Here is a 230,686-nt window from a genome sequence, read left to right on the forward strand (position 1 = left end):
CCGCCGGTATTGGCGCCATCCCCGGCGATATTCACTGGGGAGCGCAGCAGATTAGCGCCGGCGATGTGCTGCTGGTCAGCGGCACGCTCGGCGATCACGGCGCCACCATTCTTAACCTGCGCGAACAGCTGGGGCTGGACGGCGCATTATCCAGCGACTGCGCGGTGCTGACGCCGCTTATCCAGACCCTGCGCGAGATTCCGGGCATCAAAGCGCTGCGCGACGCCACCCGCGGCGGCGTCAACGCGGTGGCGCACGAGTTTGCCGCCGCCAGCGGCTGCGGTATCGAGCTGCATGAAGCGAAGCTGCCGGTCAACGATACGGTGCGCGGCGTTTGCGAACTGCTGGGGCTCGACGCCCTGAATTTCGCCAACGAAGGTAAACTGGTGATTGCCGTCGCCAGAGAAGCCGCGCCGCGCGTACTTGAGCATTTACGGTCTCACCCGCTCGGGCAGAATGCCGCGATAATTGGCGACGTTGTCGAGCGCGTCGGCGTGCGCTCCGTAGGGTTATATGGCGTTAAACGCACGCTCGATCTTCCCCACGCCGAGCCGCTGCCGAGAATTTGCTAACCACTGACCGGCCGGAGGGCGGCAGCCGCCTTATCCTGGCGACGTCAAAGCGGCAACAATTGTTTTATTAACAGACTATTATTTGATTCATCTCTTTATTCTGCGCCGCGCTGCGGCGCTTTTTGGACTTAAGCAATGTCGTATACACCAATGGGCGATCTCGGGCAGCAGGGTCTGTTTGATATCACCCGTATTTTATTACAGCAGCCCGATCTGGCCGCGCTGAGCGAAACGCTAACCCGTCTGGTGCAGCAATCCGCGCTTGCCGACCGGGCGGCGATTATCTTGTGGAACCACGGCAACCATCGCGCCGCCAGGTACGCCTGCGACGACGCCGGGCAGCCGGCAAGCTACGAAGATGAAACCGTACTGGCTCACGGCCCGGTACGCCGCCTGCTGTCGCGCCCCGACGCGCTACATTGCGACAACGCGACCTTCGCCGAAACCTGGCCGCAGCTGGCCGCCAGCGGCATTTACCCGGAATTCGGCTACTACTGCCTGCTGCCGCTGGCGGCAGAAGGCCGCATCTTCGGCGGTTGTGAGTTCATCCGCGACGACAACCGGCCATGGAGCGAAAAAGAGTACCAGCGCCTGCATACTTTCGCGCAGATTGTCGCCGTCGTCACCGAGCAGATCCAAAACCGGGTCAGCAACAACGTCGATTACGACCTGCTGTGCCACGAGCGCGATAACTTCCGCATCCTGGTGGCCATCACCAACGCCGTCCTGTCGCGCCTCGATATTGACGAGCTGGTCAGCGAGGTGGCGAAAGAGATCCACCGCTATTTCCGCATCGACGCGATCAGCGTGGTGCTGCGCAGCAACCGCAAAGGCAAGCTCAATATCTACTCCACCCACTATCTCGACGCCAGCCATCCGGTCCACGACCAAAGCGAAGTCGATGAAGCCGGCACGCTAACCGAGCGGGTGTTTAAGAGCAAAGAAATGCTGTTGCTCAATCTGCATGAGCACGACTCGCTGGCGCCGTATGAGAAAATGCTCTTCGAGATGTGGGATAACCAGATCCAGACCCTGTGCCTGTTGCCGCTCATGTCCGGCAATACGCTGCTCGGGGTGCTGAAGCTGGCGCAGTGCGATGAGCAGGTGTTTACCACTACCAACCTTAAACTGCTGCGGCAAATCGCCGAGCGCGTGTCGATAGCTATCGATAACGCCCTCGCCTATCGCGAGATCCAGCGGCTGAAAGAACGGCTGGTGGATGAAAACCTGGCGCTCACCGAACAGCTCAACAACGTCGAAAGCGAGTTTGGCGAAATCATCGGTCGCAGCGAAGCGATGCACAGCGTGCTCAAGCAGGTGGAAATGGTGGCGCAGAGTGACAGTACGGTGTTGATCCTCGGTGAAACCGGCACCGGTAAGGAACTGATTGCCCGCGCTATTCATAACCTGAGCGGGCGCAACGGCCGACGGATGGTGAAAATGAACTGCGCGGCGATGCCCGCGGGCCTGCTGGAAAGCGATCTGTTCGGCCACGAGCGCGGCGCTTTTACCGGCGCCAGCGCCCAGCGCATCGGCCGTTTCGAACTGGCGGACAAAAGCTCGCTGTTCCTCGATGAGGTCGGCGATATGCCGCTGGAGCTGCAGCCGAAGCTGCTGCGCGTTCTTCAGGAGCAGGAATTCGAACGCCTGGGCAGTAATAAACTGATTCAGACCGATGTACGGCTGATCGCCGCCACCAACCGCGATCTCAAACAGATGGTTATCGATCGTGAATTCCGCAGCGATCTTTACTATCGGCTCAATGTGTTCCCGATCCACCTGCCGCCGCTGCGCGAACGGCCGGACGATATTCCGCTGCTGGTGAAAGCGTTCACCTTCAAAATCGCCCGCCGTCTGGGGCGCAACATCGACAGTATTCCGGCGGAGACCCTGCGCACGCTTTCACGCATGGAGTGGCCGGGCAACGTGCGCGAGCTGGAAAACGTCGTCGAGCGCGCGGTTTTGTTAACCCGCGGCAACGTACTGCAACTGTCGCTGCCGGAAATGCATATTGAACAAGAGACGCTGGCGCCGGAAGTGCTGCCGGAGGAAGGCGAAGATGAATATCAGCTGATCGTCCGGGTATTGAAAGAGAGCAACGGCGTGGTGGCCGGGCCAAAAGGCGCCGCCCAGCGCCTGGGGCTCAAGCGCACGACGCTGCTGTCGCGCATGAAGCGTTTAGGCATTAATAAGGATCGGTTAGTCTAGCCCGGCGATATGTCTCTCATGGCGGAGGGATTTTCCCGGAGGCGGCGCATTGCGCCTTCTCCGGGCTACCAAATCGCACAGGACCGTAGGTCGGATAAGCGTAGCGCCATCCGACAAAATAACGGCACAACCGCTTGCGCTCTCCCCGGTGGCGCTTACGCTTACCGGGGCTACCAAATCGCGCATGGACCGTAGGTCGGATAAGCGTAGCGCCATCCGACAAAATAACGCAGCGACCCATCGAATACCGGACCGAACCCGGATTACCCCTCCCTGCCAAATCCTTCTCAACCTAATCATTACCCCAACATCTAAATAAGAATTATTTTCATTTATAAATAGCTTGTGCTATATAACATAGCAAAGGCTATAAACGATGATTAATTAATCGCAATACCGTGAGGGATCCTATGCCGCATCTGCCGCCATTCAAGCACCTGTTGTTCTCCGCCGCATTAGCGCTGCTTGCTATCGCCCCCGCTCAGGCGCAAGAAAAATTCAAAGTCATTACCACCTTCACCGTGATCGCCGATATGGCGCAGAACGTCGCCGGCGACGCCGCTGACGTCAGCTCAATCACCAAACCAGGCGCGGAAATTCACGAATATCAGCCGACGCCGGGCGATATCAAACGCGCGCAGGGGGCGAAGCTTATTCTCGCCAACGGTCTCAACCTCGAACTGTGGTTCGCCCGTTTTTATCAGCACCTGAACGGCGTACCGGAAGTCGTGGTCAGCAACGGTATTCAGCCGATGGGCATCAGCGATGGCCCCTACAACGGCAAGCCCAACCCGCACGCCTGGATGTCGGCGGATAATGCGCTGATCTACGTCGATAATATTCGCGATGCGCTGGTGAAATACGATCCCGTCAATGCCGACACCTATCGCCGTAACGCCGAGGCCTACAAAGATAAAATCCGCCAGACCATGGCGCCGCTGAAGGCCGAACTGGCGAAACTGCCGGCAGACAAACGCTGGCTGGTCACCAGCGAAGGCGCATTTTCCTATCTGGCGCGCGATAACGGCCTGCAGGAGCGTTATCTGTGGCCGATTAACGCCGACCAGCAGGGCACGCCGCAGCAGGTGCGTAAAACCATCGACACCATGAAGAAGGAGCATATCCCGACCATCTTCAGTGAAAGCACCATCTCCGACAAACCGGCGCGACAGGTCGCCCGTGAAGCCGGCGCCCACTATGGCGGCGTACTGTATGTTGACTCACTGAGTACCGCCGACGGCCCGGTGCCGACCTATCTTGACCTGCTGCGCGTCACCACCGAAACCATCGTCAAAGGGATCAACGATGGCCTGAGGAAACAGTCATGATTGCGCCGCAAGCGGGACTTATCGTCGACCAGGTCACGGTGACCTATCGCAACGGCCACACCGCCCTGCGCGATGCAACGTTCAGCGTACCGCGCGGATCGATTGCCGCGCTGGTGGGGGTCAACGGCTCCGGTAAATCGACGTTGTTCAAAGCGCTGATGGGCTTCGTGCGCGTCGGCCACGGCGATATCGCCATTCTCGGCCAGCCGGTCAACCGCGCGCTACGGCAAAACCTTGTCGCCTACGTACCACAATCGGAAGAGGTGGACTGGTCCTTTCCTGTGCTGGTGGAAGATGTAGTAATGATGGGCCGCTATGGTCATATGGGCTGGCTGCGGCGGGCGAAGCCCCGCGACCGGCAGATTGTCGATGCCGCGCTGGCCCGCGTAGGGATGAGCGAATACCGCGAAAGGCAAATTGGCGAGCTCTCCGGCGGGCAGAAAAAGCGCGTGTTCCTCGCCCGCGCCATTGCTCAGGAAGGCAAAGTGATCCTGCTCGATGAGCCGTTTACCGGCGTCGATGTGCAGACCGAGGCGCGGATCATCACCCTGCTGCGAGAACTGCGCGACGAAGGCTGTACCATGCTGGTCTCTACCCATAACCTCGGTTCAGTCAGCGAATTTTGCGATTACACGGTGATGGTGAAAGGCACCGTGCTGGCCAGCGGCCCGACGGAGACCACCTTCACCGCCGAGAACCTGGAGCTGGCCTTCAGCGGCGTGTTGCGTCACGTCACACTCACCGGTGCGGAAGAACGCATTATTACCGACGATGAGCGGCCGTTTATCAGCCATCGCGCGGCGGGGGGCCAACGATGAGCTGGCTGCTGGAGCCGTTTGGCTATCAATACATGCTCAACGCGATGTGGGTCTCGGCATTAGTCGGCGGCGTCTGCGCCTTTCTCTCCTGCTACCTGATGCTCAAAGGCTGGTCGCTGATTGGCGACGCCCTCTCCCACTCGATCGTTCCCGGCGTCGCCGGCGCTTATATGCTCGGCCTGCCCTTTGCGCTCGGCGCGTTTCTCTCCGGCGGCCTGGCGGCAGGCAGCATGCTGTTTCTTAACCAGCGTTCGCGGCTTAAAGAGGACGCCATCATCGGGCTGATTTTCTCATCGTTTTTCGGCATCGGCCTGTTTATGGTGTCGCTGAATCCGACCTCGATGAACATTCAAACCATTATTCTCGGCAACATTCTCGCCATCGCTCCGGAGGATATTATCCAGTTGGCGGCGATTGGCTTTATTTCGATGGCGATCCTGTTGCTGAAGTGGAAAGACCTGATGGTCACCTTCTTCGATGAGAACCATGCCCGCTCAATTGGCCTTAACACCAGCGGCCTGAAGCTGCTGTTTTTCACTCTGTTGGCTGCCTGCACCGTGGCGGCGCTGCAAACCGTCGGCGCGTTTCTGGTCATCTGTCTGGTCGTGACGCCCGGCGCCACCGCCTGGCTGTTAACCGACCGCTTCCCGCGTCTGCTGGCCATTGCCGTCGCTATCGGCAGCCTGACCAGCTTCTTCGGCGCGTGGCTGAGCTACTATCTTGATGGTGCCACCGGCGGCATCATCGTGGTGGCGCAGACGCTGCTGTTCTTAGCCACCGTTGTCTTCGCGCCGAAGCACGGCCTGCTGGCCAACCGCCGCCGCGCCAGGGAGGCCTCATGCTAACGATGCTCCTTGAACCATTACAGTTTCCGTTTATGGTCAACGCGATGCTGGTGGCGACGATCGTCGCCGTCCCCTGCGCACTGCTGTCGGTATTTCTGGTGTTAAAAGGCTGGGCGCTGATGGGTGATGCCATGAGCCACGCGGTGTTCCCCGGCGTGGTGGTGGCCTACATTATCGGCATCCCCTTCGCCATCGGCGCGTTTATTGCCGGCTTATTTTGCGCCGTCGCCACCGGTTTTCTCGACGATAACAGCCGTATCAAGCGCGATACCATTATGGGGATCGTCTTCTCGGGGATGTTCGGCGCCGGGCTGGTGCTGTACGTGGCGATTCAATCCGAGGTCCATCTCGACCATATTCTGTTTGGCGATATGCTGGGAATATCCGCCAGCGATATCGGGCAAACGGCGGTGATTGCGCTGGCGATTGCGCTGATTATCGGGCTAAAGTGGCGCGATTTTTTACTGCACGCTTTTGATCCGAATCAGGCCAAAGCCAGCGGCCTGCGCTGCGGGCTGCTGCATTATGGCCTGCTGTGCATGATCGCCCTGACTATCGTCGCGACGTTAAAGTCGGTGGGGATTATTCTGTCGATTTCGCTGCTGATAGCGCCCGGCGCTATCGCTCTGCTGCTGACGCGGCGCTTTGTCAGCGCATTATTGCTGGCAACGGTAATCGCCGTGGGCTGTTCGCTGGCGGGCGTCTGGCTGTCGTTTTATCTCGATAGCGCGCCGGCGCCAACCATCGTGGTGCTGTTTACCGCGCTGTTCGTGCTGGCCTTTGTCGCCAGCACGATCCGTGACGGTCAGAAACAGAAGGCGTCAGCAACGCTCTCCGGTAGCGGCTAACGCCAGCATGAATGCCAGGAGCTGTAGCCCTGCTAAACGCAGCGCGAGCAGGGAGAATTGTCGGATGGCGCTACGCTTATCCGGCCTACAGTCCGTGCGGCCTGCCTTTAATTTATTCACCATGCTGGCTGAAACTGCCGGTGCTGGCGATCTCAAAACCCCCGGTGGCGCTGCCGCTTACCGGGGCTACAGCGCTGTGCGATTTGGTAGCCCGGAGAAGGCGCAACGCGCCGCGTCCGGGAAAACCCCTTAAAAAAGTTGCCAACCGATAACAGTATCCACGCTCCTTCAACCGCGATCCCCGGTAGCGGCGAAGCGCAGCGCAAGCCGGGGAAAGGCCGCTATTTTTTCGGCCGGTATTTTTCCGGCAGCTCCGGCACCGGCCGCCTGTCGTCAATCAGGTGACGAATGGTCAGAATCGGATGCCGCCAGAGCATCCGCGGCCCGGCCCAGCGCATGATCTGCTTCATCTCTTCCCGCTTCGCCGGTTGATAGCAGTGTACCGGACACTGTTTACAGGCCGGCTTCTCTTCGCCAAATACGCACTTATCCAGGCGCTTATCGGCGTAGGTATTGAGCGCCTGGTAATGTTCATCCTCGTCACGGGCGTCCGGGCAGCGGCGTTGATACAGCCGAATCATACAGCTGATAGTCTTTTTTTCACGTTCGATGCGCTTACCCATGCCACAGCCTCAAGTTAATAAGATGCATTCATTATACACCTTTGTATCTATCAGGGCATCTCACTGCTTCAGATGCTGAATTAGCTGCAGCGCGGCTCCGGATAACACGCCAAAATGGCTCCAGGCATAGAAATCTCTGACAAACACGCTGCCTTCCGCTTCCAGCGGGCGCAACAATCCAAGCTTCTCTTCCAGTCGATAGACGGGGGCGGGCATTGACGTTAAAAGATCGCTCTCAGCGATAAAGGATTTTATCGCCGCGGATGAAGCGCACTCGATAATCGGAACCGGACAGGGCAGCTGATGCGAGCGAAAAATATCTTCGAGGATAAGCATCGGCGTGCTTAACGGCGGCGGCATGATCCACGGATAGTCGAGCATCGCCGCAAGCGACAGGCGCTTGTCTTTTTGCAGCGGATGGTCTGGCCTTGAAATGATACAAATACGGTCCTGCCAGTTAATTTTACCGCGAACCACGATTTTATCGTCGTGGGGCAAGGGCCCGCAAAGGGCGATATCTATTTCATGCATCAGCAGCAGTTTAAATAACTCTGAGTCAATGCGGTCGAAGATTTTGATATGTATCCGGGGATGGCTTTTATGAAAGGCGGCTAATTTATCAATAAAGTGGCTGGTTAACAGGCTGGATACGCAGCCGATTCTCAAAATCCCCTTGCCCGCTCCGCGGATCAGCGCCATCTCCTCTCTGGCCTTGTTCTCCGTGTTCAACATTGTCATGGCATAGGGTAAAAACGCGCTGCCATACTCGCTTAACGCCATTCCATGCTTGTGCCGTTCAAATAAGGTGGCATTCAGATCCTCTTCCAGGGACAGCAACAATCGGCTGAGTCCGGATTGCGTAATCCCCATTTTCTCCGCTGCCAGGGTCATATTCCCTTCGCTGGCGACGGTCAGAAAGGCTTGTATCTGTTTAATTTTCATAGCCATGACAATTACTCATTGAACGGATTGTTTTTACATTTCCCCCTCGCTTCTTTTTGCGTCAAAAATGCAGTAATCAAGGAAAATCAATATTGCAACAGCGGCGAATTTCCAGGGGGGAATCATTCTCAATATTTATAGTTCAACACTCTGTCTCTAACAATAATTTATAATGAGAATACATCACTATGACACAGAACAACATTCTATTAATTCTTGGCGCTATATTACCCGTTATCATTACCGTTCTCATTGGCTATATCAGCGGTAAACGTAAAGACTTCAATTGGCAACAGGCTGGTGATATTAATAAAATTGTAATGCTGTATGCTTTACCACTGAGTATTTTCAGTAATATGGTCATGACGCCGCGGCATATCGTGATGAGCATGGGCCCTGTCGCCATCGCCATTATCCTTGCGCTAATTCTGAGTTTTGTTATTCCTTTAGTTATTGCCCGTTATATCTGCAAACGCTCCCTGGCGCTCAGTACTTTACAGGCTCTGGCCATCGGCTCGCCGGCCGTTCCCTTCATTGGCACCTCGGTACTGGCTTTTTTATTCGGCACCGTCAGCGCCTCATTAATTACTGTTTCCAGTATTACGCAAAATGTCTTCCAGCTTCCGCTGGTGATGATTCTGATGTCCGTTGCAACGGGGGATAAAAGCCAGAATATCTCTTTTACCACGCGGGTGATCAACGCCATCAAGCAGCCGGTGGTATGGTCGCCGGTTGTCGCGCTGATATTAGTATTAATGGATATTCATATTCCTGAAACCGTATCAATGTCGCTAGGGCTGCTGGGTAAGGCCTCCGGCGGACTGGCGCTGTTTGCCGCAGGCATCGTGCTTTATACTCGCAGCATTGTCATCACCTCAGCCACCATTATTACCGTCATCGCTCGTAATATTCTGGTGCCCGGCGCCTGCTACCTCATTTTGTTAAAAATGGGTTTCAGCATGGAGCAAATAAAACAAGTGGTATTAACGATGGCGATTCCTGTGGGTTCGATCGCCATTATTATCGCCATGCAATATAAGTCCGGCGAGCAAGAAATGGCCTCGACCATGGCGCTAAGTATTATTACTTCCATCATTACGATGGGCGCATTTATTTTCCTGACCTTTTAATCACGGCGATAACATCGCGTTAATCCGGAGAGAATATGACTTCTATCACTGTATCGGCCGCTGAATTATTACTGCACCGGCTTCAGGCCCTCGACGTGGCCTATATTTTTATTAATTCGGGTACCGATTATCCCCCGGTTATTGAAGCGTGGGCCAAAATGCGCGCCACGGGACAACAGGTACCGGAGCTGGTGATATGTCCCCACGAGAACGCCGCCATCGGCATGGCCCACGGCTATTATCTCGGGAGCGGGAAAGTGCAGGCCGTCATGGTTCACACCAACGTAGGCCTGGCCAATGCCGCCTGCGGCGTCATCAATCTGGCCAACAGCAATATTCCGGTGCTGATTTTTGGCGGACGCACGCCGATTAGCGAGCATTCACACTTTGGTTGTCGCAACACGCCGATTGGCTACGGCCAGGAGATGCGCGATCAGGCGGCGCTCATTCGTGAGTCGGTGAAATGGGACTTCGAATTACGCATTGCCGATCAGGTCGGCGAGCATGTTGACAGAGCATGGGCGATAGCCCGTTCATTGCCAAAGGGGCCGGTGTATTTGAGCCTGCCCCGCGAGCCGCTATGCGAAACGTTCACCATCGATGAACAAGCGCTTTATGCCTCCCCCACCCAGCAGCCGGTCCGCTATGCGCCAACGCGGGCGGATATTGCCAGCGCCGCCGATGCGATAGCCAATGCCAGACAGCCGGTCATCTTCGCCCAGCGCGGCGCAAGAACGTCTGGTGGCTTTGCGCGGCTCAATACCCTGGTTAAGGAGTGGGCTATTCCGGTGGTGGAATATTGGGGTACTGAAGTCACCCTTAGCAGCGACAATCCTATGCTGGCCGGCAGCGATCCCAAAGGCTGGCTTTCCGCCGCCGACGTCATCATCATTATCGACTCACAGGCCCCGTGGATCATCGAAGAAAGCCGCTGCAACGAAAGCTGTAAGGTGATCCAGATCGGCCCCGATCCGCTTTTTTCCCGCTACCCCGTCCGCGGCTATCGCGCCGATATCAATCTGGCCGGAGAAACCGACGAGGTATTCGAACTTTTACAAGAGGCGCTCCAGCCGCTTGTGGCGGCGAAGCAACAGCAGGTGGCTGAACGTGAAAAGCATGTGCTTAGCCTGATACAACACGCGAAGGACCAACGTGAAGCCCTCCTCCACGCCGGCCAAAAAGGAGCGATTGGCAAACCCTGGCTGAGCTATTGCCTGGGTCAGCTTGCCAACCAACATCAGGGGAAGATCGTCTCCGAACTGACAACAATGCCGCAGTTTGCCGGCCTGATTCAGGCGGACAGTTATTACCAGGAAGCGCTGGCGGGCGGTCTGGGTGAAGCGTTGCCCATCGCCTTAGGGCTGCAGCTCGCCCGGCGGGGTGAGCTTATCATCGCCGCCGTGGGCGACGGCTCCTATCTCTTTGCCAATCCGGCGGTGTGCCACCACATCGCGGAAGTGATGAAGCTTCCCGTACTGGTGGTGGTTGGCAACAATGGCGGCTGGGGAGCGGTAGCGGGCGGCACCAAAGCGCTCTATCCCGACGGCTATGCCGCCAAAATGGAAGCTATTCCGGCCACCGCGTTCTCGTCGTCGCCAGATTTCGCCGCCCTCGCCGCCTCCAGCCGCGCGGCTGCGCTGACAGTTTCGTTGGCGGAAGATCTCCCCGGCGTACTGGAAGAGGCGGTATCCATTATCCGCACCCGCCGACAAAGCGTGCTGGTCAACGTTGAGCTAGGACGTTAATCACAGCCAGCCGTTTTAGACCTGCTTCCTGGCATTATCCACGTGCCCCAGCGCTTTTTCCGGGAAGCAGACGTCCCTCACCCGCCGTTTCAGCTCGGCAGCGTCCGGGAAACCGCCGTCCCGTTTGCGCTCCCAGATAAGCGCCTCATCGACGCTCACCGTAAAAATGCCGCCGGTACCGGGCACCAGCGTGACCGAAGCGATATCGGTACTAAAGGTATGCAGCAGCTCCTGGGCCATCCAGCTGGCGCGCAGCATCCAGTTGCATTGGGAACAGTAGTGAATGGTAATCATCGCTTTATGGCTCATGTTGGCTTGCTCCCCTCCGCACGAATGTAAACAAAATTCAGAATAGATGATTATTTTGTTGCAAACGATAATACCTATTATTACCATTCGCAATTACTAAATCAGGAATACCACTGTCCGCCAGGGAAAACACGGACCAACCTGCACTCTGGAAGTAACGCGTGAGCCGATACTAATAATTATCAAGGCGTGGCTACTAATGTACAAATCGACTCAATCAGCAGCATGGCGTAAGAAAAGCCTGCTGGCGACTTCTCTGCTCGCAGCAATCGCGCAGAATGCCGCTATCGCGGCCGTGACCCAGGATAACACGACGGATAGCGCGGAACAGATGGTGGTGACCGCCCCGGCCCCACAGCTGAAAGCCGGCAGCGAGCACTCGGTGAGCGCGCAGGAGCTGCAGGACAAAGGCGCCAACGACTTCGGTTCAATCATGCGTTATGAACCCCTCATCAGCGCCACCGGCGCCAGCGGCGGTTCCGGCAACGGTAAAAGCGGTTTCGATCGCGGCGGCTATACCGGCTACAACATCCGCGGTCTTGAAAGCAACCGCGTCGGCATCGATGTTGACGGCATTGCCCAGCCGAACGCCACCGGCCGCGGCTACGTTGGCCGTTCCGGCCTCAACACCTTTGGCATTGGCCGCGATTATATCGACCCCTATATGTACGGCAGCGTGGATATTCAGTCGGGCGCCACCTCAACCGAGACCGCTAACAGCTCAATCGGCGGCAACGTCTCCTTCCGCCCGAAATCGGCGGATGACTATCTGCGCCCGGACAAAACCAGCGCCTTTGGCTACCAGAGCGGCTACGACTCTTCCGACCGCAGTTGGCATAACGGCGTCACCGTCGCCGGCGGCGATGAAACGCTGCGCGGCATTTTCGTCTACAGCCGCCGCGATGGCCAGGAAACCGAGAACAACAGCGGCAGCGTCGACGCTTACCCGGCAAACTGGCACTCTGACGCGTTTATGGCCTCCGGTATCTGGCAGCCGAACGATGAACATAAGTTCACCAGCACCTTCGACTACTATCACAAGACCAACCACAGCCACTTCGACTCATGGGACTCCAGCGGTAACAGCGTGATCGGTACCGCCAACCAAACCAACCAGACGCGGCGCTGGGGGTTGAGCCTGAAAGACGACTGGACGCCGATGAACGATTACATCGACAGCGTCTCGACCAAGGTTTACTACCAGCATACCGAGGCTCACGACTGGACCTGGATGCCGGATAGCGTCACCCGCAAAATGCAGACGGTCAATTCAGACTACGATACCGATACCTGGGGTCTGCAGACCGCGCTCGCGAAAAGCATCGGCCGTCACGACCTGAGCGCCGGTTTTAATGCCAGCACGACCAAAACCCAGCGGCCGTTTAGCCAGTCGCCGATCCCCAGCGTCTACAGCGAAATTATGCAGCCGGAAGCGGACAGCCGCAGCTACACCCTCGGCGGCTACGTGCAGGATAAGATCAACTTCGATCTCGATAGCCACAATTTCGCGATTATTCCCGGCGTACGCGTGACGCATCAGTCGACTAAACCGGAAGATCTGTCCGATCTTAGCGCCAACAGCAGCGTGCTCACCGAATCGTCGGTGGCGAATCTGTATGGTAAAAACAGCGATACCCAGGTGCTGCCGTCACTGGCGTTCCAGTACGACATCACGCCACGACTGATGACCTATCTGCAGTACCAGCGCGGCGCGCAGTTCCCGAATGCCAGCCAGCTGTATGGTTCGTGGAACCTGGGCTCCAGCTATGCCGGCAGCCAGCAGTACGCGTTAATTGGCAACAACGATCTGAAAACCGAGACCAGCGACAATATCGAATGGGGTATCAAGGGCGAAGTCACCGAAGGCATCACCGTACGTACCGCGCTGTTCTACAACAGCTATAAGAACTTTATCGCCTATACGCGTTATTCGCGCGCCAACAATCCGGGCAAATTCACTAACGTCCCGTCGAATATTTACACCATTTATCAAGCGGAAAACCGCGATAAAGCCTATATCTACGGCGGCGAGATCAGCACTAAGTTTAACTTCGGCACCTGGTTTGAGCAGGTCGATGGCCTGAGCGCCACCCTCGCCTGGGGCTATAGCGAAGGGAAATCGAAATCCAGCTACTACGGCGATAAATACGTCGACCTCGACAGCGTCGCGCCGATGAAAGCGATCGTCGGCGTGGCGTGGGACGATCCGGCTAAGCGCTACGGTACGGCGCTGACCGCCACCTTTGTTAAGGGCAAACAGGCCACCGCCACCAGCCGCGAGAGCTACAACAACACCGGCTCCGCCATCGCCGACTCCAGCACCGAATATATGCGCGTGCCGGGCTACGGCATGCTGGACTGGACCGCTTACTGGCAGGTGGCGAAGAACGTTCGTCTCAACGGCGGGGTTTACAACATTACCGACCGTAAATACTGGGATTACCTGAGCAGCCGCAACATCGAGACCAGTACTAATCAGGATGCCAACGATAAAGCGCTGGCTGTGATGCCCGGAAGGACCTGGCAACTGGGCGTGAATATCGATTTCTGATCGCCCGAATAATAACAAACCTGCACCCCGGCCCGCGGGCCGGGGATATTCATCGTAGAGAAGGATGTGGATTATGCAAAACGCACACGACGATCTGTGGCAGCGCTACCAGGCCACCAAAGCCCGCTCCACCGCCAAATATGCCCGCGACATCGCCGCAGAGATGGGAATTAGCGAAGCCGAATTAACCGCCGCGCGCGTTGGTCACGATGCCGTGCGTCTACACGACGACGTACGGGCGATTATCGCCGCCCTGGAGAGCGTCGGCGAAACCAAATGCATCTGCCGCAACGAATACGCGGTGCACGAGCAGGTCGGCGAATTTACCCATCAACACCTGAGCGGCCACGCCGGGCTGGTGCTCAACCCGCGGGCGCTCGACCTGCGCCTGTTCCTCAGCCAGTGGTCGAGCGTGTTCCACCTCAACGATAACGGCCGCCAGAGCATCCAGTTCTTTGACCCGCACGGCGATGCGCTGCTAAAGGTTTACGCCACCGGGCAAACCGATATGGCGGCATGGCAAACGCTGGTAGCCAAATTCAGCGAGACGGCGCCCGGCGCGCTGACGATTCGCCCGGCCGACCGCGTAAAGTACGCCGACTCCGCCGACGCCGCGGCGCTGGAAAACGAGTGGCGCGCGATGACCGATGTGCACCAGTTCTTCGGTTTGCTGCGTAAACACAATCTTTCCCGTCAGCAGGCCTTCCGCCTGGTGAGCGACGATCTGGCCTGCCGCATCGACAATAACGCCCTGCCGGGACTGCTGGAAACGGTGCGCCAGGACGGCAATGAAATCATGATCTTCGTCGGCAACCGCGGCTGCGTGCAGATCTTCACCGGCGCGCTGGAAAAGCTGGCGCCGATGCGCGGCTGGATCAACATCTTCAACAGCGCCTTTACCCTGCATCTGCGCGAAGACAGCGTGGATGAAATCTGGGTCACCCGTAAACCGACCTCCGATGGCCACGTGACCAGCGTCGAACTGTTTGCCAAAGACGGTACGCAAATCGCCCAGCTGTACGGCCAGCGCAGCGAAGGCCACCCGGAGCAAGAACAGTGGCGCGCGCAGGTGGCGCGTCTGTGCGCGGAAGGGCAGCCGGCATGAAACGTTGGGGAATACTGCTTGCCGCACTGCCGCTGTTCGCCAGCGCGGCCGCCGAACGGGTGATTTCCCTCGGCGGCGACGTTACCGAAATCGTCTACGCGCTGAACGCCGGGCAGCAGCTGGTAGCGAAGGACAGCACCAGCACCTGGCCTGCCGCCGCGCAAAAGCTGCCGGACGTCGGCTATCTACGGCAATTAAGCGCCGAGGGGATCCTCTCCTTACGCCCGCAACTGGTACTGGCCAGCGCGCAGGCGCAGCCGTCGCTGGTGCTGCAGAAAGTGCAGGAAAACCAGGTTAAGGTCGTCAACGTGCCGGGCGGCGATAACCTTGCCGCTATCGATAACAAAATCGCCGTTATCGCCGAAGCGTTAGGTAAAACTCCGGCAGGCGACGTGCTGCGCCAGCAGGTCCGGCAGCAGATAGCCGCCCTTCCCACGCGCCCTATCGCCAAACGGGTACTGTTTATCCTCAGCCACGGCGGGATGAACACCATGGTGGCCGGGCAGCACACCGCCGCCGATGGCGCGATTCGCGCCGCCGGGCTGCAAAATGCGATGCAGGGTTTCGACCATTATCGCGCGATGTCGCAGGAAGGGGTGGCCGCAAGCCAGGCGGATCTGGTGGTGATTTCCGCCGATGGTCTCAAGGGGATGGGCGGCGAAAGCGGGTTATGGAAATTGCCCGGTCTGGCGCAAACGCCCGCTGGCCGCCATAAACAGCTACTGGCGATCGACGATATGGCCCTGCTTGGCTTCGGCCCGCGTACGCCGCAGGCGATCCTCGAACTGCGGCAAAAAGCGGAGCAGTTGCCCTGATGCGCCCTGCCCTCGTTCGCCATTTGCTGTTGATGACGCTGCTGCTGGTCGCCTTGACGCTTTACGCCACCACCCTCGGCGCAATGCGATTGCCATTGATCAACCTGCTGCCCTCCGGCGATGAAATCCTGCGCCATATCTGGCTGACGATCCGTCTGCCGCGGGTGCTGCTGGCGCTGCTGGTCGGCGCCGCACTGGCGCTGTCCGGCTGCGTGATGCAGGGGCTGTTTCGCAACCCACTCGCCGACCCGGGGCTGCTGGGCATCAGCAGCGGTGCGGCGCTGGCGGTGGCCTGCTGGCTGGTGTTGCCGCTCAGCGTGCCGGCGTTGTTAGCTCTGTATATGCCGATGCTGGCGGCGTTTATCGGCAGCCTGGCGGTGATGGTGGTGATTTTTATCCTCAGCCGCGCAGGCGACGGTTCGCTGTCGCGGCTGCTGCTGGTGGGGATCGCCATCAACGCCTTATGCGGGGCGCTGGTCGGCGTGCTGGCGTGGCTAAGCAACGATGCTCAGCTACGCCAGCTGTCGCTGTGGGGGATGGGTAGCCTGGGCCAGGCCGAATGGCCGACGCTGTTGGTGGCGGCCAGCTTGATTATTCCGGCGTCAATAGCGGTGTGGCGGATGGCAACACGACTTAATCTGCTGCAACTCGGCGATGAAGAGGCGCACTATCTCGGCGTTAACGTGCGGGCGCTGCAGCGGCTGCTGTTGCTATGCAGCGCGGTACTGGTCGCCGCGGCGGTAGCGATAAGCGGCGTCATCGGCTTTATCGGCCTGGTGGTGCCGCATCTGATGCGAATGTGGCTGGGGGCGGACCATCGGGGTCTCATCCCCGGCTCGCTGCTGGCGGGCGCGATTCTGCTGCTGATTGCCGATACCCTGGCACGCACCGTCGCCGCGCCGGCGGAGATGCCAGTGGGGCTGCTAACCAGCCTGTTGGGCGCGCCGTGGTTCCTGTGGCTGATATTTCGTCGGGAGAAACCAATCCATGGATAAAGACTATCGGGCGCAAGGTCTGTCGCTGCGGCTCGGCCAACGACAGGTGATTGACCAGGTTTCGCTGACGCTTCGCGGCGGCGAGATGACCGCGCTGATCGGCCCGAACGGCGCGGGCAAATCCACCCTGCTGCGGCTGCTAACCGGCTTCCTTACCCCGGACAGCGGCGAGCGCATAATGGACGGCAAAACGCTGGAGCGCTGGTCGTCGCAGGCGCTCTCGCGCCGCCGGGCGGTGATGTTGCAGCGCACCCCACTCCAGGCCGACTGGACGGTGGAAACGGTTATCGCCATGGGGCGCTCGCCGTGGGAAGCGACCGCCAGTCCGCAGACTCTGCGCGATATTATGGCGGAAACCGGCTGCGATCATTTGCGCGGCAGGGGCTATCCGTCGCTTTCCGGCGGCGAGCAGCAGCGGGTACAGCTGGCCCGCTGCCTCGCCCAACTGTGGCAAAACGGCGCGCCGCAGGGCTGGCTGTTTCTGGATGAACCCACCTCGGCGCTGGATCTCTATTACCAGCAACATCTGTTACGCCTGCTCAAGCGTCTGACAGCTTCCGGCCAGCTGCATGTCTGCGTGGTGCTGCACGATCTCAACCTCGCAGCCCTGTGGGCCGACCAGATTCTGCTGCTACACCAGGGACAGGTGGTCGCGCAGGGCACGCCGCATCAGGTTATCCAGCAGGAAATCATTAGCCGCTGGTACGGCGCGGACGTGCGCCTCGGCCAGCACCCGGAAAAGGCGATTCCGCAGGTTTATCTGGCGCCCTGAACGTCACGCGCGGTCAGCTTAGCGATGGCCGCGCGTCTGAGAAGTGGAATCAGGATCGCTGCGTCCACTTCGTCACTTTCCCTCAAATGCCTATCTCCGTTATCATGTCTTCCTCATGCGATAACGACGACAATAATAAAATCGCACTCCATTAAAAATCAGGGACCTGGATAACACCCTATGAGCACAATCGACAATTTAGACGCCCATACCCCCATGATGCAGCAGTACCTGAAGCTGAAGGCTCAGCATCCGGAGATCCTGCTGTTTTACCGGATGGGCGACTTTTACGAGCTGTTTTATGACGACGCCAAACGCGCCTCGCAGCTGCTCGATATCTCGCTGACCAAACGCGGCGCTTCCGCGGGCGAACCGATTCCCATGGCCGGCATCCCCCATCACGCGGTGGAAAACTATCTTGCTAAACTGGTGAATCAGGGCGAGTCGGTTGCGATTTGCGAACAGATTGGCGATCCGGCCACCACCAAAGGGCCGGTAGAACGCAAAGTGGTACGCATCGTTACGCCGGGCACCATCAGCGATGAAGCGCTGCTGCAGGAGCGCCAGGATAACCTGCTGGCCGCCATCTGGCAGGACAGTAAAGGCTTCGGCTACGCGACGCTGGATATCAGCTCCGGTCGCTTTCGTCTGAGCGAACCGGCCGACCGTGAGACCATGGCGGCGGAATTACAACGTACCAATCCGGCGGAACTGTTGTATGCGGAAGATTTTGCCGAATCTTCCCTGATTGAAGGCCGCCGCGGCCTGCGCCGTCGCCCGCTATGGGAGTTCGAAATCGACACCGCGCGCCAGCAGCTCAACCTGCAGTTCGGCACCCGCGATCTGGTGGGCTTCGGCGTCGAAAACGCCCCGCGCGGGCTGTGCGCCGCCGGCTGCCTGTTACAGTACGTCAAAGATACCCAGCGCACCTCGCTGCCGCACATCCGCTCCATCACCATGGAACGCCAGCAGGACAGCATCATTATGGATGCCGCCACCCGTCGCAATCTGGAGATCACCCAGAATCTCGCCGGCGGCGTTGATAATACCCTTGCTTCGGTGCTCGACTGCACGGTCACGCCGATGGGCAGCCGCATGCTCAAACGCTGGCTGCATATGCCGGTACGCGATACCGCGGTGCTGGTTGAACGCCAACAAACCATCGGCGCCTTACAGGAACGCTATACCGAGCTGCAGCCGGTGCTGCGTCAGGTCGGCGACCTTGAGCGTATTCTGGCGCGTCTGGCGCTGCGTACCGCCCGCCCGCGCGATTTAGCCCGTATGCGCCATGCCTTCCAGCAGCTGCCGCTGCTGCGCGAGCTGCTGGCCGACGTTGACTGTCAGCCAGTGCAACAGCTGCGCGAGAAAATGGGCGAGTTCGCCGAGCTACGCGAATTGCTGGAACGCGCGATCATCGATGCGCCGCCGGTGCTGGTGCGTGACGGCGGCGTTATCGCTCCGGGTTATAATGAAGAGCTGGATGAGTGGCGGGCGCTGGCCGATGGCGCGACCGATTATCTCGACAAACTGGAAATCCGCGAACGCGAGCGGCTGGGCCTTGATACCCTGAAGGTCGGCTACAATGCCGTTCACGGTTACTACATCCAGATCAGCCGCGGCCAGAGCCAGCATGCGCCGATCCACTACGTGCGCCGCCAGACGCTGAAAAACGCCGAGCGCTACATTATTCCGGAACTGAAGGAATACGAAGATAAGGTACTGACGTCTAAAGGCAAGGCGCTGGCGCTGGAAAAACAGCTCTATGACGACCTGTTCGAAAAACTGCTGCCGCATCTGGCCGACTTACAAACCAGCGCCAGCGCGCTGGCCGAGCTGGACGTACTGGTGAACCTCGCGGAACGCGCGGAAACCCTGAACTACTGCTGCCCGACCTTTATCGATAAACCTGGTATTCGCATTACCGAAGGCCGTCACCCGGTGGTGGAGCAGGTACTGAAAGAGCCATTTATCGCCAACCCGCTGCAGCTGGCGCCGCAGCGCCGCATGCTGATCATCACCGGGCCCAACATGGGCGGTAAAAGTACCTATATGCGCCAGACCGCGCTGATTGCGCTGCTGGCCTATATCGGCAGCTACGTGCCGGCGCAGAAGGTAGAAATTGGCCCTATCGACCGCATCTTTACCCGCGTCGGCGCGGCGGATGACCTGGCGAGCGGCCGTTCCACCTTCATGGTGGAGATGACCGAAACCGCCAATATTCTGCACAACGCCACCGAACACAGCCTGGTGCTGATGGACGAGATTGGTCGCGGCACATCCACCTACGATGGTCTGTCGCTGGCGTGGGCCTGCGCGGAGAATCTGGCGAATAAGATCAAAGCGTTGACCCTGTTCGCCACCCACTACTTCGAGCTCACCCAGTTGCCGGAGAAAATGGAAGGCGTGGCTAACGTGCACCTCGATGCCCTGGAGCACGGCGATACCATCGCCTTTATGCACAGCGTGCAGGACGGCGCGGCCAGCAAGAGCTATGGCCTGGCGGTCGCCGCGCTGGCGGGAGTGCCGAAAGAGGTGATCAAACGCGCACGGCAGAAACTGCGCGAGCTGGAGAGCATTTCGCCAAATGCCGCCGCCACGCAGGTTGATGGTACGCAGATGTCGCTGCTCTCCGCGCCGGAAGAGACCTCACCGGCGCTGGAAGCGCTGGAGAATCTTGACCCGGATTCACTGAGCCCGCGTCAGGCGCTGGAGTGGATTTACCGCCTGAAAAGCCTGGTGTAGCTCCATTAATGTGAATTCTTTATTTAAGCTTCCATAATTGTGCTAAATATAAAAAAGGCCCGTCTTAGCGGGCCCGTTTTATTAACGCTTATCTTCCGGTAATAGCGGCGGTACGTGCGGTACCTGCGGCGCCTCATCAATATCTTTCTGCGTCATGCGGAACGCTTCCGGATAATGTTCGCGGCTGGTACGACGCAGCGGTTCGGTATTACGCCAGGTATAGAGGCAGTGCTGGCACTGATAAACAATCCATACCCCTTTTACCGGCGACGTCGCCATCACTTCAATCTGTTCATCAGCGCAACGTGGACAAATCATCTTTTACTCCTTATTTACGGTTGGCCAACATGGCGGTCAGTTTTTCAGCCCAGGCTTTGGTTTCCGGTAAATCCTGCACCGGCTGGCTGTAGTGACCGCGAAGGTCCGGCGCAACCGGAGTGGTGGCGTCGATAATCAATTTGTCGGTGATCCCCGCCGGGCTTGAACCAGGATCGAGCTCCAGTACCGACATGTTCGGCAACTGCACCAGGTCGCCCGCCGGGTTGACCTTCGAGGAGAGCGCCCACATCACCTGCGGCAGGTTGAACGGATCGACATCTTCATCGACCATAATGACCATTTTCACGTAGCCGAGTCCGTGCGGGGTAGTCATCGCGCGTAATCCCACCGCGCGGGCAAAACCGCCGTAGCGTTTTTTGGTGGAGATAATCGCCAGCAGGCCATGGGTGTACATGGCGTTGACCGCCTGCACCTCCGGGAACTCCGCCTTCAGCTGCTGGTACAGCGGCACGCAGGTCGCCGGGCCCATCAGATAGTCGATTTCGGTCCATGGCATACCGAGATACAACGATTCAAAAATCGGTTTTGTGCGATAAGAGACTTTATCGATACGCACCACCGTCATATTGCGGCCGCCTGAGTAGTGGCCGGTGAACTCGCCGAACGGCCCTTCGATTTCACGCTTGCGCCCTTCAATCACCCCTTCAAGGATCACTTCCGAGCCCCACGGTACGTCAAAGCCGGTCAACGGCGCAGTGGCGATCGGATACGGGCTTTCGCGCAGCGCGCCCGCCATCTCATATTCTGACTGGTCATACTTCAGCGGCGTCGCGCCCATCAGGGTGATAATCGGGTCGTTACCCAGGGTGATGGCAATAGGCAGATCCTCACCGCGCTCTTCCGCTTTATGCAGATGCAGCGCAATATCGTGCATCGGTACCGGCTGCAGGCCCAGCTTGCGCTTGCCTTTCACTTCCATCCGGTAAATACCGACGTTCTGTTTACCGAAGTTGTCCGGGTCAAGCGGATCGCGAGAAACCACACAGGCTTTGTCGAGATAGAAACCACCGTCGCCATCGTTCAGGCGGAACAGCGGCAGAATATCGAACAGGTTGATATCGTCGCCATCAACGGTGTTTTCCGCCCACGCTGGATTAGCGCGACGCTCCGGCGTTACCGGGAATTTATCCCAGCGGCGAATAAATTCATCAATCTGTTTTTTCACCGGCGTGTTTGGCGGCAGCCCCAGCGAAATCGCGTGGTTTTGCCAGGAACCGATGGTGTTCATGGCGACACGGGCATCGGTAAAGCCGCGAATGTTATCGAACCATAGCGCTGGCGCGCCGTCACCGATGCGCCCTGTGGCGTTAGCGGCAGCGGCGAGATCCGGCTCGGCATTCACCTCTTCGCTAATTTTTAGCAGTTGCCCCTGCTCATCCAGCGCCTGCAAAAAGCTGCGTAAATCATCAAAAGCCATGATTAATTCTCCTGTGATAAATTCTCGACCGCGCGCAGGCCGTTCCAGCGGCGCGCTTTGTGATATTCGAGACCAAACTGATCCAGCACCCGGGTCACGATATGGTTGGTGATATCCTCGACCGTTTCCGGATGGTTGTAGTAGGCAGGCATCGGCGGCACCATCGCCACGCCCATGCGCGACAGCGCCAGCATGTTCTCCAGATGAATGGTGCTCAGCGGCATTTCTCGCGGCACCAGAACCAGCTTGCGCCCCTCTTTCAGCACGACGTCCGCCGCGCGGCCGACTAACCCTTCCGCATAGCCAGCGCGGATACCCGCCAGCGTTTTCATGCTGCAGGGGATAACAATCATGCCGTCGGTACGAAACGATCCTGATGAGATGGTCGCGGCCTGATCCGCCGGGCTATGGCAGAAATCCGCCAGCGCGGCGACTTCACGAGCGCTATAGGGCGTTTCCAGCTCAATGGTGGTTTTTGCCCATTTCGACATCACCAGGTGCGTTTCCACATCCGGCATTTCGTTCAGCGCTTGCAACAGCGCGACGCCCAACGGCGCGCCGGTCGCCCCGGTCATCCCAATAATCAGTTTCATTCACTACCTCACACATTGTTCGTATACGAACCTTTGTATTAAAACTACGCTCATTTTTACGGGATCTCAATATCGTTCGCATACGATCCGCATCAATAATCAAAAAAATGAGATGTGAAAAGAAGCCGTAAATGCGGCTATCATAAAGGTGATATTTTTGTGACGGAGTGTTCATGGAGTTACGTAACGAAGCGTTCCACCTTCTGCGCCAGCTTTTTCAACAGCATACCGCGCGCTGGCAACATGAATTACCGGAACTGACCAAGCCGCAATATGCAGTGATGCGCTCGGTAGCCGAACATCCTGGAATCGAGCAGGTGACGCTTATCGAAGCGGCCGTCAGCACGAAAGCGACGCTGGCGGAGATGCTAAGCCGGATGGAAAAACGCGGGCTGGTGCGCCGCGAACACGATCCGACCGATAAACGTCGCCGTTTTGTCTATCTGACGGATGAGGGGCAGGCGCTGCTCGCAAATTCCATGCCGCAGGGCAACCGTGTCGATGAAGAGTTTTTGAGCCGCCTTAACGAAGAGGAGCGCGCGCAGTTTTCCAGGCTGGTCCTGAAAATGATGGAAAACAAAAACGCGGATTAAGCGGTTCGTTCACGCAGAAAATCGATAAATGCCCGGACCTTGGTTGGCACATGCTGCGCGTCCGGGTAGACGGCGAATACCCCCTGGGAGGGAAAAATATACTCCGGCAATACCCGCACCAGCTCCTGCCGCGCGATGTCTTCGGCCACCAGCCACTCCGGGAGTAGCGCCACCCCGCTTCCCGCCAGCGCAAAGCCCATTAACGCTTGTGCGCTATCGGCTGAGATCCGCGGCGGTTGCGTAATTTCAAAAGCGATCGATTGCCCTTCGGCGGTCAGGAGCTGCCAGCGTAGCGGCGTCGCCAGGCGCTCGTTAACAATCCACGCCGCCTGCGCCAGGTCGGCAAGCGTGCGCAGCGGATGTTTATCCAGCCATCCCGGTGAGGCCACGGGCACGATGGCGAAACGCGAAATACGAGCCGCGTGATAGCGCGAATCGGCCAGGGTGCCGAGACGTATCGCGACATCAAACCGTTCCGAGATCAAATCCGCATGATACGACGATGAGACGTGGCGCACCCGCAGCGCCGGATGTCGACGAGCGAATTCCGCCAGCGCCGGGATGATCACCTGCGCGCCATATTCCGGGGTGGTGGTGATCCGCAGTTCGCCGCTTAACCCGGCATGGCTGGCGCGCACCTCGTCCTGTAAATTCTCCGCGGCTTTCAGCAGTCCGACGCCGCGCTGGTAAAACACCGCCCCGGCTTCGGTGAGCGTTAACCGGCGCGTCGAACGTAGAAGCAACGTCACTCCCAGTTCACTCTCTAGCTGACGAACGTTAAAACTGACCACCGCTTTGGTTTGCCCAAGCGCCGCCGCCGCCGCGGTAAAGCTCCCGGCATCAACAACGGCGACAAACATGGTAACGCGCTGCAGGTTTAGCATTTGAATGACGCTTATTGTCAAAAAATTTTAGACAGTATATCCCTGAAAAGCGCATTTATCCGCCCCTGACGCGCGGTTTACAGTACTCATTTGCAATCGCCTGCAGCTTAACCCGGAGAAAACATGAACCCATGGATCCAAGAAGTTATCGACGCCCACGTAATCATTGAACAATGGCTGGGCCGGAAAGAAGGTAGCGCGCAAGCGCTGATGAGCCGCTTTGCGCAAGAATTTACAATGGTTCCTATCAGCGGCGCTAAGATGGATTACCCGACGGTAAGCGGTTTTTTCCATAGCGCGGGCGGCAGCCGCCCGGGATTAAGCATCGTGGTTGATAATGCGCAGGTATTGAGCGAATGGCAAGACGGCGGCGCGGTGCTGTACCGCGAAAGCCAGACCCTGCCGGAACAAGGCGAGATCGTGCGCTGGTCGACGGCGATATTTCAGCGCATTGAGGGGAAAATCTTCTGGCGTCACCTGCAGGAAACCCGCATCGGTTAATACAAAGGAAAAGGCCCAATCGCAGGATTGGGCCTTTTTGAGAGAAAACGATTTATTCGCGGAATAGCGCTTCGATGTTTAGCCCCTGTCCCTGCAGGATCTCCCGCAGGCGGCGCAGGCCTTCAACCTGAATCTGACGCACGCGTTCGCGGGTCAGGCCGATTTCACGACCCACATCTTCAAGCGTTGCGGATTCATAACCCAGCAGCCCAAAACGACGAGCCAGTACTTCGCGCTGTTTGGCGTTCAGTTCGAACAACCATTTGACGATGCTTTGTTTCATATCATCGTCCTGCGTGGTGTCTTCCGGGCCGTTGTCTTTTTCATCGGCCAGAATATCCAGCAGCGCTTTTTCTGAGTCACCGCCCAGCGGGGTATCCACTGAGGTAATGCGCTCGTTCAGACGCAGCATACGACTAACGTCATCAACCGGTTTATCCAGCTGTTCGGCTATCTCTTCAGCGCTTGGCTCGTGGTCCAGCTTATGCGACAACTCGCGCGCGGTACGCAGATAAACGTTCAGCTCTTTCACAATATGGATAGGCAAACGAATGGTACGGGTTTGGTTCATAATCGCCCGTTCAATCGTTTGACGGATCCACCAGGTAGCGTAGGTTGAAAAACGGAACCCACGTTCCGGGTCAAACTTCTCAACTGCGCGGATCAGGCCGAGGTTACCTTCTTCAATCAGATCCAGCAGCGCCAGACCACGATTGCTGTAACGACGAGCGATCTTCACCACCAGACGCAGGTTACTTTCAATCATGCGACGGCGTGAAGCAACATCTCCACGTAGTGCGCGACGGGCGAAATAGACTTCTTCTTCGGCCGTCAGCAGCGGGGAATAACCAATCTCACCAAGATACAACTGTGTCGCATCGAGAACGCGCTGGGTGGCGCCTTGCGACAGCAGCTCTTCCTCAGCCAGATCGCTATCACTGGGTTCCTCTTCTACTAAGGCTTTCTCGTCGAAAACCTCCATTCCGTTCTCATCAAATTCCGCGTCTTCATTTAAATCATGAACTTTCAGCGTATTCTGACTCATAAAGGTGGCTCCTACCCGTGATCCCTGAGCAAAGCACCTTCCGCGACCCATCACTAAACGACGCCGGAGTTATCCTCTTTATGCCTCCACTGAAGGGGGCATATCGCGACCGCCCTGGCGCCTTTCATGGTGTTACGCTTATCCGTACTTTGCCAAATTATCGCTGCGGTAAGTACTGCAGCGGGTTGACGGATTTCCCCTTGTAACGAATTTCAAAATGTAATCTTGTTGAGCTGGTTCCGGTGCTACCCATGGTAGCGATTTTCTGCCCCGCTTTGACTTCCTGTTGCTCCCGAACCAGCATGGTATCGTTATGAGCGTAGGCACTCAGGTAATCATCGTTGTGTTTGATGATAATAAGATTACCGTAACCGCGCAGTGCGTTACCGGCATAGACGACGCGCCCATCGGCGGTCGCGACAATAGCCTGTCCTTTACTGCCTGCAATGTCGATACCTTTATTGCCGCCTTCCGCGCCGCTAAAGTTCTCGATAACCTTGCCATCAGTCGGCCAGCGCCATGATGAGATCGGCGAACTGGTAGACGTACTGCTTGCAGTCGGTTGGGTTGTGCTAACGGTTGATGGCGCCGTAACCGGAGCGACCGTCGTCGTGGTCGTTGCTGGTTTATTATTCGGCAACATCTTAGTAGCACTCTGTTCACCTGAAGATTCAGAATACGTAATAGTCGGTTGTGACGCAACCATTGCGGTGGATTTTTGTGCAGAAGTTGTGGTGGCCGTCGCACCGCCGCTTGCCTGCGCGCTAGCCTGAGATACCGGATTTTCGCCGGTGATCGGCTGGCCTGCGGAGTTGCCGACCTGCAGCACCTGACCCACGTTCAGCGCGTACGGCGCCGGGACGTTGTTGCGTTCCGCAAGGTCGCGGAAATCGTTGCCGGTGACCCACGCGATATAGAACAGGGTATCGCCGCGCTTAACGGTATAGGTACTGCCGCCGGTATAGCTGCCTTTCGGAATATCGCCATATTTACGGTTGTAAACAATCTTACCGTTCACCGTCTGCACCGGCTGCTGTGCCATCGGCTGAACCTGGGTCGGCTGAGTCTGAATTGGCTGAGTCTGCATCGGTTGAATCGGCTGAGCCGGAGGAACTTGCTGCCCGCCGGAAGATGGCGGTGTAATCAGCATCCCGGAATTGGTGCTGGAGGACGCAGCGCCGCTTGCCGAATTCACCGGCGCAGGCGGATTATTGGTATTTGTACACCCGGCCAGCCAGAGTGAAACCAGTGACAACGCCGCAATACGGCTTACGGTAAATTTTGGGCTTCCCGCGCTCATTTATCCCCCAGGAATATGTTAACTGCCAATATCTTGCTTACCGGGCAGCGCCCGGCCAGGACACTGAAAAATGTGTCCACCCTACGCCTAAACTTAGGCAAAAAAAACCTGGAATAATCCGGGTTCAGGCCAGCTCCCCTCTGACGAGCGGAACAAAGCGAACGGCTTCGACGGTATCGATGAAAAACTCGCCGCCGCGGCGACGGATCCGCTTCAGATACTGATGTTCTTCACCGACCGGCAAAACCAGCACGCCGCCTTCATCAAGCTGCGCCATCAGCGCGGCCGGAATTTCCGGCGGCGCGGCGGTGACGATAATCGCGTCAAAAGGCGCGCGAGCCTGCCAACCCTGCCATCCATCGCCATGACGGGTTGAAACATTATGTAAATCAAGTTGTTTAAGACGCCGACGCGCCTGCCACTGCAGGCTCTTAATCCGCTCGACCGAGCAGACGTGGTGCACGAGGTGCGCCAGGATCGCCGTCTGATAGCCGGAGCCGGTGCCGATTTCCAGCACCCTTGAGTCCGGCGTCAATTCCAGAAGCTCCGTCATCCGCGCCACCATATAGGGCTGCGAGATAGTTTGCCCCTGGCCAATCGGCAGCGCGGTGTTTTCCCACGCCTTATGTTCAAAAGCTTCATCAACGAATTTTTCGCGCGGAACCTGCGCGATTGCCTCGAGGACTCGCTCATCGACGATGCCCTGAGTGCGTAGCTGATTCAACAAACTTTCAACACGTTTACTTACCATTGCGTATCAACCCCGACGCGTTCTAACCAATCGGTCACCACCTCATGTGCCTGATGAGCGGTTAAATCGACATGCAATGGCGTTACGGAAACATAGCCTTCATCCACCGCCGCAAAATCGGTCCCCGGCCCGGCATCGCGCTTATCACCCGGCGGGCCGATCCAGTACAGCGTATTACCGCGCGGATCTTTTTGCGGAATGACCTGGTCGGCCGGATGGCGGTTGCCGCAACGGGTAACGCGAATACCTTTGATTTGCTCGAGGGGAAGATCCGGCACGTTGATGTTGAGGATCCGCCCGGTACGCAGCGGCTCGCGGCTTAACGCGCGCAGAATGGTGCATGTCACTGCCGCCGCGGTGTCGTAATGTTGATAGCCGTTCAGCGAAACGGCAAGGGCGGGAAAACCAAGATGGCGGCCTTCCATCGCGGCCGCGACGGTACCGGAATAGATAACATCATCGCCAAGATTGGGGCCCGCGTTGATTCCTGAGACCACGATATCCGGGCGCGGGCGCATCAGCGCGTTAACGCCGAGATACACGCAGTCGGTCGGCGTGCCCATCTGGACGGCGATATCGCCATTTTCAAAGGTGAACGTGCGTAGAGAAGATTCCAGCGTGAGCGAGTTTGAGGCGCCGCTGCGATTACGATCGGGTGCAACAACCTGGACCTCGGCAAATTCGCGTAAGGCCTTCGCCAGGGTTTGGATCCCCGGCGCGTGGATACCGTCATCGTTACTCAGCAATATTCGCATAGTCACCCGTTGTATTGATAAGTTCCCTTACCACGCTGGTGGCAAAACTTCCCGCTGGCAGCCAGAAGCGCAGTTCAACAGTGACATCATCCCACCAGTTCCAGCACAATTGCTGCGGATACAGCAGCATCGCCCGGCGCGCGGCTTCAACTTTTTCGCGCGCCAGCAGCGCCTGTAGCGACGTTTCTTCGGCTATCGCGGCTTGCTCGGCGGCCAGCGCGTCGCGTTGGCTGCCCCAGTCGCCGCTGCCCGGCAGCGCAGCGGTAATCATCAGCTCGCGGTTATCGACCCGCGCCTGTAATTCCGCCAACTCTTCGGTGGTTGCCACAAACCAGCTTCCGCGCCCCGCTAATTGTAGCGCATCGCCATCAACAACCTGATTAAATTCCGTTTTTTTTAATCTAATTGCAACTTGCTGATTAAACAACGCGCTGCGTGCCGCCGACAACCAAAAACTGCGTTTATTGCGATCGCGCACCGGCTCGCCGCTCTCGGCCCAGCGCAATGCGCCCTGCAGGTTGCTACCGCCGATACCAAAGCGCTGCGCGCCGAAGTAGTTCGGCACGCCGCCGGCGGCAATCGCCTGCAAACGCTTTTCGACATCGTCGCGATCGCTGATTTCCCGCAGGATCAGCGTGAACTGGTTGCCCTTCAGCGCGCCTAAACGCAGCTTACGCTTATGGCGGGCATACTCCAGCACCTGGCAGCCTTCGAGCTGAAATTTGCTCAGATCCGGCATCTCTTTGCCCGGCACGCGGGCGCACAGCCACTGTTCGGTGACAGCGTGCTTATCCTTTTGCCCGGCAAAGCTCACTTCGCGCGCATGGATTTTAAGGAATTTCGCCAGCGCGTCGGCAACGAAACGGGTGTTGCAGCCATTTTTCAGAATCCGCACCAGCACATGTTCGCCTTCGCCATCGGGGGCGAAACCGAGGTCTTCGACCACCAGAAAGTCTTCCGGATTGGCCTTCAGCCGCCCCTGGCTGAGCGGCTTGCCGTGCAGGTATGTTAAGTCATCAAAGGCGATCATTGCGTAACCTTACGCAGCAGCGCCACCGCTTCACAGGCGATGCCTTCGCCACGGCCGGTGAAGCCAAGCTTCTCGGTGGTGGTCGCTTTCACATTGACGTCGTCCATATGGCAACCGAGATCTTCGGCGATAAATACGCGCATCTGCGGGATATGCGGCAGCATTTTTGGCGCCTGGGCAATGATGGTGACGTCAACGTTGCCAAGGGTATATCCCTTCGCCTGAATCCGCCGCCACGCTTCACGCAGCAGCTCGCGGCTATCCGCGCCTTTAAAGGCCGGATCGGTATCCGGGAACAGTTTGCCGATATCGCCCAGCGCCGCGGCGCCCAGCAGCGCGTCGGTCAGCGCATGCAGCGCGACGTCGCCATCGGAATGGGCAAGCAGCCCTTTCTCATAAGGAATACGTACCCCGCCAATAATAATTGGCCCTTCACCGCCAAAAGCGTGTACGTCAAAACCGTGTCCAATTCGCATTAAGCCTTCTCCTGGTGTCGGGAACGGGTAAGGTAAAATTCGGCCAGCGCCAGATCTTCCGGGCGCGTTACTTTAATATTATCAGCTCGTCCGGCGACCAATTCGGGATGGAAGCCACAGTACTCCAGCGCCGACGCTTCATCGGTGATGGTCGCGCCTTCATCCAGCGCGCGCGTCAGGCAGTCAAATAGCAGTTCTCGAGGGAAAAATTGCGGCGTCAGCGCATGCCATAAATCATTGCGTTCGACGGTATGGGCGATCGCGGTTTTGCCCGGTTCGGCACGCTTCATGGTATCGCGCACCGGCGCCGCCAGTATGCCGCCGACGCGGCTGGTCGCGCTTAGCGCCAGCAGCCGCGAGAGATCATCCTGATGCAGACACGGACGCGCGGCATCATGAACCAGCACCCATTGCGCATCCGCTAAGGCTTTCAGCCCCGCCAGAACCGAATCGGCGCGCTCAGCGCCACCGTCAACGACGGTGACCTGCGGATGGTGGGCTAAGGGAAGTTGACTAAAGCGGATGTCGCCAGGGCTGACGGCGATCACCACCCGCTGAACGCGTTCGTTCGCCAGCAGCGCGGCGACCGAATGTTCGAGAATCGTTTTGTTACCGATTGAGAGATATTGTTTCGGGCACTCCGTTTGCATACGGCGGCCAAAACCGGCTGCCGGCACCACGGCGCAAACGCCCGGAAAAGTGGCTGCCATATTGTCATCCTGGGCTTGTTTATCGATTATTCTGCGCAGAACCCTGATTGCGTTTTGAGGCATCCGGCACCAGACGATAGAACGTTTCGCCCGGGCGGGTCATGCTGAGTTCATTGCGCGCGCGTTCTTCGATCGCTTCCTGACCGCCGTTGAGATCGTCAATTTCGGCGAAAAGCTGATCGTTGCGCGCTTTTAATTTGGCGTTAGTGGCCTGCTGAGCGGAGACATCGTCATTAACCCGGCTATAGTCGTGCAAACCATTTTTGCCAAACCACAGCGAGTACTGTAGCCAGACCAGCAAAGCTAATAATAGCAGCGTTAATTTACCCATCCTGCCCCCTGAAAAACGGCATCATCATCCCATAACTCGCCGGAGTACTCTACCCTGGCGCGCGGACGATGCCGCGTAACGCGGGGACTGTACCACATTTTTGCGATGGATACCCAGGCTTGATTCATCCCAAAAAGGCTATCCCAACAGCCAGAGGAACAGCAGACCAAACATTAGCCCGACGGTTAAAATCGTCGCGCAAACGCTGTAGATCAGTTTGCCGTCCAGTAATGAATGTAGCGCAATACCGACCACCACGGCGACCGGCATAATGGCAAGGAAGAAAGGCCAGGTATAGAGGAAGAAAAAGAGCGTATTACCGCCATACATGAGGAAGGGAATACCCAGCGCCAGCAGCCATGAAATAAAGCCCACGGCGGCGCCTGACAAAGACCAGGTGGTCTCGTCGCCGGCCGCCGGAGGCGGTTCTGAACGAATAATACTGAGGTTCTGGGTATTGCGCATATTGAATCCTGTTGACCGGGCGACCGGCACCCCTCGATGCCGTTGCCTTTTCAGGATCTGATAATATCGCTCTGTCGAAGCAGGTCTAATAGTTGGTGCACCAAATTTGTTACCAATTGTTCACCATCCAGATGAATTTCAGCATTCTCCGGGGATTCATAGACCGAATCGATACCGGTAAAATTACGCAACTCCCCTGCCCGCGCCTTCTTGTATAATCCTTTCGGATCCCGCGTCTCACAAGTGGCCAGCGGGGTATCGACAAACACTTCGATAAAGCGTCCTTCCCCCAAACGCTCGCGCACCATCTGCCGTTCCGCACGATGCGGAGATATAAACGCGGTCAATACAACCAGCCCGGCATCGACCATCAGCTTAGCTACTTCACCAACGCGGCGAATGTTCTCTTTGCGATCGTCGTCACTGAATCCCAGATCGCTACACAGCCCGTGACGCACATTATCGCCGTCAAGCAAGTAGGTGCTAACGCCAAGCTCGTGCAGCGCCTCCTCCAACGCCCCGGCGACGGTGGATTTACCCGACCCCGAGAGGCCGGTAAACCACAGCACCACGCCGCGATGGCCGTGATGCTGCTCGCGCTGCTCGCGGGTCACCGGATGCGCATGCCAGACGACGTTTTCGTCATGCCGGGCCATTACTTGCCTCCCAGCAGATCGCGTGCGTCCCAGTGCGGGAAGTGTTTACGAATCAGCTGATTCAGCTCCAGCTCAAACGCGCTGTACTGCGACGTCGGAGCCTGCGCCTGCAGGTGCGGTTCGTTGACCATTCCCGCGCCAACCGTCACATTGCTCAGGCGGTCGATAAAGATAAGCCCGCCGGTCACCGGGTTGTCCTGATACGGATCGAGCACCAGCGGCTCGTCAAAGGTCAGCTCCACCAGCCCGATGCCGTTCAGCGGCAGCGCTTCGACTTCACGCTGGGTCAGATTATTGATGTCGACCTGATAGCGGATAGCGTCAACGCGGGCGCGGGTTTTCTTGCCAGCCACTTTAATGTCATAGCTCTGACCCGGCGACAGCGCCTGTTCCGCCATCCACACGACGTCGATGCTGGCGCTTTGTACCGCGGGCAGCGAGGCTTCAGCGTCAACCAGCAAATCGCCGCGGCTGATGTCGATTTCATCTTTCAGGACGATAGTGATCGCTTCCCCCGCCCCGGCCTGCGGCAGGTCGCCGTCAAAGGTGACAATACGCGCCACGTTCGACTCCACGCCCGACGGCAGCACCTTCAGACGCTGGCCAACGGTGACCGTACCGGAAGCGACGGTACCGGAGAAGCCGCGGAAATCCAGGTTCGGACGGTTCACGTATTGCACCGGGAAGCGCAGCGGCTGGCTTTCGACATCGCGCTGGATGTCAACGGTTTCCAGCACTTCCAGCAGCGTCGGGCCGCTGTACCACGGCATTTTGTCGCTCTGTGTGGCGACGTTATCCCCTTCCAGCGCCGACAGCGGCACGAAACGGATATCAAGCTTGCCCGGCAGTTGTTCGGCGAAGGTCAGATAATCTTCACGAATTTCATTGAAGCGCGCTTCGCTGAACTCGACGAGATCCATTTTGTTCACCGCGACCACCAGGTGCTTAATCCCTAATAACGTGGAGATAAAGCTGTGGCGGCGAGTCTGGTCGAGCACGCCTTTGCGGGCGTCGATCAGCAGGATCGCCAGATCGCAGGTGGACGCGCCGGTCGCCATATTACGGGTGTACTGCTCGTGGCCCGGGGTGTCGGCAATAATAAATTTGCGTTTTTCGGTCGAGAAGTAGCGATAGGCGACATCAATGGTGATGCCCTGCTCGCGCTCGGCCTGCAGACCATCCACCAGCAGCGCCAGATCCAGTTTCTCGCCCTGAGTACCGTGACGCTTGCTGTCATTGTGCAGAGAAGAGAGCTGATCTTCATAAATCTGGCGCGTATCGTGCAGCAGACGGCCGATCAAGGTGCTTTTGCCGTCATCGACGCTGCCGCAGGTCAGAAAACGCAGCAGGCTTTTGTGCTGTTGCGCGTGCAGGTAAGCTTCTACGCCGCCTTCATTAGCAATTTGTTGTGCAATCGTAGTGTTCATGGCGGCTCCTTAGAAATAACCCTGACGTTTTTTCAGCTCCATGGAGCCTGCCTGGTCGCGGTCAATGACGCGCCCCTGACGTTCGCTGGTGGTGGATACCAGCATCTCTTCAATAATTTCCGGCAGCGTTTGCGCGTTGGACTCTACCGCGCCGGTCAGCGGCCAGCAGCCGAGGGTACGGAAGCGTACCATCTGCTTTTTGATCATCTCGCCCGGCTGCAGATCGATACGGTCGTCATCGATCATCATCAGCATGCCGTCGCGCTCCAGTACCGGGCGTTCTGCCGCCAGGTACAGCGGGACGATTTCAATATTTTCCAGGTAGATGTACTGCCAGATATCCAACTCGGTCCAGTTAGAGAGCGGGAAGACGCGAATGCTTTCGCCTTTGTTAATCTGACCGTTGTAGTTGTGCCACAGCTCCGGACGCTGATTTTTCGGGTCCCAGCGGTGGAAACGATCGCGGAAGGAGTAAATTCGCTCTTTGGCGCGGGATTTCTCTTCATCGCGACGCGCGCCGCCGAATGCGGCATCAAAGCCATATTTGTTCAGCGCCTGCTTCAGGCCTTCGGTTTTCATGATATCGGTGTGCTTGGCGCTGCCGTGAACGAACGGGTTGATGCCCATCGCCACCCCTTCCGGGTTTTTATGCACGAGCAGTTCACAGCCGTAGGCTTTGGCGGTACGGTCACGGAACTCGTACATCTCACGGAATTTCCAGCCGGTATCGACGTGCAGCAGCGGGAACGGCAGGGTTCCCGGATAAAACGCTTTGCGCGCCAGATGCAGCATTACGCTGGAATCTTTACCGATGGAGTACATCATCACCGGGTTAGAGAATTCGGCGGCCACCTCACGAATGATATGGATGCTTTCCGCCTCCAGTTGCCGCAGGTGAGTGAGTCGTTTTTGGTCCATAACCGTTCCTTAAGCCAGATTTACCACCGAAGAGTTAAACCCCTCGCTAGATGTTGTGTGTTGAAACCAGGCGAGCTGCTGATGCAGCTGTACCACTTCGCCCACCACCAGTAGAGCGGGCATTGGGGCATCTTTCGCCAGATGTTCGAGCTGTTGTAACGTGCCGGTCAGCGTCTGCTGATCCTCGCGGGTGCCGCGGGAAATCACCGCCACCGGGGTATTCGCGTCGCGGCCATGGGCGATCAGCTGAGCGCTGATGTCCGCCGCTTTCATGGTGCCCATGTAAATCGCCAGCGTTTGTTGGCTCTTCGCCAGCAGCGCCCAGTCAAACGGCGTGCTGTCAGATTTATAGTGACCGGTGACAAAGACAGCGCTTTGCGCATAATCGCGATGGGTCAGCGGAATGCCGGCATAGGCCGTCGCGCCCGCCGCGGCGGTGACGCCTGGCACCACCTGGAAGGGGATCCCGGCGGCGGCGGCGGCCTGCAGTTCTTCCGCGCCGCGCCCGAAGATAAACGGGTCGCCGCCCTTCAGGCGCACCACCGTTTTCCCGGCTTTGGCGGCATCCACCAGCATTTGATTCGTTTCGTGCTGCGGTACGGAGTGCTCGCCCGCGCGCTTACCTACGCAGATCATTTCGGCATCACGGCGCACCAGCTCGCGCACGCTCTCGGTCACCAGGTGGTCATAAAACACCACGTCCGCCTGTTGAATCGCCTGCAGTCCGCGTAGCGTCAGCAGCCCGGCATCTCCCGGCCCGGCGCCAACCAGAATAATTTCGCCCACGCTGCGTTCCGGTCTGTCGAGTTCATCCTGCAGCGCCCGCTCCGCCGCCGCGTGGTTACCGGCCACCATCAGGCTGGCAAAACGCCCGGTGAAAACGCGCTCCCAGAAGCGACGCCGCGCTTCGGTGGTGGTCAGACGGGTTTTGAGATGATGGCGCCAGTAGCTCGCCGTTTCGGCCAGCCGCCCCAGATTGGTGGGCAGTAGCGCTTCGATTTTTTCTCGCAGAATGCGCGACAGCACCGGCGCCTTGCCGCTGGAGGAGATCGCCACCAGCAATGGCGACCTGTCAACAATAGAAGGAAAGACGAATGAGCACAGCGGCTGGTCATCCACCACGTTCACCAGACGGTAGCGGGCGTTAGCCGCGGCAAACACCCGCTGGTTGAGCTCACGATCGTCGGTTGCGGCAATCACCAGAAATACGTCGTCTACCTGCTGTTCATCAAAGGCGGTCGCTCGCCAGCTAATTTGCTGACGTTCCACCTGTTCAGCGAGCTCCGGCGACAGAACGGCGGCGACCACCTGTACCTTCGCCTGCGCCCGCAGCAAGAATTTAATCTTGCGGACGGCAATTTCACCGCCGCCGATAACCAGCACGGGTCTTTCTTTCAACTCGGCAAACAGGGGCAAGTAATCCACGGCGCAACAACTCTCTTACATTCAGCAATAGAGGGACTATAGGGGGCTGCTTTGAGCAAATGAAATTACGAAATGGAATGAGTTGTGACGCAAAAGAATAACGAGCTGGAAATCTAAATATCAAAAAGTGCTTAACGCGTGCATTTTCCGCTATTTAAGAGCAAATGAAATTGTTTAAGCGGCGTCACAGTTTCATACTAACGCCGTCGAAATGTTTTGCTCGTGTAAGGACCCACTATGTTTTCCGCGATGTGCCGCCGTCTGCTTCCGCTGGCGCTTGGCACAGGTTTTGTCTTCTCCGCCGCTCCGGCATTCAGCGCCCTGGGCGACACCGCAAATACGCAGGCCCGCCATATTGCTACCGTCTTTCCTGGAAGAATGACCGGTACGCCGGCCGAGATGCTGTCAGCCGATTATCTTCGTCAACAATTTGCCCAGATGGGTTATCAGAGCAACGTGCGCAGTTTCAATACCCGCTACATCTATACCGACAGCAACCAACGTAAGAACTGGCACAACGCCACCGGCAGTACGGTAATCGCCGCGCATGAGGGCCAGTCTCGCCAGCAAATTATCATTATGGCGCACCTCGATACCTATGCCCCGCAGAGCGATAAAGACGTAGAGAACAACCTCGGCGGCCTGACCCTGCAGGGGATCGACGACAATGCGATGGGGCTCGGCGTATTGCTGGAGCTCGCGGAACATTTAAAGAACGTCCCCACCCGTTACGGCATTCGCTTTATCGCCACCAGCGGCGAGGAAGAAGGCCGCCTGGGCGCGCAAAATTTGCTGAAACGCATGAGCGAGGCGGAAAAGAAAAACACGCTGCTGGTGATAAATCTCGATAACCTGGTGGTCGGCGATAAGCTCTATTTCAACAGCGGGCGCAGCACGCCGGCATCGGTACGTAAGCTGACCCGCGATCGCGCGTTGGCGATTGCCCGGAGCCACGGCATTGCCGCGTTCACCAATCCAGGGCTGAATCCGGAGTTCCCGAAAGGTACTGGCTGCTGTAACGACGCCAGCGTTTTTGACAGCGCCGGGATCCCGGTACTCTCCGTGGAAGCGACTAACTGGTCATTGGGTAAAAAGGATGGATATCAGCAGCGCAGTAAAACCCGCAGCTTCCCGCAGGGTACCAGCTGGCATGACGTGCAACTGGATAACCAACAGTATATCGACAAAGCGCTGCCGGGAAGGATCGAGCATCGCGGGCGCGATGTAGTCAAAGTGATGCTGCCGCTGGTGAAAGAGCTGGCGAAAGTTGAGAAGAAAAACTGATTTGCGCAAAGCGAACCCGCGGTATAGCCCGCGTGTCCGCTTTGGAATAACACTCTCCGGCATAGCGCATCGCTTAGCCTTCGTGCAATCCGCACTCGCGCTTGAGGCCAAAGAAGCGGGTCTCTTCTTCCGCCATACCGGGTTCCCATTTACGGGTGGTGTGAGTGTCGCCGACGGACAAATACCCCTGCTCCCATAGCGGGTGGTATTTCAGGCCGTGCTTTTGCAGATACTGATAAACCGTCCGGTTATCCCAGTCGATAATCGGCAGCAGCTTAAAGACGCCGCGCTGGATAGCCAGCACCGGCAAATGCGCCCGGCTGCCGGACTGCTCGCGGCGCAGGCCAGCGAACCAGGTGCGGGTATTAAGCTCCTTCAGCGCCCGGTTCATCGGCTCAACTTTGTTGATTTCATTGTACTTCTCAATGCCTTCAACGCCCTGCTCCCACAGTTTGCCGTAGCGCGCTTCCTGCCAGGCGGCGCTTTCCGTCGCCCGGTAGACTTTAAGGTTCAGGTTGAGCTTCTCGGTTAATTCATCAATGAACTGATAGGTTTCCGGGAACAGATAGCCGGTATCGGTCAGGATCACCGGAATGCCCGGGCGCAGCTGATTCACCAGATGCAGGCTGACCGCTGCCTGAATACCAAAGCTTGAAGAGAGCGCATAGTCGCCGGGCAGGTTTTCCAGCGCCCATGCCACGCGTTCTTCGGCACTGAGTTTTTCCAGCTGAGTGTTAACTTCCGCCAGCGCCATTACGCGTTCTACTTTAGGCAGATCGTTCAGCGCGTTTAGATCGAGTTTGGACATAGATTCCTCACTGTGTGCCTTGCCTGATGGCGCTTCGCTTATCAGGCCTACGCGAATGGTAGGCCGGATAAGGCATTCATGCCGCTATCCGGCAATTCAGGTTATTCCCAGAAATCACGCGCTGGATCGAGCACCGGGCGAATGATGCCCGCACGCACCGTAAAGTCGCCGAAGCCTTCACCCGCTTCGCGCTCTTTCGCCCAGCGCCCTACCAGCTCGTCGAGCGAAGCAAGGATCTCCGGCTCGGTGATATTTTCACGATACATCCGTGGGATGCGCGTCCCGCTACGGTTGCCGCCGATATGCAGGTTATAGCGACCAGGCGCTTTCCCTACCAGGCCAACTTCCGCCAGCATCGCGCGGCCGCAGCCGTTCGGGCAACCCGTGACGCGGGTTACGATATGCTCATCGCCGACGCCGTGCTTGCTCATCACCTCTTCCACTTTGTCGATAAACGATGGCAGGAAACGCTCGGCTTCAGCCATCGCTAACGGACAGGTCGGGAACGACACGCAGGCCATCGAGTTCTCACGCTGCGCCGTGACGGCATTCATCAGGCCATGATCGCGCGCCAGTTTCTCGATCCGCGCTTTCTGATCTTCCGGTACGCTGGCGATGATCAGGTTCTGGTTAGCGGTGATGCGGAATTCACCTTTGTGAATCTTCGCGATCTCCAGCAGGCCAGTTTTCAGCGGGCGGCCCGGATAATCCAGAATACGGCCGTTCTCAATAAACAGCGTCAGGTGCCAGTTATTATCGATGCCTTTAACCCAGCCGATGCGATCGCCGCGGCCGGTAAACTCGTAAGGGCGAATCGGCTCGAATTTGATCCCGGCACGGCGCTCAACTTCCGCCTTGAAGGTCTCCACGCCGACCCGCTCGAGGGTATATTTGGTTTTCGCGTTTTTACGATCGGTACGATTACCCCAGTCACGCTGGGTGGTCACGACCGCTTCCGCCACCGCCAGAGTGTGCTCCAGCGGCAGATAGCCAAATTCGCTAGCGGTTCGCGCATAGGTTTTCTTATTCCCATGCTCGATAGACAAACCGCCGCCCACCAGCAGGTTAAAACCAACCAGCTTGCCGTTTTCCGCAATCGCCACGAAGTTCATATCATTGGCGTGCAGATCGATATCGTTCTGCGGCGGGATCACCACCGTCGTTTTGAATTTACGCGGCAGATAGGTCTGGCCGAGGATCGGTTCCTCATCGGTGGTGGCGACCTTTTCCTGATCCAGCCAGATCTCAGCATAGGCGCGAGTACGCGGTAACAGATGCTCGGAGATCTTCTTCGCCCACTCGTAGGCTTCGGCATGCAGCTGCGACTCAAACGGGTTCGAGGTGCACAGCACGTTGCGGTTCATGTCGTTGGCGGTCGCCAGCGCGTCCAGCCCAACGGAGTGCAGCATCTGATGCACCGGCTTCACGTTCTTCTTCAGAATACCGTGGAACTGGAAAGTCTGACGGTTGGTCAGACGAATACTGCCGTAGATGGTGTTATCCGCGGCGAACTTATCGATCGCCTGCCACTGTTTGGTGGTGATAACGCCGCCCGGCAGACGGCAGCGCAGCAGCATCGCGTGGCGCGGCTCCAGTTTCTGCGCCGCGCGTTCCGCGCGAATATCGCGGTCGTCCTGCTGGTACATGCCGTGGAAGCGGATGAGCAGGAAGTTGTCGCCTTTAAAACCGCCGGTCAGGCCGTCATTTAAATCTTCCGCAATGGTGCCGCGCAGGTAGTTGCTCTCGATCTTCATACGCTCGGCGTCGGAGAGTTTACCTTCGACCACCAGCGGGCCAGGATGTTTTTCGCTCATTAGTAGACATCTCGCTGATAACGGCGCTCAACGCGCAGCTCACTTAAAAATTCGTCCGCCGCTTCGGCGTCCATCGCGCCGTATTCGGCAATCACTTCCAGTAACGCCTGCTCGACGTCTTTCGCCATACGATTGGCATCGCCGCAGACATAAATATGGGCGCCGTCGTTAATCCAACGCCACACTTCAGCCCCCTGCTCGCGCAGTTTGTCCTGTACATAGACTTTTTGTTGTTGATCGCGGGACCAGGCCAGGTCGATACGGCTCAGCACGCCCTCTTTGACGTAGCTCAGCCATTCCACCTGATAGAGGAAATCTTCCGTGAAGTGCGGATTGCCGAAGAACAACCAGTTCTTCCCTTCCGCCCCTTCCGCCGCGCGCTGCTGCATAAAGGCGCGGAACGGCGCGATCCCGGTTCCAGGGCCAATCATGATAACCGGGGTTTGCGGGTTAGCAGGCAGACGGAAATTGTCATTGTGTTCGATAAAGATGCGCACTTCACCATCTTCTTCCACGCGGTCGGCGAGGAAGCTGGACGCGCCGCCGGCGCGGGCGCGGCCTTCGATGTCATAACGCACGACGCCAACGGTAACGTGAACTTCGTTTTCCGCTTCTGCCTGCGAGGAAGCAATAGAGTAGAGGCGCGGCGTCAACGGGCGAAGCAGGCCGATTAAGGCTTCTGCGTCCAGCTGTGCTGGCGAGAAGCGCACCATGTCGACGATAGGCGTCGTGGCAGCGTAGTGCTGCAACTGCGCTTTATCGCCGACCAGCGGCAGCAGCGTTTCACTGCGGGTCAGGGTGGCATAGTTCTCAACAATATTGGCGGTATTGACCGTCAGCTCAAAATGCCACTCAAGCGCTTGCGCCAGCGGCAGCGTTTTGCCTTCTACCGTGACCGGTTCATCACCCTTCAGCCACAGCAGCTCCACCAGCTCTTTGACCAGCGCCGGATCGTTCTGGTACCAGACGCCAAGAGCATCTCCCGGCTGATAACGCAGGCCGGAATCACCCAGATCGATCTCGATATGACGGACGTCTTTTTCCGAGTCGCGACCGGTTATTTTCTGATTCACTGCAAGCGTCGCCGTCAACGGCGCTTCTTTAGTATATGGGCTGGTGTGAATTTCATTGACCGCGCCGCTGGTAGCAAGCTGGGCCGGCGCAGCCGTCGGCGCGCGCGCCTTCAGCACATCCACTACGCGAGCGCGCCATTCCGCCGCCGCGGCTTGATATTCAACGTCGGCATCAACGCGATCGAGCAGGCGTTCGCCGCCCAGCTCGGCCAGTTTGCTGTCGAAATCTTTGCCGGACTGGCAGAAAAACTCATAGGAGGTATCGCCGAGACCAAACACCGCGAAGGCGGTGCCATCAAGCTTCGGCGCTTTCTTTGAAAACAGGAATTTATGCAATGCGACGGCTTCTTCCGGCGGCTCACCTTCGCCCTGGGTCGACGTCACCACGACCAGCAGTTTTTCACCGGCGATTTGTTTGAATTTATAGTCGCCAGCGTTCACCAGTTTCACATTCAGCTGCGCGGCCTGCAGATCGTCGCGCAGCGCTTCAGCAACCCGACGCGCGTTGCCGGTTTGCGAAGCGGAAATCAGGGTGATGGCCGGCGCTTCTACCGCCTGAGCGGGCGCGCTTACCGCGGCGCCGGGCTGCTGGTTCAGCATGCCCCAGAAGTAGCCGGATACCCAAGCCAGTTGGGTTGGCGTAAAGTCGGTCGTGGCCGCCTGTAGGCGCGCCAGTTGCTCCGGGTTAAGCGGCAGCAGATTGGAAGGTGGGGCCTGTGTCGTCATGCGTCGTTATGTTCCAGTAAGCAAAGCTGTTATTCACGCCCTGTCAGCGCGACAAAAACAGAAGAGATTGTAAGGTTAACGGCGGGCATACTAACAATTAAAGAAGGGATGGAAATAACAAATAACCAAATGGACTAACCTGTTTTAGTTATAGTTATTAACAACAAAACCGATTAGTTAATCCATTGAAAAGAAAGAAATTGAATCAACAAAAAAGCGCAAAAACGGTGATTTTGCGTTCAGGGCCGTTTTAGTTAATGCTAAAAAATGTACTTTCCGGTACCCTACGGCGGTTTTTTTCGTCCTGTTGAGAGTTAATGATGTCCACCACGCTGTTTAAAGATTTCACCTTCGAAGCCGCCCACCACCTGCCGCACGTACCGAAAGGCCACAAATGCGGTCGCCTGCATGGTCACTCTTTTATGGTGCGTCTGGAGATTACCGGTGAAGTCGATCCCCATACCGGGTGGATCATGGATTTCGCCGAGCTGAAAGCCGCGTTTAAACCGACTTACGATCGTTTAGACCACTATTACCTGAACGATATTCCAGGACTGGAGAATCCCACCAGCGAAGTGCTGGCCAAATGGATTTGGGATCAAATGAAACCGCTGGTTCCTCTGCTGAGCGCAGTAATGGTGAAAGAGACCTGCACCGCAGGCTGCGTCTATCGCGGCGAGTAATTCCCTGCCTATCCGCCATCGGGCTGCTGCCCTGGCGGTTTTCTATTTCATCCAACGCCATGTGAATCAGCGCACCAGATAGCCGCCATCCACCGCCAGAATATGACCGTTGACGTAGTCCGAGGCCCGGCTGGAGAGGAAAACAACGGCACCCATTAAATCCTCTGCTTCTCCCCAACGGCCCGCGGGTATATGCGCCAGCACGCGTCGGTTCTCTTTTGGGATGCTGCGGGTAATAGCGGTCATTTCGGTTTCGTAATAGCCGGGCGCGATGCCGTTGACCTGGATATTATATGGGCCCAGCTCATCGCAGTAGGCTTTGGTTAATCCAGCCAGCGCATGTTTGGTGGCGGCATAGGCCGGCGACCAGCTGCCGCCGAGATAAGAAAACACCGAGCAGATGTTAATAATCTTACCGCTTCGCCGCGGGACCATAATTTTAGCGGCTTCGTGGCTGAGCTCAAATGCCGCCGTCAGGTTAGTTTCGATCATCGGATCCCAGTCTGTGCGACCAAAGCGCAGCACCTTATTCAACTGACAAACACCAGCATTGTTCACCAGAATATCAACGGTACCAAAACGCTCGCAGCAGGTGGCGATAATCCGCTGCGGCATGCCGACATCGGTGATATCCGCCAGCATGAATTCCATCTCAACGCCCTGCTGTTCGATAAGTTCGCGGGTTTGAGTATGTTCTTCGCGCAGGGCGGGAATAAACAGATTCGCGCCGGCTGTCGCCAGGGCGACGGCAAAAGCCTGACCAAGGCCGCTATTGCCGCCGGTAACGATAGCGGTTTTCCCCTTGAGCGAGAAGAAGTCCATAGAGAAGGCAGTAGGTCGATCAATTGGCTGCATGGTTAACTCATTCCTTAAGTCAACGTATCAATAGCCCGCCTGAGCGGCTGAATTAACGCGCCAATGATAGCATTGCTGTCATGATGGCGTATCTCAACCCCAGCGCTGGAGCCAAATGCGAAGATGAATTCATATATGAAGAAGAGAGCTGCCGGGCGGTGAGCCACCTACCCGGCAAATAGAGTGGGGATCAGGCGATGTTAAGGTATTTATGCGTCTGCATGGATAACCGCCAGTTCCGGGCGATACAGGTCTCGATGCACAGACGCGTCGCGTCTTCTTTTTGGCTAATCGGCTGTAATGCAATAATCCGCGGCTTTTCATCTGCCAGCGTTTCCAGCAGTTCATCCAGCGCTTCGATATCACGCACGCGGCCAACCGGATGCTTGATTTCATCTGCACGTTGCAACGCCTGAGAGAGCACATCGTAGCCGCCGCGCATGTTCACCTTCGGCGAGACCGTAACCCAGGTATTGTGGCTGCAGCGCACTTCATGGGTGCCGCTGGTTTCAATCTGGCAGCTGAAACCGTTTTGCTCAAGCAGGTCGGTCAACGGCGTAAGATCGTGAATACAAGGTTCGCCGCCGGTAATCACTACGTGACGGGCGCTCCACCCCTGACGGCCAATGATTGCCAGCAGATCGTCGCTGGTCGCCGGGCCCCACTTATCGCTCTCTTTGGTTTTAGCGAGGATACTAAATAGAGACACTTCCCGATCGGCCAGCTTATCCCAGGTATGTTTGGTATCGCACCAGGCGCAACCAACCGGGCATCCCTGCAAACGAATAAAAATGGCAGGCACGCCGGTAAAGTAACCCTCGCCTTGCAAGGTCTGGAACATCTCGTTAATCGGGTACTGCATAGTCATCTCTGTTCAGGTGGTAAAAAGGTATTATCGCAGATTCAGGCGCTCAGGTCTTGTCCTCAGCTGCGCTTACCTGAGCCCATGGTCAGCGGGGCGTAAACCCTCTTTTTATATTAGTTAGCGAACTATGAAATAAGCACAAAATGTATTTACGATATATTAAGTATTATTTTAGCATGTGCCACATTCACTCATTAACCCGTTCATTGATTACTCTCTCAGAAGTATCTGCGTGCGGATAAAGATGTAACAAAGAATGTTTTTCATGATCGTAATAGCATTATTTATGATTGTCTAAATCGATAAAAAATCACAATTAATCAAAGATGTACAAACCGATACATGAAACAATGAATCTTTTATCTATGCATACTGTCCAATTCAATTCACTTAATTTCCATAGCTTAAAATAAGCTTAAGAAACTGACGGTTACAGCATTTTTTATTTAATCTCCGTTTAATTTTCCGCGCCTAGAATCCAGTCGACCAACCATGAGAGACTGCATTCATGAATACATTATTAATTACAGGCGTTACCGGATTTCTGGGCGGAGCGGTATTAGAGAATATCCTTAATAACGAAAATGGGATTAATCTATTGCTCCTGGTGCGAGCCAATAACGATGAAGCGGCTCTGGCCCGGGTGAAGGAAAACCTGCGTAAATTCAATATTGCAGAGGAGAAGCTGGCCGCATTAACTACCCGGCAGATCCTGCTCGGCGATTTGTCATCCCCGGAGGCGTTCCTGAGCGACCCGCGTCTGGAGCAGGTCACTCACGTTATCAACAGCGCCGCCGTCGCCTCATTTGGCAATAACCCGCTCATCTGGAAAGTGAACGTCGAAGGGACGTTCAAATTTGCCCAACGGATGTCCCGCGTAGCTGGACTACAACGTTTTCTCCACGTCGGGACCGCGATGTCCTGTACCCCGGAGCCCGATTCGCTGGTCGCTGAAAGCGCTGAATTCCGCGAGCACGCCGAGCATCTGGTGGAGTATACCCATTCCAAATCGACGATTGAGCGCCTGATGCAGGAGCAGTGCCCGACGTTACCGTTAGCCATCGCCCGCCCTTCTATCGTCGTTGGTCATACTCATCACGGTTGCCAACCCTCCAGCAGCATTTTTTGGGTGTTCAGTATGGGGCTGATGTTGCAAAAATTCCTCTGCTCCCTGGAAGACCGCGTTGATGTTATCCCGGTCGACTACTGCGCCGACGCGCTGCTGATGTTATTACAGCGCCCGCTGGCGCGCGGCGAAGTGGTGCATATCTCCGCCGGAGAAGAAAACAGCGTGAAATTTGCGGAAATCGATCGCGCGATGGCCTCAGCGCTGGAGCAGGCTCCGGTAGGCGATCGATACGCGCAGGTCAGCTATGAGACGCTGGTTAAAATGCGCCGTGAGTTGAAGGATATTTTTGGCCCGTGCAACGAGCGCCTGATGCTCAAAGCGATGCGCCTGTATGGCGCCTTCGCGACGCTGAACGTCCGCTTCAGCAATGATAAGCTGCTGAGCATGGGCATGCCCAAACCGCCGCGTTTCACCGATTATATCGACCGCTGCGTACAAACCACCCGCGGGCTTTCTATTCCGCAGCAAATGGCCGTCGATTTCAAGTAAGTGCAAATAGCGGATAAAAAAAATGCCAGTCCGCAGACTGGCATTTTATTTCACAAAAAGTCAGGATTACGCCTGGCCTTTGATCTCTTTACGACCGTTGTACGGCGCTTTTTCACCCAGCGCTTCTTCGATACGAATCAGCTGGTTGTATTTAGCAACGCGGTCAGAACGGCTCATAGAACCAGTTTTGATCTGGCCTGCAGCGGTACCAACAGCCAGGTCAGCGATGGTAGCGTCTTCAGTTTCGCCAGAACGGTGAGAGATGACAGCGGTGTAGCCAGCGTCTTTCGCCATCTTGATTGCAGCCAGAGTTTCGGTCAGAGAACCGATCTGGTTGAATTTGATCAGGATGGAGTTAGCGATGCCTTTCTCGATGCCTTCTTTCAGGATCTTGGTGTTGGTTACGAACAGATCGTCACCAACCAGCTGGATTTTGTCGCCCAGTACTTTGGTCTGGTATGCGAAACCGTCCCAGTCAGACTCGTCCAGGCCATCTTCGATGGACACGATCGGGTACTGTTTGGTCAGTTCTTCCAGGAAGTGGGTGAATTCTTCAGAGGTGAACGCTTTGTTGCCTTCGCCAGCCAGAACGTATTTACCGTCTTTGTAGAATTCAGAAGCTGCGCAGTCCATCGCCAGAGTGATGTCTTTGCCCAGTTCGTAGCCTGCTGCTTTAACCGCTTCAGCGATAACAGCCAGCGCTTCAGCGTTGGAACCCAGGTTCGGCGCGTAGCCGCCTTCGTCACCAACTGCAGTGTTCATGCCTTTGGATTTCAGAACTTTCGCCAGGTGATGGAACACTTCAGAACCCATACGTACGGCTTCTTTCAGAGTCGGCGCGCCAACCGGCTGAATCATGAATTCCTGGATGTCGACGTTGTTGTCAGCGTGCTCACCGCCGTTGATGATGTTCATCATCGGAACCGGCATAGAGTATTTGCCCGGAGTGCCGTTCAGTTCAGCAATGTGTTCGAACAGCGGCTGGCCTTTAGAAGCAGCTGCTGCTTTGGCGTTCGCCAGGGATACCGCCAGGATTGCGTTCGCACCGAAGTTGGATTTGTTTTCAGTACCGTCCAGGTCGATCATGATCTTATCGATGCCAGCTTGATCTTTAGCATCTTTACCCAGGACTGCCTGAGCGATCGGGCCGTTTACCGCAGCAACAGCTTTGGTTACGCCTTTACCCAGGAAACGGGATTTGTCGCCATCGCGCAGTTCCAGCGCTTCGCGGGAACCAGTAGAAGCACCTGACGGAGCAGCTGCCATACCGACGAAACCACCTTCCAGGTGTACTTCGGCTTCAACAGTCGGGTTACCACGGGAGTCGATGATTTCACGACCGATGACTTTAACGATTTTGGACATTAGGTTTTCCTCAGTACAAGTTAAACTAAAACTCCAGACAAACAATGCACCCAATTGGGTGCATTGCCGTTCTAACTCTTTTACTTCGCCTGACGTTTCTGGTACTCGCTCGCGGCTTTCACAAAGCCGGCAAACAGCGGGTGGCCGTCACGCGGCGTCGAAGTAAACTCCGGGTGGAACTGGCAGGCCACAAACCACGGATGGTTCGGCACTTCGATGATCTCGACCAACTGATCATCCCCGGAACGGCCCGCAACGCGCAGGCCGGCAGCTTCAATCGGTTTCAACAACATGTTGTTGACTTCGTAGCGGTGACGATGGCGCTCGGTGATTGTCGGCTCGCCGTATAGCTGACGAACCAGAGAATCATCACCCAGCTGGCACTGCTGCGCGCCAAGGCGCATGGTGCCGCCGAGGTCGCTCTTCTCGGAACGAACCTCAACGTTGCCTTCTTCGTCACGCCATTCGGTAATCAGCGCCACCACCGGGTACTTACAGTCTGGCACAAATTCCGTAGAGTTGGCGTTTTCCATGCCCGCTACGTTGCGCGCGAACTCAATCAGCGCAACCTGCATACCCAGGCAGATGCCCAGATATGGAATATTGTTCTCACGCGCATAGCGCGCGGTGGCGATCTTGCCTTCAACGCCGCGGTAGCCGAAGCCGCCCGGGATGAGGATCGCGTCCAAATCTTTGAGGATTTCGACGCCGCGCGTTTCAACATCCTGCGAATCGATAAGCTTGATGTTGACGGTCACGCGGTTTTTCAGACCACCGTGTTTCAGCGCTTCAATCACCGATTTGTAGGCATCCGGCAGTTCAATGTACTTACCGACCATACCAATGGTGACTTCGCCTGCCGGATTAGCTTCTTCATAGATTACCTGTTCCCATTCGGCCAGGTTTGCTTCCGGACAAGTTAAGCTGAATCGTTTACAAATATAATCGTCCAGCCCCTGAGATTTCAACAGGCCTGGAATTTTATAAATGGAATCGACGTCTTTCAGAGAAATCACAGCCTTTTCCGGGACGTTACAGAACAATGCAATTTTTGCACGCTCGTTGGCCGGAACCGCGCGATCGGAGCGGCAAATCAGAATATCAGGCTGGATACCGATGGAGAGCAGCTCTTTCACAGAGTGCTGAGTCGGTTTAGTTTTGACTTCACCCGCCGCCGCCATGTATGGCACCAGGGTCAAGTGCATGAACAGGGTATGCTCACGGCCGATTTCTACCGCCATCTGGCGAATAGCTTCGAGGAACGGCAGGGATTCGATATCGCCTACGGTACCGCCGATTTCAACCAGCACCACGTCATGGCCTTCGCCGCCAGCCAATACACGCTCTTTGATGGCGTTGGTGATGTGCGGGATAACCTGTACGGTTGCGCCCAGATAGTCGCCACGGCGCTCTTTACGCAGAACGTCGGAGTAGATACGACCAGTGGTGAAGTTGTTGCGGCGAGTCATCTTGGTGCGGATGAAACGCTCGTAGTGGCCCAGGTCCAGATCGGTTTCAGCGCCGTCTTCAGTAACGAACACTTCCCCGTGCTGGATTGGGCTCATGGTGCCCGGATCGACGTTGATGTACGGATCCAGTTTCATGATAGTTACATTGAGCCCACGGGCTTCAAGAATGGCTGCCAGGGAAGCTGCGGCAATGCCTTTACCCAGAGAGGATACGACCCCGCCGGTCACAAAAATATAGTTCGTTGTCATGCTGAACCTGAGAAGTTAGGGTAAAACGATGGAATAACCAGGACGGGAAAGTAGTATACCCGAACATGCGTGACGCCACAAACTTTCATTCTCCCCTCCTCTTCTTTCTACCAGCCGCACCTGCGTTGCGACTCGAACAACTCGAAGAGGCAGGCTACATGGTGTTTCAACAACATAACGGAATGAGAAAATAGCCGCTTTTGGCGAAATGTTTTTGACGTAAATCAAGCGCTTGTTATTTATAAAATCACACAAATAGCGCTTGATCACGAAAACTCGTTAGAGATCAGTTTCCTGGCGTTTTACTTCCTGCCACACTTCTTCCATGGTTTCGAGGTCAACGCCGGTCATTTCCAGACCTCTGGCGGCAACAATACGCTCAACTTCGCGGAAGCGGCGCTCAAATTTGAGGTTCGCTTTCTGCAACGCGACCTCGGCTTTGACTCCTAAATGGCGGGATAAATTCACCGTGGCGAACAGCAGATCGCCCACTTCCTCTTCCAGTTTAGCTTCATCAACCACCGCCTGCTGCGCTTCATGCATGACTTCATCTATCTCTTCATGCACCTTATCGAGCACCGGCCCAAGCGAGGTCCAGTCGAAGCCCACCGCCGAGCAGCGACGCTGAATTTTATGCGCGCGCATCAGCGCCGGCAGGCTATGCGGAATATCATCCAGCGCCGAGTGTTGCGCCTTTTCCGCTCGCTCCGCGCTCTTGATCTGCTCCCAGCGCGCCAGCACTTCCGCACTGTTCCCGGCTGAAGCATCGCCGAAAATATGCGGATGGCGACGTTCCAGTTTGTCGCTGATGGCGGCGCAGATATCGTTGAAATCAAAACGCCCCTCTTCTTGCGCCATCTGCGCATAGAACACCACCTGGAATAGCAGGTCGCCAAGCTCGCCGCGCAGATCGTCAAAATCTTCGCGCGCAATGGCGTCCAGCACTTCATAGGTCTCTTCAAGGGTGTAAGGGGCGATAGTGGCAAAGGTCTGTTCTTTATCCCACGGGCAGCCGTTTTCCGGGTCGCGCAGGCGGCGCATGATGCCGAGCAGGCGGTCAATTTGAGTCATGTGACAATCCTGGAAATTTAAAAAATAGTCGGCCGGATAAGGCATTTATGCCGCCATCCGGCGCGACGAAATTAACCGCCGTGCAGACGACGCGCGTCGATCACATCCGGCACCTGGTTCAGCTTGCCGAGCACCCGGCCCAACACCTGCAGGTTGTAGATTTCAATGGTCATATCGATGGTCGCCAACTGCTGTTTGGTATCGCTGCGGCTGGCTACGCCCAACACGTTCACCTTCTCGTTGGCAAGAATAGTGGTAATGTCGCGCAGCAGGCCGCTGCGGTCGTTGGCAACCACGCGCACCACCAGCGAATATCCCGCCGAATAGCTCTCGCCCCATACCGCATCAACGATGCGTTCCGGCGCGTGAGACTGCAGCTCAGCCAGCTGATCGCAGTCGGCGCGGTGCACCGAGATCCCGCGCCCCTGGGTGATGAAGCCGACGATTTCGTCACCGGGAATCGGCTGGCAGCAGCGGGCGATGTGATGCATCAGGTTGCCGACGCCCTCAACCACCACCCGGCCATTGTCTTTACTGCGGTTCTGCGGAGTATAGGTTTTCTGCTGCAGCTGCTTCAGCGCGGCGGCATCCTGTTCCGCAGCGCTCGGTTTGTTGAACTGAGCCTGTAGGAAGTTGACCATCTGGTTAAGGCGAATATCGCCGCCGCCGATAGCCGCCAGCAGTTCATCCAGTTCATTAAAGTTGTAGCGCGGCAGCAGATGTTTCTCGGCATCCTTCAGGCTGATCCCCAGATGCTCAAGCTCATCGTCAAGGATCTGCCGCCCGGCGAGAATGTTCTTGTCGCGATCCTGTTTACGGAACCAGGCGTGAATTTTGGAGCGCCCGCGGCTGGTGGTCACGTAGCCGAGGTTCGGGTTCAGCCAGTCGCGGCTTGGGTTGGGCTGCTTCTGAGTAATTATCTCAATCTGATCGCCCATCTGCAGCTGATAGGTGAACGGCACAATGCGCCCGCCAATTTTCGCGCCGATGCAGCGGTGCCCGACATCGCTATGGATATGGTAGGCAAAGTCGAGCGGAGTGGAGCCCGCCGGCAGGTCAACCACGTCGCCCTTCGGCGTAAACACGTAGACCCGGTCGTCAAAGACCTGGCTGCGCACTTCATCGAGCATTTCGCCGGAGTCGGCCATCTCTTCCTGCCAGGCGATCAGCTTACGCAGCCAGGCGATACGGTCTTCATGACCGCGGCCGCCGCTCGCCCCGGCGCTGGCGCCCTCTTTATACTTCCAGTGCGCCGCCACGCCGAGCTCGGCGTCTTCATGCATCTGTTTGGTGCGAATTTGGATTTCGACCGTTTTCCCGCCCGGCCCAAGCACTACGGTATGAATAGACTGGTAGCCGTTCGGTTTCGGGTTAGCGACGTAATCATCAAATTCGTCAGGCAGATGACGATAGTGGGTATGCACGATCCCCAGCGCCGCGTAGCAATCCTGTAAACGTTCGGCGACGATACGAACCGCGCGCACGTCAAACAGCTCATCAAAAGCGAGATGCTTCTTCTGCATTTTGCGCCAGATGCTATAGATATGCTTTGGACGCCCGTACACCTCAGCCTTCACGCCTTCGGTTTTCATTTCTGAGCGCAGATGGCCGACAAACTCATCGATGTAATGTTCGCGGTCGATACGGCGTTCATGCAGCAACTTTGCAATGCGCTTATATTCGGCTGGATGCAGGTAACGGAAGCAGTAGTCTTCCAGCTCCCACTTCAGTTGACCGATCCCTAAGCGGTTCGCCAGCGGCGCATAGATATTGGTACACTCTTTTGCGGCCAGTACGCGCTCATCTTCGGGTTCATCTTTTACCTCGCGCAGGTGAGCGATACGTTCCGCAAGCTTGATAACCACGCAGCGGAAATCATCGACCATCGCCAGCAGCATGCGGCGAATATTGTCGACCTGTTCTGAGGAGACGGTATCGGTGTGCGTGGCTTTGAGCTGGCGAATCGCCGCCATATCACGCACGCCGTGAATCAGGGTAACGACGGATTTGCCGACGCTCTCTTGCAGGACTTCTTCGCTGACGACGTTGCCGTCCGCCAGCGGAAACAGCAAAGCGGCCCGCAAGGTATCGATATCCATATTCAGCATGGAGAGAATTTCAACCATCTCCACGCCGCGCCATAACAGGAGATCTGCCTGCGGGTGCCCCTGCGTTGTTGCGCGACAATAATCCCAGGTCTCGGCTAAGCGCTCACACGACTGCTGGCTGGAAATCCCCAGACTCGCGATCCATTTCTTCGGGTCAAACTCACCAGCTTTATTTAGATGTGCACTTCTTACCGCAACCATTGTCCTCTCCTTAAGGGACTCAGCCTACCGAAGTCAGCAAGCCATATTTATACCCGTCATTCTTCAAGTTGCATGTGCGTTAGCTTTCCTGCAACTCGAGTTATTGAGGGTATCTACTTCATCCTTCAGTCCACACCGCCACCAGGCATCTTCACTGTCGCCTCGATGCGGGCTGAACAATTTTATGTAAGCTCGCGCTCAAACAATACTATCGATTCCAGGTGCCCGGTGTGCGGGAACATGTCCAGCATCGCCAGACGTTGAATGCGATATCCCGCCTGAAGCAACGCCTCGCTATCGCGCGCCAGCGTCGCCGGGTTACATGAAACATAGACCACTCGCCGCGGAGCCAGCTTGATAATATGCGCCATCACGCCCGGCGCCCCGGCCCTAGCCGGATCGAGTAGAATTTTATCAAATCCGTGCTTCGCCCAGGCTTGCCGGGTGACATCTTCCTCCAGGTTTTCATGAAAGAAAGTCACGTTTTGCAACCCATTGAGAGCGGCATTTTCCCGCCCCTTTGCCACCAGCGAGGGCACGCCTTCGACGCCCACCACGCTCGCCGCCGCTTTGGCCAGCGGCAGGGTGAAATTACCCATACCGCAAAACAGATCCAGAACGCGGTCCTGCGGCTGAATATCTAACCAGGCCAGCGCCGTACTTACCATCTTCTGGTTTACGCCATCGTTGACCTGGATAAAATCGCGCGGACTGAACACTAAGCGTAGTCCGTCTGACGTGTACCATGGCTCATCGCCGCGAATATGTTCAAGTATCTCGCTTTGCGGCGCGAGGTACAGGGATAGACCGTGAGTTTGCGAAAAACGTTCCAGTTTTTCTTTATCCACCGCCGTCAGCGCGGCGGTATGGCGTAAAACCATCAGCGGGCCGTCGTCCGCCTGCACCAATTCAACGTGGCCAAGATGACGCTGTGACTGCAGGCTGGTTAAACACTCGCGCACCGCAGGCAACAACGCCTCAAGTTGGGGCACCAAAACAGGGCACTGCACCACATCGATGATTTCGCTGGAGTTGGCCTTACGGAAACCCATCTGCAGTTGTTGGGTCTTCGGCTGATAATTCAAGCTCAAACGCGCCCGACGACGATAGCCCCAGGGTTCAGCGGCTATAATGTCGTCAACGTCACGTTTCATCAGGCGGGAGAGCGCGGCGCGCTTGCTTTGCTGCTGTAGTTCAATGCTAGCATGCTGCTGCTGGCATCCGCCGCAGACGCCGAAATGCGCACAGCGCGGCGCGACGCGCTGTGGGCTGTCGTTGAGGCGGCGTTTAACCTGAGCGCGGGCATACTGTTTTTTATCCTCTACCAGCACGACTTCCGCCTGCTCTTGCGGCAACAGGCCGGGGACAAACAGCGCCTTACCCTGATGACGGGCTACGCCCTGGCCAAAGGGATCAAGGTCATTTACCGTCACGGTTATGATCTGGCGCGTCGTCACACGCCGTTTTGCAGAGTAGAATTGCGCCATTGTAGAGGATTATCTCAAAAATATACTGACTCTATACATGAAATCATTCGGGCTATCGATTCAGAAGCCGTCTGAAGGTTGATATGTATATTCTCCCATAATGGAACCGCATGACCAACTACAGCCTACGTGCTCGCATGATGATTCTTATTCTGGCGCCGACCGTTTTGATTGGTTTGCTGCTCAGTATTTTCTTCGTCGCCCACCGCTATAACGACCTGCAGAGGCAGTTGGAGGATGCCGGCGCCAGTATTATCGAACCGCTGGCGGTATCCAGTGAATACGGCATGAATTTGCAAAATCGCGAGGCGATCGGCCAACTTATCAGCGTGCTTCACCGCCGCCATTCCGATATCGTGCGGGCCATTTCAATCTATGATGCAAAAAACCGGCTTTTCGTTACCTCTAACTTTCAGCTCGATCCGCGAGAAATACAGCTCCCGCGCGGCGCCCCCTTCCCTCGCCGTCTAAGCGTCACCCGCCACGGCGATATCATGGTGCTGCGCACGCCTATTGTGTCAGAAAGCTATCTGCCCGATGAGTCGCCGGAAAGCGATGCTAAAATGCCGGGCAACATGCTTGGCTATGTGGCGCTGGAGCTCGACCTCAAATCCGTTCGCTTACAGCAGTACAAAGAGATATTTATCTCAAGCGTCATGATGCTGTTTTGTATCGGCATTGCGCTGATTTTCGGCTGGCGATTGATGCGCGACGTGACCGGGCCGATTCGCAATATGGTCAACACCGTTGACCGCATCCGTCGCGGCCAGTTGGATAGCCGCGTTGAAGGTTTTATGCTCGGCGAGCTGGATATGCTGAAAAACGGCATTAACTCGATGGCGATGTCGCTTGCGGCATACCACGAGGAGATGCAGCACAATGTCGATCAGGCCACCTCGGATCTGCGCGAAACGCTGGAGCAGATGGAGATTCAGAACGTCGAGCTGGATCTGGCGAAAAAGCGCGCCCAGGAGGCCGCGCGCATCAAATCCGAGTTCCTGGCCAATATGTCGCATGAGCTACGAACCCCGCTTAACGGCGTGATTGGCTTTACCCGCCTGACGCTAAAAACCGATCTGAACGCCACTCAGCGCGACCACCTCACCACCATTGAGCGTTCTGCCAACAATCTGTTGGCCATCATTAATGACGTGCTGGATTTCTCCAAGCTGGAAGCGGGCAAGCTGATACTGGAAAGCATTCCTTTCCTGCTGCGCAATACCCTGGATGAAGTGGTGACCCTGCTGGCCCATTCGGCGCACGATAAAGGGCTCGAACTCACCCTCAACATTAAAAGCGATGTCCCGGATAATGTGATTGGCGATCCGCTACGTCTGCAGCAGGTCATCACCAACCTGGTGGGTAACGCCATAAAATTCACCGAGCACGGCAACATTGATGTGCTGGTGGAACAGCGGGCGATGAGCAATTCCCGCGTGCAAATTGAAGTACAGATCCACGATACCGGCATCGGTATTCCGGAGCGCGATCAGTCACGGCTGTTCCAGGCATTCCGCCAGGCCGACGCCAGTATCTCGCGCCGCCACGGCGGCACCGGCCTGGGTCTGGTCATCACCCAGCGCCTGGTCAAAGAGATGGGCGGTGATATCTCATTCCATAGTCAACCGAACCGTGGCTCCACCTTCTGGTTCCATATCAGCCTTGACCTGAACCCGAACGCCGTTACGGACGGTTTCGATACCCATTGCCTGGCGGGCAAGAAGCTGGCCTACATTGAAGCCAATGCCACCGCTGCGCAAAGCACGATGGAACTGCTGGCAACCACGCCATTGGAGGTGGTCTACAGCCCGACGCTGTCAGCGCTGCCGGATGCCCACTACGATATTTTACTGGCCGGTATTCCGGTGTCGATGCGCGATCTCAGCAATCAGCGGGAGAAGCTGGTCCGCGCCTGCTCGCTATCCGATACCCTGGTACTGGGGTTGCCTTGTCACGCGCAGGTCAGCGCCGAAGAGCTGAAAAGAAATGGCGTCGCCGCCTGCCTGCTCAAACCGTTGACCTCCACGCGGCTTTTCCCGGTGCTGATGGCCTCTTGCCGCGCGCAGCCGCCGGTGCCGCAGCCCTATATCGATAGCGATAAACTGGCGATGACGGTCATGGCGGTAGACGACAACCCGGCCAACCTCAAGCTTATCGGCGCATTGCTGGACGATCTGGTGCAGCATGTCATTCTGTGCGATAGCGGCCAGGATGCCGTAGAGCAGGCAAAACAATCGCAGTTGGATCTCATTCTGATGGATATTCAAATGCCGGATATGGACGGTATTCGCGCCTGTGAATTGATCCGCCAACTCCCTCATCAGCAGCAGACACCGGTGATCGCCGTGACCGCTCACGCCCTTGAGGGTCAGCGCGAGAAACTGCTGGCTGCCGGGATGAACGATTATCTGGCGAAGCCAATTGAAGAAGATAAACTCAGCACCCTGCTGTTGCGTTATCAGCCCGGCATGCACGTCGTCACGCCGCAAATCGCCGAACCGGTTGAGCCGGTTATCGACCATAACGTCACGCTCAACTGGCAGCTGGCGCTGCGTCAGGCAGCCATGAAGCCAGACCTCGCGCGGGAAATGCTGCAAATGTTGCTCGCCTTTATGCCGGAGGTGCGCAATAAAGTTGAAGAGCAGCTGGTCGGCGAAACACCGGAAGGATTGCTGGATTTAATCCACAAGCTGCACGGTAGCTGCAGCTATAGCGGCGTACCGCGGCTGAAAAAACTGTGCCATACCCTTGAAAGCCAGTTGCGCGCCGGTATCGCGCCGGAAGAGCTGGAGCCGGAACTGCTGGAACTGCTAGACGAGATGGATAACGTCGCCCGCGAAGCGTGCAAGATGGGAGTGTAAACCCCGGATAGCGGCGCTACGCGCCTTATCCGGGCTACGCCCTACGGTCCGGTACTCGGTTGGTAGCCCCGGTAAGCGTAAGCGCCACCGGGGACGGTTCCCGGATCGCGGTGTTACGCGCCTTGTCCGGGCTACAAATCCCACTGCGCTGCCCGGGTTACCGCTTACCGCCCATCTGCAATACCGCGGCCACGTTACGCGCCGTCATTCTCACGTTGGCGGCGGCGTTCGCCAGCGCTTCGTCCAGGGTACAGACGGTATACAGCACGCTAAAGACCGCATCCAAACCATGCTGATGCACGACGCCCACATCGGCGGTCAGGCTACCGGCAATCCCAATCACCGGCACGTTGAAGCGTTTCGCGACCTTCGCCACCCCCACCGGTACCTTACCGTGAATGGTCTGGCTGTCGATGCGCCCTTCACCGGTAATCACCAAATCAGCATCAGCCACTAAATCCGCCAGCCGCAGCGCATCGGTCACTATCTCGATCCCCGGTCGCAATTTGGCGCCGCAAAACGCATACAACGCAGCCCCCATACCGCCCGCCGCGCCGCCCCCTTCCAGGCTCAGCACGTCGATATCCAAATCGCGGTCGATAATCTGCGCAAAGTGTTGCAGGCCGCGATCAAGACGTTCAATCATCGCCGTCGTCGCCCCTTTTTGCGGGCCGAACACCGCGCTTGCCCCCTGCGGGCCGGTTAACGGGTTGGTGACGTCGCAGGCGACATCAATCCGGCAATCCGCCAATCTTGGATCCAGCTCGCTGAGATCGATTCGCCCCAGCGTCTCCAGCGCGCCGCCGCCCGGCGCAATTTGCTGTTGCTCCGCGGTCAACAATTTCGCCCCCAACGCCTGCGCCATGCCGGCGCCGCCGTCATTGGTCGCGCTGCCGCCGATCCCAATAATAATCTGCGAGACTCCCGCATCTAACGCGTAACGAATCAGCTCGCCGGTTCCCCAGGAGGTGGTCAGTAGCGGATTACGTCGCGTCGGCGGCACGCTTTCCAGTCCGCTGGCTGCCGCCATTTCAATATAGGCGCAGCGCATATCGCCGGACAGACCGTAAAAGGCTTCGACCGGTTCGCCTAACGGCCCGGTAACGCTGACCTGTACGATATGTCCCTGCGTCGCGGCCACCATCGCCTCAACGGTACCCTCTCCGCCGTCGGCAACCGGGACTTTAACGTACTCCGCATGGGGATAAATCTCGCGGAACCCCGTTTCTATCGCGGTAGCGACATCCAGCGCACTCAGGCTCTCTTTGTAAGAATCCGGCGCGATCACTATCTTCATAAGTGTCCTTAATATGAATAACCCCGGCGACCGGCAGTTGCCGACCCCAACAGGGTCGGCGTTATCTTAGCGAACCATGCAAGGACGTTTGTTATCAAAGGTCCAGTTCGGGATTAAATATTGCATCGCCATGGCGTCATCACGAGCGCCCAGGCCATGTTTCTTATATAGCTCATTAGCCTGCATCACGCGGTCCATATCCAGCTCAACCCCCAAACCTGGCGTCGTCGGTACCTGCACCATACCGCCTTTGATTTCAAACGGCTGTTTGGTCAAACGCTGGTTGCCCTCCTGCCAGATCCAGTGGGTATCGATAGCGGTAATTTTACCCGGCGCCGCCGCGGCCACATGGGTAAACATCGCCAACGACACATCGAAGTGGTTATTAGAGTGCGACCCCCAGGTCAGGCCAAATTCATGACACATTTGCGCCACGCGCACCGATCCCTGCATGGTCCAGAAGTGCGGGTCAGCCAGCGGAATATCCACCGATTGTAACGACAGCGTATGGCCCATCTGCCGCCAGTCGGTGGCAATCATGTTGGTTGCGGTCGGCAGCCCGGTCGCCCGACGGAATTCGGCCATCACTTCGCGGCCGGAGAAACCTTGCTCAGCGCCGCATGGGTCTTCCGCATAGGCCAGTACGCCTTTCAGCTGCTTGCCTATCTGGATGGCTTCATCCAGCAGCCAGGCGCCGTTCGGGTCGAGGGTCACGCGCGCGCCAGGGAAACGCTTCGCCAGCGCGCTAATAGCTTCGGCTTCTTCAAAACCGGCCAGTACCCCGCCCTTCAGTTTAAAGTCATTGAAGCCATATTTTTCGTAAGCGGCCTCCGCCAGGCGAACTACCGCCTCCGGCGTCATCGCCTCTTCATGACGAATACGGTACCAGTCGCACTGCTCATCCGGTTGGCTTTGATAAGCCAGCGGCGTCGCGTGGCGGTTGCCGACGAAGAACAGATAGCCCAGCATTTCGACTTCACTCCGCTGTTGGCCGTCGCCAAGCAGAGAAGCAACGTTCACGCCCAGATGCTGGCCCAGCAGATCCAGCAGCGCCGCTTCAATCCCGGTCACCACGTGAATAGTGGTGCGCAGATCGAAGGTTTGCAGGCCGCGGCCGCCGGCATCGCGGTCGGCAAACTGGTTACGCACGGCATTCAGCACATTTTTGTACTCGCCCAGCGTTTTCCCCACTACCAGCGGCGCGGCGTCTTCCAGCGTCTGGCGGATCTTTTCGCCGCCGGGAATTTCGCCGACGCCGGTATGCCCGGAGTTATCTTTGATGATAACGATATTACGGGTGAAGTACGGCGCGTGCGCGCCGCTCAGGTTCATCAGCATGCTGTCATGCCCGGCGACCGGGATAACCTGCATAGCGGTCACAATTGGCGTTGAAGATGATGTAGTCATGACGTAATCCTTTTTAATTAATGACGGCCGAAAACGGGGCGTTTACGGTCGAATGTCCAACCGGGAATCAGGTACTGCATCGGGCCCGCATCATTACGCGCGCCGCCAGGCAGCGCCTTATAGGCCTCATGAGCTTTATGCACCTGTTCCCAGTCCAGCTCCACGCCGAGTCCCGGCGCGTCTGGCACGGCGATTTTGCCGTTGATAATTTGCAGCGGATTTTGCGTCAGGCGCGAATCGCCCTCCTGCCAAATCCAATGGGTATCGATAGCGGTCGGCTTGCCCGGCGCCGCGGCGCCGACGTGGGTAAACATCGCCAGCGAGATATCAAAATGGTTGTTCGAGTGGCAGCCCCAGGTCAGCCCCCAGTCATCGCACAGCTGCGCCACCCGCACCGCGCCAGAGAGCGTCCAGAAGTGCGGGTCAGCCAGCGGAATATCGACGGCGTTGAGCATCACCGCATGCCCCATCTCGCGCCAGTTGGTGGCTATCATGTTGGTCGCCACCGGTAACCCGGTTGCGCGACGGAACTCGGCCATCACTTCCCGGCCGGAAAAGCCCTGTTCCGCGCCGCACGGATCTTCGGCATAGGTCAGGACATCCTGCAGCCCTTTGCACAGCATAATAGCTTCATCCAACAGCCAGGCGCCGTTCGGATCGACGGTAATGCGCGCGTCAGGGAAGCGTTTTTTCAGCGCGCGAGCGGTGTCGATCTCCTGCTCGCCAGGTAATACGCCGCCTTTTAGCTTAAAGTCTTTAAAACCGTAGCGATCCTGAGCCGCCTCCGCCAGTCGCACCACCGCGTCGCTATTCAACGCCTGCTGATGACGCAGGCGATACCATTCGTGGTTGCCTGGCGTCCGCTCAAGGTATCCGAGATCGGTTTTTTCGCGGTCGCCGATATAGAACAGGTAGCCCAGCACGGTCACCGCATCACGCTGTTTGCCCGGCCCCAATAGTTCGCAGACCGGGACATTCAACACCTTGCCAAGCAGGTCGAGCAGCGCGGCTTCCAGCGCCGCCACCGCATTGACTTTCAATTCGAAGGTCCATGCGCCTTTGCCGAAAGTGTCGAAATCCGCCGCCTGGTTGCCTTTATGTACCTGCTGCACCACGCGGTTGAGGCGAGCGACTTCCTGCCCAACTACCTGCGGAATCGCCTCCACCAGCGTCTGATAGATGACTTCGCCGCCGGGCGCTTCGCCGACGCCGGTATGGCCAGCGTTATCGGTTAACACCACGATGTTGCGGGTAAACCAGGCGTTATGCGCGCCGCCGATATTCATCAGCATGCTGTCGTGCCCGGCGACCGGAATCACCTTCATTTCGGTAACGATTGGGCTGGATTGGGTATTCATGATTAACGCCCCGCAACCGGTTTAAGTTCGATACGTTTGATATCGCCCACCAGCACCAGGTAGCTGAGAACCGCCACCAGCGCATGGATACCGACGTAAATCAGCGCGCCGTTGAAAGAGCCGGTGGTGCCGACGATATAGCCGATAGCGATAGGGGTTACGATGCCGGAAATATTGCCGAACATGTTGAACAGACCGCCGGACAGGCCGCTAATCTCTTTCGGCGCGGTGTCCGCCATTACCGCCCAGCCCAGCGCGCCGATGCCTTTACCAAAGAAGGCCATCGCCATAAAGCCGATGATCATCCATTCCACATTCACGTAATTACACATCAGCATGGTCATGGACAACAGCATGCCCAGCACGATCGGCGTTTTGCGCGCAATATTCAGCGAGCCGGTACGGCGCATCAACCAGTCGGAAATAATCCCGCCCAACACCCCGCCGACAAAGCCGCACACCGCCGGAATCGAGGCGACAAAGCCCGCTTTAAGGATCGACATGCCGCGCGCCTGCACCAGATAAACCGGGAACCAGGTGATAAAGAAGTAGGTTAAGGCGTTGATGCAGTACTGACCGATATAGATCCCGACCATCATTCGCGAGCCAATCAGCTGCTTGATTTGGCCCATTTTTACGCTAAAAGGCACCTTCTGCGCACTGCTCTTTTGATCCATGTTGATCAACGCGCCGCCTTCGGCGATGTAGTCCAGTTCTTTCTGGTTCACGCCTGGATGGTTATTCGGATCGTGGATCACTTTCAGCCACACGAAGCTGATGACAATACCCAGTCCGCCCATAAAGAAGAATACGTGCGACCAGCCCACTTCATGGGTCAACCACCCCATAATCGGCGCGAAAATAACGGTAGCAAAATACTGCGCGGAGTTAAAAATCGATACCGCCGTCCCTCTCTCCTGCGCCGGGAACCAGGCGGCCACAATACGGCTATTGCCCGGGAACGAGGGCGATTCGGCAAGGCCGACGAGGAAGCGCAGGGTAAACAGCGCGATGATAATGCCAAAACCGCTAAAGATATCCACGAAGCCCTGCAGCAGGGTAAACACGGACCAGATAAAGATGGACCAGAAATAGACGCGTTTAGAACCAAAGCGGTCAAGCAGCCAGCCACCGGGGATCTGTCCGATCACATAGGCCCATGAAAACGCGGAGAAAACGTAACCCATGCCAACAGGATCGAGGCCGATATCCCTGGCCATTTCAGAACCGGCGATCGACAGCGTCGCACGGTCGCCATAGTTAAAGGATGTGACGATAAACAGCATCACCACTATCCAATAGCGAGCATTGGTGCGCTTTTCAGCGGCGCTCGCAGCCTGACTTAATGAACTCATTGTTGTACTCCTGAATCATAGCGTTTAGCTACGTTCATTCTGAACAGCACAACCTGTAGGGTAATCAGAATGACGTGTTAGTGTTTTTTTTCGTTATATCTGGCGTACTGCTTTTGTCACTGGCAGGAAAAGTATAAAAAGAGGCCTCGACGGGCTCACCGTGCATATACACAGCTTTAGCGGGCGGAACTGCGTTAGTTTGTGGCGCATGCCTAAGGTTGTGGGGAGTAGTTCACGGAAATGGAAAACCGTCGCCTGCTTAGAGGAAGATGGGCAATATAACCTTCAGAGTGTGAATCGCCTCTCTTGACGCCGGGGAAACGCAAAGAAAAAAGCCATAGCGATGGCATGGTTATCAGGCACATGCCCGAAGCCGGGAGGAATGGAGAACGTTAAGATAAGCCTGACCGTTTATCCGGCCACTGGCAGCTTAAGCGCGCCCTCTACGTAGGGAGAGGGCGTTCTTAATAGGATTAGTCGAGCAGTTTCGCCCACGCTTCTACCCAAGGATTGGAAACGCTTTCCGGTTCCGGGTCTTCGCTGGCGTCGATGGTGAGCATCTCGCCGATACGTCGCGCGCCCTGTTCCTGCAGCAGCGCATCAAAGGTTTTACCGCCGCCGCAGAAATTAGCGTAGGTGCTATCGCCAAGCGCGATAATGCCGTAGCGCAGATGCGGCTGATACATATCTTTAATGCCTTCATACAGCGGAACGATACTGTCCGGCAGATCGCCCTGCCCGGTGGTCGACGTCACGACCAGCACGTACTTGCCGGTATAGGATTCCCAGTCTTTCACTTCCGGGTCCTCAAATACCGTCGCTTTATGCCCCAGCCCGCTCAGAATGGCTTCCGCCTCCTCGGCGACCAACAGCGAGTTTCCGTACATTGTGCCGACAAAAATTCCGACTTCTGCCATAGTGATTATCTCCCTGGATTATCCGCGATACTCTCATCCTGACCGCTGTCGTCGGCAAACTCAACCCTTTCATTTAACGGGAGAAGCCCGCGCCAGCCAAACTGCGACAGCGCGCGCATCCAGACGTCATCCAGACCCGCGCGAATCGTTAGCGGCTCGCCGGTAAAGGGATGCGTTAATGACAGCTGGCTGGCGTGCAGCATCAGACGATTGCAGCCGAAATGTTCAGCGGCGCTGCGGTTTTGCCGTAGATCGCCATGTTTGCTGTCGCCGAGGATCGGATGGCGCAGATGGGCCAAATGACGACGCAGCTGATGTTTACGTCCGGTTTTCGGCTCCAGCTCCACCAACCCGTAGCGGGTGGTCGGGTAACGGCCGGTGGCGACCGGCATTTCTACCGTTGCCAGGCCGCGATAGTGGGTCACCGCCGGCTGCGGGCCTTTATCCTCACGAGCGAACTTATCGGCGATTTTGTCCAGCTCTTCCACCAGCGGGTAATCCAGCACATCCTCTTCAGTCAGCCAACCGCGAACGATGGCGTGATAACGTTTTTGCATCTGGTGTTGCTCAAACTGCTGCGCCAGCAGCCTGCCCGCCTCGCTCGATAATCCCATCAGCAGCACGCCGGAAGTCGGCCGGTCCAGACGATGAGCGGTGAAGACGTGCTGGCCGATTTGATCGCGCACGGTCTGCATCACCACCACTTTCTCATCGCGGTCCAGCCAGCTGCGGTGCACCAGCCAGCCGGAAGGCTTATTCACCGCCACCAGCCACTCGTCCTGATAAATGATCTCCAGCATCAGGCGTCGTCGTCCGCGAATAACGCATCCAGCAGCAGTAGCTCGGCTACGATAGGTTCGCGCGCCGGATGAGCTTTATCCAGCGCCATCTCGTAATAAGGCGCGACGGCAAAGTTCTGCGGCAGCGGCATACCGCTGGCGATCAGTTGATGCAGACGCGGGATCAGCACCCACTGCAGCCATTCCAGCGGTTCGAGCGTGTCCAGGCAAAACGGCTGTTCGCTGGCGAAAGCGCTGCTATCCGGCGCCTGTTCCTGCCAGTGGTTTGTTTCGCGCAGCAGCGCTTCAATGGCGTGCAGGCGATCGCGCACGCTAGCGTGAAGGGTCATGGGGAAACCTCGATGAATTGTAAACCGGGCGCAGGATAGCAAATCCGCGAGAGAAATAAAAAAAGGGAGCACTGTATAAACAGTGCTCCCGGTTCGTTTTGCAGCATTCCAGCTACATTGGTGCTCCCTGCTCGTCCTTGAAAACTTTTCCTGAGGTCTCCTGACCAAGTTCATCCTTAAACTAGCGCATCCTGCTTTCACACCACCCCGATGTGAAATAACTTATCCCTAAGTGTGTCCAGATCTTCCTGATCCACCGTTCATCCTGAGCGGCTCTCGTTCTCCATCCTGGAGGTGTCCATTACGCAATCCTGCGTTATCCTTGCTTCATCCTGAAGCCTGTCCTTGCAACGCCATCCCGGCGGGTCCTGCAGAAGAGCCATCATCCTGATGTTCTCTTCATTTCGCGACTCCCTGTCGACGTACATAGGATCACTGATTCCGCCTCTTCTTACAAGACTTACTACGACAATCTCTTAAGATTAGTGGCCAGACTAAAAGACCATATAATTATCAAATCATTTTATAACAATAAGTTAGATGTAATCCTTACGTTTAAAATTGCTGAAAATGATGACGATCTCTTACAGGTCTTGTAAGAGATCTCTCACAAACAACCAGGGTAAATGGATTACAGAAGGGGCTCAAGCTGATTCAGGAAACTCGCAAGTGAGTGAGAAAGGGTCTCTCTTTTTCGGGTTCCGAGCGTCTCTTTAATGACTTCGCCGCTCAGATTGCAGACCGAAATAACCTCCAGTTCGCTATCCTGCGTGGCGATAAACAGCGTCGGCGATAGCTTGAGGCGTTTTTGCACCACCAGGTGACCAATAAGGTTTTCCTGCACTCGCTGGAAGTCATCCGGGCTCCAGGCCTGCAATAAAGTAAGGTCCTGCGCCGCAAAGCGGGCGTGCATATCGCCAGCGAACTGAGTGGTATAATAACTATGAATTGGCTGTTGTACCACAATCTCCAGCGCTCGTTCAACTCCATCGAGATGGCGTGCTAACGTAAACGGCTGCGGCTGCCAGAAAACGGCATCGTCTTCACTGGCGCTGATACAGGGAGATGGGATGCCATAAAGGTCTTCGCTACGCGGCAGGCTGGCATAACGCTGCTGCCACGCATCGCAGTAACGTTGGGTAAATGATTGCAGCGCTTCTATGGTCTGATGATCCACCGGTTTCTCTCTTCACGTTAGACAGGATACACTTGGCATATAGTGTACCCGCTTTACTATGGTGAAACATGTCTTCTTACGATAATCATCAGGCGCTGGCCGGCCTGACGCTCGGTAAATCAACGGATTACCGTGATACCTATGACGCTTCGTTGCTGCAGGGCGTGCCGCGTAGCCTGAACCGCGACCCGCTTGGCCTGCACGCCGATAATCTGCCATTCCACGGCGCCGATATCTGGACGCTGTATGAGCTGTCGTGGCTGAATGGCAAAGGCCTGCCGCAGGTCGCCGTCGGCTACGTGGAGCTGAGCGACACCACCGTCAATCTGGTGGAATCGAAAAGCTTCAAACTGTACCTGAACAGCTTCAACCAGACCCGCTTCGCCGACTGGCAGGAAGTCCAGGCGACGCTGACCCGCGATCTCAGCGCCTGCGCCCAGGGCGAGGTCAAGGTTTCGCTGTACCGCCTGGATGAGCTGGAAGGGCAACCGATCGCTCATCTGCACGGCGCCTGCATCGACGATCAGGATATCGAGATTGATAACTATCAGTTCAACGCCGACTACCTGCAGGACGCTGCCAGCGGCAAAGTCGTCGAAGAGACGCTGGTCAGCCATCTGCTGAAATCAAATTGTCTGATCACCCACCAGCCGGACTGGGGCTCGGTACAGATTCAGTATCGCGGGCCGAAAATCGATCGCGAAAAACTGCTGCGCTATCTGGTGTCGTTCCGCCATCACAATGAATTCCACGAACAGTGTGTCGAACGCATCTTTAATGATGTGCTGCGTTTCTGCCGGCCGGAATCGCTTTCTGTGTACGCTCGCTACACCCGCCGCGGCGGCCTGGATATCAATCCGTGGCGCAGCAACGGTGAATTCGTGCCGGCAACCGGCCGTCTGGCGCGGCAATAAGCGAAATTTTTCACACTTTGCGTGCGTTAACGCGTACGCAAGGTTGTGGAAAGACTACGGCCAGGGCTATTGTAATCACAGGAAGACGATAATCGTCCTGTAAGGAGTTCACTTGATTACACACGTTAGCCCGCTTGGTTCAATGGATATGCTGTCACAGCTGGAAGTGGATATGCTTAAACGCACCGCCAGTAGTGACCTGTATCAACTCTTTCGCAACTGCTCGCTTGCTGTGCTCAACTCGGGGAGCCTGACCGATAACAGCAAGGAGTTACTGTCTCGTTTTGAAAACTTCGATATTAACGTGCTGCGCCGCGAACGCGGCGTGAAGCTGGAACTGATCAACCCGCCGGAAGACGCTTTCGTCGATGGCCGTATTATCCGTTCCCTGCAGGCCAACCTGTTTGCCGTGCTGCGCGATATCCTGTTCGTCTACGGGCAGATCCACAACACCGTCCGCTTCCCGAACCTCGATCTCGAAAGCTCAATTCACATCACCAACCTGGTGTTCTCGATTCTGCGTAACGCCCGCGCGCTTCACGTCGGCGAAGCGCCGAATATGATTGTCTGCTGGGGCGGCCACTCTATTAATGAAAATGAGTACCTGTACGCGCGCCGCGTCGGAACCCAGCTTGGCCTGCGCGAACTGAATATCTGCACCGGCTGCGGGCCAGGCGCCATGGAAGCGCCAATGAAAGGCGCCGCCGTCGGCCACGCCCAGCAGCGCTATAAAGACAGCCGCTTTATCGGCATGACCGAACCTTCCATTATCGCCGCTGAGCCGCCAAACCCGCTGGTCAACGAACTGATCATCATGCCGGATATCGAAAAGCGTCTCGAAGCGTTCGTACGCATCGCCCACGGTATTATCATCTTCCCGGGCGGCGTGGGTACTGCGGAAGAGCTGCTTTATCTGCTGGGCATCCTGATGCATCCGGATAACAAGTCGCAGGTGCTGCCGCTTATCCTCACCGGGCCGAAAGAGAGCGCCGACTACTTCCGCGTGCTGGACGAGTTCATCGTTCATACCCTCGGCGAATCGGCTCGCCGCCACTACCGCATTATTATCGACGATGCCGCTGAAGTGGCGCGCCAGATGAAAAAAGCGATGCCATTGGTCAAAGAGAGCCGCCGCGAAACCGACGACGCCTATAGCTTCAACTGGTCGATTCGTATCTCGCCGGACCTGCAGATGCCGTTTGAGCCAACGCACGACAATATGGCCAATCTCAAACTTTATCCGGACCAACCGGTGGAAGTACTGGCCGCCGACCTGCGCCGCGCCTTCTCCGGTATTGTCGCCGGCAACGTGAAAGAAGTCGGTATTCAGGCTATCGAGAAATATGGCCCTTACAAGCTGCATGGCGATCCGGAAATGATGCGCCGCATGGACGATCTGCTGCAGGGCTTCGTTGCCCAGCACCGCATGAAGCTTCCGGGCGGCAGCGCCTACATTCCGTGCTACGAAATCTGCTCCTGATAATGTAATACCTCTCCCGGGCGGCGGTCGATCCCCTGCCCGGGCACTCCCGCCCGTAATTTCCAGTTAATTAATTTTTCTAATTAATGATTCGTAGAGTTTCCACATAGCCAATCGTTTGCGTTTCCAAAAAGAGCAATAAAATTCACCATAAAAATAACATTATGGCGAAAAAACGTCGTTTACATCACTTTTTTGCAGCAAAAACCTCGTTATTTGGTAACAGAGCTTTTATCTCATGTGCTGCAAATGATAGCCTTCGCGCCACATTTATCTGGCTGATCACCATAAACAGACTGTTGGGCTAAAAACGTTCAGGTTTAAAGTGGATTATTGCATTTGGGATCCCGATCACTGATGTATTTTCCATATAAATGTATCTTGCCGCCCAATTGTTACGGAGAAAATTTCTAAAAAACCGTAAAGCAGCGAATTTCATATTATTTAATCGTTTTTATTTACTAGATTTTGTTGATTCCTCCAGGAGATACAGATGGAAACCACACAAACCAGCACTATCGTTTCGGGTGAAACCCGCAGCGGATGGCGCAAAACGGATACCATGTGGATGCTGGGCCTGTACGGCACGGCGATCGGCGCGGGCGTTTTGTTCCTGCCAATCAACGCCGGCGTCGGCGGTATGATCCCACTGATTATCATGGCGATTCTGGCCTTCCCGATGACCTTCTTCGCACACCGCGGTATGACCCGCTTCGTGCTTTCCGGTAAAAACCCGGGCGAAGACATCACTGAAGTCGTTGAAGAACACTTTGGCGTGGGCGCAGGTAAACTGATTACTCTGCTCTACTTCTTCGCAATCTACCCGATCCTGCTGGTTTATAGCGTGGCGATCACCAACACCGTCGAAAGCTTCATGGCGCACCAGCTGCACATAACGCCGCCGCCGCGCGCCATTCTGTCGCTGATCCTGATTGTCGGCATGATGACCATCGTTCGTTTCGGCGAGCAGATGATCGTTAAGGCAATGAGCATCCTGGTGTTCCCGTTCGTTATCGCGCTGATGATCCTGGCTCTGTACCTGATCCCGCAGTGGAACGGCGCGGCGCTGGAAACCCTGTCGCTGAGCAGCGCGTCAACAACCGGTAACGGTCTGCTGATGACCCTGTGGCTGGCGATCCCGGTGATGGTCTTCTCCTTTAACCACTCGCCGATCATCTCCTCCTTCGCGGTAGCGAAGCGTGAAGAATACGGCGAAGGCGCAGAGAAGAAATGCTCCAGCATCCTGGCGCGCGCTCACATCATGATGGTGCTGACCGTTATGTTCTTCGTCTTCAGCTGCGTACTGAGCCTGTCTCCGGCAGACCTGGCGGCGGCGAAAGAGCAGAACATCTCGATTCTGTCTTACCTGGCGAACCACTTTAACGCACCGGTTATCGCCTGGATGGCGCCGATCATCGCGATGATCGCTATCACCAAATCCTTCCTCGGCCACTACCTGGGCGCTCGTGAAGGTTTCAACGGCATGGTGATTAAGTCTCTGCGCGGCAAAGGCAAAACCATCGAAATCAACAAACTGAACAAGCTGACCGCGCTGTTTATGCTGGTCACCACCTGGATTGTGGCAACGCTGAACCCGAGCATCCTCGGCATGATTGAGACCCTGGGCGGTCCGATTATCGCGATGATCCTGTTCCTGATGCCGATGTACGCAATCCAGAAAGTTCCGGCCATGCGCAAATACAGCGGCCACATCAGCAACGTCTTCGTTGTGATTATGGGCCTGATTGCCATCTCCGCGATTTTCTACTCTCTGTTCAGCTAATTCTTTTAAGACCTCCCCTCGCGCCGCTTAACGGCGGCGCGCTTTCCGACAGTACTGGAATACATCATGATCAGCGTATTCGATATTTTCAAAATCGGCATTGGCCCATCCAGCTCCCATACCGTTGGACCGATGAAAGCGGGCAAACAATTCACTGACGACCTGATTGCGCGCGGCCTGCTGGCTGACGTCAGCAAAGTCGTCGTTGACGTTTACGGCTCTCTCTCCCTGACCGGTAAAGGCCACCATACCGATATCGCCATTATCATGGGGCTGGCCGGCAATCTGCCGGATACCGTCGACATCGACGCGATCCCGGGCTTTATCCAGGACGTTAATACCCACGGCCGCCTGCTGCTGGCGAACGGCCAGCACGAAGTCGAGTTCCCTGTCGACCAGTGCATGAATTTCCATGCCGACAACCTGTCTCTGCATGAGAACGGCATGCGCATTACCGCGCTGGGCGGCGACAAGGTGCTCTACAGCCAGACCTACTACTCCATCGGCGGCGGCTTTATCGTCGATGAAGAGCACTTCGGCCTGACCACCGAAGCGCCGGTTGCTGTACCTTATCCGTACAAAAACGCCGCCGATCTGCAGAAACACTGCAATGAAACCGGCCTGTCGCTCTCCGGGCTGATGATGCAGAACGAGCTGGCGCTGCACAGCAAAGAAGAGCTGGAACAGCACTTCGCCGCGGTATGGGAAGTGATGAGCGCCGGTATTGAGCGCGGTATCACCACTGAAGGCGTGCTCCCGGGCAAACTGCGCGTTCCGCGCCGCGCCGCCGCCCTGCGCCGTATGCTGGTGAGCCAGGACAATACCAACAGCGACCCAATGGCGGTAGTGGACTGGATCAACATGTTCGCGCTGGCGGTAAACGAAGAGAACGCCGCCGGCGGGCGTGTCGTCACCGCGCCAACTAACGGCGCCTGCGGTATCGTTCCGGCGGTACTGGCCTACTACGACAAGTTTATCCGCAAGGTGAACGCTAACTCTCTGGCCCGCTATATGCTGGTCGCCAGCGCCATTGGTTCGCTGTATAAGATGAACGCCTCTATCTCCGGCGCCGAAGTTGGCTGCCAGGGCGAAGTCGGCGTGGCCTGCTCGATGGCGGCGGCCGGTCTGGCGGAGCTGCTGGGCGCTAGCCCGGCCCAGGTGTGCATCGCCGCGGAAATCGGTATGGAACATAACCTCGGCCTGACCTGCGACCCGGTTGCCGGCCAGGTGCAGGTACCGTGCATCGAGCGTAACGCTATCGCGGCGGTCAAAGCGGTTAACGCCGCGCGTATGGCCCTGCGCCGTACCAGCGAACCGCGCGTGTGCCTCGATAAGGTTATCGAGACCATGTATGAAACGGGCAAAGATATGAACGCCAAGTACCGCGAAACCTCTCGCGGCGGCCTGGCGATGAAAATCGTCGCCTGCGATTAACGCCTCTGGCCCGGCACGCTTCGGCATGTCGGGCCAACTCTCCTCCAGCCCTGGCTCATTCTGCGAGCCTGCTTCCCGAACTTCGCTCTACCAATAGCCTCGTATTGCCACCGATGTTACCCTTATAGCCTGAGAACAAAGGGAGATATCTTGTGGCTGTTCATCTGTTAATTGTCGACGCGCTCAACCTGATCCGCCGTATTCATGCGGTGCAGGGTTCCCCCTGCGCGGATACCTGCCTGCACGCCCTTGAACAGCTTATCGTCCACAGCCTGCCGACGCATGCCGTGGCGGTGTTCGACGATGAAGACCGCGCTCACGGCTGGCGCCACCAGCGGCTGCCGGAATATAAAGCCGGGCGCGCGCCGATGCCGGAAACGCTGGAAGCGGAAATGCCGGCGCTGCGGGCGGCTTTTGAACAGCGCGGAATACGCTGCTGGGCGCTGCCCGGCAGCGAAGCGGACGATCTGGCGGCCACGCTCGCCGTTAAAGTTGCCCAGGCCGGGCATCAGGCTACCATTGTCTCGACCGATAAAGGCTACTGTCAGCTGCTGTCGCCGACCATTCGCATCCGCGATTATTTCCAGAAACGCTGGCTGGATGCGCCGTTTATCGCCAATGAATTCGGCGTGACGCCGGAGCAACTGCCGGACTACTGGGGTCTGGCGGGGATTAGCAGTTCGAAAGTACCGGGCGTTGCCGGAATTGGGCCGAAAAGCGCGGCGCAGCTGTTAACGGATTATCAGGATTTAGAAGGCATCTACGCGCGGCTTGCGGATGTGCCGGAGAAGTGGCGTAAGAAGCTTGAAGAGCATAAAGAGATGGCGTTTACCTGCCGGGAAATCGCCCGCCTGCAAACGGACTTACAGCTCGATGGCAACCTGCAACAGCTTAGGTTGCCATCCGCGTGATCCCGGCCGTGCTGATGCGTGACCGGGGCTGCTGAGCGCTGATTAGCGCTCGTCGCGGCGGCCGCCGACCGCCGCCCACAGGCGACGCACGTGCACGGTCACTTCTTCACGATCGTGATACAGCTGACGGGCCTGAATCTGCGCGTTAATACCGTGCTCATCAAGCTGCGCCTGGATATAGGCCAGGTTTTGCGACACCTCTTCATAGCGCTTTTTCATCGGCAGCTTGAGGTTAAAAATGGTCTCACGGCACCAGCCGTTCACCAGCCACTGGGCCATTAACGCCGCCACTTTCGCCGGTTTCTCAACCATGTCGCACACCATCCACGAGATGTTGTTGCGGTTCGGACGATAGCGGAAGCCATCTTCACGTAGCCAGGTCACCTGTCCGGTATCCATCAGGCTCTGCGCCATCGGGCCGTTATCGACCGAAGAGACCCACATGTTGCGCTTCACCAGCTGATAGGTCCAGCCGCCCGGGCAGGCGCCGAGATCCACCGCGTACATGCCATTCGCCAGACGCTCGTCCCACTCATCCGCCGGAATGAAGACGTGAAATGCCTCTTCCAGCTTCAGCGTCGAACGGCTCGGCGCATCGGAAGGGAACTTCAGGCGCGGGATCCCCATATAAAACGGCGAGTTGTTATTGCTAAAGGAGTAGCCGGTATAGCAACAGCCGGGTGCGATAAAGAACACGTGCACCACCGGACGCTTAGGCGTTTCATAGTTAGTCAGCACGCCAGCTTCACGCAGCGCCGCGCGCAGCGGCACCGTGAACTTGCGGCAGAACTTCATCAGCTCTTTGCTTTCGTTGGTATCCGCGACCTCAACGCGCAGATCGCCGCCCTTTTCCACCACGCCCTGCAGCATGCCGACGATCGGCGTGATGCGGTCTTCCGGCGGCAGGTCGCGCAGCAGTTCGCCAACGACGAACATCTGGCGCGCGAAAATCAGCGAGCTAAACGGCAGATCGCGCACCAGCTTCTCGCCGTCGCCCTGTTGATAGCACTCAAAAATCACATAGCCGGAGTCGTCTTTGACCCGGGCAAAACCGAATACCTCAAGGCGGGCTGCCTTATCGGTAATTTCTGCTGCGCACTCTTTCTCAAACCCGGGGCGACAATAGAGGACAACCTTATTCATGAACAACGCCCTTACGTTTCAGACGAATTGCACCAATTAACATTAATACCCAACCGGCAAGGAAGCAGACGCCGCCTACCGGGGTAACGAACGCCCACAGGCGTAAATGCGACAGCGCCAGGCAATATAAGCTGCCGCTGAACAACACGGTTCCCAGCGCCAAAAACACGCTGCTCCAGTAAAACCAGATGCTTATCCGCCGCTGCATGGCGACAGACAGGCCTAAAATCGCCAGCGTATGAAACGCCTGATACTCAAGGCCGGTGTGGATCCAGGCCATTTCGGCCGCACCCAGCGATTTACTTAATACGTGTGCGCCAAAGGCGCCCAGAGCCACAAAGATAAAGCCGCTGATGGCGGCAAAAATCAGCATAAAACGGCTGGTCATGTTGATACCCTACAAAGTCAGTTAACGCCTGGTCATCAGGCCGTTATTGTTCGTAACGAAAGCGGAATTTTTCTTGTTCGCTCGCCGCCTTCGCTAAAATCCACTGGCGGAAAGCGGCTATTTTACCCAGTTCAGCCTGACTGTCATGACAAACAAGGTAAAACGCGTTCTTACTGACCAGAACATCATTAAACGGGCAGACCAAACGGCCTGCTTCAATTTCGGACTGGGCCATAACGTTATTGGCCAGTGCGACGCCTTGTCCATGGATTGCCGCCTGCAGCACCATCGCGCTGTGGCTGAATATCGGTCCCTGTTGCACATTGATATGATTTAGACCCAGTTGCCGGGTATAAGTTTGCCAGTCGCGGCGAGAGGCATCATGTAACAGCGTATGTTGCGCCAGATCTGCAGGCGTTTTCAACGCTTTGTCGCCGGTTAACAGCAATGGCGAACAAACCGGCAGTAAATATTCGGCGTACAGTTTTTCAACACGCAACCCCGGCCAATTGCCGCGGCCATAGAAAATCGCCACGTCGACGTCGTCGGCCAGTTTATCTTCCTGACGGTCCACCGCCTGGATCCGCACGTCGATCCCCGGATAAGCTGAGTTAAAGCTTGAGAGTCGCGGCACCAGCCACTGAATGGCGAAACTGGGCAATAAACTAACAGTTAGCGCCCCTTTCGCGCTGCGCGCCTGCAGTTTACGCGTCGCTTCGGTGAGCTGCGAAAAAATCTCTTTAATATCCTGAAAATAGCTTTGCCCCTCTTCCGTTAACAGCAGCGAGCGATTGCGTCGACGAAACAGCTTCAGGCCCAGAAAGTCCTCTAGTGACTTGATTTGGTGACTTACTGCGGCCTGCGTCACAAAAAGCTCATCGGCTGCGCGAGTGAAGCTCAGATGACGTGCGGCTGCATCAAAAACACGTAATGCATTCAGAGGTGGTAATCGCTTCGACATGGTTATTCTGACTGAGATGTTAACGAGTTTTAACAAATAGGAAACAACAGTTAACCTATTAGTTTTTTTTATCTGAGCCATTATAAATTGTCCGTTGAGGTTCTACCAGCAAATACCTATAGTGGCGGCACTTCCTGAGCCGGAACGAAAAGCTTTTTTTGGAATGCGTGTTCCAACAAGCTTTTGGCTTACGGTTGTGATGTTGTGTTGTTGTGTTTGCAATTGGTCTGGGTTTGCAGACCATGGTAGCAAGGCTACCTTTTCACTTCCTGTACATTTACCCTGTCTGTCCATAGTGATTTAATGTAGCACCGCAATGCGCGGTGCTTTTTTTTGCCGAAAAATCACCGTTCTCCCCGCCTCCTCGCTATCACCAGCCTTGCCCTAATGGGGAATTTGCGCGACGATCGTGATATCGATATGAGGAATTCCATGAACGCATTCAATCCCGCCCACTTCCGCGCCCAGTTTCCAGCCCTGGCGGATGCCGGCGTCTATCTGGATAGCGCGGCGACGGCGCTAAAACCGCTGGCCGTAATCGATGCCAGCGACCAGTTTTATCGCCTGAGCGCCGGCAACGTCCACCGCAGCCAGTTTGCCGCCGCCCAGCGTCTTACCGAGCGCTACGAGGCGGCGCGCGAACGCGTCGCAGGCTGGCTTAACGCCCCTTCCGGCAAAGATATCGTCTGGACCCGCGGCACCACCGAAGCTATCAATATGGTCGCGCAGAGCTACGTGCGCCCGCGCCTGCATCCTGGTGATGAAATAATCGTCAGCGAAGCCGAACACCACGCCAACCTGGTACCGTGGCTGATGGTTGCCGAACAAACCGGCGCGCGGGTGGTCAAGCTGCCGCTGGGCGCCGATCGTCTGCCGGATATCGCGCAACTCCCTTCGCTTATCTCTTCACGCAGCCGGGTGCTGGCGATTGGCCAGATGTCTAACGTCACCGGCGGCTGCCCCGACCTGCAGCGTGCCATTGCTCTCGCCCATCAGGCGGGAATGATAGTGATGGTTGACGGCGCGCAGGGCGCGGTGCACTTCCCGGCCGACGTGCAGGCGCTGGATATCGATTTTTATGCCTTCTCCGCCCACAAGCTGTATGGACCAACGGGTATTGGCGCGCTATACGGCAAAAGCGACCTGCTGGCGGAGATGTCGCCATGGCTCGGCGGCGGCAAAATGATTACTGAAGTCTCATTCGATGGTTTTAAAACCCAGCCCGCCCCCTGGAGGCTTGAAGCCGGGACGCCCAACGTCGCCGGCGTTATCGGCCTCAGCGCCGCGCTGGAATGGCTGCAGGAAATCGATCTTGCACAGGCGGAAAACTGGAGCCGTAGCCTGGCGACGCTTGCGGAAGACGAGCTGGCAAAGCGGCCCGGTTTTCGTTCGTTCCGCTGTCAAGATTCGAGCCTGCTGGCCTTTGATTTCAAGGGCGTACACCATAGCGATATGGTTACGCTGCTGGCGGAGTCCGGCATTGCGCTGCGCGCCGGGCAGCATTGCGCGCAACCGCTACTGGCGGCATTAGGCGTCAGCGGTACGCTGCGCGCCTCATTCGCGCCGTACAATACGCAAGATGATGTTTATGCGCTGGTGCACGCTATCGACCGCGCGCTGGAAATACTGGTGGATTAATGATGACCTCGCAACCTTTAAGCGCCGCGCTCAGCGAAGCGACGCTGCGCCAGACCTTCGCCCCGCTGACTCAGTGGGAAGATAAGTACCGCCAGTTGATTTTAGTGGGTAAGAAACTGCCGCCATTAACGGACGCCCAGCGGACGCAGGCGAAAGAGATCGCCGGCTGCGAAAACCGCGTCTGGCTCGGGTATCAGGTTGATGCCGAGGGCAAGATGCACTTCTTTGGCGATAGCGAAGGGCGTATCGTGCGCGGCCTGCTGGCGGTGCTGTTAGCCGCCTGCGAAGGAAAAAGCGCCGCTGAGATTTTAGCGAAAGATCCGTTGGCGCTATTCGATGAGCTGGGTTTGCGCGGGCAGCTTAGCGCCTCGCGCACCCAGGGGCTGCAGGCGCTAAGCGACGCGGTGCTCTCCGCCGCCCGCGAGGGCTAATTCAAACGCCGTCTTCCCGGCTTGCGCTACGCTGAGCCGGGCTACGTTTCTGCGCCGTCCGGAAAAAGTCCCTCAGGCTATCCCCCTTGACGCTGCGCTTTCGCCAACATCTTCTTCAACGCATGGGATACGGCGACAAAACCAAAAGTCGCCGTCACCATGGTCGCCGCGCCAAAACCGGAGGCGCAATCCATCCGCTTCGGCCCTTCCGCCGTGCTTTTCATTGCGCAGACGCTGCCATCCGCCTGCGGGTAGACCAACGCTTCGGTCGAGAAGACGCAATCGATGCCCAGCTTTCCTTTACTATTCTTCACTACGCCGAACTGGCTTTTCAGCCGTTCACGCAGTTTCGCCGCCAGCGGATCCTGAATAGTTTTCGCCAAATCAGCCACCTGGATCTGCGTCGGATCGATTTGACCGCCGGCTCCGCCGGTCGTCACCAACGGCACTTTATAACGACGGCACCAGGCGATCAGCGCCGCTTTTGGCCTGACGCTATCGATAGCGTCGATAACATAGCTAAAGCCCGCTCCCAGGTATTCCGCCACGTTCTCCGGCGTGATGAAATCATCGATCACCGTAACCCGGCACTCCGGGTTAATCAGACGTATACGCTCGGCCATCACTTCCGCTTTCGCCAGCCCAACGTTACCGCCAAGGGCGTGGATTTGGCGATTGGTATTGGTGACGCAAACATCATCCATATCAATCAGCGTAATCGCGCCAATCCCGGTTCGCGCCAGCGCTTCCGCCGCCCATGAACCGACGCCGCCGATGCCGACCACGCAGACATGCGCATCGGCAAAACACTGCAGCGCCTTTTCGCCATATAAACGCGCCGTGCCGCCAAACCGCTGGCGCCAGGCATCGCTGATTACTACAGACATAAAACCTCAGAATAAAGTAGAGACCCCGGATCCGGCGCGTTACGCGGATCCGGGTTAGAAACATACGGACGTTTAAACGTTAACCGCTAAAGACGCTACCGGCGCCTGGCGCGTTTTTCAGCACCCACACGCGGCCATAGTGGTTATACCAACCGGCGCGATGACCGGCATCCGGGCCAATGCCCTGGTAGATATCGAAGTGCTGGCCTTTAATCGCCCCGCCGACATCCAGCGCCACCATCAGGCGTAGCTCGTACTGACCGTTAAACTTACCGTTATTATCCAGCAGAGGCACCTCGGCCAGCAAGGTGGTTCCCGGCGGAATAATCGAACGGTCAGAGGCGACCGACGCGCGGCCAATCAACGGTACCGCGCTGGCCCCTTTCACCGGCGCGTAGGACTGCGGTTTAAAGAAGACGAAAGATGGGTTCTGTTCCAGCAGCTCGCGGACTTCCGCTTCGCTATGCTTTTCGCCCCATTCCCGGATCGCCTGCATCGACATATCTTCCCGCTTCACTTCGCCGCGGTCGATAAGCACTTTACCGATACTACGGTAGGGCCAGCCGTTTTTCCCGGCGTAGCTGAAGAAGTTAAGCGGCGAACCGTCGCCGAAATCGATATAGCCGCTGCCCTGAACGTCCATGATGAAGTTATCCATCAGCGAGTTGCTGTAGGCCAGCACGTAGTTATCGCTGAGCGCTCCGGCATAGATGCTGGCGCGGGAAGGCAGCTTGCCGTTTTTCGGCGGCATACGGTAAATAGGATACTGGAACTCGCCCTGGCGAGTGTGGCGGGCCTGTACGACCGGGGTGTAGTAGCCGGTAAACTGCACGTTGCCGTAGTTATCAGCCCCCTGCATCTGCCAGGCATCAATACCAAACTGGCGTAACGTGCGGGTATCGCCGCCGGAACGCAGCCACTCCTGAATCGCGTTATAAACGCTGCTCTGGCTGTTATAGAGACGCGGAGAGGCGCTACGAATCTGACCAACCTGCTGGGAGAAGTCGCCGGCGTTAATCGGCGCGCCTACCGCATCAGGTTGGTTTACCAATGAAAACGGCTGGGTAAACTTGCCATCACTATATTGCTGACCGCGATCGGTCGGTTTCGAGGAACAGGCGGCGAGCATCGCCAACATCGCCCCCGTCGCTACATATTTTGCCCAACGTCCTTTCATGGTATCTCTTCTTTATTGCTGCTAAGCCTTAGTGCGTGATGAAGATAACAAACCCATGCGGCTAATGAAATGCGCGAAAGCGAGCTGCAGCCCAAATTGTGTAAAAATCCGCCCATCACTGTCTACTTAGTCGCCATTTTTTACAAAATTGACGATTTCTACGAAAAAAGGTTGCATCAGAACGCTAGCGGAGTATAGTGCGCTTCCACGGACGCGGGGTGGAGCAGCCTGGTAGCTCGTCGGGCTCATAACCCGAAGGTCGTCGGTTCAAATCCGGCCCCCGCAACCAATTAAAATCTGAAGTAAATCTACTTGATGGAAGAGTAGACGCGGACGCGGGGTGGAGCAGCCTGGTAGCTCGTCGGGCTCATAACCCGAAGGTCGTCGGTTCAAATCCGGCCCCCGCAACCAATTACAATCAGAAGCAAATTTACTCGATGGAAGAGTAAACACGGACGCGGGGTGGAGCAGCCTGGTAGCTCGTCGGGCTCATAACCCGAAGGTCGTCGGTTCAAATCCGGCCCCCGCAACCAATACAATGAACACCCTCAAGGGTGTTTTTTTGTTTCTGTCGTCCGTAGATACCGCTACAAAAAAAGCGCCCGAAGGCGCTATTTTTTTATCCGCGTCTGGCCAACGTCGCCCCATCGGCAAAGTAGGCTTTGATCCCCGCCAGAATCGACTCCGCCACTTCCTGCTGGAATTTCGCGGTCTTCAGTTTACGCTCTTCTTCAACGTTACTGATAAAGGCCGTTTCGACCAGAATCGAAGGAATATCCGGCGCTTTCAGTACCGCAAAGCCCGCCTGCTCCACCTGATTTTTATGCAGCTTATTAATATTGCCCATTTTTTGCAGCACCGCTTTACCAAATTTCAGGCTGTCGGCGATGGTCAGGGACTGCACCATATCGAACATGGTGTGGTCAACGTAACGATCGCCGCTCTTGCTGACCCCGCCGATTAAGTCCGAGGCGTTCTGCGTTTGCGCGAGGTATTTTGCGGCGGTACTGGTAGCGCCCTTGGTCGAGAGCGCGAACACCGAAGAGCCGCTCGGCTGACGGCTGGTAAAGGCGTCGGCGTGAATCGAAACGAACAGGTCGGCACGCTGCTTCTGCGCCTTGGCGACGCGCACCTTCAAGGGAATAAACACGTCTTCGTTACGGGTCATAAAGACCTTCATATTGCCTTCACGCTCAATGAGCGCGCGCAATCGACGGGCAATCTGCAGCACCACGTCTTTCTCACGAGTACGGTATTTACCAATCGCGCCGGAGTCTTCACCGCCATGGCCGGGATCGAGCATGATAACGATAGGACGATCGCGCCCGGCTTTCCCCGGCTGCGGCCCGCTCTCTGCCGGCGGTACCTGACGTTCCAGATCGCCTTTGTTGTAATCTTCCAGCAGCGCCAGCAGCGGATCCTGCACATCGGTGGCCGTAGAGGGATAAAGATCCATCACCAGACGCTCTTTAAAACCGGCGACCGGCGCCAGCGCAAACAGCTGCGGCTTGACGTTTTGTTTCAGTTCAAACACCATCCGCACGGTTTGCGGGTCGAACTGGCCCACGCGCGCGGATTTAATATACGGGTCGTCGTCGCGAATCTGCCCGCCCATCCCTTTCAGGACCGAGTTCAGGTTAACGCCTTCAATATCAACCACCACTCGCTCAGGATTGCTTAACGCAAACTGCCGATATTTCAGTACATGATTGGATTCCACCGTGACGCGGGTGTAGGTCGACGACGGCCAGATACGCACCGCGACAACCTGCGCGGCGGCGGCCAAACCGACCGGACTCACACTCATTAACCACATGGCGCCCGCCCCTTGTAAAAAACGACGGCGGCTTAATCCCGACTTGTATCCCGACATGCCACTCCCAAGCAAAAAAACGCGTTTGAAGCCAAAATGAACAGATTGACCGGAAACTTTAACCAAAGCCGCATAACCTGTCATCTATAAAAGGGTAAACAAACTTTGACACCCAAGGTTTTGTCACAATGTTTTCGCAAATTAGTGACAAATTAGGGGTTGCGCCACGAAGCAAAACAGAATAAAAATACACTTATTACGAATAATCATGCATTGAGGGTTTGTCATGGTGAAGGAGCGTCGCACTGAACTGGTCGAGGGATTCCGCCATTCTGTTCCCTATATAAACGCGCACCGGGGAAAAACGTTTGTCATCATGCTGGGCGGAGAAGCCATCGAGCACGATAACTTTTCCAGCATAGTCAATGACATTGGCTTATTGCATAGCCTCGGTATTCGCCTGGTGGTGGTCTATGGCGCGCGTCCGCAAATTGACGCTAATCTCGCGGAACACCACCACGAGCCGGTTTACCACAAGCAAACCCGCGTCACCGACGCCAAAACCCTTGAGCTGGTTAAGCAGGCCGCCGGTATGCTGCAGTTAGAAATTACCGCCCGCCTGTCGATGAGCCTCGGCAATACGCCCCTGCAGGGGGCGCATATCAACGTGGTGAGCGGCAATTTTATTATCGCTCAACCTCTTGGGGTCGATGATGGCGTGGATTACTGCCACAGCGGCCGTATTCGCCGCATCGACGAAGAAGCCATTCATCGCCAACTGGACAGCGGCGCAATCGTGCTCATGGGCCCGGTCGCGGTATCCGTCACCGGCGAGAGCTTCAACCTCACTTCTGAAGAGATAGCCACCCAGCTGGCGGTAAAGCTGAAAGCTGAAAAGATGATCGGCTTCTGCTCGTCGCAGGGGGTCTACGACCAGCATGGCGAGATCGTTTCCGAACTGTTCCCTAACGAGGCGCAGGCGCGGGTAGAGGAGCTGGAAGCGGAAGAAGATTATAATTCCGGCACCGTACGCTTCCTGCGCGGGGCGGTGAAAGCCTGCCGCAGCGGGGTGCGTCGCTGCCATTTAATTAGCTATCAGGAAGATGGCGCGCTGCTGCAGGAGCTGTTCTCACGTGACGGTATCGGTACGCAGATCGTCATGGAAAGCGCCGAGCAGATCCGCCGGGCAACCATTAACGATATCGGCGGCATCCTCGATCTTATCAGCCCGCTGGAGCAGCAAGGCATTCTGGTGCGCCGCTCGCGCGAACAGCTGGAAATGGAGATAGATAAATTCACCATCATCCAGCGCGATAACACCACCATCGCCTGCGCCGCGCTCTATCCATTCCCGGAAGAGAAAATCGGCGAAATGGCCTGCGTAGCGGTGCATCCGGATTACCGTAGTTCGTCACGCGGCGAGGTACTGCTGAGCCGGATCGCCGCCCAGGCGAAGCAGATGGGGCTCAGCAAGCTATTTGTATTGACCACCCGTAGTATTCACTGGTTCCAGGAACGCGGCTTCACCCCGGTGGATATTGATTTGCTGCCGGAGAGTAAAAAACAGTTGTACAACTATCAGCGCCGTTCGAAGGTATTGATGGCAGACCTGGGCTGACGGATCCCCCCGGATAGCGGCTTGCGCCTTATCCGGGCTACGGTTCGGTAGTCGGTTGGTAGCCCCGGTAAGCGTAAGCGCCACCGGGGGAGGATTCCCGGATTGCGGCTTGCACCTTATCCGGGCTACGGTTCGGTAGTCGGTTGGTAGCCCCGGTAAGCGTAAGCGCCACCGGGGGAGGATTCCCGGATTGCGGCTTGCGCCTTATCCGGGCTACCCGATTGCAAATAGGCATATCCCACGCCTTCAGGATAGTCATTTTGTTCTATCACCGCCGCAGCAGTGACAAATCTTCAGCATCCGGGCTTTATTCCTGGTTTAATGCCGAGGTATATCTTTATCACTGCATCAACGCTATGCTCCTTCCTAAAGAATAAAAAAACAACACATTATTGATAAACATGATGAATGATGCATAACTCTGATAGTTGGATTATTAATAGATCTCAGACGGTTGTTTCCATCATTGCTATATACCCATGGTTAATAATATTGATTACACATATTAAATACAGCCTCGCGCCCTACAATTTTACGGAAGATGGATTACATCTACTGGTTCCCATCACTGTATTATCTATTATTAACCTGGCGCTTTCGCTTATCACTATTGGATGCATGAGCGTTTTTACATTGCTAAAACCAAGAAAGCTAAAAATCTATTTCTGCGCAATGAATACCATGTCGCCACTCTGGCTATACCTTTATATTTAACAGCAAATTACGACATATATTTATTTTGCATAAATTCAATAGCACATTAAATAAACCCGGGTAGAACGCCATAGTCAATTCTATTAGAGAGCCGTCCCCAAAATAAAGGTTAACAATGAAAAAGAAAACCAACGCAATTACTAAAAACATCAAGAAAATTACTACCGTGATTTCGATTTACCCTTGGGTCTTACTGCTTTTAACCATGATGAGCAGTGGACCAGCCTATGCTGCCTTTGCCGCAGGCCTTATGACGGTCTTTTTATTTGTTATTTTATCTATCGTCAACCTTATTATTTCAGTAGTAATTATTGTTATTGCTGATATATCAACCTCACAGACTCCAAAAAGCTATGTAACCTATTTTTTGGCCATGAACTCTATTTCTCTGCTCTGGCTGCTACTTTTATTTGCTTATTAATCAGAGGTAAAGAGCGTATTCAGCCCAGCCCGAGTCCGGCGAAGATTTCCGCCAGACAGCTCTCAGGCGTAGCATATGGGACTCAATAAGCCGTTTGTGCTGACCACCCGCTGCATTCACTGGAGCCAGGAGCACGATTTTACGCCTGTAGGTATTGATTGGCGACCGAAGCGCACACTTTCCAGGATGGATACGATGCTCCCATTCGATATACTTAGATTCTTTCCCGCACGGTCAATTTAATGGGCAATTCAGCCTGACCACAAAAGGAAATAGACTATTTATGGATAATTCTGTCAACTGGTTTACCCGTAATACCAGCATCATTGTTATTACGCTCTCTATATATCCCTGGCTGCTGCTATTCATTCTGCACCTGAATGGTACGTACAAAGGAACCGTGTTTGTACCAGCTTTCGAGGTGGCTATTTTTGCTTTCATACTCTCTGTGTTTAACCTTATCATTTCAATTATTTTCAAAACCTTCACATATATATTTTCACCCTCAGTTGCACAAAACGCCGTGGGACGTTTCTTTGCCATCAATTCCGTTTCTGTCGTTTGGATAGGTTTACTTTTATATTTCATTTAATGAGGATAACCATCCCCCTTTCTTTGCGCGAATCAAAACATCTTTGCCACCTGTTCCATACTACCGCGGTGGATTATGCCTTTAATTACCGCCTATCAGCTGCCGGGTACTGAACCCGGCAGATTCAGGTTTCACTGAGCAGCGAAAATCTCCGCCAGGCCGCTGCGCCGCTCGGTCCGCGTCACGATGGCCTGCGCCAGTACCTGCTCGTCGGCATAAAGCGACAGGCGCCGTTTGGCGCGGGTTATCGCAGTATAAACCAGCTCGCGGGTTACTAGCGGTACGCTACGAGAAGGTAAGATCAGCGCCGCATGATCGAACTCCGACCCTTGCGACTTATGCACCGTCATTGCCCATGCGGTATCGTGTTCCGGCAGGCGGCTTGGCTGCACCGATTTAATGCTGCCATCGGGCATCGGGAACCATACGCGTAGGTCGCCGTCCCGTTCCAGCGCAATGCCGATATCGCCGTTAAACAGCCCCAGCGCGCTATCGTTCCGGGAAATCATCACCGGACGGCCATCGTACCAGCGTGAATGGCGCGGTAGCGTTATCGCTCGCTTACGGTGGAGCATCTGCTCCAGCTGTTCATTCACGCCGCTTACCCCGTAAGGCCCTTCACGCAGCGCGCACAGCAGCTGAAACTCGCCGAAGGCGGCAATCATCTGTTCCGGCGCGGCCTGCTCGCGGCGCAGTTGCAGATAACGGCCGTAGCCCTCCTGTGCCGCCATCAGCATCGCTTCATACTCCTCGGTAGTGCTGAGCGGCCGCAGAACGATATCGTCAAACGGCTGGCGTAACGTCGCTTTCACGTCCGCACGCGCACCGGCGTTGACCGCCCGCGCCAGGCTGCCAATGCCGGAGTGACTGCCAAAGCGGTAGCTTTTTTGCAGCAGACATAGACTATCGCGCAGCGCTCCGGCCATCTGCCCCTCGCCCGCCGGCACCGTTGCGCCAGTCAGCCGCGACAGCTCTTGCGCTCGCGCCGCGGTATAGCCGGATGTCGCCCAGGCACAGATATCGCCAAGCACCGCCCCGGCTTCCACGGAGGCAAGCTGATCGCGATCGCCAAGAAAGATCACTCGCCCGTGCTCCGGCAAAGCATCAATCAGGCGCGACATCATCGGTAGGTCGATCATGGACGCTTCATCGACCACCAGCACATCCAGATGCAGCGGATTACCAGCGTGGTAGCGCATGCGCTGACTACCGGGCTGCGCCCCCAGCAGGCGATGCAGGGTACTGGCATCGGCGGGAATCAGCGCTTTTTGCTCCTCGCTAAGCGGAAGTTTTCTTAACGCCGATCCCAGAGATTCTGTCAGGCGCGCTGCCGCTTTACCGGTCGGTGCCGCCAACCGAATTCGACAGCGCGGCGTGTCGTTAATCTGAATCAGCGCCGCCAGCAGCTTCGCGACGGTGGTGGTCTTGCCGGTGCCGGGGCCGCCGGAAATCACCGAAATGCGCCGGGTCAGCGCCACCGCCGCGGCAACTTTTTGCCAGTCGATATCGTCGGTTGCCGGAAAGAGTTCATTCAGGGTTGCCGTTAGCCGCCCTTCATCGACCTCCAGCACCCGGTTCGTCTCATTAAAGAAGCGGGCGACGGTGAGTTCATTACGCCACATGCGGTTCAGGTACAACCTGTCGCCGCATAAAATCATCGGCGTCGGTTCGTCGCCGCGGCTCACCGCTGACGAAGAAAGCAACAATTGAGGCCAGTCCTGGGGCGCGCCGGCCATCGCCAGCAACTGGTCGCGGATCTCGCCGGCCTTGCCGCTTAGCGCTTCTTCAGCGTTGAGGCGCGACAGCGGCAGACAGACATGCCCCTCGCCGGCATCCCGGCTCAGCAGCGCGGCGGCCAGCTTCACTGCCGGAGGGGCATCCTGCGCCACCATCAGCGCAAACTGTACGTCCAGCGGCCGCAGCAGACGCTGCTCGGCGGCGGCCAGCAGCAGTTCATCCATGGTCATGAGCCCACCTCCTGAGTAACACCGGCAAATAACGCATCGAGGCCGTCAATCAGCGGCTGCGCCGGGCGGGTGGTGAAGATCCCCTGCCCGCCTTCCTGCCCGTCCATACCGCGTAAAAAGAGATAAATGACGCCGCCAAAGTGCCGTTCGTAGTGATAATCGGCAATACGGTGACGCAGATAGCGATGCAGCGCCAGGCTATACAGCTGGTACTGCAGGTCATAACGATGCAGGCGCATCGCCTGGGTCATCGCCTGTTGGGTGTAAGCTTCGCGGTCTTCTCCCAGCCAGTTAGATTTGTAATCCAGCAGGTAATAGCGGCCATCGTGACGAAATACCAGATCGATAAACCCTTTCAACATGCCGCGGACCTGGCGGAAATCGAGCGCCGGGGTATCAGCCGAGAGCGGATCATAGCGGCGGATCAGCGCGTCCAACTGCAGCGGATCCAGCGGTTGTTCAATCGGTAGATAGAAGGCCATTTCCACCTGTTTATCCCGGGCGCCCAGCTGATTCAGGGCGATTTCTGCCCCCGGCAGGCGTGTTCGCAGCACGCCGTCCAGCCATTCGCTCAACACCGGCGCCCACTCTTCGCCAAAACCGTGCAACTGTAGTTTTTGCGCCATCCAGTCAACCGGTACCGGCTGACTGAAATCGAGATCCTCAAATAGGCTATGCAGAAATGTCCCCGGCGACGCGCCGCGCGGGAACTGATGAGGCGTGAGCTGCGGCTCTTCCGCCACCTCGCCCACGCCCGCGGCATCGATATCAAGACGCGGCAGCAGGTCCTGACCTGCGCTGGAACCATGCTGCTGCAAACCGGAATAACTGGTCACCCGCCAGTCGTCCATAACCTGGCGTTCAAGGGTCCGCGCCGAAAGCGGCGGCAGCGCGTTTTCCGGCGCCTGCCACGGCGTCTGGTCCATGCTATCGGGAAGACATAGCGCAATATCATCGCTGCACAATGCCTGTAGCCGCGCGGTTAATCCCGCCGCGTCCATCGGCTCGCCGTCCTGCAGCAGACGGCCGAGGGCGCTGTGATGAAAATCGCTGTTGCCAGGTTTATCGCTACGGCGGGTACTTAACGGCGCAACCCCGAGGCTGCAGTGCCACACCGCGCGGGTCAGGGCGACGTACAACAGGCGTAAATCCTCCGCCAGGCGCTCGGCTTCCGCCAGCTCAAGGCTATTCTCCCCTTCTCCAAGGTCGAGGACCGCGGCAAAGGAATCGCGGTCGTGATAAAACGCCTGATCCTGTTTACGAAAGCGCGCGATAAATGGCAGCCAGACCAGCGAATATTCCAGTCCTTTTGATTTGTGGATAGTGACGATTTGCACCAGATGCTTATCGCTCTCCAGACGCATCTGCTGGCTGGAAGCATTGCTGTCCGGTTCGGCGATATGTTGCGTCAGCCAGCGCACCAGCGCGTGCTCGCTTTCGAGCTGATTCGCTGCTTCTTGCAATAATTCGCTGATATGCAAAATATCGGTCAAACGGCGTTCGCCGCCGTGGGTCGCCAGCAGGTTTTCGGCTATATGACGCGCCCCCATCAGCGCGCGCAGCATCGGCATTACGCCGCGCTGGCGCCAGATCTGCCGGTATTCACTGAACTCCTCTACCAGCGCATCCCAGGCTCGTTCATCCTGATTGAGGTTTTCGATATCCTGCGCGTTAAGGCCAAACATCGACGTTGCCAGCGCGCTGCGTAGCGTGTTTTCACGCTCTGGCGCCAGTACCGCCTGTAGAACCCACAGTAATTCCTGCGCTTCCGGGGTTTCAAAAACGCTGTCGCGGTTTGAGAGATAGACCGACGGGATTGACAAGAGCTGCAGCGCATCGCGAATAAGCGCCGCTTCGAGACGGTTACGCACCAGCACGGTGATATCGGAGGCGCGCACCGGCTCAGCGTTTTCGCCACGCCACAGCAGCGCGCGTCCCTGCTGGCCGGCGCTGAGCCAGTCGCGGATCTGCGTCGCGCATAATTGCGCCATAAAGGACTGATAATCGCCAGAACCGACGGCTTCGCCAAGCATTAACCACATGTTCATCGCCGGGATCGGCTTCTCATCAATGGTAAAGCGCAACGTCTGATTTTTAGCGGCTGGCTTCACCGGCAAGAATGGGATCTCGCGGAACATGAATGGATTATCACTCAGGCCGAACAGACGATTAACACTCTGTACCATGCCCGGCGCCGAACGCCAGTTGGTATCCAGCGTATAGTGGGCGGCAACGTCACCGCGCGCTTTCATATAGGTAAAAATATCGGCGCCGCGGAAGGCGTAAATCGCCTGTTTCGGGTCGCCAATTAACAGCAAAGCCGTATCCGGCTGGCGACGCCAGATGCGGCGGAAGATACGATACTGCTGCGGATCGGTATCCTGGAACTCATCGATCATCGCCACCGGGAAACGCTGGCGGATGGCGCTGGCCAACGCTTCGCCGCTGTCGCCGCGTAGCGCGTCGTCAAGACGGCTTAGCATGTCGTCAAAGCCCAGTTCGCCTCGACGCCGCTTTTCGCGGGCGACCGCTTCGCGGATCTCGACCATCGCCCTGGCGATAACCAGATCGTTTAAGGTCAGCGGTGAGGCAAGCAGCGCCTCTACCGCGCTGAATAGCGGATGCAGAGGCGGTTCGCCGCCGTCTTTGGTGCGCTCAATGAGGAACGGTTGCGAGAATTTTTCCAGCGCATCAGGCAGCTGATAACTTAGCGTTTCTTCCTGCGCCCAGGCGCTTACCTTTTCGATCCACTTGCCCTGGTTACCGCGGTTGAACTTGCGGCGATCGAGCCCTGAGCTTTCCAGCACGTTTTCAATTTCACCCACCTGCTCCCGCCACTGCTGCTTCAGCGCATTGATACGTTCCAGGATTTGCTGATGGCGGCTTGCCAGCGTCTCTTCCGCGGGCGGCGGCGATTTTAGCTGCGGCGCTTCGCCCTGCAGCCAGCGGTCTATAGCCTTGAGCAGATCGCGCGGCCCTTTCCATTGTTCATGGATCACGGCGGCGATATCGCGCGGCAGCGGATAGCAGTGGCGACGCCAGAAGTCGGCGCAGGCCTGATAACGCAGGCGGGATTCGTCTTCGATCAGTTGCTGTTCAAACAGCATGCCGGACTCGAAGGCGTTGAGGCTCAGCATTCGCTGACAGAAACCATGGATGGTAAAGACCGCGGCCTCGTCCATTTGCCGTTCCGCCAGCAACAACGTTTGCGCCGCCTGGTTTTTATCGGCAATTTCCGCAAGCAGAGAAACGTAGAGCGGATCGCTGGCGCTTTCGCGCAGGCAGGCAATCCGCAGCTCGTGGATATTACTACGGATACGCCCGCGCAGCTCTTCCGTCGCTGCTTCGGTAAAGGTCACCACCAGCAGCTCTTCCACGCTGACCGGCCGGGGGAAAGCGGATTCGCCCCCCAGCCCCAGCAGCAGCCGGAGATATAGCGCGGCGATGGTAAAAGTTTTTCCGGTGCCCGCGGAGGCTTCTATCAGCCGCTCGCCCGTCAGGGGCAAGCGGAGTGGGTCAAGAGACTCAGCGGTTTCGGTCATTCATTCTCTCGCATCAGGGGTAAGGATTTCTGCAATGCGCTGACGCTTTCCCATACCTTGCCGCCTTCAGGGGCGGCGTATTCCGCCTTGCCGTTCTGGCTGCCGGAAACCTGGGATAACAGTGCCATGCCTTGCGGATCCACCACCGTCTGATGGAAGAAGTCGGCAAGTTTTTGCGGCGTCAGCAGTTTAATCTGAGCCACTACTTTATCACGTGAATCGAAGCGCATATTACCGCGATCGAAATCTTTGCTCAGCTTTGACGCTTCTTCGCTCAACGTTTGCGGCGCCTGCAGCATCTGGCTAATCGCCGCCTGCTGGATCTGGGCAAACTCTTCCGGCTTCATCGCCCGCAGTTTGGCTTCCGCCGTCGGGAAGAAAGCCTGGAAGCGCTGCCAGAGGAAAGCAGGCTGTTTATCGCTACTCTGTAGCAGGAAGCCCATCCCCCACTGGCGGCCAACATTCATTGAGAAGGCAAATACCGCATAGCCGAGTTGTTCTTCAGTACGTAACTGGTTGTAGAACCAGGGCTGAATGATCTGCCCCAACAGTGAACTGGCGGCCATGCTGCTGTATTCATCGACGTTTGGCGGCGCGAAAACCGCCGCCAGCGCGGAGTCGGTGCTGCTGCCTGCTTTTTCAAACATCGCCAGCTGTTTGCTGTCGATCAGCACGTCTTTGTTGCGACACCACTCGTTACCATCGGCGCCAAGCTGTTTTTGGATCTGGCGGGCCAGATCGGTGGACTGCCGGGCGCTCATGTTACCGACGACCAGCAGCTCCGGGCGCCCCCTGGCTTTCAGGTTATCGCGATAGTTAATCACCTCTTTCAGAGTGATTGACGGCAGCAGCGCGCGGCGCGTTTTGCGCTCAAAATAGGGTACCTGCGACAGCATCTGAATCGGCATAATCGCCTGATCATAGGCTTTGCCTTTGTCCGCCGAATCCATCATCTGGGCATACCAGGACTTCGCCTGCTCAAGCTGCTCTTCGGTCGGCGTATAGCTAAAGTAGCCGTCCAGCAGCGCGGTAAAGAGCTGCGGCAGGCGCTGGGTATAGCCGTTGGCGTTAACCATCAGACCGTTGTTGGCGCCGGTCGAGAAGCTGATTCCACCTACCGCGGCCTGGTTGCTGAGCTGGTCAAGCGCAATGCCGGCCAGATAATCATTCAGCGCGAACATCACCTGCCGGCGCGCGCTGTCCATCGCCTGCGGGTTACGCAGCACCAGAGAGACGTCGGCCTTCGGTTCGCTGGCAAAGTACTGGCTTGGGGCATACACCACGCGCAGCGTCGGCTCATCGACGATAAGCTCCGGATGCGGGTACGCCTTATCGCTCTTAATCAGCGTGAAATCATCCGGAATATACGGGTTCAGCGCCGGCAGCTGCAGCTTGATGGCCGCAGATTTTTGCTGCCAGTCGGCGAAGGTCTGGGGGCTAATTTTATCAACCTGGTAAGGCGCATTGACGAAATAAGCGGTTTTGTTGTGCGGCTCATTCGGGCTGATGTACCAGATACGCGCATTTTGCGGGGTCATCATCGCCAGACGGTCTTTAATCGCCTGGGCATCATAGCGGTCGGCGATATTAACCACGTCCAGTACGTGCTCTACCGGCACGCGAATCATGGTATCGGCCAGCCACTCCACATAATCCATATCGCGGTTAATCGACGGATAGCGGAAATCGAGCTCCAGCACGTGGGCTAACTCATCAAAGTAGCGCTTATCAATACCCTGAGTACGCAACAAATTCAGGTAGCTGAAGATTGCTGCGGTAACTTCATCGCGGTGCGCCAGACCTTTATCGGTGAGGGTAGCGGAGATGGCCAGCACGCCGCTATTGCCGTTGACGGCCGGATCGGAATCCGCGCGAATCCCTTCCGCTAGCCCCTGCTTCTGCAGCCAGTCGGATAAAGTGCCGGGGCTGCGGTTGCCGATCATATAGGTCACCAGCTCATCGGTCTTGCTGCGGAACTGAGCGCTGTTGTTATCAATGCGGAACTCAACGCGCAGAACTTTGCGCGGCATCGCCGGCACGTAGTGAATCACAATGCCCTTCTGCGCATCGGTCACAACCGGTACGGTAATTTCCGGCTTGCTGATGTCGTGGTTTGGCACCCGCCCGTAGGTCGCGGCGGCAATGCTTGCCAACTCAGGCAGTGGCTTATTACTGTAGATGACCGCCTTCATCAGGTTTGCCGAGTACCAGCGGTCGCGGAAAGCGTGCAGCGCATCAAGCACCGGGCTACCAGGCTTATCGCTTAGCGTATCGAGGTTACCGCCGGAAAATTGTGAAGCCGGGTGCGCAGGGTTGATGGTTTCAGCGCTCACCTGCGCCATGCGCATCCCGTCCCGGGTGCGCGCCATGGTCAATTCGGCGTTGACCGCGTTACGTTCGCGTTCGGCATATTTTTTATCCAGCAGCGGCGCGGCAATGGCATCAGCCAGCCGATCGACGGCGCCGTTGAGCGCGTCATTTTCCACTTCAAGATAGAACGCGGTGCGATACGGCGCGGTGCTGGCATTATGGCTGCCGCCGTGCATTTTGAGAAATTCAGCAAGGCTGTCAGGCTGCGGGTACTTCTGCGAGCCCATTAAGGTCATATGCTCGAGATAGTGCGCCAGCCCTTGATGATCGGCCGGATCCTGTAATGAACCCACCGGCACCACCAGCGCCGACAGCGATTTCACCGCCTGCGGATCGGATACCAGCAGCACGACCATGCCGTTTTGCAGGCGAATGGCCTGATATTGACGGGGATCTTTTTCGCTTTTACGAATGGTTTCCTGAATCGGTTGCCATCCGGTGTCTGCCTGACTTAACGGCGCCCAAAGGGCGACCACTACAACAAGAACTTTGAACCATAAACTGCGGGGCATTCACGGACCTCATCATTAACAAACTTCGCGCTGCATAGCATCAGCGTGGATACCCATCATCAGGCAAAACGCCATCTTCAAGGTATTTACAACATCAGTCCGTGATTCGATGCGCATAATAAATGAACAACCTTCTTCTGCGCAATTTTTATACTATTACAATTTTATTCGGACTGATGGAAACGAAATATCGGCAACAGATAACGCTGCGCCTGCGCGATAATCTCTTCATAGTACGCAGGCTCCAGAGTGCGCCACAGGCGCTGGTACCAGATATCGGCACCTTCGCCGCTCACCACCATATTACCTTCGTAGGCCTGAAGGAACTTACTGCGGGCTTTTTGTTGCGTTTCGTCATCCATTAACATGACATCCTTTTCCGCGTCGTAACAGGCTTTTAGCCACGCGCCGCCGCTTTCCGGCAACAGCAGTAGCGGTTTTGACATCCCCTGCAGGTAGCCTTCTACTAGCTCATTCAGGTACGCCTGCGCCTGCTCCGCCGCCAGCGGCGGGAAACGCCACTCGCCTTCTTTGCGCACGAACAACCGACTTTCGCCGAGACCGCCGCTAGCACAATAGACAAGATGTTCCAGCCAAAGTTGCACGCCCTGAGAGACGCTCAGCAGCGACGGACGCCAGCGCAATAGCCCATCCGGCTGTACCTGCTGTAGCCAGCCGGTGAGATTGATACCGTTGCACTGTAGGTCGATCTCCATACTTTGCGCGGGCTGACGACTGGCGATAACCCGCTCAGCCAGGTTCTGCATTTCCTGACGCTGCGCCTCCCATGCCAGTTCGCCAAACGCGCCAAAAGGCAGCTCACCCGCCGCACGAAAACGACGATACATCGCTGACGCATCCTGTTGTTCAATCAGCGTATTCAGCAACTGTTGGTTCAACTGGTAACGGCTTAGCCCTTCAAGCACGAAAGGCTCATCTTCGGGGATCTCGCTCTCTTCAGAGCGGAAATTCACCCGCAGACGCTGCTGGAAGAAAGCACGCACCGGATGCTGCCAAAAGCGTAACAGCTGTTCGAACGGCAGCGTGTCGATAGCAAGCGGCGCAAGCGGCTGGATAAATTCGCTGTGTGCCTCCCCCTGCTGGCTGGCGGCGGCCAGCCACTCTTTTGCATAGCTCTGATCTTCATCCGGCAGATAATTGGCGGCATCGAATGGCATACGCGTATGCAGATGGGTAATGTGCTCCTTAACGCGGCGTTCGCTGGCATCGCAGTCCAGCGCTTCATCGCCTTCAAGGCAGTGGCTCTGACCGATATAGTCCGCCAGTTCCTGTACCAGCACCGAAGGATAGCGCTCGCTGTTATCCTGGATTGAGCGCCCGATGTAGCTGATGTATAGCTTCTGTTCGGCCGACATCAGCGCTTCCAGGAACAGATAACGGTCATCATCGCGACGGCTGCGGTCGCCGCGCTGCGGTTTTTGGCTCATTAAATCGAAGCCCAGCGGCGCGAGTGTACGCGGGTAGACGCCATCGTTCATCCCCAACAGGCAGACGACCTTGAAAGGGATAGAGCGCATCGGCATCAGGGTGCAGATATTCACCGGCCCGGCCAGGAAACGCTGGCTGATCCGCTGCTGATCGAGGCGCTGCGCCAGCTCATCGCGCAGCAGCGATAGCGGCACGGCAGCCCCGTACTGCGCATCCAGACCGCCATCGATGATGGCTTGCCATTGCTGTTCAATCAGCGCCAGCGCCGCTTCAGTGTCGCTATCCGGCAGGAAGAAATCCGTGAGCAGATCGCGGCACACCGGCAGCCACTCTGCCAGCGGGCGATCCTGCGCCAGACCGCGGCGCCACAGATTAAGCTGCATCAGTAACGACGCGAGATTCCCTACCAATTCGGCAATCAGCCCGCTGGATTCATCATAGGGCAGCACCGACTGCCACTCGCCCTGACTGCTGTCCATCGCATATCCCAACAGCATACGCGTTAACCCAAAACGCCAGGTGTGCTGCCCGGTCGCCGGGAGATCCATTTCGCGCACGTTGTCGTCATCCATACCCCAACGTACGCCGGATTCATTGACCCACTGGCGCAGGTAGCGCAGCCCCTCTTCATTGATATTGAAGCGCGCCGCCAGCACCGGCACATCCAACAGCGCCAGCACATCTTCGCTGGCGAAGCGGCTGTCCGGCAGAGAAAGCAACGTGATAAACGCCTGTAGCGCCGGGTGCGATTCTCGCGCCCGACGGTCGGAAATCGCCCACGGCAGCCAGCGTTCGCCGCGCGCTGCGCCGAAGACCGCCTGAACATAGGGACTGTAGCTGTCGATATCGGCGACCATCACGATAATATCGCGCGGCGTCAGCGCCGGGTCTTCTTCCAGCATCGCCAGCAGTCGGTCGTGCAGCACTTCCACTTCACGTTGCGGGCTATGGCAGACGTGGATAGCCAGGCTGCGGTCTTCAATCGCCAGCGGGCGCTTGCTCTTACTGCTGGCGAACTCTTGCGCGGAACGCCCCGCCACCGCGGCGTTGCGCAGCTCAAGAATATCGGCCTGGAGGTTATGCAGCAGGTTATCGGGGGCGATATCGACAAAGGCGTCCAGCTCTTCGTAACGCTCCAGCCCGGCTAGCAGATAGATATAATCGCGCCCGAGCTTGCCCCACGAGGCCAGCAGCGGATTGCCGACATCCTGCTCGCCATCATCATTAAACAATCCCGGCGCCTGTTCGGTGTCACGGAACAGCGGCAGCTCGCGCGCCCCGCGGTGGTGGCGGCGCTGGCGCGACATCAGTTTGGCAAGAAACGCCGGATCTTTAATATCACCCCAGTAGTAGCGACAGGGGTTAGTGAAGAGTACATAGACATCGACATGCTTGCCCAGCGCCTGCAGGGCCTGCAAATACACCGGCGGCAGCGCCGAAATGCCGCAGATAAAGACCCGCGACGGCAGCCCGGCTGGCGGTTGGTCAGCGTTTTCCAGCGCGCTGATAAAGCGCTGGTACAGATTGGCGCGGTGCCACAGCGGTTGCCCCAGCTCCGCGGTGTATTCGACTAACGCTTTCCACAGCGGCGCCTGCCACTGCTGGGCGTCGCCCAGCCCCTCAACCCGTTCATCGGCCTCCCAGCGCATCAGCCACTCCGGGCGATAGACCAGATACTGGTCATACAGATCGGCTACCCGCGCGGCCAGCTGGAACAGCTTACGTTTGTCGCTATCATCGCTCAGATAGTGGCGCAACAGCGCGAAGGCTTCATCGTCGAGATACTGCGGCAGCAGGGTCATCAGCTTCCAGCTCATGCTCTGTTTACTGAAGGCGCTCTCGCCGGGAATATCGTCAAGCACGCGAACGAACATGTCCCAGATAAAGCTGGCAGGCAGCGGAAACTCGATATTCGCCGCAATGCCGAAGCGCTTCGCCAGCGTCATCTGCAACCATTGCGCCATACCGGTACTTTGCACCAGCACCATTTCCGGCATGAAAGGGTCATCCAGCCGCTGGCGCTCGACGATAAACTCCATCAGCGCTTCAAGCACATCCAGACGGTTTGAGTGGTACACCCTTAACATATTCGCTCCTGACTACTGATTTACCGGGCAATGTAGCCGGGTCATCTGCACCCGCTTAGCGGCGGGCATGGTGATCGTTACCGTGATGCTGACACAACTTTGCCTCGATGTCTGCACGCGGCTTATTTGTCCTTTATAGGGCTGCGCCGAAGGAACAAGCAGGCTCAAGCGCCACGCGTCGCGCCACTGCTGGCGATAGGCGTTCAATTGAGCGGCGCCGCTGGCCAGCCCGCGATGATAGCCGCCAAGCGCCGTGATGGTCATGATTAACAGCGCCATCGCTAATAATGTCTCCGCCAGACTAAAACCGCGCTGGCGCGCTACGGCATCAGGCATAACGCACTCTCCTTCAACGGGCAAAAGTCGCTCCAGCCATGCGCTAAATACCGCAGCTTGCCCTGCTCAATCGACGCTGACTGCCACAGCTGTATCGTGCCGCTGCCGGCGATAAGCAGCGCGCGGCCATCATTAAAAAGCCGCAGACACGCGCGCCAGCGTTGGCTGTTTTCCTGTTGACACGCAACTGCGCTCTGCAGCGGCCAGTTCACCACTTTGCCCCATTGCAGCGCCGACTGCGCGGCGGCCGTATCGCGAATTGCCTGGGTTTCGGCGCTCACCTGCGCCAGCAGCGATCGCTGCTGCTGATTCATCCCCTGCAATAACAGGCTGCCCAGCGCCAGTAGCAGCAGCACTATCAGCAGTGATGAAACTCCGCGCTGGCGTTTCACAGGTTGAACCCCGTTACCTGATATTGCGCCTCGGCGGAAATACGCGAGTCCGATTGCGCCTGCGCCCCCAGGGTAACGATAAGTTCAGGAGAAAACCCGCTTATCGCCTGCCGCTCAACGTGAAAGCGCGTGACCGTGATAGCGGCGGGATTAGTCATTTTCTCCCAATTTTTTCCGCCGCAGTCAGTAACGCCGCGCCGCGTTTCCAGCGCTCCGTCGCGCAGGCGAAAACCGGTAGAATCGGCATCGGCCTCCGGCGCCAAATCCCAAGTGCCGTTACTGTTGCCATCCCAGCGAACGATAACGCACTGTCCGCCGTCGGCTATAGCCAGCGCCTGACCATTACAGTGACCCGCGCAATATCCGGCGCGCTGCAGGTGTTTGGCTAACGCATAGACCCGCTGCCATAGTTCGTTTTCCAGCGCCTGCTGCTGCGTTTGGCGAAGAATCTGGCGCTGTAGCGCCGGAAGGAAACGAGCGGCCCCCAGCAGTAACACAGAGCCTATCGCCATAGCGATTAGCGTTTCAATGAGCGAAAAGCCGCGCGCTGCTACTGGCATAATTCCTCTCCTTCCCGGCACAGGCGTATGCGCCCCCAGTTAGAGACAACGATCCGCCACGACCCGACCTCGCTTTGCAGCAGGATATGCCCGGCCCAGGCGCTGTTGCGCAGGCCGTAAAAACCGATGCCCGCCGTCAAATGTTGCAGCGTAATCCCCGGCCACAGCGGCTGCAGGGTTAAAGGCGTTTTCGCGTGACAGTCAGCTTCCACGCCGCTTACGCCCAGACACCAGCCTGCGGGCGAATGTCCGACGTTAATGACGCGATCGCGGTTGTGCCAGTTAGCGTCATCGCGCAGCAGCACGAGATAATCGCGCACCTGGCAGGCGACCTGCCACAGGCGCTGTTGCTGTTGCCAGCGCTGCCAGCCGTACATACCGCTGGCGCTGAGGATGACCACCAGCATCATGGTGACCAGCATTTCAATTAGGGTGTAGCCATGCTGTCTGTTCATGGCGCCGAGTATGCGTTGCTCTGATTATCAATTCGAATGGTAAATCTACGGTTCGCGTCGCGGCTCGGGAAAATATTGGGCGGTTGCAGGATGTTGAACGACGACAGGAATCAGGCTCGCAAAATTTTGCGGAGGGCAAAAAAAACCGGCGCTGGTGGCGCCGGTTTGTCATCACTACAGAGAGGTTAAATCGCCACAGGCGCTTTAATTCCCGGATGCGGGTCATAGCCTTCGATTTCGAAGTCTTCAAAACGGTAGTCGAAAATCGACGCCGGTTTGCGTTTTATGACCAGCTTCGGCAGCGGACGCGGTTCGCGGCTCAGCTGCAGATTAGTCTGCTCCAGGTGATTGCTGTACAGGTGAGTGTCGCCGCCGGTCCAGACAAAGTCGCCCACTTGCAGATCGCACTGCTGCGCCACCATATGCACCAGCAGCGCATAGCTGGCGATGTTGAACGGCAGGCCGAGGAACACGTCGCAGGAGCGCTGATACAGCTGGCAAGAGAGCTTGCCGTCGGCGACGTAGAACTGGAAGAACGCATGGCACGGCGCCAGCGCCATTTTATCCAGCTCGCCGACGTTCCATGCCGACACGATGATGCGGCGAGAGTCCGGGTCATTTTTCAGCTGTTCCATGACCGTGCCGATCTGGTCGATATGGCGGCCGTCCGGCGCAGGCCAGGAACGCCACTGTTTGCCGTAGACCGGCCCCAGATCGCCATTCTCATCCGCCCACTCGTCCCAGATGGTGACGTTATTTTCGTGCAGATAGGCAATGTTGGTGTCGCCCTGCAGGAACCACAGCAGTTCATGGATGATGGAGCGTAAATGACAGCGCTTGGTGGTCACCAGCGGGAAGCCTTCCTGCAGGTTAAAACGCATCTGATGGCCGAAGATAGAGATCGTGCCAGTACCGGTGCGGTCATTTTTTGGCGTGCCCTCGGCGAGCACTTTCTGCATCAAATCAAGATACTGTTTCATGGTTCCTCAAGAGTTTTGTTGCTGCGGACGGTGACGATAAGCCCAAACCATCATAATGATACCCGCAAGCACCATCGGGATCGAAAGAATCTGCCCCATGCTGATGTACTGCACCCAGCCGCCGGTAAACTGCGCGTCCGGCTGGCGGAAGAATTCCACAATAATGCGGAACAGGCCGTAGCCAATCAGGAACAGGCCGGAAACGGAACCGGTCGGGCGCGGTTTACGGATAAACAGATTCAGGATCAGGAATAGCACCACGCCTTCCAGCGCCAGCTCATAAAGCTGCGAGGCATGACGCGGCAGCGCGCCGTAGGTATCGAATAATGATTGCCATTCCGGATGCGACGGCAGCAGCGCCAGGTCCTCAGCGCGCGAGCCCGGGAAAATCATCGCGTAGTGGAAGTTCGGGTCAACGCGGCCCCACAGCTCGCCGTTGATAAAGTTGCCCAGACGCCCGGCGCCGAGGCCAAACGGGATCAGCGGCGCGATGAAGTCGGAAACCTGGAAGAAGGTGCGCTTGGTGCGTTTGGCGAAGATAATCATCACCAGAATCACGCCGATCAGGCCGCCGTGGAACGACATGCCGCCATCCCAGACGCGGAACAGATATAGCGGGTCGCTAAGGAAGACCGGCAGGTTGTAGAACATCACATAGCCGATACGGCCGCCGAGGAATACGCCGAGGAAGCCCGCGTAGAGCAGGTTTTCCACTTCATTTTTCGTCCAGCCGCTGCCCGGACGATTAGCCCGACGGGTGGCCAGCCACATCGCAAAGACGAAACCAACCAGGTACATTAAGCCGTACCAGTGGAGAGAGACCGGTCCAATGGAAAATATTACCGGATCGAACTCCGGAAAATGCAGGTAGCCACTATTCATCTGTCACCATAAAGACTTGTTATTCCGCCGAAAGTGGACAGCGGTGATGATCCGTGCCCGCATAAAACGGGCACTCCGAAGGAGGCGAATGATAGCATAAGCATGTAGTGCGATCCGCGCCGAACGTGTAAAAGATATGTATACGGATGCTAACAGAGTGCGGTTTTTCCCGGGCTCGCTACTCGCGGTGCCGTTTTTTTTGTCGGGTGGCGGCTAACGCCTTACCCGACCTACGGTCCGTGCCATTGCGAGCTTAAGATCTCTACCTTGTCCCCATGGCTACTGAAACTGCAGGTGTTGGTGGCCTCAAAATCCCCCGGTGGCGATGCCGCTTACCGGGGCTACAACACGATGCGATTTGGTAGCCCGGAGAAGGCGCAACGTGCGGCGTCCGGGAAAAACCCTTAAAAAGTTGCAAACCGATAACAGTATGTAAGTTACCGTCCGCCGCGGATCAGGCCGCCGAGACCGCGGCGCTCCATAAACGCCGCCACCTGGTGGCGCACTTCGGTGGTCATCTGCGCTTCCAGACTGCGCCGTGACAGCTCCTGCGCTTCTTCGATATCGATACGGCGCAGCAGATATTTCACGCGCGCGACCGAACGGCCGTTCATCGACAAATGGCGATAGCCGAGGCCCACCAGGATGGTGACGCACATCGGGTCGCCGGCCATTTCGCCGCACAGGCGCAGATCGATACCAAAACGCTCGGCATCATGGGCGATCATCGCCAGCGCCCGCAATACAGCAGGATGCAGGCAGTCGTACATATTGGCGACGCGGGTATTGTTGCGGTCGACCGCGAGGATGTATTGCGTCAGGTCGTTGGTGCCGACCGAGATGAAGTCGATGCGGTTCGCCAACTGCGGCAGCATAAAGACCATAGACGGCACTTCCAGCATCACCCCAAGGCGCGGGCGGGGAATCGCATAGCCAATCATCTCTTCGACTTCACGGCTGGCGCGCTCAATCAGGCGGCGGGCTTCATCAACTTCTTCGAGGCTGGTGACCATCGGCAGCAGTATACTGAGGTTGCCGGTGGCGGCATTGGCACGCAGCATGGCGCGCACCTGGATCAAGAAGATCTCCGGCTGATCGAGCGTAATACGGATCCCGCGCCAGCCAAGGCACGGGTTCTCTTCGCTAATCGGCATATACGGCAGTTGCTTATCGGCGCCGATATCCAGCGTACGCAGGGTCACGGGCTTGCTGTTAAACATCTGCAGCATGCCCTGATACTGGGCGACCTGCTCCTCTTCGGAGGGGAAGCCGCTCTGTAACATAAACGGAATTTCGGTGCGGTAAAGCCCGATACCATCGATAAAGCTGCCAAGCTTCTCTTCATGCTCCGGGCTCAGACCGGCGTTGAGCATCACTTTTACCCGCTCGCCGCTTTTCAGCTCGGAAGCGCGTTCGAGATCGTCTTCCGCCAGCCGGCTCAGCTCGTTCTCTTCGCTGATTAACCGCTGATACTCCTGTAGCAGCACCGGTTCGGGATCGACCAATAGATCGCCGCGGTAACCATCAACGATCAGCATATGGCCATGCAGCAGTGACGGCTGAATGTCGGCGCCCATTACCGTCGGGATGCCCAACGCACGCACCATGATCGCCGCGTGGGAGTTGGCCGCGCCGTCGCGCACCACCACCCCGACTAAGCGGTCCTGCGGCACTTCCGCAAGCGTGGTAGCCGACAGTTCGTCAGCCACCAGGATAATGCGCTCAGGCCAGGTATTCGGCCCCTGGGTGGTGTCGTCGAGATGGAACAACAGCCGCTGCCCGAGAGTACGTAAATCCCCCGCCCGCTCTTTCAGATAGCCATCGCTGAGCGCGGCAAACTGCTCGGCAAATTTTTCAATGACCTTTTTCACCGCCCATTCGGCGACGGAGCCTTTGTCGACTTCATCGAATAGCTCACGGCGCAGGCGCGCATCGGATAGCAGGTGCGAATAGAGGTCAAAAATAGCCGCCGTCTCTTTTTGCGCCCCGGCGGCGTAGCGTTTGCTGTAGCGACGAAACTCATTCGCCGCTTCTTCCAGCGCGCCGGTGAGACGTTCGCGCTCGGAAGCGGTATCCAGCGTCGAGGCCTCGTAGACCTGCTCCATCAATGGCAGGCTGGCATCCATCCAGCCTTCGGCAATCGCTACCCCGGATGATGCCGGCAGCGCGCGGATGCGTGTCTGTCGATACTGCCCAAATAGCGCATTCAGCTGCGATTGGGAGAGAATCGCCGCCATCTGGGTGGCGAGGGTGACAAGGAAGGACTCTTCGCTTTCATCGAACTGGCGCAGCTCACGCTGCTGGACTACCAGCACACCCAGCAGCTGACGCCGCTGGATGATCGGCACGCCAAGGAAGGCGCGGAAACGCTCCTCCTTAACAGCCGGGATGTATTTAAAGCTGGGATGCTTTTGCGCATCGGCCAGGTTGATCGGCTCGGCCAGTCGCCCCACCAGGCCCACGAGACCTTCATCAAATGCGAGTGCGACCGTACGTCCGCGAGGTTTTTTCAGCCCGCGCGTGGCCATCAGGTAATAGCAGCGTCGATCGTTGTCAGCCAGATAAACCGAACAAACTTCCGTTTCCATCGCTTTACAGACATCCGTCACCAGGATATCCAGCGCCTCGTTTAAACGCGGCGCGCTGGCGACCTTCTCGACTATTTCTCGCAACCGAGTGAGCATAATGTGCGTGGCTTAACCTCTTTTACGTCGATAAGCAGGCGCGCTTTGCGGCTTTGGTGTGGTTTCAGCAAGCGACATGGTGACGCCCGCGAACTCTTTCATCACCCGGCGGTAAACGTCGCGCTTAAACGACACCACCTGACGAACCGGGTACCAGTAACTTACCCATCGCCAGCCATCAAACTCAGGTGTACTGCTGGTTTGCATATTAATAGCCGTATCGCTGCCGACCAGTTGTAGAAGAAACCACTTCTGCTTCTGACCGATACAAACCGGCTTTGTGTCCCAACGCACCAAACGTTTAGGCAGCTTGTAACGCAGCCAGTTACGGGTTGAGGCCAGGATCCGCACATCTTTGCGGCTTAACCCAACCTCTTCGAACAATTCCCGATACATTGCCTGCTCGGCGGACTCGCCTGGATTAATGCCCCCTTGCGGGAACTGCCACGAGTGCTGACCATAGCGCCGGGCCCACATCACCTGGCCCTGGCGGTTACAGATTACAATGCCGACATTTGGGCGGTAGCCATCGTCATCAATCACCGGACTACCTCAAAATAAGCTTCAATGTGAATGATTGTTTCACACTCGTTGGAAACGGTAAACCACTCTCTGTGTGGCGTGATAACGAATAACATTTGAATAACTCACAGTAATCACCCGAGTTATAAACAGTGAACACCATCCCCGGGCCATTTTATTCACTTTTTCTGTGGATAGAGTTGTGAAGAAGTACGGAATTAACCAGGGAAAACCCAGAGTAGTCCGAACGACGTAGAGATAGGGCTTTTTAATAATGACATATTATTCATTAAGTTATCATAGTTCACGCCAACAAATTACAGCATAACGTGATGATCATCACATATGCGATCCGGCAACTGATGAAAGATCGAACAATGCCGCTTTTATCCACAGATAAAGCACACTCGTCGGGCACATTTTGTCTAAAAATTCGATTTTCGTCGCACGTCAAGGCTGTAAATCGAACCAGTAGTGAGGCTTTTCCCCAGTTATCCCATTTTTCTGTGGATAACATGGTGTAAGATCCTGTTCATTGTCAGTGACCAGTTCTGGAAAACCCGTTTTCACTGTTTTCACAAGCGGAAAAATGGGACAAAAAACATATATAAATCATCACATTGGTATAGTTACCCATAAAAAGGTAAACTCTATCCACAACGCACAAAAATAGCGCTCACTTTTTAACCAGAGGTTTTCCATCATGTCAGCCATCGCTCCGCTTACCGCTCCGCCGCAAAGTCAGGAGCAACTTCTTGCTCAGGCCCAGCGGCTGGCGGGTTATTCACTGGGTGAACTGGCGGCGCTGGCGGGGATCCCCATTCCCCGCGATTTGAAACGCGACAAAGGCTGGATTGGCATCCTGCTGGAGATTTGGCTGGGCGCCAGCGCCGGAAGCAAACCCGAGCAGGATTTCGCCGCCTTAGGCGTGGAGCTGAAAACTATCCCCATCGACCGCCAGGGGCGTCCGCTGGAGACCACGTTTGTTTGCGTGGCGCCGCTAACCGGCAATAGCGGCGTGACCTGGGAAAGCAGCCACGTGCGGCATAAGCTACAGCGCGTGCTGTGGATCCCGGTAGAAGGCGAACGCGAGATCCCGCTAGCGGAACGCCGCGTCGGCGCGCCTCTATTATGGACGCCAGACGAGGAAGAAGATCGCCAGTTGCGCATGGACTGGGAAGAGTTGATGGATCTTATCGTGCTTGGCCAGGTTGAACGAATCACCGCCCGCCACGGCGAGGTGCTGCAACTACGCCCAAAGGCAGCCAACAGCAAGGCGCTAACGGAAGCGATCGGCGCCCACGGCGAGCCGATCCTCACCCTGCCGCGCGGCTTTTATCTGAAAAAGAACTTCACCGCCGCCCTGCTGGCGCGTCATTTTCTATTAGGTCATGAATAATTTTTTGTTCTGCCATAACGCCTGCATATAATTACCACTTTATTTTTTGCAGGACTTTGAACAATGTTATTTGCATGGATAACCGATCCTAACGCCTGGCTGGCGCTCGGCACGCTGACGCTGCTGGAGATCGTTCTCGGGATCGATAATATTATTTTTCTCTCTCTGGTTGTTGCTAAGCTTCCCACCGCCCAACGCGCCCATGCGCGGCGCATCGGGTTAATGGGAGCCATGCTGATGCGTCTCGGCCTGCTGGCGTCTATCGCCTGGGTCGTTAAGCTCACCAACCCGCTCTTCACCGTATTTGGTCAGGAGATCTCGTTTCGCGACCTGATTCTGTTACTCGGCGGCCTGTTCCTGATCTGGAAAGCGAGTAAAGAGATCCACGAATCGATTGAAGGCGAGGAAGAAGGTCTTAAAACCAACGTCCACTCCTTCTTTGGCGCCATTGTGCAGATCATGCTGCTGGATATCATCTTCAGCCTTGATTCAGTCATTACCGCCGTCGGCCTCTCCGATCATCTGTTTATTATGATGGCCGCGGTGGTGATTGCGGTTGGAGTGATGATGTTTGCCGCGCGTCCGATCGGCGACTTCGTTGACCGTCATCCGTCGGTCAAAATGTTGGCGTTGTCGTTTCTGATCCTCGTCGGCTTCACGCTGATGCTGGAGAGCTTCGATGTGCATGTACCGAAAGGCTACATCTACTTCGCGATGTTCTTCTCTATTGCGGTCGAAACCCTCAACCTGATGCGCAATAAGAAAAACCCGCTGTAAGCCACAAAATTGCAGTCCGGAAGCGGGCTGCAATTCTTTTTAAGACTTTACTGCTTTTTATGTCTCACAAATCAGGCTATTAATATACTGGTACGAGGTGCGGCCATAAGAGAGGTAATGACGATGAAAAAATGGGCAGTATTGATTTCCGCCGTAGGACTGGCGTTCTCGGTTTCCGGTTGCAGCAGCGATTATGTCATGGCGACAAAAGACGGACGTATGATTCTTACCGACGGTAAACCGGCGGTTGACGATGACACCGGTTTGATAAGCTACGAAGATCAGCAAGGCAATAAAATGCAGATCAACCGCGACGACGTGTCACAAATTATTAAGCGTTAAGCTTTTTCGTCGGTTAACAGCATAATTACCGACAACCACAGCCACAGAAAAGAGTCGGGATCCCCCTGCTATATCCCCAGGGCAGCCCCCTTCAGGATCTCCAGACCCGGCTTTTTTGATATTTTCCCTTTCTCTTTTTCTCTCCCTCTGCCATGTTGTTATTCCCATCAGCCTGCAAGCGCTTTGAAGTTTGTGGGGAGATAGTTTTGTCGGGAAACTCCTGACCTTGTTGATAAAAATAAGGAAGCCGGCTATGCAGTATCACCGTATCCCACACAGTTCTCTTGAAATCAGCACGCTGGGGCTGGGCACAATGACCTTTGGTGAGCAAAATAGCGAGGCCGACGCTCATGAACAGCTCGACTACGCCGTAAGTCAGGGAATCAACCTGATTGATGTCGCCGAAATGTATCCTGTCCCGCCGCGCCCGGAAACCCAGGGGCTGACCGAAACCTACGTCGGCAACTGGCTGGCGAAACGCGGCAACCGCGAAAAGCTGGTTATCGCCTCTAAAGTCAGCGGCCCGGCGCGCAATAACGACAGCAGCATTCGCCCGAACCACGCGCTGGATCGCAAAAATATTCGCGACGCGCTGCACGACAGCCTCAAGCGTCTGCAAACCGATTATCTCGACCTCTATCAGGTCCACTGGCCGCAGCGCCAGACCAACTGTTTCGGCAAGCTGGGCTATACCTGGAGCGACTCCGCGCCGGTGGTCACCCTTCTCGATACGCTGGAAGCGCTCACCGAATTCCAGCGCGCCGGTAAAATTCGCTATATCGGCGTCTCTAACGAAACCGCCTTTGGCGTCATGCGCTATCTGCATCTGGCCGATAAGCACGACCTGCCACGCATCGTCACGATTCAAAACCCGTACAGCCTGCTTAACCGCAGCTACGAAGTGGGGCTGGCGGAAGTGAGCCAGTATGAGGGCGTTGAGCTGCTGGCGTATTCATGCCTGGCGTTCGGTACGCTCACCGGTAAGTACCTCAACGGCGCGCAGCCGGCCGGCGCACGCAATACGCTATTTAGCCGCTTTACCCGCTACAGCGGCGAGCAGGCGCAGAAAGCGGTGGCCGCTTATGTGGACATTGCCAAACGCCACAATCTCGATCCGGCGCAAATGGCGCTGGCCTTTGTGCGTCGTCAGCCGTTTGTCGCCAGCACCCTGCTCGGAGCCACGACCATGGAGCAGCTCAAGACCAACGTCGAGAGTTTGCATCTTGAGCTGAGCGAAGAGGTGTTAGCGGAGATTGAAGCGGCGCATAAGGTGTATACCTACCCGGCGCCGTAAGGGAGTAAAGCCCCGGATAGCGGCTGGCGCCTTATCCGGGCTACACAACCCGCGACATTCGGTAGTGCAGTAGCCCGGCTAAGCGTAGCGCAAGCCGGGGGGTGTCCCGGGTAGCGGCTGGCGCCTTATCCGGGCTACACAACCCGCGACCTTCGGTAGTTCGGTAGCCCGGCTAAGCGTAGCGCAAGCCGGGGGGTGTCCCGGATAGCGGCTGGCGCCTTATCCGGGCTACACAACCCGCGACATTCGGTAGTTCGGTAGCCCGGCTAAGCGTAGCGCAAGCCGGGGGGGTGTCCCGGATAGCGGCTGGCGCCTTATCCGGGCTACACAACCCGCGACCTTCGGTAGTTCGGCAGCCCGGCTAAGCGTAGCGCAAGCCGGGGATTATTTACGCCGTCCCCACCACCACAACGCGGCGATGGCTAGCGCAAAGACCGCGCCAAACCCTATCCCCACGCCAACCGGCGGGATCCCAACGCTGACCGCCAGCGAGTACAGCCCCAGCATTAGCAGCATCGCCACGTTTTCACCGAGGTTCTGCACCGCAATGGCGTTGCCTGCGCCAACGGTATGTTTCCCGCGCTCCTGCAGCAGCGCATTCAGCGGCACGATAAAGAAGCCGCCGCATACACCGAGCAGCAGCAGTAGGCCAAATGCTGGCAGTAGCGACTGCTGCACCGCGAAGACTATCACCGCGACGCCAATCAATATCCCGGCAGGCATACAGCGCGAGACGGTTTCCAGCGTTACCAGCTTCGCCGCTGCGCCTGCGCCAACTACAATCCCGACGGCGACCATCGCATTGAGGTAGGTCGGCATTGCGTTGCTGGTGATCCCAAGCGCCACCGGCACCCAAATCACCAGCAGGAAGCGCAGCGTCACCCCCGCCCCCCAGAACAAGCTGGTGCCCATCAACGAGAAACGCGTTTCGCTATTACGCCACAGCGTTTTACAGGCGCTGAAAAAGCTTTGGGTCATCGGCCGGAAACGCCACGACTGTCCAGGACGGGCGGCCGGTAGCTTCGGGATCCACAGGTTAGCGACCACTGCGCCGCCATAAACCAGCGCACAAACGATAAGCGCCGCCAGCACGTGCCAGTCCGCAAGAATGCCGCCCGCCATCGACCCCAGCAGGATCGCCGCAATGGTCGACGACTCCATCAGCCCGTTAGCCTTCACTAACTTATCGCCGGTGGTCAGTTCGCCGAGAATACCGTATTTCGCCGGCGAATAGGCCGCCGCGCCGATCCCCACCAGCGTATAGCCGATAAACGGATTGACGCCAAAGCAAATGCACCCGGCGCCGAGCAGCTTCAGTCCGTTAGCGACCATCATTACCCGGCCTTTGGCGAAGCTGTCGGCAAACTGCCCGACAAACGGCGCAAAGAGAATGTAAGCGCCCACAAACAGCATCTGCAATACCGGCTGGCTCCACTCCGGATAGTAGAGCTGCTTCATCAGCGCCAGGGTGGCGAACAGCAGCGCGTTATCGCCGAAGGCCGACAGGAACTGGGCGCAGATCACCGCCATCATCCCTTTCGAGTACAGTGAAGCGTTAGTGTGCACTGACTCACTCATTTGAATGTTCCGCCTCTTCTACCATACCTTTCAGGGTGACAAAGTCTGGCTTGCCGCTGCCCAGCACCGGCAGCTGTTTCAGCCAACGAATATCGCGCGGCACCGCCAGTTCCGGTACGCCATGTTCACGTGCGTAGCGCAGCAGCTTTTCGCGATTGAGTTCATTATCGGTGGTAAACAGCACCAGCGCCTCGCCTTTGCTGGCGTCCTGCTTAATGGCCGTGGCGTGCATTTTGTCCGGCGAGACCGCCAAAGCGACCTGCTCGACCATCTCCAGCGAGACCATTTCGCCGGCGATTTTGGCGAAGCGTTTGGCGCGGCCCTGGATACGCACGTATCCCTGCTCGTCAAAGACGACGATATCGCCGGTGTCGTACCAGCCGCTCTCCACTTCACCGTACTGGTTTTCCGCCGTCGGCGCTTCCAGCACGCCGGGGTTTTCTACCCGCAAATAGCCTTTCATGATGTTAGGCCCTTTTAACTGCAGTCGGCCTCCCTGTTCGATGCCGGGCATCGCCAGCAATCGGGCATCCATCCCCGGAAGAATGCGTCCGACGGTGCCGACTTTCGCCGCCATCGGAACGTTGATGGAGACCACCGGCGCGCATTCGGTCACGCCGTAGCCTTCAAGGATGCGCAGGCCGAATTTGTCCTGCCACAGCTGTTTGGTACTGTCCTGCAGTTTTTCCGCCCCTGCCACCACATAGCGCAGACGATAAAAATCATACGGGTTGGCAAAGCGGGCATAGTTGGCGAGGAATGTTGAGGTGCCGAACAACACGGTACAGTTACGATCGTAGACCAGCTCCGGCACCACCCGATAGTGCAGCGGGCTTGGATAGAGAAACACTTCCGCGCCGGTAAACAGCGGCGTCAGCAGGCCGACCGTCAGGCCGAAGGAGTGGAACAGCGGCAGTGCCGACATAAAGCGATCGTTGGCGGTAAAGTCGGCGATGGTTTTAATCTGTTCCACGTTAGCCAGCAGGCTTTTATGGCTATGCACCACCCCTTTTGGATTCCCCTCCGAGCCGGAGGTAAAGAGGATCATCGCCGCATCTTCCGGCTGCTGCTTGACCTGCGCCAGACGCGGCGCCAGCAGATGGCTAAATATCCACAGCTTGTCGGCGGTAGTGACATCGCCTTTCAGATCTTCCAGAAACACCCAGCGCACCTGGGTCAGCTGCTCCGGCAGGTGCCAGAGCTTGCCCTTATCGAGGAAGGTACGGGAAGTAAAAATGGTTTTGATTTCCGCGGCGGTAATCGCGCTGCTGAGCCCTTTGACGCCGGCGGTATAGTTCATCATTGCCGGGATACGCCCGCGGGCAATCGCGCCGAAAATCACCGCCGCGCTAATACCGGCGTTAGGCAGCATCAGGCCGATTTTCTCGCCCTGCGCGCTGTATTTTTCCAGAATACGCGCGACGAACAGCGTTTTGGTCAACAGTTTACGGTAGGTATCCGGCTGGAAATTAATATCTTCCACGCAGTTTTTGCGCGCGCCAAAGCGGTCCTGCGCCGCCAGTAGCGACTCATACAACGTTTCACGCGGACGCACGGCCATACGCGCTTCCATCATAATCTGGTGCAGCATTTCGCCGGCGATTTTTCGCCGATCGCGGGCGCGCGGCGCTTCCGGCATCGGCAGATGCGTCGGCGGCAGTAAATGGAGCTGAATACGCGGGAACAGGCGGCGTTTTACCAGCCCCTTCAGGCGGCTGAACGGCGTAAGTTCGGCGCCTTCAATTCGCAGCGGCACAATAGTCGCTTTCGACTTCGCCGCCACAAACGCCGCGCCGTCATAGATTTTCATCAGCGAACCGCTCACCGAAATACGCCCTTCCGGGAAGATAACGACCGGACGCCCCTGCTCAATCAGGCGCACCAGATGCTTAATTGACATCGGTTTGGTGGGGTCCAGCGGCACAAAGTCGATAAGCGGCGTCAGCGCCCGCATAAACCAGCGCTGGCTAATCGAGGTATAGACCGCAAACACCGGCCGAACGGGCAGAAAGAGCGCCAGTAAAATACCGTCGAGAAATGAGACATGATTTGGCGTAATTAATACTTTTTCCTGATAAAGCGCCTGAGTGTCTCCGGTCAATCGTACCCGGTACAATCCTTTGAACAGTAATCGAAAAAATCCCAACAGCATAACGACTCCGCGTGGCTGATTTAGTATTCCGAGCAGGTTACATGAGAAGGCGGGGAAAAGCAGTGTGGGGGAAGAAAATTCAGAATAAAAAAAACCTGCGCATCCGCGCAGGTCGGTGCAAGATAATCAGTACGAAGTGCGTACTTAAGAAACTCACCAATCAATACCTCTGGGACCCTGATTGTCGCGTTTTTACCCACGACCGCGCCAGCGCGAAAACGCAAGGGAATGAGCCTAAGTGCAACCAGGTATTGCGATTTTCGCTGTCTGTAACAGGCTGAATGACAGGCAAAAAAAAACCTGCGCATCTGCGCAGGTTGGTGTAATTAAGTGGTCAACGTGACGTTGACTCCACCTATCAATACCTCTGGGATAGCCAGAGTATCAATGCATCACTCAACGAAACCAGCGAACATTCGCAACAGCTAATCGCAAAGTGTAAGCAAAGATGAGAATTCTCTTTTCACCGTTGCATCCCACGCATTGTGCTGTGTAACTTTGTCACCGCTAATCTCTGTCTGCGTCACATTTGTATCAACCAGAATAGCTGTAGCCTTGAATCTGCTGCGCTTTCCCGTAACATAACTATTATGTAAACGCTTACCCTAAAAAAGGTCCGGTATGGCGACAATTAAGGATGTAGCCCGACTCGCTGGAGTGTCCGTCGCTACCGTCTCACGCGTTATCAACAACTCGCCAAAAGCGAGTGAAGCCTCTCGTCAGTCGGTAACGGCGGCGATGGAAACGCTGAACTACCACCCCAACGCCAACGCCCGCGCGCTGGCGCAGCAGTCGACGGAAACCATCGGCCTGGTGGTGGGCGACGTTTCCGATCCCTTCTTCGGCGCGATGGTCAAAGCCGTCGAACAGGTGGCCTACGGCACCGGTAATTTTCTGCTTATCGGCAACGGCTACCACAACGTGCAAAAGGAACGTCAGGCGATTGAACAACTCATTCGCCACCGCTGCGCGGCGCTGGTGGTACACGCTAAAATGATCCCCGACGACGAGCTGGCAGGGCTGATGAAACAGATCCCCGGCATGGTGTTGATCAACCGCATCGTTCCCGGTTTCGAGCAGCGCAGCGTGGCGCTTGACGACCGCTACGGCGCCTGGCTGGCGACCCGCCATCTGATTCAGCAGGGCCACAGCCGCATTGGCTATATTTGCTCCAACCACGCGATTTCCGATGCCGAAGACCGGCTGCAAGGTTATTACGATGCCCTGAAAGAGAGCGGCCTGCCCGTCAATGACCGGCTGGTCACCTTCGCCGAGCCTGACGAAAGCGGCGGCGAGCTGGCGATGACCGAGCTATTAGGCCGCGGCAGAAACTTTACCGCCGTCGCCTGTTACAACGATTCAATGGCCGCCGGCGCAATGGGGGTGCTCAACGACAATGGTATCGAGGTGCCGCAGGAAATTTCGCTGATTGGCTTCGATGACGTACTGATCTCGCGCTACGTGCGCCCCCGCCTGACCACCGTGCGTTATCCGATCGTCACCATGGCGACCCAGGCGGCGGAGCTGGCCCTGGCATTGGCGGAACAGCGCCCGGCGCCGGAAATCACCCACCTCTTCAGCCCGACGCTGGTGCGCCGTCACTCGGTGATAACGCCCGCGGAAGGCGATAAATCGTAGCGGTAGAGGTTCACGGCGGTGGCCGGGTAATCCAGCCCCTCGCCGATATAGCGCCAGCCAAAGCGTTCGTAAAAGTCGCGGCAGGCGGAATAGAGATAAAGCTGCGGATAACCGCACTGGCGGGCATAGTCGATAACGTGCTGCTGCAGCTTACCGGCCACCCCCTGCCCGCGCGCCGTTTTGGCGACAAACAGCGCCGCCATCCAGGGGAACAGATCCTGACGGCTTATCAAATCGCAACGCCACAGCCCTACGGTCCCCAATAGCGCCTCGCCATCGGTGGCAATAAAGGTCAGCGGCAGCGCCCCTGGCGTTTGGCTATGTTCAACAATACTGCTAAAAAACGCCTGCGGTAAGGCATCGTCGGCAAAAGCCTGCCATAGCCACTCCGCCACCAGCGGCGCATGCTGCGGCGCGGCGTACAACGGTTGAATCTGCATTTTTACCCCCTGTGAATCGATGAATTCTAGCGCGCCGCGCCCGCCCGCGCATCATGGGTCGGAAAATGCCTTCACCAGGATTTCCGCAAAAAGCGTGATCGCGATAGTCTTTGCCGTCGTCAGGCTCATATCCCTCTGAATGACTGTGGTAAACTGCGCCCTATCACGGGTTATCAGGAATCGACGAATGGCAACAATGCTGGATGTCTCAATACGCGCAGGCGTCTCGAAAGCGACGGTTTCCCGCGTGTTGAACGGCACAGGTCAGGTAAAAGAGAGTACCCGCCAACAGGTCTTCAAAGCGATGGAAGAGTTGGGCTACCGGCCCAATTTTCTTGCCCGCTCGCTGGCGAATCGCACCAGCAATAGCATTGGCCTGGTGGTATCGACATTCGACGGTTTCTATTTTGGCCGCTTGCTGCAACAGGCGTCGCGTCAAACGGAAGCCTGGGGTAAGCAGCTTATCGTCACCGATGGCCACGATGCGCCCGAGCGGGAAGAAGAAGCGGTGCAAATGTTGGCCGACCGCCAGTGCGACGCCATCGTGCTCTACACCCGCCATATGAGCGAACAAAAAATCATGTCGCTTATCGAGTCCATCGAAACGCCGCTGGTGGTGATTAACCGCGATGTCAGCCAGGCGCGGGAACGCTGCGTGTTCTTCGAACAGCAGGAAGCGGCGTTTCAGGCCGTCGACTATCTGATCTCCCAGGGGCACCGCGATATTGCCTGCCTGACCGTGCCGATGCACACCCCAACGGGTAAAGCGCGCCTGGCGGGCTACCGCAGCGCGCTGGAAAAGCACGGAATTGCGTGGGAACCGGCGCGGGTCAAGTACGGCGATTCGACGATGACCCGCGGTTATGAGCTATGTCGGGAATTATTAGAAGAGAAAACGCCGTTTAGCGCGCTGTTCTCCTGTAACGATGATATGGCGTTGGGGGCCTCGAAAGCGCTGCATCAGGCGGGGTTACGCATTCCGCAGGACGTGTCGCTCTTCGGCTTTGACGACGCACCCAGCGCAAAATGGCTGGAGCCGGGATTATCGACGGTCTACCTGCCGATCGACAATATGATCACCACCGCCATCGACCAGGCGATTAAGCTTGCCAACGAACAGCCGATCGAAACCATCCCGCCGTTCACCGGCACGCTGGTGCTGCGTGAATCGGTGACGACGGGGCCGTTCTTTAAATAAGCTCCAGCGCCAGCAGTTCTTCAATGGTCTGGCGGCGGCGAATCAGGCGCGCGTAGCCGTTATCAAACAGCACTTCCGGCAGCAACGGGCGGCTGTTGTAGTTTGAAGACATCGATGCGCCGTAGGCGCCGGTATCGTGCAGTACCAGGTAATCCCCTGGCGCGACCGCCGGCAGCAGGCGAGTTTCCACTTTACCGCCCTCCTGCTGGGTAAAGACGTCGCCGGATTCGCACAGCGGCCCAGCGACGACGGTTTCCAGCTGTGGTTCGCCGCTCAGGTCGCGCCCGTCCGCCGCCAGCGCGGTAATATGATGATAGCTGCCGTACATGGCCGGGCGCATCAGATCGTTAAAGCCGGCATCGATCAGCACGAAGTGGCGGCTACCCATCTCTTTCACGCTACGCACCTGCGATACCAGCACGCCGGACTCCGCCACCAGGAAACGCCCCGGTTCGATCTCCAGCTTTATCGGATGCCCCAGATGTTTGGCGATCTGCTCGCGCGCGGCATTCCACAGGCCAAAGTAGTGATCGGTATCGATCGCCTCTTCGCCTTCGTGATAGGGGATCGATAAACCGCCGCCGGCGGAGATCGCCTGTAGATCCTGGCCAAACTCCACCACCTGGCGCACCATCGCGCCGCATACTTGCTCAAGATGGCCGTAATCAACGCCGGAGCCAATATGCATATGGATGCCGACCAGCTGCAGCGAATGGCGGCGAATCACCTCCAGCGCCTGCGGCAGTTGGCTGTACCAGATACCGTGTTTGCTGTTTTCGCCGCCGGTGTTGGTTTTTTGGCTGTGGCCATGACCAAATCCTGGGTTGACGCGCAGCCAGACGCGGTGGCCCGGCGAGACTTCGCCCAGCTGGCTAAGCATATCCACGGATCCGGCATTTACCGGGATCTGTAACGCTTTCACTCGCTCAAGGGTCGCGCGATCGATCAGATCGGCGGTAAAGACGATATCGTCCGGATGCCGCACGGGATCGTAACCTGCCGCCAGCGCGCGTTCGATCTCGCCAAGCGACACCGAATCCACCTTCACGCCCTGCTCGCGCATCAGACGCAAAATATGAATATTGGAGCAGGCCTTCTGCGCAAAACGCACCACGTCAAACTGGCTAAGTTGGGCAATCTGGCGGCGGATAATCTGCGCGTCATAGACCCATACCGGGCAGTCAAACTCAGCGGGCAGGCGCAGTAGATTGTCGGCGGTTAGATCGGTATCGGTGGCGTTCAGCGAGCGTGGCATAAGGACTCCGGTGCATGCGTGTGTTTGTCGATGTTTTTTTCGATTACGCCACAGCGTGAAGAGAATAAAAAATATCGTTTTGTCGCGAGTCTATGCAAAAATGATATGGCTATCTGATGCTAACCGGGAGCCGCCCATGCCAGCCGTCAACTTACGCCATATCGAGATTTTCCACGCGGTGATGACCACCGGCAACCTGACCGAAGCGGCGCGGATGCTGCACACCTCGCAGCCGACGGTCAGCCGTGAACTGGCGCGTTTTGAGAAAGTACTCGGCTTAAAGCTGTTTGAGCGTGCCCGCGGCCGTCTGCAGCCGACGGTGCAAGGGCTGCGACTGTTTGAAGAAGTACAGCGTTCATGGTACGGGCTGGATCGCATCGTTAGCGCCGCGGAAAGCCTGCGCGAATTCCGCCAGGGGGAGCTGTCGGTAGCCTGTCTGCCGGTCTTTTCGCAGTCATTTCTGCCGCTGTTGCTGCAGCCGTTCCTCGCGCGCTATCCGGACGTCAGCCTGCAGATCGTGCCGCAGGAGTCGCCGCTGCTGGAGGAGTGGCTGTCCGCCCAGCGCCACGATTTAGGGTTAACGGAAACGCTGCATACGCCGGCCGGCACCGAGCGCACGCCGCTGCTGACCTTAAATGAGGTCTGCGTCCTGCCGCTGGATCACCCGCTGGCCGCGAAAACCGAACTCACCCCCGCCGATTTCCACGGCGAAAACTATATCAGCCTGTCGCGCACCGACAGCTATCGTCAGCTGCTTGATGCGCTGTTTATGGAGCACCAGGTGAAACGACGGATGGTGGTTGAAACCCACAGCGCGGCGTCGATCTGCGCGCTGGTGCGCGCCGGAGCGGGCATTTCGGTGGTCAACCCGCTCACCGCCCTCGACTACGCTGAGAGCGGCGTGGTGGTGCGGCGCTTCAGCGTCGACGTGCCCTTTACCGTCAGCCTAATCCGCCCGCTACATCGCCCCGGTTCCGCGCTGGTCGACGCCTTTGTCCAGCATCTGCAAACCAGCCTGCTGCGTATCGAACAGCCGCTGGCGGCGGTACTTAAGAGAGCATAAATTCCACCGCGTCGGCGGCATGGATCGCCGCGGTATCAAATACCGGCAGCGGGCTGCTTTCTTGCGGAACCAGCAGGCCGATTTCGGTGCAGCCGAAGATAACGCCTTCCGCCCCCTGCGCCGCCAGCGCCTCGATGACCTGCAGATAATAGTCGCGCGAGGCGTCGCTAAAGGTGCCGAGGCACAGCTCATCAAAGATAATCTGATTGATGCGCGCCCGATCGTCGGCCTGCGGGATCAGCGTCTCAATGGCAAACCGCTGCTGCAGACGGCCGCGATAAAAATCCTGCTCCATGGTGTAGCGGGTGCCCAATAACGCGACCCGACGCTGGCCTTTAGCGCTGATCGCCCGCCCGGTGGCGTCGGCGATATGCAGGAACGGCACTTCGCAGCGGGCTTCAATCGCCTCAGCCACTTTATGCATGGTGTTGGTGCACAGCACGATGCCCTCGGCGCCGGCCTGCTGTAGCCCCAGCGCCGCCGCGGCGAGGATCTCGCCGGCGCGCTCCCACTCCCCTGCCGACTGGCAGGCTTCAATCTCATGAAAATCAACGCTATGAAGCAACAGGCTGGCGGAATGCAGGCCGCCGAGCCGCGCTTTAATGCCTTCATTAATTAACCGGTAATAAGGAATGGTGGATTCCCAGCTCATGCCGCCCAGCAGGCCGATGGTTTTCATTATCTGCTCCTTTATGGTTTGCTCCAGTGAAGCAAACCTGCCGATAACTTTCCACTGTTGCTGTTGGGCGGCGCCCACATCAGAAGAAATATTTAAAGCGCACGCGCGCGCCGTAGCGTTCGTCGTCGTTCCCGCTCTGCTGGGCCGACGAATCCAGCCATGAGGCATAGGCGCCGAGATAAATATTAAAGTTCGGCATATCCATGATATTCGGCAGTTGCCAGGAGGCATGGATCGTGTGGATGTCATAGCGGCCCGGCGTCAGAATCGCGCAGTCGCCATCGCACTCGCCGCTGACGCCCGCCATATTAAACTGGTCGATTTTGTTGTGCGCGTAGATATATCCCAACTCGACGCGATGCCACAGCGCGTTGATACCGGCGCTGAAATCCTCTTCATCCGCCGCATCCAGATAAGCGGTGCTGAGGTTCACCACCATGCCATCCTCGGCATCGGTTTTCAGCGTATTCCAGCTCATGGTCAGTCCGTAGCCGGTACGGTTGGACTGATCGACCCAGCGTCCATGCTGGTTTTGATAGCCATAGGCATTGTTCACCAGGTTGCTCTCAACCGCCGCCGCCACTGACCACGGGCCGGATTGCCAGGCCGCCACCGGCCGCACATAGACCACGTTTTTATGATTTTCGAGCGCGTTGCCGTGATAGTTTTGATCGACGAATAACGAGCTGCCGTCTTCCACCAGCGTGTTGAGCTCAAAGTACCAGTTATCGAGATATTTGCTCAGCAGGAAATTACCGCCGCTGCTGCTACGCCCGCGCCCCTCTTTCATCATGTAGATATAACCGTAACCGTCGCTATAGAGATCGTTGGCGGTATTACCAGAATATTCAATAAACGTATCCTGATTCAGCGGGAACATATCGTAGGCTTCAAAGCGCCCCACTTTTATTTTCCAGTCATTTTCCTGACCAAAGAAAAATACGGCATCATCAAGATTCATTTTCCCGGTCATATCCGCCAGCGGCTGTACGCTAAAGCCGGAATATTTACCATTCGCGCCTTTACGTAAGCCATCGAACCCTAACAAAATACGCCCATTGATATCCCAGCGTTCTTTATCCCCCGGCGCCCAGTTCTTATTCGCGCTGGTTTTTACCGAGGTCAGGCTGCCGGTTCGGCTGGCGCCATCCATATTAAATTCAACATCACCGTAAAATTTTAAATCGACATCTTTATTCACCGCCAGCGCGGGCGCGGCAACCGTCGCGGGCGCTGGCGCGCTGCTTTTAGCCGTCGTGCGCTCCTGCTGCTTCAGTTCGCGGATTTCCGCCTCGGCGTTTTGCGCCCGCTGCTCGGTGGCTTTTAAGCGCTGCTCCATCTGCGCCAGGCGCTCCTCAAGCGAAAGCGTTGGTTGCGCGCCGGCGGCGGGAATAAATAAAGACGAGATAAGACATCCAACCCAGATTTTATTCATCGTTAGACCCTGCTTATTATATATTAAAGGTATTGTTTTATTTTTTCGGTAAATATTGAAAACCCGCCGGCGATTGCTAACGGGTTATTCTGGTTAATTACTATTTAATTAGAGCTCCCATGCTCCGCCATCAATTAATGCCGCGCTACCGCTCCAGGAAAATAAAACTAATTCTCTGTGCTGCGCGTCAGGATAAATACGGCTGCTGAGGCAGGCTTCGCCGTCATTGACGAAAACCTCAACGGATGAGCTATCGAAAAATAACCGCAGCTTCAGCGCCGAACCGGTGGGTAACGGAACGCTGCGGGTGCCGCATAAACCATATTGCGGATAGCGACGCTCCAGTACCAGCCGCTGCATCTGATTGTCGACATATACCTTCAACCCTTCGCCAAAGCTCAAACCGTACTGCTCGGCGCAGCTATTGGCCGTATCCCAATGCAGGTTGACCTCCATGGTTTCGCAGCGCTCTACCATCGTCAGCTGCTGATTCTTCAACGAACTGACCGGCCACGGGAACCAGTCGCGGCGCAGGCCTTCCACCTCTTTTGCCGGACGCATCAGTAACCGATTATTCGCGCCGAGGCTTAACTCGCGCGGCAGCGAGAGCATACCGGCCCAACCGTCCTGCTGCTCCGGCAGCGGCGACTCCCACATGTCCAGCCAGCCGATAACAATCCGTCGGCCATCAGGGGTGAGGAAGCTTTGCGGCGCATAGAAATCGTGGCCGCTGTCGAGTTCGACAAACGCCTCTTCGCGGACGAAAGGTTGCCCCGGCTGCCAGTCCCCCAGCAGATAGCCGCTCTGGAATAAATTGCGCCGGGCAAAGCCGTCCGCGGCCATCCCCTGCGGCGAGAACATCAGAACCCGCTTGCCATCGAGTTCAAAGAAATCCGGGCACTCCCACATGTAGCCCATCCCCGTTTCGGCCTGGGCAAGAATACCGGCATCCTGCCAGTGGCGCAGGTCGTCAGAACGGTACAACCGCACCTGACCGACGTCGTCTACCCGCGCGCCGACCACCATGTACCAGCTTTCACCTTCACGCCATACTTTCGGGTCGCGAAAATGGTGCATCCCCGGCGGGGTATCAATGACCATCCCCTGGCGCTCAAAATGGATGCCGTCGCGGCTGGTCGCCAGACACTGGACCTGGTACAGATTATTTTCATCAGCGGGATCGCCATGAAATTTATGGCCGGTGTAGATAAGCGCCAGCGTATCGCCATCAACCACCGCCGAGCCGGAGAAACAGCCGTCTTTATCTTCCGGCCCTTCCGGCGCCAGCGCCACCGGCAGGTGTTCCCAATGCACAAGGTCCTTGCTGCGCGCGTGGCCCCAGTGCATCGGCCCCCACTGGTTTGAATACGGGTGGTGCTGATAAAACGCGTGGTACCAGCCGTCGAACCATACCAGCCCGTTGGGGTCGTTGATCCAGCCGGCACGGGCAGCCAGGTGATAACGCGGATACCAGCGCGGGTTGAGATCCACGCTTTTCGCCTGCAGTTCCCGCTCCGCGTTACTAATGGAATACATCATATTCATTTCTCTTTTCAGTCAGATAGTGGATGGCTGCGACATGAGCGAATCCGAAGAGGCCTTATTGGATCGCAGCAGGAAGATGGAGATGAAGGTGGTGCAGAACACCAGCAGTCCCATGATCAGATAGGAGTCGGCGAAGCCGTATTTTTCATAGCTATAGCCCGCCAGCGGCGACAGGACGGTGGCGATAACCGAACTGGTGCAGGCGAAACCCACCAGATACAGGGTGGATGAAAGGCGTTTATCAAAGTTCAGGCTGTTGTATTTGAAGATAGAAACCAGCAGCACCGGCAATTCCACGGCGTGCAGCAGTTTCGTAATCGAGATCAGAACCGGACCTTCCACCAGTCCGGAGGCCACCATGCGCATCGCCATCACCATGCCGGCGAAGATCAGGCCGTTTTTCGCGCCGATGCGGTTGACCAGCCACGGGGCGCAGAACATCCCCGCCGCTTCGAGGAACACCTGGAAGGAGTTGAGATAGCCATACATGGCGTTCCCTTCATGCAGCGTGGCGAACTGCGAAGAGAAGTAGACCGGGAACTGCTGGTCGTAAACGCCGTAAATACAGGTGCCGACGACGAAAAATACCAGCGCCCAGAAACGCGGCAGCGTCAGCAGGCGCAGCGCGTCTTCCAGCGTGACTTTACCGCCACTGACCGCCTCCTGCATGGCATGCGGCGCTGAAGAGACCTTAAGCCGCGCCAGCAGCATGAAGAAAACCAGACCGGAACAGCTGGCGACGGCGAAGTTCAGCTGTGGGTTTATGTTAAACAGCAGCCCGGCGAAAAAGGTCGCCACCGCCCAGCCCAGCGATCCCCACATCCGCGCTTTGCCGAATTCAAACTGGCTTTGCCGCGCCACGCGCTCGGTATAGGACTCCAGCACGCCAATGCCGCCGTTAAAGGTCAGGCCGATGTAGATGCCGCCAAAAATACTGCCGAGTAGCACGTTGATTTTGAGCAGATAGCCAAACAGCAGATAGGCCGGCCCGGAAAGGATCAGTAAGACCGTGATATACCAGAGTAAATTTTTGCGCAGCCCCAGTTTATCCTGGATAAAACCGTAGCAAATCTGGGCGAATAGCGCCGAGACCGACAGCACCGCGTAGATAATGCCGGTATCCCCGGCTTTCAGCCCCACTTCCTGATGTAGCCAGATGGAAAGCAGCGAGCCGGAAGAAGACCAGGTAACAAAAAAGAAAAACAGTAAGGCACTGAGTAAGGGGTAGCTGTGAGAGTGATGCGTCTTCATCATGACATTCTCGTGTTGGAGTAATGCGCGAATGGTAACGTTAACAAAAAACAACTCTCATCTGGTTTTGTGACGATTCATGATGTTAATCACAAAAGTTAACGTTAACATAATGGAGATGCGATCGCGATCAACTATTCATCGCCATGCTTCACCATCGGGCTGGGATAGACTATCGTATGATCCTTTTACATCAGCGACTTAGTTGTATACCGGAGTAATCACCATGGCATCTCTGAAAGATGTAGCGAAGCTAGCCAATGTCTCACTGATGACGGTATCCCGCGCGCTGAACAGCCCGGAGCGCCTGAAGGCGGATACGCTCGCCCGCGTACAGGCGGCGATTGAACAGACCAATTACGTGCCCGATCTGTCGGCAAAGAAAATTCGCGGCGCCCGGGCAACCCCAAGCACCATCGGCGTGCTGGCGCTGGACACGGTGACCACCCCATTCTCGGTAGAGATAACGCTCTCTATCGAAGAGACGGCGCGGGCCCACGGCTGGAACAGCTTTGTGGTCAACATGTTCTCGGACGACAACCCTGATGCCATACTCGACCTGCTGCTTTCCCATCGCCCGGACGGCATTATCTACACCACCATGGGGCTGCGCCAGGTCCCGCTGCCGAGCAAATTGTTGACGCTGCCCTGCGTGCTGGCCAACTGCGAAAGCCTGAACGAGAACGTCGCCAGCTATATTCCGGATGATGAGCAGGGCCAGTACGACGCGGTGAAAGCGCTACTGGCCGCCGGCTATCGCCGCCCGCTCTGTTTGCATCTTCCGGCAAGGCATCTGGCGACGATACGCCGCCGACAGGGGCTGGAACGCGCCTGCCGTGAGGCGCAGGTTGATCCGGATACGCTCGATCACGGCTATATGACCTACGGTGACGAACACTATCGCGATATTCCCGGCCAGCTGCTGGCCCATATTGAGCAAGGTAAACCGCGGTTTGATTCCGTGGTGTGCGGCAACGATCGCATCGCTTTTATGGTCTACCAGACGCTGCTGGCGCAGGGCCTGCGAATTCCTGAAGATGTGGCGGTGGTGGGTTATGACAACATGGTGGGGATTGGCGATCTGTTCCTGCCGCCGCTGTCGACGGTGCAGTTACCGCATTATGAAATTGGCCGCCTGAGCGCCCTGCATATCATTAACGGCGACAGCCATCGGGATACCGTTAAGGTTCCCAGCCCGTGGCTGCCGCGCGAATCAATGTGATCAGTTGCCGATGTTACGCAGCTTTTCGCCGGACATCAGCTTGCGTTCGATGTGCTCCAGCGTCACGTTTTTAGTTTCCGGGATCAGCCAGAAGGTCACGCCGATAAAGGCCACGTTCAGCGCGGTATAGAGCCAGAACGTGCCTGCCGCGCCAATCGCGTCCAGCAGCGTCAGGAAGGTCGCGCCAATAATCATGTTCGATACCCAGTTGGTGGTGGTCGAACAGGTGATCCCGAAGTCGCGGCATTTCAGCGGCTGGATCTCGGAGCAGAGGATCCACACCACCGGCGCGGCGCTCATTGCGTACCCGGCTATGCACATCATGGTCATCCCCACCGACAGCCAGGAGAGGCCGCTACCGGCGGTACCATTATCAAACTGCATCAGACAATAGCCCAGCACCAGGGTGCCCAACGCCATCACGCTAAAGCCGATTTTCAACGCCGGTTTACGTCCGGCCTTGTCGACGGTAAACACCGCGATAAAGGTCGCGAACATAAAGGTCAGGCCGACCACCAGCGTGGCGATCATCTGCTGCTCGGTGGTGGTAAAACCGGCCATTTTGAAGATCCGCGGCGCGTAATACATGATGATATTCATGCCGGTAAACTGCTGCATCGCCTGCAATAACATGCCGAGGAACACCGCCCGACGCACGTTGCGGTTCACTTTGAACAGCGCCCAACCGCCCTGCTTCAACTTCAGGCTTTCGCGGATTTCATTCAGCTCATCGCGCGCCTTTTCCGAGGTATCGCGCAGCATGCGCAGCACTTCTTCGGCCTCAATATGGCGGCCTTTTTCCGCCAGCCAGCGCGGGCTGTTAGGCAGGAACACCACCAAGATAATCAGCAATACCGCCGGCAGCGCCAGCACGCCAAGCATCGCTCGCCAGTTGCCGCTGTAGCTGAAAGCGGTATCGGATAAGAACGCCAGCACGATGCCAAGCGTGACCATCAACTGATACATGCTGATCATCTTGCCGCGAACGTTTTCACTCGCCATTTCAGAAAGATAGAGCGGCGCGGTATAGGAGGCGATACCGACGGCGACGCCAAGGACAATGCGCGCCGCCAGCAGCATCTCGACGCTGGTGGCGAATGCCGAGCCGATAGAGCCCGCAACAAATAGCACTGCGCCGACCATCAGGCTGTATTTACGGCCAAGACGGAATGAGAGCCAGCCGTTGAACAGCGCGCCAATCGCCGCGCCCAGCATCATACTGCTGACTACCCACTCCTGCAGACGGCTGGATAACACGAAATGATCGGTAATGAAGGGGAGCGCCCCGGCAATCACGCCAATATCAAGGCCGAATAACAAACCCGCCACCGCGGCGGCAATGGAGACAAACTGGTTCATGCGCCGGGTGTTGCGCTGCGCATTGGGGAGTAAACCCGGATCGGTGGTCAATGAAGTCATTTTTTTCCTGCCTCAACAGAGTATGCGTGCAGTGAAAGTACGGGATCGCAGGGCTAAGGTGTCAGGCGGGAGATGGCGAAGATATGGATAAAACGGCTGGTAGCATTGTTTTTGTGATGGACATTAAACTTTATCTTATGCAAAAAATGCTGTCCGATCGTCAAAACAACCCTGATGTATGGCGAGTATTTTATTTTCCATTACTAACGAGTATGGATTATTTAAACCTCATGATATGGACGATTATTGTTCAGAAAACAACCCGCCGGTTGGCGGGTTGTTCGACTATGTCTGTTAGCGCGCCAGCCAACCGCCATCTACCGCCACGGTGTAGCCGTTGATGTAATCGGATGCGCGGGAGGCGAGAAACACCACCGGCCCCATTAAATCGCTCGGCAGGCCCCAGCGGCCGGCCGGGATACGGTCGAGAATTTCCGCGCTGCGCTGTTCATCGGCGCGCAGCTGCTGGGTATTGTTGGTTGCCATGTAGCCGGGGGCAATGGCGTTAACATTGATATTATGCTTCGCCCATTCGTTGGCCAGCAGGCGAGTTACGCCCATGACGCCGCTTTTCGAGGCGGTGTAGGACGGTACGCGGATCCCGCCCTGGAACGACAGCATGGAGGCAATATTGATGATCTTGCCGCCGTTACCCTGGGCGATGAAGTGCTTCGCCGCGGCCTGGGACATGAAAAAGACGCTTTTGATGTTCAGATTCATGACGTCATCCCAGTCTTTCTCGCTGAATTCGATAGCATCCTGACGGCGGATAAGCCCCGCGTTATTGACCAGAATATCGATGTGGCCAAATTCCGCCACCGCACGCTCAAGCAACTGCGGAATACCATCTATCAGCCGCAGGTCGGCGGTGAGGCTCAAAAAACGACGCCCCAGCGCGCTAACGCGCTCAATGGTTTCCGTCGGTTCAACGATGTTAATACCGACGATATCGCAGCCCGCTTCCGCCAGCCCAACCGCCATGCCCTGGCCTAAACCGGTGTCGCAGCCGGTCACTACCGCGACTTTCCCCTGAAGAGAGAATGCATCAAGAATCATATCTGGTTCCTTTCTTTCACGGCCTGCTCACCACAGGCAAGGTTCTGAGGCTAAGAAGAACTCCTGGGGCGTCCCCATCATAAAAATAAAACAGAGTTCCGTTTTGCTAATGGTCACATAGTAGACCGCTGAAAAATCATTTTCAACGACAATTAAAACAACGTTTCATTTTTTGTGATTAAAAATGATAAAAACGCAAAACGGATCACATAGCCAGAAGCTGGTGACCTATACAAAAGCTATAAATACAGTGAGTTAGGTTATCTTTAAAAAATAACCGCGAAGAAAGAAAATCAGGTAAAAAAATGAAGAATGGAAGATCGACGGGGATGATGGGCCTCGCACCGGAGACGGCGCGAAACCCTATTATGCGCGCTCCACCGCCAGCGCAACGCCCTGACCGCCGCCGATACACAACGTCGCGAGCCCTTTACGCGCATCGCGCTTAATCATTTCATGTACCAGCGACACCAGAATCCGGCAGCCGGACGCGCCAATCGGATGGCCCAGGGCGATAGCCCCACCGTTGACGTTAACCCGGCGTTCATCCCATTCCAGCACTCTGCCAACGGAAATCGCCTGGGCGGCAAAAGCTTCATTGGCTTCGATTAAGTCAACCTCATCCAGCCGCCAGCCCGCGCGCTCAAGGCAGCGCCGGGTGGCATGTACCGGCGCGATACCCATTAGCGCCGGATCGACGCCGACGCTGGCGAAGGCGCGAATGCGCGCCAGAATCGGCAGCCCCAGCTCCTGGGCCTTTGACTCGCTCATCATCATCACCGCCGCCGCGCCATCGTTAATACTCGATGCATTACCCGCGGTCACCGACCCTAACTGGTCGAAGGTGGGCATCAGGCTGGCTAATCCCTCAGCGCTGGCGTCCATCCGCGGCTGCTCGTCGGTATCCACCAGCCGTTTACTGCCGTTATGCTCGGTGGCGACCGGCACGATCTCATCGCGGAACCGCCCGGAGTCTATTGCCCGCCGCGCTTTTTGCTGCGAGCTAAGCGCCCAGGCGTCCTGTAGTTCGCGGCTGATCCCATACTCCCGCGCCAGATTTTCCGCCGTTACGCCCATATGGTAATCATTGAAAGCGTCCCACAGACCATCATGCACCAGGCTGTCGATAAGCTGGCTATTGCCCAGCTGCGCGCCGGTTCGGCTGTCGGTAAGCACATGCGGCGCACGGCTCATGTTTTCCTGGCCGCCGGCGATCACTACATCCGCTTCGCCGCACTGGATGGCCTGGGTCGCCAGGTGCAGCGCTTTCAGCCCGGAACCGCAAACGTCGTTGATGGTGATCGCCGAGACGGTATTCGGCAGCCCGCCGCGGATCGCCGACTGGCGCGCCGGATTCTGCCCGGTACCCGCGGTCAGCACCTGACCGAGGATCACTTCATCAATGCACTGCGGATCGATTCCGCTCCGCTCGACTAACGCCTTCACCACCACGCTGCCCAATTCCACCGCCGAGTGACGCGCCAGCGTTCCCTGAAAACAGCCGATGGGCGTACGCAACGCGCCGACGATCACGACATCTTTCATCCTTTACCTTCTGCGCAAAGAACCATCAATAGATGCCGTTATAGTAGAGAATTGTTATCAAAAAATTTCGCAATTGTTTAAAAAAAGTGAGGCGGTTCACAAAGTTCGCCGTCACGACTCGCGGCCTTGCCCTTCAAGATGTTGGCGCAGCCAGCTGCCCGCTTCCCCCAGCGGCGTACGCTTGTTCCATAACAGATCCACCGAGATCGACCGCGGCCAGCCGGCGATATTCAACGCTTTAAGCTTGCCGCTACCGGCGAACTCTTCCACCAGCGCGCAGGGCAAAATACACCAGCCAAAGCCCTGCACCGCCATACTCAGCAGCAGCAAATAGTTGGGCGCCGACCATACCTGGCCGCGCGAGGGATCCGGCGCGCTCTCAAGATAAGTGCTAAGCCGCAGTTCACGCCAGCCGTGCAGATCATCCCAGAAAACCCGCCCCTGACCGGCCAGCGGATGCCCCGGCGCAACATAAATCCCCATCGCCGTTTGCAACGGTAAGCGCATGCTGCCGATCTCCATCGGATAACTGTCCCTGGCTTCGATAAGCCCCACCTGCGCACGCTCCTTTTGCAGTAGATCCACCACATCTTCGTCTTCGCCAATCAGGCATTCAAACTCGGTATGCGGAAAACGCCGATCGAACTGTTCCAGCAAATCCTCCAGTACATCCGGGTGCAGGGTATCCGACAAGACGAAGGTCAACCGCGGTTCGGTATTACCCGATAACGAACTGGCGAGCTCATCCAGCCGCGAACTGGCGGCCAGTATTGCTTTCACATAGCCCAGCACCTGCTCGCCCTGCGCGGTTAGCGTCGGCTGGCGAGTGGAACGATCGAACAGAGTTAACCCCAGGTCGGTTTCAAGATTCGAAATCGCGGTACTGACGGTGGATTGGCTTTTACGCATCCTCCGGGCGGCGGCGGAGAACGAACCGCTGGCGGCGGCTTCTACAAAGGCGGTGAGAGCTTCGGGAGAATAGTGCATAACCTATCTACTTTATCGATGGAATCTATCTTTTGTTTATCACATTTTTCCATAAAATGCCGGGTAAATCTGGATGACAGAACTAACAAGAGGTATCCCAAAATGAAAACCAATAACCTGCAACATAAGACGCTACTGGAACGCGTACTCCACGCGGTGAGCTTTGAAGGCCTCGCCACGTTAATTCTGGCCCCGACCGCGGCCTGGTTAATGCAGCGATCGGTGGTCGAAATGGGAGGCTTGGCCATTTTGCTCGCCACCATGGCGATGGTCTGGAACCTGATCTATAACGCCGCCTTCGACCGTCTGTGGCCGGTTTCAAGCCTGGCGCGTACGTTGCGGGTGCGCGCGCTGCACGCCATCGGCTTTGAGTGCGGCTTTATCATCATCGGCGTCACCGTTGTCGCGCTGGTACTCGGCGTGTCGCTGGTGCAGGCATTTATGCTGGAAATCGGCTTTATGCTGTTCTTCCTGCCCTACACCATGTTCTTTAACTGGGCGTGGGATACGCTGCGCGTGCGCGTCCTGAAGTATCGCCAGCCGCAGAGTCTGCCGAATAATTAACGTTCTCGATCGCGCGGATCGTCTAACCCTTTGGCGATCCGCGGGTTTATTTATCACCGAAAACTATCACCGCAAACGATTCATAAATGTGGTAAATTGCACTCCTTTTTTTGGGTTATACGGTTGATAAATTCGCATAATGTCTAAAATTTGGTCTAAAGAAGAAACTCTATGGAGTTTTGCTCTATATGGCACTGCCGTAGGCGCCGGCACCCTATTCCTGCCGATTCAACTCGGTTCGGCCGGCGCCATCGTGCTGTTCCTCACCGCTCTGGTTGCCTGGCCGTTAACCTACTGGCCGCACAAAGCACTGTGTCAATTCATTCTGTCGGCCAAAGTAGCTGCCGGTGAAGGGATCACCGGCGCGGTCAATCATTACTACGGCAAAAAAGTCGGCAATCTGATCACCAGCCTGTACTTTCTCGCCTTCTTCGTGGTGATCCTGATCTACGCCGTGGCGATCACTAATTCGCTGGCGGAACAACTGGCGAGACACGTGGCGATGACCCCTGGGGTACGCGCCCTGCTGAGCCTTGCCGTGGTGCTGGTACTGAATCTGATCTTCCTGATGGGGCGCCATATGACCATCAAAGTGATGGGATTCCTCGTCTTCCCGCTGATTGGCTGTTTCCTGTTCCTCTCCATCTACCTGATTGGCAGTTGGCAACCGGAACATCTCACCAGCCAGATGCAGCTGAACGCAAAGACCTGGCACCAAATCTGGATCTCAATTCCCGTGATGGTTTTCGCTTTTAGCCATACGCCGATTATTTCGACCTTCGCTATCGATCAGCAGGAGAAATATGGTGAGCTGGCCATGGGTAAATGCAAAAAAATCATGAAGGTGGCCTACACCATCATCTGCGCCAGCGTGCTGTTTTTTGTTTTCAGTTGCCTGCTGTCCATTCCGCTGCCGTACATCGAAGCCGCGCGTAATGAAGGGGTGACGATTCTCTCTGCGCTCTCCATGGCGCCGGGCGCGCCGGGCTGGCTGGCGGTGACCGGCATTATCGTCGCGGTGGTCGCGATGTCGAAATCGTTCCTCGGCACCTATTTTGGGGTGATCGAAGGCGCCAGCGAGATCGTTAAAACGTCTCTCGGCCAGCTCGGTATTCGCAAGAGCCGCGCCTTTAACCGCGCCATGTCGATTATGCTGGTCTCGGCGCTGACTTTCATCGTCTGCTTTATCAATCCGAACGCCATCTCGATGATTTACGCCATCAGCGGCCCGCTTATCGCCATGATTCTGTTCATCATGCCGACGCTGTCGACCTACATTATCCCGGCGCTCAAGCCCTATCGTTCACTGGGTAATCTCATTACCTTGATCGTCGGCCTGCTCTGCGTCTCGGTGATGTTCTTCAGTTAAATCTCTCCTGCGGCGACGCCCTCAGCGTCGCCGCACGTTCTGCCAACATTCTCGCCCATTACCTCTCCCTGACGGGATTACACTTACTCCTTGCCTATCATCGGAGGGAGTCATTATGTCCAACGTAACATTATCCGGGGTCGCGACCTTAGGCGACCGTCAGGTTTACCGGCTTGGATACGGCGCCATGCAGCTCGCCGGCCCCGGCGTATTTGGCCCGCCAAAAGATCCTGACGCCGCCATTCGCGTTCTGCAAGAAGCCGTCGCCGCCGGGGTGAATCATATCGATACCTCCGATTTCTACGGCCCGCACATCACCAATCAGCTGATTCGTCAGGCGCTGCATCCCTATGGCGATGATTTGTGTATCGTTACCAAAGTCAGCGCCCGCCGCGATGAGAAAGGCAACTGGCTACCTGCGATGTCGCCGGCGGAACTCACCCAGGCCGTCGAAGATAACCTGCGTAACCTCGGCCTGGAGAGGCTGGAGGTAGTGAATTTGCGCAGTATGCTCGGCACCCACGGCCCGGTGGAAGGCTCGCTGGAAGAACCGCTAACGACCTTACTGGAACTAAAAGCCCGCGGTCTGATTCGCCACATCGGTCTGAGTAACGTCACCGCCAGACAGGTCGCCGATGCGCAGAAGCTGACCCCCATCGTCTGCGTGCAAAACCAATACAACATCGCTAACCGCGGTGACGACGCGTTAATCGACGCGCTGGCGCAGCAAAACATCGCCTACGTGCCGTTCTTCCCGCTGGGTGGTTTTACGCCGCTACAGGCGCGGGAACTTAACGAGGTTGCCGCCGGGCTCAACGCCACGCCGATGCAGGTGGCGCTGGCGTGGCTACTACAGCGCTCGCCGAATATTTTGCTGATTCCGGGCACCTCATCGGTGGCGCATTTACGGGAAAATCTCGCCGCCGCGACGCTTTCTCTGCCCGCCGAGGCGCTGGCGACGCTGGATAACATCACCGGCTGATGGCGTCAACTCCCCCCTTTACGGCGTTTGTCGTAAAGGGTTATCCCCTTAATATTAAGCTGGAATTAGGCCATCTCTGCTGGCACTATATATCCTACAAATCGGGTTTTGCTGATTCCTTATCCGGGCAATAACCTTATAAATTGCATTGAGTTACGTTATTTCTTAGGCCTCCTAATTGGGAGGCTGTTGTCGTTTGTATTGTTCTATGGTTTTTGTTAACACTCTTGATTACAGGAAAAAACAATATCGGCTTCGACGTTTATACAAATCAATTTGGCCACAAAGATAGTCAATATCATCGAACGTTCACAAAAACATCTGGTTAACATAATCAGTATGTCGCTATTGCTGTAAAAAAAATTAACTATGCACAGTAACGATTCAACAAGGATTACCCATGATAGAGGGAACGATAAAAACCAGTAAGTATGAAATCATTGCTATTTTCAGAGAGGAACAGAGAAAGCAAACAGAGATAGAAATTTTCTTTAATAACAAAAGCATCAGTACTCAGATTGCGCGTGTCGATTTTGCTGAATTCCATATCCGCAGCGAGAGCAAAATCCCGGCGGGGAATAAATTCAAATTTATTCTGCATAGCGATTCAGGAAAGATCGAGTTCACCTCCCAGCGGCAGAAGAATTCCGCTGGCGGCGCGGAGAATAGCAATAAGGTGGCATTTGCGTTACCAGAATGCATCCAGGTTGTACAAAGACGACGAGATCCCAGATTTCGTTTGCGCGATGAGAATGATTTCTTTTGTCATGGCCGCCATAAAAATGGCGAAAACTATGCTTTTGATATCAAAGATATTTCTGATGGCGGCTGCGCGCTGATTGCGCAAAGTCCAAACCTGAAATTCCTGGCCAACAACTCAACGTTGAAAAACGCCATTCTGTCTCTGGCGGAATATGGCGAAATCACCGTTGATCTGGTTATCAAGAACGTGGCGATGGTCACGCTGGATAGCGAAGAGAAGAATCAGGAAAACTACTATCAGATTTCCTGTCAGTTTAAGTTCCGCCGCAGCGACGACAGGAAGAAAATAGAAAAAACGCTGATCGATTTGATTCTGGAAGCCAAGCGGAAGAAGAGAGTTTAATGCCCTTGAACAATATCTTGCTGTACACCGACGACAATATCATTGGCCAATCTATTCACGATTATCTGAGCGATATTCACCAGGATATCACCCAGGCCAGTTATCAGGACATCGTACAAGGGGGCGTCGCGCCCCTGGCTGAGACGGTGATCCTCAATATGATCCACAAGGATATATCCGCTGCCGATACGGTCGTATTACTCAACAAACTGCGCTTTCATTTCTCGCGCTGTACATTGTTGGTATTGATGGTAAAAAGCGATATCGCCAATCTGTGCCGGGAATTAATAGATCTGGAAAACCTGTTAATCCTGACGGAAAAATCTTCCTTAGACGCATTTTCGGCAATTACCAGAACGCAGGATGAAAACCCGCAGTCCCGGTATTTGCGCACGCAGCGAAAGCTGACGGCCAGAGAGCTGCAGGTACTGGAACTTATTATCGCCTGCAATAACAATAAGCGAATTGCCTCGCTGCTCAATATCGACCATAAGACGGTGCACAGCCATCGCATTCACATCATGAAAAAGTTGGGAATGAATAGCTCGCAGGTGATGCATAAGCAAATCGTCAATATGAATCACTGCTGAACGGGCATACCGTCGCCGGGCCTACAACGCCAGAGCAAAATGTTGACGCAGCGCTCGCTTACCGGGTTCGCTAATTGTCACTTCGCGGTAGCCGGGCACCAGCGTGAACCAACCTTTTTGCACGCCCCACTGCAACAAGGCAGCGCCCGCGGCACCACCCAGATGAAAACGGCGCTCGCTCCAGTCGAGGCAGGCGCAGCAGGCTTTGCGGCGGGATCCGTTATCACACGCTATGCCTAAGCGGGCGAAATTCGCCTTCCCCGCCGCAGTAAGCGCTGCGCCATTTGCCGTAAGCCAGGCTTGCTGTTGCAGAAAATCATAGATGGCGACGGCTACCTCGCCCGCCAGATGATCGTAGCAGGTACGCGCCATACGCAGCGTTCCCGGCGTACGCGTAGTCAACGGCACAGCGCTTTTTCCGGCCATGGTCATCATATTTTCCAGCAATCCGGCGACATCGCCGCCCGCCAGGCGATAGTAGCGATGCCGCCCTTGCGCCAGGCAGATCAGTAAGCGACTGCTGACTAACCGGCTAAGATGCGCGCTGGCAGTCGACGGCGAAATATCCGCCGCGACGGAGAGCTCAGTCGCCGTCCATGCCCGGCCATCCATTAGCGCGCAGAGTATTTTCACTCGTGAAGGATCAGCCATCGCCGAGGCAACCGCCGCCATCGCGACGGCCAGCGCTTCGTCATCATCAATGACAACCGCAGGGTGCAACATAGTGCCTCCGCTTAATATTGGTTACGCAGAACGTGAACTCTGCATCTGGTATTCACGCAGTACCTGCGCCACGCGAATCTGATAATCAGCAAAGATAGACTCCCGCCCTTCCCGCTGCACCGCCTGATGACAAATATTGCGCTTCCAGGCCGTCACCGCCTGTTCGTCCCGCCACCACGACAGCGACAATATCTTTCCCGGCGCACTGAGGCTTTGAAAACGCTCGATGGCGATAAAGCCGTCGATGGTCTCCAGCAGCGGTTTCAATTGCGCCGCCAGCGCGAGATATCGTTCCTGCTGCGCTGGCGTGACCTGTGCTTCAAAGAGTACCGCAATCATGGTTTTTTCCTCCAGTAACGAATAAAGCCGCACTGTAGCGCGTCGTTCGCAATCAATGCTTCGCCAGCGGGCGAAGTATCGCCGGCGTGACAGGCCAGAAAACGACCAAACCATTCACGCAATCAATATCAAACCCAAATTTGGCGAGGATAAAACGCGAAGCGAAGGAAACCATTAGTATCAGCAATGAATTATAACTAATTGTTTTTAATTATATTTTTAATAAAACGTCAATCATTGGTCATCCAGCCGTCATAAAAATGTGATCTAAATCGCACTTTTTGCAACGTACGTTATAGTTAGCAGACTTATTATAAACCCATCGAAAGCACAACGCTTTCCACCATAAAAGTTAAAAGGATAAACACCATGAAAAACGTAAAATTACTTGCTGCTGCTGGTATGCTGTCTCTGGTTTCTTTCGCAAGCTTCGCGGCTCACCCGGTGAGCGTGACCTCTGATACCCTGGACAACGCAGAAGCAAAAATCGCTGCTATCGCTAAAGATCAGGGCGCCTCTTACCACATTACCGAAGCCTATACCGGTAATCAGGTACACATGACGGCGGAACTGTCTAAATAACCGAATGGTCGCAGAGGGAGCTGCCGGACAGGTCGTCTCAGGACGGCTGGTCTGGCTCCCGCCACGTAACAAAACACGGCAATGTCGAGCCCCTTTATGGGGCTTTTTTACGTCAACGTTTCGCCAGCGCGCGCTGAATAGAGAGCACACTCGCCAGCACCACAATCAGCCCCGCCAGCGCCATCCCCTCAATTTTCTGCCCGAGAAATATCCACCCCAACAGCACCGCCGTCACCGGGCTAAGCAGGCTCATTGCCGATACCGCCACCGGCGACAATCGGCTGATACCGCGAAACCATAAACCATACGCCAGCATCGCCCCGGCCACACACAGCCAGACATAACCTGCCGCCTGTAATAGAGTGATGTTGTACAACGGCGGATCCACCAGCAGCGCGATGGGCAGTAACACGATCCCGCCAATCAACAATTGCCAGCCGGTCATCGCCACGACCGGCAGCGATAACGCCCAGCGCCGCGACAGCCAGGTGCCCAGCGCCATACTGACGGCGCCAAGAAAAGCGGCGCCAATACCTAACGAATCCAGCACCGTGCGCGGAGAAAGCAGCAACATCGCCATACCGATGATCCCGGCGCAGGCGGATACCACCGCCAGCCACGGCGAACGCTGACGATCCACGCACCAGGCAAGCAGCATCACCAGCAGCGGCTGAATCGCGCCGATCACCGCCGCCAGCCCGCCGGGCAGCCGGTAAGCGGCGATAAACAGCAGCGCCTGAAAGGCGCCGATATTTAATATTCCGGTAATGACCAGCTTCCACCACTCACCGCGCTGCGGAAACTGACGGCTCCACAGTAACAACGCAATCCCGGCGGGCAACACCCGCAGCAGCGCGGCGATAAAAGGACGGTCCGGCGGTAGGAACTGCGAAGTAACGATATAGGTGGTCCCCCAGATAGCGGGAGCCAGTGCGGTCAGCAGCAGATCGACCGCCAGATGACGAGTAAAAAAGGCCATGATTTTATCTTCATATCAAGTTAAATTGTGTAGCAAGTATGTATCGATAAATATCTTGATATCAAGATAAGTGAGCACACATGGACAAATTACCGCCAACGGATGCCGTTGACCGCATTCTCGCCCAATGGCAGCGCGAGCGCCCGGATCTGGATTGCAGCCCAATGGGGCCAATTGGCCGCCTCAAGCGCTGCGCCATGCTGCTGGAGCCGCAGGTGGAGGCGGCGTTTGTTAAACATGGGCTGGTACGTTGGGAGTTCGACATGCTGGCGACGCTGCGCCGCGCCGGCGAGCCATTCGTGCTGTCGCCGACCCAGCTCTTTTCGACGCTGATGATTACTTCCGGCACGATGACCCATCGCCTTAAGGCGCTGGAAAAACGGGGGTTGATCGCTCGTTTAGCGAATCCTCAGGATGCCCGCAGCATGCTGGTGGCGTTGACGCCAGCGGGACGAGCGCTGATCGATGAGGCGGTTGCCACCCACGTGGCGAATGAGCGACAACTGCTGGCAGGGCTTTCAGAGACCCAACTTCAGCAGTTAGACGAAGCGCTGCGGGTGTTTATGCGCCTGCTTGAGGATGAGCACTAGCCGACGATTAGGTCTTATTACGATGACTTACCTGCGACTCGCTGAGAGTCGTCGCCACTGAATCGCAAGGCTATGTTGCTGGCGTATTGCGTTTTGCAATAACCGGCAAATACGCATACCATCTGCACATTCTATCGTCGTCAGGCAAGGAGATGCTTGTGGATAAGACTCACTCTTCGACCCCGCCAGAGAGCCACGAAAGCCGCTTTCATAAAGAAGAGTTCCCCTTTTTTTGGGTGGTTAACGTTTACGCCCGTTATACCCAATTAATGGAAATCGAGCTCAAAAAAATCGACATCGACCTTTCCCGTTTCCGCGTACTGATGCTGGTGCACCAATACCACCGCGCCAGTATTTCGCGGATCACCGAATATGCCGTTAGCAAGATGCCGACGGTGACCAAAATTGTTGGCCGCCTGCGCGATGACGGCCTGCTGACGACCCACGTTAGCGTCAGCGATGGCCGGGTCACCGAAGCGGAACTCACCGCCGCCGGTGAAGCCAAGGTAGCCGAAGCCCGGGCGTTAGCGGAAACCGTGTTTACTAAAGCCTTCAAGGGCATCACCCCGGCGCAAGAAAAAAAGATGAACCAGGTGCTGGCGCTCATTCTGCACAACCTCGATGACTAATCCCCTGCACCAATAACCATTTTCCATAAATGGTTATTGCTTTTGTTTTGCCCTCCCTGCGTTTTTCGCACACTTTTTTATCATTTTTTTAACTTATATTTTTCATTTATTTTTGTGACGCCCTTCAAGAGATTAAAATTTATACATCACATTTTAATGATTTAAATCAATCAGTTAAAAAACACCCCCTCCTTCATAGCATCATCTTATCCTCAATTACGATGTAAAAAACGGGCAACAACTTACTTGAAATTTCAAGTTTTACTGACAAGATTACCTCAAACGCCAGCGGGTCGTTTTTTAGTCATTTCGCGCGGTAATTATCACCCTCACGGAGATGTGAAACATGGTTACTGAACATCGTACAGAGACAGAAAACGCACAATCCGGGTTTATCTCGCGCTTTACCCTTGGCGACGGCGAGCTGACGTTCGCAGTTAAAGACAGTCTCGATATTGCCGGTTTTCCGACCCGCGTCGGCAGCCCGGTATTGCAGGATGCGCCGCCCGCCGTCCGCCATGCCGCCGTAGTCGAGGCGCTGCTGGATAACGGCTGTCAGCTGCGCGGAAAAACCACCCTGCACGAGCTGGCCTTTGGCGTCACCGGCATCAACCCGCATAGCGGTACGCCACGCAATCCGCATTATCCGCAGTTAATCCCCGGCGGTTCGTCCAGCGGCTCTGCCGCCGTGGTCGCGGCCGGTGAAGTCGACTTCGCCGTCGGCACCGATACCGGCGGCTCGGTGCGGATGCCCGCGGCCTGCTGCGGCGTGGCTGGCCTGAAGCCGAGCTTTGGCCGTCTGAGCCGCGCAGGCGTCATGCCGACGGAAAGTTCACTAGACTGCGTCGGCCTGTTCGCCCGCGATATCGCCACATTGCGTCAGGCGCTGGCAAAAGCGCTGAGGGAACCGGCTCCTCCTGCGCGCCGGGAAGCGCCCGCGATAAGCTATCTGGCGGGCACGGCAACGCCGGAAATTGAGCAACTGATCGTCTCACGTCTGCAGCAAGCGGGCCTGGCATGGACTCGCGCTGAACTGCCGGGATTCAACGAAGCGCATCAGGCCGGGCTTACGGTGATAAGCCAGGAAAACTGGCTGGCGTTTCACAGCATCATCAACGCGCCGAATCTGGCGCCGGACGTCGCCCAGCGGATCCGCGCCGGCGCGGAAATCGGCCCTCAGCAGCGGCAGGCTGCGGAAAGCGTGCGTCAACAATTTAGCGCCGCGGTGGACGCCCAACTGGCGAAAACACCGCTGATTCTGCTGCCGACCCTGCCGGAATGTCCGCCAACGCTGGAAGAAGCGACGGATCCGCTCAAGGTAGTCAACCTGACTCGCCTGGTGCGCCCATTTAATTTAAGCGGCCATCCGGCCCTGAGCCTGCCGCTTGGCGAAATTAATCATCGCCCGGTGGCGCTGCAATTAATCGCCAATAAAAATAAAGAGTTCGATTTACTTAATTACGCTGAGTATTTGCTGGAAAAATTAAAATAATAAAACCGTACTTTCATTAACTGGAAGAGGCTAAATCGCATGTTAAACCCCTCTGCAACTTCGCGTGCGGAAAAGACCCTGCACGCCACGACAATAGAGTTTGCCGAATTACTCGCGGATATTAAAAAGCGCAGCGAGGAATTCGAGCAGCAGAAATATATCCCGGCGGATATTATTTCCCGCTTTAAAAAGATTGGTGTTTATCGCGCGCTGGTGCCAAAACGCTACGGCGGCGATGAAATCTCGCCGGCGGAATTTTGCCAGTTAATTGAAACGCTCTCAACGGCGGACGGATCCGCCGGCTGGGTGGCGAGTTTCGGCATGAATCCATTTTATCTTGGCGGCCTGCCGCCGAGCAGTCTCGATGAGCTTTACCGCCACGGACCGGATATCGTCTTTGCCGGTGGGATCTTCCCACCGCAAAAGGCGACGACTCAGGATGGCGGCTACCGCGTCAGCGGACGCTGGAGCTTCGCCAGCGGCTGCAGCGGCGCCGAACTTATCGGCGTGGGCATTCTGACCGATGACGGCAGCGATCGTCCGCTGCCGCGCATCGCGGTGCTACCCGCCGGGGAGTTCACCATCGATCCGGTCTGGAATACGGTCGGCCTCTCCGGTACCGGCAGCCATGACGTAGTGCTGAATAATGCCTTCGTGCCGCAGGAGTGGACCTTTATTCGCGGCGGCGAACTTAACCTCGAAGGCCCTTTGTATCGCTACCCGGTACTGTCGCTGGCCACTCAGGTACTGTCGGTGGTGGCGCTGGGTATCGCCCGCGCGGCGTTATCGGAAATTTACGCCATTGCCGAACGCCAGAGCTCGGTCACCGGCGCGCCGTGCCTGGCGGATCGTCAATTCGCGCAGATGGAAATCGCCCACTGCGAAGCGGAACTGCGTTCGGCGCGCTGCTGGTTCTATGACGCCATCGACGACGTCTGGCAGGCGATTCTGCGCGGCGATGAACCGGGAGAAGAGCGGATTAACGCCATGCGCCTCTCTTCCACCCACATTACCCGAGTTTCTGCGTCGGTTACCACCCGCGCGCTGAAACTGGCCGGGATGCCGGGCATTTCAATGCGTAGCCCGCTGCAGCGCTATGCCCGCGACTCCATGGTCATCACCCAGCACGCCTTTATGGGCGAGCTGACCTACATCAACGCCGGCAATATGTTCTTCGGCCACTCGCCGCAGCCCGGCTATTTATAAGTCAACACGGAGCCGGCAATGAATGAAGAAATGCTGCAACGCCTGGAGAAGCTGGAAGCCGTAGTGCAGATCCGAAACGCCATCAGCCAGTATATGCATCTCTGTGATGACCTGACGCATCCGGATACCGCCCGGCAAATTGGCGCGCTATTTAGCGAAACGGCTATTTGGGAAGGTATCGGCGAATTATATCAACAAAAGCTCGGGCGCCATTGCGGCAGAGCGGCGATCGTCGGGATGATGAACGCTTATATTAGCGAACCGTCACACTTCGCCATTAACGTACATTATTTAACGGCCGAGCATATTTGCGTTGGCGAAAATAACCGCGCGGTTGGCCGCTGGAAAATGCTGCAGGCTTCGACGTTTCGCCGCGGCGGCTCGCATTTAAATAGCGCGGAGCTCGTCATTGAATTTATTAAACAAGATCAACAGTGGTTAATTCATCATTTTACCACCCGTAATTTATTTAGCCGCCCGGTAGCTGACTGGCATTCGCTCGCCGATTTACCGGTGCCTGATGGTCATTAAAAGAGATATGTGGAGAGTGACAATGTCTGAATGTATTCCGGTAAAAAATATCGATACCCGCCATACCGCCGAAACGCTGGCGGCACTGGTGCAAAGCGACCGGGTCCATACCTGTCTCTATACTTCCGAGGAAATTTTCGACCTCGAGATCGACAACATTTTTAACCGTACCTGGGTGTGGGTCGCCCACGAGAGCGAAATCCCTGACGCCGGCAGCTATAAATCCTCGATGGTGGGTACCCAGCCGGTAATCGTCGTACGCGATCGCAAAGGCAATATCAACGTGCTGCTCAACCGCTGCCGCCACCGCGCCGCCACCGTTTGCGAACATCGCAGCGGGAAAACGAACGGGTTTACCTGCCCGTATCACGGCTGGGGCTATGGCCTCGACGGCGCGCTGCGCGGGGTACCGCATCCAGAGAGCTACGGCGATACGCTGAACAAATCTGAGCTCGGCATGGTGCGCCTGCGCGTTGAAAGCTACGCCGGAATGATTTTCGCCAGCTTCAACCACGACATTGAACCGCTGACCGACTTCCTCGGCCCGGCGATGAAATGGATGGATTTGTTCATGAAACAGGGGGCTGGCTACGCGCTGCAGGCTACCACCGCGCACCGTTTTCGCTTTCCCGGCAACTGGAAAATCCAGCTGGAAAATACCACCGACGGCTATCACTTCCCTATCGTCCATAAGTCGTTTTTAAGCTCGGTCGATAAACAGACCGAAGAGATGCTCAACTTCGTCGACGGCAAAGGCTTCGTGGAAGATCTCGGCAACGGCCACAGCGTGATGGTGATGATCCCCGAGCTTATCGATCTGGAAGCCAATCTCGATGCGCCAATCCCGGAGCGCTTTAGCGAGCTGGCCCAGGCCCTGCGCGAGGAAGGCCACGACGAGCAGCAGGTGCGGCGCATCGTACGCGCGGTCGGCGGCAGCGGTTTTAACCTTAACCTGTTTCCCAATGTCGCCTGTTCAATGGCCTTCTTCCGCGTGCTGCAGCCGATATCGGTAAAAGAGACGGAAATTCATCACATGGTGCTGACCATGAAAGATGGCCCAGCGATCGCCAACCAGGCGCGCCTGCGGCTGCACGAACACTTCCAGGGGCCGATGGGCTTCGGCACCCCCGATGATTCAGAGGCCTGGGAGCGGGTGCAGCGCGGCGGCGGCGCGGGCGACGATCTGTGGATCATGCTCAATCGCGGCCTGCCCGGCGAAGTCCGCACCGCCGACGGCCTGCGCAGCGACGTCAGCGCCGAAACCGGCATGCGCGCCGCTTACCAACAATGGAAAAAGTACATGACCGCTGACAATCGGGGGCAATAATGAACACATCACCTATCCTCAACGCCGCCATTCAGTTTATTAACCTGGAAGCGGACCTGCTCGATCAAGGCGAATTTCGTGAATGGCTGGCGCTGTGGCGCACCGAGGGAATGTACATCATTCCCATCGACCAGCAGACCACCGATTTCGCCAACGTGCTCAACTACGCCTACGACAACCACGAGATGCGGGAAAAACGCGTGCAGCGTTTATACAGCGGCGAATCAATCTCCACCACCCCGCGCGCGCGCACTATCCGCATGAGCGGCCGTTATCGCCTGCTCAGCGCCAGCGATGAGGTCGTCGAAGTACGCTGCGCCCAATTCCTTTACGAGTACCGCAAGGGCAATGAACAGCACTACGCCGCTGACGTCACCTGGACGCTGGCGCCGGAGGGCGACAGTTTCCGTATTCTGCAAAAGGTCGTGCGCCTGATTAACGGCGACGATTACCTGCATAGCATTGGCTACATCCTGTGAGGACTTTATGACACGTAGCGTACTTATTACCGGCGCGGCCAACGGCCTCGGGCTGGTTATTAGCCGCCATCTCTGGCAACAGGGCTATCAGGTGGCGATGGCGGATCTCAACCTCGATGCGGTCACCCGTAGCGCTCAGGAGATCGATCCCAGCCAGCAGCGGCTGCTGCCGCTGGCGCTGGATATTCGCCAGCCGCAACAGTTCAGCGACGCGCTGGCGCAGATCCGCGCGCGCTTCGGCGAACTCGACGTGCTGGTCAACAACGCCGCCTTAACCCTGACCACACCGATCATGGAGATCGACGTGGAGGAGTTCGATCGCGTCACCAGCACCAATCTGCGCGGTACCTTTGTCGGCTGCCAGACCATCGGCCGCTATTTCAGCCAGCGCCAGCGGGGCAGCATTATTAACCTCGCGTCGCTGGCCGGGCAAAACGGCGGCACCGCCTCCGGCGCCCACTATGCAGCCTCCAAGGGCGGCATTATTACGCTGACCAAAGTCTTCGCCCGCGCCCTGAGCAACGACGGGGTGAGCGTCAACGCGATTGCGCCGGGGCCGCTGGATCTTCCTTCCGTTCGCGCCGCGGTGCCGGAAGAGAAAATGCCGGCGCTGCTGGAGATGATCCCGATGAAGCGGCTTGGCGATCCGCTGCTGGTCGCCCGCGCGGTAGAACTGCTGGCGGCGCCCTCCGCCACCTTTATCACCGGCGCGACCTGGGACATCAACGGCGGCATTTATATGCGTTAAGCCCTTCGCGGGTGGAGAAAAACTATGGCTGAAACATTGACTGTACGCGTCACAGAACGCGAAATTCAGGGAGCCGAGGTGGTAGTCCTGACGCTGGCCTCGCCGGACGGCGCTCCCCTGCCCTCGTTTAGCGCCGGGGCGCATATCGATCTGCATCTTGGCGATGGCATCGTGCGCCAGTATTCGCTGTGCGGCAGCGCCCATCACCCGCAGCGCTATCGGTTGGGGATCCTCAAAGATCGCGCCTCGCGCGGCGGTTCGCTGGCGGCGCACGCTTTACAGCCCGGCGACGAGGTGCAAATTAGCCCCCCGCGCAACCTGTTCGCGCTGGAGATGTCGGCGCCTCATACCATTCTGATCGGCGGCGGCATTGGCATCACGCCGATGCTGGCGATGGCCGATACGCTATTTCGCGCCGGGAAATCCTTCGAAGTGCATTACTGCGGCCACAGCCGTGAGGGAATGGCGTTTCTGGCCGAGCTGGCGGATTGCCACTTTAGCGCCCAGGTTCAGCTACATATCAGCGATGAAAACGGCAGGATCCGCCCTCAGGAACTCCTGACGCCTCACGCCGCCGCCGGCCACCTGTACGTTTGCGGTCCGGAGGGTTTTATGGCGTGGATTAATGAAACGGCTCAGGGGTGCGGTTTCAGCGCGGAGCGGCTGCATCAGGAGTATTTCAACCGCGAGGTAGAAACCAGCGGCGGCAGTTTTGAGGTTGAGGTTCCGGAACTCAACCTTAGCGTTACCGTCGGCGAAAACGAGACCATCGTCGCCGCGCTGCAAAAAGCCGGCATCAAAGTGAAAGTCTCCTGCCAACAGGGCGTCTGCGGCACCTGCCTCGCCAACGTTTGTAGCGGCGTACCTGACCACCGCGACGAGTATTTAACCGAAGAAGAACGCGAAGATAACGACCAGATCCTGCTGTGCTGTTCACGGGCTAAAACCCCGCGGCTGGTTATTGAAGGCTTCGAATACGTCAAACTGAAATAACGGGTATTACTATGAACCTGACATCTGATTTTCGTAATGCCATGGCGCAGCTGGGCAGCGCGATCACCATCATTACCACCGATGGCCCGGCGGGCCGCTTCGGCTTTACCGCTTCGGCGGTGTGTAGCGTGACGGATTCGCCGCCGACGCTGCTGGTATGTATGAACCGCTCGTCCTTCGCGCACGGCAAATTCCAGCACAACGGCGTGCTGTGCGTTAACGTGCTCTCCGGTCAGCATCAACAATTGTCCGGGATTTTCGCCAATGGCCAAATCCGCTCTGAAGAACGCTTCCTGCACGACGAATGGCTGGCGCTGGAGACCGGTTCACCGGCGCTGGCTTCCGCCGTGGCGAACTGCGACTGCGTCATTGCCGACAGCCACGAAGTGGGCAGCCACAGCGTATTTTACTGCGAGGTCAAACAGATCCGCTTCGGCAACCCCAGCGACGGGCTGGTCTGGTTTAATCGCCAGTTCCACACCCTTAGCATGGCGTCGTGCCGTTAAGTTTCATCATAACCATAAAAACCCTGCCGACCCATCGCCCGGCGCCAGCAGGCGCCGCCTGATTCACCTGCACTGGAGTTAACCTTATGTCTGGAGCTGTGAGCGGAACAACGGTCCCCCCGGCGCAACCTATGCGCAAATTAATCATCGGTTCTTTTCTCGGCAACTCGCTGGAATGGTACGATTTTTTCCTGTATGGCACCGCGGCGGCGCTGGTCTTCGGGCCGCTGTTTTTCCCCGCCAGTAATGACCCGCTGCTCGGATCATTTTTAGCCTTTTCCGGTTTCGCCATCGGCTTTATCGCCCGTCCGCTCGGCGGCGTGATATTCGGCCATCTCGGCGATAGCTACAGCCGTAAAATGACGCTGATCATCACCCTGACGCTGATGGGCGCCAGTACGTTCTTAATTGGCCTGCTGCCAACCTACGCTCACATCGGCGTGCTGGCGCCAATCGCCTTGATTACGCTGCGCTTTGTACAGGGCGTGGCTTCCGGCGGTGAATGGGGCGGCGGCGTATTAATGCTGAGCGAAAACGCGCCGGAAAGCCAAAAAGGGTACTACACCGCCTGGAGCCAGGTGGGCGTCTGCGGCGGGTTTGTTCTTTCTTCGCTGGCATTCTATCTGGTGCAGCTGCTACCGCAGGAAGAGGTGATGTCCTGGGCGTGGCGTATTCCGTTTTTGCTCAGCCTGTTTATCTTTCTGGTGGGCGTCTATATCCGCCGTAATATCCAGGAGAACGCGGAATTCGTGGCGCGCAAAGCAGAAAACGACAGCAAAAATGAGGCCCATCATTTACCGGTGCTCAGCGCCTTTAAAAATCATCCACGAGCGATATTACAGGCTATCGGCCTGCGGCTGGCGGAAAACGGCGCGGTGTATATCTTCTTCACGTTTTCAGTGGTCTATTGCAAACATATTGGCATCGACACCCGCGACCTGATCGCGGCGGTCACCATCGCCATGACGGTGGAGATCGCCACGATTCTCGGCTGGGGATGGCTTTCCGATCGCATTGGCCGTAAGCGGCTTTACTATATCGGTGTGATAGGTATGGCGCTGGTCGCCTTCCCCTTCTTCTGGCTGCTGAATATGCACACCTTCCCGGCGATGCTGCTCGCCATGCTGTTGGCGTTGCCATTGTGCCATGGCGCGATGATTGCCGCGCAGCCGTGTCTGATGGTGGATCTGTTTCCGGTGGAGGTACGCTACACCGGGCTAGCGCTGGGACATGAGATTGGGGCGGTGATTTCCGGCGGTATTAGTCCGATGCTGGCGGTGGCTTTTCTGATGATGTGGGATAGCTATATCCCCATTGCGCTGATGCTGCTGGCCTTCGCGCTACTGGCGCTGGTGGCGCTAATGAGTATTCGCCAGCAGCAGTTGCGACCTGAACCGGTCGCGACCACGTAAACCGCGTACACCGCGCGCAAAGGAAGGCGCGCGGTACAGAGGGCTAGTTATTGTTCACCACGATAATGACCCGGCTTTTAATCGTACCGCCGCGGATATTCTCGCCATATTTCATCGGCTTGATTTGCAGATAGATCGGGTTGTTGCTGCCATGCCGGGCCTCCTCGTCGGAGTGATAAAGGAAACCGCTGCCGTACTGGAGTTCCCCGCCCTGGCTATCGCGCAGATGAAAACCGACTTCGCCGGCGCCGGTGGCGGCATCCTGATCGTCATTCTTCAATATTTTGCTGGTGCCGGCAAAGCCGGAGGCGGCGACAAAGTAATAATCAATTTTGCCCGGCGTCAGTTCGAATACCGCCGACTCGTCCTGGCTACAGTCGATATCGACGCTTTCCATGCGATATTGCGCTTTGTCTTCTTTAATGTCGAAGTAGCTGTAATCGCCCATATTGATGAGACGGTTCGGGACATTAAAACCGCAGGTCATAATATTAATCTGCAGGGTGACGTTAAAGGTGTAATTGATGGTTATCACATGGCATTCTTTATCGCCTTTACAGTATTCAAAACGCATCGAGTAAAGCAGCGGAAATGATTCTCCTGGCCTGACCTGCGTCCCGGTAGGGGTACCTTCTTTAATCGCATAGCGAATGCCGATCACGCTGTTGAAGATATCCGCTAAGTTATAACTCTGATTTTTGCGGATGTTGCCACTCGCAAGCGCGTTGAGTTTTGCAGGATCGAGAGAAAACTCCATCACATAGGTTTTACTGCCAACCACCACGTAGAAGTCTTTATTTTCAGGGGGCGTCGAGGTTACCGAGACGCTGACGTTTTGCGGACTTTGGCAGATAAAGTGAAATCCGTCGGCCTGAATATCACTGTTTTGGACATTCAATTCGCCGCTGGCCGCCAGCGGTTTAAATGTGTAATTACCGCTAGCATCCACCGTCAGCGATTTAACATCCGGGGTGACATCGCAGTTCCCCGCCCGCGCTAAAAAAGAGCATAAGCTTAATACCAGCAAAATTATCCATTTCATGAAAATCGTCCTTTTAGCGGCAGACATAGGTCTTACCTTCATCAATGGTATGTTTAAATGTAATGGTGCAGTAATGGCCCTGCTGCTTATCGACCGCGATGGTAATCGACGGCGGAACGTTATCAGTGCGGATATACAGCATGCTGCCCTGGCCGACGACGCCGACATTCTGTCCATCGTTATCTTCAATTTCATATCCAAATTTCAGCGGCGTACCGTCCGGGCGTTCGGCGTGAATAAGCCAGGGTTGACGCTGATCGGTATCAAACCGCGCCAGCACCACCGCCCCGCGGTACGGAGCGACCGCTTTACGGTTGCCAATCAACTCGGTTTTGCTCTGCGTATTGGCGGTATTCAGCAGCAGCGAACTTTCACGGAAAGGCAATACGTGATCGAAAATGACCGTTCCCTGACCGTTGGTAGTGCGATATTTCTGACCATTGACGTAAGCATTTTCCAGGCCCGGCGCCTGAATGATGGCGAAGGTTTCCGAAAGCTGGTTAGCGAAATTGACGCCGCCGGACCAGGCCACCACCCCGCCTGACAGGCTGCCGCTGGCCTGGGTATATTTCGACGACTGACTGTAGCTGCCGCTCAGCGTCGCCAGCGGCGCGTTCCAGGTAAGGTTGCCGCCGGCGGTGGTTTCATGGTTTTGCTGCTGCCGGCTAAAGTTCACGCCATAGTCAAACTGGTCGCGCTGGCCGCCTGTGCCGCTGATGCCGGTGTTATTGGAGGCAAAACCGTCATTATCGAAGGTCGTCGAATTCGACAGCGTCAAACGACGCGCCAGTACGCTGTCGCTCTCTCCCCAGATAAGCGGAATCGAAATGAAGAGGTTAAAGCGCTTATCTTCATGATGATCTTCATCATAGGTCTGGCTGGCCGAAATGGTCCAGGAAACCCGCTGCCAGTTATTAGAGTAGCTCAGCTGATAATCTTTATTGCTGCCGCTTTTTCCCCAGTAGTCACGCCATAAGGCACTCAGTGAAAAAGACCCCAACCCTTCCGGCAACGACTGGCTGATGTTGGCGGAGAAACTATTTTTACGTCCAAAATCATAGCGATAATAGTCATCAATGTTGTAAACATCATTATCATCATGGTGATAACTATTACGGTTCTTCGCCCAAACATGATCGTTAAAAGTACGATAGTCGCTGGTTGAATAGCGATAAGCCGCCATTCCGAAACGCGTTTTAGTCTGGGTGAGGTATTTGTTGTAGGCAATCTGATAGCTTTGTCCTTCAAAAGTACCGTTATCCTGATCGCTACGCGCCCAGGTGCCGTCAACGGATATCGCGCCGAGATGGGTATTCCATCCGGTTCCCATAGTGAAAGCCTGATAATCGGTGCCTAGCATGGTACCGCCATACAGGGTCAGCAGGTTGTTCAGGCCATATTGATAGCTGGCCTGCATAAAGTCTTCCTGATTGCTGGCGCCTTCGATATGGCTGCGCCCGGCGGCAATGTCATATTTAGATACCCCCTGCTGCAACATATTGGGTACCGAGGAATAAGGCACCAGGTAGGTGGTTACCGAGCCGTCGGCTTCACGGATAGTGACATCAAGATCCGCCCCGCCGCCGGCGAGTTGTAAATCAGCAATCGCGAAAGGCCCTGGCGGGACCTCTTTCTGATAGACGGTGAAGCCGTTCTGCTCAATGGTTACCAGCGCGTTGCTCTGGGCAATCCCCTGCACGATCGGCGTGAAGTTCTGTTTTGAGTTTGGCAACATTTGCATGTCGCGGAACAGACGAACCCCACGAAAGCGTACCGCATCGAACATATCCGCAGAGGTATACATGTCGCCTGCGCGTAAGGTCCCTAAAATCGACGCAAAGCCGCGTTCCAGATACAGGGTATTGCTTTTCCAGTCGCCGCTGCCGCTATCGGCTTTGCTGTAAGTGGCATCAGAGTGCAACTGCCAGCTCAACAGGTTCAGCCCGCTATTGAAGCGGGCGTAGGTGCTTTTGTTATTGCCGTTATTTTTATAGTCACTGTAATACTGGCTCAAATAATAAGAGGTATACAGCGCGTTAACGCCGCGGTCCCAACTTTCCGGCGCGACGTAGCCGCGCTCAAGATCCTCCACGTAGGCCTGCGGAATTTCTAAATCAAGCTGAAAAATATTGATATTAAAGGTATAACTACCGCTGCGCACCGCGGATTTTAGCGTCATGCACTGGTTATCCTTTGCCATCTGCGCGCTATCCGCTTTGATTCCCAACTGATTTAATAATGCTGATGACAGGCAGGTATCATCCGGATTACTGGCGACTACGATTGGATATTTACCACGCCATTGCTTATTGACGTAAATATCCAATTCATATTCACCGGGAAGTGGTTGATTATCCGCAAAGCGAAAGCTTGATGATTTTTCACCTTTCATTCCGCCGATCATGAAATTGGTATCAAAAGTCTCTTCAGCGGCCTGCAACTGACCGGATAATAAAACCAACAATATCATTGAGGAAAGCGGCGTCATCCTTAACATGGCCAACTCCATTATTTATTATTTTACATTGAGCCTGTCGCTAATAAAGTTTCCATTATCATCAATCATCGTTAGCGAATACTGGCGGGCGAGATTATTTTTTAAAATGACATCCTGACTGGATAACGGCGCAATCATCACGCTGCGCTCATTAACTTTAACATTACTGACTTTAACTTCAGTAATCGTCAGCCAATTTGCGGTACCATTGGCGATATGCAGAGCGTTTTTTCGGGAAGACAGCGAAATATTTTTAAACGTATCTTTATTTACCGCCGCAATGCCTTTAGGACGATAAAAAAGCTTAATACGGTTTTGCATGGCAAACCGTAGCGTATTCGCCCCCTCACTTCCTGGCGTATTCGGAGGAATATCGAGTACGTTGAGATAAAACAGCGACTCCTTGTTTGGCGGAAGTTTGTTGGCTAATTTTTTTATTCGCAGCTGCTGTCCGGAGTTACCCGCTATGCGCGCCACCGGCGGCGACAGCAGGAACGGCACGTTGATTTTTTCCGGCGGCAACGAGGTATTGCCATCGTCAATCCACGACTGCACCAGTGAAGAGCGGGCGCCATGATTCATCAACTGTACGACCACTTCTTGTTTCTCAGCCGGATAAACCACCCGGGTACCGAAAATCACCACTCCGGCATGCGCGGGCTGCATAGCGATAAATAAACCTGCTAATAAAATCCGTTTCATAGCACCACACCCTTAGCACAATAATTGCCGGCGAAGCGCCGGCACAGGTCCTTACTCCGCAGAGACGGCAATCGTTAACACCGAGCGGACTTCACCGGCGGTCACCGGAGTGGCGGCATTAATTCGGGCGTATTGCGCAGAGAAGTTCATTTGATAGACGCCATTGCCTATAGAAGTCACCGCCCCCGGCAAATTATTGACGTCATACATGGTATTTTCATTAATCTCCGATTCACCCAGTTTTAATTTAAAACCGACCCCGTTAGCAGAAGTTGTAGTCGCGATAGGATTAAGTACGCCGCCGGCAGTATAGGTCCCGCCGCTAATATCAATCGATTTCAATACTGTGCCTTCCGGGCAAACAATAGTTAATGGATCGCTACTGGTGGCGAAATTACCGGATAAGACTTCACCGGCCGACATGCCGGCAAAACGGGTGGCATCAACATCAGCCAATTGAATTGTACTGCTATAATCGGTTTCAAAACGACAAGAAGAATTAATAACATTACCAATAATAACTAACTCACCCTGCTCTTCATTTGGCGCCGCGGCAAAAGCATTAACACTCATCAGCACGGTTGAAAATACTGCAGCAGCAATAACTGAACGTTTCATATAATATTCCTTTTATTAACAATTCCATTTAACTTTGCGGGGACTGAGAAAAATCTCATGCCGCGAGCATCGCATGGCTAAATATCCGCCACAATAGGATGAATAAGGATCGTTGATAAAAATCAATGCAAATACTTAAAGCGAATGAGCCCTGATGCCATATTCGTAATCTCTTTAGCGTAATAAGCCAAAATACGTAGCAACGAGAATAATAAAATGAGAATTTACCAAGCTTGTTTAATAATAAACTAAAAAAAGGAGAGTTCAGCACATTTTGTGTCGATTTACATAAGATTACGAACCACAATTATAACCTTCCGTGATTTATTTTTATATTTAAGGTTCCGACAATGAAAAAAATGATCCTGCCTCTGCTTACCGCCGCCCTGCTGCTGCCGACGCTCACCGCGCACGCCACCTACCGCGCGGAAAAACGCCAGGATGCCCGTGATATCCGTCAGGATGCGCGCCAGAGTGGACGCGAAGAAAAACACGACTGTGTGAGAAACGATCAACAGAGCAACATGAGCTGTCGCGTAGATAAACGCGACAACCGCCGTGAGGGTCGCCAGAACGCGCGTGATGAGAAATGGTGATTCGCCATACGAGCGCTAATGCCCTGCCACAGGGCATTAGCGGGAAGCGTTTAACGTCTCCAGTGGGAAAGGACGATCCTGCACCACCGTCTTCATCACCAACGTTGAGCGTAAATGCTGCACGCCCGGCATCGCCGATAGTTTGTCATCATAGAGTTTCTGAAAGGCAGGAAGATCCCGTGTGACGACGTGCATCAGGTAGTCCGGATCGCCAAACAAGCGTTGCGCCAGCACAACCTGCGGGATCTCCGCCACCGCCTCCTCAAAAGCGCTGACCGCTTTCTTATCGCCCTCTTTTAACGTGGCGAACACGATAGCCAGAAAATTGAACCCCATTTTTCCCGGATCGAGATTGGCGCGATAGCCGGTGATTACCCCCTCTTGCTCCAGCGCGCGTAGACGTCGGTGGCAAGGAGAAAGACTCAAATTCACCCGCTCCGCCAGTTCGGTTATCGACAGACGCCCATCCGCCTGCAGCTCAGCAAGAATTTTTCGATCTATGCTATCCATTTGGAAGATTTTCTCTTTAATCGTCGGTTTTCAACATAACATTGAAAGCTCATTTCGCTTCTATGTCGATATTCTTTCTCACACGATAACCTAATTTTGCGAGTGTGTGATGTCTAATATCGTTGCGGAGCGTTGCTGATGGAAATGAGCCTGATCGCCAGCTTCTGGATAGTTTCGTTTCTATTGATTATTACCCCTGGCGCCGACTGGGCCTATGCCATTAGCGCTGGTATCAACGGTCGTCGCGTCGTTCCGGCGGTGATGGGACTGATGTCAGGCCATTTACTGGCGACCATTATCGTCGTCGCTGGCGTCGGGGTGTTAATCGCCGGTCATCCGCTAGCGCTATCGGCGATCACGCTGGCGGGCGCGGCCTATTTACTGTGGCTCGGGGTTACGATATTACGCCATCCGGCGGCGCCAGGCGCGGCGCAACAATCGGCTGGCAGCTGGAATGCGTGGGCGATGAAAGGATTATGTATTAGCGGCCTTAATCCAAAAGTCTTTCTGTTGTTCCTCGCCCTGCTACCGCAGTTTACCGATCCGCACGGCAGTTGGCCGCTGGCGCTGCAGATGTCGGCGCTGGGCGCGATGCACCTGATGACCTGTACGCTAATTTATCTGTTGGTCGGCTACGGTTCGCGCGCGGTACTGGCAGCCCGCCCGCAGGCGGCTAAGGGAGTAAGCATGGTTTCTGGGGTGATTATGATTGCCATCGCTATTATCCTGTTCTACCAGCAGTTAAGATAATTCGTAAGCAGCGGCGCTCATAGGGTAACTTCTTTAGCGCCGCATGGCCTTACCAACAAATATAATCGTGGGTCACAGGTAGCTATTAAGTTGCTAAACCACGGAAGCTGGCTCATCTATTTCCCTGAGCTCCTGAAGATGAATTATCTATGTATCATAAGTGGTTACGGCTGAATGGCCAACATCGATAACTTCCTAAAACTGCTGAAAAACTCCGATTTAGTCATCCATTAACTGATTACTCGAGCGGAAAATTCCGACTGCTCGATAATAAGTAAAATCTCTCTTTGAAACGTCTGCACATTTATTAACGCTATTCTCTCTACGATTTTTGCAGTATGGTTTAATCGCTGTTGTCGTGTTGCAGTGAATGCTAGCAAGCGCCTGACGCTGTTTGCCTACGGTAAAACATTTACGCAATACCAACCTGTTTATTGAGGCAATTATCCTCATGGATAACGGTCACAACGTTATCCAGCCAGGACTCAGTTTATCAGCTGGTAGTCAATGACCTTGCTGTAAGCGCGCATACTCAAGAGGAGAAAGGATGAACAGGACGTATAAACCCCCAGGAAAAGCGATATACATCAAATGCCTGAGCGCATCGCATCAAAAATTCGCCAGCGCACTTCCCCCCGGCGGCGGGGAGACTTCATTATACCCACTGGATTTCGCGCAGCGTTGCCGCGATACAGTCCTTGTAACTTGAGGGATATTAAAAACGATCCGCATCATGCTTACTCATAAAATGCGAAACCTATCTTCGGATCCTGTAATAGGCCAACCAGAGCCTATGGGATAGTAATGTACGCCTGCAATAGAAAGGGAACATAATGAAGAATAATAGCGAAATAAAAAAAAGGAACTTCCTGACTCAGAATGAAATCGAGTCACTACTTAACGCTGCCAATAGTGGACCACATGCTGCTCGTAATTATTGCCTGACATTGCTTTGTTTTATTCATGGATTTCGTGCCAGTGAAATTTGCCGACTGCGAATTTCAGATATTGATTTACGCTCAAAATGTATTTATATCCACCGTTTAAAAAAAGGGTTCTCAACCACTCATCCGTTGCTTAATAAAGAGATCCAGGCGCTAAAGCGCTGGCTGGATATTCGTGATGAATATCCGCAATCCACCAGCGAGTGGTTATTTTTATCACGCAAAGGTAATCCACTTTCACGCCAACAGTTTTACCAGATTATTTCCGCCTCCGGCGATCAGGCAGGATTACCGCTGGAAATTCATCCGCACATGTTGCGTCACTCCTGCGGCTTTGCGCTGGCCAATATGGGTATCGATACGCGCCTTATCCAGGATTACCTCGGTCACCGTAACATTCGCCATACCGTCTGGTACACGGCCAGCAACGCCGGACGCTTTTACGGGATTTGGGATAAATCCCGTGAGAAGCAGAGAACGTCGCTTTTCCAGTAAGGTAACCTTACGCCACGGATGGCGTTTCGTTATCGGTTCCCCCTACTACTGCCAGCCCCTGCCCGCTATCCCCGGCAAGACTGTTGCAAATTTGCTCTGTTTAGGCTGCGATAAAAAGCAGCTTACCTCATATATAGATTTTTTCTTGCAAAACATTAATAAAAATTAACCATACGTTAAATATGTTTATTGTTCTTAAAAGTTCTTATTTAGAACATGAAAAAAAACGTTTCTATGCACCTGTAATTTATCAGGATATAAGTTCGTTATTTATTGTTAAATTAATCCTTTCAGCACATGTTTTCCGTTCAATAAATAGCTGGCATTAACTTTTTTCCTTGCTATTTTATGCACCTGCCAGCGACCTGGCGCGGCTCTATTGTGGTAAAGAATAAAATAGATAAAAATAAGAATTATCGCGTGGCGATAATTTATGCATGTGTAAATGTAATGTGATACCTGTTTTGTCATTAGCCCCTTCAAATAATACGGCCTTTGCATTCAGATTATTTTTTATCCATCCTGGGATCTTTTTCTCAGGATATCCCTTATAAGTTAACGTAAATTCAGGAGCTCAAAATTGTGAACCGACGTCGTTTTCTCACCGCCAAAGAAGTACAGGCAATGATGCAGGCGGCCCAGCACGGTCCAACCGGTGAACGGGATTACTGTCTGATCCTGTTGGCGTTTCGCCACGGGATGCGTATCAGTGAACTACTCGATCTGCACTATCGCGATCTCGATCTCAACGAAGGGCGCATCAATGTACGGCGTTTAAAGAACGGTTTCTCTACCGTGCACCCGCTGCGTTTTGATGAGCGCGAAGCGATAGAGCGCTGGACGCAACAACGGGCCAGTTGGAAGGCCGCAGGCAAAAGCGACGCGCTATTTATCTCGCGCCGCGGTACGCCGCTTTCTCGGCAACAGGCCTATCGCATTATCCGCGCTGCCGGAGAAGAAGCCGGTACCGTCACTCATACGCATCCGCATATGCTGCGTCACGCCTGCGGCTATGAGCTAGCTGAAAGAGGGGCTGATACCCGTTTGATACAAGATTATCTCGGACATCGTAATATTCGCCACACTGTCCGTTACACCGCAAGTAATGCAGCACGTTTTGCCGGGATTTGGGAAAGAAACAACCTTTTGGAGGAAAATTTACAAGCGCGGAAGAAATAAGATAACCAATTGATAAAAAGGAAAATTTTTAATATTGAACAAGTCAATTGGGGCCAAACTGTCTATATCATAAAAATGTTTTGTAATCTTTTGCAACTGACAAGTGCATATTTCATCAAAAAAAATTTTATCTAATTGATTTTCATTAAATTCTCCAACGACCTTTCTTTACTTATCCTCGTCAGACTCTCTCCCATACGCCCGCTTCTCAACATTGAACTCAAACAAGCCGTTTTTCCATGCCCGGCAGGTAAGCAGTTATTAAATCCACAAAACAAATAATTATCAGTATATAAATCCAAAAATATATCAGCATTAACAAAATAAAAGCCATAAATTCCGACGAGTCAAAATGGCCCCAATTGACTCATCAGTGGGGCGAAAACTGTGCAGAACCGGCAGTCGCACCATTCGGCTGATTTATGGAATGCCTGGAAGGCAAAACGGCTGCCAATTTTGGTTCGTAATATCGATTTTGTTTAAAGGAAAACAGCATGAAAATCAAAACACTGGCAATCGTTTTTCTGTCAGCTCTGTCCCTGAGCTCCGCGGCGGCCTTGGCCGATACCACCACGGTAAATGGCGGTACAGTGCATTTTAAAGGAGAAATCGTCAACGCAGCCTGTGCAGTCGATGCCGGTTCTATCGATCAGACCGTTCAGTTAGGTCAGGTTCGTTCAGCAAAACTGGCTACCGCGGGCAGCACCAGCTCCGCTGTAGGCTTCAACATTCAGTTAGACGACTGTGATACCACTGTTGCCACTAAAGCCTCTGTGGCTTTCTCTGGTACCGCGGTTGATAGCACCAACACCAGCGTTCTGGCTCTGCAGAGCTCCGCTGCTGGCGGCGCGACCAACGTCGGCGTACAGATCCTCGACAAAACCGGCACTCCGCTGGGTCTGGATGGCGCAACCTTCAGCGCGGCCACCACGCTGAACGACGGCACCAACATCATTCCTTTCCAGGCGCGTTACTACGCCACTGGCGCGGCTACTGCCGGTACTGCTAACGCAGACGCCACCTTCAAAGTGCAATACGAGTAATTCAAACATCAGACAGGGAAGCATTCCGGGCCAGGATGGCCCGTTATCCACTACGGGATTGGGGTGATAACGATGCAAGGAGTGAAGACAGGTCTGCTGATGTTTCTGCTTTCGCCGCTGGCGCTGGCCGGTAACCACTGGAACGTCACGGTCGCCGGGGGAAACATGCGTTTTCAGGGCGTCATCATCGCCGAGTCCTGCCGCGTTGAAGCCGGCGACCAGCAGATGACCGTCAATATGGGGCAGATCAGCAGTAATCGCTTTCATTCAGCCGGGGAAGATGCCAACCCCGTGCCATTCGATATTCACCTTCAGGATTGCAGCACCGCGGTCAGCCAGCATGTCGGCGTGTCGTTTCGCGGCGTGGCTGATGGCAAAAATCCAGATGTGCTCTCGGTTGGCGAAGGACCGGGTATCGCCACCGGCGTAGGCATCGCGTTATTTGATAAAGAAGATCAATTGATTCCGCTGAATAGCCCGCCGGGCGCCTGGCGGCGGCTGTATACCGGCCCCACCACGCTACATTTCGTAGCCAAATATCGGGCGACCGGCAATCAGGTCACCGGGGGAGCGGCAAACGCGCAAGTTTGGTTCTCTCTGACCTATCAGTAATTAACCAGCAGACATCCGGAAACAGGAAACAACGGTGAGTACAAAAGGGGTAAACGTGAAAAAGAGACTGGGGATGACGCGCGGACTACTGGCGGGATTATTGATGATAGCCGTAAGCGGTTACTCCGCCTGGGCTCAGGCCGGCGTTGCGCTCGGCGCCACGCGGGTTATCTATCCGGCCGGGCAAAAACAGGTTCAGTTAGGGGTGACCAATAATGACGACAGCAGCACCTATCTGATTCAGTCGTGGGTGGAAAACGCCGACGGCGGCAAAGACGGCCGTTTCGTGATTACGCCGCCGCTGTTCGCCATGCAGGGTAAAAAAGAGAATACCCTACGCATCATTGACGCCACTAATAAACAACTGCCGCAGGATCGCGAAAGTCTGTTCTGGATTAACGTGAAAGCCATCCCGTCGATGGATAAATCCAAACTGAGCGAAAATACCCTGCAACTGGCGATTATCAGCCGCATCAAGCTCTACTATCGCCCGGCGAAACTGGCGCTGCCGCCGGATCAAGCGGCGGAAAAGCTGAGCTTTAGCCGCAGCGGTTCGTCGTTAACACTGACTAACCCCACTCCTTATTACCTGACCGTCACCGAACTTAACGCCGGCACCCGGGTGCTGGAAAACGCGCTGGTGCCGCCAATGGGCAAAACCTCCGTCAAGCTGCCGCCGGATGCCGGTAGCAACATTACTTATCGCACGATTAATGATTACGGCGCGCTGACCCCAAAAATGAACGGCGTGCTGCGCTAATACAGGTTTGGCCCGCCGGGCGGGCCATGCCGCGCATAACAATAAGAACTGACAGCCGGGCGAATTCAGACCGGAGGGACTATGTCACATCTCAAATATGGACAGGACCGTTTTGGTTCCCGCAGCGCCTGGCTCCGCCCGCGCGCTATTTTGACCATGGCGAAATTTCCCGTGGCGCTCTGTTTTGTCCTGCAGGCGGGTCACGCGCAGGCTGAACTCTATTTTAACCCGCGTTTTTTGGCTGACGATCCTGCGGCGGTGGCCGATCTTTCCGGTTTTGAAAACGGGCAAGAGGTGCCGCCCGGCACCTACCGCGTCGATATTTACCTTAATGACGGCTTTATGACCACTCGCGATGTCACATTTAACCGCGGCGAAAAAGGCCATGGGTTAAGCCCGTGCCTGACCCGCGGCCAGCTGGCGGGCATGGGGGTCAACACCGCGGCGGTGACCGGGATGAACGCCCTCGCCGCCGACGCCTGCGTGCCGCTGACCGAACTTATCACCGATGCCACGACGCGCTTCGATGTCGGCCAGCAGCGCCTGTACCTCACCGTGCCGCAGGCCTTTATGGGCAACCGCGCGCGCGGCTACATTCCGCCTGAAATGTGGGATGACGGCATCAACGCCGGGCTGCTGAACTATAACTTCACCGGCAACAACGTCCATAACGATACCGGCGGCAGCAGCAATTACGCCTATTTAAACCTACAAAGCGGCCTTAATCTCGGCGCCTGGCGACTACGTGATAACACCACGTGGAGCTACAGCAGCGGCGGCAGCAGTTCCAGCAATGAGAATAAATGGCAGCATGTTAATACCTGGCTTGAGCGCGACATCACGCCGCTGCGCTCGCGCCTGACCCTCGGCGACAGCTACACCAACGGCGATGTTTTCGACGGCATTAACTTCCGCGGCGCCCAGTTGGCGAGCGATGACAACATGCTGCCGGATAGCCAGAAGGGCTTTGCGCCGGTGATCCACGGTATCGCCCGCGGCACCGCGCAGGTGTCGATCAAACAAAACGGTTATGAGATTTACCAGAGCACGGTACCGCCGGGCCCGTTCACCATTAACGATCTGTATGCCGCAGGCAACGGCGGCGATCTGCAGGTGACGATTAAAGAAAACGACGGCACCAGCCAGGTCTTTAGCGTGCCGTGGTCAACGGTGCCGGTACTGCAGCGCGAAGGGCATACCCGGTACGCGCTGACCGCCGGCGAATACCGCAGCGGCAACGATCAGCAGGAAGAGCCGAAGTTCTTTCAGAGCACCGTGTTACACGGCCTGCCTGCGGGCTGGACCCTATATGGCGGCACTCAGCTCGCCGACCGCTACCGCGCCTTTAATCTCGGCGTGGGGAAAAACATGGGCGATTTCGGCGCCGTCTCGCTGGATGTCACCCAGGCTAACGCCACCCTACCCGACGACAGCGATCACCAGGGGCAGTCGATTCGCTTCCTCTATAACAAGTCGCTGAGCGATGTCGGCACCAATATCCAGCTGGTGGGCTATCGCTACTCCACTAAAGGTTATTACAGCTTTGCCGATACTACCTACCGCCGGATGAGCGGTTACGACGTACAGACCCAGGATGGCGTGATCCAGGTGAAGCCGAAATTCACCGATTACTACAACCTCGCCTATAACAAGCGCGGCAAAGTGCAACTGAGCGTGACCCAACAGTTGGGGCGTACCGCCACGCTCTATCTGAGCGGCAGTCATCAGACCTACTGGTCGACCGGCAAGGCGGACCAGCAGCTGCAGGCCGGGCTCAACGCGGCGGTGGACGACATCAACTGGACGCTGAGCTACAGCCTGACCAAAAACGCCTGGCAGCAGGGCCGCGACCAGATGCTGGCGGTCAACGTCAATATTCCGTTCAGCCACTGGCTGCGTTCCGACAGCAAATCGGTATGGCGGCACGCCAGCGCCAGCTACAGCATGTCGCACGATCTTAATGGCCGGATGACCAATCTGGCGGGACTTTACGGCACCCTGCTGGAAGACAATAACCTGAGCTATAGCGTGCAGACCGGCTATGCCAGCGGCGGCGAAGGCGATAGCAGCGGCACCGGCTACGCGGCGCTGAACTACCGCGGCGGCTACGGCAACGCCAACGTCGGCTACAGCCGCAGCGACGGCTTTAAACAGCTGTACTACGGCGTCAGCGGCGGCGTATTGGCCCATGCCAACGGCGTGACCCTGAGCCAGCCGCTGAATGACACGGTGGTGCTGGTGAAAGCGCCGGGCGCCGACAACGTAAAAGTGGAAAACCAGACCGGGGTGCGTACCGACTGGCGCGGCTATGCGGTACTGCCTTACGCCACCGAATATCGCGAAAATCGTGTCGCGCTGGATACCAATACGCTTGCCGATAACGTCGATCTCGATGACGCGGTGGTCAGCGTCGTCCCTACTCACGGCGCTATCGTGCGGGCGGACTTCAAAGCCCACGTCGGGGTCAAGTTACTGATGACGCTGACCCATAACGGCAAACCGGTGCCGTTTGGCGCGATGGTCACCTCGGGCAGCAATCAGAGCGGCAGTATCGTGGCCGATAACGGCCAGGTCTACCTGAGCGGGATGCCGCTCGCCGGCAGCGTGCAGGTGAAATGGGGCGAAGGCGCGAACGCCAGCTGCGTGGCCAACTATCGCCTGCCGGAAGAGAGTCAGCGGCAGGCGCTGAGCCAGCTATCGGCAGAGTGCCGTTAAGGAACGCATGATGATGAAAAAACCACTTAACCTGTTCGGCGCCGTCCTGACGCTGGTCTGCGCCAACGCCTTTGCGGCCGATAGCACCATCACCATCAGCGGCTACGTGCGCGACAACGCCTGCGCGGTCGCCACCGAATCGAAAGAGTTTACCGTCGATCTGATGGATAACGCCGCGAAGCAGTTTAACGCCGTCGGCGCAACCACGCCGCTGGTGCCGTTTCGCATCGTGCTGTCGCCCTGCGGCAGTTCGGTGACGGCGGTAAAAGTCGGCTTTAACGGCACCCCGGATAGCGACAATAACGACCTGTTAAAAATCGACGGCGGCGCCTCCGCGGCGGCGGGCATGGCGGTGCAGATCCTCAACGGCCAGCAGACGATGCTGCCGGTCAACGCGCCCTCTTCGTCGCTCGCCTGGACCACCTTAACGCCGGGGCAGACCAACACCCTCGGTTTTTACGCCCGGCTGATGGCAACCCGCGTACCGGTGACCGCCGGCCACGTCTATGCCACCGCCACCTTTACCCTTGAATTCCAGTAACCGGAGGCTGAGATGAAAGCACACTACGCAGGATGGCTTCTGGCAGGCGCGCTGGCGTTAAACATTACCCCGCTACAGGCCGCCGACATCACCATCACGGTGAACGGCAAAGTGGTGGCCAAGCCGTGTACGGTCTCCACCACCAACGCCAATGTTGACCTCGGCGATCTATATACCTTCAGCCTGGTGTCGGCAGGTTCCGCTTCAGCGTGGCACAGCACCGCGCTGGATTTAAGCAATTGTCCGGTCGGTACATCGCGCGTCGTCGCCACCTTTAGCGGCACCGCGGACAGCACCGGTTATTACAAGAATCAGGGTACCGCGGGCAACATCCAGCTCGAACTACAGGACGACAGCGGCACCACGCTCAATAACGGGGCGCAAAAGTCGGTTCAGGTCGACGATAGCTCGCAGTCGGCGCGTTTTCCGCTGCAGGTCCGGGCCCTGTCGGTTAACGGCGGCGCCACCCAGGGAACCATTCAGGCGGTGATTAGCGTCACCTATACCTACGCCTGAGTCAGGAGAGTTTGTTCATGAAAAAAGTCATCGCTCTGTTTACCACCCTGCTGCTGATGGGCTGGTCGATTAACGCCTGGTCCTTCGCCTGTAAAACCGCCACCGGCGCAACTATCCCCATCGGCGGCGGCTCGGCCAACGTATACGTCAATCTGACCCCGGCCGTTAACGTAGGGCAAAACCTGGTGGTCGACCTGTCGACGCAGATTTTCTGCCATAACGACTATCCGCAAACCATTACCGACTATGTGACGCTACAGCGCGGATCCGCCTACGGCGGCGTGCTGTCGAGCTTTTCCGGTACCGTAAAATATAACGGTACCTCTTATCCGTTCCCGACCACCACGGAAACTTCGCGGGTGATCTACGATTCGACTACCGATAAACCCTGGCCGACCGTACTCTATCTGACTCCGGTCAGCACTGCGGGCGGGGTGGCGATTACCGCCGGATCGCTGATTGCCGTGTTGATCCTGCATCAAACCAACAACTACAACAGCGACTCCTTCCAGTTCGTGTGGAATATTTACGCCAATAACGACGTCGTTGTGCCGACCGGCGGTTGCGATGTCTCCGCCCGCGATGTGACCGTGACGTTACCCGATTATCCGGGCTCGATGGCGGTGCCGGTCACCGTCCACTGCGCGCAGAACCAGAATCTTGGCTATTACCTTTCCGGCACCACCGCCGATAGCGCCAACTCCATTTTCACCAATACCGCTTCCGCTTCGCCGGCGCAGGGTATTGGCGTCCAGATGACGCGCAACGGTAGCGTCGTTCCGGCCAACAGCAATGTTTCATTGGGAACGGTCGGCACTTCACCGGTTAATCTCGGTCTGACCGCTACCTATGCGCGCACCAGCGGTCAGGTGACGGCGGGTAACGTCCAGTCGATTATTGGGGTGACGTTTGTCTACCAGTAAAGCCGATACCCCGCAGGCGACAACGGATTACATCCTGTCGCCCTGCGCCATGGCGGCGGCGGGATTAGCCCGAATGGTCGACGACGGTTGCCGCCATCCGGTGTGGCTACAGCCGCGGGTGCAGAGCATGCTGTCGATATCTGCGCCAGCCGACGTCCGGCAAATTGTGGTTTTTCTGCCCGACGATCCCTGGTGGCTACTGTTCGTCCTGCGCGAAGCCGCCTGGTTACTCACCCAGGCCAAACGACCTTTGCCCATGGTGATCTTAAGCCGCAGTCCGGCGCCGTGGCTGTGGCAAACCTTACTGCACCAGGTTGGCGACCGCCGCCTGCTGGCCGCCGTGCAGGCAATCTCCTCCGATCTACCGTGCCGCCGTCTGGCGGCATTGTTGAAAGGCGGCCTGGTCGGCTACCCCGGCCTGCAACAGCTTTCGGCCATCGAGGCGCTGGCGCGCGGCAAACCGCCGTCGGGCTTAAGCAAAATCGAACTTAACGCCACCCTCGCCCTGCTGTATGGCCACAGCATCACCAGTCAGGCGCAGATCCGCGGCGTCAGTCAGAAAACGCTCTACAACCAAAGAACCTCAGGACTAAACAAGATGGTGGAGTATCATCCGCATCTGGCGAGCCGGTTTCCGGGCAGCCGAAGCAAACGCGTAGCTGGTCAGGGCATGACCGCGCTGACCCCCTTCGAACGTGAGTTTATCCACGCCATTCACAGCCGGCAGATCTTTCCGGTCTTTCAGCCGATTGTTGATGACCGCTTACGCCTGCAGGGCATCGAGATATTATCGCGCTGGCGCAAAGATGGCGTGGTATTGCCGCCGGGCGAGTTTCTCCCGCATATCCGCTCCGAATACGCCTGGCTATTACTGACCGCCTTTGTCCTGCAGGAAGCGGTGCAGAATATCAATCGCTATCAGGGCGAGTTCTATTTTTCGGTCAATATCCCTCCCTGCATTGCCCATCACGATAATCTTGCCCGCATGATGGAAACCGCCTGGCAACAGCTACAGAACCCACTGTGGGCCGACCGACTGGTGCTGGAATTTGCTGAAACCGTTGATTTACAGCAGCAAGGAAAAGCGGTGGCGAATATGAGCAATATTCAGCAGCAGGGCTTTCGCATCTTTCTCGACGACTGCTTCTCGCACAGCAGCGTCATGTTCCCTGTGCGCACGGCGCGTTTTAGCGGCTATAAGCTGGATATGAGTATCGTCAATGATTTTCAGCGCGACCCGCACGCGCTGGTGCTGATTAAAAGCCTGGTCTACTACTGCCAGCTGACGCAGAGCCGCTGTATCGCCGAGGGAGTGGATAGTCTGGAGAAATTTAATCAGCTAAAAGCGCTGGGGGTCGATCGTTTCCAGGGGTATCTGTTCTCACCGCCGGTCACTCGCGAACATCTGGGAGAGATCATTCAGCGATTTTTACCGGATCATGCCACCTGCCGGTTAGCCGGGTAAATCGCGGAGCAGCGCCAGCCACAGCTGGCGCCGTATTTCAGGCGCGAATATCGTCGTACTCGCGGGTGTTATCGAATTCGTGTTTGGCAAACGGGCACAGCGGAATGATTTTGCGCTGTTCCTGGCGCATTTTCTCGACCACTTTCGCGACCAGCTGTTTACCGACGCCCTGGCCTTTCAGGCTGGGATCGACATCAGTATGCTCAATAATGCTCAGATGTTCACCGGTTGGAACAAAGACAATTTCCGCCACCTGGTTTCCCTCGGCGTCATTAACGTAGAACTTGTTGTGACCTTCCAGAATTTCCATCATTTCCTCGCTTATTTGTGGCGATACTTCAATGCGCCGCTGGGACAGGTATCGATCACTTTTACCACCGTCGCCACATCCACCTGATCGGGGATGATCCACGGTTTACGTTTCAGATTGAACAGCTTCGCGCTGCCGCGCACGCAGTTACCCGAGTGCTGACAGATATCGGTATTGAAATAGACATCTATCTTCTCGCCGGTATAGGCCCGGTAGCCCGCTTCCAGTAGTTCCTTATCCATGACATTGCCTCAGTATTTTTATTGTACTTACCTAAGAATAGCTCGCGGCATAGCCGCTGACTATGGAGAAATGAGAAACGCCCTATTTCAATTATTTCGCTAATGATAAAGCGACTTTTTAATACCTACGCGAAATTAAACTATTATCAGAGGATAACCATAACTCGGCTAAGCAAACTATCAGCGCTATAATTTAGGCGGTGTATTGAGGGTTTATTTGATTTGCAACGAATAAACTCAATTGTTCAATGGCATGAACATTCAGGTATCTTCCTTTGAAGCAAATTGTAAAACGGGCGCGCCCGGCATTGTTATTACTTCTTTTGGCGGTCTCCGGTTGCTCTTTATCCCCCGCCATACCGGTATTAGGCGCAGCATTTCCCGGCTGGTTCTTCTGCTTTTTAGGCGGCGCATTACTGCTGATCCCTTGCCATATCCTGATTGCCCGTAAAGGCTGGCAGGCGCGCTTTTCCCCGCTGGTATTAAGTTACCTGGCGTTAATGTTTCTATTTGCCACTATTCTGTGGTTTCTTCTTTTCGCACATTAAATACCTATGACTCAATCCAGCCCAAGCGTTTTACGGAAAAAATGGCCCTTGTTGGCTCTCGTCCTCGCCGCCATTGTGGCGCTGATCGTAGTTATCTGGCAGTTACAGACTTCGCCGGAAACCAACGACGCCTACGTCTACGCCGACACCATCGACGTGGTGCCGGAAGTCAGCGGGCGAATCGTTGAGATGCCGATCCGTGATAATCAGCGGGTGCAGAAAGGCGATCTGCTGTTCCGCATCGATCCGCGCCCCTATCAGGCGATGCTGGAGGATGCCAAATCACGGCTGGCGGCGCTTGATGCGCAGATTATGCTGACCCAGCGCACCATTAAAGCCCAGCAGTATAACGCTCAGTCGGTGAGCGCCGCGGTAGAGCGGGCGAAGGCGCTGGTGAAACAGACCACCTCGACCCGTATCCGCCTGGAACCGCTGGTGCCGCAGGGATTCGCCGCGCAGGAGGATCTCGATCAGGCGCGCACAGCGGAAAAAGCCGCCCGCGCCGAACTGGAAGCCACGCTGCTGCAGGCCAAACAGGCTGATGCCGCGGTCACCGGCGTCGATGCGATGGTCGCGCAGCGCGCCGGGATCGTCGCGCAAATCGCCCTGGCGGAACTGCACCTGGAGTTCACCGAAGTCCGTGCGCCGTTTAACGGCGTAGTCATCGCCCTGAAAACCACCGTCGGACAATATGCTTCCGCTCTGAAACCGGTCTTCACGCTGCTGGATAACGACCACTGGTATGTGATTGCGAACTTCCGCGAAACCGATCTGCAAAACGTTCGGCCGGGCGTGCCGGCAACCGTGACGGTGATGACTAACCACAGCCGCCCCTTTGACGGCGTCGTCGATTCCGTTGGTTCAGGCGTACTGCCGGAGGGCGGTAGCGTCATTGGCGGGCTGCCGGTAATTCAGAAGAGCATCAACTGGGTACATGTGTCGCAGCGCTTCCCGGTCAAAATCGCGGTGAAAAATCCCGACCCGGAACTGTTCCGGATGGGCGCCTCCGCCAGCGCCGTGCTGCAGGCGAAATAAGGGTCCGGCATGCATAATTTCTGGTTGTTTCTGCAACGGGAGCTCGCCGACGCGCCGGGGCGGGCCAACTATACCCTGCGCCTGACGCTGAGCTGCGCGGTGCTGATCACCCTGTTTATGACCCTGCAGATCCCGTTTCTCGCCGTGGCGCTGATCGTGGTGTTTTACGTCAGTCAGCCGAACATCCTGATGATTAAGCTGGGCAGCGTCCTGTTTTTTGTCACCATCAGCGTGGCGCTGGGTCTGGTGCTGCTGATCATCAAGTGGACCTATGATTTCCCGCTGATTCGCCTGGTCGCTTCGGTATGCCTGTTCTTTGGCGCGATGTATCTGATGCGCGTGCTGGGCAAACTCGGGCTGGCGTTTTTCGTGGTGGCGCTGGCGGTGATTTATGCCCAGACCTTCCCGTCGATGACCAGCCAAAGTGAAGTTCTGGTGCGCCTGCTGCTGTGGCTTTGGGTGGCGATCAATACCGCAACGCTGGTCACGCTCCTGGTCAACGCCTGCTTTCGCCAGGCCTTTCCCGGCTATCAATTCCGCGCTCAGCTGGTGGTGATGCAGCGGCAGGTCGCCGACGTACTGACGCAGAACGCCGCGCCGCCGACCTTCAAAGAGATCGCCGGGCGTTTTAATCAGTTGCAAGGATTGTTTAAGCAGGCGCGCTTTGCGGCGCCGGAAATTGCCGCCGATCCGCCGCGCTGGCAGGCGCTGATGGCGGCCACCCTGCGCTGCTATCACCTCGCGGCGCTGCTGCAACCGGGCGATGACCACGCCGCGGCGCGCCAGCAGATCGCCGCCGCGCTACAGGCGCTGGCGCCGTCGATGAACGAGGGTACGCCGTTTTCATTCTCCGCGCCGGTCATTGATGATCGCGGCGCCAATACGCTGATTTTACAAGAGATGGCCGATGTGCTGGCGAAGCTGGCGCGCGGTGAAAGCATCGACCTGCCGCAGGGCGAAGCCGAGAAGTCGCCGCTGCTGCTGCCGGATGCCTGGCGCAATCCCGCTTATTTGCATTTCGCCCTGAAAACCCTGCTGGCGACGCTGCTGTGCTACGTCTTCTATACCGCCGCCGACTGGCAGGGCATCCACACCATTATGCTGAGCTGCGTGATTGTCGCCCAGCCGGGGCTGGGAGCGACGATGCAAAAAACCTGGCTGCGTATCGGCGGCGCGCTGCTCGCTACGCTGCTGGCGCTATTGTTGATCGTCTTTGTACAACCGTGGACCGAGTCTATCGTCGGCCTGCTGGCGATGGTTCTGCCGGTAATGGCGCTCTCGGCGTGGATTGCCGCCGGGTCAGAGCGTATTGCCTACGCCGGGATCCAAATCGGCTTTACCTTCTCGCTGGCATTCCTCAGCTGGTTTGGTCCACTGACCAACCTGACCGAACTGCGCGACCGGGTCATCGGTATTTTGCTCGGCGTACTGGTCTCATCGATCGTCCATCTTTACCTGTGGCCGGATAGCGAAGCGCCGCAGCTGAAATCGCGGCTGGCGCAACTTTATCGCCAGATAGCCGATTTCCTGCGCGCGAAAGATGATAAGCCGCAGATGGTGCCGCTGTTCCAGGCGCTGACCACCAGCGAAACGCTGATGCATCGGGTCGCCGCCGAGCCGCTGGGCACTTTTGCGCATCCGTGGCCGCAGGCGAAATCCTGGCCGAGCAAAGCCACCTGGCAGCAGGCGCAGGAGATAGTACGCCTGAGCGAGGGCTACCGGCTGTATGCCGCGCCGGGAGACCCCTTCTTAAGCCGCTGCGCCGAACAGTTACAGACGTATGCCGATGATATTGAACGTCAACAGCCGACGACACCCGTTGCGCCGCTGGTTGTCGATCCGGCTAATCCGTTCGGCGAACCGCTGGCGGCTTTACTGACCACCCTGCCGGACTGGTCAGACAAACCTTCTGAATTTACGCGACAGGCAGAACCGTCATGATAAAAATGGACGCCGCAGCACGTTTTCTGCGCTACTCACCGCTGGCCTTCGCCATCAGCCTGTTAACGGGATGCGCGCTGATTCAGGACGATCCTGGCGAAGTGCCGATCGTTAATCCGCAACAGGCGCAGCTGGCACAGGTGATCCACCTGGCGAATAGCGGCTGGCCGGCGGCCCGCTGGTGGGAGGGGTATCACGATCCCCAGCTCAACATGCTGGTAAACCGCGCGCTGCAAAATTCGCCGACCATGCAGGCGGCGCGGCTGCGCATCTCACAGTCACAATCCACCGTCGAGCTGGCGCAGTCGGCAATGGGCGTGCAGGCGACCGCCGTGGCGGCGCAGAACCGGATGCGTATAACCGATAAATCCTTTAGCTGGCCCTACTCCTATTCTCTGCCGGTGGATAAAAACGGCCCGTGGTACACGCTCAATACCGTGGGCGTCGGCGCGACGCTGAATATCGATTTATGGGGCGCCGACCGGGCCCGCGTCGCGGCAGCTATTGGCGAAAAGAACGCTCGCCAGGCGGAAACCGCCGGTATCGAACTGGATCTCGCCAGCAGCGTGGCGCAGCTGTACTTCGCCATGCAGGCCACCTTCCAGAAGATAGTTCTGCTGCAGCAGCTAGAAGAAATTGCCCGGTTGTCGGTGCAGGCGCATGAACACCGCACCCAGCGCGGCGTGGAGGATAGCGTCGATATCGCCAATGCGCAGGCGGAACTGCTGGGCGCGCAGCAGCAGGTGATTACCGCCCGCGGCACGCTAACCCAGTACCGCGAAACGTTGCGGGCGCTGATTGGCGCCGACGCGCAGAGTATGCCGGAGATCCACCCGGTCGCCCTGCCGGCGTTGCAGGAAACGCTGCCGGATTCACTCTCCTTCGAATTGCTGGCGCGTCGCCCGGATCTGCAGGCCCTGCGCGGTTATGTAACCGCCTCAATGAGCCAGGTAGATGCGGCGAAAGCGGCCTTTTATCCGCATTTTGATATTAAAGCCTTCTGGGGATATAACGCGCTGAGCGTCGGCGATCTGTTTAAGTCGTCCTTCCAGCAGATTAACCTGCTGCCGGGGCTGTATCTGCCGATATTCGATGGCGGACGCCTGAACGCCAATCTGAAGTCGGTACGTACGGCGAGCAATATCCTGATTAAGCAGTACAACCAGGCGGTGCTGGATGCGGTGCGGGATGTGGCGATAAGCTCCAGTCAGCTTAACGATCTCAACCAGCAGGTGGCGCTGCAGGAGCTGAAGGTGACGGCGGCGATGGCCACCACCCGCAGCGCCAGCGCCCATCACCAGCGCGGCCTGTTAAGCCGCTATGCCGCGCAAGAAGCGCGGCGACCGGCCATCGCCCAGCAGCTGTTATTGCTGGATATCCAGGCCCAGCGTCTTAGCACCGATATCACGTTGATTAAAGCCCTCGGCGGCGATTACCGCGGCCCGGCGGTGGATTCCGCAGAACCGTAGCCCTGCTAAGCGCAGCGCGAGCAGGGAAATCCCCGGTGGCGCTACCGCTTACCGGGGCTACATGCGACAATAAATTTGCCAACGGACCCGGTCCATAGGCCCACGCAAGCGCAGCGCCGCCGGGCAATATCCACGGATTAGGTGCCGCTTTTGCGCCGGATGGCGGCTGCGCCTTATCCGGCCTACGGTCTGTGCGGTCTGCCTTTAATTTATTCACCACGCTGGCTGAAACTGCCGGTGTTGGTGGCCTCAAAATCGCTGAGACGTTCCCGGAAGGCCGGGGCAGCCCGCATGGATGCGGGCTGAGGGCCGTGATTTGCAGGGACGCTGCCTCGGCCCGACCCGAAGCCTGCCGGGATAAGTCGAAGGAACCACGAAGTGGCGATTTTGGCGGCCAAAGCCCGGGAGTACAGAGGGCGGCGGCGACTGGCCGCCCTTTGTGCGCTCCCTGCGCCACGGAAAACATATTACATAAAGAATCAACCGGGAGCGCAATGTCCTCTGAAGCGACACGCGATAAACATTTTTCTCAAGCGAAAAAGTTGTAAACCGATAACATTATCTACCGTTTTCATCCTCGGCTTACCTGGGGATTGGCCAATAAAAAAGCCGGCGCTCAGCGCCGGCTTTTCATTGACCGCTTGCGCAATCAGGCATTGGTCGCCGGTTTTTGCTCTGCGGATTTGCTGTTCTCCAGCATACGGCGCACCGGCACAATCAGCACGCACAATACCGCGGCGCAGATCAGCAGCGCCGTCGAGCAGCGGGCAAACAGATCCGGCAGCATATCCAGCTGGTCGGCCTTCACGTGGCCACCAATCAGGCCCGCCGCCAGGTTACCCAGCGCGCTGGCGCAGAACCACAGCCCCATCATCTGGCCGCGCATTCTTTCCGGCGCCAGCAGAGTCATGGTCGCCAGGCCGATTGGGCTCAGACACAGTTCGCCCAGCGTCAGCATCAGAATGCTGCCCACCAGCCACAGCGGCGATACGCCGGCGCCGCCGTTGCTCAGCACGTTCTGCGCCGCCAGCATCATCAGGCCGAAGCCCGCCGCCGCGCACAGAATCCCGATAACAAACTTGGTGATGCTGCTCGGACGCACGTTTTTACGCGCCATTGCCGGCCACGCCCAGCTAAATACCGGCGCCAGCAGGATGATAAACAGGGCGTTAATCGACTGGAACCACACCGCCGGGATTTCGAAATCACCGATCATGCGGTTAGTGTAGTCGTTAGCAAACAGGTTAAACGAAGTCGGTTTCTGCTCGAAGGCTGACCAGAAGAAGGCGGCGGAAACCAGCAGAATAAAGCAGACCAGCAGACGCGCGCGCTCTTTACGGTTGAGACCCGCAAAAACAAACAGGTAGATGAAATAGAGCACCACCGACGCGGCAATCACGTACACCAGCATGCTAGCCACCGCCACCGGGTTAATGACTATCACCCCTTGAGCAATCAGCGTAATCACCACCGCCACGCCGACCGCCAGCGCCAGCAGCCAGGCGCCAACGCCGTTTTTCTTCGCGACAGGACTATTCCAGGTAGAGTCGAGACCCACTTCGCTGTCGTAGCGTTTCATCGCCGGGACCGCGAAAAGGCGGAAAATCACCAGCGCCACCAGCATACCGATACCACCGATGCCGAAGCCCCAGTGCCAGCCGTGGGATTTAATCAGCCAGCCGGAAATCAGCGGCGCAATAAACGATCCCATATTGATACCCATATAGAACAGCGAGAAACCGCCATCGCGACGGCTATCGCCTTTCTTATACAGCGTACCGACCATCACCGAGATGCAGGTTTTAAACAGGCCGGAACCGAGCACGATAAACATCAGCCCGATAAAGAACAGGTTGTTGCCCATAAACGCTGACAGCGCAATCGACAGATGGCCCAGCGCGATCAGAATCGAGCCGTACCACACCGCTTTCTGCTGGCCGAGCCAGTTGTCCGCCAACCAGCCGCCCGGCAGCGCCGCCAGGTACATGGCGCCCGCGAAGATGCCGACGATGGCCGACGCGTTCTCACGGGCTAAGCCCATACCGCCGTCATAGACGGTGGCCGCCATGAACAGGATCAGTAACGGACGAATGCCATAAAACGAGAATCGCTCCCACATTTCGGTGAAGAACAATGAACCCAGAGGGTAAGGGTGACCAAAGAAGGTCCGGCTTTCATTTTTGTTAACAGAGGAATGCATAACTTCTCCCAATAAGGCGATCTTAGCGCTTAGTCATGCCGAAAAGCGTATTGACCATTTTTTCTACCTGCCTATAGTTCACACAGGCGTTAATTTTATTTAACCATTTGATAACCAGATGGTGGTTTTGTCTAGCCCCTGGGCGATATCTTTTAGATGAAAACTCGACCAGGCTCTCTTTTCCCAGATTTTATGTTGGCAACAAAGGGATAATGATTGACAGCATTTTTTCGTACTACAGGAACCTCTTAATCCTTAATAAACATAATGTTAAGAGGATAGAAGTCAGAAAGTCCCGAGTATACGACATAATTCCGTCATATGGCTGAAATAACGCAATGATTAACCGGTCATTATTCTTTTTAACCACATTGCAACACAATATATTTACACAAAAGCAACAAACCAGTGAATAATGTTGGATAAGATCAAAATACCAGCCATTGATATCATAATGAGAGGCTATTAGTGATCGGCGTCACAGATTAAGTCTAAGCCGGATATAGAATATGCCATACCTTCAGTCAATCATTTGAAAGGTGTATATCATGGAAAACAATAACAGGATGATGCCACACATAAGGCGGACAACGCATATTATGATGTTTGCTCACCGTAACAGCTTCGATTTTCATTTCTTTAATGCCCGGTAGTCTTCCGACTACGGGCGCTTCAGCATACAGGTCTTCCTGCATCTTTTGTTGTTAATACAGGCACTCGCCTGTAGCTAACCGCGCTCGCCCTAATAAATCCTGCTATTTACCAGCCACCGGACTGGTAGGGTTTATTGCATCTCAAAAGGTACTCTACTGATATTTATTATATCAGCGGCAGACTATTACCTTTTGTCCGGCGTAATCAATTTCTCATTTGAGAAATTGAGGGCCTGCTATTATCTGAAAATAAAGAGATAACAATGACTGATTTAAAAATTGCCGTTAGCCGTACATGTCCAAACTGTTTTTCTACCCAGCGTAATATTGTCAATACTAGCGAAACCAACTTTATTGATGTGGCCGCGGTAGTATTAACCCTGGAAGATATCGAATGCGGTAAACTCGATGAGTTAAAGGCCACTGGCTATAACATCCCGGTATTTATCGCTATTAATAAAGAAGAGGTTGTCCCGGCCGAATATATGGCTTCGGTGCAGGGGGTATTTGAACACGACGAAACCCGCAACGACTTCTACGGCCGCCAGCTGGAAGCCGCTGCGCATAAATATGAAACCGAGCTGCGTCCGCCATTTTTTAGCGCGCTGGTCGATTACGTCAAACAGGGCAACAGCGCTTTTGACTGCCCGGGGCATCAGGGCGGCGAATTCTTCCGTCGTCACCCGGCCGGTAATCAGTTCGTCGAGTATTTTGGCGAGACGCTGTTCCGCTCCGACCTGTGCAACGCCGACGTCGCCATGGGCGACCTGCTGATCCACGAAGGGGCGCCATGCATTGCCCAGCAGCATGCGGCAAAAGTCTTTAATGCCGATAAGACCTACTTCGTGCTCAACGGCACCTCCTCTTCTAACAAAGTGGTGCTCAACGCGCTGCTGACCCCGGGCGACCTGGTACTGTTCGACCGTAACAACCATAAATCCAACCACCACGGCGCGCTGCTGCAGGCCGGGGCGACACCGGTCTATCTGGAAACCGCGCGTAACCCGTACGGTTTTATCGGCGGTATCGACGCCCACTGTTTCGAAGAACGCTATCTGCGCGAGCTGGTTGGGGAAGTGGCGCCGAATCGGAAACAGGATGCCCGTCCGTTCCGCCTGGCGGTGATCCAGTTAGGTACCTACGACGGCACCATTTATAACGCTCGTCAGGTAGTCGATAAAATTGGTCATCTGTGCGATTACATCCTGTTTGACTCCGCGTGGGTCGGCTATGAACAGTTCATTCCGATGATGGCTGATTGTTCGCCGCTGCTGCTGGAGCTGAATGAAAATGATCCGGGCATTCTGGTGACCCAGTCGGTGCACAAACAGCAGGCCGGTTTCTCCCAGACCTCGCAAATCCATAAAAAAGACAGCCATATCAAAGGTCAACAGCGCTATGTTCCGCACAAGCGTCTGAATAACGCCTTTATGATGCACGCCTCCACCAGCCCGTTCTATCCGCTGTTTGCCGCGCTGGATATCAACGCCAAAATGCATGAAGGCGAGAGCGGCCGCAACATGTGGATGGACTGCGTCATGAACGGTATCAAGGCGCGTAAGCTGATCCTTGAAAGCTGCAAACACATCCGTCCGTTCGTACCCAAAATGGTCGATGGCAAACCGTGGCAGTCATATGAAACCGCGCAAATCGCCGTTGACCTGCGCTTCTTCGAGTTTGGTCCAGGCGAACGCTGGCATGCCTTTGACGGTTATGCCGAGCATCAGTACTTCGTCGATCCGTGCAAACTCCTGCTGACCACGCCGGGTATCAATACCGCCAGCGGCGAATATGACGCCTTCGGCGTACCGGCCACCATTCTCGCCAACTTCCTGCGTGAAAACGGCGTGGTCCCGGAAAAATGCGACCTTAACTCCATTCTGTTCCTGCTGACCCCGGCGGAAGATATGGCCAAACTGCAGCAGCTGGTCGCCCTGCTGGCGCGCTTCGATAAGCTGCTCGACGCCGATGCGCCGCTACAGGAGGTTCTGCCGTCTATCTACAGCCAACACAAAGAGCGTTATGCCGGTTATACCCTGCGCCAGCTGTGCCAGGAAATGCATGACCTGTATGCCCGCCACAACGTCAAACAGCTGCAAAAAGAGATGTTCCGTAAAGATCACTTCCCGCGCGTGGTGATGAACCCGCAAGAGGCTAACTACGCCTATCTGCGCGGCCAGGTCGATCTGGTGCCGTTGCCGCAAGCCGAAGGCCGCGTGGCCGCGGAAGGCGCCCTGCCTTACCCGCCGGGAGTGCTGTGCGTAGTCCCGGGAGAAGTCTGGGGCGGCGCGGTGCTTCAGTACTTCACCGCTCTGGAAGAAGGGATCAACCTGCTGCCGGGCTTCGCGCCGGAACTGCAGGGGGTTTATATCCAGGAGCACGATGGCCGTAAACAGGTCTGGTGCTATGTCATCGCGGAAAGCGAGAAACAAAGCGCGCTGCTGAAAGGGGAAACTGTATGAGCAAATCCAGTAACAAGATGGGAGTGGTACAGCTCACCATCTTAACCATGGTCAACATGATGGGCTCCGGTATCATCATGCTGCCCACCAAGCTGGCGGAGGTGGGGACTATCTCCATCATCTCCTGGCTGGTGACGGCGGTAGGATCGATGGCGCTGGCGTGGGCCTTCGCCAAATGCGGGATGTTTAGCCGTAAATCAGGCGGGATGGGCGGTTACGCCGAGTACGCGTTCGGCAAGTCTGGCAACTTTATGGCCAACTATACCTACGGCGTCTCGCTGCTGATCGCCAACGTCGCTATCGCTATCTCCGCGGTGGGTTACGGCACCGAGCTGTTCGGCGCCACCCTGTCGCCGGTGCAGATTGGCCTGGCGACTATCGGGGTGCTGTGGATCTGTACCGTAGCCAACTTCGGCGGCGCACGCATTACCGGCCAGATCAGTAGCATCACCGTATGGGGGGTCATCATTCCGGTTGTCGGCCTGTGCGTTATCGGCTGGTTCTGGTTTAGCCCGACGATGTACGTCGAGTCCTGGAACCCACACCACGTGCCGTTCTTCGGCGCCGTTGGTTCGTCAATCGCCATGACGCTGTGGGCCTTCCTCGGTCTGGAATCCGCTTGCGCCAACACCGATGTGGTCGAAAACCCGGAACGTAACGTGCCGATCGCCGTACTCGGCGGTACCCTCGGCGCGGCGGTTATCTATATCGTTTCGACCAACGTCATCGCCGGGATCGTGCCGAACATGGATCTGGCTAACTCCACGGCGCCGTTTGGCCTGGCGTTTGCCCAGATGTTCACGCCTGGCGTAGGGAAAGTGATTATGGGGCTGATGGTGATGTCCTGCTGCGGTTCGCTGCTCGGCTGGCAGTTCACCATCGCGCAGGTCTTTAAATCATCGTCTGACGAAGGCTACTTCCCGAAAATCTTCTCCCGCGTCTCGGCTTCCGGCGCGCCGATTCAGGGGATGTTAACCATCGTTATCCTGCAAACCGGCTTGTCGCTGATGACCATTAGCCCGTCGTTGAGCAATCAGTTCAACGTGCTGGTTAACCTGGCGGTGGTGACTAACATCATCCCGTACATTCTGTCGATGGCCGCGCTGGCGATTATCCAAAAAATGGCCAAGGTCGATCCCGGCAAAGCGCGTTCCACCAACGTGATAGCCTTTATCGGCGCGGTGTACAGCTTCTATGCCCTGTACTCCTCCGGCGAAGAGGCGATGCTCTACGGCGCGATCGTGACCTTTATGGGCTGGACGCTGTACGGCCTGGTATCACCGCGTTTTGAGATGAAAAACAAACACAGCTAATGCTGAAGCCGGCGGCGCGTCTGTCGCCGCCGGTACTCTTCGTGGCCGCTATTTGATATAGGAATCCAGCACCTTCAGCACCACGTCCAAATCTTCTTCACGTTTCACTTCATCGCCTTCATGAACGATATGTTCCGTCAGATGGCCCTTGATCACTTCACGCATTAGTCCGTTTACCGCTCCGCGAATAGCGGCAATTTGCTGCAGCACGGCGGCGCATTCGTGCGGCTCATCCAGCATCTTTTTCAGCGCGCTCACCTGCCCTTCAATCTTGCTGGCTCTGGCCTGCAGCTTCTTTTTATCCCGAATCGTATGCGACACGTTAACCTCACTAGCGAACTCAATGCCTCAATTATAGGTTTGTAATCTACTGGGGGGTAGTATCTTATACTGGGGGGGAGTAGAATCCCGTTCACCAACGACAACCTACTCTCTTCTTATGAACGAATTCTTACCGTTACTTCAGCAGGGCAATGCCTGGTTTTTCATTCCCAGCGCCATTCTGTTAGGCGCGCTACACGGCCTGGAGCCAGGCCATTCAAAGACCATGATGGCGGCATTCATCATCGCCATTAAAGGCACGGTACGTCAGGCGGTAATGCTGGGCCTCGCCGCGACCCTTTCGCATACCGCCATCGTCTGGCTGATCGCCTTTGGCGGCATGTATTTTAGCCAGAAATTCACCGCCGAAGCGGCTGAACCCTGGCTGCAGCTGGTTTCAGCGTTCATCATTCTCGGTACCGCAATATGGATGTTCTGGCGCACCTGGCGCGGTGAACGTAACTGGCTGCAGGCCATGCAGGATCGGGATACGCATCATCATGATGATGAAACGCAGATCGTCGACACCGGCCACGGTAAAATCGCGCTTTCTATCTTCGAAGAAGAACAACCGCCGCGCTGGCGCATACGCACGCTAAGTGGCAACCGATGGGCGGCTGGCGATGTCTCACTGGCGACACGGCGCAGCGGGAGCAGCTTCGCGCAGATGTTCTCCTTTGTTGATAGAGGGGATTATTTAGAATCCGCGCAGACCATCCCGGAACCGCATGACTTTAACGTCCGCCTGACGCTCGGCCACCAGCGCCATACCCACGATTATGATCTGGCGTTTCATGAACATCATCATCATGAACTGGACGGCCTTGAGGAAGGAAGTCAGGCCTATCAGGACGCCCACGAGCGGGCCCATGCGAACGATATTCAACGTCGTTTCGACGGCCGGGAGGTCACTAACTGGCAGATCTTACTGTTCGGCCTGACCGGCGGATTGATCCCCTGCCCGGCGGCGATCACCGTACTGCTTATCTGCATCCAGCTCAAAGCCCTGACCTTAGGTGCGACGCTGGTCCTCTCTTTCAGCATCGGCCTGGCGCTGACGCTGGTCACCGTCGGCGTTGGCGCGGCGGTAAGCGTTCGCCAGGTGGCCAAACGCTGGAGTGGTTTTAACACGCTCGCCCGCCGGGCCCCCTACTTTTCCAGCGTGCTAATCGGCGCGATGGGGATCTATATGGCGATCCACGGCTATCTCGGCGTGAGAGGTTAATTTGAGATGAATTCAGCGCCGCGTGAGGTTGCGCGGCCTGACATTTCTGGGGAAGGATAGCAGCTATTCAACGTGCTACAGTTGTCGCTGGATGTATTTACTTCAGGAATGACTTGATGTCCGAGTTCCAGCGCCCACAGCTGACGTTGCCCAACGGAGCCGATAAACTGCTGCTCCACTCCTGCTGCGCCCCCTGCTCCGGGGAAGTGATGGAGGCGATTCAGGCCTCCGGTATCGACTACACTATCTTCTTCTATAACCCCAACATTCACCCACAGAAAGAGTATGAAATCCGCAAGGAAGAGAATATTCGTTTTGCACACAAACACGGTGTGCCGTTTATCGATGCCGATTATGACACCGATAACTGGTTCGCGCGGGCCAGGGGGATGGAATGGGAACCCGAGCGCGGCGTGCGCTGCACGATGTGCTTTGATATGCGCTTCGAACGCACCGCGCTTTATGCCTACGAGCACGGCTTTAGCGTTATCAGCAGTTCGCTGGGAATTTCACGCTGGAAGAACATGCAGCAAATCAACGACTGCGGCGAGCGCGCCGCCGGACATTATCCAGACATGGTCTACTGGGATTACAACTGGCGCAAACAGGGCGGATCCTCGCGGATGATCGATATCAGCAAGCGCGAGCGCTTTTACCAGCAGGAGTACTGCGGCTGCGTCTACTCGCTGCGCGACAGTAATCTGCACCGAAAATCCCAGGGCCGTCCGCTAATTAAGATCGGCAAGCTCTATTATGGCGATGAAGGTAAGTAGCTGAAGGAAAGAGAATGATGTAGAGAAATAACGGGCCAGCAAAGGTCCGTTGTTTAATAACTTCACATAAATTTCATACTCTATTTCCTGGCACAATCTTACGGATGAGATAGTTCAACGCCACGGTCACAATCATCATCAACGTCAGCAAAACCCACAAGAAAGAGGGGTCGGCATCCCCATCGGCAAACCCCAAACCGGTGCTGTTCAAGAAATCGTTGCTAGTCCAGGATAAATAATCTAACAGCCCACCCAACGGGAAGAGAACGATGAAAAAAGAAGTTAATAAACAGAAAAATATTATGCGCATTTCATTCCCTGGCGATCAATTAAGGTTAGTCATATAATCACTTTCCGCCCCGAGTTAATCTAATAGCTGTACATAATGACAGCGCGATCTTAAAGTCAATATCCAGACTACGATATCGTCACGCATTGAATACTCAAATAGTAACTAACGCAGAAGTATGAACAATCATTGACACCCAAAATCTTAACCAGACGAGTGTTTCAATTTTATTTGCTGGCGGGAGACCCGATTTAGTAAGTAAAATGCGATTGTTTTAGTGAACATAACCGTATTGAGGCATTTGATGCCGATCGCGATAAAAAACACTCCTAAAATAGCACCGAGGAGATCGCCCGCATCATTACCCCCCCCCATAATGAAAGTAATAACAGCGAATAATAAAAATGCTATTGCAATGATTCCTGTCCCAGCAATGACACATATAAGAGATTTCAGACCTATCAATCGACCTCGTGCAGTAAGAAACGCCGGAATACAAATCAATATGCTATACAAAACTCCCGAGGGAAAAGCCGCAGCCAGTATAGCATAATCAGGCCATCCATTAAGTCTGAAAATAATTTCCCACACGGTAATTTGCGGCATAACAAAGCAAAAAATAGCAAATAGTATTCCGCCCACCATTGGAATACTGAGCGTATGTCCCCCGACTCTTGCTCCTACATATTCGGTCAATCGCTGCTTAACCATCTCAAGTTGTCGGGGACTCATTGACGCAAGATTTTTTTCCACATCAATATTTAACACAAGGCTGTTTTTTATATGCTCAATCATTATGCCAACCAGATTTTATGTTAATGAAAAGGATTGTATTATCCCTATCACATATTGTCCTGTTTTTTTTAGATTGTGTGGATTTCTAACAGTTCCGGAAATGCCGCTCCCTGCAAATGCCGATGAATTAACAATCACTTGCATCAACTCCCTTTGTAGAGTTCGTTGTAATACTTCAGATGGAAATCGTTTAGGATAATGCCCCATTTCTATAGCAGCTTTTATACCAGAGTTAGATATTCCCGGATTTTCATTACGAATGATTTCATAAGTAAGCCGCTTACGCTCAACCCTACTTAGGCCTCTTAGCCATGATAAAGCTTCTGCTGAAGATATTTTTTTCATCGTTTTCCACACTTCGATAGATTTCGCTAAGCCAGCCCCGGCACCTGCAAGAGAAATGATATCAAGGATAGTAGTCGTAGTAAGATACCAATCCTGCGAATCAAGCCATGCTAAACGCTCTTCCCTACCTCTACTTATTGTCCATAATCTTCCCGCACCGATAAAACATTGCCCAACGGTAGCTACGCCGCTGGCAGCAATAACTCCGGCTACCAGCACCGATGCTCCTGCCGTAATGGGAAGTATCGCCGTTCCAGTAAGCACAAGGGCTAATGTGATTGCAGCCGCTCCGCATGAAAGTGCCGTTGATGTAATTTCGGTGGCCAGTGATGGTGCCTGAAGTGTCTTAAGAATAGCTTTTGTGGAACCTTCTTGTGAGATATCACAAACCTTTGTGACAATAACATGACTTGCTATGCTTTGGACCGAATTGGCAATCCGCCGGGAAGGTCTTACCAACCATTGGCTCACACCATTAGAATAAATAATACCAACTCGATTGAAATTCCGCGAACAGTCCAATTGTTTTGCTAGATCATGAAAATTAAAATCAACTGGACCTGGCCCTCCCCATGTTGCTGGTCTATCAAAAGGAGAGATATTGTTGAGGCCATTACGGCCAAAATAATATTCAACCATTGCATAAATCCTTGTTAGCTTAACTCACTCCCAAGAAAATGGTGGCATAAAATCCAACAAAACTAATATCACACCAACCAAATTTAGCCCGCCAATAAATATGACTATTATCAACCTCTTCAATATGTTATTAATTGAAGTGTTAAACCCCCCCACTCTTTAAAGTAAATATCTATACTATTACAGAGCACTACCTTGAGAAGTTAAATGGTAACCAACTCCTGAGTTGTGAACAATCTTAGCGCACCTAAATGTTTTCCTAAAAATTCCAAAAAACAAAGGCATATTACATAAAGACGTAACAAAACTCAGAGAAGGCTTGCTTATTTTTTCTCTCAGTAAATTAGTGCCATGCGTCCATTAAACCAATATCTCTGGAATTATTACTCGAATCACTAACGCTTTTAAGCAATACGCCATACTCCTTCTATTTCCGCTAAGGATTATGGCGTTTGCGCTGATTAAAGAACCATATTCACCGGCGGTACCGCGCTTTTATCGATCTGTTTACCTAAGGCCTCCAGCGCGGATTGATATGGGCATAACGTGCCCACGCTGGTTTGCTGGCAATCAGGCTGACGCCACTCCTGTTGCAGCATCGGGTGCTGACGATCCGGCATCTGCAGGCGTCGCAGGTCGTCCAGGCTTTGCGCCTGGAAATAGACGCGCAGATAACGTTCGCCGTTTTTGCTGTTGCGCCAGCGCTCTATCACCAGACTGCTACCCGGCGGAATATTGCCCCGGCTGTAACCGGGCAGCTGCCAGCTAAAATTCATCAGCGTGCGCACCATCGCGATATTGGTGTCATGAGCCACCAGCAGCAGCCAGCGTACGTTCGGCGTGGCGTCCGCTTTTATGCCGTCCAGCATCGCGTTGAGCAGCACCGAGCCGCGCTTTTGCGCGGTGTACAGCACATCATTACTGAGATCGTAGTTTTCCGTTAACAGCGGCAGAATGGCTGTGATCTGGCTGGCGCGGGTAATCTTCCCCCATGCCAACTGGCTTAAGGGCAGGTTTTCACTCCAGCCCAGACGCAGCGTTTCAACCATATTGGCCATCACGCTCAGCCCGCTAATGGTGGTTTTACCGCTTTGGTTTTGCTCCACCTGCCAGGGCTTATCAAAAATGGGGCACGGTTTATCCTGTTGGCAAACCGCGGCTTTTAATAACTGGATCGTCGGCGCCAGCGCCTGCCGACGCTTCGCCAGATCGCCGGCTTTCGCCTTCACTTCCGCCAGCTGGCGGGCGGGATCGGTTTGCGTAGCCGTAAATTTATCGGTCTGGAACAGTGGGTCGGCATCACCGCTGACATAATGAATCGCCACGCCGCAGCCGGGGAATGCCCCATCTACCAGCGCCTGTGCGGTTGCCCGGGTACGCTGTAGCGGGCTGGCGCGAACATAAATATCCTCCGCGCTCGGACACTGCCCCTGCAGCAGGCCAAGCTGGCGATAATGCTGCCCTTCCGCGCGCCCTTTATTGGCGACCGCCGCATAGCCATGTCCGGTCAGTTCCCCATCGTGGGTGGTCCATTCGGTCCATGGACGCTGGGTCGCGGCTTCAATAGCTTCACGATTGCCGGGCGTTGGCGGACGAATGCCGTGGCGGCTTAACTCCACCACTTTTTCCAGTTGCCAGTTCGCCGCGACGGCGGATTGCATCGCCAACAGCGGCAGCGCACAGGCGATAAACAGGCGTAAAAAGCCCTGATGTCTTGCAGGCATCATAAAATCTTCCTTATCGATTAATAGGTTATGAGGAGAATGAAGTCTGCCGTTCGACGGCATGGCGTCGGGCGACGATGGCGGCGGTGGTAAAACAGAGTAACGCGGAACCCAATCCGGTGCCTATCCAGAACAACGCCAGCGTGCTGAAATCATAAATCGTTTTCCCGTTTTCGAGGATCGCGGTTTTATCGATAATCATCCCGGTCAGAAATTCACCCAACCCCGCCCCGGCATAGCTGGCGATGCCAATGGTTCCCAGCGCCGCCCCCGCCGCTTTGCGTGAAGAGATATCGACGGCGATCAACCCTCCGAGGAAACAGGTTAACGCGCCGATGGTCGCGCCGAAGACGATCATCGCCAGGATGTCGGTGTAGTAATTATGCGGCGACCAGAGCATTAAGGCGAAACCCGCGGTGTTGAGCAGGCTGATAAATCCGGCCATGACGCTGCGATTGCGCGGGAAAAAGCGGTCAGAGAGCATGCCGGCGATGATGGTCCCGGCGATACCGGCGATCGCGTTAACGCCGATGATGCCTGAGGCCTCAAGGGTGGAATAGGCTTTATCCTGCTCCAGAAAGAAGATCCCCCACGAGTTCACCGCATAACGGTCGATATACATAAATGCCGATGCCAGCGCCAGCGTCCACAGCGCCGGGTTACGCAACGCCAGCAGTTGATTTTTGAACACCGATCCCCGCGCTTCAGTCTCTTCCTGCGGTTCATCACGAATCACGTTAATGGAGGGAAAGCCGCAGCTCTGTGGCGAATCGCGCATAAACAGTAGCAACAGCACCACGCCAGCGGCGCCGAGCGCAGCCGTGGAGAGGTAGCCCATTTGCCAGCCAAAACCCGCGATCACCGCGGCGATCACCATGTAGGTCATGGCCTCGCCGATATTATGCGCCGTCGACCAGATGGCGTAAAACGTTCCCCGCTCTTTAAAGCCATACCAGCGCGCCAGCGAAACCGCACAAGGGCCGACGCCCATCGACTGCGCCCAGCCGTTGATCCCCCAAAAGATAGCCAGCAGCATGGCGTTGGTGGTCATGCCCATCAGCAGGTTCATCCCGGCGCTGAGCAATAGCCCAAGGCTCATGTAGCGCACCACGTTGGCATGATCGGCGATAAAACCGTTGACCAGTTTGCCGATGGCGTAGCTAAAGAATAGCGTCGAGCCAATCATCCCCAACTCCGTTGGGGTAATGCCTAATTCCACCAGCGCGCTTTTCGCCACGGTGAACGATAAGCGGCAGACGTAGAACGTCACGTAGGCCAGGGTCATGGCAATAAACGTTTGCCAACGTACCCGGCGAAAACGTTTTTCATCAAACGCGGCGCCCGCTTGCGGCGGCGACGCCCGGAAAAAATGAATAATTCCAGACATATAGTTTCTCCGACGGTCGGAGGCTTGACTGATTGATGTGCTTCGTCCGTGAGGGTCGTTATCGTTACTGTGTAGGGTACATAATCAGAAACAGCCCGAACCTGTAAGGGTTAATGTAATGGTTGAAGGATCATCTTTTGTAGTTGGGGATACAGCGTTTGGCTGGCCAACAGCAGAGGGTTGCCGTGACGAATCCCCTCTTGCGCCAGAAAGTCGTTGGCAACGCCTCCGGCTTCGCGCATCAAAACCAGACCGGGTAAGGCATCCCACGGATTCATGTGCGGTTCATAGTAGCCAATCAGTCGCCCGGCGGCCGCCCATGCGCTCATCAACGCGCCGGAGCCATTGCGGATGAACATGCCGCCATCGCTGAGCAGCGCGTCAAGAAAAGGCAGGAATTCCGCCGGCGTCACCCGATGCGACGTTCCGACGCCCATCACCCCTTCTTTGACCGTTGCTGCGGGATGTGGGCGGATTGGCGTCTCATTGAGCCAGGCGCCATGGCCCCGTAGCGCGTGGAACAGTTCACGATGGTTGGGATCGTAGACGACGCCAACCACCGGCTCGCCGTCAACGACGATCGCCAGCGACAAGCACCAGGTATGCAGCCCATTCAAAAAACAGCTGGTGCCATCAATGGGATCAACCACCCATAGCACCCTGGCGTCCGGCATCTGCGTACCGCTCTCTTCGCCGAGAAAACCATCCTCCGCAAACGCGTCAGTAATGCGCTGTTTAACAAAGGCTTCTACGCGTTTATCGGCCACGCTCACCACGTCCTGTAGATCATTGCCCTTATGCTCTACTGTCAGCGCCTCGCGCTGCTGATAGTATTCGAAAGCCAGCTCGGCACCCGCTTTCGCCAGCTCACAGGCCAGGCGATAGCGGGCCTGTAGCGCAGAGGAATCCAGTGATGTCATCATTTACTCCTTTTGCACACGTGTGCAATTTTATTTAAAAAAGCCCCGAAGAGCGCAGTGAGTGTGGATGGATTTTAGCGATAATTCTGTGATCGATTCATCATAAAATGAATTTTTCATTTAGCGCTATTACGAATTATTAATTTCACAGCAACTTCACGGTGACGTGAAGGTTGATTGAATTTGGCGATCCGGCTGACCAGCATCTCCACCGCGTGATAAGCCAACTGCGTGGTATCCTGCTGGATAGTGGTAAGTTGATAAGGCTGCCACTCCGCCTGGGGAATATCGTCGAAGCCAATAATTGCCGGCAGGACGGCTGCTGGATTATCCGCTCGTAGCCCATCCATCGCCCCAATCGCCAGCATATCCGTGGCGCAAAACAGCGCCTGCAATCCTGGCCTTTCCGCGGCGAGCCGGCGAGCGGCCGCAAAACCGGACTGATAACCGCCCGTTTCGCAGAAATGCGGCGTAACAGCCAGCCCGCTGGCATGGCGGATAAATCCCTCGTAGCGCTGCCGGGTGCTGAAATTGTCGCGATTTTCGCCAATAAAACCGACGTCCCGGCACTGGCCTGCGTGCAACAGCTCAGCGGCCAGTTTCCCGCCGAGCGCGTTATCGCTGCTGACGCGGTCGCAGCCGGGAAGTTCAGCGTGACGGTTGATAAGCGTAACGGGGATTTTTCGCGCAAGATACTCCTCAGCCAGCTCCAGCGGCGGCGCGCCGGAGGTGATAATGACGCCAGCGACGTGATAGCTGAGAAGATGTTTTAGCGAAGGAGCTAACTGCTGCGGATCATCGGCGTTCATCAACAATGGCATAAATCCATGCAGCGCCAGCTGGTGGATCAGCGGCGCCAGCAGCTTACTGCGAAAAGGGTTATCGAACCCTGAAGTGATGATGCCGATAAAGTTGCTGCTGCCGGTGTTCATCGTACGGGCGATGATATTGACCTGGTAGCCCAGAGCTTCCGCGGCGGCCTGCACTTTGGCGCGGGTTTTCGGCGACACCGAGGCCCCGGGCGTGAAAGCGCGGGAGACGGCTGAACGGGAAACGCCGGCAAGCTTCGCCACGTCTTCTGCTTTAATCCATTTTTTATCGTTCATCACTTTGATTTTTCAGTGAAATCCATCAGGCATAGATGTATCGCTCAACACATTACCCTCGTCACGCTGAAGGCTATGTGTCCCGAGAACACTTTGGCTTTCACTATACCCTGAATCGGGTCGGTGATGCCGGTCAACCGGCGCAGATAATGACATTTTTTATTATCACGTTAACTGAACAGAAGTATAAACTTTTCGTGATATTGTTTCTTTCGTTCGCGCACCAATTATAATAATTATCATGATTCTTCATAAAGAAATAAAAGCGCGGTTAAAGAAAAAACGTAACCAACTAAATTATAATAATTTTATTATGAAATTTATTTCATAAACATTATGTTATAAGAACTTAAATATAATAACGTTAACGGTTAGATATTAATAACAACCCTATATCTTCACGATATTAAACGTGTTCCGCGCGATATCTTGCGCGTGACGTGAAATAAAACTTAACGATGGAAACGTCTATGTCAAAACTGGATTTCCGATCCAAAAATACCTGGCGCGCGCTGGCGTCCATCGCGGTCATCGTCGGGGCAACGGCGGCGGCATTCGCCTGGACCTCAGGCTGGCTGGGCTCGCGAACCACCAGCCAGTCATTAGTCCCCGATCCAGACAAGCCGTTTCCTGCCGGGTTCCGCCGGGCGCACGGTAAAGGGATCTGTTTTACCGGGACGTTCGAGCCAGCCGGTCCAGCCGTTGCTTATTCCACCACGCGGCTCTTTTCACAGTCGGAGACCCCCGTTGTCGGGCGATTCTCCATTGGCGCAGGTAATCCGCACGCGGCTGATAATTCAACGAAAACCCTGAGCATGGCGCTGCTACTGAAAACGGACGATCAACAGCAATGGCGTATGGCAATGAACAACGAGCCCTACTTCGCCACGCGAAACCCGGAGGGCTTTCTTGCCATGAAAAAGGCCACCGCCGTCGACCCGACCACCGGTAAGCCCGATCCGCAGCGCCTCGCCGCATTTTTACAGGACTACCCGGAAGCCGGTAAATATTTGCAGTGGGCGGCGCAAAAGCCAGCGCCAGGCGGCTTTGCCGGGGCGACATTTTATAGTATTAACGCTTTCTATCTCGTGAACGCCGACCGTCAGCGCCAGCCCGTACGCTGGATGATGCGGCCGCACGATCCATTTGTCTCTATCCCTGATGAACAACGACAGAGAGCCGACCATAACTTCCTGTTCGAACAATTACAGCAGCGGCTTTCTCAGCATCCCATTTACTGGGATTTGGTATTGCAACTCGCCCAACCTGGCGACGCGGTGGATGACCCTTCTCAGCCATGGTCAAACGATCGTCAGCAGGTCGTCGCCGGTACGCTCAAAGTCACCCAACTCGTCGCCCAAGCCGAAGGGGCCTGCCGTGACGTTAACTTTGATCCCTCCATCGTGCCTGCTGGAGTAGAGGTCTCTAACGACCCCGTCTTAAATGCGCGCTCTGGCGCCTATTCGCATTCCTGGAGCCGTCGCGAACGGGAAATTGGCTACGGCAAAGCAACCGAAGCCGTGCAAAAACAGGAGGTTAAATGATTTCGAATAAACCTGACCAAGAGCGCGCGCCGCAGCATTTCAACCCTCTGGCGAGATATCTACATTGGCTGATGGCAATCATGATCCTGGCCATGCTGTTCATCGGCGCCGCCATGATGACTTCATTACACCACCGCATTTGGTTGGTGGATGTACATCGGCCATTGGGGATCGCTATTTTGCTGCTGGCGCTCATCCGCCTGGCCAACCGGTTTTATAGCCGGCAGCCACCTCTTCCTGCGGAGCTCTCACGCTGGCAGGTACTGGCGGCAAAAGCGTCACACTGGGCGCTGTACGCGCTGATGCTGGCAATGCCTTTACTTGGCTGGGCGCAACTGTCGGCTGCGGGCGTTCCGATTGTTATGTTTGAAGGACTTAACCTTCCGGCCATTACCCCGACCAGCCCGGCGCTTTTTGCCTGGTTTCACGACGCCCATCGCCTGTTAGCTAAACTGCTCTTTGCGGTGGTGTTGCTACATCTCTCGGCGGCATTAGTGCACGCATGGATATTCCGCGACGGCGTGTTTGCCAGCATGGCAAAAAGCGCTAGCCGGTCCAGTGAACCACCTGTAAAGCGGTGAAATTTAATAACAAGGTTCGTTGAAGTAAAAATAAGGGGCTTCGGCCCCTTATTTTTTGCATTCGAAAACTCTGCAGCCACTCACTATAGCGCTCACCTATAAAAATTAGCCCGTCCGTTATTTATTGCGCAATCACCAATAGCGTTGATGATTAAATAAAAAAGGGGACGGAGTGAATTACCCAATCACTGTTTAAAAAACATACAGAAATTAATATATATTCGCGCATATCATTTTCAAAAAATGATGTAGATCATATTCCCGCACCTGCCCTGTGAAAAAATGCGCTTAATAACCAAGTAAGCATTTACTTAATACAGAGGGGATATATATGGGAAGCGTCAGCGCGGGTACTGCGCATAAAATGGGGTTAACGGCACTAACCCTTGTGACAGCATCAAATATGATGGGTTCCGGTGTTTTTATGTTGCCGACCAATCTCGCCGGAGTGGGATATATTTCACTATGGGGATGGTTGTTTACTATTATTGGCGTAATTGCGCTGGCGTTGGTTTTCGCTAAAACCAGTCTTATTACCCCTCGCGCGGGAGGGATCGTGGCCTATGCCAGCGATGCGTTTGGCCCTTTCATCGGTTTTCAGACGACGGTTTGCTACTGGATCAGCGCCTGGATTGGCAACGTCGCGCTCCTCGTCGCCGGGGTCGGCTATCTGAGTTACTTCTTCCCGGCGCTGCATAATCCGGTTTACGGTTGTATCACCGCTATCGCTATTCTGTGGGCATTTATTGCCTTAGGCAGCCTGGGGGCTAAAACGGCTGGGCGCGCGCAGTCCTTCACCGCCAGCTGCATGCTGGTCGTCGTGCTGGGTGTGGGCATTGTCGGCTGGTTCTGGTTTGACCCGAAAATGTTCTCTGAAGTCTACAACGGGACGGGCAACAGCGACAGCTCAGCCATCGTCTCCGCGGCCTCCATTGCGCTGTGGGGTTTCTTAGGGGTGGAATCCGCCGTGGTCTCCAGCGGACAGGTGGAAAACCCTGAACGCACGGTGCCTCGCGCGACCGTATATGGTCTGCTGATTGCCTCCGTATGTTACGTCGGTAGCTGTACCGTTATCATGGGCCTGGTTCCCCACGCTGAACTGGTCAAATCTGCCGCCCCATTCGCCGATGCGGCACGCTATATGTTTGGCGATATGGCCGGCAACATCGCCTCCGCGCTAAGTATTATCGCCTGTTTTGGCTCCATTTCCGGCTGGTTGATCCTGCAGTCAGAAGGCCCGCGCGCAGGGGCGAAACAGGGGTTATTTCCGCAGATTTTCGCCGAGACCAATAAAAATGATGTCCCGATGAAAGGTCTGATTATTTCTGGCGTGCTGATGAGTCTGGTGCTGTTACTGACGGCTTCCCCCGATCTCGCCAAACAGTTCCAGGTGGTGATTCTGATGTCGGTATTTGCCTCCCTGCTGCCTTATATGTATGCCATTATCGCGCTACCTATCATCATGGTTTCTAAAAAGCTCAACCGTGGACGTGGCTTTATGTTTTATTGCGTCCTGACTGTCATCGGTATGATTTACAGTATATTTGCCCTACTCGGTTCGGGTACTGATTCCATTTTCTGGGGCACAATTATGATGATGGTAACCATTCCTCTATTTTCGTTTGTCGCGGCCGGACGTAATAAAAAAGGCCAGGATATCCTTTACCTTCAAAAATAATATTTTATTCACCAACATAAATATGGAGATTCATATGTCTTTATCTATTGCCGATCAAAATAAACTTGATGCATTTTGGTCATACTGTGTAAAAAATCGCTACTTTAATATTGGCTACCCTGAATCTGCTGATTTTGATTACACCATGCTGGAGCGTTTTCTGCGTTTCTCAATTAATAACTGTGGTGACTGGGGGGAGTACTGTAACTATTTACTCAACTCTTTCGACTTTGAAAAAGAAGTCATGGAGTATTTCTCCGGCATATTCAAAATTCCCTTTGCGGAAAGCTGGGGTTATGTCACCAACGGCGGCACAGAAAGTAATATGTTTGGTTGCTATCTGGGAAGAGAGCTGTTCCCGGAAGGCACGCTCTACTATTCAAAAGATACTCACTATTCCGTGGCCAAAATCGTCAAACTGCTGCGTATCAAATCGCAACTGGTGGAATCTCAACCAGACGGAGAAATGGATTATGACGATTTAATCAATAAAATCAGGACCTCAGGCGAACGCCATCCTATCATTTTCGCCAATATTGGCACAACGGTACGCGGGGCTGTTGATAATATCGCTGAGATACAGAAGCGTATCGCTGCGCTGGGGATCCCACGTGAAGATTATTATCTGCACGCGGATGCCGCGCTAAGCGGCATGATCTTGCCCTTCGTGGAGGACCCACAGCCGTTTACCTTCGCCGATGGTATCGATTCGATTGGCGTTTCCGGACACAAAATGATCGGCTCCCCGATTCCATGCGGCATTGTGGTAGCCAAGAAAGCCAACGTCGACCGTATCAGCGTAGAGATCGACTACATCTCCGCCCACGATAAAACGATTTCAGGGTCACGCAACGGTCATACCCCTTTGATGATGTGGGCCGCCGTTCGCAGCCATACCGATGCCGAATGGCATCGCCGCATTGGTCACAGCCTCAACATGGCGAAATATGCCGTGGATCGCTTTAAAGCAGCAGGTATTGACGCGCTGTGCCACAAAAATTCCATCACGGTGGTCTTTCCGAAGCCTTCTGAATGGGTATGGAAGAAACACTGCCTGGCAACGTCCGGCAACGTGGCCCATCTGATCACCACCGCTCACCACCTGGACAGTTCCCGGATTGATGCGCTGATCGATGACGTAATCGCCGACCTGGCGCAACGGGCGGCATAAGAGTGAGCAGCGGCAAACTGCCGCTGCCCGCTGGACAATCTGGTGGGTTGCAGCGCCAACCGGAACCCGCCAGACCTGCACAGTATATGGGAATTTCGCATCAGGAGTCATAAACGATGAGTGCAAAGTTAAAAGCCATACGTGGTATGCGCGACGTACTGCCCGCCGAAACGCCAATCTGGCAATGGCTTGAAAATAAATTCCGCCGTCTGACCTACCGTTATGGCTACCAGGAGATCCGCTTACCCCTGCTGGAACCGGTCGCCTTATTCGAACGTGCTGTTGGCGAAGCCACAGATATCGTTGCCAAAGAAATGTACAACTTTACGGATAAAAGCGGTGAACAGATTACGCTGCGTCCCGAGGGGACCAGCGGCTGTATGCGTGCGGTGCTGGAAAATAATCTGTGTTACAACAAAACCCAGCGCCTGTGGTATCAGGGCCCGATGTTTCGCTATGAACGCCCGCAGAAGGGACGACTGCGTCAGTTCACGCAGTTTGGTGCTGAAGCCTTCGGCATGGCCGGGCCGGACGTCGATGCTGAAATGATTTTTATGGTCCGGGATTTGTTCCAGGAGCTGGGCCTGACCCCGCATGTCAGGCTGGAAATTAACTCCCTGGGCACGCCGGATGAGCGGCGGGCCCATAAGGCCGCCCTTGTTGACTGGTTTAATGCTCATCGTGAGCAACTGGATGAAGATAGCCTGAAACGGCTGGAAACCAATCCATTACGTATTCTCGACAGCAAAAACCCGACCATGCAGCCCATGCTGGAACAGGCGCCGCGATTGCTGGATTACCTGTTCGAAGACTCCCGTCACCATTTTTCGCTGCTCTGCGAACTGCTCGATAAGGCCGACATCCCCTATACCATCAATCCGCGTCTGGTGCGTGGGCTGGATTACTACACCCGCACCGTGTTTGAGTGGGTGACTGATGAACTGGGCTCGCAGGGCACCGTCTGCGGCGGCGGCCGCTACGACGGCCTGGCGGAGTTATTTAATCCGAAGGCGTTGCCAGCCTGCGGTTTTGCCATCGGTATCGAACGCCTGCTGTTACTGATTCAGACCGTCAGCCAGAAAGATAATCCGTTGTGGCATTTTCACCCTGACGTGGTCATTACCAGTGAATGTCAGGATGATGGCCTGCGGGCCCAGATGCTGGCGGAGCTTCTGCGCCAGCGTATTGAAAAGTTAAGCGTGATGGTGGATTGCAGCGGCAACAAACTTAAACGCCAGCATCAGACCGCCCTGCAAAGTCAGTGTCGCGCGATTATCACGCTGAATACCGACAATGAGATACGGCTGTGGGACCTCGCCAGCTCCCGTCAAATGTCGCTCGAAGAGAAAGCGCTCATTGACTGGCTGCAACAGCACTGCCAGTAAACACGTCCAGATTGGGTACCGTGCGGCAGGACGGTACTCGTCGCGGCGCTTATCCCGCCTTCAGCATTTCACCCTGACAAACAAATAGAGCCTTAACCAGAGAATCGTGGACATGCCGAGAAAAAACAGATTATTTATTCCGGGGATGCCGCATCTGGCGCAGCTTCGCGGGCATAATGGCGAAGCGTTATTCCGCCACAAGGAGGATTACTCTGCCTTCGAACGGTGTATGCAAGACGCGGCGCAACGTTACGCCGTGTCTATTCATAGTTGGTCACTTGCCGTCCCACGTATCCTGCTGCTGGTCAGCGCTCCGGATAAACAGGCGCTAAGCCGTTTTATTCAGCATATCGGACGCAGCTATGTGCCTTATTACAATCGTCGTTACCAGCGGCATGGCGCATTGTGGGACAGCCGCTACTTATGCAGCCCCCTGGAACCAGAAACCTATTTCCTGGCCGTGAAACGCTTTATTGAATGTGACGAGGACGGGAGCCCGGGATGCCATAGTCACGGTAATCTGCCTTCAGGTTTGATAGTCCCCCATCCTGCCTGGCTCAAGCTCGGTGAGAATGAGCCACAGCGACAGGCCCACTTCCAGGAGTTCTGCCGGCAACCGGTAAATCGGGCGCTGGTGACCAGGATCCGCCATGCACTGACGCAAAATTGCCTGCTCGCCTCGCAAGCGTTGAGCCAGCAACTTGAAGCCCAGATGGAAAGGCCGCTACGGGCACGACATTGCGGCCGTCCGCGCAAATATGAATCCTCCCCGTCAGAACAGTGGACCTGGCTGGAGCTTCAGGCTGAACAGTTTCTGCGCCAGCATGGCTATCAACAAATCAGGTTACCCTTACTTGAACATACATCGCTATTTGCGCCAGGCGGCCCGGTGATGGCCGACAAGGGAAAATTACGTGGCGATGGGACAACCGGATGTCTACGCCTGATGGCAGACAATCCTCATACCACGGTAATGAGCCGGATTTGGTATTCAGGCGCCATGTTCCGTCAACGCTCCCTGGATGGAGATATCCGGCAAAATCATCAAATTGGCGTCGAAGCATTCGGCATGCCCGGCGTTGATATCGAACTTGAGCATCTGGTCATGCAGGCGGTTTTCTTCAGGCGTATTGGCCTCGGTGAAATGGCGGAACTGCATATTAATATGCTGGGTGACGAGGCCTCGCTGGCGGCTTTCCGCCGGGCATTGCGCGATTACTATCAGCCCATCGCGCGTTTGCTGAACCCGGAGCAGCAGCAGTGGCTGGAGAAACATCCGGAGTGGTTGATCCATCATGAGGATATCCTTCTTCAGCGTCTTGCTCCTGCGGCGCCCTGTCTGGCGGATTTTATTACCGTCGACTCCCGTCATCGGTTCCAGCGCCTTCAGCATGCCCTGACCCAAGCCGGTATTGCCTGGCAGTACGATCCTGCGCTGTTTCCCGCCAATGACTATTGTCAGCTGGTCTTTGAATGGCGCAGCATCGCCATGGAGCGCGAGTTAATCATCAGCCGCGGCGGCCGATACGACGCCTGCGCCAGCCGTATTGCTGAAAAACCGGTTTCCGCCTGCGGTTTTGCATTCATGATGGAGCCGATTGTCACTCTGCTCGGTTATCGTCCCCAACCCGCCAGAGCACATCCGCCGACCGACATTGTGATTATTGCAGGCCAGCCCCGTGTGGCTGCTAAGGCAATGCTGCTCGGACGTAGCCTGCGTCAGCAATTTCCCTATTTAAGCATCATCAACGACTGCTCCCCCCAACGAATCAGCACTCGCTATAAAAATTCCAGACGTCTGGGGGCAAGATTTATCCTTGAAATCGAAGGCGACGGAGAAACGATCATCCTCTCTGATTCACGGGACCATCGTTTTAAGATTTGCACGCTTGATAACATCACCGATCGGCTCGCGCAGGTCGTTCTGTCTCAGTGATGGGCGCTGGTCGATAAGAGGATTTGCTTATCTCACTCCATTATTTGATTAAAAGGACGTCGTGCATCCTGCAGCCATGGAATACGCCTATCGTTCGGGTATAACAGACAAAAGCGCGTCGCCAGACGATGCGCCTCGGCCAGGTCCCTCTGCTGCAACGCCAGCAAGATCTGCGTGAAGGAGACATTCGGGTCCGGTTGAACACGCACATAGTCAGGCGCCCAGCGGCGAACGGCTGCCAGCCAACGCTCATCACGGGTATGTTGATATCGTTGTAGATACCCCATCTGGACATCAAACCGGTAGCGAGTGGCAAGCAGCCAGCCTCCCACAGGGAGAGATTCGGCCAGACGCCACTGCGTCGATTGTCGCTCCGCCAGCGTCAGTTGCTGTTGTGTCTGCAGCGTGAGAAACAACAATGGAGTGATGACAGCAACCGCGATCGATGCCACGGCACGCAACTGCGACGCCAGGGTGAACGGCAGCCGGGCCCCTTTTCGCCGGCAGTCTGCGCAACGAAGCAACAAAATCAGCAGTAACCAGTGTGGCGTTGACTGCCTGACGGGGTATTCCGTCAACATATGGATAACCACGGGTAGCGCCGCCACCAGGCAGGCGCGATGCCAGCGATTGCCGTATAGCCAGAGCCATAAACCACTTGCCATAAAACAAAGCGCTCCTACCAGCCCAACCAGCCCTCCCTCCACCAGCCACAGCGCCAGTTCGTTATGCGGATGCGAGATGCTGCTCAGCCCCAACGGCCCCGCGCGTTCAAGAAACACGGCGGCGAAACTGCCCACGCCCCATCCTGTCCACGGACGTTCGGCAAATAATGCCAGCGATGCTTTCAACACCGTCCAGCGCACCTGAGAGGTCGTCAGGTGATTAACCGTCACCACCGACAAGAAATGGCGGGCAAGCGCGCCCGCAATCATGCCTATCGCCAGCGGCAGCAGGAGTAACAGCAGCGTACGGCGCTGCGCAGGAAAAACAGCCAGCAGCAAGGCCTCGCCTACCGCCACAGACAGGTAACCGGTTTGCGACTGAGACTCATGCAGAACAAATCCCATTATCACCAGAGCAATCGCGATGATAATTCGATATCCGCCACGTAGCCGTAAATAGAGCAATGCTGACAGCAGCACGCCACACGCCGTGAAGCTGGCCATCAGATTAACCTGCTGAAAAATACCGTAGGGGCGCGTACCGCGCCGCCAGGCAAACTCCCAGTAATTCACTCCCGGCCAATGCCAGTATTGATAGGTAAACGCCAGACATTCGAGGACGCACGCGCCCCAGAGCAGAGCCAACAGTAGTGTCAGCGTGTTTGTCGTAAGCGGAATTTGCAACGTCGCCAAATAGACGAGCACGCCTCCTGACAACGCCCCCGCCACCAGCAGCGCCTCGGACCGCCAAATCTCAGGCGTCAATAGACAAAGCAGCGTCAGAATGAGCGCGCCCATCGTAAACCCCGCGGCGGGTATAGTTATCCGCCAGCGTTGACGGGGTACCAGCATTGATGCGCTAGCTGCCAGCACAACGGCATAAATCCAGGCCGTAATATTTAGCGGCAACGACAAACCGCTGCCGCCGTTATTCGGCCAGTAGAGATGCATTGCCCCGCCCCAGAACAGCAGACTGACAACGAGCAATACTCTCTGCGCCGGCAGCGGCGCAATACGATGCAATACGTTCATCATGCTACTGGTAGTTCAGCGTCCAGGTCCCGCTGGCGCTGAAGGGGCCGTATTCGAGAGTCTGATTTTTTATCGCCGACGGTTCCGCCGCGACCCATGCCAAAAAGTTCAGCGTCATCGAGCCTTCAGTAATCTCTTTGACTGACGTGCTTTCATCAAGGCGGATTGCCGTACCATCCTCTTCGCTCATTCCAATGCCGATTCCGGAGGCGCCTTGTTCACTGCTATCCAGCGCCAGATGATCCGCCAGCTCCGCATCTTCACTGCCGCTGAAAGTGACCGAGATCCCGCGAAAAACCTCCGGGTTGCAGTCGCGTAACTCAATGCTGAATTTTTTAGGCTTACTGCGCCCCGAGAGATAGAGATCCTGCGTCGCGATTTGCCCGAAATCGACCTCGATTTTATCGCCTCCTGGCGCAAGACTGCAGGCCAGCGCTCGAATGGTGCCGTGAAAGTACATATCGCCGCCGACCAGCTTAGTATCGGCCTGCGCCATGCCGCCAAGCAGTAGCGCGCTTGTCGCGATTAACGCCGTAAATCTCATGGCATCCCCCTACTGAAACTGCGCGACAACGGTGGCAGAGGCTTCAAACTCACCTTCTTTCACGCTGCCCACACCCGGTTTTGCCACCGGCGCGGCGGTAAGATTCCAGTCGCCCTGGTTCTGGTAAAACCCCTTCACGTTGTAGAATTGATTGGGCACGACGGTGCCGCCGCTCGCGTCTTTAATCACGATGCCAAGGTCGTCGCGCTTTTGGCCGCCGCTCAGCGTGCCGAGGAGATGATCGTTAAACCCCGCCGTGCCTGACGCCGTGGTAGTTTGTACGCCAAGATTAATGTTCAACGCGCCCTGATCGAAGCTTCCCCCCTCGCAGACCACATGAATGGGGATCGACTTGCTGTAGTTGGTGCCGTTGAGCCGGGCGGCGGAGCCTGGCAAATCGCCAAATTCAATGCTGATTTTGTCCCCGCGATTGAAGGTGCATTTATCCGGCACGGTAATGAGCCCGGATTTAATGACCACACGGGAAATTGGCGTTGTCGGCGTAGGGCCAGCGCTACCCAGACGTCCAGCAACCTCCACCAGCGACTGAGAGGTGATATTGATGCCGTTAATAATGGGTTTAGTGACAATAAACGTCACTTTTCCTTTAGAGCCACTTTCAATGTTAGTGGCTCGCTCGTAGCCCTTGCGCTTTTTGCAGCTGTGGTCGTTGTAGCGATTCGAAAAGTTGGTGAACGGCGCCTGAACATAGTTGTTATACCGCCCGGCGACCCATACCTGGACTTCCACATCCAGGTACTCATTCAGACGAAAACGGTTCGCTCCCTGATTAGAAGGCGGCATGGTGGTCGTGGTGGTGTAGTAAATCGGCTGTCGCGAGATGTCGGCCTGCTCACAATGAAAATCCACGACATACCAACTGCCCAAATTCCAGGTGAACGGATCCGTTCTGCCGCCCTCGTGGTTTTTGCTGACATCCAGCGAGCTCAGTTCAATATCGTACTGATGCGGCGAACCGCCCTGTGGTTCTCCCTCACCGAGGGTAAATGCCTGCCCGGCCAGCGGACAGCCCGCCAGGGCGACCCACAGCAGTGCTTTGTGCAATACGCTCATAGATACTCCAGCTTAAGTCTGACCAGACCGTTAAATTCGCCAGCGGTCACCTCCTGCCCAAAAGATTCCAGCGCGGCAAGAAAGTGAATCGCGTTATCGCCCGGTTTGAGGATCCACATGCGTTGCGGTTGATTCAGGTGGATCAACTGGTTGCGTTCGGTCAGTAGCCGAATGCCCGCGCCGCGCACATCGCCGCGAATCCGCCCAAGATCGCTGTTTTCCGGCGCGCCTTCGGCCATCAGCGTCATTGAAACGCCACGCTCCACCGTACTGTGTGACAACTCAGGGAGCTCGCTGGTCTGCCCAGGGAAGTCCTTTAACGTGTGCCCGGAGCCTTTTAAGCAGCCATTCAGGTGCAGCGTCACCAATACCGGATCGCTGCGATCGCCGCTCTGGCGAAAGCGGCTGGCGGAAATATCGCCGAGATCGATGGTCTGATCGCGTGAAGCCATATCCAGCACGCACGGCGAAACGAAAACCCGGCCATGAAAGCGGACGTTGCCATACTCGCCGGAAACGTTGCTCATATCATGGCGGCCGCTTGTGGCCTGAACCGTGCAGGCCATGCCTGCCATCAGCAGAGCGCAAAGCATCTTTTTCATTTACGAGTCCTTTACCGGGGCTGTTGCTCCATCGGCAATGCTTTACACACATTGCCTGTGCAGCTGAATTTCAATTCAGGGTGACCGCCAAAATCGTTCACATACATCATGCTGAACTGGCTGACGCTGGCGTCCGAAACCTTGAAATCGAGAGAGGATTTCGGCGAGATCATAATCCCCGGGAAATCAGTCAGTCTGCCGCCGCCCTGGGCTTCAGGTTTGCGGCTTAAACCGATTAAGGTCACGAAGTATGGCGTTGGGTTATCCACGGTCCAGCGCTGACCCTGCTTGTGAAAGATCAGTTGGTTTTGCCACACGGCCCCCGGCGTTTCCGGCACGATAGCTGTCGGCCGATAGAACAATTTGATTCGCGACTGCATCGCCAGCTGCAGCACGTTCGGCTTATCCGGTTTTGGCGGAATTTCACGCACGTTCAGATAGAAGAGACTCTCGCGATCCTGCGGCAACGAGTTAATTCCGCTGGTTTTCGTCACGCGGGCGATTCCCTTCTGCCCACCGTTAATCCGTTGCAGCGGCGGTAAGACCATTAATGGCGAGGTAATTTTTGTGCCGTGGGCATCTTCTACCCACGACTGAGCCAGAAAGGGAATGCTCGGGCTGGTGTTGGTTAAGTTCGCACTTACCGAGCGCGCATCGCCGGTGATGATCATGCGGGTACGGTCGAGCGCAATACCCGCCCATGAAGCATTGATCTGGGCAATAAAAAACAGGCCACAGGCCACGGGTTTAAGCCAACGCTGGGCGAAATTAAGAGCTTGATTATTCATGACAAAATTCATTCAGGTTATTGAAATTATTCACAAGGCAACAGTACGTTGCCTTCCGGGTTGATTTGTTGCGGCACCTGCAGATGACACTGCGCGCGGCCAGCCCAGGCAACGGAAAGACGCTCGGAAGGATTCACCCCAGCAATCCATGCCATGCCGTTTTCCATCACCATGGCGACGCTGACGCCGTTGGCGTTAAACACTTCGGCGCCAAACGGCGGCATCGAGCCATCCTTCAGGCGCAGCAGCGCCATCATTTTTTGCCCTTGCGCGACGGCAAAGCGCTGGTAGCCAATGGCGCCTTCCGTCAGGGTGTTAGTCACGATCGCTTTGGTCGCGGAAATGTCCTCGTCCATGGCGTCCACATCGATACGCGTATCAAAGCTGTGATAGCTGACGACATCCGGTACGACGGCAATACCGAAGCGATTTGAGTGCGCCTGTTCGCCGTTAAGCGGCACATTGGCAACGCCATCGGTATCAACCATCACTCTGGCGGTATTCATTGACGCCTGGCTGTTATGTAGCGCCGCGCCGTGACGCGTCGCCGTAAAGCCGCCGCGTACCGTGCCGCCAACGGAGAAATAGCGTGATTGCTGCCAGCTGACGTTGGATTCCAGTTCCGCCATCATGCTGCGGTGCTGGTAATAGCCATCAAATGCCGTATGACCTTCCCCGGAAACCCCTGCGCGCAAGCGCCACGGATTGTTACGATCGCGGTTATCGGAATACGAAACCATTTGGCTGGTCTGGTTACCGCTGTTCTGTAATTCATAATCCATAGAGCGGCCATCGCCCCATGGCACTGAAATTGAAAGCGAGAGACTGTCGTCGCGTTTGCCCTGATACTCAGAGCGATAAGCCGCAAGGTTGGCGCTGATCCCCTGGATACCCGCGAAGGAAAAACTGTGTCCCATCGATAACCCGTAACGATCCTGGGAACCGCGATCCCAATAGTTCTGGTGGGTATAGGTGAGGTAGAGCGTGGTCGCTAAATGCGGATCGTCAGCAAAAAAGGTTTTGTTGCCGGTAACGGTGTACATCTCTTTTTCGTTGCCGGCGCTGTTGTTACTTTCATACTGCTCGTCGAGAAACTGCGAGAAGGTGCGGAAGTTACGCTGTGAAAAGCGGTACCCGGCAAAGGTAATCGCGCTGTTGTACTCATCAAAGGTTTTGGCATAGCTGAGCTTAAAGGACATGCCTTTTTGTTCAGCCTGATGCTTCACCCGACTCACGGATTGCGTCGCATCGGCCGACAGCGCTCCCAGCCAGCTTAAATCCCGTCCAATCCCCATCGACCAGGCGTTGTAGCGCTCGCCGGTGAGCAACGCGCCGCCGTACAGTGACCATGCATTGCTCACCCCCCAGGAAAAATCGCCGCTATAAAACGCAGGGCCCTGAACGTCGTGGTTATAACGCGATGGCTTGCCGACCGCGGCGTTGTAGCGAACATAGCCCGGGCGCGTCAGGTAAGGAATATCAGCCGTATTGACCTGAAAAGTTTGTACGCTGCCATCCTGCTCTTCGACCCGCACATCCAACGTACCGCGTACCGAGCCGTGCAGATCCTGAATATTAAACGGCCCCGCAGGAACGGTGGTTTGATAGATAACACGGCCCTGCTGACTGACGGTAACCTTCGCATTACTACGGGCGATGCCGTGCACTTCAGGCGCGTAGCCCTGCAAATTTGGCGGCAGCATACGCTCGTCGCTGGCAAGGTTGACCCCGGTGAAGCGCACCGAATCAAAAACCTGAGAATTCAGATAGATTTCGCCGACCGTCAGTTTTGCAGCCTGCATCGGTAACGGGCGATAAGCATAGATCTGATCCCAGTCGATACGCCCATGATTACCATCTGAAGCGTAATTGGCCTGATACTGGCCACGAAAACGCCATGCGCCGAGGTTAAAACCTGTCTGCCCATAGCCGGACAGCGAGCGATAATGATCGCCGCCCTGTTCGTAATGCGTGGCCTGCCCCGAGATGCTGTAGTCAAAAATCAGCCCGGCGACGCCGTTATCCCAGCGCTCCGGCGGCGTCCAGTCTGGGTCGGTATATTTCATCCATGCCTGAGGCACGGTAATGTCCAGTACGCCTGCGCTATTATTCAGCGCCACACCCGGCAGGCGGGAAATGTCATAGCAGTTTGCGTTAAGCGGATGAATATGGGTCAGCGCCTCTTCTTTGAGCGCCAGTAATTCGAGTTGTTGCGGCGTCAGACACGCCATAGATTTATGTGAATTGGCCGGATCTGCGATATAACGGATTGACTGTTGAGGAATCTCCTGGCTGTTAATACGAACATCCAGCAGATATTCTCCGGGAGCCACAAAGTTGCCTTCGGAAAAACGCTGTAAATCGACATTGTGCCTGTCGCTGGCATCCAGTACGTCGGTATTAAATTCAATGGCCTCATCCGCTTCAGCCCATGAAGCGGCGCAGACCAGAGCAATAAAAAGCGCCAGACGTTTTTTATCTGTTTTCAGCGTGATCATTTTCGTTCGCAACCTTCAGATACCCGAATTGCAGTGCAGCTCAGAGATAATTCACAACAAAATGCGTGACCGCAGTAAATTCGCCAGATGTCATTCTTCCATCGCGGGAGATCAAATAAGCCGTAAATTTGAGCGTATTTTTTCCTGGGTTAAGTACATAGTCCGGTGATGGTTCGCCCAGGTGAATTTGCTGTCCTTTGCTGTCGTATATTTCTATCGCTAAATTTTCAGTTTCCGATTGCACGCTCAGATAATCTGGATTGTCGCTATCGGCTGCGCCGGAAAAGGTAATATTGGCGCGTTGAAACACATTACCGGGATGTTGAGAATCCCCTAGTGAGCATCCCAGCAAATGAATGCTGAAATCATGCGCAGATACTTTTTCAGGTTTTCCGGAAATATCTCTGGCTGAGAGGTCATTAAATTCAACCAGTAGCGACCGGTCGCGCGGATCGACATAACAAGCAGCCTCAATAATATTTCCCCGCATACGCATTTTTCCGGGCGTACTGACAAGACGGTTGGTGTCAGCCAAAACCCATGCAGGCGATATGAAGATAAAAAGCAGTAAAATACGCCATCCAGGCATAACCGCATTTCCTTTCAGTTATTCGCAGGAAGGGTTAAGCAGGCGCGTTAATGCGCCCGCTGCAGATCGTTACTGATAATCGATCTGGAAATTAACGGTAGATTCAAAATCACCCGGAGTTACCGCTGCAGATGCGTTGTTTGCCTGCAGGTAAGCGACGAAATCAATGTCGGTTTCGCCATCGGTAATGTTGACCTGAGAGGCAGCTTTACCCCACTCAACATCCTGGTTGCCGCTGTCAACCATACCGATGCCTGCGCCCTTGGCGGTACCAGAGGTGAAGGCGGCTAGCGCGTTGTTGTCGGCATCAATCGTTGCCGGGGTATAAGTCACGGTAGCGGTTTTTGCGACAGTCGTATCGCAACCCTGCAGAACAATTTTGGCATGTTTAACGCCAGCACGTTGGTTGTCTTTTAACTGAGAAGTTGGGATCTCGCCAAAATTCACCTGCACCGGGCTGGATTCTGGCGCCAGACCACATGCGGAATTAACGAGAGAGCCGGTGAAGTGGATTTTACCGTTAGTCGGTTCAACATTTTTTGCAGCGAAAGCAGAAGATGCAGTAAAAGTCATTCCCGCCATCAGCGCACAGGCCACAGCCACGTTTTTCATTTTCATATTACTACTTAACCTTATATCTGTTTTTGGTTATTCCGACGATCTATTTCCGCAGACAATTCCTGCCCGGGAAAACCCGATCTCGCGGTAGCGGCAGTGCATATCCTTGCAAACAATCCATCTTAAACCGCACCGTATTTTGAAGTTCATTGGTATTCCATCAGAAATACCGTCCACAGTCGTTTACGCTGTTTCGGGGCTTATATTAAGTCGACGAAAAATTGACACAATGCCAAAATACGGAATCAATCAAACTCAGGAAATCGTGTTGCTTTCCCGTCTGCAGATCGATCTTTTACCTAAAAATCAGCCAAAAAACACGCACCCAACAGTTTTAATATCTATTATTTATGGTTTTTATAGAGTTTTTAACTATCAACTATTTTTTAATTTAGAACAGATAACTGGCAAAATATATTTATAAAATATTTTTAAAAATTGAAAGGGATACCAAAAGTGAGTGCTGACAATAAGATAGTGAAAGAAAGGAAGGAGAATGAATGATTACATAAAGAATATTAAAATATTGTTATGTAAATGATAATAAAGCGATCTATGGCACAACCTCTTTTTATAAATGAATTATGTTATGCTGTTGCTTCCCCCACTCGAATGCGAGATATCCTGCTTTAAAGGAGACATCAGTGATTTCTCATATACCAATAAACAAAATTAAATCCGTAATTATTGGTGATGGTTTAGTTTTCAGACCACTTAAAAATACCCTAAAAGACGTGGCATCTGGTGAAATAGCCACATTGAATAATGTGGCCACACAATTACTGCTCTATTTGTTGCAAAATGGTAAAGAGATATCTTCGCGCGATGAAATTCTGCTGAATGTTTTTCAGCAGAATGGCGCCAGAGCGACGGATGCGAATCTTAACCAGCACATTTCATTTTTGCGCAAAGCCATTACGTCAACAGGTCATCCTGCAGAACTCATCGTTACCATTCCTCGTATTGGATTTCGGATGGGCGACGTCAATATCAATATTCAGCAAATGGAAGAAGCGCAAACGGCCGCCAGAGTTGCCTATGTTGCATCGACGCCGAGGAGAAAGAAACCAAACCGGTGGCCTGTCGCTATCACAGCGTTAATTACCAGCATCGCCGTGCTGGCAACAGCGTGGTTAACATGGATACCCAATCATATAGCCATGACGGACGCGGCTATCTTGCGAACCATCGACTACGAGCAATGCCGTGTACATATATTAGGAAATGCCCTCACAGACACGATAACCGAAAAGAAGGCGCTGGATATTTTCAAGTCCGTGGGGATTAGCCCCAACTGCTCGCACCCTAAAGACCTGTATCTTAATACCTGGGCGAGCAACCATAACCTGGTTGATTGGTCGTTTGCCGCTGAATGCGGCCTCAACCTCGGCTATTACCATTGCATCAGCCAGTATCGCCATCATGAGGAATGATATGAAGCAGGAAAGCGATCACTCTTTTTTACTCTGGTCAGTCGTAATTGTCATTATTGGGCTGGCCGCTATCGCTTATTTGATTATCACTGGGAATGCTAAAAAACAAGAAATCAGTTTTTCCTGCTCCTCGGAATTCACGTCGATACTCGACATCCAGAATACCAAAAAGGAACTCCACGGAATCATGCTGATTACCAGCTACAACTCCGGGCACCTTTCATTATCAGTGCAAGGAAAGCTCAAAAGCGATGACGGCGAGTTTGCTGTAAACCGAAAATTGTTCTTTCGGTATGCTCGTCCGCTTGGACATACTGCCGGCGTTTTCATGCTCACTCCCGAGGGACGCGAAAAATCCCCCGATGATGAAGCAACGGACGCTGTCGATTATCTCTTCTTCGACGCTTACGAACGTGCCGACAAGCTGTATATGTTAAAGCGGCTAAATGAGGAAACGGTTCTTATTGGCGATAACTTTTCACCCCGCTTTGCCTGCGTAATGAATCACTTCGAGGATTAATCACCTTCTGGATATGCGTCGGGTTAAGGATGACCTGATGTATCTCTCTGAATCGCCACGGATGATCGGTCATAGAGCCAGCACCAAGTTTTAGCAGATTCTTCGTGTTGAAATTGTCATCAACAGACTTAGGCTCCCCGCACCACAACTGGCGAAATTCCGGGCTGTCACCCAGTCTGGCAAAGCCAGCATGGCGCATCGCTTCCAGTTGGCCCATGCCCCGGCAGATTCTTTTCAGGGTGGAATCATCACAAATCAGGAACTCGCGGCAGGTGTGGGTCTTACGGCCAATTCCGTTCGCCTCTTTCCCTTCACGGAACGACATAACAGAATCGTCAGCGTTAAAGTAAAACTCTTCGGTCTGCGTATTAAACGCAGCCTGTACTAACTTCCGCTTGATGGGACATTGCTTATTACGCTAGTGCCGCGCTCGCAGTCCTACCCGTACTCCAGGACGTTTGAAACGTCGGACAATGAAAAATAGAGAATTACCATGTGGAGTCTCCGAGTTTGATTATGTGTTCGTTCCGCTAAAATCAGACGTTGGGAAAGCATTTCCTGTTGTCTTCGACCTTACTGCACGTAAAATGACCAGATACATTTTGGGAAGGAGTCTTTAATGGATATTGCGCTACTCAACAGGGGCTGGAACAGAACATGGTCAGATACCATGGTGAATCTTGAAGCCCGGAAACTCGTCGAAACAGCAAACCGGCTGTCAGCATTCTATTTGCAAGATGGTCTTACACGAATCAAGTTTGTCGAAGAGATAAAACAGGTTGTAGATAAAGAATTTGAAACAGCACGATGAGCTAAAACCGATGAAGAATGTATTGTATGCATCAAAAATCTTCGTGCTGAAACAGATAATTTGCAAGAACAAGAACGCCTGTTAAGAACCAGAGCCGCCCAACTTTATGCAAAGGTCGAGTTTGTCAGGGAAAACAATAAAATCGTCGGATACGTGATTTCGGCAATCCATATAGTGGTATCTGGAGCAGCATTATTTGGTGGGATGGTTATGATGTCCACTATGACCCCTATTGGAGTTCTTGCAGGAGCAGTTTTATTTGTTGATGGTATTAACGGTATAACAAAAGAAGCAAGCCATCTTCGCTATGGTGAACAATCCAAATCGGAAGGAATTTTTGCTGATGGCGCAATGGAGACTGCACAATTTATGGGGTTTAGCCCAAAAAGTGGATTAGCTCTTTATAATACGGTGACTCTTGGGGCGAGTGTCTGTAGTATCTTCGGCTTAGCAAGGAAACCCGGAGCTTGGCGATTATTCCGTTGGCTGCCGCGTGATTACTACCGAAAAGTTGACACAATGAGCAAGCCTAAGCTAACGATGAAAATCGCTGGATATGGTGTCAAAGCGAAAGTCATTTTTGATCTTCTGGCTACTGATAACAGTACTAATTAAGATTTGTTCACTCTACAGAATCGCCAAGATTTATAAGCAAGTACAGGCGGTTGTATAAAAATTGCAACCGCTGCGCCACAAGAAAGGCCAATAGCACCAGAGAAAACACTCTGCTCAGATGCGAACATCACAAGAAAAATGAATACAGCAAGGCAACCGGATACAACCCACACGGCAAGAATAAATCGCCTGGCCAGGTCCCTGATTGCATTCCCCAACGTTCCACCATAGCTTTCAACGTTGTTCTTTATCTTCTTCAAATCCGATGGTGTAAAGCCAGAACTCAACAAAGCCTCATCAGTAACATCCATATTGTCCTCTCCGCATTTCTTAACTGGCAATGGCACACATAATCATAGTGATGAACTTTACAGCAATCCACATGATGTTTATGCAATGTATCAGATTTCAGACAATAGAAGCCATAACGCCCCGTTAGTGGTACAAGCAACAAGCGTAGCGACTTCATCAGGCCAACCTGGTTGGTTTAGCTTAGCGAAAGTCATCAGTGACTAAATCAGATTGTCAGAAGGATCACACCTTATCAGGGTGCTCGTGTACCTTTCGGAGCGTGAGCGAAGCGCTGGCAGAACCTGCATATGGTGTGCAGGTACGTTTACCACTATTCACCTGTTTACGCAGCCACAAGGCCACACATCGGGCTTAAATGCGTGTGATCAATCTGTTCGGGAGTTATGCCTGGTATGCGGCTTTTTGTTCGTTGTTGTACTGTCGCGGTATGAACGATGGAACGACTGCCAGTGTGAAGATATGCTCCCCTGTACCACAGACCAATCATGCGGGCGTAGTACAATGGGTAGTTTAAGTTGTACCTGTAAAGCAGGGCAACGTAACTGACTGAATAATCTAACTTATTGATTATTAAGAGGGTTTGGAGCGGGCGAAGGGAATCGAACCCTCGTATAGAGCTTGGGAAGCTCTCGTTCTACCATTGAACTACGCCCGCGAAGAGGTGCGAAAAGCATTATAGACCTTACGCACCCTGTGGCAAGCCCGAATTGGACTAACTGCTGATAAAATAACCTTTTAGCACTTAGGCTTACTGCCTTGCGGCGGCAGATAACGCAGCGGGTCGATGGCCGTGGCGCGATAGCGAATCTGGAAATGCAGCCGTACGGAATCGGCGTCCGTACTGCCCATGGTCGCAATCTGCTGGCCAATCTTCACGCTCTGGCCGTTATTAACCATCATCTTATCGTTATGCGCATACGCGGTGATGTAATCCTCGTTATGCTTAATCATGATCAGGTTGCCGTAGCCGCGCAGCTGGTTGCCGACGTAGACCACCTTACCGGCGCCGGCGGCGTAAACCGGCTGGCCGCGGGTACCGGCGATATCAATACCTTTATTGCCGCCATCGCGGGTGGAGTACGGCATCACCACCTTACCGCTGGTCGGCCAGCGCCAGCAGCGCTGCCCCACCGGCGGCCATGAGGACTGCGGCACCGCCGATGATGGCGTTACTGCGGCTGTGCGGGTACTGGAGGATTTTTTCCCGGCGGTGCCGCTTTTTGCTTTCGAACCGCCGTTAAGTTTCAGTTTCTGCCCGACTTCAATAGTGTATGGCGGAGAGATGTTATTCAGGCGCGCCAGATCGCGTACGCTGGTGCCGGTGCTACGGGAGATCGCATACAGCGTATCGCCGCGCTTCACGGTATAGGTGGAACCAGAATCCGATGTGCTGGAACAGCCGGCTAACACCAGGCTACCAAGCAGCATCATCGCGATATAAAAGCGTGTTTTCATCAGGCGTCCTGCACTCAACGGTTTCTCATCTCGGCGTCATGGACGAATATCATACCAGCCCGAGGGACAATCCCCAATGTCCTGGGCTTTTTCTACTATTGTTCTCGACCGACGAATACCTGCAGGGCTTGTTTTGGTAATGCCTTTCTCCCATTTATGGGCTACCCTAGTGGCCTGAGTACATGACCCGGCGGGTTTGTGCCGGGTCATTTATTTTTTTCAGGAGTCGTCATGGCCGGGGAACACGTCATTTTGCTGGATGAGCAAGATAAACCCACAGGTATGCTGGAGAAGTATGCCGCCCACACGCTCGATACCCCTTTGCATCTCGCGTTTTCCTGCTGGTTGTTCAATGAGCAAGGCCAGTTCCTGGTCACGCGCCGTTCGCTTAGCAAAAAAGCCTGGCCCGGCGTGTGGACTAACTCGGTGTGCGGACATCCGCAACAGGGCGAGACCTTCGAACAGGCCGTCACCCGGCGCTGCCGCTTCGAACTGGGCGTCGAGATCGCTGATATTGCCCCCGTCCACCCGGCTTTCCGCTACCGCGCCGTCGCCCCGAATGGCATCGTCGAAAACGAAGTGTGCCCGGTTTTTGCCGCACGCGTGGTCAGCGAACTACAACCGAATGATGATGAAGTCATGGATTATCAGTGGGTTGAGCTACCGGAAATGTTAAGCGCGCTGGCTACTACCCCGTGGGCCTTTAGCCCGTGGATGGTGCTGGAAGCCAAAAACAAAAACGCGCGTCAGGCGTTGATAGACTTTGTCGCGCGTTTACGTGCGTAACCGCGAGTGACGAGCATTAAAGACCCAGGCTACGCCAGAGACGAAGCTTGACATCAGACATAAAAAAACCCGGCAAGCCGGGTTTTTTACTTTTCGCGAGAAGCGATTATTTCTGCGGACGCATCGCCGGGAACAGAATAACGTCGCGGATGGTGTGGCTGTTAGTGAACAGCATCACCATACGGTCGATACCGATACCCAGACCGGCGGTCGGCGGCAGGCCGTGTTCCAGCGCGGTGACGTAGTCTTCGTCGTAGAACATCGCTTCGTCGTCGCCGGCGGCTTTCGCGTCAACCTGATCCTGGAAACGCTGCGCCTGATCTTCGGCGTCGTTCAGCTCGCTAAAGCCGTTACCGATTTCGCGGCCGCCGATGAAGAATTCAAAGCGGTCGGTGATTTCCGGGTTCACGTCGTTACGACGGGCCAGCGGAGAGACTTCTGCCGGGTATTCGGTGATGAAGGTTGGCTGGATCAGATGCGCTTCCGCCACTTCTTCGAAGATCTCGGTCACGATACGGCCCAGACCCCAGCTCTTTTCAACTTTGATGCCGATAGACTCAGCGATCGCTTTCGCGGAATCGAAGTTATCCAGATCCGCCATCTCGGTTTCCGGACGGTATTTCTTAATCGCTTCACGCATGGTCAGTTTTTCGAACGGCTTGCCGAAATCGAAAGTCTGATCGCCATAAGGCACCGCGGTATTACCGAGGATGTCCTGCGCCAGGGTGCGGAACAGGGATTCGGTCAGCTCAATCAGGTCTTTATAATCCGCATAGGCCATATAGAGTTCCATCATGGTGAACTCTGGGTTGTGGCGAACGGAGATCCCTTCGTTACGGAAGTTACGGTTGATTTCGAAGACGCGTTCGAAGCCGCCAACCACCAGACGTTTCAGATACAGTTCCGGCGCGATACGCAGGTACATGTCCAGATCCAGCGCATTATGATGGGTGATGAACGGACGCGCGGAAGCGCCGCCTGGGATCACCTGCATCATCGGGGTTTCCACTTCCATAAAGCCGCGGCCAACCATGAACTGACGGATGCCAGCCAGGATCTGCGAACGTACTTTGAAGGTGTTACGGGATTCGTCGTTAGAGATCAAATCGAGGTAACGCTGACGGTAACGCGCTTCCTGATCCTGCAGGCCGTGGAATTTGTCCGGCAGCGGGCGCAGGGCTTTAGTCAGCAGACGCAGCTCGGTGCAGTGGATGGACAGCTCGCCGGTTTTGGTTTTGAACAGCTTACCGCGGGCGGCGATGATGTCGCCGAGATCCCATTTTTTGAACTGATCGTTGTAGACGCCTTCTGCCAAGTCATCGCGCGCGACGTACAGCTGAATGCGGCCGCCGACATCCTGCAGGGTAACGAAAGACGCTTTACCCATGATACGACGGGTCATCATGCGGCCAGCAACGGCCACTTCGACATTCAGCGCTTCCAGCTCTTCGTTTTCTTTGGCATCGAAGTCAGCGTGCAGTTGGTCAGAGGTATGGTCACGACGGAAATCGTTCGGGAATGCGACGCCCTGCTCACGCAGCGCAGCCAGCTTCTCACGACGGGTTTTCAGTTCATTATTAAGGTCAATTGCCGCGTCAGCGCCCTGTGCTTGTTGTTCAGACATGTTGGTTCCTCATAACCCTGCTTTCAAACTTGCTTCGATAAATTGGTCCAGGCTGCCATCGAGCACCGCCTGAGTGTTGCGGGTTTCCACCCCGGTGCGCAGATCTTTAATACGCGAGTCGTCCAGCACGTAAGAGCGGATCTGGCTGCCCCAGCCGATGTCGGATTTGTTATCTTCCATCACCTGCTTCTCGGCATTTTTCTTCTGCATTTCCAGCTCATAAAGCTTCGCTTTCATCTGCTTCATGGCCTGGTCTTTGTTCTTGTGCTGCGAACGGTCGTTCTGACACTGCGTCACCAACCCGGTCGGGATGTGGGTAATACGCACCGCGGATTCCGTACGGTTAACGTGCTGACCACCGGCGCCGGACGCGCGGTATACGTCGATACGCAGGTCGGCTGGGTTAATTTCGATATCGATATCGTCATCAACTTCCGGGTAAACGAACGCCGAGCTAAAGGAGGTATGACGGCGGCCGCCGGAGTCGAACGGGCTCTTACGTACCAGACGGTGAACGCCGGTTTCAGTACGCAGCCAGCCGTAGGCGTAATCGCCCATGATTTTGATGGTCACGGATTTAATGCCCGCGACTTCACCTTCGGATTCTTCAATGATTTCGGTCTTAAAGCCGCGCGCTTCCGCCCAACGCAGGTACATGCGCATCAGCATGCTGGCCCAGTCCTGGGCTTCGGTGCCGCCGGAACCGGCCTGAATATCAAGATAGCAATCGGCGCTGTCATACTCGCCGGAGAACATGCGGCGGAACTCAAGCTGCGCCAGCTTCTCTTCCAGCCCGTCCAGCTCGGCAACCGCTTCGTTGAAGGTCTCTTCGTCTTCGGCTTCTACCGCCAGCTCCAGCAGTCCGGCGACATCTTCCAGACCCTGGGTCATCTGATCCAGCGTTTCGACGATAGCTTCCAGAGAAGAACGTTCTTTACCCAGCGCCTGTGCGCGCTCAGGTTCGTTCCAGACGTCCGGCTGTTCCAGCTCGGCGTTTACTTCTTCGAGACGCTCTTTCTTCGCATCGTAGTCAAAGATACCCCCTAAGAACGTCGGAGCGCTCCGTGAGGTCCTGAATGCGGTTTTTTACCGGATTTATTTCAAACATGGTCGGTTTCTTTTAATGGATTTGTCAAAATGCGGTGATAAGAGCGGAATTCTACCGGATTCGCGCCCTTATTAATACACTGTTGTCAATTTGGCCAGAGGTGATCGATGATCAGCTGCAGGCTACGGTTGCCGCGGAACTCGTTGATGTCGAGCTTGTAGGCTAACTGTACTTCACGCACGCCGTTATCCGGCCAAATGGAAGTATCGATGTTGAAGGCAATACCGTCCAGCAGCGGCCCGCCGTCAACCGGTTCGACCATCACCTTCAGGTGACGCTCGCCCACCAGCCGCTGCTGCAGCAGGCGGAAACGGCCATCAAACAGCGGTTCCGGGAACATCTGCCCCCATGGCCCGGCATCGCGCAGCATCTGCGCCACTTCCATGCTCATCTCCGCCGCCGCCAGCGGGCCGTCGGAAACCACCTCGCCCTGCAATAATGCGGGATCCAGCCACTCGGTCACCAGCTCGCCGAAGCGCTGTTGAAACTCCTCAAAACGCGCCTCTTCCAGCGATAAGCCCGCCGCCATTGCGTGGCCGCCGAACTTCAGGATTAGCCCAGGATAAAGCGTATCAAGGCGCTCCAGCGCATCGCGCATATGCAGCCCCTGAATAGAGCGGCCAGAACCTTTGAGCGTGCCGTCGCCGGTAGGCGCAAAAGCGATAACCGGGCGATGGAAGCGCTCTTTAATCCGGGATGCCAGAATGCCGACCACCCCCTGATGCCATTGCGGATGGTACATCGCTAGCCCGCCGGGCAGGGTTTCGCTACTGCGTTCCAGTTGCTGACACAGGGTCAGCGCTTCGGCCTGCATCCCCTGTTCGATCTCTTTGCGCGTCTGGTTAAGCGCATCGAGCTCACTGGCCAGCACCCGCGCTTCTCCGATGTTATCGCACAGCAGCAGCGCGACGCCGACGGACATATCATCCAGCCGCCCCGCAGCGTTCAGGCGCGGCCCGAGGGCGAAACCGAGGTCGCTGGCGGCAAGCTTTTGCGGATCGCGGTTAGAAATTTCCAGCAGCGCTTTAATGCCTGGCCGACATTTTCCGGCGCGAATGCGGCTTAACCCCTGCCAGGTCAGGATGCGGTTGTTGGCATCCAGCGGCACGACGTCCGCAACGGTGCCCAGCGCCACTAAATCCAGCAGCTCGGCAAGGTTTGGCGCGGCGATACCGCGGGCCTCGAACCAGCCGTTATCTCGCAGGAAAGTGCGCAGCGCCAGCATCAGATAAAACGCCACCCCAACCCCGGCCAGCGATTTTGACGGGAAGTCGCAATCGCGCAGGTTAGGGTTAACGATAGCTTCCGCCGCCGGCAGCGTATCGCCCGGCAGGTGGTGATCGGTCACCAGCACCGGGATACCCAGCGCATGGGCATGATCGACGCCGCTATGCGATGAAATACCGTTATCGACGGTCATGATCATCTGCGCGCCGCGCGCGTGCGCCTGATCGACCACTTCCGGGCTTAAACCATAGCCGTCTTCAAAACGGTTCGGCACCAGATAAGAGACGTTGCCGTAGCCCAGCGCGCGCAGCGCCAGCACGCTAAGGGCGGTACTGGTGGCGCCATCGGCGTCAAAATCGCCGACCACCACAATATGTAACCCTTTCTGGAAAGCGTCATGCAGCATTTCAACGGCTTTTTCAACGCCGGTGAGTTGCGTCCATGGCAACATGCCTTTGACGCCGCGTTCCAGCTCCTGCGCGCTGCGCACGCCGCGGCTGGCATACAGCCGCTGCAGCAGCGGCGGCAGGTCGGCGGGAAGGTCGACGCCATCAACCGCCTCGCGGCGGCGTAGTTGTATCTGTTGTTTCACGCGAATCAGTTACCGCTTGTCTGTTTTTGATGCTCGTCGAGGAAAGCTTTAAGCTCTTTCGGCCCCTGATAGCCTGGCAGCACCATACCATTGCTAAGGACCATCGCCGGGGTACCGTTGACGCCCATCTGTACGCCAAGCGTGTAATGTTTAGCGATATCCACATTGCAGCTCGCCGGCTGTACGCCCTTACCGTTCATGGCGTCATCCAGCGCTTTGTTGCGATCTTTCGCACACCAGATCGCTTTCATGTCCTGCTCGGCCTGGCTTTGCAGCCCCTGACGCGGGAAGGCCAGATAGCGCACGGTGATCCCCAGCGCGTTATAGTCGCTCATCTGCTCGTGCAGCTTGTGGCAGTAGCCGCAGGTGATGTCGGTAAAGACGGTAATGACATGCTGCTCCTTCGGCGCTTTATAGACAATCATCTCTTTGGATAAGGCGTTCAGCTTGCCGACCAGCAACTGGTTGGTGACGTTAACCGGCTGCGCGCCGCTGACGTCGTACATCGGTCCCTGAATAATGTGTTTACCATCGTCAGTGACGTACAGCACGCCGCTGTCGGTAAGCACCGTGCTCATCCCGGAAACCGGCGACGGTTGGATATCGGTGCTCTGCACACCCAGTTTCGCCAGCGACTGTTTGATCGCCGCGCTATCGGCATGCGCCGCGCCGGAGAGCGAGGCCGCCAGCAGGGTGAACATCAATAAACCTTTTTTCATACTCAGTCCTTTTATTCAGCACTCACGCCCGCGGGTGATGCTGTTGATGAAGTTGTCGTAAACGTTCGGTCGCCACGTGGGTGTAGATCTGCGTGGTGGAAAGATCGCTGTGTCCTAACAGCATCTGTACCACGCGTAAATCGGCGCCGTGATTGAGCAAATGCGTGGCGAACGCATGACGCAACACGTGCGGGGAGAGCTTCGCGCTGTCGATCCCCGCCAGTACGGCATAGTGTTTAATGCGGTGCCAGAAGGTCTGTCGCGTCATCTGCTGCGCGCGCTGGCTGGGGAAAAGCACGTCCGAAGCCACGCCGTTCAGCAGCCACGGGCGGCCGTATTCAAGGTAATTTTCAACCCATGACACCGCCTCTTCGCCCAGCGGCACCAGCCGCTCTTTGTTGCCTTTACCAATAACCCGCAGTACGCCCTGTCGCAGGCTGATATCGCTCATCGTCAGGCCAACCAGTTCGGATACGCGTAGGCCGGTGGCATACAGCACTTCCAGCATCGCCTTATCGCGCAACTCCAGCGGCTGTTCCACCAGCGGCGCCTGCAGCAGACGCTCAACCTGCGCCTCGCTGAGATCTTTCGGCAGCCGCTGCGGCAGCTTCGGCGAAGCCAGCAGCGCGCTGGGATCGTCCGGGCGGACTTTCTCCCGGTACAAATGCTGGAAGAAGCGGCGCACGGCGCTAAGCAGCCGTGCGGTACTGGTCGCTTTGTAGCCGCCGGTTTGCCGCTCGGCCAGCAGCGCCTGTAAATCGTCGCTGCCGACGCTTGCCAGAGTCAGCCCGCGATGATGCAGCCACTCCACTAGCATCGTCAAATCGCGACGATAGGCGCTGAGCGTGTTCTCCGCCAGATTACGCTCCAGCCAAAGGGCATCGAGAAACTGTTCAATTTGTGCCAGATCCTGTTTCACATCGGCCTCTTTGTTCGTTATACGCCCTCATTATGCCTTAAGAGGCCGCCTTTCTGGTACACTGGGCGCAATTCACGGCAAGAATTGAGACGTTTACGCGATGAATATAGGTCTTTTTTACGGCTCCAGTACCTGCTACACCGAAATGGCCGCGGAAAAAATCCGCGATATCATCGGCCCCGAGCTGGTGACGCTGCATAATCTGAAAGATGACTCCCCCGCGCTGATGAGCCAGTACGACGTGCTGATCCTCGGCATCCCGACCTGGGATTTCGGCGAAATTCAGGAAGACTGGGAAGCGGTCTGGGAACAGCTCGACGCCTTAGATCTGAATGGCAAAATCGTCGCGCTGTACGGCATGGGCGATCAGCTTAGTTACGGCGAATGGTTCCTTGACGCGCTGGGGATGCTGCACGATAAGCTGGCGACCAAAGGCGTGAAGTTTGTCGGCTACTGGCCAACCGAGGGCTATGAGTTCACCAGCCCGAAACCGGTTATCGCCGATGGCCAATTGTTCGTCGGCCTGGCGCTGGATGAAACCAATCAATACGACCTGAGCGATGAGCGCATCCAGAACTGGTGCGAGCAGATCCTCGGCGAAATGGCGGAGCACTTCGCCTGATCCTGAGTTAGTCGTGCGCCGGCTTTTGCAGCACCAGCCGGCGCAAATCCCGCCATTCCCCCGCATCCATGCTATCCGCCGCCACCCACAAATGCTGGCTACGGCCGGTTTCCGCATGCTTCAGGCGCAGCAGCATCCCGCTGCTGATAACCCATGGCGTCCCGACGATATCCCATTCCGTTTTTTGCCACCGTAAACGGGAGTCGATTAACAGCTTAATTTCTCCCTGGCAGGCGTGGATCCGCCGCTGGCTGCGCACGCAGTCAAACACCACCAGCGATAGCAACAGGAGCCAAATCGGGGTGTAGCTTAACGGCCAGGGCATGAGCAGCACTATCGCCGCCACCACCCCGTGCAGCAGCAGCGAGAACCACTGCGAACGCCAGGAAATACGTAAATCAGATTGCCACAGGACCACGTTCCCGATTCCGAGTCTGGATTAAATTTATCATCCGTTGAAGTTGCGCATCAGCCGGCTTGCCGTGATTCATCAGCCAGTTAAACAGATCCGGATCATCGTTCTCCAGCAAACGGATGAACAGGCGCTTGTCGTCATCGCTGAGCGTGTCGTACTCATACTCGAAAAACGGCATGATGGAGATATCGAGTTCGCGCATACCGCGGCGGCATGCCCAGTGGATGCGAGCTTTGTTGTTAATGTCCATGTTGTCCTTCCAGCATCAAGATATAGCTTAGTTTAACCCTTTTTAGGCACTTACTTTACAGTAATATCGCCTTGTGCGAGCAGCATTCCATAAAAGCCCAAAATCCGGTTGGCTATTCACCGCATCCTGAGGGCACAAATGGCTTGCCGAAAGCGCTTGCATTGCACCATAGCTCTTTTACCATTAGTCATTCACTCTGCGTTAAGCTATTCAGGATATGACTATGGCTTTTACACCTTTTCCTCCGCGTCAGCCCTCTTCTTCCGCTCGTCTGCCGTTAACGCTGATGACGCTGGATGATTGGGCGCTGGCGACGATTACCGGTCCGGATGGCGAGAAGTATCTGCAGGGGCAGATCACCGCCGATGTCAGCCATTTAACCGCCGATCAGCATCTGCTTGCCGCGCACTGTGATGCCAAAGGCAAAATGTGGAGCAACCTGCGCGTCTTCCACCGCGACGGCGGTTTCGCGTGGATTGAGCGCCGCAGCCTGCGCGAAGCGCAGCTGACCGAACTGAAAAAATATGCCGTCTTCTCCAAAGTCACCATCGCCGCAAACGACGATCTGGTCCTGCTGGGCGTGGCCGGTTTCCAGGCGCGCGCTGCGCTGGCGCCGCTATTCGCCGCACTGCCGGACGCTGGTAAACCGGTGGTCACCGAAGGCGTGACCAGCCTGCTGTGGTTTGAACATCCTGCCGAACGCTTCCTACTGGTGACCGATGCCGACACCGCCAACCGGGTGACAGACGCGCTGCGCGGCGAAGCGCAGCTTAACAACAGCCAGCAGTGGCTGGCGCTGAACATCGAGGCCGGTCTGCCGGTTATCGACAGCGTAAACAGCGCGCAGTTCATTCCGCAGGCGACCAACCTGCAGGCGCTGGGCGGAATCAGCTTTAAGAAAGGCTGCTACACCGGCCAGGAAATGGTCGCCCGGGCGAAATTCCGCGGCGCCAATAAACGCGCGCTGTGGACGCTGGCGGGTACTGCCAGCCGGGTGCCGGAAGCAGGGGAAGATCTGGAGCTGAAAATGGGCGACAACTGGCGCCGCACCGGTACGGTGCTGGCAGCCGTACAGTTGGATGACGGAAGCCTGATGGTCCAGGTGGTGATGAATAACGATATGGAACCGGACAGCGTGTTCCGCGTACGTGACGATGCCGGCAGCCTGAGCATCAAACCATTGCCGTATTCGCTGGAAGAAGATTAAGAACAGTTCCCGGCTTGCGGCGCTTGCGCCTTAGCCGGGCTACCAGCCTGCAGAATATCGTGACCACGGTAAGCGCAGCGCCACCGTGGAATTTCCAGCCTGCAGAATATCGTGGCCACGGTAAGAGCAGCGCCACCGTGGAATTTCCAGGCCGTAGAATATCGTGACCGCGGCAAGCGCAGCGCCACCGTGGAAGTTAAATCAGGACTGGCCGACGTAAAGATAAATCGCCAGGAAGTGACACACGCTGCCGCCGAGCACGAAGCCGTGCCAGATAGCATGGTTATAAGGAATACGTTTGCAGACGTAGAAGATGACCCCCAGCGAGTACACCACCCCGCCAACCGCCAGCAGCGTTACCCCGCCCACCGCCAGCTTCACCGCCAGTTGATAGACCACGATAAGCGACAGCCAGCCCATCGTCAGATAGGTCACCAGCGACAAAATTTTAAAGCGGTGCGCGATTGTCAGTTTAAACAGGATCCCCAGTAGGGCCAGGCTCCAGATGACAATCATCAGCCCCTTTGCCAGCGGCGAATTCAATCCCACCAGCAAAAATGGCGTGTAGGTTCCGGCAATCAGCAAGTAGATGGCGCAGTGGTCAAATTTCTTCAGCCACTGTTTCGCCCGCTGATGCGGGATAGCGTGATAGAGCGTGGAAGCGAGGAACAGCATAATCATGCTACCGCCGTACAGGCTGTAGCTGGTGATCGCCGTCGCGCTGGCGTTCGTGTCTACCGCCTGCACCAGCAGCAACACGAGGCCGACAATACCGAACACCAGCCCGATCCCGTGACTGATGCTGTTGGCAACTTCCTCTGCCAGAGAATATCCCTGAGTGATTAATGGTTTGCGAACCATATTTTGACTCCGTGAAAACAAGAACGCTTTCATTGCCCACTTAGGTTAACTGAGAATGATTCCAGTGAACACCTGTTAGCTAAAATAAAACGATGTATATTTGTAAATACATTAAAATCATAATGTTACAAGAATATTTCAACTAACAGCTGTGCTGGTTTTATTTAAAGGCGTTTGAATTCAATAACATAAAACCGATCTTCCGCAGGATAGATTTCCCTGATGACCTGCCGCAGCTGTTCGAGGGTCATATTCTCTTGTTGAGCATGCTGTTCAGTTAGCGTGTCGAGCGTCACCGTCGAGGTCGCGGTAACGGCGATAGTGCAAAAGTAGCCGTCATCTTCATAACGTCCGACGCGCAGCACATCACCGGGCTTAAAGTGCGACTCAGCCGCATCGCGAATGGTGATCGTTTTGCGCCCGGCGAGGATGTCGTCCTGAAAACGCTGAAAAAAGGTAATGTCATTAGCCTGCATGATATAATTCCGTCCTGGTCTTTATGAATTGTGAGTTCGCCACTGTGAGTATGTTCTCCCACGCCGCTGTCGCCAGTCTCAATAATCTTGAGATGATGGTCTACCACTACGTCATTAAGAATCGTGACAAAGTGATGTACATGACTATTCGCGAACTGGCCGAGGCCGCCGGGGTCTCCACCACTACCGTGTTGCGCTTCTGCCGCAAACTGCAGTGCGAGGGCTACTCTGAATTTCGCGTACGCTTTAAATTATATCTTGAGCAGAATGAGCCTCAACAGGCAAATATCGGCGCCAGCGAAATAATGAGCTTTTTTAAAAGCGTCAATAATGACGAGTTTGATGAATTGCTCGAACAGGCCGTCGATATTATTCTCTCCTCCGAACGTATTATTTTCGTCGGCGCCGGTACTTCCGGCGCGCTAGCGAAATATGGCGCACGTTTCTTTTCCAACGTCGGCAAATTCAGCAACCATATTGACGATCCTTATTTCCCGGTCACCAATGATATGGCCCGCAACGCGCTGGCGATTGTGCTTTCCGTCTCCGGCGAAACCGAAGAGATCCTGCGCTTTGCCAGCCAGTTCAGCCTGCATCACTGCAAGGTGATGTCGATTACCAGCCATGAGCATTCGCGGCTGGCGAAACTGGCTGATTTCAATCTCTCCTGGCACGTGCCGCAAACGCGCATCGGCGGCGTTTACGATATTACAACGCAGATCCCGGTGATATATATACTCGAATCACTGGGGCGTAAATTAGCGCGCAAAATCGGCTAAAAGTAACAGCCTGTTTTTTTGATGTAACATATTACCTTTAGCGGGATTTGTTATATCGTGACATTCAATTTCGCTTTGCTAGACTCAATCGCAATAGTGATTCATAGAGATTAGCAAAGATGAAAAAATTGACTCTTCCCAAAGACTTTTTGTGGGGCGGCGCGGTCGCCGCGCATCAGGTTGAAGGCGGCTGGAATAAAGGCGGCAAAGGCCCCAGCATCTGCGATGTGTTGACCGGCGGGGCGCACGGCGTGCCGCGCGAAATCACCCAACAGGTCGAGGCGGGTAAATACTACCCTAACCATGAAGCGGTTGATTTTTACGGCCACTACAAAGAAGACATCAAGCTGTTCGCCGAGATGGGTTTCAAATGCTTCCGCACCTCTATTGCCTGGACCCGCATCTTCCCGCAAGGCGACGAAACTCAGCCGAATGAAGAAGGGCTGAAATTCTACGATGACATGTTCGATGAACTGCTGAAGTACAACATCGAGCCGGTAATCACCCTTTCCCACTTTGAAATGCCGCTGCATCTGGTCCAGCAGTACGGCGGTTGGACCAACCGCAAAGTGGTCGATTTCTTTGTGCGCTTCGCCGAAGTGGTCTTTGAGCGCTATAAGCACAAAGTGAAATACTGGATGACCTTTAACGAGATCAATAACCAGCGTAACTGGCGCGCGCCGCTGTTCGGCTACTGTTGCTCCGGCGTGGTCTATACCGAGCATGAAAACCCGGAAGAGACCATGTACCAGGTGCTGCATCACCAGTTCGTCGCCAGCGCACTGGCGGTGAAAGCGGCGCGTCGTATCAACCCGGAAATGCAGGTCGGCTGCATGCTGGCGATGGTCGCCCTCTACCCTTACTCCTGCAAACCGGAAGATGTCATGTTCGCCCAGGAATCGATGCGCGAACGCTATGTTTTTACCGATGTCCAGCTACGCGGTTACTACCCGAGCTATGTGTTGAATGAATGGGAGCGCCGCGGCTTCAACATCAAGATGGAAGACGGCGACGCGCAGATCCTGCGTGAAGGCACCTGCGCCTATCTCGGCTTCAGCTACTACATGACCAACGCGGTGAAAGCCGAAGGCGGCACCGGCGATGCCATTTCCGGCTTCGAAGGCAGCGTGCCGAACCCGCACGTGAAAGCCTCCGACTGGGGCTGGCAGATTGACCCGGTTGGCCTGCGTTACGCCCTGTGCGAACTGTATGAGCGCTACCAGAAGCCGCTGTTTATCGTGGAAAACGGCTTTGGCGCCTACGATAAAGTAGAAGCCGACGGCAGCATCAACGATGACTACCGCATCGATTATCTCCGCGCCCACGTCGAAGAGATGATTAAAGCGGTGACTTATGACGGCGTCGATCTGATGGGCTATACCCCCTGGGGCTGCATCGACTGCGTCTCCTTCACTACCGGCCAGTACAGCAAACGCTACGGCTTCATCTACGTCAATAAACACGATGACGGCACCGGCGATATGTCCCGCTCGCGCAAGAAAAGCTTTAACTGGTACAAAGAAGTCATCGCCAGTAACGGCGAGAATCTGTAATTGACCGCCCTCTCCCGGCCGGGAGGGGGCAAATCACTTATCCGCCAGACACTTCTTTACAGCTTTACCATTGCTAAAACGCGTTCGCCCGATAAGATAGGCCTCGTGAATATTTGAGGCGACCATGATTAAGCGACAACGCAAAGCCATTCTTCTTGTACTCCTTGCCTGCCTGGTGGTGCTGATCTGCACCGCCCAGAGAATGGCGGGGATGCATGCGTTGGTGATGAACGTCACGGCCGCCAGCCAATCCGCCCAACCTGGCCCGGATAATGCCGAGGCGCCGGTCTCCCCCTGCGAACTCAGCGCCAAGTCGCTGATGGCCGTTCCGCCGATGCTGTTTGAAGGGGCGCTACTCGCTATCACCCTGCTGCTGGCGGTGCTGGCGGCCATCCCGCCGCGTATCGAGCGTATCTGGCCTCCCCGCGTCATTTCTCCCCCCCGATTGCGGGTGCATCTACGATTATGCGTCTTCCGTGAGTGATTAATTCTCCTGACAGCTCAGGTTAATTTATTACTTACGGAGAAAATTTATGTTTATGGTATTCAGGCGACTGCTGGTCTGCCTGCTTTGGCTATGGCTGCCCGTCAGCCAGGCTGCCGATAGCGGCTGGCTGCGCGTCGCCGACAATCAACACGCCAGCGTGCGCCTGCGGGCGCAAAGCGAAAGCAATGGCGACACCCGCCTGCTTTTAGACGTAGCGCTGGAAAAGGGCTGGAAAACCTACTGGCGTTCGCCGGGCGAAGGCGGCATCGCGCCGGCTATCGCCTGGCACACGCCGCTGGAGGTTAACTGGCGTTGGCCGACGCCGCAACGCTTCGACGTCGCGGGCATTTCCACTCAGGGGTATCACGGCGACGTCAGCTTCCCGATGACCCTGCGCGGCAAAATACCGCCGACGCTTAGCGGCGTACTGACGCTCTCTACCTGCAGCAATGTCTGCATTCTCACTGACTACCCCTTTTCGCTGGATATGACGGCTCCGGCGGGGGAGCGTTTTAATTACGATTTCACCCGCGCGATGGGCACGCTGCCCCTGCGCGACGGTCTCACCTCGGCGCTTAGCGCCAGCTACGTCAGCGGTAAGCTGACGGTAACCGCTCGCCGCGATGCCGGCTGGCAGCAGCCAGCGCTGTTTATCGACAGCATGGAGGATGTCGATTTCGGCAAGCCGAGTTTTACCAGCCGCGGCGATACGTTGACCGCCACCGTACCGGTCACCGATAGCTGGGGCGAAACGGCGCCGGACCTGGGCGGCAAAACGCTGTCGCTGGTGCTGGCCGATAGCGGCCAGGCGCAGGAAAGCCATATCGCCATCGCCGCCGGCAGCGCCGCGCCGGGGCTGGCGTTAGGCTGGGTGCTGCTGATGGCGCTGGCCGGCGGGCTAATCCTCAACGTCATGCCGTGCGTGCTGCCGGTGCTGGCGATGAAACTCGGCTCGCTGGTGCAAACCGAACGTCGCGAACGCGGCGCGGTGCGGCGGCAGTTCCTCGCCTCGGTATGCGGGATCGTCGTCTCCTTCCTGGCGCTGGCGCTGATGATGACCGCGCTACGCTTAGGTAATCAGGCGCTCGGCTGGGGGATCCAGTTCCAGAACCCGTGGTTTATCGGCGCGATGGCGCTGGTGATGCTGCTGTTCAGCGCCAGTTTATTAGGGCTGTTCGAAATCCGTCTCTCCTCCAGCGCCAGTACCTTCCTCGCCACCCGGGGCGGCAACGGCTTAATGGGCCATTTCTGGCAGGGCGCCTTCGCCACTCTGCTGGCGACGCCCTGTACCGCGCCGTTCCTCGGTACCGCCGTTTCAGTGGCGCTGGTGGCGCCGCTGCCGCTGCTGTGGGGTATTTTCTTCGCCATGGGGATCGGCATGAGCCTGCCGTGGCTGCTTATCGTCGCCTGGCCGGGTCTGGCGCAACGTCTACCTCGCCCGGGTCGCTGGATGAATCATCTGCGGGTGGTGCTGGGATTGATGATGCTTGGCTCAGCGCTATGGCTGGTCAGCCTGCTGACGATCCACATCGGCCGTACGCCGGTGCTTACCCTGCTGGTGATTCTGGCCATCGTCCTGCTCCTGGCCACCGCCTGGCGCTACCGCTGGCGTACGGCGCTGCGCGCGGGCGCTCTGGCCATCGTAGCGGCGGGCGCCGTCGTCTTTGTCGCCCAACAGGACGGCCAGGGCCCGCGCCGCGACCGGGTTAACTGGCAGCCTCTCAGCGAGCAGGCTATCGCCAGCGCCCTTGCGGAGCATAAGCGGGTGTTTATTGATGTCACCGCCGACTGGTGCGTGACCTGTAAAGCCAATAAATACAACGTGCTGCTGCGCGATGACGTCCAGCAGGCGCTATCAGCGCCAGATGTGGTCGCCTTACGCGGCGACTGGAGCCGCCCCTCCGCCGACATTAGTCAGTTTTTAACCGCTCGCGGCAGCGCCGCGGTGCCGTTTAACCAGATTTACGGACCGGGATTGCCGCAGGGACAAATTCTGCCTGCGCTGTTAGATCGCGAACAACTTCTCGCCACCCTGTCCGCCGCTAAAGGAAAATAACATGAGAGCTATCACCGCCTTATTACTGCTGTGCGTATCGGCCTTCAGCTTCGCCGCCCCGGAGCAAGAACCGCAATCAAATGGTAATGACCAGTTAGCCCAACTGCTGTTTAACGATCCGAACAGCCCGCGCACCGGCGCGAAAGCGCCGAAGCTCACGATCGTCTCGTTTACCGATTACAACTGCCCTTACTGCAAACAGTTTGATCCGATGCTGGAAAAAATCGTCCACGATAATCCGGACATCCAGCTCATCGTTAAGCTGCTGCCGTTTAAAGGGCAGAGTTCGGTGAATGCCGCTAAAGCCGCGCTCTCCACCTGGCGTCAACAGCCCGATAAGTTCTGGGCGCTGCATCAGCGGCTGATGGCGAAAAAAGGCTATCACGATGACGCCAGCATCGCCGCCGCGCAGAAGAAAACCGCCACCGATAGCGTGAATATTGATGACAAGACCATGGATTCGCTGAAAATGAACCTGATTTTGTCGCAGGTGCTGAATATTCAGGGCACCCCGGCGACCATCATCGGCGATCAGATGGTGGCCGGCGCAATCCCTGCTGATGAGCTGGAGGGGCTGGTGAAAGAACAGCTGGCGAAAGCCCGTGGCCAGTAAAATCAGGCGCTGGCTGCGCGAGCTGGCGGTGTGGCTGCTGATTGGCGCGGCGGTGAGCCTGGCGGTGGATTATTTTCGCCAGCCCGCGCTACCGCAAAACTTCAGCGCCACATCGCTGCAGACACTCGACGGCAGGACGCTGGATCTGAACGCTATGAGCCAGCAAAAGCCGCTGCTGCTGTACGTCTGGGCGACCTGGTGCGGAGTTTGTCGCTATACCACGCCGTCGGTGGCCTCGCTTGCCGCCGACGGCGGCAATGTGCTGACGGTAGCCCTGCGTTCCGGCGATAACGCCACGCTGGAGAAGTGGCTGACCAGGAAGAAAATGGCGCTGCCGACGGTGAATGATCCGAGCGGCCAGCTGGCGCGGCAGTGGGACGTGCAGGTGACGCCAACGCTGGTGTTCATTTCTCAAGGCGAGGTGAAGTCGGTCACCACCGGCTGGACCAGCAGTTGGGGAATGCGCCTGCGGCTGTGGCTGGCCTCCTGGTAGACCGTCGGGTTCCCGGCTCGCATCGTTGGGTAGCCCGGATAAGGCGTAGCCGCCATCCGGGAAGGTTTCCCCGGCTCGCGCTGCGCTCAGCCGGGCTACGGGTACGCATCGTTGGGTAGCCCGGATAAGGCGTAGCCGCCATCCGGGAAGGTTTCCCCGGCAAGCGCTGCGCTCAGCCGGGCTACGGATACGCATCGTTGGGTAGCCCGGATAAGGCGTAGCCGCCATTCGGGAAGGTTTCCCCGGCAAGCGCTGCGCTCAGTCGGACTACGGATACGCATCGTTGGGTAGCCCGGATAAGGCGTAGCTGCTATCCGGGAAGGTTTCCCCGGCTCGCGCTGCGCTCAGCCGGGCTACGGATACGCATCGTTGGGTAGCCCGGATAAGGCGTAGCTGCTATCCGGGAAGGTTTCCCCGGCTCGCGCTGCGCTCAGCCGGGCTACGGGTACGCATCGTTGGGTAGCCCGGATAAGGTGTAGCCGCCATCCGGGAAGGTTTCCCCGGCAAGCGCTGCGCTCAGCCGGGCTACGGGTACGCATCGTTGGGTAGCCCGGATAAGGCGTAGCCGCCATCCGGGAAGGTTTCCCCAGCTCGCGCTGCGCCGCCGGGCTACGGGTACGCATCGTTGGGTAACCCGGATAAGGCGTAGCCGCCATCCGGGAAGGTTTCCCCGACAAGCGAAGCGCCGCCGGGCAATAGACATCTACGGGTTATTTACCGCCCGCCAGTTCGAGGAAACTGCCCGTCACATACGACGCTTTGTCGCTCAGCAGCCAGGCAATGGCCTGAGCGACCTCTTCCGGCTGGCCGCCGCGCTGCATCGGTAGCGAACTTTTCACCCGGTCCACGCGTCCCGGTTCGCCGCCGGAGGCGTGCATCTCGGTATAAATCAGCCCCGGACGCACGCCGTTTACCCGAATCCCCTGCGCCGCCACCTCCAGCGCCAGCCCGGTGGTCAGGGTATCTACCGCCCCTTTTGACGCGGCATAGTCAACGTACTCTCCCGGCGCGCCAAGGCGCGACGCCGCCGACGAAACGTTAACTATCGCCCCGCCCTTGCCGCCATGCCGATGCGACATGCGCTTTACCGCCTCGCGACAGCAAAGAAAGTATCCGGTGACGTTGGTGGCCAGCACGCGGTTAATACGCTCGGCGCTCAGGCTCTCTACCGTACATTGGGTAAACAGGATCCCGGCGTTGTTGACCAACGCCGCCAGCGGTTCGCCCATGCGGTCAATCGCCTCAAACATCGCCATCACCTGCGCTTCATCGCTGATATCGGCCCGCAGCGCCGTGGCTTTGCCGCCAGATTCAACAATGGTATTGACCACTTCGGTGGCGGCTTTAATGTTGTGATGATAATTAACCGCGACGGTATACCCTTCCTGCGCCAGCAGCAGCGCCGTCGCCCGGCCTATGCCGCGGCTCGCGCCGCTAATCAGAGCTATCGCCATGCCTTCCCTCCAAAAAATAAAGGCGCCGCAGCGCCTTTAAAAGTTTAGCTAATTCACCACTTACTGGTATTCGCTCATCGGCACGCAGGAGCAGAACAGGTTACGGTCGCCGTACACGTCATCCAGGCGTTTCACCGTTGGCCAGTACTTGTTGTGCAACCCAGCCGGGAATACCGCCAGCTCGCGGCTGTACGGATGGTTCCACTCGCTTACCAGCTCGCCCTGGGTGTGCGGCGCGTTCACCAGCGGGTTATCTTCCAGCGGCCATTCACCGGCTTTAACGCGATCGATTTCCCCGCGAATCGCCAGCATGGCGTCAATAAAGCGGTCCAGCTCTACCTTGCTTTCCGATTCCGTCGGCTCAACCATCAGCGTCCCGGCGACCGGGAAGGACATGGTCGGCGCATGGAAACCAAAGTCGATCAGACGCTTAGCAATATCCAGCTCGCTAATGCCGGTCTCTTCTTTCAGCGGACGAATATCGAGAATACATTCGTGCGCCACGCGACCGTCGCGGCCGGTATACAGCACCGGATAAGCATCTTTCAGACGAGTAGCGATATAGTTGGCGTTGAGAATCGCGTTCTGGCTCGCCTGCTTCAGCCCTTCCGCGCCCATCATGCGGATATACATCCAGCTGATCGGTAGGATAGAGGCGCTGCCGAACGGCGCGGCGGAAACCGCGCCCTGACGGGTCAGCATGCCTTCAATCTGTACCACGCTGTGGCCCGGTACAAACGGCGCCAGGTGCGCTTTCACGCCGATAGGGCCCATACCCGGACCGCCGCCGCCGTGCGGAATGCAGAAGGTTTTATGCAGGTTGAGGTGCGAAACGTCAGCGCCGATAAAGCCCGGAGAAGTGATCCCGACCTGGGCGTTCATGTTGGCGCCGTCGAGGTAAACCTGGCCGCCGAACTGGTGCACTATCTCGCATACTTCACGGATGGTCTCTTCATACACGCCGTGGGTCGACGGATAGGTGACCATGATGCAGGAGAGATTCGCCCCTGCCTGCTCTGCTTTTTCACGCAGATCGGCAAGATCGATGTTGCCGTTTTTATCGCAGGCAACCACCACTACCTGCATACCCGCCATCTGCGCGGAAGCCGGGTTGGTGCCGTGCGCGGAGCTTGGGATCAGGCAGATATCGCGATGGCCTTCGTTGCGGCTCTCGTGATAGTGGCGAATCGCCAGCAGGCCAGCATACTCGCCCTGCGCGCCGGAGTTCGGCTGCATACAGACGGCGTCATAGCCGGTCAGTTTCACCAGCCAGTCAGAAAGCTGGGCGATCATCTGATGATAACCTTCCGCCTGCTCGACCGGGCAGAACGGGTGCAGCTCGGCAAATTCCGGCCAGGTGATCGGGATCATTTCCGCCGCGGCGTTCAGTTTCATGGTGCAGGATCCCAGAGGAATCATCGCCTGGTTCAGCGCCAGATCTTTACGCTCCAGCGCGTGCATGTAGCGCATCATCTCGGTTTCGCTATGGTAGCGGTTGAACACCGGATGGGTGAGGATCGCATCGTCGCGCAGCATCGCCGCCGGGATCGAACGGCTATCCAGCGCCACGTCTTTATCCAGGGTATCGATATCCAGACCGTGATCGTCGCCAACGATGGCGCGGAACAGATTCAGCACATCTTCGCGGGTGGTCGCTTCATCGAGCGTAATGCCAACCGCGCCGTGAATATCGCTACGCAGGTTAATCTGCAGCGCTTCGGCACGCACCAGCACCGCGGCTTTATCCGCCACTTCGACGCAAAGGGTGTCGAAGTAGTGCGCATGGCGCAGCTTCAGCCCTTTCTTCTGCAGGCCGTCGGCCAGAATGTCGGTCAGGCGATGAATGCGGCCAGCGATACGTTTCAGGCCCGCCGGGCCGTGGAAAACCGCGTACAGGCTGGCGATGTTGGCCAGCAGGACCTGCGAGGTACAAATGTTGGAGTTCGCTTTCTCGCGGCGGATGTGCTGCTCGCGAGTCTGCATCGCCATGCGCAGCGCGGTATTACCCGCCGCATCTTTCGATACGCCGATAATACGGCCCGGCATGGAGCGTTTGAATTCATCTTTCGCCGCGAAGAAGGCCGCGTGCGGGCCGCCATAGCCCATCGGCACGCCGAAACGTTGCGCGGAACCGAAGACAATATCGGCGCCCTGCTTGCCCGGCGCCGTCAGCAGCACCAGCGCCATAAAGTCAGCGGCGACGCTGACAATCACTTTGCGCGCTTTCAGCTCGGCGATAAGTTTACTGTAATCGTGGATTTCACCGGTGGTGCCGACCTGCTGCAGCAGCACGCCAAAGACATCCTGGTGATCGAGCACTTTGTCGGCGTCATCGACAATCACGTCGAAGCCGAAAGTTTCCGCGCGGGTGCGAACCACGTCCAGGGTTTGCGGATGGACGTCGGCGGCAACGAAGAAGCGGTTGGCGTTCTTCAGTTTGCTCACGCGTTTGGCCATCGCCATCGCTTCGGCGGCGGCGGTGGCTTCATCAAGCAGCGAAGCGGAAGCGATATCCAACCCGGTCAGATCCAGAGTGACCTGCTGGAAGTTGAGCAGCGATTCCAGACGGCCCTGGGATACTTCCGGCTGGTAAGGGGTGTAGGCGGTATACCAACCCGGGTTTTCCAGCATGTTGCGCTGAATGACCGGCGGCAGCTGCACGGCGGTGTAGCCCATGCCGATGTAAGACTTGAAGCGCTTGTTGCGACCGGCAATCGCCTTCAGCTCCGCCAGCGCGGCAAATTCGGTAGTCGCGTCTCCCACCTGCGGTGGGGTCGCCAGCTGGATATCCTGCGGCACAATCTGGCCAATCAGGGCGTTAAGCGAATCCGCGCCGACGGTCTTCAGCATCTCTTGCTGCTGCTGAGCGTCCGAGCCAATGTGACGTTCAATAAAGGCGTCGCGGTTTTCAAGCTGACTTAAAGTCTGAGTCATGAGCGATGGTTCCTGAAACGTGCGGTGAATGTGTTTTCTCCCTCTCCCCTAGGGAGAGGGCTGGGGTGAGGGTATTATCGGTTCCCCTCACCCTTCCCTCTCCCACAGGGGAGAGGGTAAAGGCTTACTCGTCTTCTAACAGAGCTTCATAGGCGGTCGCATCCAGCAGCGCGGCAACCTGCGCTTCGTCGCTGGCTTTGATTTTGAAGATCCAGCCGTCGGTATACGGGTCGCTGTTGACCAGTTCCGGAGAGTCGTTCAGCTCTTCGTTGACGGCAACGATTTCACCGCTAATCGGCGCGTAGATATCGGAAGCCGCTTTCACGGATTCGGCAACGGCGCAATCGGCGCCCGCTTCAACGGTGGCGCCCACTTCCGGCAGGTCAACGAAAACCATGTCGCCAAGCAGCTCCTGCGCGTGCTCGGTGATCCCAACGGTATAGGTGCCGTCCGCTTCTTTACGCAGCCACTCGTGTTCTTTGCTGTATTTCAGTTCTGCTGGTACGTTGCTCATCAATTCATCTCCAAAAAAGGGAAATCACACAATGGCTTTGCCATTGCGTACAAAACCAGGTTTAGTCACTTTTACCGGCATTTCACGGTTACGAATTTGCACCACCGCGGTGTCGCCAATCCCGGCCGGCACGCGAGCCAGCGCGATGCTGTAGCCCAGCGTCGGCGAGAAGGTGCCGCTGGTGATAATGCCTTCTTTTTGATTACCGTCGCTATCGGTAAAACGTACCGGCAGGCCGCCGCGCAGGACGCCTTTCTCGGTCATCACCAGGCCGACCAGCTGCTCGGTGCCTTTTTCGCGCTGCATTTCCAGCGCTTCGCGGCCGATGAAGTTACGATCGGCGGGCTCCCAGGCGATAGTCCAGCCCATGTTCGCCGCCAGCGGCGAGACGCCTTCATCCATCTCCTGGCCATACAGGTTCATCCCGGCTTCCAGGCGCAGGGTGTCGCGCGCGCCAAGACCACACGGCTTAACGCCGGCGTCCAGCAGACCGCGCCAGAAATCCGCCGCCTGCTCGTTCGGCATAGCGATTTCATAACCCGCTTCGCCGGTATAACCGGTGGTGGCGATAAACAGGTCGCCGGCCTGTACGCCGAAGAACGGCTTCATGCCTTCCACGGCCTGGCGCTGAGCGTCGGTGAACAGCGTCGCCGCCTTCGCTTTCGCCTGCGGACCCTGCACCGCGATCAGCGACAGATCGTCGCGAACGGTGATTTCAAGACCGTAAGGTTCGGCTTGTTCGGAAATCCAGGCGAGGTCTTTTTCACGAGTGGCGGAGTTAACAACGAGGCGGAAATAATCTTCAGAAAGGAAATAAACAATCAGGTCATCGATGACGCCAGCGGAAGCGGTTAGCATGCCGGTGTAGAGCGCTTTGCCTGGGGTGGTAAGCTTCGCCACATCGTTTGCCAGCAAATAGCGCAAGAACTCTCTGATCCGGCTGCCGTGGAAATCGACGATGGTCATATGCGACACATCGAACATCCCTGCATCGCCGCGCACCGCGTGGTGCTCATCAATCTGGGACCCGTAATGCAGCGGCATCATCCAGCCATGGAAATCCACCATGCGAGCGCCGCACAGCGTGTGTTGTTCATACAACGGAGTCTGTTGAGCCATCTTTTCCTCATCGAATAAAACGGAACCAGCCACGATATTGTCGGCGATTTTGCGCCACGAAATCCGGCGACGGCACCGCTTACGGACGCCGACGCAAACGTTCTCTTTTGCCTGAACTTACCACCGAACCCGGTGCTAAACCATAAGGTAAATCAGGACATCACATTAGCTTATGACCAAAGCGCGCCGAAAAGCCTACAGAGTTATTGACTGGAAAAAAGCGATTCATGCCACATAAAATTAACATAATGAGCAAACCAGTCAGGTGATGATGGTGTTTTATGCGATTTTATGGGCCTAATTTCTTTAACAAAAAAAAGAGCGCATTAATAAAACTAATGCGAAAAAAGAGGTGAAATTAGAATATTTCAAATGAGGGAGAAAACCCGGCGCGCAGGCCGGGTAAAAGAAGTGTGACGGGGTTAACGTAACCAGGCGGGGAGATCGTTGAGGCCCATCGCCTGACGAATCAGCTGCGGTTTTACGCCAGGCAGCGAATCGGCCAGTTTGAGCCCCATGTCGCGGAGGAATTTCTTCGCCGGATGGCTGCCGGAGAACATTTCGCGGAATCCCTGCATACCCGCCAGCATCAGCGCGGCGCTATGCTTGCGGCTGCGCTCATAGCGGCGCAGGTACAAATGCTGACCGATATCTTTACCCTGCGCGTGCAGGCGCTTCAGCTCGTCGATAAGCTCGGCGGCGTCCATAAAGCCAAGGTTCACCCCCTGCCCGGCCAGCGGATGAATAGTGTGGGCGGCATCGCCAACCAGCGCCAGACGATGGGCGGCGAACTGACGCGCGTAGCGTCCGGTCAGCGGGAAAACCTGCCGTTCGCTTTCAAGCTGGCAAAGGCCAAGGCGATTATCAAAAGCGATGTTCAGCGCCTGATTAAACGCGGCTGCATCGGCCTGCTGCATCCGCTGCGCCTCTTCCGGCGACAGCGACCAGACGATCGAGCACAGATGCGGATCGCTAAGCGGCAGGAAGGCCAGAATGCCTTCACCGTGGAACGCCTGACGCGCCACCGCCTGATGCGGCTCGGAGGTACGTATCGTCGCCACCAGCGCATGATGGCGATAATCCCAGAAGGTCAGCGGAATATCGGCTTTATTGCGCAGCCACGAATTGGCGCCATCGGCGCCGACCACCAGCCGCGCGGTCAACATGCTGCCGTCCTGCAGGCTCAGGAAGGCTTCGTTTTCGCCCCACGCCACCTGCTGCAGCTGCGCAGGCGCCAGCAAGGTGACGTCAGCGCAGCGCTGCGCTTTTTGCCACAGCGCGTGATGCACCACGGCATTTTCAATAATATGGCCCAGATGGCTAAAGCCCATGCTCTGGTCATCGAAGCTAATGCGGCCAAAGCTATCTTTGTCCCACACTTCCATGCCGTGATAGCAACTGGCGCGCTGGGAGATGATCTCACTCCAGACATCCAGTTTAGTCAGCAGCTTTTCGCTGGCGGCATTGATTGCCGAAACGCGCAGCGCCGGCGGCGCATCGGCGTCAAGAGGCTGCGGCGCCGCTTGTTCCAGCACCGCGACGCGCAGGCCGCTGCCCTGTAAACCACAGGCCACCGCCAGTCCCACCATTCCGCCGCCAACAATGGCAACATCAACACTTTGCACGTTCTACTCCTTAACGGGGAACCCAACCGAGGGTACGCTGCGCCAGCGCATCGCGCGCCGGGGTAAATAATTCCATCGCCATCAGCCCGACGTTGCGCCCCGCCACCAGCGGCGCCCAACGGTTGGCAAAGAGATGCACCAGCCCATCGGTCACGCCGATGGTGGCGGCTTTATCATCCGCTCGCCGCGCCTGGTAGCGACACAGCAGAGAATAATTGCCCACATCCTCGCCGACCGCGTGGGCGTCGGCAAGCAGTTCAGCCAGGCTCATCACGTCGCGCAGGCCGAGATTAAAGCCCTGCCCGGCGATCGGGTGCAATGTCTGCGCCGCATTGCCGACCAGCGCCAGACGGTGCGACACCGAACGGATAGCGGTAGTTAACGCCAGCGGATAGACGCTACGCTTACCGGCATGGGTAATGCGCCCCAGCCGCCAGCCGAACGCCTGCTGTAATTGCTGGCAAAAACGTTCGTCAGACCAGCTCAGCACCTCGTCGCGCCGCGACTGCGGATGGCACCACACCAGCGAACAGCGCCCTTGCGACATCGGCAGCATCGCCAGCGGACCATGCTCGGTAAAGCGCTCGAAGGCGCGGCCTTCGTGCGGCAACGCGGTGCTAACATTGGCGATAATCGCCAGTTGCTCATAGGGCTGCTGCTGCCAGCTAATGCCGCAGCGCGCGCCCAGCGACGAACGCGAACCATCTGCCGCCACCAGCAGCTTACCGTTGATGGTTTCGCCGCTATCAAGGGTGAGGCTGACGCTGTCCTGGCTGCGGTTGACCGCTTCCACTTTCGCCGGACAGTGCAGGGTGACGCCCGGCGCCTCGCGCAGCAGGCTAAACAGCCGCTGGCCGACATCGTGGAGTTCAACCACCTGCCCCAGCGCCGACAGGCCGTAATCGGCCGCCGCCAGGTTTACAAAACCGGCATGGCCGCGGTCGCTGACGTGTACCCGCTGGATAGGCGTCGCTCGTTTAGCAAGGTTCTGCCAGATACCGATGCGCGCCAGCTGCTGGCAGGTGCCAGCAGCCAGGGCAATCGCCCGATCGTCAAAACCTGGGTGGCGTGAAGACGCCGGATCCTGCGCTTCAATCAGATGAACCGGCAGCGCACCGCCGGTCAAACGGGA

The 230,686-nt window shown here is 55.9% G+C and carries 207 protein-coding genes, 4 tRNA genes and 1 pseudogene (2 of these 212 only partly in view); 98 read left to right on the top strand and 114 right to left on the bottom strand.

Features of this window, described 5'->3' with window-relative positions:
* The 6 genes from hypE to PGR09_RS11195 form a co-directional block, all read left to right on the top strand.
* Positions 1-572, top strand: partial view of a hydrogenase expression/formation protein HypE gene (hypE, locus tag PGR09_RS11170; RefSeq protein ID WP_289578205.1) — the 3' portion only. 439 nt of this gene lie to the left of the window's left edge; only the last 572 of its 1,011 coding nucleotides appear in the window; its start codon lies beyond the left edge, outside the window; it ends in the stop codon at positions 570-572.
* A gap of 135 nt (positions 573-707) precedes the next feature.
* A complete protein-coding gene (flhA, locus tag PGR09_RS11175; protein WP_045377386.1) occupies positions 708-2,780 on the top strand; it encodes a formate hydrogenlyase transcriptional activator FlhA in 2,073 nt (690 codons plus the stop codon).
* Positions 2,781-3,190: 410 nt separating this feature from the next.
* Positions 3,191-4,108 carry a metal ABC transporter substrate-binding protein gene (locus PGR09_RS11180; RefSeq protein WP_063416277.1) on the top strand — a complete coding sequence of 306 codons (918 nt, stop codon included), beginning with the start codon at positions 3,191-3,193 and terminating at the stop codon, positions 4,106-4,108.
* Positions 4,105-4,926, top strand: coding sequence for a manganese/iron ABC transporter ATP-binding protein (locus PGR09_RS11185; protein WP_045395371.1), 822 nt, complete (start codon positions 4,105-4,107; stop codon positions 4,924-4,926). The genes PGR09_RS11180 and PGR09_RS11185 overlap by 4 nt, the downstream gene beginning before the upstream one ends.
* Positions 4,923-5,771, top strand: a complete 849-nt coding sequence (gene sitC, locus PGR09_RS11190) for an iron/manganese ABC transporter permease subunit SitC (RefSeq protein WP_430916151.1) — start codon at positions 4,923-4,925, stop codon at positions 5,769-5,771. The genes PGR09_RS11185 and sitC overlap by 4 nt, the downstream gene beginning before the upstream one ends.
* Positions 5,765-6,619, top strand: coding sequence for a metal ABC transporter permease (locus tag PGR09_RS11195; RefSeq protein ID WP_045395370.1), 855 nt, complete (start codon positions 5,765-5,767; stop codon positions 6,617-6,619). The genes sitC and PGR09_RS11195 overlap by 7 nt, the downstream gene beginning before the upstream one ends.
* A gap of 341 nt (positions 6,620-6,960) precedes the next feature.
* Here the strand turns inward: PGR09_RS11195 and PGR09_RS11200 are convergent, their stop codons facing one another.
* Together PGR09_RS11200 and PGR09_RS11205 are read right to left on the bottom strand one after the other, a co-directional pair.
* Positions 6,961-7,302, bottom strand: coding sequence for a nitrous oxide-stimulated promoter family protein (locus tag PGR09_RS11200; protein WP_063416281.1), 342 nt, complete (start codon positions 7,300-7,302; stop codon positions 6,961-6,963).
* Between the two features lie 60 nt (positions 7,303-7,362).
* Positions 7,363-8,250 (bottom strand): LysR family transcriptional regulator, encoded by an 888-nt coding sequence (locus tag PGR09_RS11205; RefSeq protein ID WP_045395366.1) that lies wholly within the window; start codon positions 8,248-8,250, stop codon positions 7,363-7,365.
* 182 nt (positions 8,251-8,432) lie between these two features.
* On the opposite strand from PGR09_RS11205, the gene PGR09_RS11210 reads away from it, so the two are divergent.
* Both PGR09_RS11210 and PGR09_RS11215 read left to right on the top strand, forming a co-directional pair.
* Complete coding sequence (locus PGR09_RS11210; protein WP_045395364.1) at positions 8,433-9,374, top strand: AEC family transporter; 942 nt, start codon at positions 8,433-8,435, stop codon at positions 9,372-9,374.
* A 35-nt stretch (positions 9,375-9,409) separates the two neighbouring features.
* Positions 9,410-11,119, top strand: a complete 1,710-nt coding sequence (locus PGR09_RS11215; RefSeq protein ID WP_396279462.1) for a thiamine pyrophosphate-requiring protein — start codon at positions 9,410-9,412, stop codon at positions 11,117-11,119.
* A 15-nt stretch (positions 11,120-11,134) separates the two neighbouring features.
* On the opposite strand, the gene PGR09_RS11220 is transcribed toward PGR09_RS11215, so the two are convergent.
* Positions 11,135-11,428, bottom strand: a complete 294-nt coding sequence (locus tag PGR09_RS11220) for a SelT/SelW/SelH family protein (RefSeq protein ID WP_047044309.1) — start codon at positions 11,426-11,428, stop codon at positions 11,135-11,137.
* A gap of 199 nt (positions 11,429-11,627) precedes the next feature.
* On the opposite strand from PGR09_RS11220, the gene PGR09_RS11225 reads away from it, so the two are divergent.
* From PGR09_RS11225 to mutS, 6 genes are all read left to right on the top strand, one after another.
* Positions 11,628-13,979 (top strand): TonB-dependent receptor domain-containing protein, encoded by a 2,352-nt coding sequence (locus PGR09_RS11225; RefSeq protein ID WP_047078994.1) that lies wholly within the window; start codon positions 11,628-11,630, stop codon positions 13,977-13,979.
* 73 nt (positions 13,980-14,052) lie between these two features.
* Positions 14,053-15,084 carry a hemin-degrading factor gene (locus tag PGR09_RS11230; protein ID WP_348876975.1) on the top strand — a complete coding sequence of 344 codons (1,032 nt, stop codon included), beginning with the start codon at positions 14,053-14,055 and terminating at the stop codon, positions 15,082-15,084.
* Positions 15,081-15,899, top strand: coding sequence for a heme/hemin ABC transporter substrate-binding protein (locus tag PGR09_RS11235; protein WP_047078992.1), 819 nt, complete (start codon positions 15,081-15,083; stop codon positions 15,897-15,899). Before PGR09_RS11230 ends, PGR09_RS11235 begins: the two co-directional genes overlap by 4 nt.
* The gene (locus PGR09_RS11240) at positions 15,899-16,894 is read left to right on the top strand and encodes a FecCD family ABC transporter permease (protein WP_047078991.1); all 996 of its coding nucleotides are present in this window, start codon (positions 15,899-15,901) and stop codon (positions 16,892-16,894) included. Before PGR09_RS11235 ends, PGR09_RS11240 begins: the two co-directional genes overlap by 1 nt.
* Positions 16,887-17,666, top strand: coding sequence for a heme ABC transporter ATP-binding protein (locus PGR09_RS11245; RefSeq protein WP_430916152.1), 780 nt, complete (start codon positions 16,887-16,889; stop codon positions 17,664-17,666). Before PGR09_RS11240 ends, PGR09_RS11245 begins: the two co-directional genes overlap by 8 nt.
* A gap of 180 nt (positions 17,667-17,846) precedes the next feature.
* Positions 17,847-20,408: a DNA mismatch repair protein MutS gene (gene mutS / locus PGR09_RS11250; RefSeq protein WP_042895300.1), complete on the top strand. Its 2,562-nt coding sequence runs from the start codon at positions 17,847-17,849 to the stop codon at positions 20,406-20,408.
* Positions 20,409-20,489: 81 nt separating this feature from the next.
* On the opposite strand, the gene PGR09_RS11255 is transcribed toward mutS, so the two are convergent.
* Genes PGR09_RS11255 through PGR09_RS11265 form a run of 3 tightly spaced genes read right to left on the bottom strand, consistent with a single transcriptional unit; the run spans position 20,490 to position 22,757 of the window.
* Positions 20,490-20,726: a non-oxidative hydroxyarylic acid decarboxylases subunit D gene (locus PGR09_RS11255; RefSeq protein WP_047039048.1), complete on the bottom strand. Its 237-nt coding sequence runs from the start codon at positions 20,724-20,726 to the stop codon at positions 20,490-20,492.
* Positions 20,727-20,736: 10 nt separating this feature from the next.
* Positions 20,737-22,164: a non-oxidative hydroxyarylic acid decarboxylases subunit C gene (locus tag PGR09_RS11260; RefSeq protein WP_045361374.1), complete on the bottom strand. Its 1,428-nt coding sequence runs from the start codon at positions 22,162-22,164 to the stop codon at positions 20,737-20,739.
* A gap of 2 nt (positions 22,165-22,166) precedes the next feature.
* Positions 22,167-22,757, bottom strand: coding sequence for a non-oxidative hydroxyarylic acid decarboxylases subunit B (locus PGR09_RS11265; RefSeq protein ID WP_047041933.1), 591 nt, complete (start codon positions 22,755-22,757; stop codon positions 22,167-22,169).
* Positions 22,758-22,930: 173 nt separating this feature from the next.
* Between PGR09_RS11265 and PGR09_RS11270 the strand changes: the two genes are divergently transcribed.
* Positions 22,931-23,350, top strand: a complete 420-nt coding sequence (locus PGR09_RS11270) for a MarR family winged helix-turn-helix transcriptional regulator (RefSeq protein ID WP_047044293.1) — start codon at positions 22,931-22,933, stop codon at positions 23,348-23,350.
* On the opposite strand, the gene PGR09_RS11275 is transcribed toward PGR09_RS11270, so the two are convergent.
* A complete protein-coding gene (locus tag PGR09_RS11275) occupies positions 23,347-24,234 on the bottom strand; it encodes a LysR family transcriptional regulator (protein WP_213797112.1) in 888 nt (295 codons plus the stop codon). The two genes, PGR09_RS11270 and PGR09_RS11275, sit on opposite strands and share 4 nt — an antisense overlap.
* Positions 24,235-24,357: 123 nt before the next feature.
* Here PGR09_RS11275 and PGR09_RS11280 point away from each other — a divergent pair, with 123 nt between their 5' ends.
* Positions 24,358-24,735 (top strand): DUF4440 domain-containing protein, encoded by a 378-nt coding sequence (locus PGR09_RS11280; RefSeq protein WP_047044290.1) that lies wholly within the window; start codon positions 24,358-24,360, stop codon positions 24,733-24,735.
* Positions 24,736-24,787: 52 nt separating this feature from the next.
* Here the strand turns inward: PGR09_RS11280 and rpoS are convergent, their stop codons facing one another.
* The 13 genes from rpoS to cysG all read right to left on the bottom strand — a co-directional run bounded on the left by rpoS (position 24,788) and on the right by cysG (position 36,015).
* Positions 24,788-25,780: an RNA polymerase sigma factor RpoS gene (gene rpoS / locus PGR09_RS11285; RefSeq protein WP_015369990.1), complete on the bottom strand. Its 993-nt coding sequence runs from the start codon at positions 25,778-25,780 to the stop codon at positions 24,788-24,790.
* A 157-nt stretch (positions 25,781-25,937) separates the two neighbouring features.
* Positions 25,938-27,080 carry a murein hydrolase activator NlpD gene (gene nlpD / locus PGR09_RS11290; protein WP_430916153.1) on the bottom strand — a complete coding sequence of 381 codons (1,143 nt, stop codon included), beginning with the start codon at positions 27,078-27,080 and terminating at the stop codon, positions 25,938-25,940.
* Between the two features lie 124 nt (positions 27,081-27,204).
* Positions 27,205-27,831 (bottom strand): protein-L-isoaspartate(D-aspartate) O-methyltransferase, encoded by a 627-nt coding sequence (locus PGR09_RS11295; RefSeq protein ID WP_015369988.1) that lies wholly within the window; start codon positions 27,829-27,831, stop codon positions 27,205-27,207.
* Complete coding sequence (gene surE, locus PGR09_RS11300; protein WP_015369987.1) at positions 27,825-28,586, bottom strand: 5'/3'-nucleotidase SurE; 762 nt, start codon at positions 28,584-28,586, stop codon at positions 27,825-27,827. The genes PGR09_RS11295 and surE overlap by 7 nt, the downstream gene beginning before the upstream one ends.
* The gene (gene truD, locus PGR09_RS11305) at positions 28,567-29,616 is read right to left on the bottom strand and encodes a tRNA pseudouridine(13) synthase TruD (RefSeq protein ID WP_047044285.1); all 1,050 of its coding nucleotides are present in this window, start codon (positions 29,614-29,616) and stop codon (positions 28,567-28,569) included. The genes surE and truD overlap by 20 nt, the downstream gene beginning before the upstream one ends.
* A complete protein-coding gene (gene ispF / locus PGR09_RS11310) occupies positions 29,613-30,092 on the bottom strand; it encodes a 2-C-methyl-D-erythritol 2,4-cyclodiphosphate synthase (RefSeq protein WP_047044283.1) in 480 nt (159 codons plus the stop codon). Before ispF ends, truD begins: the two co-directional genes overlap by 4 nt.
* Positions 30,092-30,802 (bottom strand): 2-C-methyl-D-erythritol 4-phosphate cytidylyltransferase, encoded by a 711-nt coding sequence (ispD, locus tag PGR09_RS11315; protein WP_047039060.1) that lies wholly within the window; start codon positions 30,800-30,802, stop codon positions 30,092-30,094. Before ispD ends, ispF begins: the two co-directional genes overlap by 1 nt.
* Before the next feature lie 19 nt (positions 30,803-30,821).
* Entirely contained in the window at positions 30,822-31,133 is a 312-nt protein-coding gene (gene ftsB / locus PGR09_RS11320; RefSeq protein WP_015369983.1) for a cell division protein FtsB, read from the bottom strand.
* A 138-nt stretch (positions 31,134-31,271) separates the two neighbouring features.
* Positions 31,272-31,598 (bottom strand): DUF3561 family protein, encoded by a 327-nt coding sequence (locus tag PGR09_RS11325; protein WP_047044281.1) that lies wholly within the window; start codon positions 31,596-31,598, stop codon positions 31,272-31,274.
* Between the two features lie 50 nt (positions 31,599-31,648).
* Positions 31,649-32,254 carry an adenylyl-sulfate kinase gene (gene cysC, locus PGR09_RS11330; RefSeq protein ID WP_047044279.1) on the bottom strand — a complete coding sequence of 202 codons (606 nt, stop codon included), beginning with the start codon at positions 32,252-32,254 and terminating at the stop codon, positions 31,649-31,651.
* Positions 32,254-33,681, bottom strand: coding sequence for a sulfate adenylyltransferase subunit CysN (gene cysN / locus PGR09_RS11335; protein ID WP_047044277.1), 1,428 nt, complete (start codon positions 33,679-33,681; stop codon positions 32,254-32,256). Before cysN ends, cysC begins: the two co-directional genes overlap by 1 nt.
* Before the next feature lie 9 nt (positions 33,682-33,690).
* Positions 33,691-34,599, bottom strand: a complete 909-nt coding sequence (gene cysD / locus PGR09_RS11340) for a sulfate adenylyltransferase subunit CysD (RefSeq protein ID WP_015369979.1) — start codon at positions 34,597-34,599, stop codon at positions 33,691-33,693.
* A gap of 9 nt (positions 34,600-34,608) precedes the next feature.
* Positions 34,609-36,015 (bottom strand): siroheme synthase CysG, encoded by a 1,407-nt coding sequence (cysG, locus tag PGR09_RS11345; RefSeq protein ID WP_430916198.1) that lies wholly within the window; start codon positions 36,013-36,015, stop codon positions 34,609-34,611.
* A 246-nt stretch (positions 36,016-36,261) separates the two neighbouring features.
* Between cysG and PGR09_RS11350 the strand changes: the two genes are divergently transcribed.
* Entirely contained in the window at positions 36,262-37,308 is a 1,047-nt protein-coding gene (locus PGR09_RS11350; protein ID WP_213797109.1) for an aminopeptidase, read from the top strand.
* 73 nt (positions 37,309-37,381) lie between these two features.
* Here PGR09_RS11350 and cysH read toward each other — a convergent pair whose 3' ends face one another.
* The 3 genes from cysH to cysJ all read right to left on the bottom strand — a co-directional run bounded on the left by cysH (position 37,382) and on the right by cysJ (position 41,729).
* Positions 37,382-38,116, bottom strand: a complete 735-nt coding sequence (gene cysH, locus PGR09_RS11355; RefSeq protein WP_047078984.1) for a phosphoadenosine phosphosulfate reductase — start codon at positions 38,114-38,116, stop codon at positions 37,382-37,384.
* A 101-nt stretch (positions 38,117-38,217) separates the two neighbouring features.
* Positions 38,218-39,930, bottom strand: coding sequence for an assimilatory sulfite reductase (NADPH) hemoprotein subunit (gene cysI / locus PGR09_RS11360; protein ID WP_015369975.1), 1,713 nt, complete (start codon positions 39,928-39,930; stop codon positions 38,218-38,220).
* Positions 39,930-41,729: an NADPH-dependent assimilatory sulfite reductase flavoprotein subunit gene (gene cysJ / locus PGR09_RS11365; protein ID WP_430916154.1), complete on the bottom strand. Its 1,800-nt coding sequence runs from the start codon at positions 41,727-41,729 to the stop codon at positions 39,930-39,932. The genes cysI and cysJ overlap by 1 nt, the downstream gene beginning before the upstream one ends.
* A 317-nt stretch (positions 41,730-42,046) precedes the next feature.
* Here cysJ and queD point away from each other — a divergent pair, with 317 nt between their 5' ends.
* A complete protein-coding gene (queD, locus tag PGR09_RS11370; protein ID WP_015369973.1) occupies positions 42,047-42,412 on the top strand; it encodes a 6-carboxytetrahydropterin synthase QueD in 366 nt (121 codons plus the stop codon).
* A 66-nt stretch (positions 42,413-42,478) separates the two neighbouring features.
* Here the strand turns inward: queD and PGR09_RS11375 are convergent, their stop codons facing one another.
* Both PGR09_RS11375 and queE read right to left on the bottom strand, forming a co-directional pair.
* The gene (locus tag PGR09_RS11375) at positions 42,479-43,267 is read right to left on the bottom strand and encodes an SDR family oxidoreductase (protein ID WP_430916155.1); all 789 of its coding nucleotides are present in this window, start codon (positions 43,265-43,267) and stop codon (positions 42,479-42,481) included.
* A 190-nt stretch (positions 43,268-43,457) separates the two neighbouring features.
* Positions 43,458-44,129 (bottom strand): 7-carboxy-7-deazaguanine synthase QueE, encoded by a 672-nt coding sequence (gene queE / locus PGR09_RS11380; RefSeq protein ID WP_380378520.1) that lies wholly within the window; start codon positions 44,127-44,129, stop codon positions 43,458-43,460.
* A 511-nt stretch (positions 44,130-44,640) separates the two neighbouring features.
* Here queE and PGR09_RS11385 point away from each other — a divergent pair.
* A complete protein-coding gene (locus PGR09_RS11385) occupies positions 44,641-45,750 on the top strand; it encodes an SDR family oxidoreductase (RefSeq protein WP_045395337.1) in 1,110 nt (369 codons plus the stop codon).
* Between the two features lie 66 nt (positions 45,751-45,816).
* Here the strand turns inward: PGR09_RS11385 and eno are convergent, their stop codons facing one another.
* The 5 genes from eno to rlmD all read right to left on the bottom strand — a co-directional run bounded on the left by eno (position 45,817) and on the right by rlmD (position 53,700).
* Positions 45,817-47,115 (bottom strand): phosphopyruvate hydratase, encoded by a 1,299-nt coding sequence (eno, locus tag PGR09_RS11390; protein WP_015369968.1) that lies wholly within the window; start codon positions 47,113-47,115, stop codon positions 45,817-45,819.
* 80 nt (positions 47,116-47,195) lie between these two features.
* Positions 47,196-48,833: a glutamine hydrolyzing CTP synthase gene (gene pyrG / locus PGR09_RS11395; RefSeq protein ID WP_015703305.1), complete on the bottom strand. Its 1,638-nt coding sequence runs from the start codon at positions 48,831-48,833 to the stop codon at positions 47,196-47,198.
* A 279-nt stretch (positions 48,834-49,112) separates the two neighbouring features.
* Positions 49,113-49,904: a nucleoside triphosphate pyrophosphohydrolase gene (gene mazG, locus PGR09_RS11400; RefSeq protein WP_015703306.1), complete on the bottom strand. Its 792-nt coding sequence runs from the start codon at positions 49,902-49,904 to the stop codon at positions 49,113-49,115.
* A gap of 71 nt (positions 49,905-49,975) precedes the next feature.
* Positions 49,976-52,213: a GTP diphosphokinase gene (gene relA, locus PGR09_RS11405; protein ID WP_045397579.1), complete on the bottom strand. Its 2,238-nt coding sequence runs from the start codon at positions 52,211-52,213 to the stop codon at positions 49,976-49,978.
* A 182-nt stretch (positions 52,214-52,395) separates the two neighbouring features.
* Complete coding sequence (gene rlmD / locus PGR09_RS11410) at positions 52,396-53,700, bottom strand: 23S rRNA (uracil(1939)-C(5))-methyltransferase RlmD (RefSeq protein ID WP_315711307.1); 1,305 nt, start codon at positions 53,698-53,700, stop codon at positions 52,396-52,398.
* A gap of 110 nt (positions 53,701-53,810) precedes the next feature.
* On the opposite strand from rlmD, the gene barA reads away from it, so the two are divergent.
* Positions 53,811-56,561, top strand: coding sequence for a two-component sensor histidine kinase BarA (barA, locus tag PGR09_RS11415; protein WP_045397587.1), 2,751 nt, complete (start codon positions 53,811-53,813; stop codon positions 56,559-56,561).
* 157 nt (positions 56,562-56,718) lie between these two features.
* Here the strand turns inward: barA and PGR09_RS11420 are convergent, their stop codons facing one another.
* The 8 genes from PGR09_RS11420 to syd form a co-directional block, all read right to left on the bottom strand.
* Positions 56,719-57,858 carry a glycerate kinase gene (locus PGR09_RS11420; RefSeq protein ID WP_430916157.1) on the bottom strand — a complete coding sequence of 380 codons (1,140 nt, stop codon included), beginning with the start codon at positions 57,856-57,858 and terminating at the stop codon, positions 56,719-56,721.
* 66 nt (positions 57,859-57,924) lie between these two features.
* Positions 57,925-59,265, bottom strand: coding sequence for a glucarate dehydratase (gene gudD, locus PGR09_RS11425; RefSeq protein WP_045397593.1), 1,341 nt, complete (start codon positions 59,263-59,265; stop codon positions 57,925-57,927).
* 17 nt (positions 59,266-59,282) lie between these two features.
* Positions 59,283-60,623: an enolase C-terminal domain-like protein gene (locus PGR09_RS11430; RefSeq protein WP_213293098.1), complete on the bottom strand. Its 1,341-nt coding sequence runs from the start codon at positions 60,621-60,623 to the stop codon at positions 59,283-59,285.
* 2 nt (positions 60,624-60,625) lie between these two features.
* Positions 60,626-61,978, bottom strand: a complete 1,353-nt coding sequence (locus tag PGR09_RS11435; protein WP_045397599.1) for an MFS transporter — start codon at positions 61,976-61,978, stop codon at positions 60,626-60,628.
* Positions 61,979-62,451: 473 nt separating this feature from the next.
* Positions 62,452-62,895, bottom strand: coding sequence for a flavodoxin (locus tag PGR09_RS11440; RefSeq protein WP_015369957.1), 444 nt, complete (start codon positions 62,893-62,895; stop codon positions 62,452-62,454).
* 5 nt (positions 62,896-62,900) lie between these two features.
* Positions 62,901-63,695, bottom strand: coding sequence for a tRNA pseudouridine(65) synthase TruC (truC, locus tag PGR09_RS11445; RefSeq protein ID WP_045397602.1), 795 nt, complete (start codon positions 63,693-63,695; stop codon positions 62,901-62,903).
* Positions 63,695-64,024, bottom strand: coding sequence for a YqcC family protein (locus PGR09_RS11450; RefSeq protein ID WP_049059456.1), 330 nt, complete (start codon positions 64,022-64,024; stop codon positions 63,695-63,697). The genes truC and PGR09_RS11450 overlap by 1 nt, the downstream gene beginning before the upstream one ends.
* A gap of 631 nt (positions 64,025-64,655) precedes the next feature.
* Positions 64,656-65,201, bottom strand: a complete 546-nt coding sequence (gene syd, locus PGR09_RS11455) for a SecY-interacting protein (RefSeq protein WP_430916158.1) — start codon at positions 65,199-65,201, stop codon at positions 64,656-64,658.
* Between the two features lie 68 nt (positions 65,202-65,269).
* Between syd and queF the strand changes: the two genes are divergently transcribed.
* The 5 genes from queF (at position 65,270) to xni (ending at position 71,723) form a co-directional block, all read left to right on the top strand.
* Positions 65,270-66,115, top strand: a complete 846-nt coding sequence (gene queF, locus PGR09_RS11460; RefSeq protein WP_047044232.1) for an NADPH-dependent 7-cyano-7-deazaguanine reductase QueF — start codon at positions 65,270-65,272, stop codon at positions 66,113-66,115.
* Positions 66,116-66,227: 112 nt separating this feature from the next.
* Entirely contained in the window at positions 66,228-67,595 is a 1,368-nt protein-coding gene (gene ppnN / locus PGR09_RS11465) for a nucleotide 5'-monophosphate nucleosidase PpnN (RefSeq protein ID WP_045397613.1), read from the top strand.
* Positions 67,596-68,088: 493 nt separating this feature from the next.
* The gene (locus tag PGR09_RS11470; RefSeq protein WP_316422580.1) at positions 68,089-69,378 is read left to right on the top strand and encodes an HAAAP family serine/threonine permease; all 1,290 of its coding nucleotides are present in this window, start codon (positions 68,089-68,091) and stop codon (positions 69,376-69,378) included.
* A gap of 66 nt (positions 69,379-69,444) precedes the next feature.
* On the top strand, positions 69,445-70,812 hold the full coding sequence (locus tag PGR09_RS11475; RefSeq protein ID WP_015369949.1) for an L-serine ammonia-lyase: 1,368 nt from the start codon (positions 69,445-69,447) through the stop codon (positions 70,810-70,812).
* Between the two features lie 152 nt (positions 70,813-70,964).
* Complete coding sequence (xni, locus tag PGR09_RS11480; RefSeq protein ID WP_316422582.1) at positions 70,965-71,723, top strand: flap endonuclease Xni; 759 nt, start codon at positions 70,965-70,967, stop codon at positions 71,721-71,723.
* A 42-nt stretch (positions 71,724-71,765) separates the two neighbouring features.
* Here the strand turns inward: xni and rlmM are convergent, their stop codons facing one another.
* The 3 genes from rlmM to gcvA are packed head-to-tail and all read right to left on the bottom strand — an operon-like array spanning position 71,766 to position 74,215.
* Positions 71,766-72,866: a 23S rRNA (cytidine(2498)-2'-O)-methyltransferase RlmM gene (gene rlmM / locus PGR09_RS11485; protein ID WP_015369947.1), complete on the bottom strand. Its 1,101-nt coding sequence runs from the start codon at positions 72,864-72,866 to the stop codon at positions 71,766-71,768.
* The gene (locus PGR09_RS11490; protein ID WP_015369946.1) at positions 72,859-73,254 is read right to left on the bottom strand and encodes a DUF423 domain-containing protein; all 396 of its coding nucleotides are present in this window, start codon (positions 73,252-73,254) and stop codon (positions 72,859-72,861) included. Before PGR09_RS11490 ends, rlmM begins: the two co-directional genes overlap by 8 nt.
* Before the next feature lie 43 nt (positions 73,255-73,297).
* Positions 73,298-74,215, bottom strand: coding sequence for a glycine cleavage system transcriptional regulator GcvA (gene gcvA / locus PGR09_RS11495; RefSeq protein WP_015369945.1), 918 nt, complete (start codon positions 74,213-74,215; stop codon positions 73,298-73,300).
* A 432-nt stretch (positions 74,216-74,647) separates the two neighbouring features.
* Between gcvA and csdA the strand changes: the two genes are divergently transcribed.
* Together csdA and csdE are read left to right on the top strand one after the other, a co-directional pair.
* The gene (csdA, locus tag PGR09_RS11500) at positions 74,648-75,853 is read left to right on the top strand and encodes a cysteine desulfurase CsdA (protein WP_320483158.1); all 1,206 of its coding nucleotides are present in this window, start codon (positions 74,648-74,650) and stop codon (positions 75,851-75,853) included.
* Positions 75,853-76,284: a cysteine desulfurase sulfur acceptor subunit CsdE gene (gene csdE, locus PGR09_RS11505; protein ID WP_047044222.1), complete on the top strand. Its 432-nt coding sequence runs from the start codon at positions 75,853-75,855 to the stop codon at positions 76,282-76,284. Before csdA ends, csdE begins: the two co-directional genes overlap by 1 nt.
* A 77-nt stretch (positions 76,285-76,361) precedes the next feature.
* Here the strand turns inward: csdE and tcdA are convergent, their stop codons facing one another.
* Both tcdA and mltA read right to left on the bottom strand, forming a co-directional pair.
* Complete coding sequence (tcdA, locus tag PGR09_RS11510) at positions 76,362-77,171, bottom strand: tRNA cyclic N6-threonylcarbamoyladenosine(37) synthase TcdA (protein WP_045397631.1); 810 nt, start codon at positions 77,169-77,171, stop codon at positions 76,362-76,364.
* 79 nt (positions 77,172-77,250) lie between these two features.
* On the bottom strand, positions 77,251-78,348 hold the full coding sequence (mltA, locus tag PGR09_RS11515) for a murein transglycosylase A (RefSeq protein ID WP_045377497.1): 1,098 nt from the start codon (positions 78,346-78,348) through the stop codon (positions 77,251-77,253).
* 212 nt (positions 78,349-78,560) lie between these two features.
* Between mltA and PGR09_RS11520 the strand changes: the two genes are divergently transcribed.
* From PGR09_RS11520 to PGR09_RS11530, 3 genes are all read left to right on the top strand, one after another.
* Positions 78,561-78,637: transfer RNA gene (locus tag PGR09_RS11520), tRNA-Met, on the top strand.
* Positions 78,638-78,682: 45 nt separating this feature from the next.
* Positions 78,683-78,759: transfer RNA gene (locus tag PGR09_RS11525), tRNA-Met, on the top strand.
* Between the two features lie 45 nt (positions 78,760-78,804).
* Positions 78,805-78,881, top strand: a tRNA-Met gene (locus PGR09_RS11530).
* 86 nt (positions 78,882-78,967) lie between these two features.
* Here the strand turns inward: PGR09_RS11530 and amiC are convergent.
* Positions 78,968-80,221 carry an N-acetylmuramoyl-L-alanine amidase AmiC gene (gene amiC, locus PGR09_RS11535; RefSeq protein ID WP_015703319.1) on the bottom strand — a complete coding sequence of 418 codons (1,254 nt, stop codon included), beginning with the start codon at positions 80,219-80,221 and terminating at the stop codon, positions 78,968-78,970.
* Between the two features lie 226 nt (positions 80,222-80,447).
* Here amiC and argA point away from each other — a divergent pair, with 226 nt between their 5' ends.
* The 3 genes from argA to PGR09_RS11550 all read left to right on the top strand — a co-directional run bounded on the left by argA (position 80,448) and on the right by PGR09_RS11550 (position 83,506).
* A complete protein-coding gene (gene argA, locus PGR09_RS11540; RefSeq protein ID WP_430916159.1) occupies positions 80,448-81,779 on the top strand; it encodes an amino-acid N-acetyltransferase in 1,332 nt (443 codons plus the stop codon).
* An 829-nt stretch (positions 81,780-82,608) separates the two neighbouring features.
* Positions 82,609-82,914 (top strand): hypothetical protein, encoded by a 306-nt coding sequence (locus PGR09_RS11545; RefSeq protein ID WP_063416329.1) that lies wholly within the window; start codon positions 82,609-82,611, stop codon positions 82,912-82,914.
* A gap of 283 nt (positions 82,915-83,197) precedes the next feature.
* A complete protein-coding gene (locus PGR09_RS11550; protein ID WP_430916160.1) occupies positions 83,198-83,506 on the top strand; it encodes a hypothetical protein in 309 nt (102 codons plus the stop codon).
* Positions 83,507-83,637: 131 nt separating this feature from the next.
* Here PGR09_RS11550 and recD read toward each other — a convergent pair whose 3' ends face one another.
* The 12 genes from recD to rppH form a co-directional block, all read right to left on the bottom strand.
* Positions 83,638-85,473, bottom strand: coding sequence for an exodeoxyribonuclease V subunit alpha (gene recD, locus PGR09_RS11555; protein ID WP_047078968.1), 1,836 nt, complete (start codon positions 85,471-85,473; stop codon positions 83,638-83,640).
* Positions 85,470-89,015 (bottom strand): exodeoxyribonuclease V subunit beta, encoded by a 3,546-nt coding sequence (gene recB / locus PGR09_RS11560; protein WP_430916161.1) that lies wholly within the window; start codon positions 89,013-89,015, stop codon positions 85,470-85,472. Before recB ends, recD begins: the two co-directional genes overlap by 4 nt.
* Positions 89,012-91,897 (bottom strand): pitrilysin, encoded by a 2,886-nt coding sequence (ptrA, locus tag PGR09_RS11565; protein ID WP_430916162.1) that lies wholly within the window; start codon positions 91,895-91,897, stop codon positions 89,012-89,014. Before ptrA ends, recB begins: the two co-directional genes overlap by 4 nt.
* Before the next feature lie 164 nt (positions 91,898-92,061).
* A complete protein-coding gene (gene recC, locus PGR09_RS11570) occupies positions 92,062-95,433 on the bottom strand; it encodes an exodeoxyribonuclease V subunit gamma (protein WP_430916163.1) in 3,372 nt (1,123 codons plus the stop codon).
* A gap of 12 nt (positions 95,434-95,445) precedes the next feature.
* Entirely contained in the window at positions 95,446-95,769 is a 324-nt protein-coding gene (locus PGR09_RS11575; protein WP_045398118.1) for a prepilin-type N-terminal cleavage/methylation domain-containing protein, read from the bottom strand.
* A complete protein-coding gene (locus tag PGR09_RS11580) occupies positions 95,754-96,161 on the bottom strand; it encodes a DUF2509 family protein (RefSeq protein WP_348875090.1) in 408 nt (135 codons plus the stop codon). Before PGR09_RS11580 ends, PGR09_RS11575 begins: the two co-directional genes overlap by 16 nt.
* Positions 96,158-96,721: a prepilin peptidase-dependent protein gene (locus tag PGR09_RS11585; protein WP_348875088.1), complete on the bottom strand. Its 564-nt coding sequence runs from the start codon at positions 96,719-96,721 to the stop codon at positions 96,158-96,160. Before PGR09_RS11585 ends, PGR09_RS11580 begins: the two co-directional genes overlap by 4 nt.
* Entirely contained in the window at positions 96,712-97,176 is a 465-nt protein-coding gene (locus tag PGR09_RS11590; protein WP_430916165.1) for a prepilin peptidase-dependent protein, read from the bottom strand. The genes PGR09_RS11585 and PGR09_RS11590 overlap by 10 nt, the downstream gene beginning before the upstream one ends.
* Positions 97,177-97,361: 185 nt before the next feature.
* Entirely contained in the window at positions 97,362-98,156 is a 795-nt protein-coding gene (thyA, locus tag PGR09_RS11595) for a thymidylate synthase (protein WP_045398131.1), read from the bottom strand.
* 6 nt (positions 98,157-98,162) lie between these two features.
* Positions 98,163-99,038 carry a prolipoprotein diacylglyceryl transferase gene (gene lgt, locus PGR09_RS11600; RefSeq protein ID WP_015369928.1) on the bottom strand — a complete coding sequence of 292 codons (876 nt, stop codon included), beginning with the start codon at positions 99,036-99,038 and terminating at the stop codon, positions 98,163-98,165.
* Positions 99,039-99,475: 437 nt separating this feature from the next.
* Positions 99,476-101,722, bottom strand: a complete 2,247-nt coding sequence (gene ptsP / locus PGR09_RS11605) for a phosphoenolpyruvate--protein phosphotransferase (protein ID WP_015369927.1) — start codon at positions 101,720-101,722, stop codon at positions 99,476-99,478.
* A 12-nt stretch (positions 101,723-101,734) separates the two neighbouring features.
* The gene (gene rppH / locus PGR09_RS11610) at positions 101,735-102,265 is read right to left on the bottom strand and encodes an RNA pyrophosphohydrolase (protein WP_015703328.1); all 531 of its coding nucleotides are present in this window, start codon (positions 102,263-102,265) and stop codon (positions 101,735-101,737) included.
* A gap of 453 nt (positions 102,266-102,718) precedes the next feature.
* On the opposite strand from rppH, the gene PGR09_RS11615 reads away from it, so the two are divergent.
* The 5 genes from PGR09_RS11615 (at position 102,719) to PGR09_RS11635 (ending at position 106,056) form a co-directional block, all read left to right on the top strand.
* Positions 102,719-102,883: a hypothetical protein gene (locus tag PGR09_RS11615; RefSeq protein WP_223683768.1), complete on the top strand. Its 165-nt coding sequence runs from the start codon at positions 102,719-102,721 to the stop codon at positions 102,881-102,883.
* A 64-nt stretch (positions 102,884-102,947) separates the two neighbouring features.
* Positions 102,948-103,643, top strand: a complete 696-nt coding sequence (mutH, locus tag PGR09_RS11620; RefSeq protein WP_047044200.1) for a DNA mismatch repair endonuclease MutH — start codon at positions 102,948-102,950, stop codon at positions 103,641-103,643.
* A 63-nt stretch (positions 103,644-103,706) separates the two neighbouring features.
* Complete coding sequence (locus PGR09_RS11625; protein WP_045396707.1) at positions 103,707-104,420, top strand: TerC family protein; 714 nt, start codon at positions 103,707-103,709, stop codon at positions 104,418-104,420.
* A 123-nt stretch (positions 104,421-104,543) separates the two neighbouring features.
* Entirely contained in the window at positions 104,544-104,762 is a 219-nt protein-coding gene (locus PGR09_RS11630) for a YgdI/YgdR family lipoprotein (RefSeq protein WP_004867116.1), read from the top strand.
* A 253-nt stretch (positions 104,763-105,015) separates the two neighbouring features.
* Entirely contained in the window at positions 105,016-106,056 is a 1,041-nt protein-coding gene (locus tag PGR09_RS11635; protein WP_047044198.1) for an NADP(H)-dependent aldo-keto reductase, read from the top strand.
* 384 nt (positions 106,057-106,440) lie between these two features.
* Here PGR09_RS11635 and lplT read toward each other — a convergent pair whose 3' ends face one another.
* Complete coding sequence (gene lplT / locus PGR09_RS11640; RefSeq protein ID WP_045396702.1) at positions 106,441-107,634, bottom strand: lysophospholipid transporter LplT; 1,194 nt, start codon at positions 107,632-107,634, stop codon at positions 106,441-106,443.
* Complete coding sequence (gene aas / locus PGR09_RS11645) at positions 107,627-109,786, bottom strand: bifunctional acyl-ACP--phospholipid O-acyltransferase/long-chain-fatty-acid--ACP ligase (RefSeq protein WP_047078961.1); 2,160 nt, start codon at positions 109,784-109,786, stop codon at positions 107,627-107,629. The genes lplT and aas overlap by 8 nt, the downstream gene beginning before the upstream one ends.
* Before the next feature lie 621 nt (positions 109,787-110,407).
* Between aas and galR the strand changes: the two genes are divergently transcribed.
* On the top strand, positions 110,408-111,424 hold the full coding sequence (gene galR / locus PGR09_RS11650; RefSeq protein WP_045396693.1) for an HTH-type transcriptional regulator GalR: 1,017 nt from the start codon (positions 110,408-110,410) through the stop codon (positions 111,422-111,424).
* Here the strand turns inward: galR and PGR09_RS11655 are convergent.
* Positions 111,385-111,864 carry a GNAT family N-acetyltransferase gene (locus PGR09_RS11655; RefSeq protein WP_213797087.1) on the bottom strand — a complete coding sequence of 160 codons (480 nt, stop codon included), beginning with the start codon at positions 111,862-111,864 and terminating at the stop codon, positions 111,385-111,387. The two genes, galR and PGR09_RS11655, sit on opposite strands and share 40 nt — an antisense overlap.
* 196 nt (positions 111,865-112,060) lie before the next feature.
* Here PGR09_RS11655 and PGR09_RS11660 point away from each other — a divergent pair, with 196 nt between their 5' ends.
* The gene (locus tag PGR09_RS11660) at positions 112,061-113,062 is read left to right on the top strand and encodes a LacI family DNA-binding transcriptional regulator (protein WP_161801907.1); all 1,002 of its coding nucleotides are present in this window, start codon (positions 112,061-112,063) and stop codon (positions 113,060-113,062) included.
* On the opposite strand, the gene lysA is transcribed toward PGR09_RS11660, so the two are convergent.
* Positions 113,055-114,317, bottom strand: coding sequence for a diaminopimelate decarboxylase (lysA, locus tag PGR09_RS11665; protein WP_213797085.1), 1,263 nt, complete (start codon positions 114,315-114,317; stop codon positions 113,055-113,057). The genes PGR09_RS11660 and lysA overlap by 8 nt on opposite strands.
* A 136-nt stretch (positions 114,318-114,453) precedes the next feature.
* On the opposite strand from lysA, the gene PGR09_RS11670 reads away from it, so the two are divergent.
* Entirely contained in the window at positions 114,454-115,380 is a 927-nt protein-coding gene (locus PGR09_RS11670) for a LysR family transcriptional regulator (protein WP_063447854.1), read from the top strand.
* Here PGR09_RS11670 and PGR09_RS11675 read toward each other — a convergent pair.
* The 4 genes from PGR09_RS11675 to PGR09_RS11690 form a co-directional block, all read right to left on the bottom strand.
* Positions 115,367-116,059: an aspartate/glutamate racemase gene (locus PGR09_RS11675; RefSeq protein ID WP_316422598.1), complete on the bottom strand. Its 693-nt coding sequence runs from the start codon at positions 116,057-116,059 to the stop codon at positions 115,367-115,369. The genes PGR09_RS11670 and PGR09_RS11675 overlap by 14 nt on opposite strands.
* 79 nt (positions 116,060-116,138) lie before the next feature.
* Entirely contained in the window at positions 116,139-117,494 is a 1,356-nt protein-coding gene (locus tag PGR09_RS11680; protein ID WP_063416339.1) for a carbohydrate porin, read from the bottom strand.
* 108 nt (positions 117,495-117,602) lie between these two features.
* A complete protein-coding gene (locus PGR09_RS11685; RefSeq protein WP_213293092.1) occupies positions 117,603-119,033 on the bottom strand; it encodes a glycoside hydrolase family 32 protein in 1,431 nt (476 codons plus the stop codon).
* Positions 119,034-119,051: 18 nt separating this feature from the next.
* Positions 119,052-120,293 carry an MFS transporter gene (locus tag PGR09_RS11690; protein WP_045373827.1) on the bottom strand — a complete coding sequence of 414 codons (1,242 nt, stop codon included), beginning with the start codon at positions 120,291-120,293 and terminating at the stop codon, positions 119,052-119,054.
* 223 nt (positions 120,294-120,516) lie between these two features.
* Between PGR09_RS11690 and PGR09_RS11695 the strand changes: the two genes are divergently transcribed.
* A complete protein-coding gene (locus PGR09_RS11695) occupies positions 120,517-121,512 on the top strand; it encodes a LacI family DNA-binding transcriptional regulator (RefSeq protein ID WP_047044184.1) in 996 nt (331 codons plus the stop codon).
* Here PGR09_RS11695 and araE read toward each other — a convergent pair whose 3' ends face one another.
* The 4 genes from araE to PGR09_RS11715 all read right to left on the bottom strand — a co-directional run bounded on the left by araE (position 121,513) and on the right by PGR09_RS11715 (position 126,519).
* Positions 121,513-122,931 carry an arabinose-proton symporter AraE gene (gene araE / locus PGR09_RS11700; RefSeq protein ID WP_015369908.1) on the bottom strand — a complete coding sequence of 473 codons (1,419 nt, stop codon included), beginning with the start codon at positions 122,929-122,931 and terminating at the stop codon, positions 121,513-121,515.
* Between the two features lie 294 nt (positions 122,932-123,225).
* Positions 123,226-123,987 carry a 2-dehydro-3-deoxy-D-gluconate 5-dehydrogenase KduD gene (kduD, locus tag PGR09_RS11705; RefSeq protein WP_289575818.1) on the bottom strand — a complete coding sequence of 254 codons (762 nt, stop codon included), beginning with the start codon at positions 123,985-123,987 and terminating at the stop codon, positions 123,226-123,228.
* Positions 123,988-124,353: 366 nt separating this feature from the next.
* On the bottom strand, positions 124,354-125,532 hold the full coding sequence (locus tag PGR09_RS11710; RefSeq protein ID WP_045396653.1) for an acetyl-CoA C-acetyltransferase: 1,179 nt from the start codon (positions 125,530-125,532) through the stop codon (positions 124,354-124,356).
* Between the two features lie 111 nt (positions 125,533-125,643).
* Positions 125,644-126,519 carry a LysR family transcriptional regulator gene (locus tag PGR09_RS11715; RefSeq protein ID WP_045396649.1) on the bottom strand — a complete coding sequence of 292 codons (876 nt, stop codon included), beginning with the start codon at positions 126,517-126,519 and terminating at the stop codon, positions 125,644-125,646.
* Between the two features lie 102 nt (positions 126,520-126,621).
* Here PGR09_RS11715 and PGR09_RS11720 point away from each other — a divergent pair, with 102 nt between their 5' ends.
* The 5 genes from PGR09_RS11720 to PGR09_RS11740 all read left to right on the top strand — a co-directional run bounded on the left by PGR09_RS11720 (position 126,622) and on the right by PGR09_RS11740 (position 131,129).
* Entirely contained in the window at positions 126,622-127,083 is a 462-nt protein-coding gene (locus PGR09_RS11720) for a multidrug/biocide efflux PACE transporter (RefSeq protein WP_430916167.1), read from the top strand.
* A 139-nt stretch (positions 127,084-127,222) separates the two neighbouring features.
* Positions 127,223-128,452, top strand: coding sequence for an amino acid permease (locus PGR09_RS11725; RefSeq protein ID WP_015369902.1), 1,230 nt, complete (start codon positions 127,223-127,225; stop codon positions 128,450-128,452).
* A 115-nt stretch (positions 128,453-128,567) separates the two neighbouring features.
* Positions 128,568-129,434: an aldo/keto reductase family oxidoreductase gene (locus PGR09_RS11730; RefSeq protein WP_047065288.1), complete on the top strand. Its 867-nt coding sequence runs from the start codon at positions 128,568-128,570 to the stop codon at positions 129,432-129,434.
* Between the two features lie 400 nt (positions 129,435-129,834).
* Positions 129,835-130,539 carry a flagellar brake protein gene (locus PGR09_RS11735; RefSeq protein ID WP_045396640.1) on the top strand — a complete coding sequence of 235 codons (705 nt, stop codon included), beginning with the start codon at positions 129,835-129,837 and terminating at the stop codon, positions 130,537-130,539.
* Positions 130,540-130,544: 5 nt separating this feature from the next.
* The gene (locus tag PGR09_RS11740) at positions 130,545-131,129 is read left to right on the top strand and encodes a helix-turn-helix transcriptional regulator (RefSeq protein WP_045396712.1); all 585 of its coding nucleotides are present in this window, start codon (positions 130,545-130,547) and stop codon (positions 131,127-131,129) included.
* A gap of 21 nt (positions 131,130-131,150) precedes the next feature.
* Here the strand turns inward: PGR09_RS11740 and PGR09_RS11745 are convergent, their stop codons facing one another.
* Positions 131,151-131,852, bottom strand: coding sequence for an ArsR/SmtB family transcription factor (locus PGR09_RS11745; RefSeq protein WP_047044179.1), 702 nt, complete (start codon positions 131,850-131,852; stop codon positions 131,151-131,153).
* A 21-nt stretch (positions 131,853-131,873) separates the two neighbouring features.
* Complete coding sequence (locus PGR09_RS11750; protein ID WP_430916168.1) at positions 131,874-132,191, bottom strand: antibiotic biosynthesis monooxygenase family protein; 318 nt, start codon at positions 132,189-132,191, stop codon at positions 131,874-131,876.
* 369 nt (positions 132,192-132,560) lie between these two features.
* On the opposite strand from PGR09_RS11750, the gene PGR09_RS11755 reads away from it, so the two are divergent.
* Entirely contained in the window at positions 132,561-132,773 is a 213-nt protein-coding gene (locus PGR09_RS11755; RefSeq protein WP_015369896.1) for a YdgH/BhsA/McbA-like domain containing protein, read from the top strand.
* A gap of 112 nt (positions 132,774-132,885) precedes the next feature.
* Here PGR09_RS11755 and PGR09_RS11760 read toward each other — a convergent pair whose 3' ends face one another.
* Entirely contained in the window at positions 132,886-133,752 is an 867-nt protein-coding gene (locus tag PGR09_RS11760) for an EamA family transporter (RefSeq protein WP_045396634.1), read from the bottom strand.
* Between the two features lie 80 nt (positions 133,753-133,832).
* Here PGR09_RS11760 and PGR09_RS11765 point away from each other — a divergent pair, with 80 nt between their 5' ends.
* The 11 genes from PGR09_RS11765 to PGR09_RS11815 all read left to right on the top strand — a co-directional run bounded on the left by PGR09_RS11765 (position 133,833) and on the right by PGR09_RS11815 (position 143,665).
* Positions 133,833-134,342 carry a MarR family winged helix-turn-helix transcriptional regulator gene (locus PGR09_RS11765; RefSeq protein ID WP_047044177.1) on the top strand — a complete coding sequence of 170 codons (510 nt, stop codon included), beginning with the start codon at positions 133,833-133,835 and terminating at the stop codon, positions 134,340-134,342.
* Positions 134,343-134,494: 152 nt separating this feature from the next.
* Positions 134,495-134,971, top strand: coding sequence for a MarR family winged helix-turn-helix transcriptional regulator (locus tag PGR09_RS11770; protein WP_045373865.1), 477 nt, complete (start codon positions 134,495-134,497; stop codon positions 134,969-134,971).
* Positions 134,972-135,317: 346 nt separating this feature from the next.
* Positions 135,318-136,463, top strand: coding sequence for an amidase (locus PGR09_RS11775; RefSeq protein ID WP_430916170.1), 1,146 nt, complete (start codon positions 135,318-135,320; stop codon positions 136,461-136,463).
* A 39-nt stretch (positions 136,464-136,502) separates the two neighbouring features.
* Entirely contained in the window at positions 136,503-137,669 is a 1,167-nt protein-coding gene (locus PGR09_RS11780; RefSeq protein ID WP_045396622.1) for an acyl-CoA dehydrogenase family protein, read from the top strand.
* Positions 137,670-137,687: 18 nt separating this feature from the next.
* Positions 137,688-138,200 carry a nuclear transport factor 2 family protein gene (locus PGR09_RS11785; protein WP_047044174.1) on the top strand — a complete coding sequence of 171 codons (513 nt, stop codon included), beginning with the start codon at positions 137,688-137,690 and terminating at the stop codon, positions 138,198-138,200.
* 22 nt (positions 138,201-138,222) lie between these two features.
* Positions 138,223-139,527 (top strand): aromatic ring-hydroxylating oxygenase subunit alpha, encoded by a 1,305-nt coding sequence (locus PGR09_RS11790; RefSeq protein WP_047044172.1) that lies wholly within the window; start codon positions 138,223-138,225, stop codon positions 139,525-139,527.
* The gene (locus PGR09_RS11795) at positions 139,527-140,006 is read left to right on the top strand and encodes an aromatic-ring-hydroxylating dioxygenase subunit beta (RefSeq protein WP_045396614.1); all 480 of its coding nucleotides are present in this window, start codon (positions 139,527-139,529) and stop codon (positions 140,004-140,006) included. Before PGR09_RS11790 ends, PGR09_RS11795 begins: the two co-directional genes overlap by 1 nt.
* Positions 140,007-140,013: 7 nt before the next feature.
* Entirely contained in the window at positions 140,014-140,754 is a 741-nt protein-coding gene (locus tag PGR09_RS11800) for an SDR family NAD(P)-dependent oxidoreductase (protein WP_047044170.1), read from the top strand.
* A 24-nt stretch (positions 140,755-140,778) separates the two neighbouring features.
* Positions 140,779-141,747, top strand: coding sequence for a PDR/VanB family oxidoreductase (locus PGR09_RS11805; protein WP_045396606.1), 969 nt, complete (start codon positions 140,779-140,781; stop codon positions 141,745-141,747).
* An 11-nt stretch (positions 141,748-141,758) separates the two neighbouring features.
* Positions 141,759-142,253 (top strand): flavin reductase, encoded by a 495-nt coding sequence (locus PGR09_RS11810; RefSeq protein ID WP_015703350.1) that lies wholly within the window; start codon positions 141,759-141,761, stop codon positions 142,251-142,253.
* Between the two features lie 131 nt (positions 142,254-142,384).
* Complete coding sequence (locus PGR09_RS11815; protein WP_430916171.1) at positions 142,385-143,665, top strand: MFS transporter; 1,281 nt, start codon at positions 142,385-142,387, stop codon at positions 143,663-143,665.
* A gap of 43 nt (positions 143,666-143,708) precedes the next feature.
* Here PGR09_RS11815 and PGR09_RS11820 read toward each other — a convergent pair whose 3' ends face one another.
* Genes PGR09_RS11820 through PGR09_RS11835 form a run of 4 tightly spaced genes read right to left on the bottom strand, consistent with a single transcriptional unit; the run spans position 143,709 to position 148,524 of the window.
* Entirely contained in the window at positions 143,709-144,707 is a 999-nt protein-coding gene (locus PGR09_RS11820) for a hypothetical protein (protein ID WP_047078950.1), read from the bottom strand.
* A 13-nt stretch (positions 144,708-144,720) separates the two neighbouring features.
* On the bottom strand, positions 144,721-147,204 hold the full coding sequence (locus PGR09_RS11825) for a fimbrial biogenesis outer membrane usher protein (protein WP_047078949.1): 2,484 nt from the start codon (positions 147,202-147,204) through the stop codon (positions 144,721-144,723).
* 18 nt (positions 147,205-147,222) lie between these two features.
* Positions 147,223-147,906 carry a fimbria/pilus periplasmic chaperone gene (locus PGR09_RS11830; RefSeq protein WP_047044161.1) on the bottom strand — a complete coding sequence of 228 codons (684 nt, stop codon included), beginning with the start codon at positions 147,904-147,906 and terminating at the stop codon, positions 147,223-147,225.
* Between the two features lie 51 nt (positions 147,907-147,957).
* The gene (locus tag PGR09_RS11835; protein WP_047044159.1) at positions 147,958-148,524 is read right to left on the bottom strand and encodes a fimbrial protein; all 567 of its coding nucleotides are present in this window, start codon (positions 148,522-148,524) and stop codon (positions 147,958-147,960) included.
* A gap of 350 nt (positions 148,525-148,874) precedes the next feature.
* Here PGR09_RS11835 and PGR09_RS11840 point away from each other — a divergent pair, with 350 nt between their 5' ends.
* Positions 148,875-149,120, top strand: a complete 246-nt coding sequence (locus PGR09_RS11840; protein WP_045396584.1) for a hypothetical protein — start codon at positions 148,875-148,877, stop codon at positions 149,118-149,120.
* A 36-nt stretch (positions 149,121-149,156) separates the two neighbouring features.
* Here the strand turns inward: PGR09_RS11840 and PGR09_RS11845 are convergent, their stop codons facing one another.
* Positions 149,157-149,630 carry an Lrp/AsnC family transcriptional regulator gene (locus PGR09_RS11845; protein WP_032706451.1) on the bottom strand — a complete coding sequence of 158 codons (474 nt, stop codon included), beginning with the start codon at positions 149,628-149,630 and terminating at the stop codon, positions 149,157-149,159.
* A gap of 138 nt (positions 149,631-149,768) precedes the next feature.
* Between PGR09_RS11845 and PGR09_RS11850 the strand changes: the two genes are divergently transcribed.
* The 11 genes from PGR09_RS11850 to PGR09_RS11900 all read left to right on the top strand — a co-directional run bounded on the left by PGR09_RS11850 (position 149,769) and on the right by PGR09_RS11900 (position 161,573).
* The gene (locus tag PGR09_RS11850; protein ID WP_045396582.1) at positions 149,769-150,380 is read left to right on the top strand and encodes a LysE family translocator; all 612 of its coding nucleotides are present in this window, start codon (positions 149,769-149,771) and stop codon (positions 150,378-150,380) included.
* 833 nt (positions 150,381-151,213) lie between these two features.
* Positions 151,214-151,819: a tyrosine-type DNA invertase gene (locus tag PGR09_RS11855; RefSeq protein ID WP_045396578.1), complete on the top strand. Its 606-nt coding sequence runs from the start codon at positions 151,214-151,216 to the stop codon at positions 151,817-151,819.
* Between the two features lie 582 nt (positions 151,820-152,401).
* Positions 152,402-152,998, top strand: a complete 597-nt coding sequence (gene fimE / locus PGR09_RS11860) for a type 1 fimbria switch DNA invertase FimE (RefSeq protein WP_045373908.1) — start codon at positions 152,402-152,404, stop codon at positions 152,996-152,998.
* Between the two features lie 494 nt (positions 152,999-153,492).
* Positions 153,493-154,041, top strand: a complete 549-nt coding sequence (gene fimA, locus PGR09_RS11865) for a type 1 fimbrial major subunit FimA (RefSeq protein WP_430916172.1) — start codon at positions 153,493-153,495, stop codon at positions 154,039-154,041.
* Positions 154,042-154,113: 72 nt separating this feature from the next.
* Positions 154,114-154,653, top strand: coding sequence for a fimbrial protein (locus PGR09_RS11870; RefSeq protein WP_045396575.1), 540 nt, complete (start codon positions 154,114-154,116; stop codon positions 154,651-154,653).
* A gap of 73 nt (positions 154,654-154,726) precedes the next feature.
* Positions 154,727-155,413 (top strand): fimbria/pilus periplasmic chaperone, encoded by a 687-nt coding sequence (locus tag PGR09_RS11875; RefSeq protein ID WP_063415448.1) that lies wholly within the window; start codon positions 154,727-154,729, stop codon positions 155,411-155,413.
* An 81-nt stretch (positions 155,414-155,494) separates the two neighbouring features.
* The gene (locus PGR09_RS11880; protein ID WP_047044156.1) at positions 155,495-158,128 is read left to right on the top strand and encodes a fimbrial biogenesis usher protein; all 2,634 of its coding nucleotides are present in this window, start codon (positions 155,495-155,497) and stop codon (positions 158,126-158,128) included.
* Between the two features lie 10 nt (positions 158,129-158,138).
* A complete protein-coding gene (locus PGR09_RS11885; RefSeq protein WP_045396567.1) occupies positions 158,139-158,669 on the top strand; it encodes a fimbrial protein in 531 nt (176 codons plus the stop codon).
* A gap of 12 nt (positions 158,670-158,681) precedes the next feature.
* Positions 158,682-159,185, top strand: coding sequence for a fimbrial protein (locus PGR09_RS11890; RefSeq protein WP_045396563.1), 504 nt, complete (start codon positions 158,682-158,684; stop codon positions 159,183-159,185).
* A gap of 17 nt (positions 159,186-159,202) precedes the next feature.
* Entirely contained in the window at positions 159,203-160,108 is a 906-nt protein-coding gene (locus tag PGR09_RS11895) for a fimbrial protein (protein ID WP_047044154.1), read from the top strand.
* Positions 160,095-161,573: an EAL domain-containing protein gene (locus tag PGR09_RS11900; RefSeq protein WP_047065316.1), complete on the top strand. Its 1,479-nt coding sequence runs from the start codon at positions 160,095-160,097 to the stop codon at positions 161,571-161,573. Before PGR09_RS11895 ends, PGR09_RS11900 begins: the two co-directional genes overlap by 14 nt.
* Before the next feature lie 37 nt (positions 161,574-161,610).
* Here the strand turns inward: PGR09_RS11900 and PGR09_RS11905 are convergent, their stop codons facing one another.
* A complete protein-coding gene (locus PGR09_RS11905) occupies positions 161,611-161,883 on the bottom strand; it encodes a GNAT family N-acetyltransferase (protein ID WP_015369862.1) in 273 nt (90 codons plus the stop codon).
* An 11-nt stretch (positions 161,884-161,894) separates the two neighbouring features.
* Positions 161,895-162,125 (bottom strand): 4Fe-4S mono-cluster protein YjdI, encoded by a 231-nt coding sequence (yjdI, locus tag PGR09_RS11910; RefSeq protein ID WP_015369861.1) that lies wholly within the window; start codon positions 162,123-162,125, stop codon positions 161,895-161,897.
* Between the two features lie 275 nt (positions 162,126-162,400).
* Between yjdI and PGR09_RS11915 the strand changes: the two genes are divergently transcribed.
* From PGR09_RS11915 to PGR09_RS11930, 4 genes are read left to right on the top strand one after another with little or no spacing between them, the layout of a single operon-like run.
* A complete protein-coding gene (locus tag PGR09_RS11915) occupies positions 162,401-162,673 on the top strand; it encodes a YtcA family lipoprotein (RefSeq protein ID WP_015369860.1) in 273 nt (90 codons plus the stop codon).
* Positions 162,674-162,679: 6 nt separating this feature from the next.
* Positions 162,680-163,708 carry a multidrug transporter subunit MdtN gene (gene mdtN / locus PGR09_RS11920; protein WP_047078946.1) on the top strand — a complete coding sequence of 343 codons (1,029 nt, stop codon included), beginning with the start codon at positions 162,680-162,682 and terminating at the stop codon, positions 163,706-163,708.
* A gap of 9 nt (positions 163,709-163,717) precedes the next feature.
* The gene (locus PGR09_RS11925) at positions 163,718-165,649 is read left to right on the top strand and encodes an FUSC family protein (protein ID WP_047078945.1); all 1,932 of its coding nucleotides are present in this window, start codon (positions 163,718-163,720) and stop codon (positions 165,647-165,649) included.
* A 5-nt stretch (positions 165,650-165,654) separates the two neighbouring features.
* Complete coding sequence (locus PGR09_RS11930; RefSeq protein ID WP_430916199.1) at positions 165,655-167,118, top strand: MdtP family multidrug efflux transporter outer membrane subunit; 1,464 nt, start codon at positions 165,655-165,657, stop codon at positions 167,116-167,118.
* A gap of 649 nt (positions 167,119-167,767) precedes the next feature.
* Here PGR09_RS11930 and PGR09_RS11935 read toward each other — a convergent pair.
* The gene (locus tag PGR09_RS11935) at positions 167,768-169,318 is read right to left on the bottom strand and encodes a peptide MFS transporter (RefSeq protein WP_045391925.1); all 1,551 of its coding nucleotides are present in this window, start codon (positions 169,316-169,318) and stop codon (positions 167,768-167,770) included.
* Between the two features lie 548 nt (positions 169,319-169,866).
* On the opposite strand from PGR09_RS11935, the gene speFL reads away from it, so the two are divergent.
* The 3 genes from speFL (at position 169,867) to potE (ending at position 173,746) form a co-directional block, all read left to right on the top strand.
* A complete protein-coding gene (gene speFL, locus PGR09_RS11940; protein ID WP_006819052.1) occupies positions 169,867-169,971 on the top strand; it encodes a leader peptide SpeFL in 105 nt (34 codons plus the stop codon).
* Between the two features lie 263 nt (positions 169,972-170,234).
* Positions 170,235-172,433: an ornithine decarboxylase SpeF gene (gene speF / locus PGR09_RS11945; protein ID WP_015369855.1), complete on the top strand. Its 2,199-nt coding sequence runs from the start codon at positions 170,235-170,237 to the stop codon at positions 172,431-172,433.
* A complete protein-coding gene (gene potE, locus PGR09_RS11950; protein WP_045391927.1) occupies positions 172,430-173,746 on the top strand; it encodes a putrescine-ornithine antiporter in 1,317 nt (438 codons plus the stop codon). Before speF ends, potE begins: the two co-directional genes overlap by 4 nt.
* A gap of 48 nt (positions 173,747-173,794) precedes the next feature.
* On the opposite strand, the gene rcnR is transcribed toward potE, so the two are convergent.
* A complete protein-coding gene (gene rcnR, locus PGR09_RS11955; protein ID WP_015369853.1) occupies positions 173,795-174,067 on the bottom strand; it encodes a Ni(II)/Co(II)-binding transcriptional repressor RcnR in 273 nt (90 codons plus the stop codon).
* A 118-nt stretch (positions 174,068-174,185) separates the two neighbouring features.
* Between rcnR and PGR09_RS11960 the strand changes: the two genes are divergently transcribed.
* Together PGR09_RS11960 and PGR09_RS11965 are read left to right on the top strand one after the other, a co-directional pair.
* Positions 174,186-175,292 carry a nickel/cobalt efflux protein RcnA gene (locus PGR09_RS11960; protein ID WP_430916173.1) on the top strand — a complete coding sequence of 369 codons (1,107 nt, stop codon included), beginning with the start codon at positions 174,186-174,188 and terminating at the stop codon, positions 175,290-175,292.
* Positions 175,293-175,408: 116 nt separating this feature from the next.
* Positions 175,409-176,065 (top strand): epoxyqueuosine reductase QueH, encoded by a 657-nt coding sequence (locus PGR09_RS11965; RefSeq protein ID WP_430916174.1) that lies wholly within the window; start codon positions 175,409-175,411, stop codon positions 176,063-176,065.
* A gap of 493 nt (positions 176,066-176,558) precedes the next feature.
* Here PGR09_RS11965 and PGR09_RS11970 read toward each other — a convergent pair whose 3' ends face one another.
* From PGR09_RS11970 to PGR09_RS11995, 6 genes are all read right to left on the bottom strand, one after another.
* Positions 176,559-177,149: a hypothetical protein gene (locus PGR09_RS11970; RefSeq protein ID WP_430916175.1), complete on the bottom strand. Its 591-nt coding sequence runs from the start codon at positions 177,147-177,149 to the stop codon at positions 176,559-176,561.
* A gap of 15 nt (positions 177,150-177,164) precedes the next feature.
* On the bottom strand, positions 177,165-178,133 hold the full coding sequence (locus PGR09_RS11975; RefSeq protein ID WP_430916176.1) for a hypothetical protein: 969 nt from the start codon (positions 178,131-178,133) through the stop codon (positions 177,165-177,167).
* Between the two features lie 461 nt (positions 178,134-178,594).
* Positions 178,595-179,860, bottom strand: a complete 1,266-nt coding sequence (locus tag PGR09_RS11980) for a histidine phosphatase family protein (protein WP_430916177.1) — start codon at positions 179,858-179,860, stop codon at positions 178,595-178,597.
* Between the two features lie 25 nt (positions 179,861-179,885).
* Positions 179,886-181,244, bottom strand: coding sequence for an MFS transporter (locus PGR09_RS11985; protein ID WP_396279432.1), 1,359 nt, complete (start codon positions 181,242-181,244; stop codon positions 179,886-179,888).
* A 110-nt stretch (positions 181,245-181,354) separates the two neighbouring features.
* Positions 181,355-182,164 (bottom strand): inositol monophosphatase family protein, encoded by an 810-nt coding sequence (locus PGR09_RS11990; RefSeq protein ID WP_047043988.1) that lies wholly within the window; start codon positions 182,162-182,164, stop codon positions 181,355-181,357.
* A gap of 116 nt (positions 182,165-182,280) precedes the next feature.
* Positions 182,281-183,237: a LacI family DNA-binding transcriptional regulator gene (locus tag PGR09_RS11995; protein WP_161801926.1), complete on the bottom strand. Its 957-nt coding sequence runs from the start codon at positions 183,235-183,237 to the stop codon at positions 182,281-182,283.
* A 503-nt stretch (positions 183,238-183,740) separates the two neighbouring features.
* On the opposite strand from PGR09_RS11995, the gene PGR09_RS12000 reads away from it, so the two are divergent.
* From PGR09_RS12000 to PGR09_RS12025, 6 genes are all read left to right on the top strand, one after another.
* A complete protein-coding gene (locus PGR09_RS12000) occupies positions 183,741-184,814 on the top strand; it encodes a catalase family peroxidase (RefSeq protein ID WP_320482724.1) in 1,074 nt (357 codons plus the stop codon).
* The gene (locus PGR09_RS12005) at positions 184,811-185,395 is read left to right on the top strand and encodes a cytochrome b (protein ID WP_045391946.1); all 585 of its coding nucleotides are present in this window, start codon (positions 184,811-184,813) and stop codon (positions 185,393-185,395) included. Before PGR09_RS12000 ends, PGR09_RS12005 begins: the two co-directional genes overlap by 4 nt.
* Before the next feature lie 331 nt (positions 185,396-185,726).
* On the top strand, positions 185,727-187,073 hold the full coding sequence (gene hdcC, locus PGR09_RS12010; protein ID WP_289575869.1) for a histidine-histamine antiporter: 1,347 nt from the start codon (positions 185,727-185,729) through the stop codon (positions 187,071-187,073).
* 34 nt (positions 187,074-187,107) lie between these two features.
* A complete protein-coding gene (locus PGR09_RS12015) occupies positions 187,108-188,244 on the top strand; it encodes a histidine decarboxylase (RefSeq protein ID WP_015369839.1) in 1,137 nt (378 codons plus the stop codon).
* 116 nt (positions 188,245-188,360) lie between these two features.
* Positions 188,361-189,629, top strand: coding sequence for a histidine--tRNA ligase (hisS, locus tag PGR09_RS12020; RefSeq protein WP_045373961.1), 1,269 nt, complete (start codon positions 188,361-188,363; stop codon positions 189,627-189,629).
* Between the two features lie 145 nt (positions 189,630-189,774).
* Entirely contained in the window at positions 189,775-191,565 is a 1,791-nt protein-coding gene (locus PGR09_RS12025; protein WP_227505041.1) for an ATP phosphoribosyltransferase regulatory subunit, read from the top strand.
* Between the two features lie 32 nt (positions 191,566-191,597).
* Here PGR09_RS12025 and PGR09_RS12030 read toward each other — a convergent pair whose 3' ends face one another.
* From PGR09_RS12030 to PGR09_RS12065, 8 genes are all read right to left on the bottom strand, one after another.
* A complete protein-coding gene (locus PGR09_RS12030) occupies positions 191,598-193,265 on the bottom strand; it encodes an O-antigen ligase family protein (RefSeq protein ID WP_430916178.1) in 1,668 nt (555 codons plus the stop codon).
* Between the two features lies 1 nt (position 193,266).
* Entirely contained in the window at positions 193,267-193,806 is a 540-nt protein-coding gene (locus tag PGR09_RS12035) for a fimbrial protein (protein ID WP_049056550.1), read from the bottom strand.
* A 9-nt stretch (positions 193,807-193,815) separates the two neighbouring features.
* Entirely contained in the window at positions 193,816-194,880 is a 1,065-nt protein-coding gene (locus PGR09_RS12040) for a fimbrial protein (RefSeq protein WP_045391956.1), read from the bottom strand.
* Positions 194,877-195,482, bottom strand: a complete 606-nt coding sequence (locus PGR09_RS12045; protein ID WP_045391958.1) for a fimbrial protein — start codon at positions 195,480-195,482, stop codon at positions 194,877-194,879. The genes PGR09_RS12040 and PGR09_RS12045 overlap by 4 nt, the downstream gene beginning before the upstream one ends.
* Positions 195,483-195,493: 11 nt before the next feature.
* Positions 195,494-196,270: a fimbrial biogenesis chaperone gene (locus PGR09_RS12050; RefSeq protein WP_430916179.1), complete on the bottom strand. Its 777-nt coding sequence runs from the start codon at positions 196,268-196,270 to the stop codon at positions 195,494-195,496.
* Positions 196,271-196,296: 26 nt separating this feature from the next.
* Positions 196,297-198,768, bottom strand: a complete 2,472-nt coding sequence (locus PGR09_RS12055; RefSeq protein ID WP_049061316.1) for a fimbria/pilus outer membrane usher protein — start codon at positions 198,766-198,768, stop codon at positions 196,297-196,299.
* Positions 198,769-198,808: 40 nt separating this feature from the next.
* Positions 198,809-199,357, bottom strand: a complete 549-nt coding sequence (locus PGR09_RS12060; protein ID WP_430916180.1) for a fimbrial protein — start codon at positions 199,355-199,357, stop codon at positions 198,809-198,811.
* A gap of 69 nt (positions 199,358-199,426) precedes the next feature.
* Positions 199,427-199,975, bottom strand: coding sequence for a fimbrial protein (locus PGR09_RS12065; protein WP_015369827.1), 549 nt, complete (start codon positions 199,973-199,975; stop codon positions 199,427-199,429).
* 644 nt (positions 199,976-200,619) lie between these two features.
* Between PGR09_RS12065 and PGR09_RS12070 the strand changes: the two genes are divergently transcribed.
* Together PGR09_RS12070 and PGR09_RS12075 are read left to right on the top strand one after the other, a co-directional pair.
* Positions 200,620-201,408: a winged helix-turn-helix domain-containing protein gene (locus tag PGR09_RS12070; RefSeq protein ID WP_045391968.1), complete on the top strand. Its 789-nt coding sequence runs from the start codon at positions 200,620-200,622 to the stop codon at positions 201,406-201,408.
* 1 nt (position 201,409) lies between these two features.
* A complete protein-coding gene (locus PGR09_RS12075) occupies positions 201,410-201,928 on the top strand; it encodes a hypothetical protein (RefSeq protein ID WP_430916181.1) in 519 nt (172 codons plus the stop codon).
* On the opposite strand, the gene PGR09_RS12080 is transcribed toward PGR09_RS12075, so the two are convergent.
* Positions 201,870-202,253: a hypothetical protein gene (locus PGR09_RS12080; protein WP_141097045.1), complete on the bottom strand. Its 384-nt coding sequence runs from the start codon at positions 202,251-202,253 to the stop codon at positions 201,870-201,872. The two genes, PGR09_RS12075 and PGR09_RS12080, sit on opposite strands and share 59 nt — an antisense overlap.
* A gap of 294 nt (positions 202,254-202,547) precedes the next feature.
* Here PGR09_RS12080 and PGR09_RS12085 point away from each other — a divergent pair.
* Positions 202,548-203,354 (top strand): annotated as a pseudogene (locus PGR09_RS12085) (DUF4225 domain-containing protein).
* On the opposite strand, the gene PGR09_RS12090 reads toward PGR09_RS12085, so the two are convergent.
* The 3 genes from PGR09_RS12090 to actS all read right to left on the bottom strand — a co-directional run bounded on the left by PGR09_RS12090 (position 203,351) and on the right by actS (position 205,121).
* Entirely contained in the window at positions 203,351-203,665 is a 315-nt protein-coding gene (locus PGR09_RS12090) for a hypothetical protein (RefSeq protein WP_047039252.1), read from the bottom strand. The pseudogene PGR09_RS12085 and the gene PGR09_RS12090 overlap by 4 nt on opposite strands.
* A gap of 582 nt (positions 203,666-204,247) precedes the next feature.
* A tRNA-Gly gene (locus PGR09_RS12095) sits at positions 204,248-204,321 on the bottom strand.
* A gap of 80 nt (positions 204,322-204,401) precedes the next feature.
* On the bottom strand, positions 204,402-205,121 hold the full coding sequence (actS, locus tag PGR09_RS12100; protein WP_315711386.1) for an amidase activator ActS: 720 nt from the start codon (positions 205,119-205,121) through the stop codon (positions 204,402-204,404).
* A 231-nt stretch (positions 205,122-205,352) separates the two neighbouring features.
* On the opposite strand from actS, the gene idi reads away from it, so the two are divergent.
* Complete coding sequence (gene idi / locus PGR09_RS12105; protein WP_047078932.1) at positions 205,353-205,907, top strand: isopentenyl-diphosphate Delta-isomerase; 555 nt, start codon at positions 205,353-205,355, stop codon at positions 205,905-205,907.
* Positions 205,908-206,013: 106 nt separating this feature from the next.
* Here idi and lysS read toward each other — a convergent pair whose 3' ends face one another.
* The 5 genes from lysS to xerD form a co-directional block, all read right to left on the bottom strand.
* Positions 206,014-207,531 (bottom strand): lysine--tRNA ligase, encoded by a 1,518-nt coding sequence (gene lysS, locus PGR09_RS12110; protein ID WP_015369798.1) that lies wholly within the window; start codon positions 207,529-207,531, stop codon positions 206,014-206,016.
* Positions 207,532-207,540: 9 nt separating this feature from the next.
* A protein-coding gene (gene prfB / locus PGR09_RS12115; protein ID WP_108418699.1) for a peptide chain release factor 2 occupies positions 207,541-208,639 on the bottom strand; the annotation gives its coding sequence in 2 pieces (ribosomal slippage) (positions 207,541-208,563 and positions 208,565-208,639; 1,098 coding nt in all).
* Positions 208,640-208,724: 85 nt separating this feature from the next.
* Positions 208,725-210,458 carry a single-stranded-DNA-specific exonuclease RecJ gene (recJ, locus tag PGR09_RS12120; protein ID WP_047065373.1) on the bottom strand — a complete coding sequence of 578 codons (1,734 nt, stop codon included), beginning with the start codon at positions 210,456-210,458 and terminating at the stop codon, positions 208,725-208,727.
* Between the two features lie 5 nt (positions 210,459-210,463).
* Positions 210,464-211,177 carry a bifunctional protein-disulfide isomerase/oxidoreductase DsbC gene (dsbC, locus tag PGR09_RS12125; protein WP_045374003.1) on the bottom strand — a complete coding sequence of 238 codons (714 nt, stop codon included), beginning with the start codon at positions 211,175-211,177 and terminating at the stop codon, positions 210,464-210,466.
* Between the two features lie 22 nt (positions 211,178-211,199).
* Positions 211,200-212,096: a site-specific tyrosine recombinase XerD gene (gene xerD / locus PGR09_RS12130; protein ID WP_032715787.1), complete on the bottom strand. Its 897-nt coding sequence runs from the start codon at positions 212,094-212,096 to the stop codon at positions 211,200-211,202.
* A 100-nt stretch (positions 212,097-212,196) separates the two neighbouring features.
* Between xerD and fldB the strand changes: the two genes are divergently transcribed.
* Entirely contained in the window at positions 212,197-212,718 is a 522-nt protein-coding gene (fldB, locus tag PGR09_RS12135) for a flavodoxin FldB (protein ID WP_430916182.1), read from the top strand.
* Positions 212,719-212,725: 7 nt separating this feature from the next.
* Here the strand turns inward: fldB and PGR09_RS12140 are convergent, their stop codons facing one another.
* Positions 212,726-213,136 carry a protein YgfX gene (locus tag PGR09_RS12140; protein ID WP_015369792.1) on the bottom strand — a complete coding sequence of 137 codons (411 nt, stop codon included), beginning with the start codon at positions 213,134-213,136 and terminating at the stop codon, positions 212,726-212,728.
* Positions 213,117-213,383: an FAD assembly factor SdhE gene (sdhE, locus tag PGR09_RS12145; protein ID WP_015369791.1), complete on the bottom strand. Its 267-nt coding sequence runs from the start codon at positions 213,381-213,383 to the stop codon at positions 213,117-213,119. Before sdhE ends, PGR09_RS12140 begins: the two co-directional genes overlap by 20 nt.
* A gap of 223 nt (positions 213,384-213,606) precedes the next feature.
* On the opposite strand from sdhE, the gene ygfZ reads away from it, so the two are divergent.
* Entirely contained in the window at positions 213,607-214,590 is a 984-nt protein-coding gene (ygfZ, locus tag PGR09_RS12150) for a tRNA-modifying protein YgfZ (RefSeq protein ID WP_015369790.1), read from the top strand.
* A gap of 201 nt (positions 214,591-214,791) precedes the next feature.
* On the opposite strand, the gene trhA is transcribed toward ygfZ, so the two are convergent.
* Together trhA and yqfB are read right to left on the bottom strand one after the other, a co-directional pair.
* Positions 214,792-215,451: a PAQR family membrane homeostasis protein TrhA gene (gene trhA / locus PGR09_RS12155; RefSeq protein WP_008806429.1), complete on the bottom strand. Its 660-nt coding sequence runs from the start codon at positions 215,449-215,451 to the stop codon at positions 214,792-214,794.
* A gap of 164 nt (positions 215,452-215,615) precedes the next feature.
* A complete protein-coding gene (gene yqfB / locus PGR09_RS12160; protein WP_046881935.1) occupies positions 215,616-215,927 on the bottom strand; it encodes a N(4)-acetylcytidine aminohydrolase in 312 nt (103 codons plus the stop codon).
* A 50-nt stretch (positions 215,928-215,977) separates the two neighbouring features.
* On the opposite strand from yqfB, the gene PGR09_RS12165 reads away from it, so the two are divergent.
* The 6 genes from PGR09_RS12165 to PGR09_RS12190 all read left to right on the top strand — a co-directional run bounded on the left by PGR09_RS12165 (position 215,978) and on the right by PGR09_RS12190 (position 221,908).
* Entirely contained in the window at positions 215,978-216,706 is a 729-nt protein-coding gene (locus PGR09_RS12165) for a MurR/RpiR family transcriptional regulator (protein WP_045391997.1), read from the top strand.
* Between the two features lie 119 nt (positions 216,707-216,825).
* Positions 216,826-218,259 (top strand): 6-phospho-beta-glucosidase BglA, encoded by a 1,434-nt coding sequence (gene bglA, locus PGR09_RS12170; RefSeq protein ID WP_032712496.1) that lies wholly within the window; start codon positions 216,826-216,828, stop codon positions 218,257-218,259.
* A gap of 124 nt (positions 218,260-218,383) precedes the next feature.
* Complete coding sequence (locus PGR09_RS12175) at positions 218,384-218,743, top strand: copper resistance protein (RefSeq protein WP_430916183.1); 360 nt, start codon at positions 218,384-218,386, stop codon at positions 218,741-218,743.
* A gap of 49 nt (positions 218,744-218,792) precedes the next feature.
* Positions 218,793-220,802 (top strand): protein-disulfide reductase DsbD family protein, encoded by a 2,010-nt coding sequence (locus PGR09_RS12180; protein WP_430916184.1) that lies wholly within the window; start codon positions 218,793-218,795, stop codon positions 220,800-220,802.
* Between the two features lies 1 nt (position 220,803).
* Positions 220,804-221,415 carry a DsbA family protein gene (locus PGR09_RS12185; protein WP_045392001.1) on the top strand — a complete coding sequence of 204 codons (612 nt, stop codon included), beginning with the start codon at positions 220,804-220,806 and terminating at the stop codon, positions 221,413-221,415.
* Positions 221,405-221,908: a protein disulfide oxidoreductase gene (locus tag PGR09_RS12190; protein ID WP_045392003.1), complete on the top strand. Its 504-nt coding sequence runs from the start codon at positions 221,405-221,407 to the stop codon at positions 221,906-221,908. Before PGR09_RS12185 ends, PGR09_RS12190 begins: the two co-directional genes overlap by 11 nt.
* A gap of 353 nt (positions 221,909-222,261) precedes the next feature.
* On the opposite strand, the gene PGR09_RS12195 is transcribed toward PGR09_RS12190, so the two are convergent.
* From PGR09_RS12195 to ubiH, 7 genes are all read right to left on the bottom strand, one after another.
* Entirely contained in the window at positions 222,262-222,564 is a 303-nt protein-coding gene (locus PGR09_RS12195; protein ID WP_430916185.1) for a hypothetical protein, read from the bottom strand.
* Positions 222,565-222,618: 54 nt separating this feature from the next.
* The gene (locus PGR09_RS12200) at positions 222,619-223,362 is read right to left on the bottom strand and encodes an SDR family oxidoreductase (protein ID WP_430916186.1); all 744 of its coding nucleotides are present in this window, start codon (positions 223,360-223,362) and stop codon (positions 222,619-222,621) included.
* Between the two features lie 60 nt (positions 223,363-223,422).
* Entirely contained in the window at positions 223,423-226,296 is a 2,874-nt protein-coding gene (gene gcvP / locus PGR09_RS12205; RefSeq protein ID WP_430916187.1) for an aminomethyl-transferring glycine dehydrogenase, read from the bottom strand.
* Positions 226,297-226,420: 124 nt separating this feature from the next.
* A complete protein-coding gene (gcvH, locus tag PGR09_RS12210; RefSeq protein ID WP_023290979.1) occupies positions 226,421-226,810 on the bottom strand; it encodes a glycine cleavage system protein GcvH in 390 nt (129 codons plus the stop codon).
* Positions 226,811-226,834: 24 nt separating this feature from the next.
* A complete protein-coding gene (gene gcvT, locus PGR09_RS12215) occupies positions 226,835-227,929 on the bottom strand; it encodes a glycine cleavage system aminomethyltransferase GcvT (protein WP_002916480.1) in 1,095 nt (364 codons plus the stop codon).
* 422 nt (positions 227,930-228,351) lie between these two features.
* A complete protein-coding gene (gene ubiI, locus PGR09_RS12220) occupies positions 228,352-229,554 on the bottom strand; it encodes an FAD-dependent 2-octaprenylphenol hydroxylase (protein ID WP_047044035.1) in 1,203 nt (400 codons plus the stop codon).
* Between the two features lie 10 nt (positions 229,555-229,564).
* On the bottom strand, positions 229,565-230,686 hold the 3' portion of the coding sequence (gene ubiH / locus PGR09_RS12225; RefSeq protein ID WP_045392014.1) for a 2-octaprenyl-6-methoxyphenyl hydroxylase. The gene runs 57 nt beyond the window's last position; only the last 1,122 of its 1,179 coding nucleotides appear in the window; the start codon falls outside the window, past its right edge; its stop codon occupies positions 229,565-229,567.

Source organism: Klebsiella sp. 141251 (assembly GCF_050600725.1).
Taxonomy (GTDB): Bacteria; Pseudomonadota; Gammaproteobacteria; order Enterobacterales; family Enterobacteriaceae; genus Klebsiella; species Klebsiella aerogenes.

Bases quoted from the DNA above. Each gene is read 5' to 3' on its own strand.
- flhA (WP_045377386.1), top strand. From the start codon at position 708: ATGTCGTATACACCAATGGGCGATCTCGGGCAGCAGGGTCTGTTTGAT.
- PGR09_RS11180 (WP_063416277.1), top strand. From the start codon at position 3,191: ATGCCGCATCTGCCGCCATTCAAGCACCTGTTGTTCTCCGCCGCATTA.
- PGR09_RS11185 (WP_045395371.1), top strand. From the start codon at position 4,105: ATGATTGCGCCGCAAGCGGGACTTATCGTCGACCAGGTCACGGTGACC.
- sitC (WP_430916151.1), top strand. From the start codon at position 4,923: ATGAGCTGGCTGCTGGAGCCGTTTGGCTATCAATACATGCTCAACGCG.
- PGR09_RS11195 (WP_045395370.1), top strand. From the start codon at position 5,765: ATGCTAACGATGCTCCTTGAACCATTACAGTTTCCGTTTATGGTCAAC.
- PGR09_RS11200 (WP_063416281.1), bottom strand. From the start codon at position 7,302: ATGGGTAAGCGCATCGAACGTGAAAAAAAGACTATCAGCTGTATGATT.
- PGR09_RS11205 (WP_045395366.1), bottom strand. From the start codon at position 8,250: ATGGCTATGAAAATTAAACAGATACAAGCCTTTCTGACCGTCGCCAGC.
- PGR09_RS11210 (WP_045395364.1), top strand. From the start codon at position 8,433: ATGACACAGAACAACATTCTATTAATTCTTGGCGCTATATTACCCGTT.
- PGR09_RS11215 (WP_396279462.1), top strand. From the start codon at position 9,410: ATGACTTCTATCACTGTATCGGCCGCTGAATTATTACTGCACCGGCTT.
- PGR09_RS11220 (WP_047044309.1), bottom strand. From the start codon at position 11,428: ATGAGCCATAAAGCGATGATTACCATTCACTACTGTTCCCAATGCAAC.
- PGR09_RS11225 (WP_047078994.1), top strand. From the start codon at position 11,628: ATGTACAAATCGACTCAATCAGCAGCATGGCGTAAGAAAAGCCTGCTG.
- PGR09_RS11230 (WP_348876975.1), top strand. From the start codon at position 14,053: ATGCAAAACGCACACGACGATCTGTGGCAGCGCTACCAGGCCACCAAA.
- PGR09_RS11235 (WP_047078992.1), top strand. From the start codon at position 15,081: ATGAAACGTTGGGGAATACTGCTTGCCGCACTGCCGCTGTTCGCCAGC.
- PGR09_RS11240 (WP_047078991.1), top strand. From the start codon at position 15,899: ATGCGCCCTGCCCTCGTTCGCCATTTGCTGTTGATGACGCTGCTGCTG.
- PGR09_RS11245 (WP_430916152.1), top strand. From the start codon at position 16,887: ATGGATAAAGACTATCGGGCGCAAGGTCTGTCGCTGCGGCTCGGCCAA.
- mutS (WP_042895300.1), top strand. From the start codon at position 17,847: ATGAGCACAATCGACAATTTAGACGCCCATACCCCCATGATGCAGCAG.
- PGR09_RS11255 (WP_047039048.1), bottom strand. From the start codon at position 20,726: ATGATTTGTCCACGTTGCGCTGATGAACAGATTGAAGTGATGGCGACG.
- PGR09_RS11260 (WP_045361374.1), bottom strand. From the start codon at position 22,164: ATGGCTTTTGATGATTTACGCAGCTTTTTGCAGGCGCTGGATGAGCAG.
- PGR09_RS11265 (WP_047041933.1), bottom strand. From the start codon at position 22,757: ATGAAACTGATTATTGGGATGACCGGGGCGACCGGCGCGCCGTTGGGC.
- PGR09_RS11270 (WP_047044293.1), top strand. From the start codon at position 22,931: ATGGAGTTACGTAACGAAGCGTTCCACCTTCTGCGCCAGCTTTTTCAA.
- PGR09_RS11275 (WP_213797112.1), bottom strand. From the start codon at position 24,234: ATGCTAAACCTGCAGCGCGTTACCATGTTTGTCGCCGTTGTTGATGCC.
- PGR09_RS11280 (WP_047044290.1), top strand. From the start codon at position 24,358: ATGAACCCATGGATCCAAGAAGTTATCGACGCCCACGTAATCATTGAA.
- rpoS (WP_015369990.1), bottom strand. From the start codon at position 25,780: ATGAGTCAGAATACGCTGAAAGTTCATGATTTAAATGAAGACGCGGAA.
- nlpD (WP_430916153.1), bottom strand. From the start codon at position 27,080: ATGAGCGCGGGAAGCCCAAAATTTACCGTAAGCCGTATTGCGGCGTTG.
- PGR09_RS11295 (WP_015369988.1), bottom strand. From the start codon at position 27,831: ATGGTAAGTAAACGTGTTGAAAGTTTGTTGAATCAGCTACGCACTCAG.
- surE (WP_015369987.1), bottom strand. From the start codon at position 28,586: ATGCGAATATTGCTGAGTAACGATGACGGTATCCACGCGCCGGGGATC.
- truD (WP_047044285.1), bottom strand. From the start codon at position 29,616: ATGATCGCCTTTGATGACTTAACATACCTGCACGGCAAGCCGCTCAGC.
- ispF (WP_047044283.1), bottom strand. From the start codon at position 30,092: ATGCGAATTGGACACGGTTTTGACGTACACGCTTTTGGCGGTGAAGGG.
- ispD (WP_047039060.1), bottom strand. From the start codon at position 30,802: ATGGCAGCCACTTTTCCGGGCGTTTGCGCCGTGGTGCCGGCAGCCGGT.
- ftsB (WP_015369983.1), bottom strand. From the start codon at position 31,133: ATGGGTAAATTAACGCTGCTATTATTAGCTTTGCTGGTCTGGCTACAG.
- PGR09_RS11325 (WP_047044281.1), bottom strand. From the start codon at position 31,598: ATGCGCAATACCCAGAACCTCAGTATTATTCGTTCAGAACCGCCTCCG.
- cysC (WP_047044279.1), bottom strand. From the start codon at position 32,254: ATGGCCCGGCATGACGAAAACGTCGTCTGGCATGCGCATCCGGTGACC.
- cysN (WP_047044277.1), bottom strand. From the start codon at position 33,681: ATGAACACTACGATTGCACAACAAATTGCTAATGAAGGCGGCGTAGAA.
- cysD (WP_015369979.1), bottom strand. From the start codon at position 34,599: ATGGACCAAAAACGACTCACTCACCTGCGGCAACTGGAGGCGGAAAGC.
- PGR09_RS11350 (WP_213797109.1), top strand. From the start codon at position 36,262: ATGTTTTCCGCGATGTGCCGCCGTCTGCTTCCGCTGGCGCTTGGCACA.
- cysH (WP_047078984.1), bottom strand. From the start codon at position 38,116: ATGTCCAAACTCGATCTAAACGCGCTGAACGATCTGCCTAAAGTAGAA.
- cysI (WP_015369975.1), bottom strand. From the start codon at position 39,930: ATGAGCGAAAAACATCCTGGCCCGCTGGTGGTCGAAGGTAAACTCTCC.
- cysJ (WP_430916154.1), bottom strand. From the start codon at position 41,729: ATGACGACACAGGCCCCACCTTCCAATCTGCTGCCGCTTAACCCGGAG.
- queD (WP_015369973.1), top strand. From the start codon at position 42,047: ATGATGTCCACCACGCTGTTTAAAGATTTCACCTTCGAAGCCGCCCAC.
- PGR09_RS11375 (WP_430916155.1), bottom strand. From the start codon at position 43,267: ATGCAGCCAATTGATCGACCTACTGCCTTCTCTATGGACTTCTTCTCG.
- queE (WP_380378520.1), bottom strand. From the start codon at position 44,129: ATGCAGTACCCGATTAACGAGATGTTCCAGACCTTGCAAGGCGAGGGT.
- PGR09_RS11385 (WP_045395337.1), top strand. From the start codon at position 44,641: ATGAATACATTATTAATTACAGGCGTTACCGGATTTCTGGGCGGAGCG.
- eno (WP_015369968.1), bottom strand. From the start codon at position 47,115: ATGTCCAAAATCGTTAAAGTCATCGGTCGTGAAATCATCGACTCCCGT.
- pyrG (WP_015703305.1), bottom strand. From the start codon at position 48,833: ATGACAACGAACTATATTTTTGTGACCGGCGGGGTCGTATCCTCTCTG.
- mazG (WP_015703306.1), bottom strand. From the start codon at position 49,904: ATGACTCAAATTGACCGCCTGCTCGGCATCATGCGCCGCCTGCGCGAC.
- relA (WP_045397579.1), bottom strand. From the start codon at position 52,213: ATGGTTGCGGTAAGAAGTGCACATCTAAATAAAGCTGGTGAGTTTGAC.
- rlmD (WP_315711307.1), bottom strand. From the start codon at position 53,700: ATGGCGCAATTCTACTCTGCAAAACGGCGTGTGACGACGCGCCAGATC.
- barA (WP_045397587.1), top strand. From the start codon at position 53,811: ATGACCAACTACAGCCTACGTGCTCGCATGATGATTCTTATTCTGGCG.
- PGR09_RS11420 (WP_430916157.1), bottom strand. From the start codon at position 57,858: ATGAAGATAGTGATCGCGCCGGATTCTTACAAAGAGAGCCTGAGTGCG.
- gudD (WP_045397593.1), bottom strand. From the start codon at position 59,265: ATGACTACATCATCTTCAACGCCAATTGTGACCGCTATGCAGGTTATC.
- PGR09_RS11430 (WP_213293098.1), bottom strand. From the start codon at position 60,623: ATGAATACCCAATCCAGCCCAATCGTTACCGAAATGAAGGTGATTCCG.
- PGR09_RS11435 (WP_045397599.1), bottom strand. From the start codon at position 61,978: ATGAGTTCATTAAGTCAGGCTGCGAGCGCCGCTGAAAAGCGCACCAAT.
- PGR09_RS11440 (WP_015369957.1), bottom strand. From the start codon at position 62,895: ATGGCAGAAGTCGGAATTTTTGTCGGCACAATGTACGGAAACTCGCTG.
- truC (WP_045397602.1), bottom strand. From the start codon at position 63,695: ATGCTGGAGATCATTTATCAGGACGAGTGGCTGGTGGCGGTGAATAAG.
- PGR09_RS11450 (WP_049059456.1), bottom strand. From the start codon at position 64,024: ATGACCCTTCACGCTAGCGTGCGCGATCGCCTGCACGCCATTGAAGCG.
- queF (WP_047044232.1), top strand. From the start codon at position 65,270: ATGTCTTCTTACGATAATCATCAGGCGCTGGCCGGCCTGACGCTCGGT.
- PGR09_RS11470 (WP_316422580.1), top strand. From the start codon at position 68,089: ATGGAAACCACACAAACCAGCACTATCGTTTCGGGTGAAACCCGCAGC.
- PGR09_RS11475 (WP_015369949.1), top strand. From the start codon at position 69,445: ATGATCAGCGTATTCGATATTTTCAAAATCGGCATTGGCCCATCCAGC.
- rlmM (WP_015369947.1), bottom strand. From the start codon at position 72,866: ATGAATAAGGTTGTCCTCTATTGTCGCCCCGGGTTTGAGAAAGAGTGC.
- PGR09_RS11490 (WP_015369946.1), bottom strand. From the start codon at position 73,254: ATGACCAGCCGTTTTATGCTGATTTTTGCCGCCATCAGCGGCTTTATC.
- gcvA (WP_015369945.1), bottom strand. From the start codon at position 74,215: ATGTCGAAGCGATTACCACCTCTGAATGCATTACGTGTTTTTGATGCA.
- csdA (WP_320483158.1), top strand. From the start codon at position 74,648: ATGAACGCATTCAATCCCGCCCACTTCCGCGCCCAGTTTCCAGCCCTG.
- csdE (WP_047044222.1), top strand. From the start codon at position 75,853: ATGATGACCTCGCAACCTTTAAGCGCCGCGCTCAGCGAAGCGACGCTG.
- tcdA (WP_045397631.1), bottom strand. From the start codon at position 77,171: ATGTCTGTAGTAATCAGCGATGCCTGGCGCCAGCGGTTTGGCGGCACG.
- mltA (WP_045377497.1), bottom strand. From the start codon at position 78,348: ATGAAAGGACGTTGGGCAAAATATGTAGCGACGGGGGCGATGTTGGCG.
- amiC (WP_015703319.1), bottom strand. From the start codon at position 80,221: ATGTCGGGATACAAGTCGGGATTAAGCCGCCGTCGTTTTTTACAAGGG.
- argA (WP_430916159.1), top strand. From the start codon at position 80,448: ATGGTGAAGGAGCGTCGCACTGAACTGGTCGAGGGATTCCGCCATTCT.
- PGR09_RS11545 (WP_063416329.1), top strand. From the start codon at position 82,609: ATGAAAAAGAAAACCAACGCAATTACTAAAAACATCAAGAAAATTACT.
- PGR09_RS11550 (WP_430916160.1), top strand. From the start codon at position 83,198: ATGGATAATTCTGTCAACTGGTTTACCCGTAATACCAGCATCATTGTT.
- recD (WP_047078968.1), bottom strand. From the start codon at position 85,473: ATGACCATGGATGAACTGCTGCTGGCCGCCGCCGAGCAGCGTCTGCTG.
- recB (WP_430916161.1), bottom strand. From the start codon at position 89,015: ATGACCGAAACCGCTGAGTCTCTTGACCCACTCCGCTTGCCCCTGACG.
- ptrA (WP_430916162.1), bottom strand. From the start codon at position 91,897: ATGCCCCGCAGTTTATGGTTCAAAGTTCTTGTTGTAGTGGTCGCCCTT.
- recC (WP_430916163.1), bottom strand. From the start codon at position 95,433: ATGTTAAGGGTGTACCACTCAAACCGTCTGGATGTGCTTGAAGCGCTG.
- PGR09_RS11575 (WP_045398118.1), bottom strand. From the start codon at position 95,769: ATGCCTGATGCCGTAGCGCGCCAGCGCGGTTTTAGTCTGGCGGAGACA.
- PGR09_RS11585 (WP_348875088.1), bottom strand. From the start codon at position 96,721: ATGCCAGTAGCAGCGCGCGGCTTTTCGCTCATTGAAACGCTAATCGCT.
- PGR09_RS11590 (WP_430916165.1), bottom strand. From the start codon at position 97,176: ATGAACAGACAGCATGGCTACACCCTAATTGAAATGCTGGTCACCATG.
- thyA (WP_045398131.1), bottom strand. From the start codon at position 98,156: ATGAAACAGTATCTTGATTTGATGCAGAAAGTGCTCGCCGAGGGCACG.
- lgt (WP_015369928.1), bottom strand. From the start codon at position 99,038: ATGAATAGTGGCTACCTGCATTTTCCGGAGTTCGATCCGGTAATATTT.
- ptsP (WP_015369927.1), bottom strand. From the start codon at position 101,722: ATGCTCACTCGGTTGCGAGAAATAGTCGAGAAGGTCGCCAGCGCGCCG.
- mutH (WP_047044200.1), top strand. From the start codon at position 102,948: ATGTCAGCCATCGCTCCGCTTACCGCTCCGCCGCAAAGTCAGGAGCAA.
- PGR09_RS11625 (WP_045396707.1), top strand. From the start codon at position 103,707: ATGTTATTTGCATGGATAACCGATCCTAACGCCTGGCTGGCGCTCGGC.
- PGR09_RS11630 (WP_004867116.1), top strand. From the start codon at position 104,544: ATGAAAAAATGGGCAGTATTGATTTCCGCCGTAGGACTGGCGTTCTCG.
- PGR09_RS11635 (WP_047044198.1), top strand. From the start codon at position 105,016: ATGCAGTATCACCGTATCCCACACAGTTCTCTTGAAATCAGCACGCTG.
- lplT (WP_045396702.1), bottom strand. From the start codon at position 107,634: ATGAGTGAGTCAGTGCACACTAACGCTTCACTGTACTCGAAAGGGATG.
- aas (WP_047078961.1), bottom strand. From the start codon at position 109,786: ATGCTGTTGGGATTTTTTCGATTACTGTTCAAAGGATTGTACCGGGTA.
- galR (WP_045396693.1), top strand. From the start codon at position 110,408: ATGGCGACAATTAAGGATGTAGCCCGACTCGCTGGAGTGTCCGTCGCT.
- PGR09_RS11655 (WP_213797087.1), bottom strand. From the start codon at position 111,864: ATGCAGATTCAACCGTTGTACGCCGCGCCGCAGCATGCGCCGCTGGTG.
- PGR09_RS11660 (WP_161801907.1), top strand. From the start codon at position 112,061: ATGCTGGATGTCTCAATACGCGCAGGCGTCTCGAAAGCGACGGTTTCC.
- lysA (WP_213797085.1), bottom strand. From the start codon at position 114,317: ATGCCACGCTCGCTGAACGCCACCGATACCGATCTAACCGCCGACAAT.
- PGR09_RS11670 (WP_063447854.1), top strand. From the start codon at position 114,454: ATGCCAGCCGTCAACTTACGCCATATCGAGATTTTCCACGCGGTGATG.
- PGR09_RS11675 (WP_316422598.1), bottom strand. From the start codon at position 116,059: ATGAAAACCATCGGCCTGCTGGGCGGCATGAGCTGGGAATCCACCATT.
- PGR09_RS11680 (WP_063416339.1), bottom strand. From the start codon at position 117,494: ATGAATAAAATCTGGGTTGGATGTCTTATCTCGTCTTTATTTATTCCC.
- PGR09_RS11685 (WP_213293092.1), bottom strand. From the start codon at position 119,033: ATGATGTATTCCATTAGTAACGCGGAGCGGGAACTGCAGGCGAAAAGC.
- PGR09_RS11690 (WP_045373827.1), bottom strand. From the start codon at position 120,293: ATGATGAAGACGCATCACTCTCACAGCTACCCCTTACTCAGTGCCTTA.
- PGR09_RS11695 (WP_047044184.1), top strand. From the start codon at position 120,517: ATGGCATCTCTGAAAGATGTAGCGAAGCTAGCCAATGTCTCACTGATG.
- araE (WP_015369908.1), bottom strand. From the start codon at position 122,931: ATGACTTCATTGACCACCGATCCGGGTTTACTCCCCAATGCGCAGCGC.
- kduD (WP_289575818.1), bottom strand. From the start codon at position 123,987: ATGATTCTTGATGCATTCTCTCTTCAGGGGAAAGTCGCGGTAGTGACC.
- PGR09_RS11710 (WP_045396653.1), bottom strand. From the start codon at position 125,532: ATGAAAGATGTCGTGATCGTCGGCGCGTTGCGTACGCCCATCGGCTGT.
- PGR09_RS11715 (WP_045396649.1), bottom strand. From the start codon at position 126,519: ATGCACTATTCTCCCGAAGCTCTCACCGCCTTTGTAGAAGCCGCCGCC.
- PGR09_RS11720 (WP_430916167.1), top strand. From the start codon at position 126,622: ATGAAAACCAATAACCTGCAACATAAGACGCTACTGGAACGCGTACTC.
- PGR09_RS11725 (WP_015369902.1), top strand. From the start codon at position 127,223: ATGTCTAAAATTTGGTCTAAAGAAGAAACTCTATGGAGTTTTGCTCTA.
- PGR09_RS11730 (WP_047065288.1), top strand. From the start codon at position 128,568: ATGTCCAACGTAACATTATCCGGGGTCGCGACCTTAGGCGACCGTCAG.
- PGR09_RS11735 (WP_045396640.1), top strand. From the start codon at position 129,835: ATGATAGAGGGAACGATAAAAACCAGTAAGTATGAAATCATTGCTATT.
- PGR09_RS11745 (WP_047044179.1), bottom strand. From the start codon at position 131,852: ATGTTGCACCCTGCGGTTGTCATTGATGATGACGAAGCGCTGGCCGTC.
- PGR09_RS11750 (WP_430916168.1), bottom strand. From the start codon at position 132,191: ATGATTGCGGTACTCTTTGAAGCACAGGTCACGCCAGCGCAGCAGGAA.
- PGR09_RS11755 (WP_015369896.1), top strand. From the start codon at position 132,561: ATGAAAAACGTAAAATTACTTGCTGCTGCTGGTATGCTGTCTCTGGTT.
- PGR09_RS11760 (WP_045396634.1), bottom strand. From the start codon at position 133,752: ATGGCCTTTTTTACTCGTCATCTGGCGGTCGATCTGCTGCTGACCGCA.
- PGR09_RS11765 (WP_047044177.1), top strand. From the start codon at position 133,833: ATGGACAAATTACCGCCAACGGATGCCGTTGACCGCATTCTCGCCCAA.
- PGR09_RS11770 (WP_045373865.1), top strand. From the start codon at position 134,495: ATGCTTGTGGATAAGACTCACTCTTCGACCCCGCCAGAGAGCCACGAA.
- PGR09_RS11775 (WP_430916170.1), top strand. From the start codon at position 135,318: ATGGTTACTGAACATCGTACAGAGACAGAAAACGCACAATCCGGGTTT.
- PGR09_RS11780 (WP_045396622.1), top strand. From the start codon at position 136,503: ATGTTAAACCCCTCTGCAACTTCGCGTGCGGAAAAGACCCTGCACGCC.
- PGR09_RS11785 (WP_047044174.1), top strand. From the start codon at position 137,688: ATGAATGAAGAAATGCTGCAACGCCTGGAGAAGCTGGAAGCCGTAGTG.
- PGR09_RS11790 (WP_047044172.1), top strand. From the start codon at position 138,223: ATGTCTGAATGTATTCCGGTAAAAAATATCGATACCCGCCATACCGCC.
- PGR09_RS11795 (WP_045396614.1), top strand. From the start codon at position 139,527: ATGAACACATCACCTATCCTCAACGCCGCCATTCAGTTTATTAACCTG.
- PGR09_RS11800 (WP_047044170.1), top strand. From the start codon at position 140,014: ATGACACGTAGCGTACTTATTACCGGCGCGGCCAACGGCCTCGGGCTG.
- PGR09_RS11805 (WP_045396606.1), top strand. From the start codon at position 140,779: ATGGCTGAAACATTGACTGTACGCGTCACAGAACGCGAAATTCAGGGA.
- PGR09_RS11810 (WP_015703350.1), top strand. From the start codon at position 141,759: ATGAACCTGACATCTGATTTTCGTAATGCCATGGCGCAGCTGGGCAGC.
- PGR09_RS11815 (WP_430916171.1), top strand. From the start codon at position 142,385: ATGCGCAAATTAATCATCGGTTCTTTTCTCGGCAACTCGCTGGAATGG.
- PGR09_RS11820 (WP_047078950.1), bottom strand. From the start codon at position 144,707: ATGAAATGGATAATTTTGCTGGTATTAAGCTTATGCTCTTTTTTAGCG.
- PGR09_RS11825 (WP_047078949.1), bottom strand. From the start codon at position 147,204: ATGTTAAGGATGACGCCGCTTTCCTCAATGATATTGTTGGTTTTATTA.
- PGR09_RS11830 (WP_047044161.1), bottom strand. From the start codon at position 147,906: ATGAAACGGATTTTATTAGCAGGTTTATTTATCGCTATGCAGCCCGCG.
- PGR09_RS11835 (WP_047044159.1), bottom strand. From the start codon at position 148,524: ATGAAACGTTCAGTTATTGCTGCTGCAGTATTTTCAACCGTGCTGATG.
- PGR09_RS11840 (WP_045396584.1), top strand. From the start codon at position 148,875: ATGAAAAAAATGATCCTGCCTCTGCTTACCGCCGCCCTGCTGCTGCCG.
- PGR09_RS11845 (WP_032706451.1), bottom strand. From the start codon at position 149,630: ATGGATAGCATAGATCGAAAAATTCTTGCTGAGCTGCAGGCGGATGGG.
- PGR09_RS11850 (WP_045396582.1), top strand. From the start codon at position 149,769: ATGGAAATGAGCCTGATCGCCAGCTTCTGGATAGTTTCGTTTCTATTG.
- PGR09_RS11855 (WP_045396578.1), top strand. From the start codon at position 151,214: ATGAAGAATAATAGCGAAATAAAAAAAAGGAACTTCCTGACTCAGAAT.
- fimA (WP_430916172.1), top strand. From the start codon at position 153,493: ATGAAAATCAAAACACTGGCAATCGTTTTTCTGTCAGCTCTGTCCCTG.
- PGR09_RS11870 (WP_045396575.1), top strand. From the start codon at position 154,114: ATGCAAGGAGTGAAGACAGGTCTGCTGATGTTTCTGCTTTCGCCGCTG.
- PGR09_RS11875 (WP_063415448.1), top strand. From the start codon at position 154,727: ATGACGCGCGGACTACTGGCGGGATTATTGATGATAGCCGTAAGCGGT.
- PGR09_RS11880 (WP_047044156.1), top strand. From the start codon at position 155,495: ATGTCACATCTCAAATATGGACAGGACCGTTTTGGTTCCCGCAGCGCC.
- PGR09_RS11885 (WP_045396567.1), top strand. From the start codon at position 158,139: ATGATGAAAAAACCACTTAACCTGTTCGGCGCCGTCCTGACGCTGGTC.
- PGR09_RS11890 (WP_045396563.1), top strand. From the start codon at position 158,682: ATGAAAGCACACTACGCAGGATGGCTTCTGGCAGGCGCGCTGGCGTTA.
- PGR09_RS11895 (WP_047044154.1), top strand. From the start codon at position 159,203: ATGAAAAAAGTCATCGCTCTGTTTACCACCCTGCTGCTGATGGGCTGG.
- PGR09_RS11905 (WP_015369862.1), bottom strand. From the start codon at position 161,883: ATGGAAATTCTGGAAGGTCACAACAAGTTCTACGTTAATGACGCCGAG.
- yjdI (WP_015369861.1), bottom strand. From the start codon at position 162,125: ATGGATAAGGAACTACTGGAAGCGGGCTACCGGGCCTATACCGGCGAG.
- mdtN (WP_047078946.1), top strand. From the start codon at position 162,680: ATGACTCAATCCAGCCCAAGCGTTTTACGGAAAAAATGGCCCTTGTTG.
- PGR09_RS11925 (WP_047078945.1), top strand. From the start codon at position 163,718: ATGCATAATTTCTGGTTGTTTCTGCAACGGGAGCTCGCCGACGCGCCG.
- PGR09_RS11930 (WP_430916199.1), top strand. From the start codon at position 165,655: ATGGACGCCGCAGCACGTTTTCTGCGCTACTCACCGCTGGCCTTCGCC.
- PGR09_RS11935 (WP_045391925.1), bottom strand. From the start codon at position 169,318: ATGCATTCCTCTGTTAACAAAAATGAAAGCCGGACCTTCTTTGGTCAC.
- speFL (WP_006819052.1), top strand. From the start codon at position 169,867: ATGGAAAACAATAACAGGATGATGCCACACATAAGGCGGACAACGCAT.
- speF (WP_015369855.1), top strand. From the start codon at position 170,235: ATGACTGATTTAAAAATTGCCGTTAGCCGTACATGTCCAAACTGTTTT.
- potE (WP_045391927.1), top strand. From the start codon at position 172,430: ATGAGCAAATCCAGTAACAAGATGGGAGTGGTACAGCTCACCATCTTA.
- PGR09_RS11960 (WP_430916173.1), top strand. From the start codon at position 174,186: ATGAACGAATTCTTACCGTTACTTCAGCAGGGCAATGCCTGGTTTTTC.
- PGR09_RS11965 (WP_430916174.1), top strand. From the start codon at position 175,409: ATGTCCGAGTTCCAGCGCCCACAGCTGACGTTGCCCAACGGAGCCGAT.
- PGR09_RS11970 (WP_430916175.1), bottom strand. From the start codon at position 177,149: ATGATTGAGCATATAAAAAACAGCCTTGTGTTAAATATTGATGTGGAA.
- PGR09_RS11975 (WP_430916176.1), bottom strand. From the start codon at position 178,133: ATGGTTGAATATTATTTTGGCCGTAATGGCCTCAACAATATCTCTCCT.
- PGR09_RS11980 (WP_430916177.1), bottom strand. From the start codon at position 179,860: ATGATGCCTGCAAGACATCAGGGCTTTTTACGCCTGTTTATCGCCTGT.
- PGR09_RS11985 (WP_396279432.1), bottom strand. From the start codon at position 181,244: ATGTCTGGAATTATTCATTTTTTCCGGGCGTCGCCGCCGCAAGCGGGC.
- PGR09_RS11990 (WP_047043988.1), bottom strand. From the start codon at position 182,164: ATGACATCACTGGATTCCTCTGCGCTACAGGCCCGCTATCGCCTGGCC.
- PGR09_RS12000 (WP_320482724.1), top strand. From the start codon at position 183,741: ATGTCAAAACTGGATTTCCGATCCAAAAATACCTGGCGCGCGCTGGCG.
- PGR09_RS12005 (WP_045391946.1), top strand. From the start codon at position 184,811: ATGATTTCGAATAAACCTGACCAAGAGCGCGCGCCGCAGCATTTCAAC.
- hdcC (WP_289575869.1), top strand. From the start codon at position 185,727: ATGGGAAGCGTCAGCGCGGGTACTGCGCATAAAATGGGGTTAACGGCA.
- PGR09_RS12015 (WP_015369839.1), top strand. From the start codon at position 187,108: ATGTCTTTATCTATTGCCGATCAAAATAAACTTGATGCATTTTGGTCA.
- hisS (WP_045373961.1), top strand. From the start codon at position 188,361: ATGAGTGCAAAGTTAAAAGCCATACGTGGTATGCGCGACGTACTGCCC.
- PGR09_RS12025 (WP_227505041.1), top strand. From the start codon at position 189,775: ATGCCGCATCTGGCGCAGCTTCGCGGGCATAATGGCGAAGCGTTATTC.
- PGR09_RS12030 (WP_430916178.1), bottom strand. From the start codon at position 193,265: ATGATGAACGTATTGCATCGTATTGCGCCGCTGCCGGCGCAGAGAGTA.
- PGR09_RS12035 (WP_049056550.1), bottom strand. From the start codon at position 193,806: ATGAGATTTACGGCGTTAATCGCGACAAGCGCGCTACTGCTTGGCGGC.
- PGR09_RS12040 (WP_045391956.1), bottom strand. From the start codon at position 194,880: ATGAGCGTATTGCACAAAGCACTGCTGTGGGTCGCCCTGGCGGGCTGT.
- PGR09_RS12045 (WP_045391958.1), bottom strand. From the start codon at position 195,482: ATGAAAAAGATGCTTTGCGCTCTGCTGATGGCAGGCATGGCCTGCACG.
- PGR09_RS12050 (WP_430916179.1), bottom strand. From the start codon at position 196,270: ATGAATAATCAAGCTCTTAATTTCGCCCAGCGTTGGCTTAAACCCGTG.
- PGR09_RS12055 (WP_049061316.1), bottom strand. From the start codon at position 198,768: ATGATCACGCTGAAAACAGATAAAAAACGTCTGGCGCTTTTTATTGCT.
- PGR09_RS12060 (WP_430916180.1), bottom strand. From the start codon at position 199,357: ATGCCTGGATGGCGTATTTTACTGCTTTTTATCTTCATATCGCCTGCA.
- PGR09_RS12065 (WP_015369827.1), bottom strand. From the start codon at position 199,975: ATGAAAATGAAAAACGTGGCTGTGGCCTGTGCGCTGATGGCGGGAATG.
- PGR09_RS12075 (WP_430916181.1), top strand. From the start codon at position 201,410: ATGAAGCAGGAAAGCGATCACTCTTTTTTACTCTGGTCAGTCGTAATT.
- PGR09_RS12080 (WP_141097045.1), bottom strand. From the start codon at position 202,253: ATGTCGTTCCGTGAAGGGAAAGAGGCGAACGGAATTGGCCGTAAGACC.
- PGR09_RS12090 (WP_047039252.1), bottom strand. From the start codon at position 203,665: ATGGATGTTACTGATGAGGCTTTGTTGAGTTCTGGCTTTACACCATCG.
- actS (WP_315711386.1), bottom strand. From the start codon at position 205,121: ATGAAAACACGCTTTTATATCGCGATGATGCTGCTTGGTAGCCTGGTG.
- idi (WP_047078932.1), top strand. From the start codon at position 205,353: ATGGCCGGGGAACACGTCATTTTGCTGGATGAGCAAGATAAACCCACA.
- lysS (WP_015369798.1), bottom strand. From the start codon at position 207,531: ATGTCTGAACAACAAGCACAGGGCGCTGACGCGGCAATTGACCTTAAT.
- dsbC (WP_045374003.1), bottom strand. From the start codon at position 211,177: ATGAAAAAAGGTTTATTGATGTTCACCCTGCTGGCGGCCTCGCTCTCC.
- fldB (WP_430916182.1), top strand. From the start codon at position 212,197: ATGAATATAGGTCTTTTTTACGGCTCCAGTACCTGCTACACCGAAATG.
- sdhE (WP_015369791.1), bottom strand. From the start codon at position 213,383: ATGGACATTAACAACAAAGCTCGCATCCACTGGGCATGCCGCCGCGGT.
- ygfZ (WP_015369790.1), top strand. From the start codon at position 213,607: ATGGCTTTTACACCTTTTCCTCCGCGTCAGCCCTCTTCTTCCGCTCGT.
- trhA (WP_008806429.1), bottom strand. From the start codon at position 215,451: ATGGTTCGCAAACCATTAATCACTCAGGGATATTCTCTGGCAGAGGAA.
- yqfB (WP_046881935.1), bottom strand. From the start codon at position 215,927: ATGCAGGCTAATGACATTACCTTTTTTCAGCGTTTTCAGGACGACATC.
- PGR09_RS12165 (WP_045391997.1), top strand. From the start codon at position 215,978: ATGTTCTCCCACGCCGCTGTCGCCAGTCTCAATAATCTTGAGATGATG.
- bglA (WP_032712496.1), top strand. From the start codon at position 216,826: ATGAAAAAATTGACTCTTCCCAAAGACTTTTTGTGGGGCGGCGCGGTC.
- PGR09_RS12175 (WP_430916183.1), top strand. From the start codon at position 218,384: ATGATTAAGCGACAACGCAAAGCCATTCTTCTTGTACTCCTTGCCTGC.
- PGR09_RS12180 (WP_430916184.1), top strand. From the start codon at position 218,793: ATGTTTATGGTATTCAGGCGACTGCTGGTCTGCCTGCTTTGGCTATGG.
- PGR09_RS12185 (WP_045392001.1), top strand. From the start codon at position 220,804: ATGAGAGCTATCACCGCCTTATTACTGCTGTGCGTATCGGCCTTCAGC.
- PGR09_RS12195 (WP_430916185.1), bottom strand. From the start codon at position 222,564: ATGGCGGCTACGCCTTATCCGGGTTACCCAACGATGCGTACCCGTAGC.
- PGR09_RS12200 (WP_430916186.1), bottom strand. From the start codon at position 223,362: ATGGCGATAGCTCTGATTAGCGGCGCGAGCCGCGGCATAGGCCGGGCG.
- gcvP (WP_430916187.1), bottom strand. From the start codon at position 226,296: ATGACTCAGACTTTAAGTCAGCTTGAAAACCGCGACGCCTTTATTGAA.
- gcvH (WP_023290979.1), bottom strand. From the start codon at position 226,810: ATGAGCAACGTACCAGCAGAACTGAAATACAGCAAAGAACACGAGTGG.
- gcvT (WP_002916480.1), bottom strand. From the start codon at position 227,929: ATGGCTCAACAGACTCCGTTGTATGAACAACACACGCTGTGCGGCGCT.